Here is a 172,623-nt window from a genome sequence, read left to right on the forward strand (position 1 = left end):
TGGGGCCGAGGTCCTTCAGTGCGAACCGGTCCGCCGCGACCCCGGCGTCGGGGAACACGAACGACGTCGTCTGGTAGATCGGCAGCGCGCGGGCGCCGGTGGCGGGGTCCGGCTCCTGGCCGGCGTGGATCTGGCGGGTCTCGAACGACCACTGGGGCTGCGTCATGGCTCTCCTGCTTCCTGGCTGTGGTGGCGGTGCATCGGGCGGACTGCTTCTGGCTGGCGGGCAGAGACGTGCCGCGGCGTGCCCCCAGGGGGCCTGCGCATCAGGAGGTGGGTCCGCGGCGGGTTGGCGCGCACGCGGATGTCCGGCCGGACGGCCGAGGGCAGGCGAACGTGCGCTGGGTCAACAACACATTCGACGAGTCATGGGTGAGACCGTAGACGGCCGCGAGCGGGGCCGAAACCGGTGTCTTGTATTTTGAGATTCGAAAATGAGACGGTTGCCGGCTCGCGGGGTGCTGGCGCGCCCTTGGTGCACCGTTTGCCTTCCGGTAGCGCGAACCGGCGCCGTGGGTCACATTGGTCGATGACATCGGAGTGATTCACAGGATCTGCGCAAGGCGACACGCCGGGAGCGCGCCGATCGGAAGGGGGATCATGGGACAGGTTCGACACGGGAGCGGCCACGGCGCGGTGCTGGTGATCCGTGCGCTCGCGGCGGCGGTGCTCGCACTCGGGCTCGTGATCCCCTGGGGTCCTGTGGCCAAGGCCGATCCGCCCGCGGACCCGCCGTCGGCACCCTCCGAGCAGGAGGCGCAGGCCGCCCGTGACGCGGTCGCGGCCGGGACCCTCGACGTCCGGCAGGCCGAGGCGGCGCTCGTCGCGCTCCGCACCGAGCTCGAGGCGGCCCAGGTGCGGGTGCAGATGGCCGCGGCCGACTACGCCGAGGCGCAGCAGGCCGTCCAGGAGGCACAGCGGGAGGTGGCCGAGGCCCGCGCGGCGGCCGAGAAGGCGCACGCCGGCGAGGTGGCCGCCCGCGGGAGCCTGGCGGAGGTCTATCGCGCCTCTGCCCGCGACGACGGCCTGGGGTCGCTCGGTGTCGCCCTCGAGGCCGAGTCGGTGCCGGACATGGTGGGGCGCAGCGCCGCCGAGCGCGCGGTGCAGCGCAAGCTCGGGGGGTCGCTGGCCGAGTACCAGGAGGCGCGGGCGGCCTCGGAGTCCGCCGACGCGCGGTGGACGGCGGCCAAGGCCCACCGGGACGCCGCCGCGGCCCAGGCGGAGTCGGCGTTCGACGCGGCGCAGGCGGCCGCCGCCGACCTCGCCGCGCGGACGCAGGCCGCCGAGGTCCAGCGGCAGGCCCTCGTCGAGCGGCTCGCGCAGCTGCGGCGCACGAGCGTGGAGATCGAGCGGCAGCGGGAGGAGGCGCGGGCCGCGGCGGAGGCCGCCGCCCGGGAGGCCGCCGCGAAGGCGGAGCTCGAACGGCAGCAGGCGGCCAGGGAGGCCGCGGAGGCGGCGGAGGCGGCGGCTCAGGAAGAGGCTGCCGCATCGTCGGGGGACGAGACCTCCGGCGCGGAGGGCGCGGACGGCCCCGGGGCGGGTGACACGGCCTCCTCGGCGGAGGGCTCGTCGGGCGGCTCGGTCGCCCCGCCGGCGCCGCCGGTCGTCGTCGGCCCGCCCACGTCCGGGGTGTCCACCGGGTCCGCGGACCGCGGCTACGGTGCGGTGGCCTGGGCGCGGACCCGGATCGGGGCGCCCTACCTGCTCGGGGCGGCGGGGCCCACCGCCTACGACTGCTCGGGCCTGACCATGATGTCGTGGGCGAGCCAGGGCGTGGACATCACGCGGACGTCGCGGTCGCAGTACCTCGCGGTCGGCAAGGTCGGGTACGACGCCCTCCGGCCGGGTGACCTCATCTTCTACGGTTCGAACCCGGCAGACCCGTCGTCGATCTACCACGTCGCGATGTACTCGGGCGGCGGCATGATGATCGAGGCGACCCTGCCCGGCTACCCGCTCGCGGAGAACCCGCTGCGCCTGTCCGGTGCGATGCCCTACGCGGGCCGCCCGTAACCCGCCGACCCCGCCGAGACAGAGCTGGGGCGGAGCGACCGCGCTCGGTCGCTCCGCCCCGGTCCCGTCTCGCCCCAGCTCCGTCTCGGCGCGTCGGGCTCAGTGCTTGTCGTAGTAGCCCGTGTCCTTGGCGCGCTGGATCGAGCGCACGATCTCGGCCTCGGCGTCCGCGCGGCCCACCCAGTGGGCGCCCTCGACCGACTTGCCCGGCTCGAGGTCCTTGTAGACCTCGAAGAAGTGCTGGATCTCCAGACGGTGGAAGTCCGAGACGTCGTCGATGTCCTGTCGCCACGCGGCACGCTGGTCACCCGTCGGCACGCACAGCACCTTGTCGTCGCCGCCGGCCTCGTCCCGCATGCGGAACATGCCCAGCGCGCGGCACTTGATCAGGCAGCCGGGGAAGGTCGGCTCCTCCAGCAGGACCAGTGCGTCCAGCGGGTCGCCGTCCTCGCCGAGGGTGCCCTCGATGAAGCCGTAGTCGTCGGGGTAGCGCGTCGAGGTGAAGAGCATGCGGTCGAGGCGGATGCGTCCGGTCTCGTGATCCACCTCGTACTTGTTCCGCTGACCCTTGGGGATCTCGATCGTGACGTCGAACTCCACGCCGATGTGCTCCAGTTCTCGAAGATGGTCGCCGAAGTGACTTACCGCGGCGGCGGCCTTGCGCCCGTCCAGTGTGCCACGGGTCCTGTGTCCCGACCGTGACCTGTGGTCAGGACCACTCTCCGTGTTGGGCATAATTCGCAGCGTGCGCGTCGCGCGCGTGAGCCACGCGCGTGAGCGGGTGAAATTTCCCGCGGATCGACCTCGCCGTACCGGTCACCCGGTTTGCCGCGACTAGAGTTGCAGATGGCTCTTACGTGACGATCGAGAGGATGCCCATGGAGTGGGGGTTGCGCTCCGGCGCTGCCGTCGCCGCGGTCGTCGCGCTGTTCGGCGGGTACCTCGTCGCCGACGCCTACGACATGGTCCCCGGCATGCTCACCACGGCCGAGCCGTGGCCCGAGCCCAACCCCTTCCCGACGGCTCCCGGAGCGGTCGAGGGCCCCGCCCCGGCCGCGCTCCTGAGCGGCCTGCCCGACGACGCCCCCGTGCCCGACAGCGTGGAGATGCAGCGGCTGGTCTCGGGCCTGGCCAAGGACAAGCGGCTGGGTTCGCGCGTCGGCGTCGTGGTGGCCGACGGGGCGTCGGGCGAGGTGCTGGGCTCCTCCAGTCCCGACAAGCTGATGACCCCTGCCTCCACGCAGAAGCTGTTCACCGGCGTCGCCGCGCTGTCGGCGTTCCCCGCGGACTCCACGCTGGACACCAAGGCGGTGCTCGTCGGCGACAACACCGTCGTGCTCGTGGGTGCGGGGGACATGATGCTCGCGGCGGGCCACGGCGACCCGGACGCCGTCAACGGCCGCGCCGGGCTCGCCGACCTCGCCCAGCAGGTCGCCGCGCGGGTCAAGGTCACCGGCACCACCCAGGTGCGCGTCGCGCTGGACGACACGCTCTTCACCGGCGACGACATCGCGCCGACCGTGGCCAGCCCCGACATCGCGGCCGGGTACATCGCACCCGTCTCCTCCCTGGGCGTCAACGTGGGCCTGCTGTCCGACGGGTACAGCGACAACGGGCCCCGCGCGTCCGACCCCGGCAAGTACGCCGCCGAGGCCTTTGCCGCGGCGCTGGAGGACGAGGGCCTCACGACGGCGGGTGCCGTGGTCGACGAGACCGCGCCCGCCGACGCGCAGGTGCTCGGCCAGGTCAGCTCGGCGCCGCTGGGCGACGTCGTCGGCTTCGCCATGCAGTACTCGGACAACACGATCACCGAGGTGCTCGGGCGCCTCGTCGCCGTGGACGCCGGGCTGCCCGGCTCGAACGACGGCGCGACGCAGGCCGTGATCACCGCCGCGAAAGGGCTCGGCGTCGACATGACGGGCGCGCGGCTGCGCGACTGCTCGGGGCTCGGTGACGGCTCGTACCTGAGCTCCGAACAGCTCGTGGACCTGCTGGAGGTCATGGTCGACCCGGCCCACCCGACCCTGCGCAGCGAGGCGGTGGGCATGCCTGTCGCGGGCCTGTCGGGCACGCTCGACACCAGCCACGGCCGGTTCTCCGGCGACAACCCCGCCCGCGGCCTGGCCCGCGCCAAGACGGGGAGCCTGCCCAAGGTCCGGGCGCTCGCGGGCACGGTGGTCACTGCCGACGACCGGCTCCTGGTCTTCTCGATCCTGGCCGACGCCATCCCGGCCGACAAGACCGTGGGCGCCACCTGGATCTACGACGACTTCGTGGGTCAGCTCGCGAGCTACAGCGCGCTCCCGGCCCAGGGCGGCTGACGCGGCCCGGGCCGTGACCGTTACCGTGGTCCGGTGACCCAGGCCTCCACCGCCCCGCAGGTCGTCGACTGGACGGCGGCAGCACAGATCGCCGGGCGCCTCTCGCCGCCCGGTCCCCGGGCTCCCCGGGAGGAGCTCGCCGCCCTGGTGAGCGGGCTGCGCTCGGCAGCGGGGGACGCCGTCGGGCACGTGCTGGAGACCACGCGCATGCAACCGGCTGCGGGGGCGGGCGAGGCGCTGAGCCCGGTCGCCGTCGTGGACCGCGCCACGTGGGCACGCGCCAACACGCAGTCCATGGCCGTCATGACCGACGGGCTGGGCGCCGTCGTCGCGGAGATCTCGAAGGGCGCCACCTCCGCCGGGGCCCAGCTCGCCGGCGCCGCGGAGATCGGGGCGGTCCTCGCGCTGCTCAGTGGCCGTGTCCTGGGCCAGTTCGACCCGTACTCCGATCCGGGCCGGCTCCTGCTCGTCGCGCCCAACGTGCTCCAGGCCGAGCGCGCGCTGCACGTCCCCGTCCGGGACTTCCGGCTCTGGGTGTGCCTCCACGAGCAGACGCACGCCCTGCAGTTCGCCGCGGCGCCCTGGCTCGCCGAGCACCTCAGCGGCCGCACGCGGCACCTGGTGGCCGGGATGGCGCGCACGTCCGCGGAGCTGGCCAAGGCCCGGTTCGACAAGAAGGTCGTGGCGATCGGCCGGTCCGTCCTGGACGCCCTGCGAGGCGACGGCGGCACCCTCATGGACGGCATGCTCACCCACGACCAGAAGGCCGAGCTCGCCGACATCACCGCCGTCATGGCCCTCCTGGAGGGGCACGCCGACGTGATGATGGACGCCGTCGGGCCGCGCGTGGTGCCATCGGTGCGGCGCATCCGCGCACGGTTCGAGCGCCGGCGCGACGGCGAGGGGCGCAACACCTTCGACGTGGTGATCCAGAAGCTGCTCGGCATGGACGCCAAGCTCGCCCAGTACCGCGACGGGGCGGCGTTCGTGCGTTCCGTGGAACGGGCCGTGGGGCGCGACGGGCTGAACGCCGTGTGGGCCGCCCCGGAGAACCTGCCGAGCGCCCGCGAGATCGCCGACGCCCGGGCGTGGGTGCGGCGGGTGCACGGGTGACGAGGGAGCGCGAATGAGGGTTCGGGGCGCCCTGCCGGACCGCCGGGTGGCGGCGGCCGGCCGTGCGCCGGTCCGCCGGGTGGCGGCGGCAGGCCGAGCGCCGGTCCGCCGGGTCGTGCCCGACGGCGGGAGGTGCTGACGTGGCCCGCGTCGACCCGGCCGTCGCCGTGGCCCGGAACGCCGTCCGGGCGGTGCTGGCGGAGCTCGGCCCGGACGAGCTCGTGCTGGTCGCCTGCTCCGGCGGGGCCGACAGCCTGGCGCTCGCGGCGGTCACGGCGTACGAGGCCCGCCGGGTCGGCCGCTCCGTGCGCTCGCGGGGGTACGCCGTGCGGGCGGGCGCGGTGATCGTGGACCACGGGCTCCAGGCGGGCTCCGCGCAGGTCGCCGAGCGCGCGGCCGCGCAGTGCCGCGCCCTGGGCCTGTCCCCGGTGCTGATCCGCCCCGCGGCCTGGCGGCCCGGCCTGCCGCCGGCCGGGTCTGTCCCGACGGCCGCCGACCGGGTTGGTGTGGACGGGGTCGGTGTCGGCGGGGTCGGTGTCGGCGGGGTTGGTGTCGGCGGGGTTGGTGTGGACGGGGTTGGTGTGGACGGGGCGGGTGTCGAACGTAGGGAAGCTCGCTCCATGGCGCATGGGGCGACGGTGTCTACGTTCGGGTCGGACGGACCCGAGGGGGAGGCCCGGGAAGCTCGGTACGGCGCCATCGAGGGAGTCGCCGGGGAGGTGGGGGCGCGGATCGTGCTGCTCGGGCACACCCTCGACGACCAGGCGGAACAGGTGCTGCTGGGCCTCGCCCGGGGCGCCGGGGCCCGGTCGCTGGCCGGCATGCCCCGCGAGCGCGGCATCTTCCGCCGGCCGTTCCTCGGTCTGCGGCGGGTGCAGACCGAGGCGGTGTGCGCCGCGCAGGGGCTGGACTTCTGGACGGACCCGACGAACCTGCTGCCCCCTGCTGATCCCTGGTCGGGGGGCGGTGAGGCTGCTGGTTTTCCGCCGGGTGCCGGTGACGCTGCTGATCCCTCGCCGGGAGCCGGCGATGCTGCTGGTTTCCCGCTGGGAGCTGGTGACGCTGCTGATCCCTCGCCGGGAGCCGGCGATGGTGCTGGGTTTCCGCCGGGAGCCGGCGATGCTCCGATCCCTGATCGGTCCCTTGCTGATTCCCCACGGGCAGATCGGTCGGTTGCCTCGAGATCGGTCCATCGGGTGACCGATCTCGAGGCAAGGGACCGAAGCCGTACCCAGTTGCCAGCAAGGGACCGAAGCCGCACGCAGATGTCAGCAAGGGACCGAGCGGGCCGTGCGGACCAGGCGTTCGTGCCGCTGCGGTCGCAGGTGCGCGGGCGGGTGCTGCCCGTGCTGGAGGAGACCCTGGGGCCCGGTGTGGCAGAGGCGCTCGCGCGCACCGCGGACCAGCTCCGCGACGACGCCGACCTGCTGGACGAGCTGGCCGCCGACCTGCTGGACCGGGCGGGCGCCGACGTCCCGGAACGCGCCCACGCCACCCCGGACCTGACCCTCGACACCCCGGACCTGGCCCGCGCCGCCCCGGACCTGACCCGCGCCGCCCCGGACCTGACCCGCGCCACCCCGGACCTGACCCTCGACGCCGCCCTGCTCCACGACGCCCACCCCGCGCTGCGCCGTCGTGCGCTGCGGCTTGCCGCGCTCGCCGTCGGCTGCCCGCCGTCGGACACCTCCGCGCGGCACGTGGACGCCCTGGACGCGCTCGTCGTGGCGTGGGCCGGCCAGGGGCCGGTCCACCTGCCGGGTGGCGCACGGGCCCGTCGCGCGTGTGGCAGGCTTTTCCTGCGCGCCGCGCCGACCGACGTACCGGACGGCAGGACCGGCGTCCGGCCCCCCAGCACAACCCAGGAGTGACCCGTGGACCAGTCCGACGTCGGCACCGACCTCGCAGAGGTGCTGCTCACCGAGGAGCAGCTCACCAAGAAGCTGGACGAGATGGCAGCCCAGATCGACGCGGACTACGCGGGCAAGGACCTGCTCCTGGTCGGTGTCCTCAAGGGTGCGGTCATGGTCATGGCCGACCTGTCCCGGCGCCTGCACCACCCGGTCCAGATGGACTGGATGGCGGTGTCGTCGTACGGGTCGGGCACCAAGTCGTCGGGCGTGGTCCGCATCCTCAAGGACCTCGACGCCGACCTGACGGGCCGCAACGTGCTCATCGTCGAGGACATCATCGACTCGGGGCTCACCCTGTCCTGGCTCGTGTCGAACCTGCGCTCGCGCGGTCCGGAGTCGGTCGAGATCGCCTCGATGCTGCGCAAGCCCGACGCCGCGCAGGCCGACGTCGAGGTCAAGTACCTGGGGTACGACATCCCCAACGAGTTCGTCGTGGGGTACGGCCTCGACTACGCCGAGAACTATCGGAACCTGCCGTTCGTTGCCACCCTGGCACCGCACGTCTACGGGGGCTGAGATACCAGCACCTGACGACCCCGCGAGTGCCCGTCCCGGGCGGTTCGTCACGTCTGGGCGAGGTGTGGTCCAGGCATCACATGCTCTGGGCGAACACTCGGGGCTCCTCCCAGGGAGACCATGTAGTTTCGACGGAAACATACTGCGCGAGCGGAGGGAAACGGGGCCTGGTCCCCGTCGCCGATGAACATCAAGAAGCTTCTGAGTGGGCCGGTCATCTGGATCCTGGTCGCCCTGGTCGTGGTGACTCTGGCCATCTCGGCACTGAATCAGCCCAGCGTCTCCCGCATCGAGACGTCGCAGGGCATCGAGCTGCTCGAGGGCGGCACGGTCAAGCACGCGCTCATGGTCGACGGCGAGCAGCGGGTCGAGCTCGAGCTCACCAAGGCGTACAAGTCGACCGAGGGTGAGGGCGAGGACGCCGAGGAGGTCGACCACGGCAAGACGGTCGAGTTCTTCTACACGCAGCCCCAGGGCGACCGCCTCGAGGACGCGATCGTGAAGGCCGACCCGGCCGACGGGTTCAACTCGGAGGTGCCGCAGCCCAGCTTCTGGTCCTCCATGCTGTCGGTGCTGATCCCGTTCCTCCTGATCGGCGTCGTGTTCTGGTTCCTGCTCTCGCGGGCCCAGGGTGGCGGCAACCGGGTCATGGGCTTCGGCAAGTCCAAGGCCAAGCTCGCCAGCAAGGACACCCCGCAGGTGACGTTCGCCGACGTCGCCGGCGTGGACGAGGCCGTGGAGGAGCTGCAGGAGATCAAGGAGTTCCTGCAGGAGCCGGCGAAGTTCCAGGCCGTCGGCGCCAAGATCCCCAAGGGCGTGCTGCTGTACGGTCCGCCCGGTACCGGTAAGACGCTGATCGCGCGCGCCGTCGCGGGCGAGGCCGGCGTGCCGTTCTACTCGATCTCCGGCTCGGACTTCGTCGAGATGTTCGTCGGCGTGGGCGCCAGCCGTGTGCGTGACCTGTTCGAGCAGGCCAAGCAGAACTCCCCGGCGATCATCTTCGTGGACGAGATCGACGCCGTCGGCCGTCACCGCGGTGCCGGCATGGGCGGCGGGCACGACGAGCGCGAGCAGACCCTGAACCAGATGCTCGTCGAGATGGACGGCTTCGACGTCAAGACGAACGTCATCCTCATCGCCGCGACCAACCGCCCCGACATCCTCGACCCGGCGCTGCTGCGGCCTGGCCGCTTCGACCGCCAGGTCGCCGTGGAGGCCCCGGACCTCAAGGGCCGCGAGGCGATCCTCCACGTGCACGCGCAGGGTAAGCCGATGGTCCCGGAGGTGGACCTCGCGGCCGTCGCCCGGCGCACCCCGGGCTTCACGGGTGCCGACCTGGCGAACGTGCTCAACGAGGCCGCGCTGCTCACCGCCCGCAGCGGCGCGCAGCTCATCGACGACCGCGCGCTGGACGAGGCGATCGACCGCGTCGTGGCCGGGCCGCAGAAGCGCACCCGCGTCATGAACGTCAAGGAGCAGAAGATCACCGCGTACCACGAGGGCGGCCACGCCCTGGTGGCTGCCGCGATGCGCTACACGGACCCCGTGACCAAGGTGACGATCCTGCCGCGCGGCCGGGCCCTGGGCTACACCATGGTCATGCCGCTCGAGGACAAGTACTCGACCACGCGCAACGAGCTGCTCGACCAGCTCGCCTACGCGATGGGTGGCCGGGTCGCCGAGGAGATCGTGTTCCACGACCCCACCACGGGCGCGTCGAACGACATCGAGAAGGCCTCCGCCATCGCCCGCAAGATGGTCACCGAGTACGGCATGAGCGAGAAGATCGGCGCCATCAAGCTCGGCACGAGCGGCGGTGAGCCGTTCCTCGGCCGCGACTACGGCCACGAGCGGGACTACTCCGAGTCGGTGGCCGGCACCATCGACGAGGAGGTGCGCAAGTTCGTCGAGGCCGCGCACGACGAGGCGTGGGAGGTGCTGACCCAGCACCGCGACGTGCTCGACGACCTGGTGCTGCGGCTGCTCGACAAGGAGACGCTGAACCAGAAAGAGCTGGAGGAGGTCTTCCGGCCCGTCCAGAAGCGCCCCGCGCGCGACGTCTGGCTGTCCAGCGAGCAGCGCACCGTGCACACGCGCGGTCCGGTGCTGACGCCCAAGGAGCTGGCCGCCCAGAACGGCCACTCCGTGGTGCCGCAGGACGAGGCGGTGCTGGACGTGGCGCCCCCGACGGACGCGGCGCCCACGGACTCGCCGAACTGAGCACGAACGACGACCGGAGCAGCACCATGACCGACAGGTCAGTCACCCCCGTGACGGCGCCCGTGCGGCGTCCGGCGGACATCCCGCCGTACGACGCCGCACGGGCCGAGGCGGCCGTGCGGGAGTTCCTCCTCGCGGTCGGCGAGGACCCGGACCGCGAGGGCCTGCGCGAGACGCCGGCCCGCGTGGCCCGGGCGTACCAGGAGATCTTCGCCGGCCTGCGCCAGGAGGCCGGCGACGTGCTGACCACCACCTTCGACCTCGGGCACGAGGAGATGGTGCTGGTGAAGAACATCGAGGTGTACTCCACCTGCGAGCACCACCTGGTGCCGTTCCACGGCGTCGCGCACGTCGGCTACATCCCCAACGTCGACGGGCGCATCACGGGCCTGAGCAAGCTGGCCCGGCTCGTCGAGGTCTACGCGCGCCGCCCGCAGGTGCAGGAGCGCATGACCACCCAGATCGCGGACTCCCTCGTGGAGATCCTCGAACCGCGCGGCGTGCTCGTCGTGGTCGAGTGCGAGCACCTGTGCATGTCCATGCGGGGCGTGCGCAAGCCCGGCTCGCGGACCATCACGTCCGCGGTGCGCGGCGTCATGCGTGACGCCGCCACCCGCGCCGAGGCGATGAGCCTCATCGCGGGGAAGTGACGGTGCCCCCCACCGCCGGCCATCGGGCCCGGGTGCTCGGCCTGCCGGAGCTGTCCGGGGTGGGGCGCACGCTCGTGATGGGCGTGGTCAACGTGACCCCCGACTCGTTCTCGGACGGCGGGGAGTGGTTCGAGCCGTCGGCCGCCGTCGCGCACGGGCTGGAGCTGCTCGGCGAGGGTGCGGACGTGCTGGACGTGGGCGGGGAGTCCACGCGCCCGGGCTCCGCGCGCGTCCCGCAGGACCAGGAGCTGGCCCGGGTGCTGCCGGTGATCGAGCGGCTCGCGGCGCAGGGCGCGATCGTCAGCGTGGACACCACGCGTGCGGCCGTGGCCGAGCGGGCCGTGGCCGCGGGCGCGCGCATCGTGAACGACGTCTCGGGCGGCCTCGCGGACCCCGCGATGGGCCGGGCGGTCGCCGAGACCGGCGCGGCGTACGTGGCGATGCACTGGCGTGGGCACGCGGACGTCATGGACGACCACCAGGAGTACGACGACGTGGTGGCGGACGTCCGGGACGAGCTCGCGGCCCGGCTGGCCGCGCTGCACGACGACGGGGTGCACCCCGAGCAGGTGATCCTGGACCCGGGTCTCGGCTTCGCCAAGGCCGGGGCGCTGAACTGGCCCCTCCTGGCCCATCTCGACGCGCTGCACGAGCTCGGCCGGCCGGTGCTCGTGGGCGCGTCCCGCAAGAGGTTCCTGGGCCACCTGCTGGCGGACTCCGCGGGGCACCCCGCCCCGCCGCGCGCCCGGGACGACGCGACCGCCGCGATCTCGGCGCTGTCGGCCGCGGCGGGCGCCTGGTGCGTGCGCGTGCACTCCGTCCGGGCGAGCGCCGACGCCGTCCGGGTCGCCGCCGCGTGGACCGCCGCGGGGCAGGAGCCCCGGGTAGGGTCACCGGGTACTTCTCCCCGATCGGCACCGGAGGCATTGACTTCCACCGTGGCCTTGACCACAGAATCGTGGACGGCCGGGGAACAGGACATGCCGACCTGGCAGGATTCCGGTGCACGCAATGACGATGGAGGGGGACCACGGTGACCACAGCGTTCGGAACGGGCGTCACAGGCCCGGACGGCCGGTCGCTGGACCAGGTCCGGCTGACCGGCGTGAGCGCGCGGGGCTACCACGGTGTGCTGCCGTCGGAGCGCCAGACCGGCCAGGAGTTCCGGGCTGACGTCGTGCTGTACCTGGACACCCGCCAGGCCGCGGCCGGTGACGACCTCGCACGGACGGTGAGCTATGCCGACGTGGCGCGTGACGTCCACGACATCCTGACCGGAGAGCCCGCCGACCTCGTCGAGACGGTCGCCGAGCGCATCGCCGCCGCGGTGCTGACCCGCCCGCAGGTCGAGGCGGTGGACGTGTGCGTGCACAAGCCGCACGCGCCGATCCCGGTGCCGTTCGCCGACGTCGAGGTGGCCATCCGCCGGGACCGCGCGCAGGTGCGGCCCGTGGTCGCCGCTCCCGCGACGGCGGGCGCGGTGGAGCCCGTGGCGGGCGTGCAGGACTTCCAGCCGGAGCCGGCCGCCGAGCCGACGGCCTACGAGCCGTACGCGGCCGATCCCGAGCCGCAGGACTTCGAGCCCCTGGGTCAGGCGGCCGAGGAGCCGGAGCCGCTCCCGCAGGAGCCGGCGCGGACCGAGTCGTACCTTCCCGAGCCCACCGAGCCGGCGCATCGGGCCGAGGCGTTCGAGGCGGAGCCCCTGGTGGAGCGCGTCCCGGCCGCCGCACTGGCGCCCACGCAGCACGCGGAGGTGCCGGAGCCGTTGCCCGTGCCCGAGCTCATCGCGCCTGAGCCGCTCCAGGTGATCCCCGCCGGATGGGACCTGCAGGCCGAGCCCGCGCCGTCCGAGCAGCCCGCCAAGGAGCCCGTGTTCCAGCCGGAGGAGCAGCTCCGGTCCGAGTCCGTGTTCGAGCCGGTCCAGCAGTACGAGCCGCTCCAGGACCTGGACCAGCGGCAGGGGCTGGAGCAGCGGCCGAGCCTCGAGCGACGCCAGGGTCAGGACCGGCCTGGCGGGTTCGAGCAGCCGCCGTACGACCAGTTCGCCCAGCCGGACGCGCAGCGCGAGCAGCCGGTGCAGCCGACCCAGCCGTTCGAACCGTTCGACCAGCCGGCCCAGCAGTTCGAGCCGGCCCAGCAGTTCGACCAGGCGCAGCCCTTCGACCAGCAGAGCCAGTCCTTCGACCAGCAGGGCCAGCCGTTCGACCAGCAGCCCCAGCCCTTCGACCAGCAGGGCCAGCCCTTCGACCAGCAGCCCCAGCCCTTCGACCAGCAGGGCCAGCCCTTCGACCAGCAGCCCCAGCCGTTCGAGCAGGCGGGCTACGAGCCGCCGCAGCAGCAGCCCGACCCGCAGCAGAACCACTACGACCAGCTCTTCGACCAGCAGTACGACCAGGCCGACATGGAGCGGACCCGGGTGGCGGGGGCCGTGCCGGACGCCGCCGTCGGGCAGCCGGAGCAGCCGTACGGGCAGGAGCAGCAGTACTCCTCCGGGGAGTACCGGGCGGAGCAGTACCAGGCCGAGGAGTACCAGAACGAGCCGCGCGACCGGTTCGACGAGGTGCCGGCCGGGTACGTGGACGTCGTCATCGCCATCGGGGCCAACCTGGGCGACCCGCAGGCGACCATGCGGTCGGCGGTCGCGGAGCTGGACCGCATGCCGGGCCTGCAGATCACGGACGTGTCGCCGCTGGCCCGCACGGCCGCCGTCGGCGGTCCCGAGGACCAGCCCGACTACCTCAACGCGGTGCTGCTGGCCCGCACCACGCTCCCGGCCCGCGCGCTGCTGCACGCGTGCCTGGAGATCGAGAACCTGCACGGCCGCACCCGCGACGAGCGCTGGGGCGCGCGCACGCTCGACGTCGACCTGATCACCTACGGCACCCTGACCGACTCGGCCGACGACATCGAGGTGCCGCACCCCCGCGCCCACGAGCGCGCGTTCGTCCTGGAGCCGTGGTCGCAGATCGCGCCGGACGCCGTCCTGCCCGGCCTGGGCGGTGGCCCGGTGGCCCAGCTCGCGGCGACGGCGCCGGACCGCACCGGCATCCGCTGGCTCGCGCTGGACTGGCTGACCGACGCGGCTCCCGAGCAGGCCGGTGGTGCCGCGGGCACTCCTGACGACGGTGCCCAGCCGGGTCAGGACGCACCTGCCGCCGAGATGCCCCCGGCCCTGCCGCCGTCGCTCCCGCCGAGCGGCCGCCCGCAGGTCTCGCCGGGCGGTCCCGTGGTGGAGGTCCCGGGCGGCGGTGGGCACCCGCAGGCCTACCCGAGCGGCCCGACGCCGGGACCGGGCGGCTCCGTACCGATCCCGCCGCAGCAGGCGGCACCTGCCGCTCCGCGTGGTGCGGCACAGAACGGGATGCCGGGTTCCGCCGTCCCGCCGCCCGAGGAAGCACTCGTGCCGGCTCCGTCGCCCATCGCGCCCCGCGCGGTGCGGGACACCGCCCACGAACCCCCGGAGCACGAGCCGTTGCCCCAGCCGGCCGCGCCCGCCAAGCCGGTGTTCGCCCCGGTCAACCCGTCGCGCCAGTCGGGGAGCGTGTTCCCCCCGACGGGCGGCGCCGCCCCGCAGGAGCCGGCTGCCCCGGTGTTCGCCCCCGTCGGGACGCCGCCGAACGGGGTGTCGGGCACCGGCCAGGAGGGGCACGCGTCGAACGGCCACTCGAACGGTCACCCTGCCGCCTACGACAGCGACCACACGGTGATCCGCGTGCCGGGTTTCGTGGGCGAGCAGCGTTCGGCACCGGTGGACGGTCCGATCGACTCCGTGCCCTCGTGGGCGCCGGTCCGGGACGAGCGGGGGCGCGACGCCTGACATGCGCAGAACGCCGATCGGTTCCCTGGTCGCGGTTCTCGTGGCCGTGGCGGTCGTCGGCTGGCTCGTGCTGCGCTCCCTGGAGGGGCGCGGCGTGTACCTGCCGGTCGTGCCGTGGCTGGTCGACGTCGCGATCCTCGCGCTCGCCGGCGCGATCTTCTGGGCGGGCTGGGGCGTGCGGGCCTACCAGAAGGGCAAGCGGCCGACCCTCGACGGGATCCGCGCCGCCCGGACGCTCGTCCTGGCCAAGGCCGCCGCGCTGACCGGTGCGCTGCTGGGCGGGTGGTACCTGGCCCAGGTGCTCCTGGTGCTCGGCGACCTCGCGATCGAGCCGCGACGCGACCGTGCGGTGGCGGCGGGTGTCGCGGTGCTGTGCTCGGTGGCGCTCGCCGTCGTCGGCCTGGTCGTGGAGAAGTTCTGCGAGCTGCCGCCGTCGGACAAGGACCGCGCGAGCTCGGACGAGGGCGAGTCCCCGGCACCGGCCTGAGGCCGGTCGGCGGGTACGTGCCGCCCGCACTTGCGCACTGCGGAACAATGGCTTCATGACCAGCCCCTTCGAACCGCACGACGTGACCTGGAACCGCGTGTCCCCGCGCCTCGTGACGGCCATGCTGGTACCGGCCGCCTTCTGGCTCGGCATCCCGGCCGTCGTGGGTGTCGTGCTGTCCCTGACCGTCAGCCCCTGGTTCTGGTTCCTCGGCGGCATCCCGGCCGCCCTCCTCCTGTGGTCGGTCCTGCTGATCCCGCGCCAGGTGCGGGCGATCGGCTACGCCGAGCGCGACGACGACCTGCTGATCCGCAAGGGGGTCATGTTCCGGTCGCTGGTGGTGGTGCCCTACGGCCGCATGCAGTACGTGGACGTCGAGGCCGGGCCCCTGGACCGCCGGCTGGGCCTCGCGAAGGTGCAGCTCCACACGGCGTCCGTGGGCACGGACGCCCAGATCCCCGGCCTGCCCCCGGACGAGGCGGCGCGTCTGCGCGACCGCCTGGCGTCCCGTGGTGAGGCACGTCTGGCGGGCCTGTGAGCACCCCCGAGCCCGCGCAGCCGGGACCGGCCGGTCCGGAGCCCGTCGAGCCCGAGGCCGACGAGCTGCACTGGCGGCGCGTCCACCCGGTGACGCCGCTCGTGCGGGGCTGGGCCGTGGTCGGCGCCGCCATCGTCATCCTGGGCCAGCAGAGCCTGGAGGGCGGCCCGCGCGGCGGGCTCATCGCCCTGCTGTCCGGCGAGTACTGGTGGACGCTGCTCGCCGCGCTCGCCGCCGTCGCGCTCGTGGGCTGGGGCTACTCGGTGCTGGCGTGGCGCATGACGTCGTTCGCGATCGGCGAGGAGACGGTGCACCTGCGCCGCGGCATCCTGTTCCGCCAGCAGCGGCACGCGCGCCTCGACCGGCTGCAGTCGGTGGACATCCGGCAGCCGCTGGTGGCGCGCTTCTTCGGGCTGTGCGAGCTCACGCTGGAGACCGCCGGCGGCACCGACTCGGGTGTCGCCATCGGCTTCCTCAAGGGTTCGGACGCCGACGAGCTGCGTGCCGAGCTGCTCGCGCGTGCGGCGGGTCTCAAGGTGGCCAGGGCCGGCGGGGCGGTCCCGGCCCCGGCGCCGGACGGAACCGCCGCGCCGCAGGACGCCGTCCTGCCGGCCGCGCCGCGACCGGACGGGACGCACCCCGCCCTGGAGCCCGGCCCCGCCGCGGCGCCCGGCGCGCCCGTGACGCTCGAAGCGCCCCAGGTGCCCGTCCTCACCGTGCCGGTCGGGCGGCTGATCGCATCGGTGGTGCGCTCCGGCGCGATGATCACGCTGCTCGTCTGGGGCCTGGGTGTCCTGGTGGTCATGATCGCCACCGGCGAGTTCGCCGTCATCTCGGCCTCGCTGCCCGCCGTGCTCGGCGCCGGCGGCTACCTGTTCGGACGTGTCACGGGGGAGTTCGACTTCCGGGTGGCCATCTCGCCCGACGGCGTCCGCCTGCGGCACGGGATGCTGGAGACGCGCTCCCAGACCATCCCACCGGGCCGCGTGCAGGCGGTCCGCCTGGTGCAGAGCGTGCTGTGGCGCGGGCGCGACTGGTGGCGTGTCCAGGTGAACGTCGCCGGGTACGGCGGCGACAGCGAGGACAAGAACAGCGTGCTCCTGCCGGTCGGCACGCGGGACGAGGCGCTGACCGTGCTGTCCCTCGTCCTGCCCGACCTGGGCGTGGACGAGCCGCGCCGGGTCCTCGACGCCGGCCTCGACGGCGACTCCCGGACGCCCAGCGCGTACGTCACGGCGCCTCGGCGGACGCGCATACTGGATCCGGTGGCATGGCGTCGCAACGGGTTCACCGTCACCGGCCGCGCGCTGCTGCTGCGCCGGGGCCGGATGGTCAAGATCCTGGACGTGGTGCCGCACGAGCGGACGCAGTCGCTGGGCCTCAGCCAGGGCCCGTGGCAGCGCCGGCTGGGCGTCGCGTCGTTCCAGGTGCACTCGACCGAGGGACCGGTGCACCCCGAGGCGTCGCATCTCGACGCCGCCGACGCCGCCCGGCTCATGGCCGAGCAGGCGCGCCGCGCCCGCACCGCCCGCGCGGCGGCGGGCCCCGAACGCTGGATGGAACGACAGGGAGAGTGACCGGTGACTGAGCCCGACGAGGCAGGCCGCAGGCCCGGCCGGCTGGGTGTCGGAGTGGTCGGTGCGGGACGCGTGGGCGCGGTGCTGGGCAACGCCCTGCGCGCGGCGGGGCATGCCGTCGTCGGTGCGAGCGGCATCTCCGAGGACTCGCGGGAACGTATCGAGACGCTGCTGCCCGGCGTCCCCAACCTCGAGGTGCCCGACGTCGTCGAGCGCGCGGAGCTCGTGCTCCTGGCCGTGCCCGACGACGCCCTGGCCCCCCTGGTCTCCGGCCTCGCCGACACCGGCGCCTGGCAGCCGGGGCAGCTCGCGATCCACACGTCGGGCCGCTTCGGGACGGCCGTGCTGGAACCCGCCCGGCTGGGCGGCGCGATCCCGCTCGCGATCCACCCGGCGATGACGTTCTCCGGTACCTCCCTGGACCTGGCGCGCCTGGAGGGCTGCACGTTCGCGGTGACCGGGCCGGCGCCCGTGCTGCCGATCGGGCAGGCGCTGGTGGTCGAGATCGGCGGTGAGCCGGTGATCGTCGACGAGGAGGCCCGGGGGCTCTACCACGCGGCCCTCGCCCACGGGGCGAACCACCTCGTGGTGCTCGTGGCGCAGGCCGCGCAGGCGCTGGAGGCCGCCGGCATCGCCGCGCCCGGCCGGGTCCTGGCCCCGCTGCTCTCGGCGGCCCTGGAGTCGGCGACCCGGTCGGCGGACGTGCGCGACGGCGTCGGGCCCGGGGCGATCTCCGCGCTCACCGGACCGGTCTCGCGCGGCGACGTCGGAACCGTGCGCCGCCACCTGACCGACCTCAGCGCGCTGGCCGCCGCCAGCGGCGCCACGGACGTGCCCGACAGCTACACCGAGCTCGCCCGCGGGGCCACGCGCCGTGCGCTGGCGAGCCACCGCATCGACGACGCCGCGGCCCAGGCGCTCCTGGACGCCCTGGACAACGCGACCGGTTCGTCGCGCGCAGGAAGGAAGACCCCGTGACCACCACGCCCGCCGAGACCCCGTTCGCCCAGGACCCCTCCGCCGCACAGCCCGGGCAGCGCGCGCCGCTGGTCGTCCGCACCCGCCCCGAGCTGCGGGACGCGCAGATGCGCTGGGCCCTGGCGGGACCCCTGGACGCGGCCGACGACGGCCCGGGGCGCCGCGCCGTCGTCATGACCATGGGCGCGCTGCACGACGGCCACCTGGAGCTCGTGCGCCGGGCGCGTGCCGAGGCCGGGCCGAACGGCCAGGTCGTCGTGACCATCTTCGTGAACCCGCTCCAGTTCGGCGCGGGGGAGGACCTCGACACCTACCCGCGCGACCTGGACGGCGACGTCGCCAAGCTCGCGGGGGTCGGCGCCGACGTCGTCTTCGCCCCCACGCCCGACGTCGTCTACCCCGACGGCGACCCGGTGGTGCGCGTGTCCGCCGGCCGGATCGGCGAGGTGCTGGAGGGCGCGTCCCGTCCTGGGCACCTCGACGGCGTGCTCACCGTGGTGCTCAAGCTGATGCACCTGGTGCGGCCCGACGTCGCGCTGTTCGGCGAGAAGGACGCCCAGCAGCTCCTGGCCGTGCGCCGCATGGTGCGTGACCTGGAGGTCCCGGTCGACGTGGTGGGCGTGCCGACGGTGCGGGAGCCGGACGGCCTGGCCCGGTCGTCGCGCAACGCGTACCTGTCCGCCGACGAGCGGGAACGCGCCCTGGCGCTGTCGCGCGCGCTGCGCGCCGGCGCGGCGGCAGCCGGCCGCGGCGCGGCGGGTGTGATCAACGACGCGCGCGAAGTGCTGGACGGGGCCGACGGCGTCGTGGTCGACTACCTGGCGCTCGTCGATCCGGAGACCGCTGATGCGGTTCCCGACGACTTCTCCGGCCGCGCGCTGCTGCTCGTGGCCGCACGGGTGGGGACGACCCGCCTGATCGACAACCAGGCCGTCGAGGTCTCGCCCGAGGTCCAGAGGTAACGTCATGAGCACCACCCCGCACCGCCCGCCCGTCGGCCGCCCCGCATCGCTGCAGCGGCCCATGATGATCGCGAAGATCCACCGCGCCACGGTGACGCAGGCGGACCTGCACTACGTCGGCTCCATCACGGTGGACGCCGACCTGCTCGACGCCGCGGACCTGGTCCCCGGCCAGCAGGTCGACGTCGTGGACGTGACCAACGGTGCCCGCCTGACCACCTACGTGATCCCCGGCGAGCCCGGCTCCGGCCAGATCTGCATCAACGGCGCCGCCGCGCACCTGGTCAGCCCGGGCGACGTCGTCATCCTCATCGCCTACGGCATGCTGTCGGACCACGACGCGCGGACCTTCCTGCCGCACGTCGTGTTCGTGGACGAGGCGAACCGCATCGTCGAGATCAACGACGAGCCCGGGCACGTCCCGGACGGGTACGGCCTCGAGGAGAGCGGGCTCGCCATCGAGCCGTTCCAGCAGGCCGGGCTCGTGCGGACGGCGTCGGGCCGGGCGTGAGCGCCACCCCCGGACCCGGACCACGTCTCGCCCGCTCCCTCGCCGCCCCGGCACCCGGCTGGACCGCGCAGGCCGACGCCGTCGTGGTCGGCTCCGGGATCGCGGGCCTCACGGCGGCGCTGGAGCTGCGCACGCGCGTGCCGCGGGTGCTGCTCGTCACCAAGGGGCGGCTGTCGTCCGGGTCGACCGTGTGGGCGCAGGGCGGCATCGCCGCGGCGCTCGACCCGTCCGACTCGCCCGCGGCGCACCTCGCGGACACGCTCGCCGCGGGCGGCGGCCTCTCCGACCCGGCGGCCGTGCAGGTGCTGGTCACCGAGGGCCCGGAGCGCGTCCGTGAGCTCGTGGCCCGCGGCACCGTCTTCGACAAGGCCGCCGACGGCGACATCGCGCTCACCCGGGAGGGCGGCCACCACGCCGACCGGATCGCGCACGCGGGCGGGGACGCCACGGGCGCGGAGATCTCCCGGGCGCTGGTGGCGCAGATCGAGGCCGTGCGGCACGACCCCGGGATCGAGGTCGTGGAGAACGCGCTCGTGCTGGACGTGCTGACGACGGCGCCCGGCGGTTCCGCCGTCGGCGGCGCGGGCAGTCCTGGCGCCGCGGGCGGCCCCGGCTCCGCGGACGGCGGTCTCGCGGTGGCCGGACGCGGTGCGGGTGACGGGCGACGGGTCTGCGGGGTGACGCTGCACGTGCGCGGCACCGGGTCGCGCGACGGCGTCGGCGCGGTCCTCGCGCCCGTGGTGATCCTCGCGACCGGGGGGATCGGGCAGGTGTTCCGGTCCTCGACCAACCCCGCGGGGGCCACGGGCGACGGTATCGCCGCGGCCCTGCGGGCCGGTGCCGTGCTGGGCGACCTGGAGTTCGTGCAGTTCCACCCGACCGTCCTGTGGCTCGGCTCGGGTGCCAAGGGCCAGCTCCCGCTCATCTCGGAGGCCGTGCGAGGCGAGGGCGCGCTGCTGCTCGACGTGAACGGCCACCGCTTCATGCCCGGCGTGCACGAGATGGCCGAGCTGGCGCCGCGGGACGTCGTCGCGCACGCGATCGTGCGGCAGATGGCGGCCACCGGGGCCGACAACGTGCTGCTCGACACCCGGCACCTGGGCCGCGAGTTCCTGCGCACGCGGTTCCCGACCATCAACGCGCGGCTCCTGGAGGCCGGCATCGACTGGTCCGAGGAGCCGGTTCCCGTGGCGCCCGCCCAGCACTACCACTCGGGCGGCGTGGTGACCGACCTGGACGGACGGTCGTCGGTGGACGGGCTCTACGCCGTCGGCGAGGTCGCGTGCACGGGTGTGCACGGCGCCAACCGGCTCGCGTCCAACTCGCTGCTGGAGGGCATCGTGTTCGCCTCCCGGGCGGCCCGGGACGTGGCGGCGCGGTTCGACGCGGGCGAGCTGGAGCAGGGGGAGCCGGTCGCACGTCCGGGCGGGTCCGCGCTCGTCGCCGCGGCCGCCCGCTCCCGGATCCAGACGGTGACCTCGGGCGGGGCGGGCGTGATCCGCTCGGCGCGGTCGCTGGCCGAGGCGGACGAACGGCTGAACGCGGTGCGCGCCGACGCGCACCTGGCGGCCGAGGTCGTCGCGGAGCCGCAGGCCGCCGAGTGGGAGACCACCAACGTGCACATGGTCGCCCGCGCGCTGACCCGCGCCGCCTGGGTGCGCGAGGAGACCCGCGGTGGCCACTACCGCACCGACTTCCCCCGCCCCGACGACGCCTGGCGCCGCCGCGTCCGGATCTGGCTCGACGACGAGGGCGTCCTGACGACGGTTTGACGGCGGTTTGACGGCGTCCCGGCGACGTCCCGGCGGCGTCCTGACGGCGTCCTGACGGCGTCCCGGCGGCCCGACGGCGGGTGCCGTGCGCCGTCGCCCACGCGAAGTGCGCTTCTACCCAGTCATTGCGCCCGGATCCGGGGTGGGTTCTGGGCGCAATGACTGGGTAGAACACCCCCTAGGGCGTGAGACGGCCTAGCACGTCGCCCGCCGCGATCTGCGCGCCCTCCGCCGCGACGTGTTCCAGCACACCCGCCGACTCCGCGACGAGCTGCGACTCCATCTTCATCGCCTCGACGACGGCGACCGGCTGACCGTCGGCCACGGCTGCGCCGTCGTCCACGAGCCAGCGGACCAGGGTGCCCGGCATGGCCGCGAGCAGCGGGACGCGCCCGTCGTCCGCCGCGGAACCCGGGGACGACGCCGCTCCGCCCGCCGCCGGTGTCCCGCCGGACGGTACGGCACCGCCGCCGCCCGGCCCGCCGCCCGGCACGGCACCACCGCCGCTGCCCGGTACGGCACCACCGCCCGGAACGCCCGCGCCCCCCGGCGCGCCGACGCCGAACCCGAACCCGAACCCGACCGGTGTCCGCACCCGGCGCCGTCGTCCGTCGATCTCGATCCAGGTCTCGACGACCCCGGGCTCGGCCACGGGTGCGGCGAGCGACTGCGGGTCGACGGAGGCGAGCATCTCCGTCTCGATCCACTGGGTGTGGACGGCGAACCCGGGCTGCTCGTCCGCGCCCCCGCGGGGAGCCCCCGTGAACGCCGGGTCGGCCAGCACGGCGCGGTGGAACGGCAGCACCGTCGGCACGCCCTCCACCACGGTCTCGGCCGCGGCCCGCCGTGCCCGTGCGAGCGCCACCTCCCGCGTGGGACCCCACACGACGACCTTGGCGAACAGCGAGTCGAACTCGCCGGGCACCACCGAGCCGCTCTCGATCCCGGCGTCCACCCGGACCCCGGGGCCGCCGGGCGGCACGAACCGGTCGACCCGCCCGGGCCCGGGCAGGAACCCGCGGGCCGGGTCCTCGGCGTTGAGCCGCAGCTCGATCGCGTGCCCGCGCGGTGCGGGGTCCTGTGTCACCGACAGCGGCAGGCCGCTCGCGACGCGGAGCTGCTCGGCCACGAGGTCCAGCCCGGTGGTCTCCTCCGTGACGGGGTGCTCCACCTGGAGCCGGGTGTTCACCTCCAGGAAGGACAGCGTGCCGTCCGCACCGAGCAGGAACTCCACCGTCCCGGCGCCGCGGTACCCGGCGGCGGCACACAGGTCCCGGGCCGACTCGTGCACACGCGCCCGCACCGCGTCGTCCAGGAACGGAGCCGGGGCCTCCTCGACCAGCTTCTGGTTGCGGCGCTGCAGGGAGCAGTCGCGCGTGCCCGCCACGACGACGTTCCCGTGGCTGTCGGCCACCACCTGCGCCTCGACGTGCCGGGGCCGCTCCAGGAACCGTTCGACGAAGCACTCGCCCCGCCCGAACGCCGCCTCCGCCTCGCGCCGCGCCGCCTCGAACAGCTCGGGCACCTCCTCCAGGGTGCGTGCCACGCGCATGCCGCGACCGCCCCCGCCGTGCGCGGCCTTGATGGCCAGCGGCAGACCGTGCTCCTCGGCGAAGGCGAGCGCGGCGGCGGCGTCGGGCACCGGGCCGTCCGAGCCGGGCACCAGGGGGGCGCCTACCTTCCGGGCCAGGTCACGGGCCGCGATCTTGTCACCGAGCAGCTCGATCGTGTCCGCCGTGGGCCCCACCCAGACCAGCCCCGCAGCCGCGACGGCGCGGGCGGCGGCCGCCCGCTCGGACAGGAAGCCGTAGCCGGGATGGACGGCGTCCGCCCCGGACCGGCGTGCGACGTCCAGCAGCTTCTCCACCGAGAGGTACGTCTCGGCGGCGGTGCGTCCCTCCAGCGCCCAGGCCTCGTCGGCCAGGCGGACGTGGAGCGCGTCCGCGTCGCCGTCGGCGTACACGGCCACCGAGCGGATGCCCAGGTCGGCGCACGCGCGGACGACGCGCACCGCTATCTCGCCTCGGTTCGCGACGAGCACGGTGCGGATCATGGGGTGCCTCCTGCGGGGTTCGGGACGGTGTCGGCGGGACGGGCGGCCCGGACGACGAAACGGATGCGGGCCCCGGCGGGAAGCTGCCCCGCGAGTGCCACGTGGTCGCTGACGACGGCCCCGATCACGGGATAACCGCCGGTCAGGGGGTGATCGGCGAGGAAGAGCACGGGCAGCCCGTCGGGCGGCACCTGGATGGCGCCGGTCACGCACCCCTCGCTCGGCAGCTCGGTGCCCGCCAGGGCGGGGGAGCGGAGCACGGGCTCCCCGGAGAGCCGCAGGCCGACGCGGTTGGAGCGGGGCGTGACCAGCCAGTCCTGGCCGGTCAGCCGGTCGAGCGCCGCGGCGTCGAACCAGTCGTCCCGGGGCCCGAGCACGATCGGCAGCACGGTCGTCTCGCCGGGCGCGGGCAGCACGCCGGGCTCCACCGACCCGTCAGCCGCCCGCCCGTCAGCCGCCCGCCCGTCAGCCGCCGAGCCGGTGGCCGGAGACCCGGCAGCCGCCGACCCGGCAGCCGCCGACCCGGCAGCCGCCCGCCCGGCAGCCGCCGACCCGGTCGCCGGTAGCGCCGTCGCCGGCAGTCCCCGCTGCGGCGTCCCGACGGGCAGCACGTCGCCGGGCCGTACCGGGTCGGGTCCCAGGCCCGCGAGCACGTCGGTGGCGCGGCTGCCGAGCACGGGCGGCACGGCGATCCCTCCGCGCACGGCGACGTACGCCCGCACCCCGTGGGCCGGCGGCGCGAGCCGGAGCTCGTCGCCGTCGTCCAGCGCGAAGGGTTCCCCGGGCCGCGGCCGGCGCTCCGGCCGGTCGGCGGGTGCCCCGCCGGACCCGGCTCCCCCGGGACCGGGGCGCACCACGAGGTCACCGACGGCCCCCGTCACCGCGAGCACCTGCGCCCCCCGGGCGCGGAGTCGCAGCCCGCCCACCGACTCGACGACGGCGGCGTCCGGCGGGTTGCCGACCACGCGGTTGGCCGCGCGCAGGCTCGGCCGGTCCAGCGCCCCCGACGCCGACACCCCGGCCCCCTCGGACCCGGGCCGCCCGAGATCCTGCACGAGGGCCAGCACCCCGGCCCCGACGACCTCGACACCCGGCCGGGCGCCGCCCCCGAGGCCCGTCCCGCCCCCGAGGCCTGTCCCGGCCGCGGGACCCGTTCCGCCTGCGGGACCCGTTCCGGTGCCGGCCCCGGGGGCACCGTCCGGCGCGGCCCCGGAACGACCCGGCGTCGCGGGACCCTCCGCGGCCTCGGGACGACCCTGTGGCGCATCCGCGTGACCGCCGGCAGACCTCCCGCCCGCAGACCCCCCGCCCGCAGCGCCCGCGACCTGCTCCCGCACCGCGACGAACCGCACCCGGTCCCCGGGCAGCATCAGGGCGGGCCGCTCCCGCGTCACGTCCCACACCGGCGCGTCGGTGCGGCCCAGGAGCTGCCAGCCGCCCGGGCTCTCCCGGGGGTAGACCCCGCTGTACGGCCCGGCGAGCGCCACCGACCCGGCGGGCACGCGGACGCGGGAGGTCGGGCGCCTGGGTACCACGAGCTCGGCGTCGTCGCTGGTGAGGTAGGCGAACCCGGGCGCGAAGCCGACGAAGCCCACGGTCCACGCGGCGCCCGTGTGCCGATGCACCAGCGCCTCGGTGCTCCAGCCCAGCAGGCCGGCCACCTCGGTGAGGTCCTCGCCGTCGTACCGCACGGGGATCTCGACCGTGCGGGCGGTGGTGGCTGCCTGCCGCACCAGGGGGCGGCGGCGCAGCTCGGCGGCCAGGTCGTGGGCGGTGATCGCCGCGGGCCGGAACGGCACGAGCAGCGTCCGCGCACCCGGTACGGGTACGCCGACGCCGCGCACCGGCTCGGCCCGGAGGGACTCGTACAGCGCGACGGCCTGGTCCAGGTCGTCCAGCTCGATCAGGAGAGCGTCGTCGCGGGCGGTCAGTACCCGCATCACGCCGCGGCGCCGCCCGTCACCGGCGCGAACGACCGCAGGCGGATGCCCTCGGCGTCGAAGACCTCGCGGATCCGGCGGGCCATGGCCACGGCGCCGGGGGAGTCGCCGTGCACGCACACGGAGTCGGCGCGCACGGCGACGTCGGACCCGTCGATCGCCGTCACCACGCCCTCGGTCACGAGGCGGAGCATGCGGCGGGCGACGTCGTCGGCGTCGTGCAGCACGGCGCCCGGCTCGCGCCGCGAGACCAGGCGCCCCTCGGGCGTGTAGGCGCGGTCCGCGAACGCCTCGGTGGCGGTCGCCAGGCCTGCCGCCGAGGCCGCGGCCAGGGCCGTGCTGCCGGGCAGCCCCAGCAGCACGAGCCCTGGGTCGACGGCGGCGACGGCGCGGGCGACGGCGGCCGCCACGCGCTCGTCGACCGCCGCCGTGTTGTAGAGCGCGCCGTGCGGCTTGACGTAGGTGACCACGCCGCCCTCGGTGTCGGCGAGGCCGCGGAGCGCGCCGATCTGGTAGGCGACGTCGGCCTCCAGCTCCTCGTCCGGCACGTGCATCTCCCGCCGTCCGAACCCGGCCAGGTCCCGGTAGCCGACGTGCGCGCCGATCGTGACGCCCCGTTCGACGGCGGACCGCACGGTGCGGCGGATCGCGGCAGGGTCGCCGGCGTGGAACCCGCAGGCGATGTTGGCGCTGGAGACGATGCCGAGCATCTGCTCGTCGTCGCCGAGGCTCCAGCGGCCGAAGCCCTCGCCGAGGTCGCTGTTCAGGTCGACGGCGCTCATGGTGCAGTTTCTCCTTCGGTGTGGTGACCCGGGGGTCAGGCGGACAGCAGGTCGAAGATCGGGCCCACCGCGTTGACCGCCATGTACCAGGTGACCACGGCGGCCAGGGTGCCGACCACCAGGAGCCACCGCGGGTATCGCGCCGCCCCCAGCAGGGAGCCGCGGAACCAGCCGATGTACATGAACAGGGTCAGGCCGATGGGCAGGATGAGGCCGTTCACGCCGCCCACGAACACGAGGAGCGTCGCGGGTGCCGTGCCGATCACCAGGTACACCACCAGCGAGACCAGGATGAACCCGACCGTCCACAGGTCGGCGGCGCGGCCGGTGATGCGGGCCGAGAACACCGGCAGGAACGAGACCGACGTGTAGGCGGACCCGATGACGCTCGTGATCGCGGCGATCCAGAACACGGCGCCGAAGATGCGCAGGCCGACCTCGCCCGCCGCGGCGCCGAACGCGTCGGCGGCCGGGTTGCCGGCCACGTCCAGCACGACACCGGAGGCGACGACGCCGAGGACCGCCAGGAACAGCACGTACCGCATGATCCCGGTGACGATGATGCCGCTGACGGCGGCCCGGTTGACCTCGCGGACGTGCTCCGGCCCGGCGGTGCCCGAGTCGAGCAGCTTGTGCGCCCCGGCGTAGGTGATGTACCCGCCGACGGTGCCGCCCACGATCGTGGTGATGGTGGCGAAGTCGACCGTGTCGGGCAGCACGGTCTGCCGCAGCGCCTCGCCGACCGGCGGGCCGGACAGGACGGCGACGATCACGGTGAGCACGATCATCACCAGGCCGGCCACGATGACGACCCGGTCGACGACCGCCCCGGCCCGCTTGGCGAGGAAGATCGCGACGGCGATGACGGCGCTGATCGCGCCGCCCAGCCGGGGGTCCAGGCCGAACAGCGCGTTCAGGCCCAGGCCGGCGCCGGCCGTGTTGCCGATGTTGAAGATGAGCCCGCCGAACACGATGAGTACGGCGAGCACGTAACCGCTGCCCGGGAGGGCCTCGTTCGCGAGCACGCTCGCGCGCTTGCCGGTCAGCGTGATCATGCGCCACACGTTCATCTGGACGGCGAGGTCCAGGAGGATCGAGACGAGGATGCCGAACGCGAAGGCGGCCCCGAGCTGCTGCGTGAACGTGGCGGTCTGGGTGATGAAGCCGGGCCCGATGGCGGACGTCGCCATGAGGAAGAGGGCACCCAGCAGGGAGCGGCCGCGTGCGGAGACGTACCGCTTGAGGCCACCGGGCGGGCCGCCCGGTGCGGTGTCGGCCGGCGCCGTCGCAGGCTCGTGGCTCGTGTCGGACATCGTGTCCTCCTGGTCGTTGGGATGAGCCGGATTGTTCAACAGTCAGGATCGTCCCGCCCAGTTGTTACCGCCGCATTGCGGGACCTTGTCGATCATGACACGGCACCAGTGCTGGTGGATAGCCCGGGACACCAGATGTTTACGCCCCGAGCCCTGTCGGATTGTTCAACGAACCTCTACGGTCGGTGACGAACGCATCTCTGAGGGGAGAACCATGCCGACATCACGACCTCCGGCCAGGATGCGCGCGGGCGCCGTCGCCCTCGCGCTCTGTGCCACCACCGCGCTCGCGGTCCCCGCTGCCGCCGCGGACCCGGCGAGCGGTCCCGCCGCGGCCGGCACGCAGGCCGCCTGCCTCGACCCGGACATCCCGCTCTCGGCCGAGGAGAGCCGCCTGGCCGCCTACCTGCCCGATGCCACCGACCCCACCGTGCCCGCCGCGCGGACCTACGCCCGCACGGTGATCGAGGGCGGCGGGTTCGGCGGGTACACGGCGGCCTTCACGGCCGAGCTGTGCCGCACCCGCACCCTGAAGGACGCGACCGCGCTCGCCGAGCGCAAGGGCGAGGCCCTGTGGGACGCCGCCGTCCGCCGGGCGCAGTCCGACGACGACGCGGTGCGCGGCGACCTGCCGGCGAGCGACGACCGCCCGCTGTACTGGACCCGGGTCGAGACCATGGCCGTGCTGCGGCAGTGGGACCCCCGGGGCGGCCTGACCGACGCCGAGCGGGCCGGCCTGATCGAGCGGTTCGACAAGGCGTCCCGGGGCATGCTCGACATCGACCTGCCGCGCGGCCGCGACGTGCTGCGCGTGATCGTGAGCGGGTTCGACGTCTACACGCTCGACGGCGGCACCACCGGGTCCGCGCCGGGCACGGTGGGCAACAACATCCGGCACGGCAACCCGTCGGGTGCCACCGCGCTGTCGCTGGACGGTACCCGCTACCGCACCGACGACGGCCGGATCGCGTACGTGGAGGCCTACACCCTGCCCGTGAGCTACCGCGAGTTCGCCGAGGGCTACCTGGAGGACACGGTCGGCCCGTTCATGGAGCCCGGACCGCGCCAGGTCGACGCCTCGATCACGGTGAGCCAGGCCGGCGGGTCCCAGTTCAACCTGGAGCAGTGGAACGCGCGCTACCACGGCGTCTCCCTCGGCAACGACCGGCTCGCCCCGTGCCCGCGGGTCGGCGGCGTGCCGCAGCTCGCCCTCGACAACCCGGGCTGCAACTCCCAGGTGGTCGACCGCTGGGGCGGTGGTGACGGCCTCACCGACCCGCCCCAGTGGACCTCGGCCAGCCTGCCCGTCGCCGAGATGATCGCCGCCGACACCGGCGCCGACGTGCCCCGCCCGCCGGGCGACACCTGGCCCGACCCGTCCGTGGCCTTCGGGGTGGTCTGGAACACGAGCTACACGCAGTTCACCGACTGCACCTCGCCCGCGCTGACGACCTTCAACAGCCCGCCGTCCGTCACCTACCCGCCGGCCACGCCGCCGGTGCCGCCGGCCGAGGGCTCCTGCTCGTACAGCGGCGGCGGTGGCAACTACCTGTCGAACGAGAGCGCCTACCGCAACACGCTGCTGCGGGACCGCGCCGGGCTCGACATCCCGGCCGGGCACATCCACACCCCGGACATGCAGCACTTCGAGACGGACTTCGGCGTGAGCGACCCGACGTTCGACGCCTGGCGCACCTCGATCGCCGCCCAGACCCGCAACCTGGTCCACGCGGTCCTGGACACGGTCGACTGACCCGTCGAGTGCTGGATATTCGCCCTCCTTGCCCGCGGGAAGGGGCGAATATCCAGCACTCAGCGGTCCGTAGGATGGGGGAGTGACAGTCGATCGAGCGGAGCGGAGCGCCGACGCCATCCGCGAGCTCATCGTCAGCGGCCGGCTGGCCCCCGGGCAGCGGCTCTCCGAGCAGGCCGTGAGCGAGACCCTCGACGTCTCCCGCAACACCCTGCGCGAGGCCTTCCGGATCCTGGTGCACGAGGGCCTCCTGGTCCGCCGGCCCAACGCGGGCGTCGCGGTCGCGCGACCCACGTTCGCCGACGTCGTCGACATCTACCGCGTCCGCCGCCTCATCGAGGTGCCCGTCCTCGCCGCGGGCGACCCCGCGCACCCGGGCGCGCGCACCATGCGGGACGCCGTCGACGCCGCCCTCGCCGCCCGCCTCGGCGGCGACTGGCGCGACATCGCTGCCGCCAACATGCGCTTCCACGCGGGGATCGTGGCGCTGGCGGGCAGCCCGCGCCTCGACCGCGTGCACGCCAACCTCTCCGCCGAGCTGCGCCTGTCGTTCGGCCTGCTCGGCGACAACGGCGCGTTCTTCGACGGCTTCGTGGACCGCAACGCGGGCCTCCTGCGCCGCTTCCTCGCGGGTGACGCCGCCGGCGCCGCCGACGACCTGAACCGGTACCTCACCGACTCCGAGCGCATGCTCCAGGACATGGTGGACCGCGCCGGTGCGGCGGGTGCGCCGGATACGGTGAGCCCGTGAGCACCCTCCCCGTCTTCACCACCCCCACCGCGGTCAGCCCGGCCCTCGACCCGGCCTGGGTGGCCCGTACCGTCGAGGTGGCCCTCGACGAGGACCTGGGCCCCGCGCCCGGCCGGGACGTCACCTCGCAGGCCACCATCCCGCCGTCCGCGACCGGCGTGGCGGACCTGGTGGCGCGTGAGGACGGCGTCGTCGCGGGCCTCGTCGTGGTGCGCGAGGTCCTGGACCAGGTCGCGGCCCGCCTGGGCCTGCCCGCCCCGGCCGTGACCTTCCACGCGCAGGACGGCGACGCCGTGACCCGCGGCCAGGTGCTCGCCGCGCTGGAGGGCCGTACCCAGGTGCTGCTCGTGGCCGAGCGCACGCTGCTCAACCTCGCGAGCCGGGCCTCCGGCGTCGCCACCGCGACCCGCGCCTTCGCCCGCGAGCTGGCGGGCACGGGCGCGCAGGTGCTCGACACCCGCAAGACGACACCGGGCCTGCGCGCCCTGCAGAAGTACGCCGTGCGTGCCGGCGGCGGCACCAACAAGCGCATGGGCCTGTACGACGTCGCCATGGTCAAGGACAACCACGTGGTCGCCGCCGGGTCGGTCGCCGCGGCGGTCCGCGCCGTCCGCGAGCGGTTCCCGGACGTACCGGTCCAGGTCGAGGCCGACACCACGGACCAGGCGCTGGAGGCCCTGGCCGCGGGAGCGGACTTCCTGCTGCTCGACAACATGGAGACCGGCCTGCTGGCCGAGACGGTCGCCGCCGTCCGCGCGCGCGAGGGTCGCGACGGCGTACCCGCCCACGTCGAGCTGGAGGCCACGGGCAACCTCACGCTGCCGGTGGCGCGAGAGGTCGCCGCCACGGGTGTGGACTACCTCTCGGTGGGCGCCCTGACCCACAGCGCCCCCATCCTCGATCTGGCCCTGGACCTCCGCCCGGGGAAATGAGCCCGGGGATATCAGGTCGTGCGGCCCCGATAGAATCGCCCTCGTGACCGAGAACCCCGCAGCCGAGAATCCCGCTGCCCCGCCGACCGACGACCTGCCCGAGCAGCTGCGGGTCCGGCGCGAGAAGCGCGAGCGGCTGCTGGCCGCCGGGGTCGAGGCCTACCCGGTCACCGTGCCGGTCACCAGCACGATCGCGGAGGTCCGCGCGGCCTACGGGCACCTCGAGGCGGGCCAGGAGACGGACGACGTCGTCGGTGTCGCCGGGCGGGTCGTCTTCGTGCGCATCGGCGGCAAGCTGTGCTTCGTCACGCTGCAGGACGGCGAGGGCAACCGTCTCCAGGGCATGCTGAGCCTCGCCGAGGTCGGCGAGGAGGCGCTCGCGGCCTTCAAGACCGACGTGGACCTGGGCGACCACCTGTTCCTGCACGGCCGGGTGGGCTCCTCCCGCCGCGGCGAGCTGAGCGTGTTCGCCGACGGGTGGCAGATCGCGGCGAAGTCGCTGCGACCCCTGCCGGTGCTGCACAAGGACCTGTCCGAGGAGGCCCGCGTGCGCCAGCGCTACGTGGACCTCATCGCGCGTCCCGCGGCCCGGGACATGGTGCGCCTGCGCGCCGGCGTGGTGCGCTCGCTGCGCGAGAACTTCCACCGCCGCAGCTTTCTCGAGGTCGAGACGCCGATGCTGCAGACCATTGCGTCGGGTGCGGCGGCACGTCCTTTCTCGACGCACATGAATGCGTACGACCTGGAGCTGTTCCTGCGCATCGCGCCCGAGATCTTCCTCAAGAAGGCCGTCGTCGGCGGCGTCGAGAAGGTCTTCGAGATCAACCGGAACTTCCGGAACGAGGGTGCCGACTCGTCGCACTCCCCGGAGTTCGCGATGCTGGAGGCCTACGAGGCCTACGGGGATTACAACACCATCGGCGCACTCACCCAGGACCTGGTGCAGACCGCCGCGCAGGACGTTCTTGGTACCACGCTGGTTACTCTCGCGGACGGTTCCGAGTACGACCTGGGCGGGGAATGGACAAACCTGCGCATGTACGCCTCGCTCTCGGAAAGCCTGGGCGAGGAGATCACCGCGGGAACCTCGGTCGATGAGCTCGAGAAGATCGCGGCCCGGCTCGACGTCGAGGTCGGCAACAAGAAGATCCTCAACCATGGAAAGCTCGTCGAGACGCTCTGGGAGCACCGGGTGGGCGACCACCTGACGGCGCCGACGTTCGTGCGGGACTTTCCGGTGGAGACGTCACCGCTCACGCGTGACCACCGCACGGAAAAGGGACAGGTCGAGAAGTGGGACCTCTACGTCCGCGGGTTCGAGCTGGCCACGGGCTATTCCGAGCTGGTCGACCCGGTGATCCAGCGTGAGCGCTTCGCGGCGCAGGCCAGGATGGCCGCGGCGGGCGACGACGAGGCCATGCTGCTGGACGAGGACTTCCTGACGGCGATGGAATTCGCGATGCCGCCTTCGGGCGGAATGGGCATGGGCATCGACCGCCTGCTCATGGCGCTGACGGGTCAGGGCATCCGCGAGACCATCCTTTTCCCGCTGGTGAAGCCGCAGGCCTGAGGAAAATGAACCGCGTGGACGAGCTTGTGAGGATCTTGTGATGGATACGACGCTTGCGGTGCTTGCCGGGCTCACGCCCTCGGTGGGTGTCGGCCTGCTGTTCTGGTTTGCGATGCGCAAGATCCTTCGCGCGGACCGGCACGAACGTGAGGCGCTGGACCGAATGGACCGTGAGGCCGCCATCGCTGCGGCAGCGAAAAAGGCAGAGAATTCCCCTTCGCGCTGATCAGCGCCGCTGAGGTTATCCCCGCGGGTCCGGCAGATCAAATCCGCGTCTTCACCGCGCCGGGTGAAGTTTTGGTGATCGGGGTCACATGCCCATTATTGACATGTCAATATTGGGTGAGGCATGCTCACGAACTAACCCCGGAATTTGTGGCGCGGAAGGGAAGTACCCGTATGGTTCAGAAGGTTCAGCTCGTTCTCGAAGATGACATCGACGGCGGTGCCGCCAACGAGACCGTGAACTTCGGCCTCGACGGCGTCTCCTACGAGATCGACCTCAATGCCGAGCACGCGTCCCAGCTTCGGGACGCGCTCGCCTCGTGGGTCGGCCACGCGCGCAAGGTGAAGTCGCCTGTCGCCCGTGGTACCACGACCACCACGCGCCGTTCGCGGTCCGGCAACGACACCGCGGCGATCCGTGAATGGGCCAAGGCCAACGGCTACACCGTGAGCGACCGCGGTCGCATCTCGGCGGAGGTCCAGGACGCCTACGCGAAGGCCAACGGCTGACGCGAGCGCGGCACGAGGTATGTCGCGCCCCGGTTCCCCGTCCTGGGGAACCGGGGCGTCGCGCGTCCCGGGCCGGAACGCCCGCCCCGGCCGGAGCACGCGCCACGCGGAACTAGGCTGGCGGCATGAGCATCCCCACCGCCGCCCTGTGGATCGGCACCTATCCGACGACGGGCGCGGCCCCGGGCTCCGGTGAGGGAATCTGGCGCGCGGGCCTCGACCCGAGCGGGACGTTCACCGGCGCCGAGCTCGTGGCCCCGGTCGCGGCCCCCTCGTTCCTCGCGCTGGACCCGTCCGGCCGCACGCTCGTCGCGGTCACGGAGACCGAACCGGGCACCGTCACCACGTTCCACGTGTCCGACGCCGGCGCGCTGACCCGCGCGGCGAGCGGCCCCTCGGGCGGGGCGAGCCCGTGCCACGTGGTCGCGACCGGCGCCGCCGCCTGGGTGGCGAACTACGGCGACGGCGTGGCCGCACGCCTGTCGCTGGGCCCGGACGGCGAGCTCGGCGCGGCGCGCACCCACCCGCACGCCGGGTCGGGACCGGTGCCGGACCGGCAGGAGGGCGCGCACGCGCACTTCGTGCACCCGTGGGGCGACCGGGTGCTGGTCTGCGACCTCGGCACCGACGAGCTGCGCTCCTACCCGCTCGACGGCTCCGGCCCGGCGGAGGGCACCGTCGCCGCCGTGCTGCCGCCCGGGGCGGGCCCGCGCCATCTCGTCGAGCTCGCCGACGGCACGATCCTGGTCGCGGGGGAGCTGGACTGCCGGCTGCACGTGCTGGTCCCCGCCGGCCCCGGCCGCCTGGAGCACGCCGGCTCCGTGGCGATCACCACCCGCACGCTGCCCGACGGCGCCGCCGGGTACCCCTCGCACATCACCGTCGTCGGCGACCTGGTGCACGTGGGCGTGCGCGGGCCCGACGTCCTGTCCGTGCTCCGGGTACGCGCGGCGGGGGCGGCCGAGACGCCGTCCGCGCCCGGGTCCGGGCCCGCGCGGGGAGCGCAGGAGGCCGGGCACCTCACGATCGAGAACGTGGCCGACGTCGACCTGGGCGCGGGTGCCTGGCCGCGGCACCACGCGGTCCTGGCCGACGGCGAGGTGGTGGTCGTGGCCGCCCAGAACACGGACGAGCTGATCGCGGTGCGTCTCGACCGTGCGTCGGGCAAGGGGGAGATCACCGGCCGGCTGGAGCTGCCCGCGCCCGCGTGCGTCCTGGTGGCGTGATGCGCGACAGCCTGCCGCCCGACCTCGCGGACCCGGGTGAGACGCGCCCGCTGCGGATCGCGATGGTCTCCGTGCACACCTCTCCGCTGGAGCAGCCGGGCACGGGCGACGCGGGCGGCATGAACGTGTACGTCCTGGAGCTCTCCCGGGCGCTGGCCCGCCGCGGGGCGCAGGTCGAGATCTACACGCGGGCCACGTCGTCGGCCCAGCCGAAGGTGACGAACCCGGAGCCCGGGATCTGCGTGGTCCACGTGGCGGCCGGGCCGTACGAGGGCCTGGACAAGAACGACCTGCCCGGACAGCTCTGCGCGTTCGCGGCGGGCGTGCTGCGCGCCGAGGCGCACCGCCCGGAGGGCTGGTACGACGTGCTGCACACCCACTACTGGCTGTCGGGCCAGGTGGGCTGGCTGGCGGCCGAGCGCTGGGACGTGCCGCTGGTGCACACCATGCACACCATGGCGCGCGTCAAGAACGCGGCCCTCGCGCCGGGTGACTCGCCCGAGCCGCACGGTCGCGTGATCGGCGAGGAACAGGTGGTCGCCGAGGCGGACGCCCTGGTCGCCAACACGGACGAGGAGGCCGCCGACCTGGTGCGCGACTACCACGCCGACCCCGCCCGGGTGCACGTGGTGCAGCCGGGCGTGGACCTCGGGGTGTTCTCGCCGCTGCCCGGGGGCACGGAGGGCGACCCGGCCGGACGGGACCGTGCGCGCGACGAGCTGCGCGAGCGCCTCGCCCTGCCCACCGACCGCAGGATCGTGCTGTTCGCCGGCCGGGTGCAGCTGCTCAAGGGTCCCGACGTGCTGGTCCGCGCGCTCGGGGAGCGCGTGTGGGACGGCCGGCCGCCGCTGCTCGTGGTGCTGGGTGGTGCCTCCGGCCGCCCGACGGCGGTGCGCGAGCTGGAGGCACTCGCCTACCAGGAGGGAGTGGCCCGGCACGTGCGGGTCCGGCCGCCGGTGCCGCAGGGGATCCTCGCCGACTACTTCCGCGCCGTGGACCTGGTGGCGGTACCGTCCCACAACGAGTCGTTCGGCCTGGTCGCGGCGGAGGCCCAGGCGGCCGGGACGCCGGTGGTCGCGGCGGCGGTCGGTGGCCTGCGCACGGTGGTCCAGGACGGCGTCTCCGGCGTCCTGGTGCCCGACCACGAGCCCGGGAGCTGGGCCCTGGCCCTCAAGACCCTGCTCGACGACGACGCGGTGCGGGAGCGGCTGGCGGCCGGCGCCCGTGCGTCCGCCGCCCGCTTCGGGTGGGACCGCACCGCGGAGGAGACGCTGGACGTCTACGAGCGGGCGCGCAAGCGTCACGCCGCACGGTAGCGGCGTCGCCCGCACGCCGGACCGCCGTCGGCGCGCGGCGGAAACTGGGGCAGGATGGGGGGCATGACCTACACCCTCGTGCTGCTCCGCCACGGCGAGAGCGAGTGGAACGCGAAGAACCTGTTCACCGGCTGGGTGGACGTCGCCCTCTCCGAGAAGGGCGTCGAGGAGGCCAAGCGCGGTGGCGCCCTCCTCAAGGAGGCCGGGGTGAACCCGGACATCCTGCACACGTCGCTGCTGCGCCGCGCGATCATGACCGCGAACCTGGCGCTCGACGTGGCCGACCGGCACTGGATCCCGGTCAAGCGGAGCTGGCGCCTCAACGAGCGCCACTACGGCGCCCTGCAGGGCAAGGACAAGAAGCAGACGCTGGAGGAGTTCGGCGAGGAGCAGTTCATGCTCTGGCGCCGCTCGTACGACGTGCCGCCGCCCGAGATCGAGCTGGGCTCGGAGTTCAGCCAGGACGCCGACCCGCGCTACGCCGACGCCCCCGTCGTCCGCACGGAGGCCCTCAAGCTGGTGCTGGAGCGCGCGCTGCCGTACTGGGAGAGCGAGATCGTCCCCGACCTCAAGGCCGGCAGGACCGTGCTGGTCGCCGCGCACGGCAACTCGCTGCGCGCCCTGGTGAAGCACCTGGACGGCATCTCCGACGAGGCCATCGCCGGGCTGAACATCCCCACGGGCATCCCGCTGGTGTACGAGCTGGACGAGGAGACCCTCGCGCCGGTGAAGCCGGGCGGCACGTACCTGGACCCGGAGGCGGCGAAGGACGCGATCGCCGCGGTGGCGAACCAGGGCCGCTGAAACACGTGAGTGCTGGATGTTCGCCCTCTCCCGTGTGTCGGAAGGGCGAACGTCCAGCACTCAGCGACGGTCGCGGTCAGTCCTCCGGGAAGTCGCCCGTGACCAGGAACGTGACGCGGCGGGCCACCGAGACGCCGTGGTCGCCGAAGCGCTCGTAGTAGCGGCCCACGAGCGTCACGTCGACGGCCTCCTGGACCGTGCCCTGCCACTCGGGTGCCAGGAGCGTGTTGAAGGTCTGCTGGTGCAGCTCGTCGAGCAGGTCGTCGTCGCGCTCGATGGCCTCCGCCACCTCCAGGTCGCGCGACGCGAGCAGCCGGGTGGTGCGCTGGGCCACGCGGACGGCCGCGTCGTGCATCTGCGCGAACGTCCCCCGCGCCTCCGGCACGATCGCCTGCGCGGGGTAGCGGCCGCGCGCCACCTGCGCGATGTGCCGGGCGAGGTCGCCCATGCGCTCCAGGGAGGCGCTCATCCGCAGTGCGCTGACCACCACGCGCAGGTCGGTGGCGACCGGGGCCTGCTGCGCGAGCAGGTGCACGCACCGCTCGTCGAGCGAGTCCTCGATCGAGTCGATGGTCTTGTCGGAGGCGATCACCTCCTGTGCGAGCTGGAGGTCGGCCTCCAGCAGTGCCGTACCGGCTCGGGTGATGGCGGACTCCACGAGCCTGCTCATCTCGGTCAGGTCCTCGCCGACCTGCTGGAGCTCAGCTTCGAAGATCTGTCGCATCGGTTTCCTCTCGCACTCGGGGCGCACGGACGGCTTCGCGTCCGCTGTCGCGCCGCCGCGGGGGCGGGGCGGGCCGACGCACGGCCGGACCGGCCGTCCGGACACGTCCCGGAACGGCGCGCGGCACAGCTACCGCCCGCACCCGCCAAGGCTCGACGGCGCGGTGTACCGGGAGGTTAACGCTCTTCCTCCCCGACATGAACACTAGGCGACGCGATGGTCGGAGCGCCCACCGACGTCGATCAGCGGTTGAAACATCGACCTACCCTGGAGGCGTGGACGGAATCATCTCCGGGGTACCGGTGCTGGTCGCCGGAATCTTCGGCGTGATCGTCGGCGTGGTCGCCACCCTGGCGTTCCGCGTCTCCGAGCGGCAGCAGCACGCCCTTCCTCAGACCGAACCCGACGAGCTCGACGCGGGCCTCGTCCGTGTGCTCTCCGTGCTGCGCTCCGCCGCCGTCGTGCTGGACGGCGAGGACGAGGTGGTGCGGGCCTCGCCGCCCGCCTATGCCCTGGGCGTGGTGCGCAACGACGCGCTCGTGCACCCCGCGATCACGGACCTCGTGGCCCTCGTGCGGCGCGACGGGGTGATCCGCGAGCAGGAGCTGGAGCTGCCGCGCGGACCGGTGGGCCAGGGCACGGTGCTGCTGCAGGTGCGCGTGGCCCCGCTGGGCCTGGACCGGGTGCTGGTGCTCGCCGAGGACCGCACGGAGGCACGGCGCGTCGAGGCGATCCGCCGCGACTTCGTGGTCAACGTGTCGCACGAGCTGAAGACGCCGGTCGGCGCACTGGCCCTGCTGGCCGAGACCGTGGCCGACGCCGCGGACGACCCGGTCGCCGTCCGCCGGTTCACCGAACGCATGCAGCGCGAGGCCGTCCGGCTGTCCGCGTTGGTGCAGGAGATCATCGAGCTCTCGCGCCTGCAGGGCGCGGGCGCTGTGCCAAAGCTCACCCCCGTCCCGATCCGCGACGTCGTGGAGGAGGCGGTCGACCGGGCCCGCACCACGGCGCAGGCCAAGAACATCGCGATCACCATGGGCGGCGACCTCGACACCGAGGTCTACGGCGACCACAACCTCCTGGTCACCGCGGTCCGCAACCTGGTGGACAACGCCGTCGCGTACTCCGGGCCCGCCAGCCGCGTGGGCGTCGGGGTGAACGAGCGGGCCGGCCTCGTCGAGATCGCCGTCGTCGACCAGGGCGTGGGCATCGCGGAGGACGCGCAGGACCGCGTCTTCGAGCGGTTCTACCGGGTGGATCCGGCACGCTCGCGCGACACTGGGGGCACCGGGCTGGGCCTGAGCATCGTCAAGCACGTCGCCGCCGACCACGGGGGCGACGTCACGATGTGGTCCGAACCCGGGCGAGGCTCCACCTTCACCCTGCGCATCCCGTCCGCGGACCGGCCCGACGGCGCCGACCGCGCGGCCCGGGACGACGTCCCGGCCGCCGAGGCGGGGGAGCAGGACCAGCACACGGCCGCGCACGACGGGGCCACGAGGAACGAGGAGGTAGGTGCGTGACGCGCATCCTGGTGGTCGAGGACGAGGAGTCGTACCGGGACCCGCTGACGTACCAGCTCACCCGTGAGGGTTTCGAGGTGGTGGAGGCGGCCGACGGCAACTCGGCGCTCGCCGCGTACGACGCGGAGGGAGCCGACCTGGTGCTGCTCGACCTGATGCTGCCCGGGCTCTCGGGCACGGAGGTGTGCCGGGAGCTGCGGGCCCGCGGTGACGTGCCGGTCATCATGCTGACCGCCAAGGACTCCGAGATCGACAAGGTCGTGGGCCTGGAGCTCGGCGCCGACGACTACGTGACCAAGCCCTACTCCTACCGCGAGCTGCTCGCCCGCGTGCGGGCGGTGCTGCGCCGGCGCCAGCCCAGCGACCCGGCGGAGAGCGACGAGGACGGCGTCCTGGAGGTCGGCCCCGTCCGGATGGACGTGGAGCGGCACACCGTCGCGGTGTCGGGCCAGAACGTGGCCCTGCCGCTCAAGGAGTTCGACCTCCTGGAGCTGCTGATGCGCAACGCGGGGCGGGTGCTGACCCGCGGCCAGCTCATCGACCGGGTCTGGGGCGCCGACTACGTGGGTGACACCAAGACGCTCGACGTCCACGTCAAGCGCATCCGCTCGAAGATCGAGCCGGACCCGGGCACACCGAAGTACCTGCTCACGGTGCGTGGCCTGGGCTACAAGCTGGCCGACGACGAGGGCTGACCCGACTCCGGCGTGCCCGCCCCCGTGTCGCACGTCACGGGCGGGGCACGCGGGCGGTCACCTTCCGTTCACCTGGAGTTTGCTCGCGAGACGGCGCCCGTGAGTAGTTTCGCGACCCGTGAGCACCCACTACACCCGTCTCGTCGCTGCCGCCACCGCAGGCGCCCTCGTGCTGCCGCTCGCGGGCTGCGCGGCGGTGGACCTGCCGGGTCTCGGGGCGCAGGAACCTACGACCGAGGCGGAGCCCGTCGTCGTCGGTGAGTTCCGCGGGGTCGGTGCCTCGTCGCAGGAGACGGCGATGGAGGCCTGGATCGCCGGGTTCCGGGAGAGCAACCCCGACGCCGCGATCACCTACGACCCCGCCGGCTCGGGTGACGGCCGCGCGGCGTTCCTCGCGGGCACCTCGGCCTTCGGCGCCTCCGACGTGGCCCTGAGCGACGACGAGATGGCCGCCTCCGGCCCCGCCTGCGACGGTGGCAACGCGATCGACCTGCCGGTCTACATCAGCCCGATCACGGTGGCCTTCAACGTGCCCGGCGTCGAGCGGCTGAACATGTCCTCCGAGCTCGTCGCCAAGATCTTCACGGGCAACATCACGCGGTGGAACGACCCGGCGATCGTCGCGGCCAACCCGAAGGCGACGCTGCCGGACCTGGAGATCACGCCGGTGCACCGGTCGGACGACTCGGGCACCACCGAGAACTTCACCGACTACCTGCACGCGACCGCCCCGGGCGCCTGGCCCTCCGCACCGGACGGGCTGTGGCCGCTGCCGGGCGGCTTCGGCGCGGACGGCACGGGCGGCGTGACCAGGACGGTCCGGTCCACGCCGGGCGGCATCACCTACGCCGACGCGTCGGCCACCGGTGGCCTGGGGCACGTCGCGATCAAGGTGGGCGAGGAGTACGTGCCCTACAGCGCGGACGCCGCGGCCGCCGTCGTCGACGTCTCGCCCCGGATCGAGAACCGGTACGAGCACGACCTCGCGTTCGCGATCGACCGCACCATCGACAAGTCCTTCGCCTACCCCCTCGTGCTCGTGTCCTACCTCGTGGTCTGCTCGCGGTACGACGACCGGGCCAAGGGCACCTTCGTCAAGGAGTTCGTCTCCTACGTGGCCTCGGCCGAGGGGCAGCAGCGCGCCGCCGCGGCCGCGGGCAGCGCGGCGATCTCGCCCGACGTCCAGGCCTGGATCGCCGAGGCCGCGGACGCCATCTACCTGACCCAGGAACGGCCCGAGGAAGGGGCCTGACGGGTGAGCCGGGCGGCCTCGTGCCAGGGTGAGCGTGGCGGGGATCACCCCCTCCGTGATGGCTTGTTCACCTTCCGTTTACCTAGTCCTGGGGATGAGGTCATTCCCGCTCCCTAGCGTCCCGACTGACGCTGCGGCGCTCGCCGCGCGTACGACTTGAACAGGATGGAACGACACGTGAAGATCAGCCGATTCCCCCGCGTTGGCTCCGCTGTCATGGTGGGCGCGCTCGCGCTGAGCCTCGCAGCCTGCGGTCAGAACCCGGGCGAGGACGAGCCCACCGGTGCGGGCTCCGAGTCCGCCATGGACCTCTCGGGTGAGCTCAACGGCGGCGGTGCGTCGTCGCAGGAGTCCGCCATGGAGGCCTGGCGCGCCGGGTTCCAGAGCCAGTACCCCGACGTCACCGTCAACTACGACCCGACCGGTTCCGGTGGCGGCCGCGAGAACTTCATCTCCGGCGCCTTCGCGTTCGCCGGCTCGGACGCCGCCCTGGACGAGGACGAGATGGCCGACGCCGAGGCGCAGTGCGGTGAGGGCGGGGTCATCGAGTACCCGGCCTACATCTCCCCGGTGGCCGTCGCCTTCAACCTCGAGGGTGTCGACACCCTGAACATGTCCTCCGAGACGATCGCGAAGATCTTCAACGGCGACATCGAGAAGTGGAACGACGCGGCGATCGCCGACGACAACCCCGACGCCGAGCTGCCCGACACCGACATCACGGTCGTGCACCGCTCGGACGACTCGGGTACCACGGAGAACTTCCAGGAGTACCTGCACACCGTGGTCCCGGACGTGTGGACCTACGAGCCCGAGGGCATCTGGCCCGTGGACGGCCAGGAGTCCGCGCAGGGCACCTCCGGCGTGGTCAGCGCCGCGCAGGCCGGCGAGGGCACCATCACCTACGCCGACGCCTCGCAGATCGCTGACCTGGGCACGGTGGCCGTGGGCGTCGGCGACGAGTTCGTCGAGTACAGCCCCGAGGCCGCCGCGGCCGTGGTGGAGGGTTCGGACCGCATCGAGGGCACCGGCGACCACGTGTTCGCCTACGACCTCAAGCGCGACATCCCGGGCACCTACCCGATCGTGCTCGTCTCCTACCACCTGGCCTGCGCCACCTACGAGGACGCCGCCACCGCGGACCTGGTCAAGGGCTTCTACACCTACATCCTGAGCGAGGAGGGCCAGTCCGCAGCGGCCGACTCGGCCGGCTCCGCCCCGCTCCCGACCTCGCTGACCGAGCAGTTCCTGCCGTCGGTCGAGGCCATCACGGCCGGCTGACCCGGCCGGCACGCAGTACCGGCAGTACGACCACCCGGCCGGTGGCCGGGCCGCACGGGACCGCAAGGTCCCGTGGCCCGGTCACCGGCACGGCCGTGCCAGGCTTGAACTCACATCCGACGAGCACAGACACGACGAGCCGAGGACCTCTGTGACCACCACTGACAGCCCACCCGCTGCCCCGGCGCCCACGCGGCCCCGCCGGTCGAGCGGCGACACCGAGCGGGGCTTCAGCCGGATCTTCCGCTGGATCACCACCGGTGCCGGTGCGCTCATCCTCGCGACCCTGGCTGCGGTCGCGCTGTTCCTGATCGCGCGCGCGTGGCCGGCGGTGTCGGCCAGCTCCGCGGAGCTCGCGGACGCCGTGCCCCGCTACCCCGACGACACGTCCTTCATCGCGTACGTCGGGCCGCTCGTCTTCGGCACGCTGCTCGCCGCCGTGCTGGCCCTGCTGCTGGCCACGCCCGTGGCCATGGGCATCGCGCTGTTCATCTCGCACTACGCGCCGCGCCGGCTCGCCCAGCTCATGGGCTACCTCGTGGACCTGCTCGCCGCGATCCCGTCGGTGGTCTACGGCCTGTGGGGGTTCACGGTCCTGGCGCCCGCCGTCGGGCCGGTGTGGTCCTGGCTCAACCAGTACGTCGGGTGGTTCCCGCTGTTCGCCGGTGACGCGTCGCCGACGGCCCGCACCCTGGCGACCGTCGCGGTCGTGCTCGCCGTGATGATCCTGCCGATCATCACGGCCGTCTCCCGCGAGGTGTTCCTGCAGACGCCGCGCCTGCACGAGGAGGCCGCGCTCGCGCTGGGTGCCACGCGGTGGGAGATGATCCGCACCGCGGTGCTGCCGTTCGGGCAGTCCGGCGTCATCTCGGCCGCCATGCTGGGGCTGGGCCGCGCGCTCGGCGAGACCATGGCCGTGCTGATGATCCTCTCGCCCGGCTTCCTGTACTCGTTCAAGATCCTCCAGGCCGCCCAGCAGCAGACCATCGCGGCGTACATCGCCCTGGACTTCCCGGAGGCGAGCGGCCTGGCCGTGAACGCCCTGATCGCCACCGGTCTCGCGCTGTTCGTCATCACGCTGGCGGTGAACATGGCCGCCCGGGCCATCGTCGCCCGCCGCAAGGAATTCTCGGGGGCCAACTGATGAGCGTCGACACGTCGACCACGGACGCCACGGAGCGCACCCGCGTGCTCCTGACCACCGCCGAGCCGCGCCGCCGGCGCACCGACCGCATCATGACGGTGCTCATCTGGGGCGCCTTCGCGCTCGCGATGGTGCCGCTGGTCTCGCTGCTGTGGACCGTGCTGTTCAACGGTGCCGGCCGCGTCACCCTCGAGTTCCTCACCTACTCGATGCGCGGCATCTTCGGCGGCGACCCCAGCGGCGGCATCTACCACGCGATCATGGGCACGCTGATCATCACCGGCTGGGCGGCGCTCATCTCGGTGCCGGTCGGCCTGCTGGTCGCCATCTACCTGGTCGAGTACGGCCGCGGCGCGCTGGCCCGTGCGGTGACGTTCTTCGTGGACGTCATGACGGGTATCCCGTCGATCGTGGCCGGCCTCTTCGCGGTCTCGCTGTTCACGATCTTCTTCGGCCCGGGCGCGCGCTTCGGCTTCATGGGCGCCGTCGCGCTGTCGGTGCTCATGATCCCCGTGGTGGTGCGCTCCTGCGAGGAGATGCTCAAGCTCGTGCCGAACGAGCTGCGCGAGGCGTCGTACGCGCTCGGCGTGCCCAAGTGGCTCACCATCGTGCGGGTCGTGCTGCGCACCTCCGTGGCCGGCCTGACCACGGGCGTGCTGCTGGCGGTCGCCCGCGTGATCGGTGAGACCGCGCCGCTGCTCGTCGCGGTGGGCGTGACCGACTCCATCAACTTCGACGCGTTCGACGGGCGCATGATGACGCTGCCGGTCTTCATCTACCGTCAGTACAGCCAGGGTCTGGCCACCTGCCGCGAGGGCCAGGAGAACTGCGTGGCGGACATCGCCCTGCAGAACGCGTGGGGGGCAGCCCTTACGCTGATCGTGATCGTGATGCTCCTCAACATCATCGGCCGGCTCGTGAACCGCTGGTTCGCGCCGAAGCTCCGCTGACGCACCGCGCACGTCCGCCTCACCCGAAGCCACAGTCCGAAGGAACTCAACGATGGCTCAGCGAATCGACGTCAAGGACGTCAACATCTACTACGGCGACTTCCGTGCCGTCGAGGGCGTCTCCATGACGATCGACCCCAAGTCCGTGACGGCCTTCATCGGCCCGTCGGGCTGTGGCAAGTCGACGTTCCTGCGCACCCTCAACCGCATGCACGAGGTGATCCCCGGCGCCTACGTCGAGGGCAAGGTGGAGCTCGAGGGCGTCGACCTCTACGGCGACGACGTCGACCCCGTGGCCGTGCGCCGCACCGTGGGCATGGTGTTCCAGCGCCCCAACCCGTTCCCCACGATGTCCATCCGGGACAACGTGCTGGCGGGCGTGAAGCTGAACAACAAGCGCATCTCGAAGTCCGACGCCGACGACCTGGTCGAGTCGTCCCTGCGCGGCGCCAACCTCTGGAACGAGGTCAAGGACCGTCTGGAGAAGCCCGGTTCGGGCCTGTCGGGCGGTCAGCAGCAGCGCCTCTGCATCGCCCGCGCCATCGCGGTCAAGCCGCAGGTGGTGCTCATGGACGAGCCGTGCTCGGCCCTGGACCCGATCTCCACCCTGGCGATCGAGGACCTGATCCAGGAGCTGAAGAAGGACTACACGATCGTCATCGTCACGCACAACATGCAGCAGGCCGCGCGCGTGAGCGACAAGACCGCGTTCTTCAACATCGCGGGCACCGGCAAGCCCGGCCGCCTCATCGAGATGAACGACACCGCGACGATCTTCTCGTCGCCCAGCGAGAAGGCCACCGAGGACTACGTCTCGGGCCGCTTCGGGTGACGGCCGGCTGAGCCCGGTACGACAGAGGCCGGTGGCCCGGCGTGGTCTCCCACGCCGGGCCACCGGCCTCTGTCGTACCCGTGACGGGCGTCAGGTCACTCCGTGGCGGACGGCGACGGGGAGGCCGACGGCGACCCGGACGGCGCCGCGGCCGCCGGCAGGAGCTCCGCGTACTCCGGCAGCGTGCCGTCCAGGACCGGGAGCTGGAACTCCTTGCTGTCCGCGCCCACGGTGAGCACCGCGTCGAGGTACTCGCCCGGGGCCGCGCCGACCGTGTCGAGCGCCACGGTCTCGCCGGTCTCGGTGCCCAGGTAGACGGTGCCACCCGCCGGGACGTCCAGCGTCACGGGGGCCGCGCCGGGGGCCTCCAGCGTGAACGCGGCGTCCTCGGCGGTCTGGTTGGCCAGCGCGCCGAGCACGTTGCCGGCCTCGCCCTCGGCCGCCGAGACGACCATCAGGTTGATGCCGCGCAGGTCCCGGTTCTCCTCGCCGAGCACCGAGACGCCCACGCCGTCCGACGGGTCGTAGTTCAGCGTCGTGGTGGTCGGCGAGCAGGCCGCCAGGAGGAGAGCCCCCGTGGCGGAGACCGCTGCGAGGGCGATGGTGCGGGCGCCTCGGGCGGCGGTGGCGCGACGGGACACGGTGAACTCCCTGATCTTCGGCTGGTTCGTGCGGGGTCGGATCCCCGCCATATCCTAGTGGGCCACACGGTGTGCCCGCGCATCGCGAAGGCGGCGAAATGCCCGGTCACGGCGTGGTGCCGGTCACGGCTCCGGAACGATCCGATCGGGGTGCGCGGGCCGGTCACGGGCCTCCCTGAGCCCTCTGCGACACCTCTGACCTGCGAAAACGCAGCGGCAAATGATGCCTGGAGGTTGCCAAGGGCGCAAGTTCTGCAGATCACGCCGTGGTAACCTGGTGTCAGGGAAAGGGGACATCTGCAGATGACGTTCACAGTAGGCGAGACGGTTGTCTACCCGCACCACGGCGCGGCGCTGATCGAAGAGATCAAGACCCGCAAGATTCGCGGCGAAGAGAAGATGTACCTCAAGCTCAAGGTTGCCCAGGGCGACCTCACCATCGAGGTTCCGGCGGAGAACGTCGACCTCGTGGGAGTGCGCGACGTGGTCGGCCAGGAGGGCCTCGACCGCGTGTTCGAGGTGCTGCGCGCCCCGTACACGGAGGAGCCCACCAACTGGTCGCGCCGGTACAAGGCGAACCTCGAGAAGCTCGCGTCCGGCGACGTCATCAAGGTGGCCGAGGTAGTGCGTGACCTGTCCCGGCGGGACGCCGACCGCGGCCTGTCCGCAGGGGAGAAGCGCATGCTCGCCAAGGCCCGGCAGATCCTCGTCTCGGAGCTCGCGCTGGCCGAGCACACCGAGGAGGAGAAGGCGGAAGCGATCCTCGACGAGGTCCTCGCCTCCTGACCGACCCACAGGGTCCCCCGCACGTCTGACACACCTGTCAGGACCTCGCGCCCCACGGGATCCTTCGCTCAACCAAGATCCTGTGGGGACCTGCGACGAGATGACGACCCTTGCAATCCTGACGGCCGCCGGCTCGGGATCCCGTCTGGGGCGTGACCTGCCCAAAGCCCTCGTGGAGCTGGACGGCTTCCCGCTCGTGCTGCACGCCGCACGCCGCCTCGCGGCGTCGGGTGTGGTGGACTCGCTGGTCGTCACCGCACCCGACGGCCTGGTCGGCGTCATGGCCGACCTGCTGTCCGCCGACCCGCACGTGCTCGTGCCGGTCGAGGTGACCGACGGCGGCCCCACCCGCCAGGCCTCGGTCGCGGCCGGCCTCGCGCTGGCCCGGCCCGGCGACGACGTGGTGCTGGTGCACGACGCGGCGCGGCCCCTCGTGCCCGCGGACCTCGTCCGGCGGGTCGTGGACGCGGTGCGCAGCGGGCACGGCGCCGTCGTGCCCGGGCTGCCGGTCACGGACACGGTCAAGCAGGTCTGCCCCGACGGCGACGCCGAGCTGGTCACGGGCACGCCCGACCGGTCGATGCTGCGGGCCGTGCAGACCCCGCAGGGCTTCGCACGGGACCTCCTGGTGCGCGCACACCGTACGGGTGCGGCCCGGGCCCTCGCGGAGCACCTCGCGGCGACGGACGACGCGGGCCTCGTCGAGGCACTGGGCGAACCGGTCCACATGGTCGCCGGGGACGCGACCGCCTTCAAGATCACCACCGAACGCGACCTGTGGCTCGCGTCCCTCGTGCTGCAGGAGAGCAACGCATGACCGACTCGCCGAGCACGCCGGAACCCCCGCGCCCGGGCCCGGCGGGGTACCCCCTGCCGCGCACCGGCATCGGGGTCGACGTGCACGCCTACGCCCCGGAGGGTTCCGACCGCGAGCTGTGGCTCGGCGGCCTGCACTGGCCGGGGGAACGCGGCCTGGCAGGCCACTCCGACGCCGACGTGGCCGCGCACGCCGCGGCGGACGCACTGTTCTCCGCGTCGGGCCTGGGTGACCTCGGATCGCACTTCGGCACGGGCCGTCCGGAGTGGGCGGGGGCCTCGGGAACCACCCTGCTCGCCGAGGCCGCGAGGCGCGTCCGGGCTGCTGGGTACATGATCGGTAACGTGGCAGTCCAGGTGATCGGTAACCATCCGCGGGTCGGTACGCGGCGCGACGAGGCTCAGGCGGCGCTGTCCGCTGCTGCCGGCGCGCCCGTGTCCCTGACGGCGACCACGACCGACGCGCTCGGCCTCACCGGCCGCGGCGAGGGTATCGCGGCCATCGCGACGGCCCTCGTCGTGCCCGACGGCGAGCCGTCGTCCGGCGCGGTCGGCGGGGACGCGACATGAACAAGCGCAAGCCGCTCGACGAGCGTCGGGCCGAGATCGTCGAGGCCGGCCTGAGCGTGGCGCTGCGCGAGGGCGTCGAGTCGGTGACCGTGCGCCGCGTGGCGCAGGAGGCCGGGATCTCCCTCGGCACCGTGCACTACTGCTTCGACGACAAGGACGCGATGCTGCGGGCCATGGGCCGGTCCATCGCGATGCGGGCGTCGGAGCCGGTGCTGCGCGCGCTCGAGGCCGGCCCCGACCGCCGGGTGCTCGCGGAGGCCACGGTCGACGCGATGCTGCTGGGGCTCAAGGAGCACCAGCACATGCGGCTGCTCACGTTCGAGTTCGCCGTCTCCGGGGCGCGTACGCCGGTGCTGCGCGAGGTGGCGCAGGCGCACCTGCGGCAGAGCATCGCGATGACGCGGGAGTACCTGGTGCGGCTGGCGGAGGTCGTCGGCGTCACGTGGGCCACGGACATCGACGACCTCGCCCGGATGACGGCGCTGCGCATCGACGGCATCGAGCTCGCGTGGATGGTGGACCAGGACGACGCCGCCGCGCGCGAGGGGTTCGCCGTCCTCACCCGGGACGTGTTCGACGAGATGCGGCCGACGGAGCCCTAGCCGAAGACCCGCCGGGTGTACGGGTTGGTGAACACGCCGTCCGGGTCGGCGGCCGTCCGTGCCCGGCGGAAGTCCTCGAACCGGCTGTACTGGCCGGCGAGGTAGGCGGCGTCGCGCGTGTGCATCTTGCCCCAGTGCGGGCGTCCGCCGACGGCCGTGAAGATCTGCTCCGCGGCGTCGAAGTACCGGCCGTACGGCAGGCGCCAGTACTGCTGCACGGCCACGTAGGCGGTCTCGCGGCCGTACGCGGTGGAGAGCCAGGCGTCCTCGGCCGGGGCGAACCGGATCTCCAGCGGGAAGGGGACGTTCTCGCCGGTGCGGCGCAGCCAGCCGTCGATCTCCCGCAGGACGTCGACTACGACCGCACGCGGGACCGCGTACTCCGTCTCCCGGAACCGCACCCGCCGCCGGTTGCAGAGCACCTGGTACGACGGCGCCGTGTAGGTGCGGGGGCGCAGGGCCTGGGCCGCGAACGCGTTCAGGCGGGGCGTCACGGCCGGGAGAGCGGTGGCCGTGCGGTTCGCGAGCTCCAGGCCCGCGTTGGACAGCACCTCGTCGTCGACGAAGGCGCGGACGGCGGACGCGGCCCGGCGCACGCTGTGGCCCGCCCCGGCCGGCGTGTCGGCGTCCGCCCGGGCCGGGACCCGGGTGTTGGTCAGGGTCTGCACGTGGCGTGCGGTCGGGAACCAGAAGAACTCGAAATGGTCGGCACCGTCGACCAGGTGGTCCAGCTCGTCGAGCACCCGCTCCACCGGCTGGACGTCCTCCTGTGCGCACAGGTCGAAGGCCGGGACGGCCTCGACGGTGACCGTGCTCAGCACACCCGTCGTGCCCAGGCCGAGGCGGGACGCCTCGAACAGGTCGGGGTGCTCGGTGGGGCTGCAGCGGGTGACCTCGCCGTCGGCGCCCACCACGGTGAGGGCGCGCACCCGGCTCGCGAGGCTGCCGAACCGCGCGCCGGTGCCGTGCGTCCCCGTCGAGACGGCGCCCGCGATCGTCTGCCGGTCGATGTCGCCCAGGTTCTGCAGGGCGAGCCCACGCTCGGCGAGCACCCGGTTGAGCTGGTGCAGCCGGATGCCCGCACCCACGGTCACCAGGGCGTTCCCCGTGCCGGGGTCGCGCTCGACCCGGTGCAGGGCGTTCAGCCGGTCCAGGTCGACCTGTACGCCGTCCGTGGCGGCCGCCGCGGAGAACGAGTGCCCCGCGCCGACCGCCCGGACGGTGTGTCCCTCGCGCACGGCCCGGCGCACCGCGGCGGACAGGTCCTCCTCGGTGGCCGGGTGCACCTGTCGCGCGGGAGTCGCACTGGCCGTCCGCGCCCAGTTCGTCCAGATCATCGACGCACTATCCCATGGCTCGGTCCCCGGGGAGTAGCGTTCGGGCATGAGCTCCGTCGCCGGGACCGCCGCTCGCCTGACCGCCGCCACGTCGGGCCTGCCCGCGCCGCTCGCCGTCGTGGACCTGGACGTGTTCGACGCGAACGCGCTCGACCTGCTCAAGCGTGCCGACGGCGTCCCCGTCCGCGTCGCCTCCAAGTCCGTGCGGGTGCGCTCGCTCGTCGAGCGGGCGCTGGGGCACGGCTTCGCCGGCGTCATGGCCTACTCGTTGCGCGAGGCGTTGTGGCTGGTGAGCGAGGGCATGCGCGACGTGCTGGTGGGCTACCCGACGGTCGACGCGGAGGCCTTGGCGACGTTGGCCGCCGACTCGGTGGCACGCGCGGAGATCACGCTGATGGTCGACGACGCGGCCCACCTCGGCCTGATCGCCGCCGCGACCGAGCGGGTGCGCGGGGCGGACGGCACGACGGCCGCGGGACCGGTCCAGGTGTGCCTCGACGTCGACTGCTCGCTGCGCGTCGGCGCCGGGCGGCTCACCGCGCACCTCGGGGTGCGCCGTTCGCCGCTGCGCGACCCCGCCGACGTCGCGGCGCTCGCGACCGTGGCGCAGGCGCAGGGGCTGACCGTGCGCGGCCTCATGTTCTACGAGGCACAGGTGGCCGGGCTGCCCGACACGAGCCCCGCCGTCCGGCTGGTCAAGCGGCTCTCGATGCGGGAGGTCAACGCGCGCCGGGTGCGGATCCTCGCCGCGGTGCGTGACGCCGTCGGGCACGACGTGGAGCTCGTCAACGCGGGCGGGACCGGCTCGATCGAGGTGAGCGGCGCGGCGCCCGGCGTGACCGAGGTGACGTCGGGCTCCGGGCTCTACGCCCCCGGGCTGTTCGACGGCTACCGCTCGTTCGAGGCGCGGCCGGCCGCGTTCTTCGGGCTCGACGTGGTGCGTGAGCCCGCCCCGGGCTGGGTGACGGCGTTCTCCGGCGGGTACGCCGCCTCGGGCCAGGCGGGCGTCTCCCGGCTGCCCCGGCTGTTCACGCCGGGCTACGCGCTGACCGGCACGGAGGGTGCGGGCGAGGTCCAGACGCCGCTGCGCGCGACGCGTGGGTCGGGTCCCGACGGCCGGCTGCGCACCGGTGACCGCGTCTGGCTCCGCCACGCGAAGGCGGGGGAGATGATGGAGCGGTTCGACCGGGTGCACCTCGTGCGCGGGACCGAGGTGGTCGAGACCGTGCCGACCTACCGGGGCGAGGGCCGGAACTTCGGGTAGGCCGTCGCGCGCCGTTTCGGGTAGAACAAGGCCCATGTCCACCCTGCACCACCGCAACCGGCCCATGACCGGCCGCGACCCCCACGAGCCGGCGCGTACGGCCACCCCGCTGGAGCTGCTGTTCGACCTCGCCTTCGTGGTCGGGTTCGGCGTGGCGGGGGAGCAGGGCGCCCACCTGGTCGCCGAGGGCCACGTCGCCGCCGGCGTGATCGGGTTCGCGTTCTCGATGTTCGCGATCTGCTGGGCGTGGATCAACTTCACGTGGTTCGCCTCGGCGTTCGACACCGACGACTGGTTCTACCGCGTCACCACGATGGTGCAGATGGTCGGCGTCGTGGTGCTGGCGCTCGGCCTGCCGGACATGTTCGGGTCCCTGGTCGAGGGCGACCGGGTGCACAACGAGGTGATGGTCGCCGGCTACGTGATCATGCGCCTGGCCATGCTCGTGCAGTGGCTCCGCGCCGCGCGGCAGGCGCCCGAGTACCGCGCCACCTGCCTGGCCTACGCCCGCACTCTCGTGATCACCCAGATCGGCTGGCTGGTGCTCGCCGTCGCGCCCGTGAGCGTGTCCGTCTTCTTCGTGGGCGGCGTGCTGCTCGGCGCCGCCGAGATGGCCGGGCCCTGGCTCGCCGAGCGCCTGCGCACGGAGGGCCCCGGCCAGCGCAGCACACCCTGGCACGCCCACCACATGGCCGAGCGGTACGGGCTGCTCGCCATCATCACGCTCGGCGAGGGCGTCATCGGCACCGTCGCGTCGCTGTCCGCCGTCGTGCACGAGTCGGGCTGGACGCTGGACGCCGCGCTCGTGGCGCTCGCGGGCACCGGCCTCACGTTCGGTCTGTGGTGGACGTACTACCTCACGCCCGACGCCGAGATGCTGCACCGGCACCGCGAGCGGTCGTTCGTGTGGGGCTACGGGAACATCGCCGTCTTCGCGGCGCTGGCCGGCGTGGGCGCGGGACTGCACGTCGCGGCGTACTACCTGGAGGAGCACTCGCACGTCGGCGCCGTGGGGACCGTGCTCGCCGTCGCCGTGCCGGTGCTGGTGTTCCTCGTGGTCGACCACGTGCAGTTCGGTCTGCTGACCCGCTCGTTCCAGGCGCTGCACGTCGGTCTGGTGCTCGGCGCCGTGGCCGTGCTCGCGGCGGCCGTCGCCACCGCCGCGGCCGGGCTGCCCATGTCCTGGTCGCTGGTCCTGGTGATGCTCGCGCCGGTCGTGATCGTGGTCGGCTACGAGACGCGCGGCCACCAGCACGTGGCCCGGCTGCTCGGACAGGGCTCCGGGCAGGAAAAGGGTGCCTGAGCGCCGGTACCCTTGACAGGTGACTCTTCGCCTGTATGACACCGCCACGCGCGAGGTGCGCGACTTCACCCCCATCACCCCGGGCGAGGTCGGCATCTACCTGTGTGGTGCCACCGTGCAGGCACCACCCCACGTGGGCCACCTCCGGCCGGTCATCGCGTTCGACGTGCTGCGGCGCTGGCTCACCCGCCGGGGCCTGAAGGTCACGCTGATCCGCAACGTCACCGACATCGACGACAAGGTGCTGGCCAAGTCGGCCGCCGCCGGCCGGGAGTGGTGGGCGCACGCCGCGCTGTACGAGCGCGTGTTCACGCAGGCGTACGACGCCCTCGGCGTCATCCCGCCCACCTACGAGCCGCGCGCCACCGGCAGCGTGCCCGAGATGGTCGCGCTCATGGAGCGCCTGGTCGAGAAAGGCAACGCCTACACCACCGGCGCGGGCAACGTCTGGTTCGACGTGCGTTCCTGGCCGGCCTACGGCGAGCTCACCCGGCAGAAGATCGAGGACCTCAGCCCCGAGGAGGGCGCGGAGGTGTCGGGCGCGGCCGCGGACAAGAAGAACCCGCACGACTTCGCGCTCTGGAAGGCCCCCAAGCCCGGCGAGCCGGAGTCGGCGTCCTGGGACACCCCCTACGGGCGCGGGCGGCCCGGCTGGCACCTCGAGTGCTCCGCCATGGCCCGCCGCTACCTGGGTGAGACGTTCGACATCCACGGCGGCGGCCTCGACCTGCGGTTCCCGCACCACGAGAACGAGCAGGCCCAGTCTCGCGCCGCGGGCTACGGGTTCGCGCAGCGGTGGATGCACGTCGCGTGGGTCACGCAGGCCGGCGTCAAGATGTCCAAGTCGCTGGGCAACGGGCTCCTCGTGAGCGAGCTGCTGACCCAGGCCCCCGCACCGGTGGTGCGCTACGCCCTGGCCGCCGTCCAGTACCGGTCCATGCTGGAGTGGGCGCCGGACACCCTCCAGGAGGCCCGCACCACGTGGGAGCGCCTGTCGGGCTTCGTCACGCGCGCGTCCGAGCGGGTCGGCGACGTCCCGGCCGAGGAGGTGGCCAAGGCGGAGGTGCCCGAGGGGTTCGCGGCGGCCATGGACGACGACCTCAACGTGCCGCAGGCGCTCGCCGTCGTGCACGAGCACCTGCGGGCCGGGAACACGGCCCTCGCCGAGGGCTCCGACGCCGCGGTGCGTGCGGAGCTGGTGACGGTGCGTGCGATGCTGGACGTGCTGGGCCTGGACCCTGCCGACCCGCAGTGGGCCACCTCGACGGACGACCGGTACGCGACGGCGCTGGACGCGCTCGTCGCCGCGGAGCTCTCGGCGCGCGCGCAGGCCCGTGCCGCGAAGGACTGGGCCGCCTCCGACGCGATCCGGGACCGCCTGGCGGCGGCCGGTATCGAGGTCCAGGACTCCGCCGACGGCGCCCGCTGGGCGCTGTCCTGATCTGACACCCGGCTGAGAGACGAGAGACACGATGGCAGGCAACTCCAAGCGCGCCGGTGCGGTGCGCAAGGCCGGCTCCAAGAAGGGCGCCCAGGTGGGCACCGGCGGGCACAGCCGCAAGGCGCTGCGCGGCAAGGGCCCGACGCCCAAGGCGGAGGACCGCACCTACCACCCCGCGCACCAGCGCAAGATCGCGGCGGAGAAGCGGGCCGCGACCACCCAGCGCCGGCCCGGTACGCCGGGCGGGCGCGGCGCGGGCCGCAAGGGCGCCGGCGCCGCCGAGGTGGTCGCCGGCCGCAACTCCGTGCTGGAGGCCCTGCGCGCCGAGATGCCCGCCGAGGGCATCTACCTGGCCTCGCGCCTGGAGGCGGACGACCGGACGCAGGAGATCCTCGAGATCGCGCACGCGCGCAGCCTGCCCATGTTCGAGGCCTCGCGCCTCGACCTCGACCGGATCACCGACGGCGCCGTGCACCAGGGCGTCGCCATGAAGGTGCCGCCGTACGAGTACCGGGACGTCGAGGACCTGCTCGACGTCGCGGCCGAGGCCGGCGAGGCGCCGCTGATCGTGGCGCTCGACAACGTCACCGACCCGCGCAACCTCGGCGCGGTGCTGCGGTCGGGCGGGGCGTTCGGTGCGCACGGCGTGCTGGTGCCCGAGCGGCGCGCCGCGGGGGTCACGGCGTCGGCCTGGAAGGTGTCCGCGGGTGCCGCGGCGCGGGTGCCCGTGGCGCGGGCGACCAACCTGGCCCGCGAGCTCGCGGAGCTCAAGAAGGCCGGCTGCTTCGTGGTCGGCCTGGACGCCGGCGGCGACATGCCGGTGGGGGAGCTCGCCTACGCGACCGACCCGCTGGTGCTGGTGGTCGGCTCCGAGGGCAAGGGCCTGTCCCGCCTGGTCCGCGAGGCGTGCGACGCGGTGGTCTCCATCCCGATCGCGGCCACGACGGAGTCGCTGAACGCGGCGGTGGCCGCCGGCATCACCCTGTACGAGGTCGCGAAGCAGCGAGCAGCCGCACCCGGCGCGTGATCGGCAGAAGGTCAGGTGATCGGTACCCCGGGGTGCCGATCACCTGACCTTCTGCCGATCACTCGACGTAGTCGGCGGCGGTCGCGCCCGGGGGCAGGCCCAGGACCGCGTCCTCGTCCGGGCGGTGTCGGAGCACGTTCTCGACGTAGGACTCGGCGGCCTCCGGCATCGGGATGTCGCGCTGCGCCTGCTGGGAGATGAACCAGCGGTGGTCCAGGATCTCGTGGAACAGCTGCGCCGGCTCCAGCTTGCGGCGCAGCTCGCGCGGCACCGCGTCGATCGTCGGCCGGAAGACCTGACGGACCCAGGCGTGGGCCACGATCTGCTCCTGGTCGTTCTGCCGGTCCGTCGCGGCCCGGTAGCTGTCCAGGTCGTTGAGCATGCGGCGGGCCTGGTTCTCCTGGACGTCGAGCCCGGTGAGGCGCAGGAGCCGGCGGGAGTGGTGCCCGGCGTCGACCACCTTGGGCTGGATGCGCACCTTGGTGCCGTCGATGTCGGTGGTGATCTCCAGCTCGCCCACGTCGAAGCCGAGGTCGTTGAGCCGCTCGATGCGGGCGGCGACCCGCCACCGCTCGTTGGAGTCGAAGGCCTCGGAGCCCGTCAGGGCGGCCCACAGCTCGTTGTAGCGCTCCACGAGGGCGTCGCCGATGGCCACCTCGTCGACGTTCTCGTCCAGCAGCTCGCCCGCGGCCAGGTCCATCAGCTCGCCGATGATGTTGGTGCGCGCCAGGTCGACGTCGTAGTTGCGCTGGCCGTCCGTGAGCTGACGGTGCATGTCGCCGGTCTCGGCGTCGACCAGGTAGGCCGCGAACGTCTCGGCGTCGCGCCGGAACAGCGTGTTCGACAGCGACACGTCACCCCAGTAGAAGCCCACCAGGTGCAGGCGCACGAGGAGCACCGCGAGGGCGTCGATGAGGCGGGTCGCGGTGTCGGGGCGCAGGTCCTGGCTGAACAGGGCGCGGTAGGGCAGGGAGAAGGACAGGTGCTCGGTGACGAGCACCGCCTCCAGCCGCTCGCCGTCGGGCGCCCGGCGGCCGGTGATGACGCCCACGGGGACCACCGAGGGAACCTCGATGCGGTGGAGCTGCCGGAGCAGCTCGTACTCGCGGTAGGCGACGGTCTCGCCGATCTCCTTGATCGCGATGACGCGCCCGCCGTGGTTGACGAAGCGGACGACGTGCCGGGAGATGCCCTGCGGCAGCGCGGCCAGGACGTCCTCCGGCCAGTCGACCAGCGGCACGTCCCACGGGAGGTCCAGCAGCGCGGGGTCGGGTGCGACCGCGGTGATCTGGAGGTTCTGCTGGGGCATGGGCACCATTCTGAACGACGGGGCCGCCGGGGTGGGTCTCCGGCGTGGGACAGAACTGTGGCGAGACAGGACGTCGGCTCTGGCCGGCGTTCTGTCTCGCCACAGTTCTATGTCGCCATGGTTCTACCTCGGCGGCGGGTGGGGTCAGCCGAGGCGTTCGCCCGAGGTCGCGGAGAACACGTGGGAGTGGCCGGCCTGGATGGCCACGGAGATGACGTCGCCCTTGTCCGGCACGCCACGCGGGTCGATACGGACGATGACCTGGTTGGTGTCACCGGCGGACAGGTCCACGTCGGCGGCGTCGCCCTTGAGCGAGCCGTACACGAACGCGTCCGAGCCGAGCTCCTCGACGAGGTTGACCTCGACCTCGAACGACCCGGCGGTACCGGCCGGGACCACGTCCAGCGACTCGGGGCGGAAGCCCAGGGTCACCTTGCCGCCGTCGGAGTCCGGGATCGCGCTGGCGATGGACCGCTCCAGCGGGACGCTCGCGGAGCCGACCTTGACGCCGCCGTCCTTGACGTCGAACGTGCCGATGTTCATCGCCGGGGAGCCGATGAACCCGGCCACGAACACGTTGGCCGGGCGGTCGTACATCTCCCGCGGGGTGCCGACCTGCTGCAGGATGCCGCCGTTGAGGACCGCGATGCGGTCACCCATGGTGAGGGCCTCGGTCTGGTCGTGGGTCACGTAGACCGTGGTGACGCCCAGGCGGCGCTGCAGCGAGGCGATCTGGGTACGGGTCTGCACGCGCAGCTTGGCGTCCAGGTTGGACAGCGGCTCGTCCATGAGGAACACCTGCGGCTGACGCACGATCGCGCGGCCCATGGCCACACGCTGACGCTGACCACCGGAGAGGGCCTTGGGCTTGCGGTCCAGGTACTCGGTCAGGTCCAGGATCTTGGCGGCCTCCTCGACCCGCTGGCGGATCTCGGCCTTCGGGGTGCCGGCGATCTTCAGGGCGAAGCCCATGTTGTCCGCCACGGACATGTGGGGGTAGAGCGCGTAGTTCTGGAACACCATCGCGATGTCGCGGTCCTTGGGCTGCACGTCGGTGACGTCCCGGTCACCGATGAAGATGTGCCCGCCGTTGACGTCCTCCAGACCCGCCAGCATGCGCAGCGAGGTGGACTTGCCGCAGCCGGACGGGCCGACGAGGACGAGGAACTCGCCGTCCTCGATCTCCAGGTTCAGCTGGTCGACGGCCGGGCGCTCCGTGCCCGGGTAGACGCGCGTCGCGTGGTCGAAAGTGACCGTAGCCATGAGAAAACATCCCTCCACCGGCAGGTACGTGCCGGACGATCCGTTGTGGTCGGGTGCCGTTGCTTCCACTGACGTGTCGGCGGTGACACTGTTGCAGCGCGATCGTACCCCGGTTGGTCAAGGTCGCGGTACAGACCAGGTCACAGGCAGGTCACTCCTCGCCCAGCGTGCGGGCCAGGCCGGCCAGGACGGCGGCGAGCGCGTCGGGGTCGGGCACGCGGTGCGAGGCGAGGGTGTCGCCGGTGCCCACCTTGATCGACAGGTCGCCGGCCTCCAGGGCGGCGAACGCCGCCTCGTCGGTGGTGTCGTCGCCCGCGTACAGCACGCGCACCTTCTCGACGCCCAGCTCGGCCGCGACGGTGCCGCGCAGGCGGCGCAGGGCCTCGCCCTTGCTGGTGGGCACCACGGAGACCTCGACCACGTCCTTGCCGTGCATGGCCGGCAGGCCCTGGTTGGCGGCCACCTCGTCGGCGGCCACGGTGATGGCTGCGGCGTCGTCCACGCTCGCCAGGCGCGTGTGCACGACGGCGGCGGCGGGCTTGACCTGCACCCACGCCCCCTCCCGGCCCGACACGGCGGACTCGAAGCCGGCCACGAGCGCATCGAGCTGGGCGGACTGCGAGGTCGTGAGGTGGAACGGCACCTGCTCGACGCCGGAGCTGGTGGCCCGGCCGGCCTCCGCGCCGTGGCTGCCCACGAGGAACGTGCCCTCGGGGGCCACGGTGCGCTCGGCGAGGTCGGACAGGTCGCGCCCGGACACGAACGCGAGACGGACCGGCGCCTCGTGCGTGAGCGCGTGCAGCTGCTCGACGGCGGCGCGGGCCGCCTTGGTCATGGCCGACGCCTTGGGGTCGTCGACCAGGGGCGCGAGCGTGCCGTCGAAGTCGGACGCGAGCAGCCAGCCCGTGGTCGGCTTCTTGCGTCGCCCGTTGCCGTTGCTCATCCGGGCCAGACCCTTGGCAGGCACGCCCTCCGGGAGCGTGGTGAACGCGGTCAGGGCGTCCCGGAGGTTGTGGTGCCGGGGCTCCGCCGCGCGCGGGTCCACGGTGAGCGGCCGGGCCGGTACCGCGGTGAGCACGCCGAGGAACGTCTCGGACCACTTGGCGACGTCGTCGGCCAGGACCTTGCGGCGCAGGCGGCGCATGCGGCGGCGCTGCTCGCGGGGGTCCATGGTCGCGGCGGCCACGATGATGTCCTTCATGCCGTCGATGTCGTGCGGGTTGACCAGCAGGGGGCCGGGGGAGAGCTCGTCCGCGGCGCCGGTGAACTCGCTCAGCACCAGGGCGCCGCGCTCGTCGGAGCGGGCGGCGATGTACTCCTTGGCCACCAGGTTCATGCCGTCGCGCAGCGAGGTCACCAGCAGCACGTCCGCCGCGAGGTAGAGGGCTGCCATCTCCTCGGGCGGGTAGGAGTGGTGCAGGTAGTGGATCGCGGAGTGGCCCAGCTCGCCGTACTCGCCGTTGATGCGGCCCACGAGGATCTCGACGTGCTCCCGCAGTTCCTGGTAGGCGCCCACGTTCTCGCGGCTCGGGCTGGCCACCTGCACGAGCGTGTGGTGCTCGACGTCGAGCCGCCCGTCGTCGAGCAGCTCGCCGTACGCCTTGATGCGGTGCCGGATGCCCTTGGTGTAGTCGAGCCGGTCCACGCCGAGCATCAGGATGTCGGGGTTGCCGAGGTCGGCCTTGATCTCCTTGGCGCGCGCCTGGACCTCGGGCGTGCGGGCCAGGGTGTCGAACCGGCGGGAGTCGATGGAGATGGGGAACGACGACGCGCGCACGTGCCGGCCGGGGCGCCCGTCGGCGTCGGGGATCGTGATGACCGGGCCGCGCGTGGTGAACCCGGTGAGGCGGCGCGCGGAGCGCACGAAGTTCGCGGCGTCGCCGTTGCGCTGGAAGCCCACCAGGTCGGCGCCCAGCAGGCCGTCGATGATCTGCCGGCGCCACGGGAGCTGCGCGAACAGCTCGACCGGGGGGAACGGGATGTGGTCGAAGAACCCGATGCGCAGGTCCGGGCGCAGGTCGCGCAGCATGCGGGGCACGAGCTGGAGCTGGTAGTCGTGCACCCACACGACGCCGCCCTCGGCGGCCTGCTCGGCGGCGGCGTCGGCGAACCGCTGGTTGACGCGGCGGTAGGCGTCCCACCACTGGCGGTGGTAGTCGGGCGGTGCGATGACGTCGTGGTAGAGCGGCCAGAGCGTCGCGTTGGAGAAGCCCTCGTAGTAGCGCTCGATCTCGGTGGCGCTCAGGGTGACCGGCACCAGCAGCATGCCGTCGGCGGTGAACGGCTCGTGGGCCAGGTCGGGTGCGCCCGACCAGCCCACCCACGCGCCGTCGGCGTCCTGCATGACCGGTTCCAGTGCGGTGACCAGGCCGCCGGGCGACCTCTGCCAGGTGAGGTCGCCCTCGGGACCGACCGTGAAGTCGACCGGGAGCCGGTTCGCGACGACGACCAGATCGTACCCGTCTTTACCCGGCAATGTACTGCTCCTTGGATGTAGAAGAGTCACGCTGTCCAGCGTCAAGAGTACCGAGGTCTTGTACCTGCTCAGGGTAACGATGTCGGCGACTCACTCGCCGGGGCGCGCTCCCGGTGCTGGTCAGAGGGCCGGACTTGACGGGCATCGCCCGTGCGCGGCGGATAGCGTGTGCCCCATGGAGGAGGTGGACACCCCGGTCGCGCTGCCGGGTGCCGGACCCGTCGCGGGCACTCAGCTCGGCGGGTACACGGTCGTGCGCGAGATCGGGTCGGGCGCCATGGGCGCCGTCTACCGGGCGGTCGACGGCGGCGGGAACGCCGTCGCGCTCAAGATGCTGCACCGCCACCTCGACGACCCGGCCGCCCGCGAACGCCTGCGCCGCGAGGCCGCCGCGCTCCAGGGCCTGCGCCACCCCGCCGTCGCCCGCGTGCTGGACGCCGAGCTGGAGGGGCCCGAGGCCTTCATCGTCACCGAGCTCGTCGAGGGACCCACCCTCGAGGAGGAGATCGACGAGCGTGGGCCGCTCGACCCCCGGGACCTGTTCGAGCTCGCCGACCAGCTCGCCGACGCGCTCGAGGCCGTGCACGGCACCGGCGTCGTGCACCGGGACCTCACCCCGTCCAACGTGCTCATCGCGCGCACCGGGCCCGTCCTGATCGACTTCGGGCTCGCCCAGGGGCCGAACGACCCGCGCGCCACCCGCACCGGGTTCGTCATGGGCACCCCCGGCTACCTCGCCCCCGAGCTGCTCGACGGCGCCGAGCCCGGACCCGACACCGACTGGTGGTCATGGGCCGCGGTGCTCGCGTTCTCCGGTACCGGGCGCGCGCCGTTCGGCGTCCGCCCCACCGAGCTGGTGCTGCGCCGCTCCCGGCAGGGTGACGCCGACCTCGACGGGCTCCCGCCCCGTGCGGAGCGGGCGCTCGCGGCCGCGCTGCGCGCCGTGCCGGCCGAACGGTGGGGTCCCGACGAGGTGGCCCGGGCGCTCAAGGCCGAGTCCGAGGCGTTCGTCGCTCGCACGGAGGGGGAGGACGACGAACAGACCGCCGTGCTCGGGGCCGCGGCCACGACCGCCGAGACGGCGGCCGACGCCGGCTCGACGCGCGTGCTGCCCGACGGCGTGCCGGCGCGCCGTCGCCCGGTCTCCGCGGCAGCCGGTGGGACGGGGGTCGGCGCCGCTGCGGGTGCCGCCGCACGCCGCCGCAACGCTGCCGGTGGCGTGACCGACCTCGCGGCCGCACCCGTCAGCCAGGCCCGGGGGCGTTCCGTGACCGGGCGGGCCGTCGGCGCGCCGAGCCCGGCCCCGCCGTCGGTCGCGCCGGTCGTGGTCCCGGAGAACCCCGCACGTGTGCGGGGGTACCGGGGGATCTTCCTCACCGCGGGGCTGGCGCTCGTGGCGCTCGCGGCGACCATGCCCGGCATCGCCGCCGCCGTGCTCGTGGCCCTGCTGGTCCTGACCCGCCTCGCGGGCATCGCCGTCGAGGAGTTCCGCAGCCGGCGCGAGCGGCGCGGCCCGAGCCGGGCCGACGCCCTCGTCGCGACCCTCCTGTCGCCCTGGCACCTCGTGCGCGCCGTGTTCGGCGTGCTGCCCGCCGCGGCCGTCGGCATCTGCTGCGGCGTGATCGTGGTGCTGCTGGGCCTCCTGCTGTTCGCGCCCGGCAACCTGATCATCGTCCCGGATCCCAGCATCGAGGCACGGTCGGTGGGCGGCATGAACCAGCCGATCGTGGACAGTCTCGTGCTCGGCGTGGCGATGCTGGTCACGGTGGTCGTGGCCTGGTGGGGGCCCGCCTCGTACGGGACCCGGGTCGGTGCCGGCCCGCTGCTGCGCCGCATCGCGCCGTCGCGGCGGGCCAAGGTGGTGCTCGGGCTGGTGCTGCTGGCGCTCGCGGTGCTCGCCGCGGTCCCGCTGTTCGACGGCACCGTGGACGTGCTGTGGTGGCCGCTGAGCGGCCGGCCCGACGTGGCCTGGTAGACCGCACGGATCGTAACGAAACGTTCAGGGGTCTCCCAGCGAGCGCTAGTAGTCTTGGTCCAGGCGCGTGCCGCGCCTCGCCCCCATTGGCCCGCATCTCGAAGGACCCCGATGTCGACGAATCAGACCAAGGCGCAGCGCCGCGACGCGGCCCGCGCCGAGGCCCTCGCTCTCCAGAAGAAGCAGCAGGCTCGCGAGAAGCGGAACCGGGTGATCGTCCTGAGCGTCCTCGCGCTCGCGGTGGTCGGCCTGGGCGTCGCCATCTGGCTGATCCTCGCCGAGGGTCAGAAGACGCCCATGGAGAAGGTGGAGAACATCCCCGCCGGCGTGGTGGAGCAGACGGGCATCCCCGTGGGGGCCGACGGCGTCGCGGGGACCGAGAACGAGGGCGCGAAGACGCTCGACGTGTACGTGGACTACATGTGCCCCGTCTGCGGCCAGTTCGAGTCGCTGAACGGCGCCAGCATCACCGAGATGCGGGAGGCCGGGGACGTCACGCTGATCGTGCACCCGATCTCGATCCTGGACCGCACGTCGCAGGGCACCGAGTACTCGACGCGTGCGGCGGCCTCCGCGGCCTGGGTGGCCGACCGGGCCCCCGAGCAGTTCAACGCGTACCACGAGGCACTGTTCGCCAACCAGCCCGAGGAGCAGACGCCCGGCCTGACGGACGAGCAGCTCGCCCAGATCGCGCAGGACGCGGGCGTGCCCGCCGACGTCGCAGCGGGCATCTCCGACGGCGACGCCATGAACACCTACGGCGAGTGGGTCGAGGCGGCCACCGCCGTTGCCGGTGACGACCCCGACGTCGTGAACCCGGAGACCGGCGGCCTCGGCACGCCGAGTGTCCTCATCGACGGCGAGCGGTTCACCACCTGGCAGACCGTCGGCGCTCTCACCGAGGCGATCACGGGCGAGGCCGCGCCGTCCTCCTCGCCTTCCGCGGAGCCCTCCACCGAGCCGTCCGAGTGACGACGACGCGGTGACCGCGGAGCCCCGGACATCGCGTCCGGGGCTCCGCTCTTCCCTCTCGGGCCGGAACCGTTAGGCTGTTCCCCGCCCGCCGCCTTAGCTCAGCTGGTAGAGCTCCCGCCTTGTAAGCGGAAGGTCGTCGGTTCGAACCCGACAGGCGGCTCCACGTTCCTGCGAGGTCGGGGGGGGGGGGGGGGGGGGGGGGGGGGGGGGGGGGGGGCCCCCCCCCCCACCCCCCCCCCCCCCGCGGGGGGGGGGGGCCCCCCCCCCCCGGGGCCCCCCGGGGCCGGGGGGGGGGGCTTTTGGGGGGGGGGGGGGCCCCGGCCGGGCCCCCCCCCCCCCCAACCCCCCCCACCTCGCTCGGGCTACCGCACCTTGAAGCGCGTCAGTGGCCCGAGCCGTATGCCGACGACGCCGAACCTGGGCCGTAGCGCCGCAGCAGCACCGTGGTGACCAGGGCGCCCACGGCCAGTACCCCGGCGCACACCATCATCACGACGTCGTAGCTGTGGCCGAACGCCTCGAACGCCGCCGCGAGGACCTCCGGGCCGGTGCCCTCCGCGGTCAGGGCGTCGGTCAGCGACCGGGCGGCGTCCACCGGCGCGTCCTCGGGCAGGCGGACCGTCATCGTGTAGACCGTGGTCAGCAGCGAGCCGAGCAGCGCCACGGCTGCGAGGCTGCCGAACTCGTAGGAGACCTCCTCCACGGAGGACGCCATGCCTGCCCGCCGTGCGGGGGCGTTGCCGATGATCGCCGTCGAGGCCACCGACATGGCCGCGCCGAGCCCCAGACCGGTGATCAGCAGCCCGCCGAGCAGCCAGCCCAGCCCGTGGTCGACGCTCACCAGCGTCCAGGCGACGCCGACGGCGCCGAGGCCCAGCCCGCCGCCGATCAGGAACCGCAGGCCCACGACGTGCAGGAACATCCCGCCCAGGAGCGACGAGGGCAGCGACCCGGCGGCGATCGCGGCCACCAGCAGCCCCGACTCCAGGGGCGAGAAGCCGGTCACGAGCTGGAACCGCTGCGTGGTGGCGAGCTGCAGGCCGCCCATGGCGAACATGGCGACGGCCGCCGCCAGCACGCCGGACGCGAACGCGGCGTTGCGGAAGATCGACAGGTCCAGCAGGGGGAACGGCAGACGCCGCTGACGCCGCACGAACACCCACCACGCGACCACCGTGGTCAGCGCGGCGCCCAGGAGCAGTGTCCCGTCGCGCTCCACCTTCGCGACCTCCTTGATCAGCACGACCAGCCCCACCAGGGTGACCAGGGCCTGGACGGAGGAGACGAAGTCCCACCGGACGTCGGGGTGCGGGTCGTCCTGCGGTGCGACCGCCAGGCCGACCACGGCGGCCACGACCACCACGGGCACGTTGATCAGGAAGATCGAGCCCCAGGCGAAGTGCTCCAGCAGCGCACCGCCCACGATCGGGCCGAGCGCACCGCCCACCACGGACAGGCTGCCCCACACGCTGATGGCGATGTTGCGCTCGCGCTCGTCGGTGAACGACACACGGATCAGCGCCAGGGTGGCCGGCATCATCGCCGCCGCCCCCACGGCCAGCAGGCCGCGCGCCGCGATCAGTACCTCGGGCGTGGGCGCGGTGGCCGCCATGAACGAGGCCAGCCCGAAGACGATGAGCCCCGCCAGGAACATGCGCCGGTGGCCCAGCCGGTCGCCGAGCGTGCCCGCCCCGAGCAGCAGGCCCGTCATGACCAGGGGATAGGCGTTGATGATCCACAGGCTCTCGGACCAGCTCGCGTCGAGCTCCCGGGTCAGCGTGGGCAGCGCCGTGTAGAGGATCGAGTTGTCCAGGGTGATCAGCAGCAGGCCGGTGCCCACGGTCACCAGGAGCGTCCAGCGGCGTCCGAGGCCGAGGCCTGGCGTCTTCTCGGCGAGCGGGGTGCTCGTGGTCATGATCGTCTCTACCATCCAGGGATCCCGGGCGCGGCACGGCCGCCCGCCCGTACGACGACGGAGGCTCCCCGGCGCACCGGGAAGCCTCCGAGATTCACCCGCGAAAGTCTACGTTGACGTGGGACGTCATGCGCGCGGCCACGCCTGCGGCGTGGGCCATTTCGCGGAGCGGCCGTCACCGCTGGAGGTGCCCGTCAGACGGCGCTTCACCCAGGGGCCGACGTGCTGCCGCATCCAGGCGGCGTTGGCGCGTGCGGTCTCGCGGAACGCAGCCGGCGGGGCGGCGTCGAGCGGTGTGTCGTAGGCGTCGTCGTCCGGCTCCAGGCCGAGCGCGGCGAGCGCGGCGTTCGCGACCCGCTGGTGGCCCTCGGGGGTGAGATGGATGCGGTCGCTCGACCAGAGGCGCAGGTCGGCGAGCGACCGCATGCCCCACAGGTCCAGGACCCGGGCGCCGTGCCGCCGGGCGATGGTCCAGATGTTCGCGTTGAAGACGCCCACGCGGCCGTTGGTCCAGCTCAGCGTGCCGCCCGCCTTGAAACCGGTGCCCAGCAGCACGTCGGCGCCGGTCGCCCGGAGCGCGACGACGGCGTCCTCCAGGGCTGCCGAGATGGCGTCGACGTCGGCCGAGGGGCGCAGGATGTCGTTGCCGCCTGCGACCAGCGAGACGAGGTCGGGCCGGGCGCTCACGGCGACGTCGAGCTGCTCGGCGACGATCGGGCGCAGCTTGCGCCCGCGGATGGCGAGGTTCGCGTACTCCAGCGGTGCGTCACCGGCGGCGATGCGGCGCGCGGACAACGACGCGGCAAGGTTGTCGGCCCAGCCGCGCTGGACGTCGGGCGCATCGGGGTACGGGTCCCACAGGCCCTCCGTGAAGGAGTCGCCCATGGCGACGTACCGCGCCCAGCGGACGGGATCGGTGGCGGGGAGATCGGTGGCCGGGCCCTCCGGGTCCGGAGTCGTCGTGGCACTCACGGCGTTCATTGTCCCGCCAGGTACCTGATACCCGCCGGACGAAGAGTGTGACGGGCGGCACAGGCTGTCCGTGTCGGTGGCTCCCGGTAACCTCCTGCGCGTGGAGACCACCGTGAACCCGACACCCCCTGCCGACGCCGCCGCCGTGCCCGGCCCACCGCCGTTGTCGCAGGTCATCGCGCCGGACTGGGCAGAGGCGCTCGCCGATGTCGAGCCCCGCATCCATGCGATGGGCGACTTCCTGCGCGCCGAGGTCGCGGCCGGGCGCACGTACGTCCCGGCGGGGGAGAACGTGCTGGCCGCGTTCAAGCGACCGCTCGCGGACGTGCGGGTGCTCATCGTGGGGCAGGACCCGTACCCGACGCCGGGCCACGCCATGGGGCTGTCCTTCTCGGTCCAGCCGGACGTGCGGCCGGTGCCGCGCTCGCTGGGCAACATCTACAAGGAGCTCCAGGACGACCTGGGCCTGCCGCTGCCGTCGAACGGCGACCTGCGCCCCTGGGCGGACCAGGGCGTCATGCTGCTGAACAGGACGCTCACCTGCCGGCCCGGCTCGTCCGACTCCCACGCGGGCAAGGGGTGGGAGGCGGTCACGGAGGCGGCGATCCGGGCCCTGGTGGCGCGCGGTGGGCCGCTCGTGGCCGTCCTGTGGGGCGCCAAGGCACGCAACCTGAAGCCCTGGCTCGGCGACGTGCCGGTGGTCGAGAGCGCGCACCCGTCCCCGCTGTCCGCGCGCAGCGGCTTCTTCGGATCGCGTCCCTTCTCCCGGGTCAACGCGCTGCTCGAGCAGCAGGGTGCGCAGCCGATCGACTGGCGGCTCCCGTGAAGAAAGCCGTGCTGCACGTCGCCGACGTGCCGGTCGCCGAGCAGGCGCCGACCGGGTCCGTCGAGGCGCCTCGCACCGAGCTCTCCGACCGGGACCGCGAGATCCTGGCGTTCGAGCGCCGGTGGTGGAAGTACGCGGGCGCCAAGGAGGAGGCGGCCCGTGAGCTGTTCGACATGACGGCCACCCGGTATTACCAGGTGTTGAACGCGTTGATCGACTCGCCGGCGGCCCTCGAGCACGACCCGATGCTGGTCACACGCCTGCGCAGACTCCGGGCCACCCGGCAGCGGGGACGTTCCGGGCGTCGTTTGGCCGACGAGAACCACTGAGCGGGCACCGATCCGTCACAACGACCCGCTACTCTCTCTGCCGTGACGAAGAGTGGCTACCCCTACCCGCCCGACGAGTTCGACGTCGCTGTCCCCGGGGGCGCACCAGTGGGTGTGCACCGTGCGCCGCGCAGCGGATGGAGCTCGGCCTGGCCGTTCCTGCTGGTCGCCGTCGTGTGCGCCGCCGTGGCGTGGGGCGGCATCACGCTGCTGTCGGGGGGTGACGACCCGGCAGAGGCGTCGGGTGACCCGTCGTCCTCGGCGTCGGCCCCGGCGGCGTCGCCGAGTGCCTCCCCGAGCGCTTCACCCTCTGCCTCGCCGTCGGCCCCGGCCGCGCAGTACCCGGGTAACCCGGCCAACGCGAACAAGTCCGCCGAGACCATCATCGGTGTCTACAACGACGGCGCTGGCGACGGCATGGCCGCGGTCGCGCAGACCAATCTCCAGGCGGCGGGCTTCGAGGGAGAGATCCACCCCGTCACGGCCGGTGACGACCCCGCTGGTCCTCAGCCGGGTGCGGTCACGGCCAACACCGTGTTCTACGGCGGTGACCGGGCCGACACGGCTACGGCGGTGGCGCAGGCTCTCGGCATCGAGGCCGCCAACGTGAAGCCGTCCGACGATGTCGCGGCCCACCCGACCGAGGGCATCTGGGTCGTCCTCGTCGCCCCGCCGGCGGGGTGACGGTTCGCTCGTCGTCATCCCGAGGCAACGCCACGACAAGCGCCGACGCAGGGTGGTTGATCTCGCCAACCTGTACCACCATCTTGATATTCGCTGACAGGAGTCGTCACTCGGCCCCCTGACCTGCGCGTTCGCCAACCGCTTAATGCGTCATACCGGACATAGAGGGTTCCCTGGTGTGAGCCGGACCACTAGGCTCGAACCACCACGGGTCGACCGAGTGTCCCGTGCAGAGGTACAAGGAGAACTACGCATGGCCCAGGGCACCGTCAAGTGGTTCAACGCCGAGAAGGGGTACGGGTTCATCACCCCGGACGCCGGCGGCCAGGACCTTTTTGTTCACTACAGCGCGATCCAGACCGACGGTTACCGGTCCCTCGATGAGGGTCAGAACGTCGAGTACGAGGTGGGGCAGGGGCAGAAGGGTCCGCAGGCAGAGCAGGTCCGTCCACTCTGATATCGATGGGACGACGGGCGGGAAGGGCCCGCCCGTCGCCCGCCGCCCCCCAAGGACTCCGGGACCCAGACCCCGGCGTCCGAACCCCCCCAGCGGTCGACGACGACCGCCCTCGCACCTCGCCGGACGACGATGCCTGGCGCCACGAGCAGCCGCCCCGTACCGCGGCTGCTCGTTCCGTCCCGCTCGCGCCACGTGCCGGTGGCCGACGTTCCCACGCCCACGACCCCCGTCGCTCGTGGTTCGATGGAGCGGTGACCTTGCTCGACGCCGTCGTGGTGGGCTCCGGGCCGAACGGCCTGGCGGCCGCGGTGACGCTCGCCCGCGCGGGACTTGGTGTGCGGGTCCTCGAGGCGCAACCGACCGTCGGCGGCGGTGCGCGCACCCTCCCCGTCGCCGGGCTCGACGACGACCTGGTCTTCGACCTCTGCTCCGCCGTGCACCCCATGGCCTGGGCATCCCCGTTCCTGCGGGCCTTCGACCTCCCGGCGCGCGGCGTCGACCTCGTTGCCCCCGACATCGCCTACGCCCAGCCCCTCGACGGCGATCGCGCCGGCCTGGCCTACCGGGACCTGGACCGGACGGCCGAGCGCCTCGGGCCCGACGGCGACGCGTGGCGCGGCCTCCTGGGACCGCTCGCCGCGAGCTGGCGGCAGGTCACGGCCCTCGCCCTGGGAGACAAGCGGACCCCGCGCGGCATGCTGGAGGGGGTGCCCGGACGGGCGGCGCTCGCCACGATGCTCCGGCCCGGCCTGCGCTTCGGTACCGCCCTCCTGGAGCAGGGTGGCCCGCGCTGGGACCGGCGGTTCCTCACCGACGAGGCGAAAGCCCTGCTCACCGGGGTTGCCGCGCACAACATCACGCCGCTCCCGTCGCTCGCGGGCGCCGGCACAGCGCTGCTGCTCGCTGCCCTCGCGCACGCCGACGGCGGGTGGGCGATCCCCGTGGGTGGCTCACAGGCCATCACGGATGCCCTGGTGCACGACCTGGAGGCGCACGGCGGGTCCGTCGAGACCGGCCGCAGGGTCGAGGCGTGGTCGGACCTTCCGCCGGCCCGCGCCGTGCTGTTCGACACGACGCCCGCGACGGCGCTCGCCGTCGCGGGGGACCGGATCGGGCCGGCACGTCGCGCGGCCCTGCGGCGCTTCCGGTACGGGAACGCGGCGGCCAAGGTCGACTTCGCGCTCTCGGGGCCGGTGCCGTGGCGGGTGCCCGACGTCGGCCGCGCGTCGACCGTGCACGTGGGCGGTACCCGGGCCGAGATGGTGATCGCCGAGGACACCGTGGCGCACGGGCTGCACGCCGATCAGCCGGTCCTCCTGGTCAGCGACCCGAGCGTGGCCGACCCGGGCCGGCTGCGCGGCGGCCTGCGCCCGCTGTGGACCTACGCGCACGTCCCGGCGGGTTCGCCGCAGGACGTCACCGAGGAGGTCACCCGGCAGATCGAACGGTTCGCGCCGGGGTTCCGCGACGTCGTCGTCGCCTCGCGGTGCGTGCCCGCGGCCGAGATGGAGCAGCACAACCAGAACTACCCCGGCGGGGACATCTCGGCGGGGGCGGCCACCATGTGGCAGATGGTCGCGCGACCCACCGCCGCGCCCGACCCGTACCTGCTGGCCGAAGGGGTGTACCTGTGCTCGGCGTCGACCCCGCCCGGCCCGGGCGTGCACGGCATGGGCGGGTGGCATGCGGCCCGCCGCGCACTGCGCCGCGAGTTCGACGTGCGCTCCGAGCCGTCGTTGTGGCCGTGAGCGAACGGCCGGACCGCGCCTTGCACTCTCCTGGTCCGAGTGCCAATAATGTCTTAGCACTCTCCGTTGGAGAGTGACAAGCACGACCAGCGGGTCGAATGGTGAGGCCTCCTGCCGTGGCGAGACGTGATCGCCGGGGTGGGTTGCCGTCCGTCGCGGGCACCGGCCGGCCTGGACAAGCCACCAGCGGAGGATTCATCCCCATGGCCAAGATCATCGCTTTCGACGAGGAAGCTCGTCGGAGCATGGAGCGCGGGCTCAACCAGCTCGCCGACACCGTGAAGGTCACGCTCGGCCCCAAGGGCCGCAACGTCGTTCTGGACAAGAAGTGGGGCGCCCCCACGATCACCAACGACGGTGTCTCCATCGCCAAGGAGATCGAGCTCGACGACCCGTACGAGAAGATCGGTGCGGAGCTCGTCAAGGAGGTCGCCAAGAAGACGGACGACGTCGCGGGTGACGGCACCACCACCGCCACCGTGCTCGCCCAGGCGCTCGTGAAGGAGGGCCTGCGCGTCGTTGCCGCCGGTGCCAACCCGATCGCCGTCAAGCGCGGCATCGAGAAGGCCGTCGAGTCGGTCACCGAGCAGCTGCTGAACGCCGCCAAGGAGATCGAGACCAAGGAAGAGATCGCTGCCACGGCCGCCATCTCGGCCGGCGACCCGGCGATCGGCGAACTCATCGCCGAGGCCCTCGACAAGGTCGGCAAGGAAGGCGTCATCACCGTCGAGGAGTCGAACACCTTCGGCCTCGAGCTCGAGCTCACCGAGGGCATGCGCTTCGACAAGGGCTTCCTCGCCCGTTACTTCGAGACGGACCCCGAGCGCCAGGAGGCCGTGCTCGAGGACCCGTACGTCCTGATCGTCGAGTCGAAGATCTCGAACGTCAAGGACATGCTGCCGCTGCTCGACCAGGTCATGAAGTCGGGCAAGTCGCTCCTCATCATCGCCGAGGACGTCGAGGGCGAGGCCCTGGCGACCCTGGTGCTGAACAAGATCCGCGGCACCTTCAAGTCCGTCGCCGTCAAGGCCCCGGGCTTCGGCGACCGCCGCAAGGCCATGCTGCAGGACATCGCGATCCTCACCGGCGGCCAGGTCATCACCGAGACGGTGGGCCTCAAGCTGGAGAACGCGACGCTCGAGGAGCTCGGCCAGGCGCGCAAGGTCGTCGTCACCAAGGACGAGACCACGATCGTCGAGGGTGCCGGCGACGCCGACCTCATCGCCGGTCGCGTGAACCAGATCCGCAGCGAGATCGACAAGTCCGACTCGGACTACGACCGCGAGAAGCTGCAGGAGCGCCTCGCCAAGCTGGCCGGCGGCGTGGCCGTCATCAAGGCCGGTGCGGCCACCGAGGTGGAGCTCAAGGAGCGCAAGCACCGCATCGAGGACGCCGTGCGCAACGCGAAGGCTGCCGTCGAGGAGGGCATCGTCGCCGGTGGTGGCGTGGCCCTCATCCAGGCCGGTGCCGTCGCGTTCCCGAAGCTGGAGCTCGAGGGTGACGAGGCGATCGGTGCCTCGATCGTGCGTGCCGCGATCGACGCCCCGCTCAAGCAGATCGCCATCAACGCCGGCCTCGAGGGCGGCGTCGTGGCGGAGAAGGTGCGCAACCTTCCCTCGGGCCAGGGCCTGAACGCCGCGACCGGCGTGTACGAGGACCTGCTCGCCGCGGGCGTCAACGACCCGGTCAAGGTGACCCGCTCGGCGCTGCAGAACGCCGCGTCGATCGCCGCGCTGTTCCTCACCACCGAGGCTGTCGTCGCCGACAAGCCGGAGCCCGCCGCGGCCCCGGCCGGCGACCCGACCGGTGGCATGGGCGGCATGGACTTCTGATCCGTCAGGAGCACGCGTGAGGAGCCCCGTCGGCCAGCTCGGCCGGCGGGGCTCCTTGCTGGGCCCGACCGGTCGGGCCCCGGCCGCGTCAGGAGAACATGCGTGTCGCCGCGGCCTCCGCCTCCGCGTAGGTGCGGGCCGCTGCGGCGAGCGCGGTCTGGATCGCGTCCAGAGCCCCTTCCACCTGCGCCTGCGCACCGCGCCACTGCGTGACGGTGCCCCCGAACGCCGCAGCGGCCGGACCCTGCCACGTCGCCTGCAGGGCGTCGAGGTTGCGCACGAGCGCACCCACCTCCGTGCGTACCGCCGCCACCGAGCCCGCCACCGCGGCGCTCGCCTGCTCCACCTGGTCGCTGTCGACCTCGAACCGCATGTCCCCACCTCCCGCGCGCCGGCCCCTCCGGCGTCGTCCACCCGACCGTAGGCGCGGGCAGACGGCGGCGGGGCGTCCGCGGGCGGGGCCTGTGCACAGGTTGGGGAAAGCCGCCGCTGTGGTCGTGCTCGGACCGTGCGGGTGCCGTCCTGACGGGCCGGACCCGCTCCGCTCAGGCCGATTCGAGCTTGGCCTGCTCCTTGCGCAGCCGGTGCAGCTCCATGTCGAGGTTCTGCCGCGCGGGCTCCTCCCACGCGGTGCCCATCGGGCTCAGGAACAAGGACTTGCGGGCGAGCAGCCGCTCGATCACCCGGATCCGGGCCCGGAGGTAGTCCTCGGGCGGGATGTGCGCGTACTCGGCCCGCACCGCGGACTTGTACTCCTTGTAGCGCTGGGGCTCGGCGGCCAGCATCGCCAGGTCGGCGTCGTTCAGCACGGCGGCGTCGAAGTCCGACGGGTCCGGTGCGTGCCGCACGATGGCGTTGACGAGCTCGGCGACCCGGTCGGCCGCGCGGTCCGGCACGCCCAGGGCGGTCAGCTCGTCGTGGGCCAGCACCGCGGAGGCCGTGGACTGCTCACCCCCCTGCGAGACGTCGGCGAACTTGCGGTCGGCGCTGAACACCGCCCCGTGGTACCAGGCGGCGAGCCGCACCAGGTCGGGCTCGTGGGTCTCCTCGGCCAGCTCGTCCACCCGGTGCAGCACCGCGGCCAGGTGCCGCAGGTTGTGGAAGTGCCGGTGCTCGTCGGACCACCTGTCGAGAAGTGCCTGGCCGACCTCCTCGATCGACTCGGTGCCCGCCGTGGCTCCCGCGCCCGCCGCACTGCGGACGAAAGACCTGAGGAACCACTGCGGCGCGTCAGACGTCAGCACGCCCATGTGAATTCTGCCTAACGGTTGAGGTCGGTCACTCCTGTACCAGCCTATTACCCCTCCGGTCAGGCGCGGCTACCACCGTCTTGGATGGTGGTCAGCGGGGGAGCGTGACACGGACCGTCAGACCGCCGCCCGCGGTGTCGGACACCTCGACGTGACCGTCGTGCGTGCCCACGATCGCCGCGACGATCGCCATGCCGAGACCCGACCCGCCGGACTCCCGCGTGCGCGAGGAGTCCGCGCGGTAGAACCGCTCGAAGATCCTCCGGCCCTGCTCCTCGGTGAGGCCGGGGCCGTGGTCGCGCACCTCCAGCACGGCCACGCCGTCGTCCGCCGACGTGCCGAGCGCGATCTCGGCGGGCGTGCCGGCGGGCGTGTGCCGCGAGACGTTGCCGATCAGGTTGGTGACCACCTGCCGCAGCCGGTCGGGGTCGCCCTCCACGACGAGCTTCTCCGGGACCTCCCCCGCAGGGTCGAGCGGGACCACCGTCACCTCGCGCGTCGGGTCCAGGGCGTGCAGGTCCTGCGCGGAGTCGCGGGCGAGGGCGACCAGGTCGACGTCCTCCCGCGCGACGGGACGGCCCTCGTCGAGTCGCGCGAGCACCAGCAGGTCGTTGACGAGCGCGCCCATGCGGCGGGCGGCGTCCTCGATGCGCGACATGGTGTCGTCCACCTTGTCGGTGCTGTCCAGGGCGCCCATGCGGTACAGCTCCCCGTACCCGCGGATCGTCGCGACCGGCGTGCGCAGCTCGTGGGAGGCGTCCGAGACGAACTGCCGCATCCGTACCTCGGAGGCCTCCTGCGCGGCGAAGGCGCGCTCGATCTGCGTCAGCATCGCGTTGAGCGACGCCGCCAGCGAGCCCATCTCGGTCCCCGGGGGCGCCTCGGGGACGCGCAGCGTGAGGTCGCCCGCCGCGATCTGCGCGGCCGTGTGCTCCACGGACCGCAGCGACCGCAGGGTGCGCTCGACGAGCATCCAGGCCGTCAGCCCGCCGAGCAGCACGATGCCCAGGCCGGACATGATCAGGGTGCGGGTCAGGATCGAGACCGTGCTGTCCATGCCGACCAGGGGCAGGGCCACGTAGACCACCAGGCGTTCGCCGGTCTGGTACTGCGCGGCCACCGTGACCACCCGCCAGCTCTCGGTGCCGGCCCCGTTGCTCGCGCCGGAGGTGGTGAACGGCTTGCCCTTGCTCGCGACGGCCTCCTCGTACGTCACCTCCGGCAGCTCGGGCGTGCCGAACCGGACCATGGCCGAGTAGCCGAGGGCCTTGGGCTCGCTCTGCTCGCCGACGATCCGGACGTAGTAGTCGCTCGGCAGGCTCTGCTGGGAGCCCGGCTGGAGCGAGTCGAGGGTCGAGGGCAGGTTGTCGGCGGCGACCTCCAGCTCGTCGTCCACCTGGCCGACGAGGAAGTTCGACACCACGGTGGTCGTCGCGATCCCCGCGATGCCCAGCCCCGCCGCCAGCAGCAGCGAGATGATCGCCACCAGCCGGGCGCGCAGGGGTATTCCGGCGAGACGGTCCCTAAGCACGGGCGGGTTGCGGGGCGCGGAGCAGGTACCCCACGCCGCGCTTGGTGTGGATCAGGGGCGGCAGGGTCTCGCCGTCGACCTCGAGGGTGTCGATCTTGCGCCGCAGGTAGGAGATGTAGGACTCGACGATGTTGGCGTCGCCGCCCCAGTCGTACTGCCAGACGTGGTCCAGGATCTGCGCCTTGGACAGCACGCGGCCGGAGTTGAGCATGAGGTACCGCAGCAGCTTGAACTCGGTGGGCGAGAGGTCCACCTCGACGCCGGCACGCCGCACCTCGTGCGAGTCCTCGTCCATCTCCAGGTCGCCGACGTGCAGCACCGCCTCCTCCTCGGGCGTGGGCACGCCGGTGCGGCGCAGCACCGCGCGGATCCGGGCCACGACCTCCTCGAGGCTGAACGGCTTGGTCACGTAGTCGTCGCCGCCGACGGTCAGGCCCTGCACCTTGTCCTGGGTGTCGTCCTTGGCGGTGAGGAAGACGACGGGGGTGTGCCGCCCGGTGGCGCGCATGCGCCGGGTGACCGTGAAGCCGTCCATGTCCGGGAGCATGACGTCGAGCACCACGAGGTCCGGCTCGACGTCGCGGACGAGCTGGAGTGCGCCGTTGCCGTCCGCGGCCGCATGCACCTCGAAACCCGCGAACCGCAGGGAGGTGGACAGGAGCTCACGAATGTTCGGTTCGTCATCCACGACGACGAGACGCGCCTCTGGAGTAGCCATGTCTCCAGTGTGCGACCGGTTCCTGGACGATGCCTGAGTTTCGCCCGGGAAATCGCCCGGGGTGCCGTGGGGTGGTCCGTCCGGCCCGCGACCTGGTGCGGGGCTACGCTGTGTCGCATGTCAGCACCGTTCTCGCAGGACCCGGGGCCCGCGCCCCGACGCACATACCTCATCGTCGACGGCGAGAACATCGACGCCACGCTCGGCATGAACGTGCTGAACCGCCGCCCGGCGCCCGAGGAGAGGCCTCGCTGGGACCGGATCTCCGGGTTCGCGGCGAAGGTGTGGTCGCAGGACGTCGTGCCGCTGTTCTTCCTCAACGCCACGTCGGGCCAGATGCCCATGCCGTTCGTACAGGCGCTGCTCGCCATGGGCTACAAGCCCATCCCGCTGGCCGCCCAGGGTTCGGAGAAGGTGGTCGACGTCGGTATCCAGCGGACGCTCGACGCGCTCCTGGACCGACCGGGTGACGTGCTGCTCGCGAGCCACGACGGCGACTTCCTGCCGCAGATCGAGGCGCTGCTGGCCGACGACGGCCGGCGCGTGGGTCTGCTCGGGTTCCGGGAGTTCGTGAACGCACGGTTCACGGAGCTGGAGCAGCGCGGCCTGGTCATGTACGACCTGGAGGGTGACGCCGACGCCTTCACGACGATGCTGCCCCGCGTTCGCATCATCCCGATCGAGGAGTTCGACCCGCTGCGCTACCTGTAGCGGGACCCGCGCCGGCGGGTGGCCCGGCCGGCCCGCGCCGGCCGGGCCGGCCGTCAGTGCTCGACCACCCGGACCGTGCCCTCGTGCGCGACGCGGTCGCCCTGCGGCTGCACCGGGCGCGCGTTGTCCGCGTAGGCGGCCTCGAGCGCCTCGATCTGGTCGGCGGAGAGCTCGACCGGCGTGTGGTAGACCACCCACTCGACCCCCTCGGTGCAGGGCGGGGTCGTGAGGCTGCCGGCGTACTCCTCGAAGGTCGGGTCCTCGGGCAGCATCGCGGCGACGTCGATCGGCAGGTCCGTGGCACCCGGCGCGGCCGCGCCGTCGATGAAGGGCTGCCACGCCGCGTTCTCGTCGCCCTCCTCGGCGAGCACACCCAGGACCAGGGCCTGACCGTCCTGCGCGGTGTGGACGAAGTGGAACTCGGCGTCCGCCGGCTCGCCCTCGACGGTGTGCTCCGACGGCACGTGGAAGTGCACCTGGGCGAGATCGAACGTCTCGTCCTTCCACTCGACCCGCGACGCGTCGCCGTCGGGCACGAGCTGGACGGTGTGGCCGGTGTCGACGGACTCGCCCACCGTGGGCGACGACTCGATCCGCGGGTGCTGCGCCAGCTTCTGGCCGGCGTGCTCGGGCAGGTCGATGGGCGACTGCGCGTCGCCCTGCTCGCACTCGGCGAACTCGTCGGCGAGGTGCCCCCACTCGTCTGGCCCCTCGTCGCCCTCGTACGACCAGTGCACCTCGCCGGCCGCCGCGGGCGGCGGCGCCGTGGACGCGGCGTCGTCCGTGGTGGCGCCCGTCGTGCACGACGCGAGCAGCGGAGCGAGGAGCAGGGCGGCAGGGAGGGCGAGCTTCTTCATCTGCGGGCTACCTTCCGGACGGCGATCCGGTCCCTCGGGTCCGAGGGATCAGCGCCCACGAAGGTACGCCTGCGCCGCCCCGCCGTCCGGTATGTCCGCCGTGACCTACCTCACGTTGGCCGGCCACCAGGCGCGCACCGTGCCGAGCTTCCGCAGGGCCACGGGACGCCCGCCGCCGAACCCGCCGCCGCCGAACCCGCCGCCGATGTGCGCCGTGCTGGCGCGCCGGCGGGACCGGACGAGGTGCGGGTCGAGCAGGATCCCGCCGAGCATCATGCCGCCGGTGATCGGTCCGTTGGCGTCGGCGCTCTCGTCGGACTCCGCCGCGACCGCGGCGGCCACGACGGCGTCGGCGTCTGCGCGGGCGAGCCGTGCGGCCTCCAGCACGAGGAGGCTCGCCCGCTGGGCCTCGCCCAGGGCCGCCGTGGGGTCCGTGGGCTGGAGCGCGCGGGCGCCGTCCGCCAGGCGCACCGCCTCCGCGAGGCGCGTGCGGGCCGTCGCGCCGATGGCGCCGCGCCGGGTGGCCACGAAGACGGCCGTCTGCCGCAGCTGCTCGTCGACCCGGCCGAGGGTGTCGCGCAGCAGTGCGGACGCCCGGGCCTTCACCTCGGTGGTGTCGCGGGTGGGCGCCAGCGCGGCGTCGAGCGACGCCTCCGCCGCGGCGATGCGCTGCAGCCCGGCGAGCGGGTCGCCGCCGGCGCGCGTCACCGCCACGTGCTTGAGCGAGGCCTGGGCCGCGGTGCGCGCGAGGGTGACCCGGAAGTCGCCCTCGACCGACCGGGCCGAGGCCACGTCCTGGGTGAGGGACGCGACGGCCTTGTCCAGGCGGCTGGCGGCCTCCTCCAGGTGGGTGGCGGTGGCGTCCACGGCGTCGAGCAGCACGACCGCCTGGCCGAGCGCGTTCTGCGCGCCCCGGGCGTGCGAGACGGCCACGGCCTTCTGGCCGCCCTCCAGTGCCGAGCGCCCGGCCGCCACCGCCTCCTGGGCGTTGGTGAGCAGCAGCTCGGCCTGCTCCGGGTTGCCGGAGACGAGGGCCAGGGCCTCGGTCGGGTACGTCTCCGCGAGCTCGTCCAGCGTGGCACGCGCCCGCTCCACCCGGCCGGCGACCTCCGGCGCCCGGTCGACGACGTCGGCGAGCAGCTCGGGCGCCCGCTGCTGCAGCCGGCGCAGGTCGTCGAACGCACGGGTGCGCGCGTCGAGGGTGTCGGCCGCGCCCTCGCACAGCCCCAGGACGCGCACCAGGTGGGCGCGCCGCTCCGGGTCCTGTGCCGCGGTGTCCTGCTCGCCGGCGCCGTTCTCGGCGGCGGTGTCGAGCGCCTGCCGGATCGCGAACGCCTGCCGCACGTCGGCGGTGGCGCGGGCGAGGATCAGCTCGAAGTCGCGCGTGGCGTCCGCGCCGAGCTCCGCCCGCGCGAGGCCGAGCTCCTGCTCGCAGGTCTTCAGCGCGTCGTCGATACCGACCAGGGCGGCTGCCGCGCGATCGTCCAGCTCGGTGAGCGACAGGTGCGCGAGCTCGTCCGGCGTCGGCCCGGCGGCCGGCGGGGTGCGGCGGGCGAGCCCGGCCAGGCGCGGGCGGAGCCGGGGCACGACGAACCGCCAGGAGACGTACCCCAGCGCGGCGAGCACCAGCACGCCCGCCACGACGAGACCGGCGACCAGCAGCGGGCTGGTCGTCGTGGTGCCGGTCGCCCGGACCGCGTCGGCGGCGTCCGTCGCGGCGGCGGACCAGCGCTCGTCCTCGACCGCGGCACCCGCGGCGTCCTCGATGCGGCCGAGCTGCGCGTCCGTGAGGGCCACGTTGCTGTCCGCCGAGAGCCCGAACTGCCGGTCGGCGGTGGCCACGGCCAGCAGCAGGTCGTCGGTGCCGAACCCGGACTGGTTCGCGCTCGCGTTGGCCCAGTCCTCGGGCTGCGTGCCGTCGAAGCTCTCGATGTAGACGACGAACATGCGCAGGTCCGACTCGTCGGCGAGCCGGGCGAGCGCGGACCGGACCTCGTCGCGCTCGGCGTCGTCCAGCGCGCCCGCACCGTCCGTCACCGGGTCCGTGAGGGTGATCGGCGGCGAGGCCGGCAGCACGTCCGACATCATCTCCGCCTGCATGGCCGCCGTGAGGCTCGGCGAGACGGACGGGCGCGGCTCGGCCGGCTCCCTGACGGTCGCGCTCGCGGCCTGGGAGGTGGCCGTCAGCGCGAGGCCGGCCAGACCCGCGAACGCCACGAGAGCCCATCCCCGGGACACCCGGGGAGCGGCCTCGTGCGAAGGCTCGTGTCTTGCTGGGGACTCGATCACGTCCCTGATCGTCACCCCGGGTTCAAGACATCGCAATCGGAGGGCGCCGTGTTGCGCATATGCAATGAATCCCCAGGTAAACGCACTTGATGAAGGGGTTTTTCACGGCGTCGGAGCGGTCAGGTCCTCGGCGTCGACGATGCGGTACGCGTAGCCCTGCTCGGCCAGGAACCGCTGCCGGTGGGCGGCGAAGTCCTGGTCCACCGTGTCGCGTGCGACGACGGCGTAGAAGTGGGCGGTGCGCCCGTCCGCCTTGGGCCGCATGATGCGTCCGAGGCGCTGCGCCTCCTCCTGCCGCGACCCGAACGAACCCGACACCTGGATCGCCACGGAGGCCTCCGGCAGGTCCACCGAGTAGTTGGCGACCTTGCTCACCACGAGCCGCGAGATCTCGCCCTCGCGGAACGCGCCGAACAGGCGCTGCCGCTCCTTGGTGGTGGTCGCCCCGGTGATGATCGGCGCGCCGAGGTGCTCGGCCAGCTCCTCGAGCTGGTCGATGTACTGCCCGATGACGAGCACCTGGTCGTCCGGGTGCTGCGCGACGATCTGCTCCACGACCTTCTTCTTGCCCGACGCCGACGCCGCGAGCCGGTACTTGTCCTCCATCTCGGCCGTCGCGTACGTCATGCGCTCGGACTCCGGCAGCGTGAGGCGCACCTCGACGCAGTCGGCCGGCGCGATGTAGCCCTGCGCCTCGATGTCCTTCCACGGCGCGTCGAACCGCTTGGGGCCGATCAGGCTGAACACCTCGTCCTCGCGGCCGTCCTCGCGCACCAGCGTGGCGGTGAGGCCGAGCCGGCGGCGCGCCTGCAGGTCCGCCGTCATGCGGAAGACGGGCGCGGGCAGCAGGTGCACCTCGTCGTACAGGATGAGGCCCCAGTCGCGGGCGTCCAGCAGCTCGAGGTGCGTGTAGACGCCCTTCCGCTTGGTGGTCAGCACCTGGTAGGTCGCGATGGTGACCGGCTTGATCTCCTTCTTGGTGCCGGAGTACTCGCCGATCTCGTCCTCGGTCAGCGTGGTGCGCCGCACGAGCTCGTCGCGCCACTGGCGCGCGCTCACCGTGTTCGTCACCAGGATCAGCGTCGTCGTGCCCGACTTCGCCATGGCGCCCGCGCCCACGATCGTCTTGCCCGCGCCGCAGGGCAGCACCACGACGCCGGACCCGCCGTGCCAGAACCCGTCCACGGCCTGCGCCTGGTAGGGCCGCATCTCCCACGCGGCGGCCTGCTCGTGCGGGGTGCGCGGCTTGGTGACGGGGCTCAGGTCGATGGCGTGCTTCTCGCCGTCCACGTACCCCGCGAGGTCCTCGGCGGGCCAGCCGAGCTTGACCAGCACCTGCTTGAGGTGGCCGCGCTCGGACGGGTGCACCACGACCGTCGACTCGTCCAGACGCTCGCCCACGAGCCCCGCGGTGCGCTTCGACTTGAGCACCTCGGCGAGCACGGCCCGGTCGGTGGTGCGCAGCACCAGGCCGTGCGCCGGGTCCTGCACGAGCTGCAGCCGGCCGTACCGGGCCATCGTCTCGGCGACGTCGACCAGCAGCGCGTGCGGCACCGGGTAGCGGCTGTACTCGATGAGCGTGTTCACCACCTGCTCGGCGTCGTGCCCCGCCGCGCGCGCGTTCCACAGGCCCAGCGCCGTCAGGCGGTAGGTGTGCACGTGCTCGGGCGCGCGCTCCAGCTCGGCGAACGGCGCGATGGAGCGCCGCGCCTGCTCGGCGCTCGGGTGGTCGACCTCCAGCAGCAGGGTCTTGTCGCTCTGGACGATCAGCGGGCCGTCGGGCATGAAGCCTCCCTCGGTGGTGCAGCGGTCGTGCCGGGCTAGGGCGTGGATGACGTCGGCAGGACCGACGCGATGCGGTGGACGGCGATGGTGAGCTCGGCCTCCCGGTCGGGGTCGAGGGCTCGCAGCCGGCCGCCGTCGAGGTTCAGGGGTCGCAGCTCGCGGCGCTCCAGCCGGCCGGTGTGCCCGGCCATCTCGACGATCACCGTGGAGCCGTCGCGGAGCGCGTCGCGCAGGAGTGCCAACCCGTCGGCCGGGTGTTGTGTTCCCGGGTCGTCGTCCTCGGGACCGGCGGGCTGCCGTACGGCGCCGTTCCCCGGTGTCGGCGCCCCGTTCCGTGGTGCGCGTGCGCCGGGCGGGCCGGCTACCGCACCGCCGGACACGGGCGCGCCGGGACCGTGTTCGCCCGGGTGGGCGACGGCTCCGGTCACCGACCGGGCCACGGCCGCCGCCTCGGCGCGCGCCCGGGCACCCGACCGGGCGGCCTCCTCGACGGCGCGCAGCTCGGCGACGAGGGCCTCGGGGTCGGGAGCCCGCGTGGCGACGTCGGAGCCCGTGCCCATCCGGATGGCCGCCGCGGAGCGTGGCGCGGGCATCGCGCGGCCCGTCACGCCGCGGCGGGCCACGAGCACCCGGCCGTCCGGCCCCTCCAGGGCCGACACCAGGCCGCGCTCCCGCAGCGCCTCGTGCAGGGCGGCCGCGGGGACGGACGCCGCGAGCACCGTCGGTGCGAGCCGCACCAGGCCCAGGCCGGCCAGCGTCGGGTCGTGCTCCAGGCCGGCCAGCACCGTCGCGTCGGCCGCCCGCAGGTACGACGACGCCGAGCCCACGCGCACGGCGCCGTGCCGCCGGGCGGTGTCGCGCACCAGGTAGTCCAGCGGCTGCGGCACCGGCACGGGCGACCGGCGGGCCAGCTCGTCCAGCAGCTCGTCGGCCGTGCCGCCCTGGTCGAGCGCCCGGGTGACGGAGGCCGGGCTGAACCGGACGGTCGTCGCGGCACCCCGCGACTCGACGTCCGCCGCGCGCTCCAGGAGCCGGGCGAGCTGCCGGGACGGGCGGCCCGGGACGATGCCGGTCAGGTCACCCTGCAGCAGGATCTCGTCCACCTCGTGCGGCAGCACCGCCCGCAGCGCGTCCGCGGCGCGGTCCGTGACCGGCGCGCCGTCCGGGATCGGGCCGTCCGGGGGCGTGCCGGGCGAGGCCGGGCCGGGTGCGCCGCCGGTCCGTGCGTCCGGCGCGTGGGGGCGCAGGAGCGCGCGGCCCGGGGTGGACAGCGCGCCCGCACCCGTCACGCCCAGCCACTCCGCCTCCGCGAGCAGCCCCTCGACCGCGCTCGACGGCGGTACCGAGCGGGGCGTGTGCCAGGTCAGCACCTCGACGACCGCCTCAGGGGTGGGGGCGAGCACCGTGCCCTCCGCCGGGACCGGGGCCGCGAGGGCGTCCGGCCCGGCTGTGCCCGGCGTGGCGCCGTCCGGCCCGGCCAGCACGCCCAGCACGCCGTTGCGCAGGCGGGGCACCCACGGCCGCTGCAGGTCGGGCGACAGCGGCGCGCGCAGGGCGCCCTTGTCGTCGCGCGAGCCGACCAGCCACGGCGCGCGGCGCGAGGACAACCAGGCCTCGGCCAGCCGCGCCCAGCGACCGGCGTCGTCCAGGTCGTCCCAGTCCGCGACGGTCGGCACGTACGACGGCGGCGCCTCGCCGTCGTCCCGGACCAGGCCCGCCAGGGCCGCCACCTCGACCACGAACGCCGCGGCGCGCTCGTCCGACTCCAGCTCCGCGGCGACCCGGCGCAGGTCGCGCACGCCCAGGCCACCCGCACGGAGCACCGACGGCGGGTTCTCGTCCCAGGACCGGCGCAGCAGGCGCACCCGGCGGACGAGCTCCAGCGCGGCGCTCGCGGCCTCGGCGTCGGCCGTGGCGAGGGGTACCTCGCGCCCCGCGGGCGCAGGGGGCACGGCGCGGGGCGCGCGGTGGGTGCGTCCGTCCCGGAGGGCGAGCCCGACCAGGCGCGGCAGCACCACGTGGCGTGCGTCCGACCGGACCAGGAGGTGCTCCGTGACGAGCCAGTTCACCGCGTCGCGGGGTCGGGTTCCCGCCGCGGGCACGAGGCCGACGGGCGGGCCCCACGCGAGCGCGTCCAGGACCGTCCGGGTGCCCGGGGGCGCCGACGCGAGGAGGGCGTCGAGTGCCGCGCCGGGCGCCGCCGGCTGCGGGGTGGTGCCGAGGGCCCGGCCGACCGCCGTCGCCAGCCCGTCCGGGGCGGGGGAGAGGTGGGGGCCCAGTCCGGCCGGGTTGGGCCCGAGCAGCTCGTCGAGCCCGGGCACCGTACGCAGGTCGCGGGGCCCGGCCGGCCGGTCGTCGCCCGCGGTCGCCGCGGGCCCCGCGTCCCACAGGAGCGCCTGCTCGACCGCCCGCCGGACGGCGCGTTCCACGGCGGGCTCGTCCGCCGCCGACCCGCCCAGTGCCCGGGCGACCACGTCGGTGGTGAGCGGGCCGGGCAGCGGCGGGTCGGTGACGGGCGGGTCGTCCGGCGCGGGACGGTCCGTCGTGGCGCGGGGCTCGGACGCCCCGACGAGCGGTTCGAGGGCGAGCACCGCCTCCAGGACCTGCAACGTCAGGGCGTCCGTACGGGCGAGGGCACGTTCGAGCGACGTCCTGCTGGAGGCCCGGGCCGCGAGCGAGCGCAGGGTGGAGGGGGACGGTGTGGCGAGGTCGGGACGGGCGCGCAGGAGCGCGGCGAGCGCGGTGTCCGAGCGCTGCCGGAGGTCGTCGGCGAAGTGCCGTGTGGCCGCCGCCGGCGCTGCGGGGAGCGAGGAGGCCATCCTCACGATGCTACGCGGGTTTCCTGGGGCCCCGTCCGGTCGTACCACGTCCCGGCCGCCGTCAGACCTGCGCGGTGCGGCGGCAGACCTCCTCCCAGGGGGTCGGCGTGATGCCGAAGCGGGCGCGGGCCGCGGTGTCGTCCAGCACGTACGGCCGCTCCCACTGGTAGATGATCTCGCGCATCTCCCGCATGAAGGGCACGGCGAGCGCGGACGCGGCGAGCGCTGCGCCGCGCAGCGAGGAGATCCTGACCGGTGGCCGGCCGGCCGTGGCGAGCACGTCCGTCAAGGCCTGGGCCTGGGTCACGGGGGCGTTGCTCGGCACGTGCCAGACGCGTCCGTGGGCGCCCGGGTCCTCGGCGGCGGCGACCAGGGTGCGGGCGGCGTCCGCCACGTCGGTGAAGGTGTGGGGCAGGTCGGTGCGGCCCATCATCAGGACCCGGCGGCCCTGCAGCGCGGTGGGCACCAGGCGGGAGATGTGCCCGTTGCCGCCGACGCCGCGGCCCATGTAGTCGGAGCCGCGGATCTCCACGGCCCGGATGCGCCCGGCGTCGTGGGCTGCCTTGGCCTGCGCCCACATCCGGGCGCGGAGGCGGCCCTTGTGGTCCGTCGCGGCGTCGGGCAGGGCCTCGGAGATCGGGCCGTCGACGGGGCCGTAGGGGTAGAGCGTGCCCGTGATGGCGTAGACGGCGCCGGAGCGTTCCGCTGCCGACAGCAGGGACGCGGCCAGCGGGGGCCACACCCGCTCCCACTGGGTGTAGTCGGCCGGGTTGGCGCAGTTGTAGAGGTGGTCGGTGCCCTCGGCGGCGCGGGCCAGGGCGTCGGCGTCGGAGGCGTCGAGGGCGAGGTGCTCCACGCCGTCGATCCCGGTGCTGCGACCCGAGCGGCTCACGACGGTGACGTGCGAGCCGCGCTCCGCGAGCAGGGCTGCGACGTGGCGGCCGATGGGGCCGGCGCCCACGACGAGGTGACGGTCGGACATGATCAATGCTCCAATCCGAGAGCGGTGCTCTCTGTGTGCCGCCAGCGTGGCACGTCCCCCTGCCTCTTGGCAAGAGCGGTGCTCTCGGTTGTGTGCAGTGATCTGTCATGCGAGGCTGGGGCGCATGAGTCCCGCCCGTTCCGCCCGCGCCCTGGCCCGCGAGACCATCACCCGCGAGATCCTCGACGCCGCCCGGGCGCGGTTGTCCACGGACGGGGCTGCCGCCCTGTCGCTGCGCGCGGTGGCCCGGGACGTCGAGATGGTGTCCTCGGCCGTGTACCGCTACTTCCCCAGCCGGGACGCCCTGCTCACGGCGCTGCTCATCGAGGCCTACGGCGAGCTGGGCGCCGCCGCCGAGGCGGCCGACGCCGGAGTCGCGGACCGCACCGACACCCGCGCGCGCTGGCTGGCCACCTTCCGGGCCGTGCGTGCGTGGTGCGTGGCGCACCCGGGGGAGTTCGGGCTGCTCTACGGCACCCCGGTGCCGGGCTACGCCGCCCCGCGCGACACCGTGGACCCGGCCACGCGCGTGGTGCGAGTGCTCGTCCGGATCGTCGGGGACGCGTTCGCCGCGGGCGCACGTCCCCCGGTGGTGCCCGCGACGGCGCCGGACCCCGCGACGATGGCGCCCGCCCTGGCGTTCATCGCCGAGCACGGGCTGATGAGCAAGGCCGCCCTGGCGGACGACGTGCTGCCCGAGACCGTCCGCCGCGCCGTCCTGGCCTGGACCACGCTGTTCGGCATGATCTCGTTCGAGCTGTTCGGCCACCAGGTCGGCTCCGTCGCCGACTCGGCGGCCTGGCTCGACGAGGTGGCGCTCCGGCTCGCGGCGGACCTGGGGATCGAGGCCTGAGGCGGCGCGCCCCGGGGCCGTCCGGGGCCCTGTGCCGCGCTGTGCGGATGAGCCGTGCGGGTGAGTGGCGCCGAATGCATGCGACGCGGTACGCCCGCGCCCGGTAACCTTGTGCTTCGGCCAGAGGTGGCGCGCTCAGTCGCAGCAGCCCTGACCGCTGTCAGCGGATTCGCGGACAGCATCGACAAGCACAGAAGAAGGTCGCAGTGCCTACCGGCAAGGTCAAGTGGTTCGACACCGACAAAGGGTTCGGTTTCATCGCCAGCGAGGACGGGGGCGAGGTGTTCCTGCACGCCTCCGCCCTGCCCCAGGGCGTCGTGCCCAAGCCCGGCGCGCGCGTGGACTTCGGGGTGGCCGACGGCCGCCGGGGTCCGCAGGCGCTCGCCGTCAAGGTGCTCGACGCCGCGCCGTCGGTCGCGAAGGCCAAGCGGAAGGACGCCGAGGACATGGCAGTGATCGTCGGCGACCTCACGCAGATGCTGGACCGCGTGGCAAATGACCTGCGCAAGGGGCGTTATCCGAAGAACACGGAGACGCTTGCCAAGATGCTGCGCAAGGTCGCAGACGACTTCGACGCCTGAAACCCACGAGGTCCCGAGGAACATGGTCACCATCGCGCCCGCCGCACGCACGTCCACCCGGCGGGTCACCGCACGCTCCAGCCGCGACGCGGTGCTGAACGGCGCCGTCGAGATCGCGCGCGCCGCCGCCCAGGAGGTGGCCGAGCGACCGGACGACGTCGGGGAGCACCTCGGCACCGTCTTCGAGGACGAGCGGGTGGCGTCGCACCGCTTCGCCGCGACCATGCGGGGCTACCGCGGCTGGCACTGGACGGTCACGGTGACGCGCGTGCCGCGCGGCCGGACCGCCACGATCAGCGAGGTCGAGCTGCTGCCGGGCGACGAGGCGATCCTCGCCCCGGCCTGGCTGCCCTGGTCCGAGCGGCTCCGTCCGGGTGACGTGGGCCCGGGCGACGTGCTGCCCTTCAAGGCCGACGACCCGCGGCTCGAGCCCGGGTACACGCCCACGGGTGACCCCGAGGTGGACGAGGTGGCGATCGACGAGCTCGCGCTCGCCCGCGCCCGCGTGCTGTCCCCGCAGGGCCGGGCCGAGGCGGCCGAGCGCTGGTACCGCGGGTCGCGCGGCCCCACCACCGCGGGTGCCGTCGCCGCGGCCGCGGAGTGCATGACGTGTGCGTTCCTCATCCCGCTGTCCGGCTCGATGGGCCAGCTCTTCGGGGTCTGCGCCAACGAGTGGTCGCCCGACGACGGCAAGGTGGTCTCCCTCGACCACGGCTGCGGGGCGCACTCGGAGACCGACGTCGAGGAGCACCCGACCGACTGGCCGGCCCCGGCGCCGCTGATCGACGAGAACGAGGTGGAGCCGGTGGCCGTCGCGGACGCGGGTGGCACCGACGGCGGCGGCCCGGACGCCGACGGCGCTGCCGCCGGCCGCGAGGACGCACCGGGCGAGTGACCCACGACCCCTTCGGCACCGGCGCGCTGCGGCGCGCGGTGACCGAGGCGTGGCTCGCCTCCCCGACGCGGTTCCGCGAGGACGCGAACGCCGAGGAGGACCACGCGCGCGGGTACTACCGCGACCGGGTGGTGGTGGAGCTCGCGCAGAACGCGGCCGACGCGGCGGCGCGTGCGGGGGTCCCGGGGCGGCTGGTGCTGCGGCTGGAAGCCGTCGGGGCTGCTGGCGGGCCTGGTGACGGGGGTTCGGGTTCGGGCTTCGTCGCTGGTTCGGACGGCGACGGTACGGACGGCGGCGACCCGGGCGGCGGCGGCTCGGGCTGGCGGCTCGTCGCGGCGAACACCGGTGCACCGCTCGACGCCGCCGGGGTCGCGTCGCTGGTGTCCCTCCGGGCCTCCGCGAAGGTCCCGCTCGGCACGAGCCCGGGCGGCGCCGCGCAGGTCGGGGCCGGTACCGTCTGGAGCGGCCCGGCGCAGGGCCCGCCCGGCAGCGGCTCGGGCGACGCCGGGCGAGCGGCCGGCGGCGATGCCTGGCCGGACGGCGGCTCCGGGACCGGCGGGGCGATGCGCGCCGTCGGTCGGTTCGGAGTGGGGTTCGCGGCGGTCCGGTCGGTGTCGGACGAGGTGCTGGTCCGCTCGCGCGACGGCGGCGTGCGGTTCTCGCTCGCCGCGACCCGTGCGGAGCTGGCCCTGGACCCTGATGCCGGCGAGGATGACGCCGAGGTCGGTCCTTTGTCTCGAGATCGGTCCATCGATGGGCCGATCTCGAGACAAAGGGCCGACCTCGCGTCGGCGGCGGGGGAGCAGGAGAGCGCCCGGTTGCTGGGTGACGCGCGGGCGCGGGGGGACGCGCTGCCCGTGCTGCGGCTTCCGTTCCCTGCTCCCGGCACCACGGCCGGCGAACCGGACACCGTGGTCGAGCTCGTGCTGCGTGACGCCGCCGCCGTGGCCGCCGTCCGCGACCAGCTCGCCGCGCTCGACGATGCCCTCCTGCTCGCCCTCCCCGCGCTCGCCGAGGTGGTGATCGAGGACGACTTCGCAGGTCAGCCGGGTTCTGAACCGCACGTCGCCCCGCCGTCGGCGATTGCGCGCGTGCTGCGCGACGTCTCCTCGAGGTGGCGCGTGCACCGCACCTCGGGGGTGCTCGACCCGGACGGCACGCTGCCGACCGAGGAGCGCCGCGCGGACTGGTCGGTGCTCTGGGCGCTGCCGACCACGGCGGAGGGCGCGCGCGTGAGCACCTCCCTGCACGCCCCGACGCCCACCGACGTGCCGCTCACGTTCCCCGCCCTGCTCATCGCGTCGTTCCCGGTCGACCCGGGGCGCCGGGGAGTGCTGCCCGGGCCCACCACGGACCGGGTGGCCGCCGAGGCCGGCCGGGCGTACGCCGCGTTCCTGGGCGGGCTCGCGGCGGAGCGCGACGTCCTCGGCCTGGTGCCGACCGGTCTCCCGGCCGGCGAGGTCGACGCCGCGGTGCGCGCCGCGGCCGAGGCAGCCCTGCGGGCGACCCCGCTGCTGCGCCTGCCGGGGCCCGGCGACGCGCCGGGAGAGGATCCGTCCCGGTCCGGGCACGCCGCTCCGGAGGGCACCCTGGCGCATCCCCGTGTGCCGGACGAGGAGCACGTCCTGCGCGTGCCGCCGCAGGACGCCGCCCACCTCGCCGGCCCGCTCGGGGAGGACCCGGCGCTCGCCCGTGTGCTTTCCGGCGGCTCGCCGGCCGCCCTCGTCACCGTCCCGGTGCGGCACCAGGCACTGGCACGGTCGCTCGGCGCGCACCGTGCCGACCTCGCCGAGCTGGTCGAGGCGCTGCCGCCCGAGCCGGGGGTCGTCCGCGACGCCCTCGACGCCCTCGCGGCGCACACCGGCGACCCCGCGGTGCTCGAGGCCGTCGCAGGCCTCCCGGTGCCGCTCGCCGACGGGCGCACCAGCCGGGGCGCCCGGGGCACCGTGCTCCTCGACGCCCCGCACCTCGCTCAGGTCGCGCGTGACCTGGGCGTCCGGGTGGTGCACCCGGACGCCGCCCACCCGCTGCTGGAACGGGTCGGTGCCGCGCGCACCTCGGCGCGTGGTCTGCTGGCCGACGCCGCGGTCCGGTCCGCGGCCCTCGCCGCCGCCGAGGAGATCCTGGAGGACGGTGACGCCGACCAGGTCGGCCGCGTCCTGTCCGCGCCGTCCGCGGAGGATGCGGCGGCGTCGCCGTCCGGAGCCGCGCAGACGGTGCGGGCCGTGCTGGAGCTGGTCGCGCTCGCGGTCACCGAGGACGACGTGCCGGGCCCGGGCGGGCACGGCGGCGGCCGCCTCGGTGCGGGTTCGGTCCCGGAGCCGGACGGGCTGCCTTTCTGGCTGGGTGAGCTCCCGGTGGTGGCGGACGGCGACGTCGTGCCGCTGCGGGAGTCCGCGCTGCCGGGCACCTGGGCCGCCCGGAACCTGGACGTCGCCGTGGTGGACGAGCACGTCGTCGAGCGCTGGGGGCCTGGGCCGCTGGCCGCCGCGGGTGCCCGTGCCGGCCTGGCGCCGTACCGGGTCGCCGACGTGCTGACGACCGAGGACACCGCCGACCACGGCCCCGACGACCCGGCCGGCTGGCTCTCCGCGTGGGACGAGTACGTCGAGCATCTCGCGGACGAGCTCGGCCCCGGGGCCTGGGTGGGCGACATCGAGGCGGTCCCGGACCTGGACGTGCTGCGCGAGGCGCCCGAGGGCGACCGGGGCCGGACCGGGCCCGGCGACGAGACCGGCGTCGAGGATCCCCTCGCCGCGGCGCTCGGCCGCATCGCGGCGGACAGCGCGCTGCGCCGCGCGCTGCTGACGCCCGTGCGCTCGCCGGACGCCCCCGGGCGGGAGGCGGTGTCGTACACCGCGTGGTTCCTGCGCCGTGTGCTCGGCGCGCCGTTCGCGATCGGTGACACGCCCCTGCTGGCGCCCGCGCCGCCCGCGACCGCCGGGCTCGACGACGCCGTCCTGGTCGCGCTGGGTGGCCTGCACAACCTGGCTGACCTGCCCGGACGTGACTGGGCGACGGTCCTGGACCGGCTGCCGGAACCGGTGGGCGACGAGCGGGTGCCGGCCGCCGTCGCGCGTGCCGTGTGGGCCGGCCTGGCCGCGCTGGCCCGCACCGGCGACGCGGGCTCCGTGACCCCGGCGCGGCTCCCCGCGCTCGGGCCCGGCGGGGTCACCGTGGAGGCCACTGAGGACCTCGCCGTCGCCGCCTCGCCCCGGTGGGCCCAGCTCGGCCCGGTGGTCCCCGCGCCGGCCGACGTCGCCGAGGACCTCGCCGACCTGCTCGACCTGCCCTACGAGGACGACCCCGCCGTGGTGCCCGACGGCGCCGGGGAGCGCGTGGACCTGGACCCGCGTGTCCGCGCCCTGGTGCCGGGTGCCCCGGCCACCTGGCGTCGCCACGAGCCGCTCACCGTCGAGGGCACGCACGTCGCATGGTGGGTCTCCACGGCGGACGACGGCTCCGGCGTGCCGCACGCCGGTTCGGTCGAGGGCCTCGCGCGGGCACTGGCCGAGCTGACCGGGGCCGATGCGCTCCTCCTGGAGGCGGCGCTGCGCGACCCGGACCGGGCGGAGCTCCTGGACGCGGAGCGTGCCTGGCCCTGACCGGCCGTCCGGAGCGCGACCGGGTCAGCGGTGCCGGCGCGCCCAGAGGAGCCCGAGCCCGCCGAGCGCCATCCCGGTGCCGCAGATCGCGACGGCCTCCATGCTGCCCCGCCCGGTGAGAGCCAGGACGAGCATCACCACGAGCCCGATCGCGAACATGCCGATGCCCGCGCCGAGGACCCGGAAGAGATCGGCGCGCGGAGCCGGAGGGCTCGGCCGGCGCTGCTCCGGGTGAGCCAGCAGAGAGCGGATCGTTGGCACCTTGCCAGTGTACGGACAAGGACTCGTCAAGCCCGGCGACGACGGGGGTGTGCCAGGGGTGAAACCGGGGTGTGCCCGGTCACGCCCGCAACGCGGCCACCACGGACGTCAGGGCGTGGACGATCTGGTCGTAGCTGCGCCGGTACGTGGCGCCGGACCGTCGGTAGGGGTCCACGACGTCGTCGTCGTGGCGGCGGCCCGCGTGGCGGGGCCGCTCCTGGAGGGCGGCGGGCAGCAGGGCGGCGAGCCGGGCGGCGTCGTCCTCGCCGGTGACGGCACCCGGTGCCAGCGTGCTCGACAGGCGGCCCAGCTCGGTGACGGTGACCGTGCGGCGCACGGCGGACGGGACCGACTCGACCACCCGGGCACGGTGCGCGGTGGTCAGGGCGAGCACCAGGTCCGCCTGCTCGACGAGCGCGGGCACGAGCTGCCGGGCCGCGAACCCGGTGGGCGGGAGCCCGTCTGCCGTCAGCAGCTCGGCCATCGGTTCGGCGACCGGCTGGCCCACCAGCGCGCGGGTGCCCGCGCTGGCGACGGTGACCGACGGGTCGAGGGCGTGGCGCAGCAGCGTCTCCACCGCCGGGGACCGGCAGATGTTGCCCGTGCAGACCGCGAGCACGCTGAACGCCATCGCACATGCCTTTCTTCGGGACCGTGGTATGTCGCGGCTATTCTATCCGCGCATTGCATGACCTTGACCAGCATTTCTATGCGGCATCATGGAAATGCTCGCCGACAATCATCGGTCAATGCAAACTGGTGAATTCCGGCGCGCTCCTCCGGCGGGTCGCGGGTAACGTAACGCGCACTAAGCCGTCAGGAGGTCCGGTGACACATCCTGGATGGGGCGACAAGTGGGCGGACGTGCCGGTGTCCCCGCCCGCCGCGGCCCCCGCAGAGAACACGCGGAACCCGAGATCCAGGGAGGGTTCTGAAAGCAGCCGCCTCGGCGAGAAAAAGGGTGAGGGTGCAAAGGTGCTGCCGTTGCGCAGGCCCGGCCCGCCGCGGCCGCCACGGCCTGGCACCGGGCGGGCCGGCACCCTCGTGGCGGAGCGTCCGGCACCGCCCCGATGGGAGAAGCCGTCGTTGCCCCGGCGGGAGTTCTGGACCCGCCGCCGTCGCCGGAACCTGAGGGTCGTGCTGCTCTGCGTGGGCGGGTTGCTCGCGGTGCTCGCGCTGGTCCTCGCGTGGGTCGTCGTCGACGCCGTGCGCGCCCGCGCGGCGCTCGGTCAGGCGGCGCAGGGCGTCGCCACGTTGCAGGCCGACGCCGTCGCCGGGCGCATCGACCGGCTCGACGCCGGCGTCGCCGACCTGCAGCGGCACACCGCCGAGGCGCGGGACGCGACCGACGGCCCGCACTGGTCGCTGGTGAGCAGGCTCCCGGTCGCGGGGCCGACGGTGGAGGCCGTCGCGACGATGGCAGCGGTGGCCGACGGTCTCGCCCGTGGACCGCTGCCGCGGCTCGCCGACGTGGTCGAGCTGGCCGACCCCGCGACGTTCGCCCCGCACGACGGCCGGATCGACCTCGACCCCCTGGTGGCGGCCGCACCCGCGGTGGCCCAGGCGGACCAGGCCGTGGGCTACGCGCAGCAGCGCGTGGCGCGCATCGACCGGTCGCCGGTCCTGCCGCAGGTGTCCACCGCCGTCGCCGACCTGCACCGGCAGCTCGGCGACCTGCGGATGTCGACGGCGACGGCGGCGCGCGCCGCGCAGCTCATCCCGCCGATGCTGGGCGCCGACGGCCCGCGTGACTACCTCGTCCTCGTGCAGAACAGCGCCGAGCCCCGGGCGCTGGGTGGCATCGTCGGCACGGTGCTGGTCCTGCACGCCGACCAGGGCCGGATCGAGCTCACCCGGCAGATGCCCGCCGACGAGGTGGGCCCCTTCCCGACACCGGCGGCCGAGCTGACCGAGGACGAGCAGGCGGTGTTCGGCGACAAGGTCGGGCGCTGGATGCAGAACGTGACCGCCACCCCGGACTTTCCCCGCGCCGCCCAGATCGCGCGGGCCATGTGGGCCCGGGAGACCGGGCAGACGGTGGACGGTGTGCTCGCGACGGACCCCGCCGCGCTGGCCCGGCTGCTGGCGGCCGACGGCCCGCTGGAGGTGGGACCGGCGGGCGGGCTCCAGGGTGCTGACCTGGTGAGCTACCTGATCAACGGCGTCTACCTCACCGAGACGCCGCAGGGCGCGGACCAGATCTTCGCGGACGTCGCCCGGACCGCGTTCGGGTCGCTGTCGTCCGGCGCTGCCGGGTCGGCCGGCATGGTGGAGGCGCTGACGGTCGCCGCCCGCGAGGGGCGGCTGCTCGTGTGGTCGGCGGACCGGACCGAGGCCGACCTCCTGTCGGGCACCGTGCTCGACGGCGGACTGCGCGGCGTGAACGGCGCGCGCCCCGTGGTCGGGGTCTTCACGCACGGACTGCAGATGGCGAAGATCGGCTACTACCTCGACACCGCGGTGGACGTGGCCGAGCGGGAGACGCGGCCCGACGGCTCCCGCCGGCTGGACGTCACGGTGACGTACACCTCCCGGGTGAAGGCGGCCGACGCGGCGCGCCTGCCCGCGTACGTGGTGGGTGACGACGAGCGCGAACCGGGGCTGATCCGCCTGCGTTCCGTGGTCTACGCGCCTGCTGGAGGGACTGTCGTCGAGGCGTCCGAAAACTCCGAGAAAATCGGTCTTTCTCCGCAGAAGCACGATCAATTGTCCAGAGTATTCGATGACATAGAACTTCACCCTGGCGAGACAGCATCTGTCACCTATGCCATTATCTCTGGGAAGCGCCAGGACGGAGGCGTCATTCTTCGCACGACACCGGGCCCCAGGCCCGTCAAGGTGTCGTTCGAGAAATAGCCTTTCCTGGTTGATCCGCTCCTCATTCGGGGCAGGCGTGTGACCGCGCTGGATATGCCGGGCACGCAGACCGGTGCCGCGGCACCTATCACGTGCAGCAGTCAGTCACTATCCAGGGGACAGAGCAATGCTTCGACGCTTTATCAGCGCCATTGCGATCGCTACGGCGGCCGTGCTGGCACCCGCCGGGGCCGCCCATGCGGACCAGGCGGACACCGACTACAGCGAATTCCCGTGCGTCATCACGTTCGACAGCCAGACGGTCACGGTCGGGGATCCTTTCGGTTTCACGATCGACTGCGCCGACATGGCGTCCGCGACCGTCACCGTCCAGATCTCCTTCGCGGGCCAGGCTGCCGGGAACGGCACGGACGTCGACGTGGCCGGTGCCGACTCGGCCCAGTTCACCCTCGACGAGAACGGCACGGTCAGCGACTCGGCGACCGTCTCCGCACCGGGCGACTACACGGTGCAGGTGCTCGACGAGGACGGCGGGCCGCTGTCCGAGACCTACACGATCACCGCCGTCACGGCGGGCTCCGCGGCGGCGGGCGGGGGTGGTACCGACGAGGACGTGGTCCTGGCCTCGACCGGGGCCACCAGCCTGCCGTACCTCGCCATCGCCGGCGGCCTCCTGCTCGCGGGCGTGGCCGCGCTGGTCGTGTCCCGCGTGCGGGCCGCCCGGCAGCACTGATCCACGCCGGGCCGGCCGTGCGCCGCACCTCACCGTGGAGCTGAGGTGCGGCGCACGGCCGTCCGCAGCGCCCCGGCCTCGTCGCCCTTGTCCTGGAGCGTGCCGTGACCATCGGTAACCATCCGAACGCCGCCGACGTCGACCGCGAGGCGGCCGACCTCGCGACCGACCTCACGAGCGAGCTGGACCGTGCGGCCGCCCGGCACGTGGCCTCGATGACCGCACCGGCCCCGCGCCGTGGCCCGGCCGCCCCGTGGCAGGAGGTCCTCAACCGTCGGGCCCTCTTCGTCGACCTCGCTGCCGTGGTCGCCGCCGTCGCCCTCGGTTACGTGCTCCGCTTCGACCGCCAGGTGGAGGTCGACCTCTTCGAGCCCCGCGGCGGCCAGTACGTGCTCATCTCGGTCGCGCTGGCGGAGGCCTGGGTGATCGCGATCGGGCTCGCGGGAGCGCGCAGCCCACGCATCCTGGGCTCGGGCCGTGAGGAGTACGTGCGGCTCGCGCGCGGCACGCTCGCGCTCTTCGGCCTCGCCGCGATCGTCTGCTACCTCGTGAAGTTCGACCTCGCCCGCTCGTACGTCGCGGTGACGCTGCCGGTCGGCCTCCTGCTCCTCGCCGTGGGACGGCGCGTCCTGGCGGCGCGCCTGCACGCCGACCGGGCGCACGGCAGGTTCCAGCGCCGCACGCTCGTGGTCGGGGCGCGGGACGCCGTGCTCGACCTGTGCCGCCGCGTCGAGCGCGCGCACGAGGCGGGGTTCCAGGTCGTGGGCGTCTGCCTGCCGGGCGGGCCGAGCGTCCCGTCCCCGGTCGCCGGCGTCCCCGTGCTCGGCCGGGTGGAGGACGCCGCGGAGGCCGCGCGCGCGGCTGACGTCGACGTCGTCGCGGTGACGGCGTCCGACAGTGCCACGCCCATGACGCTCAAGCGGCTCGCCTGGGACCTGGAGGCCACGGGTGCCGAGCTCGTCGTGGTCCCTGCGCTCGCCGACGTGGCGAGCCCGCGGCTGCTCATCACGCCGGTCGACGGTGTACCGGTGGTCCAGGTGTCGCCGCCCGGGTACACGGGCCTCCAGCACGCGGTGAAGCGGGTCTTCGACATGGTCGTGGCCGCCCTGATCGGGCTCGTGGTGGCCGTCCCGATGCTGGTCCTCGCGCTCTGCGTGCGGCTGACCAGCCCCGGTCCCGCCCTGTTCCGGCAGCAGCGGATCGGCCTGAACGGCCGCCCGTTCACGCTCTACAAGCTGCGCTCCATGCGGCAGGACGCCGAGGCCGCGCTCGCCGAGGTGCTCGACGGCGACGTCGGCGTGTTCTACAAGCCGAAGGACGACCCGCGCGTGACGCCGCTCGGCCGTTTCCTGCGCAAGTACTCGCTCGACGAGTTCCCCCAGCTCCTCAACGTCCTCCGCGGCGACATGAGCCTCGTCGGGCCCCGCCCGCAGGTGGCCCTGGAGGTGGCGCAGTACGACGACGCGCTGCGCCGGCGCCTGTTCGTCAAGCCCGGGCTGACCGGCCTGTGGCAGGTGAGCGGTCGCAACGACCTGTCGATCGACCAGGGCGCGCGCCTCGACCTCTACTACGTGGAGAACTGGAGCCTGCTCGGCGACATCGGCATCATGCTGCGCACGGCCCGCGAGGTCTTCGCGCCGAGCGGGGCGTACTGATGGTCCAGATGCGGTTCTCCTCCCGTGCCGGGACCATGAGGCCTGTGAACAGGGGCAACGGTGCGGACCACGGAGCCGGCCCCATGCCGGACGCCGCCCCCGTCACCCGCGGGCTCGTGCGTGTGCTCCATGTGCTGCCCGCCCCGGACGGCAGCACGCAGTACGTGGACCACATGATCGGCGGTGCCCCGCCGGAGGTCCGGATCCTGACGTTCACCTGGCTCCGCGCGATCTTCGGCGCCTACGACGTGCTGCACGTGCACTGGCCGGAGTTCCTCGTGCGGCAGCGCACCGTACCCGGCCGGATCGTCAAGCTCGTGCTCGCCTGGACGCTCCTGCTGCGGCTGGAGCTGACGGAGACGCCGGTCGTGCGCACCGCCCACAACCTCGCCCCGCACGAGTCGGGCGACCGGCTGGAGCGGGCGTTCCTGGCCGCGCTCGACCGTCGCACGGAGCTGTGGATCCGCCTCAACCCGACCACGCCGCTGCCGCTCGGCGTGCGGACCGCGACCATCCCGCACGGGCACTACCGGTCGGTCTTCCCACCCGACCCCGCCACCGTGGCGGAGCCCGGGCGGCTCCTCCAGTTCGGCCTGGTCCGGCGGTACAAGGGCATCGAACGCCTGCTGGAGGTGTTCGGGTCGATCGACGACCCGGGCCTGCGGCTGACGGTCGCCGGGCGGCCGGAGGACGCCGGCCTCGCCGAGCACATCGCCGCGGTGGCCGCCGCGGACCCCCGGGTGGAGACCCGCCTGGAGTTCGTGCCCGACGACGTCCTCGCCCGCGAGGTACGGCGCGCCGAGCTCGTGGTGCTGCCCTACCTGCAGATGCACAACTCCGGCGCCGCGCTGCTGGCTCTCTCCCTGGACCGCCCCGTGCTGGTACCGCGCAGCGAGGCCACCGACGCCCTCGCGCGTGAGGTCGGTGAGGGCTGGGTGATCATGTTCGACGGCACCCTCCAGCGCGGCGACCTGCTCCGGGCGCTCGCGGCCGCGCGGCTCGTCCGGGAGCGCGGCACGCGCCCCCACCTCGCGGACCGCGACTGGGAGCTGGTCGGCATCCGGCACGCCGAGGCGTACCGCCGGATCGTGCGCGCCGTCGGACGGCGAGCGTGACCGGTACGTCCACGGCCCCCGACCGGACGCCGCTCGGCCGGCAGGCGGCCCGCGGGGGTGCCGTGACCCTGGGCGGGCAGCTCCTCAAGGTCGGGGTCCAGGCGGTGTCGATCGTCGTGCTCGCGCGCCTGCTGGCCCCGGAGGCGTTCGGCTACCTCGCGATGGTGCTCGCCCTGGTCGGTGTCGCGGAGACCGTGCGGGACTTCGGCCTGGCCAACGCCGCGATCCAGGCACGGACCCTGTCCGACGCCGAGCGGGACAACCTGTTCTGGCTCAACACCCTGATCGGCGCCGTCCTCACCGGTGCGGGCATCGCCTGCGCGCCGCTCGTCGCCGCCTTCTACGGGCAGCCCGAGCTCGCGGACGTCACGCGCTGGGTGTCCCTGAGCTTCCTGCTGAACAGCCTGGCCACCCAGCACCGCGCCGGCCTCGTGCGCGGGATGCGGCTGGGCGCCGCCGCCGTCGCCGACGTGGCCGGTCCGGTCGCGGGGCTCGCCGTCGCGATCGTCGTCGCCGTCGCGGGCGGTGACTACTGGGCACTGGTGGCCCAGCAGCTCGTGGCTGCGTTCGTGATGTCCGCCGGCGTGATCGTCGCCGGGCGCTGGCTGCCCCGGTGGCCGCGGCGGGACGTCTCCGTGCGCCCCTTCGTGCGGTACGGGTCCAACCTGCTCGGGGCGCAGCTCCTGGGCTACGCGACCCGCAACATCGACACCGCGATCCTCGGCGTCCGCTTCGGGGCGGGCGTCGCCGGCCTCTACAGCCGCGTGTACCAGCTCATGGCGCTGCCGATCCGGCAGGCCACCTGGCCCGCCAACCGCGTGGCGCTCCCCGTGCTCTCCCGCGTGCGCGACGACGCCGCGCGCTACCGCGAGTTCCTCCTGTTCGGCCAGACCGTCCTGCTGCACACGATCGTCCCGGCGCTGGCGCTCGCGGCGGCGCTGGCGGGACCCGTGGTCGACGTGGTGCTCGGCGAACGCTGGTCGCAGGCCGCGCCCGCCTTCGCGATCCTGGCGGTCGGCGGCGTGTTCGAGGCGGCCGGGTTCGCCCCCGGCTGGGTGTTCCAGTCGTCGGGCCGCACGGGTTCGCTGCTGCGGTTCACGCTGGTGACCCGGCCGGTGGTGCTGCTCGCGATCGGCGGCGGCAGCCTCCTCGGCATGACGGGGGCCGCGCTGGGCTACGCGGTGTCGACCGCCGTCGTCTGGCCGCTGGGGTTGTGGTGGGTCGGCCGGGTGACCGACGCGCCGGCGGGCGCCCTGTTCCGGAACGGGGTCCGGGCCTTCGCGGGGCACGGTCTGGCCGCGGCGGCGGCGGGACTCGTCGTGAGCCTGCTGCCCGGCCCGGGCCCGTGGCTCGCGATCGCCGTCGGCCTGCTGGTGTGGGCCGCTGCGCTCGCTGTGCAGGCGCTGCTCTGGCGCCGTCTGCGGGCCGACCTGGCCGTGCTGAGGCATGCCGCCCGTCTGCTGTCGCGGCGTGGTGGGAGTCCGTCCGTGGAGAAGGAGAGCGCGTGAACCCACGAACCAGGGTGACCCTCGTCTGGCTGGAGGGCGCCGCAGAGTCGGCTGCCGCGGGCGTGCACCTCGACGGCACGCTCCGCCGGCTCGCGGCGCTCGGGATCGAGGCCGACCGGGTCGTGGCCCGGCGGGACCGGTTCGGGGGGCGGGTCAGCCGTCTCGCCCGGCTGCTGCTGGACTCGGTACGTCAGCCGCGGCGCGGCGTCGTCGTGGTGCGGTGGCACCCGTTCGCGCTGCCCGCCCTGGTCGCCGCCAGGCTGCGCGGCGGTGCCTGCGTGGTCAGCGCCCAGGGGGTGCTGGCCGAGGTCGAGGCCGTGCACCCGTGGATCGGGCGCTCCCGGGTCGCCCGGTGGATCGCGCTGCGGCCGCTGGTCCTCGCGGACCGGGTCGTGGCGCCGTCGGCCGGCATCGCGCGCTGGGTGGTCGAGGTGACCGGCCGGCCCGCCCACGAGGTGACCGTCCTGGAGAACGGGGCCGACGTCGCGCTGTTCGCCGCCGGACGGCGAGCACCCGTGTGGCCGCCCTACGCCGTCTTCGTCGGCAACCTCGCGCCCTGGCAGGGCATCCGGGAGCTCGTCGACGCCGTGCGCCGGCCGGACTGGCCGAGCGGGCTGCGGCTGGTCGTGGTCGGCGACGGAGCCGAACGGGACGCCGTGCTGGCGGCCCGGGACGACGGCGTCGAGTGGCGGGGCGTGCTCGACCGCGCCGCCGTCGCGCGCGTGCTGGGCGGTGCCACGCTCGCCTTCGCGACCCGGGGCGCCGTCGCGGCGAGCGCCCGGGGCACCTCGCCGTTCAAGGTGGTCGAGGCCGCGGCCGCGGGCCTGCCCGTGGTGGCGACGGACGTGCCGGGACAGGCCGAGGTGGTCCACGACCTGGGCAACGGCCTGGTCGTTCCGCCGGGCGACGCCGCCGCGCTCGCCGGCGCGGCGGCCCGGCTCATGGCGGACGAGGACCTGCGGGACCGGCTGCGCGCCCGCGCCGTGGAGCGCGTGGCCGCCTACGACTGGACGGCGGGCAGCGAGCGGCTCGGCGCGGCGATCGACGCGGCGGCGCGCGCTGCCGGCCGGGCGCGCTGGAGCCTGCGCGCACCGGTGATCCCGGCAGGGGATCGGCTGGTGGTGCGGCGATGACCAACGACACGGCCCGGGAGACGGCCGCAGGTGCGGGCGCTGGCGCAGGAGCTGGCGCTGGTGCTGGCGCAAGGAGCAGAGCCGGCGCGACGGCGCCTCTGGGCCTGTTCGCCGACCTTGCGGCGAACCGCACCAGCGACGACCCGCGTCGCCCGGGTACCGCCGGCGTGCTGCCCACGCTGCTCACCCTGCGGTTCGCCGCAGCCTTCCTGTACCGGGCGTCGGCGCGCGCGGGGCACGTGGTGCCCGTGCTGGGTTCGGTGCTCAAGCAGCTCAACCACCTCGTCACCGGGGCGGACATCGCCTGGTCGGCGCGGATCGGTCCCGGCCTCGTCCTGTGGCACCCCACGGGCGTGGTGATCGGTTCCGGCGTGGTGATCGGCCGTGACGCCCGCGTGCAGCAGGGCATCACGCTCGGCGCGGCACGTTCCCGCTCCGGGGAGGACGGCGACCCGGTGCTGGGCGACGACGTCTACGTCGGCGCCGGAGCCCGCGTGCTCGGCCCGGTCCGGGTCGGGGACAGGGCACGGATCGGGGCCAACGCCGTGGTGCTCGCGGACGTCCCGGACGACGCGTCCGCGGTCGGTGTCCCGGCCCGGATCATTCCGTGACACCGGTGCTCTGGTGCCTCCCGGGCGCCGGCGTGACGCATGGCCGGTGCTGAGGACCGGGCGCCAGGGTTCGGGGCGCGCGCCTCAGCCGCGGAGCGTTCCGGGCGGCGTGCTCGTGGCGCTGACGGGCGTCCGCCGCGCACCCGCGAGGCGGCGCCAGCCCTTCTCCACCCTGCCCTGGTCGGCACCGCCGGCCGGGGCGTCGTCCTCGTGCGGGCGGTAGTCGTAGTAGCCGGCCCCGTAGGCGTCGGCCTCCCGGCCCGCCTTGTTCAGGACGATCCCGAGCACGCGCGCGCTGACGGCGGACAGGTTCGCGAGCGACTGCCGGAGCTGCTCGCGGCGCACCTGGCCCGCACCCGCCACCATCAGCACGCCGCTGGTCATCTTGGCGATGAGCGCGGCGTCGGTCACGGGCAGCAGCGGCGGGGTGTCGATGATGACGTAGTCGAACTTCTGGCTCGTCTCCTCGATCAGCCGGGCCATGCTGCGGGAGCCGACGAGCTCGGCGGGGTTCGGCGGCACGGCCCCCGACGGGATGACGTACAGGCCGGCCGAGCCCCAGGGCTGCACCACGTCGTCGATCGTCGCCCGCTGGATGAGGAGCGTCGTGAGGCCCACCGACCCCTCCAGGCCGAGGTACCCGGCGACGGAGGGCCGGCGCAGGTCCGCGTCGATCAGCAGGACCTTCGCGTCGGCGTCGGCCAGCGTGATGGCCAGGTTGATCGCCGAGGTGGTCTTGCCCTCGTCCGGCACGGAGGAGGTGACCACCAGGGCCTGCGGGCCGCCGTCCAGGTCCAGGAACTGCAGGTTGGTGCGCAGCCGCCGGAACGCCTCCGAGCGCGTGTGGTACGGGCTGGTCTGCACGACGAGCGGGTTGCTCTTCGCCTCGTCGTCGAGGGTGATGGTGCCGATGACCGCGGAGTCGGTGACGGTCCGCAGGTCCTGCTCCGAGCGCACGCGGGTGTCGACGATCTCGCGCAGCACGGCGAGCGCGACCCCGAGGGCGGAGCCGAGGAGCAGGCCGACGAGGATCATGACGGGGATGTTCGGGTAGCTCGCCGAGGCCGGCGGCACGGCTTCGCGGACGAGCTGGAGCTGCACGGGGGAGTCGCCGGCGCCCTGCGGCGTCTCCAGCGCGTCGACCCGCACGGCGAGGCTCTCGGCGACGGTGTTCGCGATGCGCGCGGCCAGCGTCGGGTCGGCGTCCGTCGTGGTGATGTCGATGAGCACGGTGTCGGTGACGGGGGCGGCCTGGACCCGGGTGGCCAGCTCGCCCGGGGTCGTGTCGAGGCCGAGCTCCTCGACGACCGGTTCGAGCACCTGCGGGCTGCGCACCAGGTTCGAGTACGACACGACGCGGCGCTGCACATAGGTGGTGCCGGTGGCGAGCTCGGACGTGGACTCGGCGCCGTGGAACGACACGAATACCTGCGCGGAGGTCGTATAGGTGGGCGTCCTGGTGAATGCGAACAACCCGGCGAGCACAATTCCGGCAAGTGCCAGAGCGGTCACGGGAACCCAGTGCTTACGGATGATCCTGAGATATTCGGTCACGTTCAACGTGTTCCCCTGACGGGCCTGCCTGCGCTTCCGTTGGTAATCTAACCGACGTTCCGGAGAAGCGCGCCCGCTGGGATATCCCGGTTTATTGCCGCAAATTCCGGACGTAAAGGGCGCTCGACAGGGAGATCTGCAGGTGCGAATTCTGCACGTCACGGACCGCTATTCCGGGGGCGTCGGCCGAGCGATCGACCGCATCACCGAGCTGGTTCCGGAGGCCGAGCACCACCTGCTCTCCACGGGCATCGAGAGCACGCACGGCCGCGGCGCCTACCGGGGCACGGCGGACCTCCCGGACGGGCACGTGGCCCGGGTCCGCGCGGTGCGGGACGTCGTCGACGAGGTGGCGCCCGACGTCGTGCACGCGCACTCGAGCTGGGCCGGTCTGTACACGCGGGTGCGGCGGCTGCCCGTGCCCGTCGTGTACCAGCCGCACTGCTACTACTTCGAGCGGCCCGACCTGCCCGGCCCCGTGCGCCGCGCCGTCCGCTCCGCCGAGCGGTTCCTCGCGGCGAACGGCTCGGTCGTCGCGGCGGTGAGCCCGCGCGAGGAGCGGCTCGCCCGGTCGATGGGCGCGCACCACGTGGTGCGCATCCCCAACGCGCCGTCGTCCGCGGCCGTCCGTGAGGCCGGGGCGCGCTCCGGTGCGGCGGCAGGGTCCCGACGCACCGTCACGATGGTCGGCCGCGTGGTGGCACAGAAGGACCCGCGGTTCTACGCGGCGACGGCGCGGGCCGCGCACGCGTCCGGCCTGGGGCTCACCTTCCGCTGGCTGGGCGACGGCGACCCGGACCTCGTCCGGGAGCTGGCCGGCGCCGGGGTCGAGGTCACGGGGTGGCTCACCGCGGACGACGTCATGCGGCAGATGGCGGCCTCCGACGTCTACCTGCACAGCGCCGCCTACGAGGGATTCCCGATCAGCGTGCTCGACGCCGCCCGGGTCGGTCTGCCGGCGGTGGTCCGCGACATCCCGGCGTTCGAGGGGGCGCGGCTGACCGCCGTCGGCACGCCGGACGAGGCCGCGGCCGCCGTCCACGCCGCCGTCGAGGACCCCCGGCAGCGGCTGCGCATGATCGCGTCGGGGGACCGTCTCGTGGGTGAGATGGATGAGACGGCCCTGCACGACGGCGTCGTGCGGGCCTACGCGACCGCCGCCGGAGGGGCGCTGGTGGCGTGACGCAGAGCCCGCACCCCGAACGCCGTGCGATCGACGGCGACCGCACGGTGAAGCAGCTCCTCGTCGGGCTGCTCCTGGTCGGGAGCGCGTGCTTCGTGCTGCTGGGCAGCCCGGCGGTGCCGCAGCGGTTCCTGTACGACAGCCGGAAGATCGCCACGATCGCGGGCGGCTACCAGGGCTACGACTCGGACAAGTCGTTCAGCACGGTGGGCGCGATCTACCGCGACCTCGGCCTGGCCGAGCAGCCGGTCTGGGCGGGGCTGCTGGGGTACCTCCTGTTCGCCACCGTGCTGCTGGTGGCGCTGCGGGGACGGATCGGGAACGCGGGGCTCCTGGGGCTCGCCCTCGTCGTGGGCTCGGTGGTGCTGGCCGTGGTGTACGTCGGCACGTACTCCAAGGACGTGTTCGTGCTGCCGATCGCGCTCGTCGCGCTGTGGCGCCGGCGCGGGTGGTGGCCCGAGATCGCGCTGGTGGCGGCCATGGCCGTCTACGCCCACGAGTTCCGGGACTACTGGTACCTCGTCATCGGCGGCTACGTCGGGTTCCGGGTGGTCATGGCGCGGGGGTTCTCCGTGGGCCGGATGATCGCCGCGGCGGTGGCAGCCCTCGTCGTGCTGGCCGTCGTCTTCCAGAACTACCTCGGGGTCGAGCTGGACTTCTACCGCACCAAGGTCAACGAGGTACGCATCGGCGACGTGGACACGCGCACGCTGATCGAGCCGTTCGTCGACGTGGCGGGACCGGTGGGCAGCTTCCTGAACTCGGTGATCGTGCTGGTGACGTTCGCCGTGCCCCTGCCGCTGATCCTCAAGCTCTCGCCGTACTACCTGATGGTCGCGGCGTTCCTGGCCGTGCTCTGGTTCCAGTTCGGACGGGCGGTCCGGCTGTGGGGTGCGCGGGCGCGGAGCGACCCGCAGTGGGCGCGCCTGGTCGCGCTCGTCCTGGGCCTGACCGTCGTGCAGAGCGTGTTCGAGCCCGACTACGGCTCGTACGTGCGGCACCTCACGCCGCTGCTGCCGGTGATGCTCGCGGTCATCCTGTGGCGCCCGCGTCCGCGTCCCTCGGACGGGTCGGACCCGCAGGATGCCCGGGTGGCGCAGGAGGCCGACACGGCGGCGGGCGCGCCCGGTGACGCCGTGGCGGGTGGGCCCGGTGGCGCCGTGGCGGGGCGGTGAGCGCGGTGTACTCCGTGGTGATCCCCTGCCGGGACGGGGCGGCGACGCTCGGCCGGCAGCTCCGGGCCCTCGCGGCGCAGGACTTCACCGGCGACTTCGAGGTGGTCGTCGCCGACAACGGCTCGAGGGACGAGAGCCGCGCCGTCGTCGCCGCGGCCGCCCGGACGGACCCGCGCGTCCGGGGTGTCGACGCGAGCGGCCGGCCCGGCATCAACCACGCCCGCAACGTGGGCGTGGCGCACGCCCGGGGCGAGTTCGTCCTGCTCTGCGACGCCGACGACGCCGTCACGCCGGGCTGGATCTCCGCGATGGACCGGGCCCGCCGCGCGGGGGCGGACTGCGTGGGCGGAGCCGTCGAGCGGCGGCTGCCCGACGAGACGGTCGTCGGCACCGACCCCGCCACCTCCACCCACCTGTGGCACGTGCCGCGCCCCATCGGCGCCAACTGCGGCTTCGCCCGGGAGGTGCACGACGCCGTCGGCGGGTTCGACGAGTCGCTGCTCGGCGGCGGCGACGAGTCCGACTTCTTCTACCGGGCGCACCTCGCCGGGTACCGCACGCGCGCGGTGCCGGACGCCGTCGTCGTGTACTACGAGCGGGAGCGGCTGCGCGACCTGGCGCGTCAGCAGTTCCGGTACGGGCGCCAGTCGGTGCGGATCTACCTGCGGTTCCGGGACGCGGGCCTGCCGCGCCGGCCGCTGTGGCGCGTGCCGGTCACGGTCGCGGGCGGCCTGGTCCGGGCGCTGTCGCCCGACCGGCTGGTGCGCCGTCGCGGGGTCAAGCGGCTCGCGCTGACGGCGGGGCGCGTGGCGGGGAGCGTGCGGGACCGGACGCTGTTCGTCTGACGCGGCAGATGCTGCAAGCGGGCTGCATGTTTCGTGCAAGGCCGCCTTCCTACGGTGGGTCGCGGCGCCGATGGTGCCGCGTCCGCCCCTCGACCCCCCGAGGGGCGGACGGACCAACGGTCCGTCGAGGAGGGCACCGGCATGAGGCGCGCGTACTTCATCACCTGCGTGACGGCGGTCGCCGTCCTGACCCTGGCCGGATGCACCGCGGCGGCGGGCCTGGAACCCGGCCCGGCGCGCTCCGGCGACGTCCCGGCCCGTGAGCTGACCGACGCCGAGCAGGTCCGGGTGGACGAGGCGGTCGAGCTCCTGGTCCGGGACTGCATGAAGGCCGAGGGTTTCCGGTACGTGCCGGCGTGGGTGGCGAGCGTCGAGGAGCGGCAGGGTTCGGGCTACGTGCTCGACGACGTCGCCTGGGCGCGGGAGCACGGCTACGGGCTGGAGCTGGAGGACCGGGTCGCCGAGATCCAGCGCAGCGACCCGAACCACGCCTACGCCAACGCCCTGCCGGAGGCAGAACGGGTGCGCTGGTCCGTGGCCCTGGACGGTGACCCGGCCGGCGGCATGCTGACGGCCGAGCTGCCCGCGGGCGGTGTGGTCCAGACCCCGCGTGAGAGCTGCTTCGCGCAGGCGAAGGACAAGCTCTACGGCGACTTCGCGGCGTGGTTCCGGACCGAGAAGGTGGCCACCAACCTCGTGGGCCTGTACGCGCAGGACATCGTCGCCGACGAGCGCTTCGTGACACAGCTCGGCGCCTGGTCGGAGTGCATGGGCCGGCGCGGCTACGACTACCCGGACCCGCCCGCGGTCCGCGATGACCTGCACCACGTTCTTGCCGGACTGAGCGGGGAGCGGGCGCGCACCGCCGAGCGCGACCTCGCGGTGGCCGAGGCGACCTGCGCCGTCCGCGAGACGGCGCTGGTGAGCACGGCGCACGACCTGGAAGACGAGTACCGCGCGCGGCTGGACCAGTACGACGACGAGGTCGCCGGGTACCGGCGGATGCAGGTCGTGGCGCTGGAGAACGCCGAACGGGTGCTGGCGTACTGAACCGGAACCAACCAACCAAAGGAGTACACATCATGCGCAAGATCTTCGTCCTGCTCGCGTCGCTCGGTCTGGTGATCACAGGGGCGCTGTTCCCTGTGAGCGCGCAGGCCTCGACGGCCTGCGACAACGCGTGGCACAACGCGACGTCGGGCTACTTCTACGCCTACGACTACATCAACTGCAGCGGCTACCTGGGCAAGTCGAACGGGAACGACGCCAACTGGGGCAACTCGTCGGGTGGCTTCCAGGGCACGGACAACAACAAGGCGCACTCGCTGCTGCACAAGGGCACGTCGGGCATGGCGGTCATGGTGTTCAACGGCTTCAACCACAGCGGCAACTGGTCGTGCGTCAAGAAGTCCGAGTACTACGTGAGCAACCTGAACGACGACTCCCTGGCGGGTGGCGCCGGCTCGTCCGGTGCGTCGAACACGATCAGCTCGCACAAGTGGGTGTCCACCTCGTCGTGCGGTACGTCGTTCCTGCACTGAGGCTCATCCAGCGACTCCGGCGCGGCCGGCGGTGTCCCCGCCGGCCGTGCCGGAGCCGTTCAGCGTGCCGCCTCGGTCAGGAGCACCCCCAGCCGGTTCAACGCTCCCGGCACCACCGAGTAGTACGCCCACTTGCCCCGCTGCTCGCGGGTGAGCAGGCCGGCGTCGACCAGCAGCTTGAGGTGGTGGCTCACCGTGGGCTGGGACAGCCCGACCGGTTCGGTGAGGTCGCAGACGCACGCCTCGCCGCCGTCGTGCGCGGCGATGACCGACAGCAGGCGCACGCGCGTCGGGTCGCCGAGCGCCTTGAACACGTGCGCGAGCTCGGCGGCCGTCTCCGGGTCGGCGGCCTCGCGCACCAGGGGCGCGCAGCAGGCGCCGGACGCCGGCTCCGTGGCCGTCCGTGACCCGTCCGTCAGGGGGAGCGTGGTGGTCATGCCCACCATCTTGCCACGCATCGAAGTCTGTGGATACGTTGTACTCGTTCACGCATTGATAGGTATCGATCTGAGGAGTGGATCATGTCCGGATCCCGCGAGAGCCTGCCCGTCGTGGTCGTCGGGGCGGGGCCGGTCGGCCTCGCCGCGGCGGCTCACCTGGTGGAGCGCGGCCTCGAACCGCTCGTGCTGGAGGCGGGCTCCGGCCCGGCCGCGGCCGTCGCCTCTTGGGGGCACGTGCGCCTCTTCTCGCCCTGGCGGTACGACGTCGACGCCGCCGCCCGCCGCCTGCTCGCCGGTGCGGGCTGGACCGAACCGGCCCCGGACGCCCTGCCCACCGGCGCCGACCTGGTCGAGCGGTACCTGGCGCCGCTGGCCGCCGCACTCGGCGAGCGGGTCCGCTACGGCGCACGTGTCGTCGCCGTCGCCCGTGACGGCGCGGACCGGTCCCGTTCGCTCGGGCGCGAGCGGCGCCCCTACCTGGTGCGCTGGACGACGAGCGAAGGGGTGCACGAGATCCTGGCACGCGCCGTGATCGACGCCTCGGGAACCTACGGCACGCCGAACCCGCTCGGCCTGTCGGGCCTGCCGGCGATCGGCGAGGAGCGCGCCGCCGACCACCTGACCGGTGCCCTGCCCGACGTGCTGGGGGCGGACCGGGAGCGGTTCGCGGGTCGCACCACCCTGGTGGTGGGCATGGGTCACTCCGCAGCGAACACCCTGCTCAGCCTGGTCGAGCTGGCTCAGGACGAGCCGACCACCCGCATCCTCTGGGCGATCCGCGGCGGTTCGGCGCGGCGCCTCTACGGCGGCGGAGCCGACGACGAGCTGCCCGCCCGCGGACTGCTCGGCACGCGCCTGCGCGACGCCGTGGAGTCGGGGCGCGTCGAGCTGCTCACCCGGGTCGCCGTCGAGCGCCTGGAGCCTGAGCCCTCGGGCGCCGTGCGGGTGCTGGGTACAGGGCGCAAGGACGGCACCGACGGCGCGCTCGACCTGACCGTCGACACGATCGTCACCGCGACCGGCTTCCGCCCCGACCTGGACATGCTGCGCGAGGTCCGCCTCGACCTCGACCCGGTGGTCGAGGCTCCGCGCGCCATCGCGCCGCTCATCGACCCGAACCACCACTCCTGTGGCACGGTGCCCGCGCACGGCGAGGCGGAGCTCGCGCACCCGGACGACGGCTTCTACCTGGTCGGCATGAAGTCGTACGGGCGAGCGCCCACCTTTCTGCTGGCCACCGGTTACGAGCAGGTGCGGTCCGTGGTCGCGGCGCTGGCCGGGGACCGGGCGGCCGCCGACGCCGTCGAGCTGGACCTGCCGCAGACCGGTGTCTGCTCCTCCGACCTCGCGCTGGCCGCCGATGTGGACGGTGTGGTCTCGTCCGAGGCGCTGGCGGGCACGTCCGGCGGCGGGTGCTGTGCGGTCCCGGCGGTCCCCCAGGCCGTGACGATCGGTCTGGGCGTACCCGCCGAGACGGCGTCCGGGTGCGGTGGGGCGGCGAACCCGGCGCCTGGACGGGCCGCGGGTGCTGAGCCTGTCACGGCCGGATTCGCGACCGGTGTCCGGCACGGGCGGTCCGGAGACGAGTGACGTGCGGTGACCGGAGGGCGGGTGCGTGCACCTGCCCTCCGGTGGCAGGTCTCGGGGTGCTCACGCAGTCTCGGGAAGCGCCTTCGGCCCGGGCCGGGCCTCGGCCTCGGGGAGCAGCACGGTGGCGACCAGCAGCCCCAGTGCGCCGCCCACCGCTTGCGCGGTGACGAAGGGCAGCACTGAACCGGGTGCGATACCGGCGAACGTGTCGGTGGCGACACGGCCGACGGTCACGGCCGGGTTGGCGAACGAGGTCGAGGAGGTGAACCAGTAGGCGGCGCCGATGTACGCACCCACGGACGCCGGGATCCACGCGGCCCGACCGGACCGGGTCAGGGCCAGGACCACCACGACCAGTCCGGCGGTCGCGACGACCTCGGCCAGCAGGTGCGGTCCGGTCGCGCGCTCGGTGGCGGACAGGCCCGCCGGGATGCCGAACATGGCGTTGGCCAGCAGTGCGCCGCCGATCGCGCCGGCGATCTGCACGGCGATGTAGGCGCCGCCCTCGGCGATGCGCACACCGGAGCCGTCCCGCCGGCCGGTGAACCAGTCGACGACCGTCACCACCGGGTTGAGGTGGGCGCCGCTGACCGGACCCAGGACGGCGATCAGTACGGCCAGTCCGAGCGTCGTGGCGAGGCTGTTCTCCAGGAGCTGCAGCCCGACGTCGTCCGGCGACAGGTTCTGTGCCGTGATGCCGGATCCGACCACTGTCGTGACCAGCAGGCACGTGCCCAGCGCCTCGGCGACCGCGCGCCGCCACAACGCCGGCCGAGTCGCCGCGAGGTCCCCCGGTGTGATCGGGGTCGGCGGGCTGCCGAGCGCCGGCGCCTCGAGGGCGGTCACGCGACGGGTTCCACGCCGAGCTCGGCCAGCAGCCGTCGCACGCGCCGCTCGATCTCGTCGCGGATGGGGCGCACCGCCTCGAGGCCCTGGCCGGCGGGGTCGTCCAGCTCCCAGTCCTGGTAGTTCTTGCCGGGGTAGTACGGGCAGGCGTCGCCGCACCCCATGGTGATGACGGCGTCCGACGCCTCGACCGCCTCGGTGGTGAGCACCTTGGGCTGCTCGCCGCGGATGTCGACCCCCTTCTCCAGCATCGCCTCCACGGCGACGGGGTTGATCATCTCGGCGGGCATGGAGCCGGCCGAGCGCACCTCGACGGCGCCGCCCGACAGCGCGCGCAGGAACCCTGCGGCCATCTGGGAGCGGCCCGCGTTGTGCACGCAGACGAACAGGGCGGACGGCTTGGTCTCGGTGGTCGGTTCGGTGAGGCTCATCAAGGGGCTCCGGTGGGTGCGGGGTGGTGGGGTACGGGTCAGGTCGTCCGTAGGATCAGGCGGCTTCCGGCACGAGATCGGCGAGCAGGGCGCGCACGCGCTGGTCCAGGTCGTCGCGGATGGCCGCCACGCCGGCGGGGGAGGCGAGGGCCGGGTCGCCCACCGCCCAGTCCTCGTACCGCGTGCCGGGCAGCACCGGGCAGACGTCGCCGCAGCCCATGGTGATCACCACGTCCGCGGCACGGACCGCGTCGTCGGTCAGCGGCTTCGGGTAGAAACGGGTCACGTCGTCGACCTGGTCGGCCGAGGTGCCGTCGCCCAGCTCCTCCAGGAGCGCGCGGACGCCCGCGTGCACCTCCGCCGCGGGCGCGGACCCCGCCGAGCGGACCACCACGCGGTCGCCCGCATGGTGCCGCATCAGGGCGGCGGCGAGCTGGGACCGGCCCGCGTTGGCCACGCAGACGAACAGCACCTGCGGCAGGTGCTCACCCGCCGCGCCCAGCTCCAGGGCGCGGGCCTTCTCGGCGTCGACGATCCGCTGCCGCGCGAAGTGCTCGGTCAGCGGCACGAGGTAGGTGGCCTCGCCACCCCGGCGCACGAGGGCGGCGTACGACTCGCGGACCACCCGGGCACACTCGCCGGGCGGTGTGCCGGGGAAGCGCTCGGCCAGCGACGCCGCCAGGCGGTCGAGAGCGGGCTCCACGTTCGTCAGCCCGGCCAGCTGCCGGGTCCGGCCGACGTCGACCGCGGCCGGGGCGAACCGGTCCAGCAGCGTGCTCACCGCCCCGCGGTACGCCGGCTCGACGCGGTACCAGACCGAGGTGCCGCGCCGGTCGGCCGTGAGCAGGCCGACGTCGCGCAGCACCTTGAGGTGGTGGGACACGGTGGGCTGGGACACGTCGGTGAGGGTGGCGAGCTCGCCCACGGTGACCTCGCCGGACACGCTGGTCGCGACGGCGGACAGCATGCGCAGCCGGAGCGGGTCGGCCATCGCCTTCAGCGTCGCCGCCAGGGCGGTCGCCGCGTCGAGGCCGATCGCGTGGGACTCGGCGGCGCCGTGCGGGGAGAGAGCGGTCATCGTCGGCACCTCGCTTGCATTGATGTACTTCTATGTTGACATCTTTCGATACAGCCCCGCAAGCACCAAGCCGTCTACCGTCGAGCGCATGATGCTGCTGAGGTCGGTCGTCCTGTTCCTGGGCGCGGCGCTGTTCGAGATCGGCGGGGCGTGGCTCGTCTGGCAGGGCGTGCGCGAGCACCGGGGCTGGATCTGGATCGGCGCCGGCGTCGTCGCGCTCGGGATCTACGGGTTCTTCGCCAGCCTGCAGCCCGACGCGAGCTTCGGGCGCATCCTCGCCGCGTACGGCGGCGTGTTCGTCGCCGGCTCGCTGGCGTGGGGGATGGTCGTGGACGGCTTCCGTCCGGACCGCTGGGACGTCACCGGCGCACTCATCTGCCTGGTCGGCGTGGCCGTCATCATGTACGCGCCCCGCTCCGCATGAATCCGGCGTGACCCCGGCGGCATATGTACTACCTTGCCGCTCTTCGCCTCCTCTATCCTGAGTTTTCTGTCTGGGGGTGGACGGCGTGATCCGGTTTCAGCTGCTCGGCGGCGTGGCCGCGCACGACGAACGGGGCGCGGTCCCGCTGGGTTCGGCCCGGCAGCGGGCCGTGCTGGCGGCGCTCCTGGTGGAGCCGGGGGCCGTCGTCCCGCTGGACCTGCTGGTCGATCGGGTCTGGGGCCGGTCGGCGCCCCGCAGCGCGCGGCAGACCCTGCACGCCTACGTCTCACGGCTGCGTTCCGTGCTCGACGGCGCGGGCGGACCGGTGCCCGTGCACGGGCCGGGCGGTTACGTGCTGGCGGCGGACGGCTCCCAGGTGGACCTGCACCGGTTCCGTGCCCTGGTGGCCCGGGCTCGCCGCCGGGGCGCCGACGGGGGCACCGCCGGAAGTGCTGCGGGCGCCGTCGGTAGCGCCGTCGACGGCGGTGACGACGCGGACGCCGGCGCGCTGTGGCGGGAGGCGCTCGCGCTGTGGCAGGGCGAGCCGTTCGCCGGCCTGGACAGCGACTGGCTCCGGTCGGTCGCCGTCACCCTCGACGCCGAGCGGCACGCGGCCGTGCTGGACCACCACGACCTGCTGCTGCGCCGTGGCGAGCACGGCCGCCTGCTGCCCGAGGTAGCCGCGGCCGCCCACCGGGCCCCGCTGGACGAGCGGCTGGCCGCCCAGCTCGTGCTCGCCCTGTACCGGTGCGGCCGGCAGGCCGACGCACTGGAGCACTACCGCCTCGTCGCCGAACGGCTGGCCGACGAGCTGGGCAGCGACCCCGGCCCTGATCTCCAGGAGCTGTACCAGCGCATCCTGCGGCACGACCCGGGCCTGGCCGTTGCGGATCCCGCGGCCGCGTCGGCTCCTGCCGGTCCCGGGGACCTGACGGCGACCGGTCCGGTCCCGGGTGAGCCAGCCGACCGGCCGCGTCCCGCCCAGCTACCGCTGGACGTCGCCGCGTTCACGGGACGGGCGGGCGACCTGCGCCGCCTGGACGACCTGCTGACCGGGCTCACCGCGGCCGGCGTCGCCGTCATCAGCGGGACCGCGGGCGTCGGCAAGACGGCGCTCGCGGTGCACTGGGCCCACCGGGTCGCGGACCGGTTCCCGGACGGGCAGCTCTACGTGAACCTGCGCGGCTACGACCCCGACCAGCCCGTACGCCCCGCCGACGCCCTGGCGCGGTTCCTGACCGCCCTGGGCATCGCCGAGCGGGACGTCCCCCTGGACGACGAGTCGCGTGCCGACCGGTACCGCAGCGAGCTGGCCGGGCGTCGCATGCTGATCGTGCTCGACAACGCGGGCAGCGTGGCCCAGGTGCGCCCCCTGCTGCCGGGCGGAGGGTCGTCCCTGGTCCTGGTCACCAGCCGGGACAGCCTCGCCGGCCTGGTCGTCCTGCACGGCGCCCACCAGGTGGGCCTCGACCTGCTGCCCGCCGCGGAGGCGAACCGCCTGCTGCACCGCCTGATCGGTGACCGTGTCACCACCGAGCCCGACGCGGCGGCGACCCTCGCCGAGCAGTGCGCCCGACTGCCCCTGGCGCTGCGCGTCGCGGCCGTGCTGGCCACCTCCCAGCCCGACCGTTCCCTGACCGAGATCACCGCGGAGCTCGCCGACCGGCAGGAGCGGCTGGAGCTGCTCGACCCGGGCGGCGACCCCTACGCGGCCGTGCACGCCGTGTTCTCCTGGTCCGTGCAGCACCTCCCCGACCAGGCGGCCCGCACGTTCCGGCGGCTGGGGCTGCACCCTGGTCCCGACCTCGACCCCTACGCCGCGGCTGCCCTGACCGGCCTGGAACCCCACCGCGCCCGCCGGGTCCTGGACACCCTCGTGGCCGCCCACCTGCTGCACCGCACCACACCCGGCCGCTACGGCATGCACGACCTCCTGCGTGCCTACGCGGCCCACCTGGCCCGCACCCACGACACCGGGCAGGACCGTGCCGCGGCCGAGGAGCGGCTCCTCGACTACTACCGTGCCGCGGCCCACGCCGCCGTCAGCACCCTGTACCCCGCCGAGGTGCAGTACGAGCTCGACCGGGTTCCGGACGTCCCCCTGCCCGACGTGTCGGAGCCGCGCAGTGCCACGGCCTGGCTCCAGGCCGAGCAGCTCTGCCTGGCGGCCGTCGCCGAGCACGCCGCCGACCGGCAGGACGCCGCGTACGCCGTCGCCATCGCCCTGATCCTGCACCGGTACGTGAACAGCGCTCATCCGGTGGGCCAGTTCGTCGTCAACGCGCACGCGCTGCGGGCCGCCGAGGCGGTGGGCGACCGGTCCGGTCAGGCCCACGCCTTGCGCCAGCTCGGGGTGGGACACTCGCAGGCGTGCCGGTACGAGACGGCGCTGGAGCACCTGCACCGGGCGCTCGCGCTGTTCCGCGAGGTCGGCAACCTCGCCGGGGAGGCACACACGCTCACCAACCTGGCGACGGTCGCCCACCGGCGGGGCGACCACCGGGGCGCCCGGGACCGGCACCGGCACGCGCTCGAGGTGGCGCAGCGGTCGGGTGACCGGTTCGTCGAGGCCTCGGTGCTCAACGGCATGGTCGGGGTCGAGGCCAGGCTGGGGGACCACGACGCCGCCTACGAGCGCTGCCGGCAGGCGCTGACGATCTTCCAGGAGATCGGGGCGCGCTACTGCGAGTCCATCGCGCTCAACAACCTGGCGAACAACGACATGGAGCGCGGGGACTACTCGACCGCCGGCGAGCGTCTGCGCCGCTCCCTGGCCACGGCCGACGAGCTGGGCATCGTGACCTCACGGGGGTACATCCTGGACTCGCTCGGCATGCTGCACCTGCGCCTGGCGGAACCGGACGAGGCCGCGGCGTACTTCGGGCGGGCGCTGACCGCGTGCCAGGAGACCGGTGACGTCACCGGGCAGGCGTGGTCGTACAACGGCCTGGGCGAGGCGGCGCGGCTCGCGGGGACCCCCGCCGAGGCCCTGCAGGCGCACACCGAGGCGCTCGGCATCGCCGTCCAGGTGGGTTCGCGCGACCAGCAGGCCCGGGCGTACGCGGGGATCGGCCACGCGCACCGCGGCCTGGGGGACCCGGGCGAGGCCCGGGCCGGCTTCCGGCAGGCCCACGCGATCTACGTGGATCTCGGCGTCCCCGAGGCCGAGGAGCTGGATGCTCTGCTCAACGAGGCGCCTGTCGCGTGAGACCGCGAGGGCCGGACCTCAGCCCGCCGTGCCGGACGAGCGCCAGAGCATGCTCGCGACGCTCCGTCGCACGGTGGGTGGCACCACCTCGGGCGGCACCATGCGGGCGATCCGCCGGGCCGGCGACGCCGCGACCCTGCGGTGCACGTAGGGGTAGAGCGCGCGGAGCCGGTCGAACTCCGCCCGGGTCCCGGGGTCGTCGTGCTCGGGGAGCGCGTCGAGCGCGGCCCACGTGTCGTCGGCGAGGCTCCGCAGCGGCGCCGGGACGGGCACGTCGTCCCACGTGGCACCGACGCGGTGCAGCGACGGGTCGATGAACGCGTCGACCCGGTGCACGGCGGCCCTGTCGTCCGGGTCGACCATCGGCAGGTCGAGCGCGGCGGCGGCGTTGAAGACGGGCTCGTCCCAGTCGTGGATCAGGTCGGCGTAGCGGACGAACGCCCGCGGCGTCGACCGGGTCGCCAGCTCCGTGCCGAGCATCAGGTTGATCCAGCCCGCCACCCGGTCGACCATGCCCCGGCCCTTGTAGTTGGCCGCCTTGCTGCCCACCACCTCGGCGGGCGGGCGCAGCATCGTCAGGCACGACGCGCGGGCGCCCGTGCCGGCCGCGGCCTCCAGCCAGAGCTCCAGGAACCAGAGCAGGCGCGGGTCCTTGATGACCAGGTCGCCGTGCTCCGCGACCTGCGCGTCGAGCCATACCCGGATCTGGCCGAGCGCGTTCGCCTCGACCCCGGCCCGGTCCACGAGGTGCCAGGCCAGCGGCCGCGGGTCCGACGTCTGCACGTCGGCGGCCCGCAGCAGCGAGTCGTGGAAGTCCACCACCCACCGTGGCTCCGAGAAGCCCCGCGGGTTGGACGGGTCGGCCTCGACCTCGGGTGCCGGGACCCGCAGGCCGAACTCGCGCAGGACGCCCGCGAGCGTGCTCGTGCCGCTGCGGCCCGAGCCGGTCACGTAGACGACGCGGTGCGGTGCGCTCATCGGGTCTCGGCCGCCATCGTCGGGACGCGGACCACCGGGGCCCACGGCGCGGCCTCGTCGAGCGAGTCCAGGTCGTAGCCGTGGGCGCGGATACGGTCGCCGAGGTGCTCGCCCACCACGTTGCGGTAGCGGGGCAGCAGGGCGGCGTCGGTGACGTCGCGGAGCAGGTCCGCCCGGGGCGTGCCGTGCCGCGACCCGAGGCGTGACACGTGGTGCCGCACGCGCCCGGCCAGCTCGGCCCGGCCGCCGGAGCGCCACAGCTCCGCGTAGCGGTTGCTGCGGCCGGCGTCCACGGCGTCCACCGCGTCGTCGTCGAGCTCCACGCCCAGAAAGCGGGCGACCCGGCCCAGCTCGCCGGCCGGGTCGCGCATCAGGTGCTCGTACCGCAGCACCAGCAGGTTCTCGATGTGCAGGGCGTCCTCCGCGAACACGTCGTGCGCGTGCACCCAGTGCTCCACGAGCCGGGGGAACCCGAAGGTGAACCGTCCCCGGCTGCGGGTGGCCCACTTGCGCACGGCCAGGGCCTGGACCACGGGGTGCCGGGTGACGACCACGAACCGCGACCCGGGGAAGATCTCCTGGAAGTAGCGCATCTTCGTCAGGTTGGGCGGGGACTTCTCGACGAGCACCGTGCGGTCGAGGTCCCAGTACGGGGACCAGCTCTGCCAGAGCCGTGCGCCGGCGTCGGGCGTGCGCTGCGCGTCCTCCTCGGTGAGGTGCGCCCGCGGGTGGAAAGACCATTCGGACGTATTGCCCAGACCGCCGAGATACGTGTCCTGAATATGTTGCCCCTCGTCCATCACGGCGCCCGTTCCGGTCAGCCCGGAAGCATTCGGACTAGAACTAATAATTCGGGCGAGAAGCGTGGTGCCGCTGCGGTGCAGGCCGCCGACGAAGGCGATGCGATGGTTGTTCCAGGGTGTGGTGCTGGTGCTCGTTCCGGACATCGGGAAACCTAGCTGGTCGGCTGGAAAGGTGATCGCTGGTGCCCCGCAAAAATATGCGATGAATGTTCCGCGTGCGACCCGAATCGTCCCCGTCCCGCGTGGTCGATAATTCCGACCTGCGTCATCGGATAACAGCATCCATGATGGTCCCGACCGCGAACCAGACCGACAGGGGCACAGACATGATGCGTCCGGACGACCACGCCCATCTCGCGGGGCTGCGGGACGCGACCGCGTCGACCCTCGCCGCCGTGATCCGTCCCGGCCCTGTCGCCCTCCTCGACGTGCCCAACCAGCGCAACGTCGGTGACTCGCTCATCTGGGCCGGCACGGCCGCCTACCTGCGGCGCCTCGGGCGCGACGTCCGCTACGCGGCCGACCTGCGCGGCTACGTGCCGGCGGACCTGCGGGCGGCGATGCCGTCCGGGACCGTCCTCGTCCGCGGCGGGGGCGACTTCGGCGACCTCTGGCCGGGCCACCAGGAGCACCGGGAGCGCATCGTCCAGGACCTGCCCGACTACCCGGTGGTCCAGCTCCCGCAGTCCGTCTGGTTCGGGTCGGCGGACCGCGCCGCGCAGGCAGACCGGATCCTGGGCGCGCACCCCGACTTCACGCTCCTGCTGCGGGACACCCCGTCGCTCGCCCGGGCCGCCGAACAGCTCCCCTCCCTGGCCGCGCGGTTCTGCCCCGACCTGGCTCTCGGCTGGGAACCGCCGCGCCGCGAGCGGTCCGTCGACGACACCCGGCGGCTGCTCGTGCTCGCCCGCGCGGACAAGGAGACCGCCTCGGGCCTGCACGACGTCGGGCCGGCCTGGGTCCCCGGGCTGGACGCCGACCGTACCGACTGGCACGCCGGCGGCAGCGAGGCCTGGCGCCGGCGGGCCGCCCGAACCGTCACGACGCTCGGTCACCAGCGTGCCCGCGTCGCCCGCCGGGTGCCGCTGCCGGCGTCGGGCCTTGCGAACCGGCCCGTGGCGGCGGCCCTCGCGACGATCAACCGGGCCGGCATCGACGCCGGGGTGCGGCTGTTCGCGCCCGCGCGGGGCGCCGTCGTCGACCGCCTCCACGCGCACGTGATGGCGGCGCTGCTGGGCGTGGAGCACGTGGTGCTGGACAACAGCTACGGCAAGGTCCGCGCCGTCTACGACGACTACACCGGCACGTTCAGCACCGCCCATCACGCGTCCGGCCTCGACGAGGCGCGCGAGCTGGCCGCCCGGCTCTGGGCCGCCTGATGCTCGCGTTCGTGACCTCGCTGCGCCATCCGCGCAACGCCGCCGACTACGGCCGGGTCGAGGAGCTGCTGCGCCTCACCCTCGCGTCGCTGACCGCGCAGACCAGCGGGGAGTACGTGGTGCTGGTGGTGGGCAACCGCGCCCCGGGGTTCGACCTGGGGGAGCGGGTGCGGTTCGTCCCCGTCGGCTTCGCGCCGCCCGAGGCCGCCCACGGCCCGCACGCCGACCGGGACCGGTTCGTCCGGGACAAGGGCAGCAAGATCGGCGTCGGGCTGCTCGCGGCCCGCCCCTACGCGCCGGACCACGTGATGATCGTGGACGCCGACGACTTCGTGCACCGCGACCTCGCCGCGTTCACCGCGCGGCACCCGGGGCACCCCGGGTGGGTGGTCGACCAGGGCTGGGTGTACTCCCGCGCCCGCGGTGTCTACCGGCGTCAGCCCGCCTTCCACCGGACCTGCGGCACGAGCCTCGTGGTCCCGTTCGACGCCTACGGCGTACCCGCGCACCTCGACGAGACCGCCACGCAGGAGGAGGTCCTGGCCGGGTACGGCGAGCGGGTCGACCACGTGCTCGGCGCCCACCGGCACGCGGTCGAGTGGTTCGCGCGGCACCAGGGCAGGGTGCTCGAACCCCTGCCGTTCCGTGGCGCCGTCTACCACGTGGACACGGGGGAGAACCACTCCGGCAAGCGCCTGCGCGGGCTCGCCCGCCCGCTCGACCCTGACTTCGCCGCGTGCTACGGCCTGCCCCCGGTGCGGCGGACGACGGCGACGCTGTGGTCCGCCGTCGGACCCCGTGCGGTCGCCGAGACCGCGCTCGTGCTCGGCCGCCGGGCGTTGCGGCCCGTCCGGCGGGCGCTCGCCGCGGGGGCCCGGTCATGACCGTCGAGGTGGTGCACTGGAACCCCCGGCGGCCGGTGGTACCTGGGCCGTTCGGGCGGCTGGTGCCGGTGCGGCGCCGGGTCAACAACTTCGGCGACCTCGTCGGCCCGGCGCTCGTCGCGCGGATCCTGGCCGCGCGCGGCGTCGACCCCGCCCTGGGCGCCGGGCGCAGGCTCCTCACGGTGGGCTCCATCCTGCACCTGGCGAGCCCGGGCGACGTCGTCTGGGGCACCGGCATCAACGGCAAGCAGGCGCACCTGCCCCGCGGTCTGCGGCTGGACGTGCGGGCCGTGCGCGGGCCGATCACCCACCGGGTGCTGCGCGAGGCGGGCATCACCGCGCCGCGCGTGTTCGGCGACCCGGCGCTGCTCTGGAGCCGCTTCTGGCCCCGGGAGACGTACGCCGACGGCGCACGGCGCGCGGTCGGCTTCGTACCCAACCTGCACGACTGGGTCCGGTACCGCGACGACCCGCGGACGATCGCGCCGCAGGGCGACCTGCACGCGATCGCCGGGCAGATCGCGCGCTGCGACCTCGTCGTGGCGACCTCCCTGCACGGCATCGTGCTCGCCGAGTCGTTCGGCATCCCGGCGCGGCTCGTCCCGCCGTCGGCCGAGCCGATGCACAAGTACCACGACTACTACGCCGGCACCGGGCGCGAGGCGTTCCGCGTGGCGGCGTCGGTGGACGAGGCCGTGGAGATGGGCGGCGCCCGCCCGCCGGTGTGGGACGCCGACGCCCTGCTGGCCGCGTTCCCCCTCGACCTGTGGGCGTGATCGCGGGCCGGGTCAGAGCTCGAACGTCGCGGTGACCGTGGCGCCGTGCGCACCGGCCAGGTCCACGGCGAGCGCGATGCCGGGCTCCAGGCGTTCGACGGTGACCCGCTCGTCCGCGCCGGTCAGCCGGGCCGCCGTGCGGGCCAGCATGATCCGCAACGGCCGCTCCAGCCGCTGCGTGGGGTCGGCGACCGCCACGGTCAGCCGCGTCCCCTCCTGCACCACGAGCACCGCGGCCGGCCGGTCGCACCGCACGCCGCCCGTCCCCGGCGCTCCCGCCTGCCAGACGTTCAGCGCCACCGTGTCGTCCCGGCGCACCGCCTGCACGGCCCGCGAGTTCGCCAGGACCTCCGTCCGCGGGGCCGCGGCGTAGGACGCCACCTCCTGCGGCGTCGCGCCCGGCAGGATCGTGTACCCGTAGCGGCCGTCCGCGGGGTCGGTGCCGTGCTCCAGCCAGAGCGTCGCGAAGCTGTTGGCCCGCACCGCCGGATCGCGGTGCGGCGCACTGCGGTTGATGTCGGCCCACCGGCCCGTGCGCCGCTCGCGGAGCAGCCGCAGGTGCTGCCCGTCGCGGAACACGTAGCCGATGCCGGTGCCCGGGGTCGCGCCCGACAGATGGGCCCACCGGGCGCTGTCGGCCACGGTGGGGGCGGGCGTGCCCGGTCCCGCCGCGTGCGGCACGGTGCGGCCGTCGACGACGAGCCGCTGGGCTGCCGGGTCCACGAGCCGGCGGTTGTCCACCACGGTCTCCACCGGGCGTCCGGACGCCGAGGCGATGCCCGTGCCGAGCGCCACGATCTCGTCGTCCAGCAGGAACCACGACTTGAAGCCCGACACCCCGGCCATGCCCGGGGCCGCCGGGTGCCGGAACGCCATGCCGACCGCCGCCCGGGAGCCCAGGGCGGCGCCGCCCGCCCAGTGCGACGTGCCGCGGAAGCCTGCGCCGGCGGAGTCGCCGGGCGTTCCCGTCGCCGTCGTCGTCCCGGGGATGCGACGGGCGTCGACAGTGGGCCAGTAGTCGTCGTCGTAGGGGGTGCCGGCCGCGTCGTACAGGTAGTACGCGCCGCTGCCCGTGTACCAGCCGTGCAGGTTCTCCGCGCCGATCGACTCGTACGTGGCGATCCGCGCCGACGACATCGCCAGCGCGACCGTGAACGCGGGCCGCCGGTGCACCACGCGGTCCATCGCGGGGAAGACCCGGGTGCCCTGCGGGGGAGCCAGCGGCGTGACGCCGTCGGCCGGGTCCGGTGACGCGTAGGCGGCCAGGCGCGTCCAGCGTGCGGCCCGCTCGCCGTCCGCCGCCGAGGCCAGGAGGCGCAGGGCGGACGCCGCAGCCCGCCCGGCGTCCCGGTCACCGACCGAGCGGCGAGCGATGTTGCGCCCGCGCACCGGGGCCAGGACCGCACCGGCGTGCAGCCACGGCACGAGCCCGTCGTCCACCCAGCGCAGCAGGTCGTCGAGGGCCGGACCCGGGAGGTGCCACGGCGTGTCGTGCAGCAGGGCCAGCACGGAGGCGGCCGAGGTGAGCAGGGACAGCCCGTACCCGCCCGAGTAGGGGTGCACGTCGTGCTGCAGGAACGACCCGTCGGCGTGGATCCCGTCGCCGGACGCCGTGGGCCGGAACGCGGGCGCCATGCCCCGCAGGCCGGCGGTGAGGGCGTCCTCGTCGTCGAGCAGCAGCGCGCGCTCCACCACGACACGTCCCGTCCAGGCGCGGTTGGCCGCCGTGTACGCCGGGGCGGGGGTCTGCTCGTGCACCGTGGCCATCCAGCGTCGCAGCCGGTCCTCGCCGAGGTCGTCGTACAGGAGCATCGACGTCGCCGTGAGCTGGAGCGGGATGCCGACCTGCCGGTCCCACCAGTTCCCCGACCGGCCCGTGCGCGCGGCGTAGTCCTCGTGGAGCCGGTCGAGGCCGGCCAGCAGGACGTCCCGCACCTCGGGGTCCTGCGCGTAGCGGGAGCCCGGCGTGGCGTAGGCGCGGGCGAGCTCCCGGAGCCGCTCGTAGCGGATCCGCAGGCCGACGGTCCGTTCGCGGGAGGTCAGCGACAGGTCCGGCCACCGGCCGTCCGGGCCGAGCTGGTCCAGCAGGCGGCCGGCGGAGGCGTCGTCGGCGGCCGCGCCGGTGAGCTGGGCGAGCCACCGTGTGCGGACCGCGGCGAACGGGTGCGTCGTGTCCTGGAACGCGTCCCACGCCACCAGCCCGCCGGCCACGAGGGCGGACGCGCCGAGCGCGAGGGTGCCGATCCGCAGGGCCTGGCGGCGCGTGATGTGCGGGGGTGCGGACGGGGGGTCCGCGGGCTGGGGCGGGGGCTCGGACGGGGGGTGCTCGCGCTCGGACGGGGGGCACGGGGTCGTCGCGTCGTGCCGGGTGCGCGCGCTGTGCGGAGGCGGCGGGGCGTGTTCGGGGGACGCGTCGTGCTCGGTGGGCAGGTCGGCCTCCTCCTGGTCGCGGGTCACGGACCATGGTGTCCGGGCCGCGGTTCCCGCGCGCGCCGGGGCATTCCACATCGTCGCGATCGTCTGTATTGTCCGCACTTGTGTCCCCAGCACGCCGCACGACGTCGTCCGCGACCCGACCGGGTCGCGTGGTCGGTGCAGGGCGTGTGGTCGGTGCGGTGCGTGTGATCGGTGTGGCTGACCGAACTGTCGTTCATCGGCGCGGACGGGGAGGCGCGGGCCGTGTGGTCCGCGCAGGTCGTGCGGTCGCCCGCGTGACGCTGGTGGTCATGACCGGGGCAGGGCTCACGGCGTGCGCCGGTCTGCTCGCGCCGGGAGCCGAGCCGATGCCTGCGCCGGGAATCGCCCCTGGCGTCGTCGGGGTGGCCGCGCCTGTCGAGCACGCGCCCGGCCCGCAGCCCACGTCGGTGGGCGCGATCACGGGCGAGCACACCCAGGAGTCCGCGGCGGTGGACGTGCAGCCGGCGCCCAGCGGCTCGGCGTCGCGCGGTGCGGACCGGGGGCCTGTGGGTGGTGACGGGTCGGACGGCGGCTCGGGCGGGGCCGGTTCGGGCGGTGGGTCCGGGGACGGCGCGGGTGGTGCCGAGGGTGGCTCCGGGGGCGGTGGTTCCGGGGGCGGTTCGGGCGACGGCGCGGGTGGCGGTCCCGGCGGCGGGGGCGCGGACGACGCACCCGACCTGACCGACCCCGTCCAGTACGCGGCGGCCCTGGAAGAAGCGGTCAACGGTCACCGCACCGCGAACGCGCTGCCCGCCCTGATGCACGACACCTGCGCGTACGACGTGGCACTGGAGCGCGCCCAGGCGCTCGTCGGGCAGGAGCTGGCGCACGCACCGCTCGACCCGATCTTCGAGAGGTGTCCCACGACGGCCGTCGCGGAGAACCTGGCCAAGGGCGGCTGGACGCCCGTCGAGGCCGCGCAGGGCTGGATGGACTCCGACGGGCACCGCGCCAACATCCTGAACGGTGACCTGACCCGCGGCGCGGTCGCGTGCGTCCCCGACGGCGGCGACCCGGCCGCGCCGACCATGATCTGCGCCCACGTCTTCCTCGCCTGATCTTCTCGCCGCTCCTTGCCGGCGCTCGCTGGCACTCGCTGGCGCTCGCCGGCCCGAGCCGGTACTCGCTGGCCCGTGTCGGCCCGAGCTGGCCCGTGTCCGCCCATGGTGCGCTTCTACCCAGTCATTACGCCCAGAATTGGCGGTGGTGCTGGGCGCAATGACTGGGTAGAAGCGCACCATCGCGAGGCGGCGGGGGTTCCGGTTGTGGGCGGTGGGTGGCGGGTGTCGAATCGACGTCGTGCACCGCGACCCAGCCCGCCCCGTGCGGCTGATCATGACGGCCTGGGCCTGGCTGGCGGCTCCGGTCCGTGCGACGGTCGCCGTCCGTGCGACGGTCGCCGTCCGTTCGGCGGTTGCGGTCCGCGCGGCGGTCGCCGTCCGCCCGGCGGCTCCGGTCCGCCCGACGGTCGCCGTCCGTTCGGCGCTCGCCGTCCGCCCGGCGGCTCCGCCTCGCTCGGCGCTCGTAGCCCGCTCGACAGTTCCGATCCTCCTCGGTCTGGCCCTGATCGGCGCCCTGCTCGCCGGCTGCTCCGGACCCGGCCGCGACACCCGCCCGAGCGACACCGCGGCGAGTCCCGGCCCGACGGCCGATGCACGGGAGGCGCCGTCGGCCCTCCGCCCCACCTGGACGCCGCCCGCCGGTACCGACCTCGCCGACCGCACCCGGTACGCGGCCGCGCTGGAGGACGGCGTGAACGCTGCCCGCGTGCAGCTCGGCGCACCGCCGCTGGAGCACGACGACTGCCTCGCCGCCGTCGCCGAGGAACGAGCGGCCGCGCTGATCGGTTCGCCCGAGCTGACGCATGCACCCCTGCCGCCCGTGCAGCGGAGCTGCCCCGGCGGCACGATCGCCGCGGAGAACCTCAGCCGCACCGACCGCCCGCCGCAGGACGTGGTGCAGGCCTGGCTGGACTCGCCGACGCACCGGGACAACCTCGTCAGCACCGACCTGCTGCGCGGTGCGATCGGCTGCGTGCGCGACGGCGGGACGGCCGGTCTGCCGGTGCTGGTCTGCTCCCACGTGTTCCTCGGCTGAGCACTTGTCCACAGGCTGTCCGGACGGACCGCGCGCGCCCGTTATCGTGTGAGCCGCGCACCCGTCCGGACCGACCGCAGGAGACACATTGGCGCAGGCGACGACCACCGCCGTCGACCGACCCACCGGACCGGACCCGGAGCACCGCGGCTCCGGCACGGCGGCGGACCCCGCGTCAGGGGGCCACACCTTCCGGACCGACATCAACGGGCTGCGGGCGGTCGCCGTGCTCGCCGTCGTCGTCTACCACGCGGGCATCGCGGTGCCCGGCGGGTTCACCGGCGTCGACGTCTTCTACGTCATCTCCGGCTATCTCATCAGCTCGCTGCTGCTGCGCGAGGTGGGGCGCAGCGGGACCGTCGACCTGGTCGCGTTCTGGACGCGGCGCATGCGGCGTCTCGTCCCGGCGCTCGCGCTGGTCGTCACCGTCACGCTCGTCGCCTGCCTGGTGCTGCTGTCGCCGCTCGCCTGGCAGAAGATCGCGACCCACGGCGCGGCGGCCATGCTGTTCGTCTCCAACCTGCTGTTCCCCTACCAGGGGCAGGACTACTTCTCCGAGTCCGCCGTCCCCAGCCCCTACCTGCACACCTGGTCACTGGGTATCGAGGAGCAGTTCTACCTGTTCTGGCCGCTGCTCGTGCTCCTGGCCGTCGCCGTGGCCCGGCGAACCCGCGTCCCGGCCCGGCGCACGCTGCAGATCCTGTTCGCGGGGACGTTCGTCGTCTCTCTGGCCACCTCGGTCTGGCTGACGGCGGTCGCGCCGGACTGGGCGTTCTACATCCTGCCGACCCGGGCGTGGGAGTTCGCGGGCGCGGCCCTCGTCGCCACCCTGCCCTGGGCGCGGCTCGCCGACGTCGTGCACCTGCGGCCGTGGCTGCTGCGAACCCTGCTCGGCACCGCCGGGTTCGTGCTGCTGGCCCTCTCCTTCGCGTTCGTGCACGAGACCGACCCGTTCCCCGGCACCGTGGCCCTGCTGCCCGTGGGCGGTGCGCTGCTGGTGCTGGCCGCGGGCAGCGTCCCGGCGTCGGCCACCTGGGTGGACCGGGTGCTCGACCTGCCGCTGCTGCAGCGGTTCGGCGACGTCTCCTACTCCTGGTACCTGTGGCACTGGCCGTTCGTGGTGCTCACCACGGCCGCCGTGCAGGACGACGCGGTCTGGATCAAGGTGCTCGCCTCGCTCGCCGCCCTCGGCGCCGCCGTCGCGACCTACCGCTGGGTGGAGAACCCGGTCCGGTTCAGCCCGGCGCTGCGGTCCTGGCGGCGCACCGCCGCCGTCGCGCTCGTCATCGGGGTCGCCGTGGGCGGCCTCACCCTCGGCACCCGCGTGGCGACCGCGTCGGTGCTGCAGCGCGAGCCGTACGCCACCGCTGTCGCGGAGCGTGCCGAGCCGGAGCCGTACCCCTGCACGGAGGAGACCACGACGGCGTCGGGCGACGTCGTGTGCCTGCTCGGGGACGTCGACTCCGCGACCACCGTGCTCCTGCTCGGCGACTCCCACACCATGCACTGGATCCCCGCGTTCGACGTCGCGGCGCGCGACGCCGGCCTGCGCCTCGCCGTCCGCTGGCGGCACGGGTGCCCGGCCGCCGAGGTGGCCGTGGAGCAGCCCACCGAGCGGGGCTCGTGCCTGCCCTTCCAGGCCGGCACCCTGCGCATCGTCGACGATCTGCGGCCCGACGCCGTCGTCGTGAGCCAGGCCCAGATCTACGCCGACCGCATGCAGCACGCCGACGGGACGCGCATGGACGACGCCGAGGTGCGCGCCGCCTGGCGCTCCGCCAACGACGCCCTGTTCGCGCACCTCACCGCCGTCACGCCCCATGTGGTCGCCGTGGTGGACAACCCGCGGCTCGACGTCGACCCGCTCGAATGCCTCACCCGGCCGTGGCCCGGCCTCGGGGACTGCAGCATGACGCGCACCGAGGCGGAGGAGTCCAACGGGGACCTCCCGCGTATCAGCGCCGAAATATGGGCCCAGTACGGTGTCACCACCTGGGACGGGGTCTGGTCCGAGACGTGCGACGACACCACGTGCCGCGTCGGAGACACCAGCCACCCCGTCTACCGGGACTTTCACCATCTCAGCGTCGACTACGTGCTGACCCGGACGGACGCCGTGGAGCGGATGCTCACCGGTGCCGTGCGCGGCACGTCGTCGGGCGACAACGGGTAACGAAGGAGAACATCGGAGCATGGCTCACGACCAGGCCCAGGCGCGGGGCGCCATCGACCGGTTCTTCAAGATCAGCGAACGCGGGTCCACGGTGTGGACGGAGGTGCGCGGCGGTCTGGTCACCTTCTTCACGATGAGCTACATCGTCGTGCTGAACCCGCTCATCCTCGGCAGCGTGCCCGACGGGACGGGCCAGTACCTCGGCGGCGGCGAGACGATGGGCGACGTCACGGCCATCGCAGCGGCCACTGCCCTGGTGGCCGGCGTCATGTCGATCCTCATGGGCGTGGTCGCCAACTTCCCGCTGGCGCTCGCGGCGGGGCTCGGCCTGAACGCCGTCGTCGCCTTCTCCGTTGCGGCCCTGCCGGGCATGACCTGGGCGGATGCCATGGGCATCGTGGTGATGGAAGGCCTGGTCATCCTGATCCTGGTGGTCACGGGCTTCCGGGAGGCGGTGTTCCGGGCGGTGCCGCGCGAGCTCAAGATCGCGATCAGCGTGGGCATCGGCCTGTTCATCACGTTCATCGGCGTGTACGACGCCGGCTTCGTGCGCATCCCCGCCTCCCTGGCGACGCCCACCGAGCTCGGCATGGGCGGTTCGCTCGGCGCCTGGCCGCTGTTCGTGTTCGCGTTCGGGGTGCTGCTGGCCGCCGTCCTCGTGGTGCGCAAGGTGCGGGGCGGCATCCTCATCGCGATCGTCGCCTCGACGGTGCTCGCCGTCGTGGTCGAGGCCGTCGGCGGTATCGGCGGGCGCACCGAGGACAACCCGGGCGGCTGGGCGCTGAACGTGCCCGCCCTGCCGGACTCCGTGGTGAAGCTGCCCGACTTCTCGCTGATCGGCCAGTTCTCGCTGCTCGGGTCGTTCGAGGCGATCGGTCCCATCGCGGTGATCCTGCTGGTGTTCACGCTCCTCATCGCGGACTTCTTCGACACGATGGGCACGATGGTCGCCATCGGCGGCGAGGCCAAGCTGCTCGACGCCAAGGGCAACCCGCCCCGCACCACGCAGATCCTGGTGGTCGACTCGCTGGCCGCCGTGGCCGGTGGCGCGGGCTCGGTGTCGTCCAACACGGCCTACGTCGAGTCGGCGTCCGGCGTGGGCGACGGCGCCCGCACGGGCCTGGCCGCCGTGACCACCGGTGTGGCCTTCCTGCTCACCACGTTCCTGTCGCCGCTCGTCGAGGTGGTGCCGCACGAGGCCGCGACGCCCGCGCTGGTGATCGTCGGCTTCCTCATGGTCGTGCAGGTCACGGGCATCGACTGGACGGACCTCGAGGTCGCCATCCCGGCGTTCCTCACGATGGTGCTCATGCCGTTCGCGTACTCGATCACGGTGGGCATCGGGGCGGGCGTGATCTCGTTCGTGCTGATCAAGATCACCGTCGGCAAGGCGCGCAAGGTGCACCCCCTGCTGTGGATCGCGGCGCTGCTGTTCGTCGTCTACTTCCTGATGGGCCCGATCCGCGCTGCGGTAGGCATCTGACGCCGCCCGCCCAAAGGTCCGCCGCGAGCAGGCGATCCGGCATGGTTTTCACGGGGAATCCATGCCGGATCGCCTGCTCGCGGACCTTTGGGCGGCGGGTGGGGTCAGGTCGATCGGGGTGGTTGGGGCGGGGTAGGCGGCCGGGTGCCAGTCGTGGCGGCGGAGGACGGCGGCGACCTGCCGGCCGATCCCACCCGGCCGGGCGTTGTCGGCGGGCTTGAACCGGAGCACGATCACCCGTCCGGACGCCAGCAGCCGGTTCTGCCGCGGGGCGTCGCGGACCAACGCCCGGGCGGTGCTGTGCGGCCCGACTCCGTCGACCTCGACCACCAGCCAACGGCCGTCGGGCAGCCGCCAGACGAAGTCGACACGCGCCACGACGGTGCCGTCGATCACGAACCGGGCCTGCAGGTCGTCGGGCGGCACCCCGTTGTCGTGACACGAGAGCCGTGCGGCGGACTCGGCGGGGGACTCGGACCGCGCGTCGACGAGCGGGAACAGCGCATGCACCCGCTTCGCGCCGGGTCGTCCCCGAAGCAGGTCGTGAACGGTGGCGAGCCGGTCCGGGGTCATGCCCAGGCGCCGGGCGACGTCGTCGAGCACCGCCAGCGCGCTCTCCCGCGGCAGGACGGGCAGCGCCTGGGCGAGTGCGTGGTCGAGCCGCGCCACCTCGCGGTCGCCCACCCGGAGGGTGGGGAAGGGGCGGTACTGCCGCAGGGTCCCGAAGCGGCTCACCCGGCGTGACCCGTCGGGCATCGCGACCTCCGGCTCGAAGTCGGCCGGCAGTCCCTGCACGTCGTGCAGCACGAGCGCCGCGGCGCCCACCGCGACGGCGTCGGGGCCGTGGGACAGCAGGGCGAGCCACGTCCGCCAGCGCGCGGCATGGGTGAACCAGTCGTCCCGGACGCGTGAGCCGAGCGGCACCGGGTCCGTGTCGTAGACACCGCGCACCGGACGGCGCCAGCGGCCCTGCTGCACGAGCCGGCAGCGGGTCTGGCGCGTGACGCCGAACTCCTCGCACTGGCGGGTGGAGAGGAGCCCCTGCTGCCGGCTCAGGATGCGTTCGGCGTCGGGCAGGAAGGTGACGGGCTGGGGCATGCTCCGATCGCACCAGACCAGGACCCCCACTGCTCCGCGCCGCCCCCGCCCCTGTGGACAACGGGCCGTGACGACCCCCTGTGGTCCCCGTCGCGCGAACACAAAGGTCCGCCGCGGGCAGGCGATCCGGCATGGTTTTCACGGGGAATCCATGCCCGATCGCCTGCTCGCGGCGGACCTTTGGTAAGAGGCGGGTCAGGCTGCCAGGACCTGCCGCTCCGGCTCCGGCGTCGCTTCCGGGTAGGTCACCTGGAGGTACGGCCGCGGGATGCGGTGCGAGCGGGAGAGGCGGGCGCGGACGCGCACGTGCCACGTCCGGTAGGCCCAGATCGTCGCGACGGCGGTGACCAGCAGCGTCGCGACGGCGCCGATCAGGACCGCGTACCGGGGGCCGAACGTCTCGCCGATCCAGCCCACCACCGGGGAGCCCAGCGGCGTGGTGCCGAGCAGCACCATCATGTAGATCGACATGACACGGCCGCGCACCTCGGGCGCCACGGAGAGCTGGATCGCGGCGTTGGCCGAGGTCAGCATGGTTAGCGACGCGAAGCCCACGGGGATGCACATCAGCAGGTAGCCGAGGTACGTCGGCATGACGGCCTGGATGCCCATCGCGATCGCGAAGGCGAACGCCGCACCGAGCACGAGCCGTACGCGCGGACGCTCCCGGCGGGCCGCGAGCAGGGCGCCCGCGAGGGAGCCGATCGCCAGGACGGACCCGAGGATGCCGTACTCGCCGGCACCCCGGCCGAACTCGACCCGCGCCATCATGGCCGACGTGAGCTGGAAGTTCAGTCCCAGCATCGACACGACGCCCATGACGACCATGATCACCACGATGTCGCTGCGCCCCCGGATGTAGGCCAGTCCCTCGCGGATCTGGCCCTTGGCACGCGGGGCTGTCGGCAGCACGTGCAGGTCGCGCATGCGGGTGAGCGAGATGATCACGGCGCCGAACGCGATGCCGTTGATGACGAACACCCAGCCGGAGCCGACGGCGGCGATGAGCAGGCCCGCCACGCCGGGACCGATGAGCCGCGCGGCATTGAAGTTGGTCGAGTTGAGCCCGACGGCGTTCGCCAGTCGCTTGGCGGGGACGAGCTGGGCCACGAAGGTCTGGCGCACGGGGCCGTCGATGGCGCTGACCACGCCCAGCAGGGTGGCGAACACGTACACGTGCCACAGCTCGGCCACACCGGACAGCACCAGCGCACCGAGCCCGAGGCCCAGTACGCCCATGCCGCCCTGCGTCATCATCAGGAGCTTGCGGCGGTCGACGCGGTCGGCGAGCAGCCCCGCCCACGCGGACAGGAAGATGTGGGGGATGAACTGCAGTGCGGTGACGATGCCGACGGCGGCACCGGAGTTGTCGGTCAGGAGGGTCAGGACGACCCAGTCCTGCGCCACGCGCTGCATCCAGGTGCCGATGTTGGCGACGAGAGCGCTGGCGAACCAGAGACGATAGTTACGGTATTTCAGGCTGGCGAAGGTTGCGCTCATCGAGCGGCGATCCGGATCAGGAGCTCGCTGGCTCCCGCAAGGATCTCTCTCTCCTCTACGGTCAGGGTGGACAGTTGTTTCGTGAGCCAGGCGTCACGTCGACGCCGGGTCTCGGCGACCTCTCGGGCTCCGGCGGGGGTGAGGCGGACGACCACCTGCCGACGGTCCGTCGCGTGCTCCACCTTCTCGACGAGGCCGAGCTCGGCCAGGGTGTTCACCGCCCGGGTCATCGACGGCGGCCGGACCCGTTCGTGCTCGGCGAGCGAACCAGGGGACATCTCGCCGTGCTTGTGCAGCACCGTCAGGATCCCGAACTGGCCCTCGGGCAGGTCGGCCTCGCCTCGTTCGGCGCGCAGGCGGCGGGAGATCCGGGTGAGGGCGACGCGCAGGTCGCCCCCGACGGTGGCCGGGTTCCGGCCGGGCTTGCGGGAGCTCGACGACATCTACAGCAGTCTAGATCATTAGCGTGGCTAACGGTACGTGGGTGCAGTCACACACGACGAGGCGCCCGCCCCCACGAAGGGGACGGGCGCCTCGTCGTCAGAACGCCGGCGGGTCAGACCGTGCGGTGCGTCTGCGCGAACTGCGCCGCGCTCGGCTGCAGCTCCTGCTGCACGTTCTCGTACCGCTGCCCCTGCTCGGTGTGCGCCTTGAGCCGGTTCTCGAACTCGGCCTGCGTGCGCAGCTCCTCCTCGGTGGGCCAGAGGCCGATCCCGAGGATGAGCAGGAACGTCACGACGCTGACGGCCATCACGAGCGGCACGAGCAGCTGCATCGTGGAGGCGCCGGCGGGGACGCTGTCCACGGGGTTGACCACGGACACGCCCGCCATGCCGGTGTAGTGCATACCGGTCACCGCCACGCCCATCACCAGGGTGGCGATGATCGTGGCGAGCGTGCCGCGGATGTGGACGGTGCACCAGAGCGCCGCGGTGGCCGCGACGACGGCGATGATCACCGACGCGATGACGTACACGGGGTTGTAGACGACCTCCGCCGACATCTGCATCGCCTCCATGCCCATGTAGTGCATGGCCGCGACGCCGGCGCCCGCGAGGGCGCCGCCGACGAGCATCGCCGGGAGCCGGCGCTTGCCCAGCTCCGTGATGAAGAGGCCCGCACCGACCACGACGATGGCGATCGCCGCGCTCAGCAGGGTCTGGGGAACGTCGTACCTGATGGTCACACCGGAGGCGGAGAAACCCAGCATGGCGACGAAGTGCATCACCCAGATGCCGGTACCGCCGATGGCGATGGCGCCGAACACGAGCCATGCCGCGCGTGCACCGCCTGAAGCCCCTCGGGCGCGGGACGTGCACGCGAGGCCCGTCGCTGCGCCGGTGCACGAGATCGCGTACGCCAGCAACGGCGTGACGATCCCGAATGTGAAGTGGTCGATCACTGGCATGGTGTTGAACAGCCCCTCGAATGGTTCCCTCTGTTGCGGAAACGTTACAGAGTTCCGTTGCCCCGGACAATACGGGGAACCCGCCGTCGAAGGGATATTGCGGACGTGATCGCCCTGGTCAGAGGGTTTCGACGACGTAGTCGACGCACGCCGTGAGGGCGGCGACGTCGGCGGGGTCGACCGCGGGGTACATCCCGACGCGGAGCTGGTTGCGCCCGAGCTTCCGGTACGCGAACACGTCCTGGACTCCGTTGGCGCTCAGCTCCGCGATGACCCGGTCCGCGTCGATCTCGTCGGCCAGGTCGACGGTGCCGACCACCGTGGACCGCTCCTCGGGGCGCGTGACGAACGGCGTGGCCCACTCGCGCGCCTCGGCCCAGGAGTAGAGGGTCTCGGCCGACGTCGCGCTGCGTTCCGCCGCCCACTTCAGCCCGCCCTGGTCGAGCAGCCACTCCACCTGGTCGGCCAGGAGCAGCAGCGTCGCGACCGCGGGGGTGTTGAGGGTCTGGTCCAGCCGCGAGTTCTCGACCGCCGTCGTGAGGGACAGGAACTCCGGCACCCAGCGTCCGGACGCCTCGACGCGGGCGGCGCGCTCCACGGCCGCGGGGGACAGGACGGCGAGCCACAGGCCGCCGTCGGCCGCGAAGACCTTCTGCGGGGCGAAGTAATAGGCATCGGTCTGGCTCAGGTCCACGGGCAGCGCGCCCGCACCGGACGTCGCGTCGGTGAGCACGAGGGCGCCGTCCGGCCCGGCCGGGCGCACCACCGGGGCCATCGCGCCGGTCGAGGTCTCGTTGTGCGGCGTCGCGTAGGTGTCGACGTCGTCCGCCGGGGCGAGGTAGGCCACTGCACCGGGCTCGGCGGAGATGACCTGGGACGGCTCCAGGAAGGGCGCGCGCGACGTGGCCCTGGCGAACTTGCCGCCGAACTCGCCGAACTCGGCGTGCTGCGCCTTGCGCTCGACGAGGCACAGCGTGGCGATGTCCCAGAAGGCGGTGGCGCCGCCGTTGCCGAGCGCGACCTCGTACCCGTCGGGCGCGCCGAGCAGCTCCGTGACACCCTCACGGATACGGCGCACCAGGTCCTTCACGGGCGGACGCCGGTGTGAGGTACCGAGCACGTGCGCGTTCGCCACGAGATGATCGACCTGGCCGGGACGTACCTTGGACGGGCCGGAGCCGAATCGGCCGTCGGCGGGCAGCAGCTGTGTCGGGATTGTCAGTGGCACAGAACTAGACTAGAACCTGGGCCGACGCCCGGGCCGTACGTGTCCAGGGCGACTGGGCGGCTGGGCGCACGACGGGAGCAGACGTGACGGATCTGATCGACACCACCGAGATGTATCTCAAGACCATCTACGAGCTCGACGAGGAAGGCATCACGCCTCTGCGCGCGCGCATCGCGGAGCGTCTGGGGCACTCCGGGCCCACGGTGTCGCAGACGGTCGCGCGCATGGAGCGTGACGGCCTCGTGATCGTGACCGGCGACCGGCACCTCGAGCTGACCGAGCTGGGCCACGACAAGGCGATGCGCGTGATGCGCAAGCACCGCCTCGCGGAGCGCCTGCTGACCGACGTCATCAAGCTCGACTGGGAGCACGTGCACGTCGAGGCCTGCCGCTGGGAGCACGTCATGAGCGACCTCGTCGAGAAGCGCCTGGTGGGCCTGCTCGACCACCCGCACCACGACCCGTACGGCAACCCGATCCCGGGGCTGTCCGAGCTGGGCGAGGCCTACACCGACGTCCCGTTCCTGAGCGGTGTGATCTCGCTGCCGTCGGCGTTCGAGGCGGCGGCGAAGAAGGGCGTCAAGGGCGAGCCGCTCGCGGCGTCGCTCACCCGGATCGCCGAGCCGCTGCAGACCGACGTCGACCTGCTCGCACGCCTGGCGGACGCCGGCCTGGTCCCCGGGTCACGCATCACGGCCGAGCACAGCGACGGCACCTACACCGTGACCGTCGACGGCGCCGACACCGCGCTCGAGCTCGGCGAGGACCTGGCGCGCCACCTCTTCGTGGCCACTGCCTGACGACCGGCGGACGGCCGGTCCGAACCGTCCACTTTGTCGGAAAGGTGCCACCGCAGATCCGACACGTCATGGCATTCGTTGCCGGAACGTGACATCAGGTGTGAGGTCCGGTACGTTCGGAACGCTCACACGGAGCTTCATCCGCGAGAGTCCTCGGACGGACGCCGAACTCTGTCACCGGCCGGGGCCCCAAGACGACCGCATGACAGAGGCGGGGGACCCACCATCGGGCGCCAGGGTGCGTCCTCGGGGTGAAGCCGGGCAGTCCGCAGGGAGTGCACGGCCGGGTGATTTCTCCCACCCGAACCCGACAGCTGACCTCGAAGGCGTACAAGGAGAGGTACTACGTGACTGCACGTACGACCCGCGCACGCCATCGGGCTGCGCGACGCCCCGTGACTCCGCTCACCGAGCTCGCCCAGAACGCCGCCGTCGGTCGCCGTACCGCGGTCGCCGCCGCCGGTGGCGCACTCCTCGTCTCGACCTTCGGTGGCGCGATGGCCGCCCAGGCCGCTCCGATGGAGACCGGCCACGCGAAGATGAACTCGGTCGACCTGAACGCGCTGACGACGCAGGCCCGGGAGGCGCTGTCCAACGCCCCCGTGGTGACCGTCGCGCCGGACGCCGAGCTGACCGTCGAGAAGTCCGCGGTCTCCGTGATCTCGGCGGCCGACAACGAGGAGTACCAGGCGGAGCTCGCCGAGCAGGAGGCGGCCGAGGCCGCCGAGGCAGCCGCCGCCGAGGCCGCGGAGGCAGCAGCAGAGGCGGCGGAGACCGCCACCGCGTCGGTCGACGTCCCGGCGTCGGCCATCGGCAACTCCGTGATCTCCATCGCCAGCCGCTACATCGGCGTCCCGTACGTCTCCGGTGGCGCCAGCCCGAGCGGCTTCGACTGCTCCGGCTTCACCCAGTACGTCTACGGCCAGCTCGGCATCTCGCTGCCGCACTCGTCGTCCTCGCAGCCGGGCTACGGCACCATCGTGCCGGCCTCCGAGGCGCAGCCGGGCGACCTGATGTGGACCCCGGGCCACGTCTCCATCTACGCCGGCGGCAACACCATGATCGACGCCTCCAAGCCGGGCACCGTGGTCGACTTCCGCCCGATCTGGCAGTCGAACCCGACGTTCGTCCGCATGGGCTGACCCCCGCGGGTCGTACAGAGCGCCCGTCCGCCGCCCCGTGCCGGGGTGTGCGGGCGGGCGCTCTGGTATGAGGTTCCTGGTACCGCGTCCCATGAGGGCGTCGCCGCCGGTAGCGTTGGGAGTGCAAGGGTGCACTGCCGAGGAAAGGGCTGGGCGATGACACGATCCGAGGTCGTACTGGTCGGGGTGGACGGATCGGCCGCGAGCCTGCACGCGTTGGACTGGGCCACCGCTTACGCGCACCGCGTGGGCTGGTCGCTGCACATCGTGTGCAGCTACTCGCTGCCGTCGTTCACGGCGGCGTCGCTCGACGGGGGCTACGCGGCCCTCGACGACACCACCATCCAGGAGGGCGCGAAGTCCGTCCTTGCCGAGGCGGAGGCCCGCGTCGCCGACGCCGGGGTCCGCGCCACCACGGAGGTGGCCACGGGCGACGCGGCCGGCGTGCTCGTCGAGCTGTCGGCGGACTACGGCCTCGCCGTCGTCGGCACCCGCGGCCGGGGCGGTTTCACGGAGCGGCTGCTGGGTACGGTGTCGTCGGCCCTGCCGGCCCACGCGCAGTGTCCTGTCGTCGTGGTCCCGCTGCGAGCCGAGGCGAACCGGGGTGTCCCCTGGAACACGGCCGACGCCGGAACGCCGGCGTCGGGCACGGAGCCGACGGGCGTCGCACCCGGGGCGGCCGAGATCCGGGAGGTGCGCCGCATCGTCGTCGGCGTCGACGGGTCGCCGCAGGCCGAGCGGGCGCTGCAGCACGCGATCGTGCAGGCCAACGCGTGGGGCGCCGAGCTGACCGCCGTGACCGGGGTGCCCGTCGGCAACACCGGGTTCCTGGCGTGGCTGCCCTCGTCCATCGACCGCGAGCAGGTGCTGGCGGACGTCGGCGCCGGGATGGACGTGCTGGTCGACCGGTACGAGGCGGAGAACCCTGGGCTGCGGATCCGGCGGATCGTGCTCGACGGCACGGGGGCCGAGCTGCTCACGGAGTTCTCGACGGCGTCGGACCTCGTGGTGGTGGGTTCACGCGGGCGCGGTGGGTTCCGCGGGCTGCTGCTGGGCTCGACCAGCCAGGCCGTGCTGCACCACTCGGCGTGCCCGGTCCTGGTGATCAACAAGCACTGCCAGGACTGACCTCTCCGACGCCCTGCACAGGTCAGGCGCCCAGGTCGCTCCGGTGACCTGGGCGCCTGACGCGTGGGCGGGTCAGGGCCGGGCAGCCTCCGCGGCGGCCAGGAGGACGCACGTCGCCACGCCGTCCATCGCCGCGCGGACCTCGTCCAGCGGCGGCATCGAGGGCGCGAGGCGCACGTTCTTGTTCTCCGGGTCCTTCCCGTACGGGTGCGTGGCGCCGGCCGGCGTGAGCGCGATGCCCGCCTCCTTGGCGAGCTGCACCACGCGCGACGCCGTGCCCGGCGCGACGTCGAGCGACACGAAGTAGCCACCCTTCGGCTCCGTCCACGACGCGATGCCGTACCCGCCCAGGCGCTCGGCGAGGATCTGCACCACCGCCTCGAACTTGGGCGCCAGGATCTCGCGGTGCTTGCGCATGTGCGCGCGGACGCCGTCGGCCGAGCCGAAGAACATGGCGTGCCGCAGGTGGTTGACCTTGTCCGGGCCGATCGACGCGACCGACAGGTGCTTCTTGTACCAGGCGATGTTGGCCGGCGAGCTGCCGAGGAACGCGACGCCCGAACCCGCGAACGTGATCTTGGACGTGGACGCGAACAGGAGCACGCGGTCCGGGTGGCCGGCCTCCGCGGCCAGCGCGAGGGCGTTCGGACTGGTCACCTCGTCGTCGGTCAGGTGGTGGACGGCGTAGGCGTTGTCCCACATGATCCGGAAGTCCGGTGCGGCGGCCGGCATCGAGACGAGCGCGCGGGCGACGTCCTCGGTGATGACGGCGCCGTCCGGGTTGGAGTACGTGGGGACCACCCACATGCCCTTGATCGTCGGGTCGTCCGCGACGAGTGCCGCCACGGCCTGGGCGTCGGGCCCGTCCGCCGTCATCGGCACCGGGATCATCTCGATGCCGAGCGACTCGCAGATCGAGAAGTGCCGGTCGTAGCCCGGCACGGGGCAGATCCAGCGCACCTTCTCCTCGCGGGCCCACGGCTTCGGGGACTCGGGGAAGCCGAACAGCTCGGCGAACGCGACGACGTCGTGCATCGAGGTCAGCGACGCGTTGCCGCCCGCGAGGAGCTGCTCCACCGGCACGTCGAGCAGCTCGGCGAAGATGCGGCGGATCGCGAGGCCGCCGTCGAGGCCACCGTAGTTGCGCGTGTCCGTGCCCGTGTCGTCGGTGTGGGTGCCGACGCCCGGCAGGGCCAGCATCGCCTCGGCGAGGTCGAGCTGCTCCGCCGACGGCTTGCCGCGCGTGAGATCCAGCTTCAGGCCCTTGGCCTGAAGATCGGCGTAGGCCTGCTGGAGCTCGGCCAGGGCCGGAAGTGTTGCTGTCGGAGACGACGTCGTAGTGGTCACCTCCCGGAGCCTACGCTCAGCCGGCGGTCGGTGACAGTTCGGAGCGTCCACCCGTGCCGCCGGCCGGAGCACTGCCCTCGGCGGTCCCGGTGGCGTCGCCGGCTGCCGGGTCCTTGCCGTCCTCGGCCGGGGCCGGTGCGGCCTTGCGCCGGGAGGGGCGGGGCCGCCGGGGGAGCCGCTTCGCGAGCGGGGTCTTGGCCGACGGCGCGCTCGCCGCGGAGGGCGTCGCGGTGTCGTCGGCCGGGGCAGGACCGGGCTCGGGAGTGGGCCCAGAACTGGGCTCCGTGGTGGGCTCGGTGGCGGACGGCGCGTCGGCGGGGGCCTCCTGGGCCGAGCCGTCGGGTGCGCCTGCGGTGGCCTCGTTCGAGGAGGCCGTGTCCGACGGCGACGCGTCGGCGGGCATCCCGGGCGTGCCTGCCTCGCCAGCGGTTGCCTCGTCTGTGGTTGCTTCGTCTGTGGTTGCCTCGCCGGTGGTTGCCTCGTCCGTGGTCGCTTCGTCGGCGGATGCGCCTGTCGCGGGGACCTCGCCCGCGGTCGCCTCATCGGCGGCTTCGTCGGCGGGCGTCTCCGTTGCGGAGACCTCGTCTGCTGCCGGCAGCTCCGCAGACGCCTCTTCCGTCGGTACCTCTTCCACCGATGCGCCGTCCGCGGGTGTGTCCTGCGGCTGCGCGTCATCCAGGGAAGCGGCCACCACGCCGGGCGCCGCCGCCCCGCCCTGCTGCTCCTCGCGGAGCGCGAGCAGTGACTCCTCCAGGATGTCGAGCGCCATCTCCAGCTCGGGCTGCACGATCGACAGCGGTGGCGACAGACGGATCGTCGTGCCGTGCGTGTCCTTCGCGAGCACGCCGCGCTCCAGCAGCGCCTCGCACAGCTCGCGTCCGGTGCCGAGGGCCGGGTCCAGGTCGATGCCCGCCCACAGTCCCACCGTGCGGGCCTCGGTGAGGAGACCACGCTCCACCAGCGCGTCGAGCCTCGCCCTGAGCACCCTGCCCGACGCCGCGGCCCGCGCCTGGTACTGCCCGGTCGAGAGCAGGTCGAGCGCGGCGATGCCCACCGCGCAGGCCAGCGGGTTGCCGCCGAACGTCGAGCCGTGGGTGCCCGGGGTCAGGACGCCGAGGATCTCCGGCCTGCCGACCACCGCCGAGACCGGCACGATGCCGCCCCCGAGCGCCTTGCCGAGACAGACCAGGTCCGGCCGCACGTCCCAGAGCTCGCACGCGAGCGTGGTTCCGGTGCGGCCCAGGCCCGACTGGACCTCGTCGGCGACCAGGGCGATGTCCCGCCGCGCGGTGAGCTCGCGCACGCCGGGCCAGTAGTCGTCGGGCGGCACCACGACGCCGGCCTCGCCCTGCACCGGCTCCAGCAGCACGGCCACCGTGGTGTCGTCCACGGCGTCGGCCAGCGCGGCGAGGTCGCCGAACGGGACCCGGCGGAACCCGGGCGCGAAGGGGCCGAAGCCGTCGCGGGACGCCGGGTCGTCCGACAGGCCGACCAGCGTGGTGGTGCGGCCGTGGAAGTTGCCGTCGGCGACCACGATCGTCGCCTGGTCCTCCGGCACGCCGCGCACGTCGTAGCCCCACTTGCGGACCGCCTTGATCGCGGTCTCCACGGCCTCGGCGCCGGTGTTCATCGGCACCACGAGGCTGTCCTCGCCGCCGGTCGTCAGCGGTCCGACGACCTCGACGAGCCGCTGCGCGAACTCCTCGAGCCGGTCGTGGTCGAACGCGCGCGACGTGAGCGTCACCTGGCGCAGCTGCGACATCGCGGCGGCGATCAGCCCCTGGTGCAGGTGCCCGAAGTTCAGGGCGGAGTACCCCGACAGGAAGTCGAGGAACTCGTTGCCGTCCGTGTCCCACACGTGGGTGCCATGGGCCCGCGCGATGGTGATGGGCAGGGGGTGGTACGTCGGAGCGAGTGCGCCGTGCGTCGTGTCCGCCATGCACCGCAGCCTAGAGCGGGTCCTGCGATCGCGCCGGTCAACGGCATATACCGGGCCGCCCGACGCCGGGGCCGGGCTACTTCTGCTCGATGACCCGGGGGAAGCGCTCCGGCGGGGCGCCGAACGCGACCCGGGACTGCGCGATCACGGTGTGGCCGAGGGCACGCGCCCCGAACACGCCCACGACCGCCCCGATGCCGAACGGCAGGATGCGGCCCAGCATGAGGCTGCCCTGCTTGGCGACCTGCCGCTGGACGAACCGGTGCGTCAGCGCCTTGTTCACGCGGTGCAGGGTGGTGCGCGGCATGCTCGTGAGCAGCACCTTGCCCCAGGCGACGCCCGATCCGCCGATGGCATCCTCCACGTCCTGTGCGCCCTTGTCGCCGAGCACCGTGGCCAGGAGCAGCGCCCGACGGCGCGGGACGTCCTGGACGTCGATGCCGTGCACGTCCGCCACCGCGAGCGAGAAGGCCGCGGACGAGGCGAAGAACGTCGCGATGTCGCTCGTGGACAGGGCGATGCCCGCTGCGGTGCCGACCGCGGGGATGGCCGCGGCCGCGCCGACGGCACCGCCCGTGGTCTGGATGACGCGCAGGTACTCCTTCTCCAGGAGCTTGACGATCTGGGCCGGGGTGGCGTCGGGGTTCCTGGCCCGCACCTTGTCCACATGCTTGTGGATGGTCGCCGACGGGATCGTGACCGCCCGGTCGACCAGGTAGTCGAGCGGGCTGTCCGGCTTGTACCTGACCCAGTCCGCCGGGGTCACCTCGACCGAATCGTCCGGCTTGACGATCGCGTCACCCGGTACGGCCTGACCGTTCGGTCCTGAGGCGGTCACTTTCTCGTCGGCCATGTCAGCCCTCCGTCGGCTGCTCGAAGATCGCGTCCGGGATCTGGGCGCCGGCCTTGAGCGTACGGCCGACGGTGCATGCCTTGTCGATCGACCGCTGGGCGATCGTCAGAAGCTTCGCACGGTCCTCCTCGTCGAGCATGGAGAGGTCGATCTCGAACCTCTCCGTGAGCACCGGGTACCGGTCCTCCGACACGAGCTTCGGGTCCTCGACGCGGATCGTGGTCCGGTAGTCGTCACCGAGCCGCCGCGCGAACGCCTTGTCGCTGCTCATGCCGGCGCACGCGGCGAGCGCGATCTTCAGCAGCTCGCCCGGCGTGAACACGGCTCCCGCCTCGGCCGGGCCGATGTCGACGCGCGCGCCCCGGGCCGAGAAGCCCGTGTAGGTGCGGGTGCCGTTGCGCTCCACCCACAGCGGGTCCGTGGGCGAAGGCGTCGCGGCATCGGCTGCGCGCGTGGCGTCCGAGGTGGTGGTCTGCTCCGTCATGAGGGTCATCCTTCCACTGGTCACCGACACGGTCACGGAGCCGGGTCGTACGGCCCGGTCGGTCGGCCCGGTGTTCAACGCGGACGAGGTCCGCAACGTTCCCGCGGGCGGACGCGTTCGGCGGGCGGAGCAGGTCGGCCGCTGCGACGATCGTCTCCATGACGGAGAAGGCGAGCGACGGGCCCCGGGCGACCGGCGCGGCAGCGGGCGGTCCCGGCGGCACCGGCGGTCCCAGCGGCACCGGCGCGCCCGGCGGGACGGGCGCGCCCGGCAAAGGCGCCGGTGCGCGATGGCGACCGGACTGGCGCGACGTCGTCAAGCGGCTGCTCGGCGTCGTGGCCGTGATCGTGGCCGTGTGGCTGGTCTACCTGTTCCTGTCGGCGTTCCTGCCGCGCTGGTGGGCCCAGGTGATCGGCAACGCGGTGGACGGCTCCTTCGCCGCGGGGGCCTGGTGGGGCCTGGTCGTCGGAGCGGTGTTCACGATCGTGCCGCTGCTCCTGGTCACGCAGGCGGCCCTGCCGAACCGGTCCTGGCCGGTGCGGGGCGGGTTCGTGGTGGCAGCCGCGCTCTTCGCGGTGCCCAACCTGCTGACGCTGGGCATCGTACTGGGCACGTCGTCCGCGGCACACGCCGGTGAGCGGATCCTCGACGTCGACGGCCCCGCCTTCCGGGGCGGCAGCGCGTGGGGCGCGGTGCTGGGTGCCCTGGTGGCGATCGTCGTCGTCACGATGAGCGCGCTGTACCGCCGTCGTGGCCGGCACCTGCGCGAGCTGCGGGCGCAGCAGGAGGGCCGGCAGCAGCGCTGACCCCGCGACGGTCAGGTCGCGGTCAGGACAGGACCTGCGCCGGGTCGTGCCCGAGGTCACGGACCAGCCCTTCCATGGCCGCCTGCCGGTGCCTGCGGCTCAGGTCCCGCCAGACCGGCACGGGGACGGGCCGCACCACGACGGCGTTCGGGTCGCCGTCCGCCCCGATGTGCAGGGCGTCCATCGAGCTGAGCCCGATCCGGGCGAGCACCACCCGGACCTCGCCGGCGCCCGGCCGCGGCACCGACCACAGAGGTTCCTGCCCGTCCCGTCCCCAGAGCTCGACCCGGTCGGGGAGCAGCACCAGCACGGTGTGCCTCGACCCGTCGGGCCGGATGGCCCGCTGGTCCACGCCGAGCCGGGCCGCGGTCTCGACCATCGACGTGGCGGGCACGGTGAGCACCACCGTCGCGCCGGGTCGCCGGCCGGCCACCTGCCGGAGCGCGGCGCGGGTGCGCGAGTCGAGGATCGCGTAGACCACCGCCACGATCACCACGACGGCGACCAGCCCGACCGCGACCGGCCACAACGCCGACGTCCCCGCGATCCCGCCGGCGAGGCGGATCACCGCGGCGAGCCCCACCGCGACCACCGCCACCCACAGCACCGGCGAACGCTTGACCCGTGAACCCACCTGCTCAGGCATGCAGCCCCTCCTCGTCGGTGCCGCCGAGTATGGCAGGTGCGGGACGTCTCGCTCCACGACCGGGGCGTACCGGTCCGCGAGCCGGGAGGGCACCCTGGCCCGGCTGCGGCATAGGCTGGCCGCATGACCGTGATCGAGACCCCGTACGAGGACCTGCTCCGCGACGTGCTGGCCACCGGCACCCGCAAGGGCGACCGGACCGGTACGGGTACGCGCAGCGTCTTCGGCCGGCAGATCCGGTACGACCTCGCGCAGGGCTTCCCCCTGATCACCACCAAGCGCGTGCACCTCAAGTCGGTGGTCTACGAGCTGCTGTGGTTCCTGCGTGGCGACTCCAACGTCCGCTGGCTGCAGGAGCGCGGCGTCAAGATCTGGGACGACTGGGCCGACGAGTCGGGCGAGCTGGGCCCGGTCTACGGCGTCCAGTGGCGCTCCTGGCCCACGCCCGACGGCGGCCACGTGGACCAGATCGCGAAGGTCGTGGAGCAGATCCGCACCAACCCGGACTCGCGGCGGCACGTCGTCACGGCGTGGAACCCGGCCGAGGTGGACGACATGGCTCTCCCGCCGTGCCACGCCCTGTTCCAGTTCTACGTGGCGGACGGCAGGCTGAGCTGCCAGCTCTACCAGCGCTCCGCCGACCTGTTCCTGGGCGTCCCGTTCAACATCGCCTCGTACGCGCTGCTCACGCACATGGTCGCGGCGCAGACCGGGCTCGAGGTCGGCGAGTTCGTCTGGACGGGCGGTGACGTGCACATCTACGACAACCACGTGGAGCAGGTCGAGACGCAGCTCGCCCGCGACCCCTACCCGTACCCGTCGCTCCGCCTCGCCCCGCGCGACTCGATCTTCGACTACGAGTACGAGGACGTCGAGGTGCTGGGCTACGTCTCGCACCCCACCATCAAGGCACCGATCGCGGTCTGATGATCGGGCTCATCTGGGGACAGGCGCGCGACGCCGCCGGCCGGCCGGTCATCGGCGCCGGTGGTGACATCCCGTGGCGCGTTCCCGAGGACTTCGCGCACTTCAAGCAGACCACCGCGGGCCACCCCGTCGTCATGGGCCGGCTCACGTGGGAGTCGCTGCCGAAGCGCCCGCTGCCCGGGCGCACCAACATCGTGGTCTCCTCGCACGGCCCGCACGGGGTGCCGGACGCCGGGGGCGACGTCGTCGCGGCCGGCACGCTCGGCGAGGCGCTCGCGGTCGCCGCGGACGCGCCCGGCGGCGACGAGACCTGGGTGATCGGCGGTTCCCAGATCTACAGCGAGGCGCTCCCGGTGGCCGACCTGCTGGACGTCTGCGAGATCAACACCGAGGTCGAGGGCGACGCCTTCGCCCCCGAGATCGGGCCGGAGTGGGCGGTCGCCTCGGCGACGGAGTGGACGACGTCGTCCTCCGGGCTCCGGTTCCGGCACCTGCGCTACACGCGCGCGGAGTGACGCTGCCGCCCCGGTGACCACCGGCGAGGCGCCCGCGCCCGCCCTGCGTCAGCGGGCCTGACGAGGCGCGGGCGCCGGCGTCGCGGATCAGACCAGGTCGCGGACCGCTGCGTACTGCTCGCGGACGACCGGCTTCGGGTCGGCCTCCAGCGTGGTCGCGATCGTCGTCGACCAGGCGGGCGCGGCGACGTCGTCGGTCCCGCCCGCCGCCGCGAGCGTCCACGCGGCCTGGCGCGCGGCGCCGTCGGCCACGTACTCGCCGGGCTCCGGGATGCTGATCGGCAGGCCGAAGACCTGGGGGGCGATCTGCTGCACGGCCGGCGACTGCGCCGCGCCGCCGATCAGCATCACGCGCTCGACGGAGACGCCCTGCGCCCGCAGGGCGTCCAGGCCGTCCGCGAGGCCGGAGAGCATGCCCTCGATGTAGGCGCGGGCCAGGTGCGGACGCGTCGACGTGGCGAGGCGGATGCCGTGCAGCGTGCCGGTGGCGTCGGGCCGGTTGGGCGTGCGCTCGCCCTCCAGGTACGGGACCAGGACGAGGCCGTCGGACCCGGGCGGGGCCTGGAGGGCCAGCTCGGCCAGCTCGTCGAAGTTCACGTCGAGCACGGCGCGGGCCGCGTCCAGCACGCGCGCCGCGTTGAGCGTGACGGCGAGCATGAGCGCGTTGCCGGTCGCGTCGGCGAAGCCGTTGATCGCGCCGGACCCGTCGGCGGTGCGCTGCGGCGCGACGGCGGAGACCACGCCCGAGGTGCCGATCGAGATGGCGATGTCGCCCGGCGTCATGCCGAGCCCGAGGGACGCCCCGGCGTTGTCGCCCGCGCCGGGCCCGATCAGGGCGCCGCCCTCGACCTCGGAACCGGCGACGCTCGGGTGCGCCACGGCACCTGCCTCGGTCACGCCGACCACACGCGGCAGCACGACGTCGGTCCGCCCCAGGGCGCGTTCGAGCAGGTCAGGTCGGTATTGACCGGTCGAGGCGTCGTAGTAGCCGGTGCCCGACGCGTCCGACCGGTCGGTGAAGAGCTTGTCGAGCTGCGGTCCGAGCGGAGCGGTCGGGTCGTCCGCCGGGCCGTAGCCCGCGATGCGCCAGGACAGCCAGTCGTGGGGGAGCGCCACGGCGGCGACGCGTGCCGCGTTCTCGGGCTCGTTGTCGCGCAGCCAGCGGAGCTTGGTGATCGTCAGGGAGGCCACGAGCACGGAGCCGACGGCGTCGGCCCAGGCCTGGGCGCCCGCCTCGCGGTCACCGTCGCCCAGCTCGCTGATCAGGGTCTCGGCCGACGGCGCGGAGCGGGTGTCGTTCCACAGGAGGGCGTCGCGGACCACTCGTCCCTCGGCGTCGAGGGCGACCATGCCGTGCTGCTGGCCGCCCACGGCGAGGGCCGCGACGTCGGACAGGCCGCCGGCAGCGGCTGCCGCCTCGCCGAAGGCGTCCCACCAGTGCTGCGGGTCCACCTCCGTGCCGTCCGGGTGCTTGGCGGAACCGGTGCGGACCAGCGCGCCGGTCTCGGCGTCGCGCACGACGATCTTGCAGGACTGCGTGGACGTGTCCACGCCGGCGACGAGGGGCATCGATGCTCCAGGAAGTTCAGGGGAAGGGATTGGCCACGCTACCGCGCGCCCCATCCGTTGAGTGCTGGATATTCGCCCTGTTGTACGGGCGAATATCCAGCACTCGACGGACCAGAGGGTCAGCCGATCAGGTGCTTCAGGGCCAGCTGGTGGAGGCGGACCAGGCCGTAGTCCTTCTCCGCCAGGGCGTCCACGTCCGGGTCCGCCTCGGCCAGGAAGGAGTCGAACGTCTCGCCCTCCGCCAGGGTCGACTGGCCGAGCTCGAAGAGGCCCGCGTGCTCGAAGGCCGCCTGGACCTCGGCGTCGGCCCGGTACTGCGCGGCCTTGGCGGCGAGCATGTCGTAGGTCTCCATGTTGGCCTTGGCCGACTCCCACACGCCGTCGAGGTACTCGGTGCGCGAGGGCTTGTAGTCGAAGTGGCGGTAGCCCTCGAAACGCGGCCCGCCGTTCGGGAAGCCGTTCTCCAGCAGGTCGACCGTGAAGAACGCGGACAGCAGGTCGCCGTGACCGAACACGAGGTCCTGGTCGTACCGCGGGCCGTGCTGGCCGTTCAGGTCGATGTGGAAGAGCTTGCCGAGGTACAGCGCCAGCGCGATGCCGTGCGTGTAGTTGAGGCCGGCCATCTGCTCGTGGCCCGTCTCCGGGTTGATGCCCACGATGTCGCCGTTGTCGAGCGAGTTGATCAGCGCGATGGCGTGGCCGATGGTCGGCAGGAAGATGTCGCCGCGCGGCTCGTTGGGCTTGGGCTCCAGGGCGATCTTCAGCCCGTAGCCCTTCTCCTTGATGTACGAGGCGACGGTGTCGATGCCCTCGGCGTAGCGCGCGTGCGCGGCGTGCAGGTCCTTCGAGTTGTCGTACTCCGTGCCCTCGCGGCCACCCCACATGACGAACGTGGAGGCGCCCATGTCGGCGGCCAGGTCCACGTTGCGCAGCACCTTGCGCAGGCCGAAGCGGCGCACCTCACGGTTGTTGGAGGTGAACGCGCCGTCCTTGAAGACGGGGTGCGTGAAGGTGTTGGTCGTCACCGTGGTGCAGACCAGGCCGGTCTCGGCGGCGGCCTTCTTGACGGAGTCGATGTGCTTCTGGCGCGCGGCGTCGTCCGACCCGAACGGGAAGACGTCGTTGTCGTGGAACGTGAAGCCGGCGGCGCCGAGGTCCGCGAGCTTGCGGATGGACTCGGCCGGGTCCAGGTCGGGGCGGGTCGCCGTGCCGAACGGGTCGTTGCCGGGCCAGCCGACGGTCCACAGGCCGAACGAGTACTTGATGTCGCTCACGGGGGTCTCCTCATCGAGGGCGGCCCCGCGATGCGGCGCCGCATTTGTTGTACGGATGAACTATTACGCGACGTTCGGCTACAGTCAAGGCGTGACCAACGCCGGGACCGCACGCGAGACCTCCACGCGGACGGGCCCCGCCGCGGCCCGTCAGCACAGCCTGCGCGAGCACAACCTGGAGCTCGTCGCCCGCGCGGTGTTCGAGGTCCCGGAACCACTGTCGCGCGCGGGCGTGGCCGCCGCGACCGGCCTGGCCCGCGCCACGGTGTCGACGCTGGTGGACCAGCTCGTCGCCGCCGGGCTCGTGCGCGAGCTGCCCGCCGTGACCGGGGGCCGCGCCGGCCGGCCCGCCGTCCCGCTGATCCCCGCGCCGCGGACCGTCGTCGGCCTCGGGCTCGAGGTCAACGTGGACTACCTCGGCGTGCGTGTGGTCGATCTCACGGGCGACGTGGTCGCCGAGCGGGTGGTCCCCGGCTCGTTCCACGACAGCGACCCGACGGCGGTGCTCGCCCGGCTCGGCGAGCTCGCCCGCGAGGTGTCGCGCGAGGTCACCGCCGCGGACATGACCGTCGCCGGCGGCCGGCTGGCCCTGCCCGGGCTCGTCGACCCGCGTACCGGGCTGCTCCAGGTGGCGCCCAACCTCGGCTGGTCGTCCCTCGAACCGGTCCCGCTGCTGGGGCTCGGTGAGCTCGACGTGCGTGTCGCCAACGAGGCCAAGCTCGCGGCGCTCGCCGAGCTGGCCGGCGGGTCCGACGTCGCGGCGCCCGACTCGTTCGTCTTCGTGTCCGGCGACGTCGGCATCGGTGCGGCGATCGTCGTCGACCGCGCGCTCTTCCTGGGGGAGCGTGGCTGGAACGGTGAGATCGGCCACGTCGTCGTCGACCCGGCCGGGCCGCGCTGCTCGTGCGGCGCGTTCGGCTGCCTGGAGCAGTACGCGGGCAAGGAGGCGATGATGCGGGCCGCCGGCCTGCCGCCGGACGCCCCGCTCGACGCGTTGGTCAGCCTCCTGGCCGACGCCGGCAGCCGCGCCGTCCTGCCGGCCGGGCGGGCGCTCGGTTCCGCGCTCGCCGACTTCGTGAACCTGCTCGACGTCGGCACGATCGTCCTGGGCGGCGCGTACGCCGAGCTGATGCCCTGGCTCCGCGCCGACGTCGAGGCGGTGCTCGACGACCGCGTGCTCGCCGCGCCGTTCGTCGACCTGGAGGTGCGGGCCGCGCAGGCCGGGCCGCACGCGGCGCTCACCGGCGGGGCGCGCGAGGTGCTGCGAGCGGTGCTGGCGGACCCGGCGGCCTGGGTCTGAGCCTGCGGACCGGACCGCCTAGGGCTCGTCCGGCGTGTCGATCGGGCCGAGCGTGATCTCGGGGGCGTCGGCCGGTTCCTCCAGCGTCTCCACGGGCTCGTCGTCCCGGCCGAGCAGGCGCGCGACGGCGCCGTCCAGCATCTCGGTCAGGCAGGTGACGAGGCCGGTCTCGTCGCGCGCCTCCAGGCGCTCGACGATCACCGCGTGCGCGTCGGCGGTGTCCTTGCGCACCACGTACTCGTCGCTCACGGTGAACGTGGCCATCCGCACCTCGACGATGAGCGTGGTCATCCAGCGGGTCAGCCAGGGGTTGCCCGCCGCGGCGACGAGCGCCCAGTGCAGGTTCAGGTCGGCGCCGCCCACCCGGCGCGCGTCCTTGGTCCGGTTCGCGGCGACCAGCTCGTCGTGCGCCTGGCGGACGCCGGCGACGGCCGCGTCGTCCCCCGACCGCACCAGCAGCCGCGCCGCGGTGGTCTCGACCGACTTGCGGGCCTCGTAGAGCGCGGGCAGCCGGTCCGGTCCGATGGTCGCCACGCGCATGCCGCGCCCCGGCGTCGCCACCAGCAGGCCCTCCTGGACCAGGCGCTGGGCCGCCTCGCGCAGCGGGCCACGGCTCACGCCGAGCTGGGCCGCGACCTCGACCTCGCGGATCGGCGAGCCGACGGCGAGCGCACCCGCGTACACGGCGTTCCGCAGCTCCGTCTGGATCAGGTCGACGGTCGAGGGACGCGTCACACGTGAGAAGGACGGTGCGGTCGCCAGGGTGGCCCGCGGCGGGTGGGACATCGGTGCTCCTTCCATGAGCGCACGTCGATGACGACATCATCCCCGGTGCGCGGGCTGCTGTGCGGCAACGGCAGGGGGTCGGGGCGGTGCCGGCCGGGTGAACTTGTGGATTGTAGACAATCCTAATGTCGAACGCTAGATTGTCGGATCGTCCGATGTCGCGCTACGGTGCCACTCGTCCGTGAACTCCAGCCCACCCAGGCTTTGCCCTAGGCGCCGGGTGGCGTGAAGGGAATCATGTCTAGATCAAGCGTCCGCCCGCTCCGCCGAGCCATGCTCGCGGCAGGTTCAGCACTCGCCCTCGTCGCGTTGGCTGCCTGCTCGTCCACGGCTCCGGACGCGACCGGCGGAAACGACGCCGACGCGCTCCAGCAGCTCCAGGACGACGGCTCCGTCACCGTCGCGTTCAACGGCGAGGAGCCCTACAGCTTCGAGGACGCCGGTGACCTCACCGGCGCCACGATCGCGCTGGACCAGGAGATCTTCGGCGAGCTCGGCGTCGACGACGTCGAGGGCGTCCAGACCGAGTGGAACTCGCTCATCCCGGGCCTGACCGCGGGCCGTTACGACACGGTCAGCGCCGGCATGTCGATCCTTCCCGAGCGGTGCGAGCAGGCCCTGTTCTCCGAGCCGCAGATCATGTACACCACGGCCTTCCTGGTGCCGGAGGGCAACCCGGACAACCTGACGGACATGCAGTCCGCCCAGGACGCCGGGGTCAAGCTCGCCGTGCTCAGCGGCGCGATCGAGGCCGGCTACGCCAACGAGCTGGGCATCGACAAGATCGAGGTCGGTGCGGCTCAGGACGGCCTGGACGCCGTCACGAGCGGTCGTGCCGACGCGTTCGCCCTGACCGCGATCTCGCTGAAGACCCTCGAGCAGAAGACCGACGCCCCGATCGAGGTCACCGACTCGTTCGTGGCCGAGCTCGACGGCGTGCCGCAGATCGGCGCGGGTGCCGAGGTCTTCCCGAAGGGCCAGGAGGCGCTGCGCGACGCGTACAACGAGAAGCTCGCGGAGATCGTCGCGGACGAGGAGCGCTGGCTGGAGATCGTGGGCCCGTTCGGGTTCACGGCTGCCGAGCGCCCCGTGGAGGGCCTGACCACCGAGAAGCTCTGCGAGGGTGACCTCGAGTCGCTGGCCGAGGAGCTGGCTCCGGAGCTCGGCCTGGACGGCTGACCGACCACGTGTCCGACAACCTCCAGATCCTCGCCGGGCTGCTCCCGCAGCTCGGCGAGGGCATTCTCGTCACGCTCGAGCTCACGCTCGGCGGTGCGGTGCTCGCGCTGTTCATCGCGTTCACGCTGGGTCTCGCCTCGCGTGCCCGGACGCGCTGGGCGCGGATCCCGTCCCGTGTGGTCGTCGAGTTCTTCCGCGGCACGTCCCTCGTGGTCCAGATCTTCTGGATGTACTACGTGCTGCCGCTACCGCCCTTCTACGTCGAGCTCGACCCGCTCGCCTGCGGCATCGTCGCGCTCGGTCTCAACTACGGGGCGTACGCCTCCGAGGTGGTGCGCGGATCGATCAACTCGGTGCCCCGCGGGCAGTGGGAGGCGGCCACGGCCCTCGACCTCGGCCCCGTGCACCGGCTGCGCCGCGTGATCATGCCCCAGGCGTGGCCGCTGATGATCCCGATGTTCACCAACCTGCTGATCCAGCTCGTCAAGGGTTCGGCGCTCGCGGCGTACATCACGCTGCACGACCTCAACTTCTTCGCCGGCGAGCTGCGCCAGCGCACGTCCGACACGGTGTTCTCCTACACGGTGGGCCTCCTGCTCTACTTCGCGTTCGCCTACCTGCTCACGCTGGTCATGAACGCGATCGAGGTGCGGGCGAAGCACCGGGTCGGTGTGGGTCCGTCGCTGCGCGAGGTGCTGCGGCTGACGCCGTCGGCCTCCGTGGCCTCGGGTGCCGCCGCGCCGGCCCCGGCGTCGCCGTCCGTCACTGCCGCGAAGGGAGGTGCCGACCATGACTGAGACCGAGGCATGGAGCTGGGAGCACGCCGCCGCGGTGCTCCCCGCGCTCCTCGAAGGGTTGCAGATCACGGTCCTGGCGACCGTGGTCGGCATGGTCATCGCGGCGATCCTGGGCCTGGTCGTCGCCGTGGTGCGGCGGTCGAGCCTGCGGGTCGTCACCGTCCCGGTGGCCGTGGTGGTGGAGTTCATCCGGTCCACGCCGCTGCTGGTGCAGCTCGTCTTCGCCAACCTGATCTTCACCCAGTTCCCGTCGCTCGCGATCGGGTGCGTGGTGCTCGGCGTCCACTACGCGACGTACATGTCCGAGGTGTACCGCGCGGGGATCGACGCCGTGCCGAAGGGCCAGTGGGAGGCGGCGATCGCGCTCGACCTGCCGAGGCGCCGCACCTGGACCGCCGTCGTGCTGCCGCAGGCCGTCCGCAACACGCTGCCCGGGCTGGGCAACTACGCCATCTCCATGTTCAAGGAGACGCCGTTCCTGTTCGCGATCGGGGTGGTCGAGATGTACACCGCGGCCCAGCAGTACGGCGGGAACAACTTCCGCTACATCGAGGCGATCACCATGGTCGGCCTGCTCTTCCTCCTGGTGAGCTACCCGACCTCGCTGCTCGTCCGCCGATTGGAGAACCGCCTTGCTTGACACCGACATCAGACCCGCCATCCAGTTCCAGGGGGTGGGCAAGCGCTTCGGCGACAACGTCGTGCTCGACGGGCTGGACTTCTCGGTCGCCGCGGGCGACCGGGTGACCCTGATCGGCCCGTCCGGCTCCGGCAAGACGACCATCCTGCGCCTGCTCATGACGCTGGAGGAGGCGAACGACGGCCTCATCCTCGTCGACGGCGATCCCTACACGCACGAGATCCGCGGCGGCAAGCGGGTCGCCATCCCCGAGAAGCGGCGCAGCCTCGTGCGGCGCCGGGTCGGGATGGTGTTCCAGCAGTTCAACCTGTTCCCCAACATGTCCGTGCTGGAGAACATCATCGAGGCGCCGGTGCACGTGCTCGGCGTGCCGAAGGCCGAGGCGATCGCCAAGGCCGAGGACCTGCTGGAGCGCGTGGGCCTGGCCGACAAGCGCGACGCCCGGTGCACGCAGCTCTCGGGCGGGCAGCAGCAGCGCGTCGCCATCGCACGGGCCCTGGCCATGGAGCCGGAGATCCTGCTGCTGGACGAGGTGACCTCCGCGCTGGACCCGGAGCTCGTGGCCGACGTGCTCGGGGTGCTCCGCACCATCGCCGAGACCACGGACATCACCATGCTGATCGTGACGCACGAGATGCAGTTCGCCCGGGAGGTCTCCAACCGGGTGCTGATGTTCGACGGCGGCAAGATCATCGAGGAGGCAGACCCGGAGACGATCTTCACGTCCCCGCAGAACGAGCGGACCCAGGAGTTCCTCCGCGCGATCCTCTGACACCGACGACGCGAGGGGCCGGATCCGACGGATCCGGCCCCTCGCGTCGTCCTCGGGGTGCGTCAGACCGCCGCGCCCACGCCCCCCAGCGTGCCCACGAGCCCGGCGAGCTCCGGCACCTGTTCCGCCTCCTGCAGCGCCTCGTGCAGCGCGCGGTCGTGCGTCGGCCGCGCCGCCAGCAGCAGCTTCTCGCCCGACGGCGTGAGCTCGGTGTAGATGCCGCGCCGGTCGTCCTGGCAGAGCACGCGGGTGAGCAGTGCGCGGTCCTCCAGGCGGTTGACCAGCCGCGTCGTCGCGCTCGGGGAGAGCGCGGCGGCGCGGCCGAGCTGCTGCATGCGCATGTGCCAGCCGTCCTGGCGGGACAGCGCGTCCAGCACCGTGTACTCCACGACGGACAGGCCGTGCTCGGCCTGCAGTGCGCGCTCCAGCGCGGTGTCGATCATGCCGTGCAGCGCGGCGAGCGTGCGCCAGCCCTGGGCACGGATCTCGACGGCGTCGTCGGCGATTCCCATGAGCCCTCCTCTGCGCCCGTCCGGCGGGCGTGATGTCTGTCTCCAACTATAGCGCTTGTGCAACTAGTGCGCGCATGCAAATATCTAGAAGGCGCGTGCAACTAACCGCGTGCGCCAGGTGTCCGCGTACGCACAGCAGGCACCGTCCGGAGAACAGCAAGGAGTCGTCATGTCATCCCCCGCCGAGATCCCCGCCGTCGTCCTCCCCAACGCCGTCCGTCCGGGAGCGACCATGCCCCAGGTCGGGTTCGGCGTCTTCCAGGTGCCCGACGCCGAGACCACCCGCGCCGTCGGCCACGCGCTGGAGGCCGGCTACCGGAGCATCGACACGGCAGCGGCCTACGGCAACGAGGCGGGTGTGGGCCGCGCTCTGGCAGCCTCCGGCCTCGCCCGTGACGACGTGTTCGTCACCAGCAAGCTGTGGACCGACTCCATGGCGCGCGACGCCGTGCGTCCGGCCCTGGAGCGCAGCCTGGAGCTGCTCGGTCTCGACGTCCTCGACCTGTACCTGATCCACTGGCCCGCGCCGGGCCGCGGGCAGGCCGTCGCCGCCTGGGAGGGGCTCGTCGAGGCCCGCGAGGCGGGCCTGGTCCGGGAGATCGGCGTCTCCAACTTCGAGCCCGCGCACCTCGACGCGATCGTCGCGGCGACCGGCGTGCGGCCCGTCGTCAACCAGGTCGAGCTGCACCCGGCCCTCCAGCAGCGCGAGCTGCGGGCGCACCACGCGGACCTCGGCGTCGTCACCGAGGCGTGGAGCCCGCTCGCGCAGGGCGCGGTCCTCGACGAGCCGGCCGTGACCGATGCCGCCCGCGCGCACGGCGCGTCCGCCGCGCAGGTGGTGCTGCGCTGGCACCTGCAGCACGGGAACGTCGTGATCCCCAAGTCGGTCACGCCCGCGCGCATCGCCTCGAACCTCGACGTGCTCGGGTTCGAGCTCACCGCACAGGAGGTCGCCGCGATCGACGCCCTCGACCGGGACGGCCGCACCGGCCCGCACCCCGACCGCTTCGACGGCTGACGGCCCCCGGCCCCCGCCTTGCCCCGGCCCCGCCGGGAGAACCCAGCACCTCCACCAGTACCTCAAGGAGCATTGTCATGCCTGTCGCCCTGTGGGCCCTCGCCATCGGGGGCTTCGGGATCGGCCTCACCGAGTTCGTCATCATGGGCCTGCTGCCCGAGGTGGCCACGGACTTCGGCGTCACCGAGACCGTCGCCGGATATCTCATCTCCGGCTACGCCCTGTCCGTCGCGGTCGGCGCGATCGGTCTCACCGCCGCCCTGACCCGGGTGGACCGCAAGAAGGCCCTGCTGGGCCTGATGATCCTGTTCATCGCGGGCAACCTGCTGTCCGCCCTCGCGCCCACCTATGAGCTGATGATGCTCGGCCGGGTCGTCGCGGCGCTGTGCCACGGCGCGTTCTTCGGCATCGGCGCGGTCGTCGCGGCCGACCTGGTCGCACGCGACCGGCGCGCCGCCGCCATCTCGATCATGTTCGCCGGCCTGACCGTCGCCAACGTGCTGGGCGTGCCGTTCGGCACCCTGCTCGGCCAGGCGGCCGGCTGGCGCTCCACCTTCTGGGCCATCACGGGCATCGGCGTGCTCGCCTTCGTCGGCATCGCGCTGCTGGTCCCGGCCCGGGTAGGCGTGCCCGACGACGTCGCGGGGCCGAGCGGGCAGGCCGGTCCCGGCCTGCGCGGCGAGCTCGCGGCGTTCCGCGCACCGCAGGTCTGGCTGTCCATCGCCGTGACCGTGCTCGGCTACGGCGGCATGTTCGGGGCCTTCACCTACATCGCGTTCACGCTCACCGAGGTCAGCGGGTTCGCGACCTCGACCGTGCCGTGGCTGCTCATCCTGTTCGGCGCGGGCCTGTTCGTGGGCAACCTGGCCGGCGGCAAGGCAGCGGACAAGAACCTCGGGGCCACCCTGCTCACCCTGCTGGTGCTGCTCACCGTGGTCCTGGCGGTGTTCGCGCTGACCGCCACGAGCCAGGTCGCGACGATGATCAGCCTGGTGCTCATGGGCGCCGTCGGGTTCGCGACCGTGCCGGGCCTGCAGATGCGGGTCATGCGCCACGCGTCGGCCGCGCCGACTCTTGCCTCCGGCGCGAACATCGCGGCGTTCAACGTGGGCAACGCGTTCGGCGCCTGGGTGGGCGGGCTGACGCTCGCCGCGGGGCTCGGGTACACGTCGCCGCTGTGGGCAGGCGCGGCGGTGACCCTGGTCGGGCTGGTCGTGATGGTGGTCGCCACGCTGGTGCGGGGCGGCGAGCGTGTCGTGGCCCGCACCGGGGCGGCGGCCGGGGAGCGACCGGCGGTGCCCGCCGGGACGTTCACCGAGTAGGTGCGCCTGGGCAGACTCGAACTGCCGACACCCGCTTTAGGAGAGCGGTGCTCTATCCACTGAGCTACAGGCGCTCGCTCCTCCCGGGGGAGGAGCACGTCCGGGCGCTGCCCGGACCAGCGCACACAGCCTAACGGCAGCCCGGCCCGGCGCGCTAAGCGCCGGGTCGGGCGAAGGTGTCGATTGCGCAACATAGGTGACAAACCTTGACCAACCTGTCCCGGGGCTAGAACGATGCTCACCAACCTGGCGCGACGATGCGCCCGGTCCGCACGACGGCCGTGCGGGGGTGGACGAGAGGATCGACGATGCTCCTTCGACAGACCAGGTCCCGGGGCGCGGCGGCCCTGGCGGCGGCCACGGCGGCGGGCCTGCTGCTCGCCGGCTGCACCTCCGGCGGTGGTGGGAACGCACCCACGTCCAACCCCTACGCGTCCGCCGAGGGCATGGACGCGGCGAACGAGCTGGTGGGGGAGTACCCCCGCGAGGAGACCGTGTTCACGAGCGGCACCCAGTGGGGCCCGCCGTCGTCCTGGAACCCGATCCCCAGCTCCGGCGAGGCCACCGGCACGCGCGGCCTGGTCTACGAGCCGCTGTTCCAGTTCGACCCGATCACGCTCGAGCTCACGCCCTGGCTCGCCGAGGGCGGCGAGTGGACCGACGACGACACCTACGAGCTGACCCTCCGCGACGGCCTCACCTGGCAGGACGGTGAGACGCTCGACGCCGACGACGTGGTCTTCACCACCGAGCTGGGCAAGGTCGACGCCGTGCCGTACTCGAACCTGTGGACCTGGCTCGACACGGTCGAGGCCACGGACGACACCACCGTCGAGTTCACCTTCTCCGACCCGCGCTACCAGGAGTGGGACAACTGGCTCTACACCACGATGATCGTGCCCGAGCACATCATGGGTGACTGGTCGGACGAGGAGCTGCTGTCCAACCCGAACGAGGACCCGGTCGGCTCGGGCGCGTTCATGTTCAACGCCGTCGGGCAGGACCGGATGGTCTGGGAGCGCAACGACGACTGGTGGGCCAAGAGCGAGCTCGGCCACGAGATGCCGATGAAGTACATCGTGGACGTCGTGAACACCTCCAACGAGGTGGCGCTCGGCCTGATGCTGTCCGGCGGCCTGGACCTGTCCAACAACTTCCTGCCCGGGGTGAACCAGCTCGCCGACTCCGGCCAGGTGAGCACCTACTACGAGGGCGAGCCGTACATGCTGGCGGCGGCGTCGGCCAACCTCATCCCGAACCAGACGCGTCCGCCGATGGACGACGTCGACTTCCGGCAGGCGCTCGCGCGGTCGATCGACGTCGACAAGATCGTGGCGAACGCGTACGGCGGCCTGGTCGCCAAGGCGCACCCGTCCGGCCTGGTCCCGGCGTTCGAGGCGTACTACGACGAGGACGTCGTGGCCGAGCACGGGTTCACCTTCGACGCCGAGGAGGCCAAGTCGATCCTGGCCGACGCCGGCTACCAGGACACCGACGGCGACGGGTTCGTCGAGACGCCCGACGGCGAGCCGATCGACCTCAAGCTGATCGTCCCCGCCGGCTGGACGGACTGGATGGAGGCCGCGCGCGTCATCGCGGAGGACGCCTCCGCCGCCGGCATCAAGGTCACGGCCGACTTCCCCGACGCGGGCGCCGTCGACGACGCACGCGCCACGGGTGACTTCGACCTGGTGATCAACGGCAACGCGGGTGTGAGCAACACGCCGTGGACCTACTACAACTACGCGTTCTACCAGCCGATCCAGGAGCAGATGCTGGTCGGCAACTTCGGCCGGGCCGAGGACGCGGAGTCGTGGGAGCTGGTGCAGAAGCTGTCGCGCACCGAGACCGGCACGCCGGAGTTCGAGAGCACCCTGTCGCAGGTGCAGGAGCGGTTCATGACGCAGATGCCGGCCATCCCGCTCTGGTACAACGGCGCCTGGGCCCAGTACAACGAGTCGCAGTGGACCAACTGGCCCACGGAAGGTCGCGAGGACGCGTACTTCCCGGTCCTGTGGAACGGGTACACGCAGATGGGCGGCATCAACACGCTGCTCGCCCTCGAGCCCGCCTCCTGACGCATGCGTGGCTACCTCGCCCGCAAGACGCTGGTCTACGGGCTGACGTTCGTCGTCGCGGTCACGCTGAACTGGCTGATCCCCCGGCTCATGCCGGGGGACCCGGTCCAGCGGATGGTGGCGCGCACCGCCGTGCAGCACCCCGAGACGGTTGCCGCCATGACCGCGTACTACGAGCGCACGTTCGGCCTGGACCTGCCGGTCTGGCAGCAGTACCTGAACTACTGGGCGGCGCTGCTCCGGGGTGACCTGGGTACGAGCGTGTGGTTGTTCCCCGCGCCCGTGAGCCAGGTGGTGCTCGACGCCGTGCCGTACACCCTGGGCATCATGATCCCCGCGATCGTGCTGAGCTTCGTGGTCGGCAACAGCGTGGGGGCGATGGCGGCGCGCAGCCGGTGGCTCGACAACGTGGCGCTGCCCGTCGGCTACCTCGTCACGGCCATGCCGTACATGTGGCTCGCGATCCTGCTGGCGTGGGGGCTCGGCGTGGCGCTCGGCTGGTTCCCCGTGGCGGGCGGGTACGACTTCGGGCTGGTGCCGCAGTGGTCGTGGTCGTTCGCGGGCGACCTGCTGCACCACTGGGTGCTGCCGTTCCTGTCGCTGTTCCTGGTCTCGCTGGGCGGCTGGGCGATCGGCATGCGCAACCTGATCATCTACGAGCTCGAGTCGGACTACGCGAACTACCTGTCCGCGCTCGGCGCACCCCGGCGGCTCGTGCGGAGGTACGCCTACCGCAACGCGATGCTGCCGCAGATCACCGGCCTGGCGCTGCAGCTCGGCACGGTGCTGGGCGGCGCCCTGGTCACCGAGATCGTGTTCGCGTACCCCGGCCTGGGCAAGCTCGTGCTCTCCGCTATCCAGAACCAGGACTTCTTCCTGCTGCAGGGCACCCTGCTGTTCGTGGTGATCGGCGTGCTCGTGGCCAACTTCGTGATCGACATCGTCTACGTGCTGGTCGATCCCCGCACGCGGACCGGACTGACGGGGGCTACCGCATGAGCCGGAGCGGAGCCGCAGGCTCGTGCGGAAGGAGAACGGCATGACGGCGACACGACCGACCACGGGGCCCGGGACCGAGGCGGGCGACCAGCCCGGTGTGGCCGGGGCGCCGTCGGGCCTGCGAAAGCCCGGGGGCGACGTGCGCGAGACCCTGTACTTCGCCCTGCGGAACCCGAAGGTGCTGGTGGGCGGGGCTGTGGTGCTCGTGTTCCTGCTGCTGGGACTGATCGGGCCCGCGTTCCTGCGGTACGCCCCGATGGACTACGCGGGCCCGCCCATGGCGCCGCCCGGCGGCGACTTCCCGTTCGGCACCACGACGTTCGGGCAGGACGTGTTCGCGCAGTTCGTCGCGGGGCTGCGGTCCACGTTCCTCGTGGGCGTGCTGGGCAGCGCCGTCTCTGCCGTGATCGGCATGACCATCGGGTTCGTCGCGGGCTACCGCGGCGGCCTGATCGACGAGCTGCTCAACATGCTCACCAACGTGGTGCTGGTCATCCCGGGCTTCGTGGTGCTCATCATCATCAACGCCTACCTGGGCGTGCGCAGCGTGCCCATGCAGGCGCTGTACATCGGCGTCTTCTCCTGGCCCTGGGTCGCGCGCGCGGTGCGGGCGCAGACCCTGTCGCTGCGCTCGCGGGACTTCATCGACCTGGCGCGGCTGTCCGGGGTGGGGGTGGGCACGATCCTGCGGCGCGAGGTGGCGCCCAACATGTACTCCTACCTGTTCATGACGTTCGTGCTGCTGTTCGGCGGGTCCATCCTCACGGCGGCGTCGCTGGACTTCATCGGGCTCGGCCCCACCAACGCGATGTCGCTCGGCCTGATGATGAACCAGGCCGTGCAGTGGAGCGCGCTCCACCTGGGGCTGTGGTGGTGGTTCGTGCCACCCGGGCTCGGGATCACACTCATCGTGGGCTCGCTCTACGTCATGAACGTGGGCCTGGACGAGGTCTTCAACCCCAAGCTGCGGGAGACGTGATGGCACTGTCCGTGACCGACCTCCGGGTCTACTACCGCACGCTCAAGGGCGACGTGAAGGCGCTCGACGGCGTCACCTTCGACGTGGCCGACGGCGAGATCATGGGCATCGCCGGCGAGTCCGGCTGCGGCAAGACCACGCTCGGCAAGGCCCTCATCCGTCTCGACACACGCATGCGGCACGAAGGCGGCACGGTCGCCCTCGACGGCGAGAAGCTCCCCATCGCCGACGACGCCGCCATGCGCCGCCACCGCTACCGCGAGGTGTCCCTCATCCCGCAGTACGCGATGTCGGCGATGAACCCGACCCGCAAGATCGGCCGGATGATCCGCGACCTGCTCGCCGCCCACGGGGTGCGGTACGCCGAGGTGCTGCCCGAGCTCGAGCGGCGCCTCGGCCTAGTAGGGCTCGACGCCGAGGTGCTGAAGCGCTACCCGATCGAGCTGTCCGGGGGCATGAAGCAGCGCGTGGTGCTCGTGCTGTCCACGCTGCTCAACCCGTCCCTGCTCATCGGCGACGAGGTGACCTCCGCGCTCGACGTGTCCTCCCAGAAGGCCGTCGCCCGCGCGCTCGTCGAGTTCCGCGACCACGGGTTCGTGACGTCGATGATCGTCATCACCCACGACATCTCCGTGCTGTTCCAGGTCGCCGACACCATCCTGGTCATGTATGCCGGGCACCTCGCCGAGAAGGCCCCCGCCCGGACCATCATCGACGAGCCCCTGCACCCCTACACCAAGATGCTCATCGGGGCGCTGCCCCAGGTGGGCGACCGGTACGAGGAGCAGCGGCTCACCGGGATCGAGGGGCGGCCGCCGTCGCTGCTGAACCCGCCCACCGGGTGCCGGTTCCGCGACCGCTGCCCCCTGGCGCACGACAGGTGCGCCGAGGCCCCGCCCTTCCGCGAGGTCGCCGAGGGCCACCAGGTCGCGTGCTGGGCGGTGAGCTGATGCTGACCCTCGACCGGCTCGACAAGGTCTACAGAACCGGCACCTTCGGCAGCTCCGACCTGCACGCCGTGCGGCAGGTCAGCCTCGACGTGCAGCGCGGCGAGGTCGTCTCGCTCATCGGGGAGTCTGGCAGCGGCAAGTCGACCATCGGCAAGATGGTGCTCCACCTGCTCGACTCCTCGGGCGGCAGCATCACCTTCGACGGGCGCGACGTGACCCGCCTCGGGTTCCGGGAACGCCGCGAGTACTACCGCAGGGTCCAGGGCGTGTTCCAGGACCCGTTCAGCTCCTTCAACCCCATCTTCAAGGTGGACCGGGCCTTCGAGACCCTGCGTCGCTCCTACTTCCCCCGGGTCTCCTCCGCGGACTGGCGCGGCCGCCTGGAGGAGGCGCTGGGCGCCGTCACCCTCGAACCCGGCGACATCCTCGGCAAGTTCCCCCACCAGCTCTCCGGCGGCCAGCTCCAGCGACTGCTCATCGCGCGCGCCCTGCTGCTCGACATCGAGCTGCTGGTCGCCGACGAGATCATCTCCATGCTCGACGCCTCCACCCGCATCGACGTGCTCAACCTGCTCGGCGACCTCAAGGCGCGCGGCCTGGGCATCCTCTTCGTCACCCACGACCTCTCGCTCGGCAACTACGTCTCCGACCGGGTGGTCATCCTCTACCAGGGTCGCGTGGTCGAGCGGGGCGTCACCAGCGCCGTCTTCGACGACCCGCTGCACCCCTACACCCGGGACCTGCTCGCCTCGGTGCCGCACCTCGACCGCACGTGGGAGGACGTCGAGGCGGAGGAGGCCGAGCGCACCGCGCGCCTGGCAGGGCGGTGCCTCTACCACGAGGCGCTCGCGGCGCAGGGGCGGTCCCTGGGCGAGGAGGCGGCGTCGGCGGACGGGGTGCCGGACGGCGTGGGCCTGGTGGAGCACTCGCCCGGCCACTTCGTGGGGTGCTTCCGCCGGGCGGCGGACGACGCCTGCCCGGCGGGGGCGTGACGCGAGTCCGATCTCGCGCGGCGCAGCGGGGCGAGATCGTGCGGGGGAGAAGGTGCCCCGCGGAGGTGGGTTGCTGTGCGTCGACAATGTCTACGCACAGCAACCCACCCTCGTGGGACAACGTTCCTCCGGCTCGAGGCGGGTCCGGGGACGCTAGGCCGTCACGAGCACCGGTACGCCAGGGTCCAGGCCGGCGAACCGCTCGAAGTCACCGGGTGCGAGGCGCACGCAGCCGTTGCTGACCGCCTGCCCCTGGCCGACGCCGACGTGGATGGCGGTCGCGGCGTACTCGGTGCCGTAGAACCCGTCGAGGGACTCGCTCTGCATCGACAGGAAGACCGACAGGCCCGTGTTCACGGCCTCCGTGACCGTGAACACCTGGGTGAGCCCGAGCGGCGTCGGCGTCTCGGGGGCGCCGACGGCGGCGGGGAACGTCTCCCGGGTGCCGTCGGCCTTGCGCAGGGTGATCGTGCGGTCCGACAGGTCGACCAGGACCGCCCGCTTCTCCGCGCGCAGTACGACGTCGTCCTCGCGCAGCCAGCCCGCGGTGCCGTTCACGCGCTCGGGGTCCTGTGACGGCAGCGCGCCGCGACCGTAGGGGACGAGCACCTTGACCCAGCCGGGCCGGCGCTCCAGCACCAGCCAGCGGGCGGCGGCGTCGTAGTAGGCGGACTCCAGCGCGAGCACCGGCTTCTTCGTCGCGTCCGGCTGGGCCCAGACCGGGGTGCGGTCGGCCTTGGGCCGCGCGACCGAACCCGGCAGCGCGCGGAGCCGGTCGACGTCGGACTGCGGCAGCTCGTGCGGCAGCAGCCGGTCGATGCGGGGTTCGGGCAGGCCGGCGAGCGCGAAGGCGGCCGGCGTCGGCTCGGGGGCGGACGGGGTGGGGGAGGGCGTGGGACCGGGCGCGCTCGTCACCGTCGCCGGGGCGGACGCGACGCCCTCGGTGTCGGGCTGCAGCACCAGCCAGGTCATGGAGGCGAGCACCGCGAGGAGCACCACCGCCGCCACCCACGTCCACACCCGGGACGCGCGCGGCCGGGACGACTCCGGGGTCTGGTGCCCGCCGAGCGTGTCAGCCATCCCCAGAACGATACCGGGCTGACACATGTGTCCGATATCTTCATCTCCGTCCGACTTGCACCACTGCCGCAACCCACCGAGGAGAGATCGCCGTGGCCACCGCCGACCGGACGTTCCCGACCACGAGCGTCCCGACGCGCCGTTCCCGCAACCTCGTGCTCACCGGTGCCATCTCCGTCGCCCTGATCTCGACCGGGTCCGCCTACCTGGCCATGGTCCAGTTCGGCGTGGACGTGCTCGCCATGAACCAGGGCACCGCCTACGCGACGGCCGGCGTCTTCGAGCTGTCGCTCGTCACCGTCGCGCTGCTGGCCCGCGAGGCCGCGCGCGACAACCGGCCCGGCGGCACGCTGCTCGCGCTGACCTGGGCGCTGTCGTCGGCGTCGGGCATCTTCGCGGCGTGGCACGAGGCGTACATCGGCCATCCCGCCGGCGCCGTGCTGTTCCGGTTCGTCGTGCCGCTGCTGGCCGCGCTCATGTGGCACCTGGCGCTGATCGGCGACCGGCACCTGGCCACCGGCACGTCCTGGTCGGCGCTGCGGCAGTCGGCGCGGATGCACGCGCTGTTCCTCACGACGGAGGACCTGTTCCGGGCGCAGAGCCTCAACGACGGCTCGCGTGCCGCGCGGCGCCGGCTCGCCAAGGCCGAGGCCGGACGCCGCCGGGCACGCTCCGTCGCGCTGCGCACCGTACCGCCCACCGAGATGCGCGCGCAGGTCGCGGCCTGGTGCGAGGCGCTGGCGGCCGTCGGCGACGGCACGGCCGACGTGGCACGCCTGCACCTGGCCGACCGGGCGCGGCTGACCGGGATCCTGACGGGCGAGCGGCTGGAGCCGGGGGAGCTGGGCGTGTCGGGGGTGCTGGGCGCGTCGAGGACGGACGTCGGGACCGGCGTCGGCGTACCTGACTACGAGTGGCGTGCCGCCGAGGCCGTCGCGGGAGAGGTCGGTGTACCGGTCGGGGGCGTGGACGGCAGCGGGGTGTTCGGCGGGCAGGCGTTCGGGGACGCGCCGGGCCAGGGCGCGCCGCGTCCCGCGGGGCGGCGCAGCGCGGCCCTCGACGAGCGTCGAGACCGGGTGACGGAGCGCGCGCCCGCTGAGCCGGGACCGTCCGGAGAGGGGTGGGGCGCCGGAACGGAGCCGAGACCGTTCGGAGAGGGGCGGGGCGCTGGAAGGGAGCCGGGACCGCCCGGAGAGGGGCGGGGTGCCGGAACGGAGCCGGGCGGGCCGGCCGTCGCGGCGGGCGGCGGCTGGCAGCGCGTCCAGGCCGAGGCCGTCGATCCTGTCGAGGCGGCGGACCGCGCCACGGCGAACGTGCGGGAGGCGATCCCCCCGCGGCGCGCTCCCCGCCGGGACACGCAGCTCGGTACCCGGGCCGCCGAGCGCATGATCGACCTGCGCGCCAAGGGGCGCACGTACCGCGAGATCGCGGAGGAGGTCGGCGTCAGCGAGACGACGGTGCGCAAGCGGATGCGCGAGTTCACCGAGACCGGCTCGATCCCGATGGTCACGGTCCGCTGACGCCGCGGGGCTGCTGGTCCGTCAGCGGCTCCGTGGGGTGTTCGGTCTTCTGCTTGCTCTGCCGGTGGGTGTTTGGTTCGTTGTCGGTCCTGCGTGCTGGGGTGTTCGGTCTTCTGCTTGCTCTGCCGGTGGGTGTTTGGTTCGTTGTCGGTCCTGCGTGCTGGGGTCTTCGGTCCTCTGCCAGCTCTGCCCGCGGGTGTTCGGTCCATTGCCAGCCCTGCCTGCAGGTGTTCGGTCCGTTGCCTTGAGATCGGTCTATCGACGGACCGATCTCGAGGCAACGGACCGAACACTCGTTGCGGAGCCCGGCATTGGACCGAACACTGTCGCGGAACCGGTCGATGGAACCGACTACCGGTTGCGGAACCCGGGCAACGGACCGACCACCGTCGCGGAACCGGTCGATGGAACTGACCACCCGCCATGGAACCCAGGCAACGGACCGACCACAGCGAGCGGCGCCAGGCAACAGCCAGGCGCCGGACCGAACTCGCGAACGAATGGGACAGGCGTCAGGAAGCAGCCGGCCCGTCGGGGGCACCCGCGTGGGCGATGTTGCCGAGGGACCGCCAGACCAGCACCAGGGTGAGGCCCGCGCCGGCGCAGGCGAACCACCACGGCGCGACGAGCCCCCAGTGCTCGGCGATGATGCCGCCGAGCAGCTGCCCGAGCGCGACGCCGCCGAACACGCAGATCATGTACAGAGAGCCCACCCGGCCCTGGAACTCGCGCGGTACCGCCCGCTGCCGGACGGTGGTGGAGAGCGTGCCCCAGACGAAGGCGTAGACCCCGAAGACACCCATGATCAGGATCGCCACCCAGCTCGTCGTCGTCAGGGCGAAGGCCGCGTGGTAGAGCACCTCCAGGGTGAGGCACACGCGCATGAGGGTGGCCAGGGCCACGTGCCGCTCCAGCCAGCCGTAGGCCAGCGTGCCCACGATGCCGCCCACCGCCGCCGACGTGGTGAGCAGGCCGTACTCCACCTCGCTCATGTGCAGGTGGTCGAGCGCGTACTTGACCAGCACCGCACCCGGCGCCGCCCACGTGATGTTGAAGGTGAGGATGACGATCGCCAGAGTGCGCACGGGGGCGTGGTGCCAGATCCAGCGCAGCCCCTCGGCGATGTCCTGGCGCACGTGCGACCTGGCGCCGGGGCGGGGTTCGGCGTCGGGCAGGCGTACCCGGGAGACCAGGACCACCGCGAGGGCCACGCAGACCACCTGTACCACGAACGGCCAGACCATCCCCGCCGCGAACAGGAACGCGCCCAGCGGAGGGCCGGCGAACTGGTTCGCCGTGAGGAAGCCGGCCTGGAGGCGCTGGTTGCCGGTGCCGAGGTCGCGGGGCTCCACGAGCATGGGCAGCAGGGTCTGCTGGGTGGTGTCGGCGAAGACCTCGGCCGTGCCCCAGAGGAACATCGCGGCCAGGACCAGCCAGATGGACACCGTCCCGGTGGCGACGAACACGCACAGCACCGCGATGACGAGGGCACGGACGGCGTTCGCGACGATGACGACGGCGCGGCGGTCGAGCCGGTCGGCGAGCACACCCGCCCACAGACCGAACACGAGCCACGGCAGGCGTTCGAGCATGGCGGCGAGCGCGACGAGGAAGGCGCTGTCGGTCTGCGACGCGACGAGCAAGGGTCCGGCGGCCAGTGCGATGCCGTCGCCGATGTTGCTGGTCCAGGACGCCGAGACGAGCCAGCGGAACGGCCGTCCCAGCCGGCGGGGGAAGACGACCTCGACGAGTGCGCTCACAAGCGTTCGATCCTAGGAGGCGGTGTCCACGCTTTTTCCCGACGGCGGACCGGCGTCCGGATCGTGCCCGCACCGGCACGGCCAGGGGGTGATATCCCGGGTCCCCGGAGGCGTCTCGCGGGCCGTCTCCGGACTGCCCGAGCGGGTCCGGTGACGGGGGCCGGGCACGGGCCGGGAACCGTGCAACGACGCGGCAGAACGTCCTGTGGACGCCGCTCGGGTCGAAATTCGAAAACGTTTGCCGGCCGGAGGAAAAGCAAGTTGGACAATCGTCCGAGTCGGTGTTGACGTCCGCCTGGAACAGGTGCAGACTCTCACAAGACGGTGCGCATCGCCCGCCCCCTGCGCGGTGCGCATCGTCATACCCCGTCGGGCTCCGGCCCGTCTGCGAAGCCCCTTCGGACCCCCTGCCGGAGGGGCTCCTGCATTCCCGGGAACATCGCCGGTCTCCGAGGGTCCTGCCGGCGCGCACGGTCGCCTGCCGGGCCCGTGCGCCCGCACGGCACGCCACGCCGGGGGTTCGGGTGGTCCGGCGTGTCGCGCGGCGTGGCGTCCGGAGCTTGCGTGCGCCGCACGGTTAGCGTGCTGGTGTGAACGCTGCACGCCGCCAGACCGCAGCCGCCCCCGAGAGCTCGGCCGACCTGACCGAGGAGCTCTCGGCCGCGCTGCAGGACGAGAACGTGGACCCGGCCACCGAGCTGGCCGCGTCGGAGGCCTCGGGGTCCACACCGCGAGCATCCCGCGACCCCATGGCCGAGTCGGTCGCGCGCTGGCGGGCCGGGCTCGTCCGCCTCGCCGGGGGATCGTCCCTGGCCGACGTCGGGCTGCTCGGCGAGGCCGTCATCGACCTGTCGTCGGCGCACCCGTCGGGCGTCGCCCAGCTCTTCGCAGGCCGGCCGACCCGCCTGTCCAACCTGGTCCGCGAGGCCGGTGCCCTGCCCACGGCCCGGCGTCGCGCCCGAGCGGTCGCGGCCCGCTCCGCGGAGCACGCGCAGCGCTACGGGCTCTCGCCGACCTACCTCGCGATCGGCGTCGCCACGTGGACGGAGTACCCGGTCTCCGGCGGGCCGGACGCCGGACGCCGGGACGACATGGAGGCGATCACCCGGGTGCTCGGGCCGGCGAGCGCGCCCCAGCCGCCGGAGCAGGAGTCCGCGGACAGCCCCGACGACGCACCGGCTCTCACCGGCTCCGTCCCGGTCGTCACGCTGGCGATGCCGTCGGGGCGTCCGGCGTCGTCCGCGGACGAGGAGGCCGAGGGGCCGCGCGTGGTGCGCGCACCCGTCATCCTGCGTCCCGTCACGCTGACGCCGCGCACCGACGGCGAGGGCGACTACGACATCACGCTCGACACCGCCGCCGAGATCAACCCCGTGGTGGCGCGCACGCTGCGGGCCCACGGCGCCCTGCTCGACCCTGCCGCGCTGGCCAAGGCGACCTTCACGCTCGCCGGGTTCAACCCCACCGACGTGCTGGACCGGGTGGCGAGCCTCGGCTCGGCGGTGCTGGGCGACTTCCAGCTCGACCGGCGGGTGCTGGTGGGCACGTTCGTGCACCCCGGCCAGGCACTGGTCGACGACCTCGACGAGCTCGCCCCGACGCTGGGGAGCCATGAGGTGGTCTCCGCGCTCGGCGGCGTGGACGACTCGGTGCGCACGCTCGGGCGGACGGAGCTGCCCCCGGCACGGGTGGGCGACGCCGACCCGGCGCACGAGCGCGGCGTCGGCGACCTCGACCCGCACCAGCGGCACGTCGTGGACGCGCTGACGACCGGCAGCCACCTGTTCGTGGACGCCCCGGTCGGGTCCGACGCCGCCGGCACGCTGGCCGCCGTCGTCGCCGAGGCGAACGCGAGCGGCCGCTCCGTGCTGTACGTGCCGGGGCACCGCCGCGCCGCCGACGCCCTGGCCGCGCGGCTGGACTCGCTGGGTCTGGCGGGCCTGCTGCTCGACATCGCGCCCGTGCCGACGTGGCGCACCTCGACCTCGCGGCGCCTCCTGGAGGCGATGGCGCCCGCGCAGGAACGGATCGACGTCGACGAGGTGGCCCGGGTCAGGGACGCCCTGATCGGGTCGCGGGCGCAGCTCGCCGGCTACATCGGGGCGCTGCACCGCGTGCGGGACCCGTGGCGGGTCTCCGCGTACGACGCCCTGCAGGCGCTCGCCCGGCTCACCTCGGAGCGGCCGGCGCCGGCCACCCGGGTGCGGCTCGGTTCCGAGGAGGTGCTCGCGCTGGGCGCCGAGCGCCGCGCGGAGCTCGCGGCCGACCTGGAGCGGGCGGCCGAGCTGGGGGCGTTCACGCTCAGGTCGGCGTCCAGCCCGTGGTTCGGCGCGCACATCCTCACCGACGACGACGCCCGCTCGACGCTCGCCCGCGTGACCCGGCTCGCCGAGCACACGCTGCCGGAGCTGCGGGAGCAGATCGAGTACGTGGCGCGGGTGACCGGCCTGGTCAAGGCGACGACGGCTCGCCAGTGGGGCGAGCAGCTCGCCATGCTCGGGGGGATGCGCGGCACGCTCGACGTGTTCCAGCCCATGGTGTTCGAGCGCACGGCCGCCGACATGGTGCAGGCCACGGCGTCGCGACGGAAGCGCGCGGAGCAGGGCGTGGAGATGGGCTGGCTGGCGCGGCGCCGGCTGAAGCGACGGGCCCGCGAGATGGTGCGCCCGGGCGTCCGGGTGCCGGACATGCACGCGGCCCTCGTCGAGGTGCAGCGCCAGCGCGAGGTCTGGCAGGAGCAGTGCCCGCGTGGCGGCTGGCCGACCCTGCCCGAGGGCCTGGCGGCCGTCGAGGAGACCTACGAGGCGGTGCGGATCGACCTGGAGGCCCTCGAACCCGTGCTGCGCTCCTCGCACGCGGGTGGCGGCCTGCTCGACCTGGACCTGTTCGCGATGGTCCAGCGGCTCGCCTCCCTCTCGGAGACGCGGGAGGCGCTGACCCCGCTGCCGGAGCGGACCGCGGTGCTGCGCCGGCTGCGGGCGGCCGGTCTCGGCGACCTCGTCGACGACCTCACCGAGCGCCGCGTCGAGGCCGACCTCGTGGGCCCGGAGCTGGAGCTGTCGTGGTGGTCCTCGGTGTTCGAGCAGATCCTTGCCACCGAGCCCGACCTCGCCGGTCAGGACGGTGCAGGCCTCGACGCCCTCGCCGGACGGTTCCGCGAGCTGGACCGCCGGCACGTCGGCTCCCTGTCCGCGCCCGTGCGGGCCGCGGTGCGCGCGCACCTGGGCGCCGCCATGCGCGAGGAACGGGACGACGCCGAGGCGCTCTACGCCCAGCTGGTCGACGGCGGCCTCACCTCGATGCGCGACCTGGTGTCCGCGCACGGCTCGACCGTGCGGCGCCTGCGTCCCACCTGGGTCTCGACGCCGACGATGGTGCCGCACCTGCTGCCCGCGGAGCGAAGCGCCGACCTGGTGATCCTGGACGCCGTGCAGCACGTGCCGGTCGAGGTGGTCGTGCCCGCGCTGGCCCGGGGCCGGCAGATCGTGGTGGTGGGTGACCCGCGGTCGGCGTCGGGCACCGCCGTGCGGGACCTGGCCCGGCTGCTGCCGCGCGTCACGCTCCAGCCCGAGCCCGCGCGCCGTGACCCGCGCCTCACGGCGCTGCTGGCCGAGCACGGCTACGAGGGCATCCTGCGGCCCGCGCCCCTGCCGCGCACCGAGGCCCTGGTGCACTTCTCGCTCGTGGACGGGACCGGTATGCCGGACCCGGTCTCGGGCACCGTCGAGTCGACGACGGCGGAGGTCGAGCGCGTGGTCGACCTCGCCATCGAGCACGCGATGACCCGGCCGGAGGAGACCTTCGGCATCGTGACCGTCACCGCGGCGCACGCCGACCGGATCCGGGAGCGGCTGCTCGCAGAGGTGCGGAACAACCCGGCCCTGGCCCCGTTCTTCGCGGGCTCACGGCCCGAGCCGGTGGTGGTGGCCGACGTGACGGGTGTGGCCGGGCTGGCCCGCGACACCATCGTGCTCACCCTCGGATTCGGGCGGACGCCGCACGGTCGCGTGCTGCACCGGTTCGGCGTGCTCGGCGACGCCGGCGGCGACGCGATGCTGCTCGGCTCGCTGGGCGCGGCACGCAAGCGGCTGCACGTGGTGTCGTGCTTCCCGGCCGGCGACCTCGACCCGGAGCGACTCCGCGGCCCGGGGCCGCAGCTGCTGGCGCGGGTGCTGTCCTTCGCCGAGGAGCGCTCCGGGCTCGCGGACCAGGTGGAGATCGGCAACGGCGTGGACGTGGCACGGTCACTGGACCGGCTCGTGGTGGACCTCGGGGAGCGGCTGTGGCGCTCCGGCCTCGTGGTCGAGACGGACTACGGCCTGCCCGGCGGCGACCGGATCCCCCTCGCCGTGGGCCACCCCGACCTGCCGGGTGAGCTGCTGGTGGCCGTGCTGACCGACGACGCCGCGTACGTGGCCGAACCGTCGATCCGCGTGCGCGACCGTCAGCTCGCCGAACGGCTGGAACGGCTCGGCTGGGTCGTGGCTCAGGTGTGGTCGGCCGCCGCGTTCCTGGACCCGGACGCCGAGGCGGAGCGGGTGCGGAGCGTGGTGCTGTCGGTGCGGGACGCACGGGTCGGGCTGTCCGGAGGTGTGGCCCCGGCGGCGGAGCTGGTGGTGCCGCAGGTGCTGGACGACTGAGGCGTGGGGTGGCCCCTGTCGGTGTGGGGCGGACTTGTCGGCTTCGGGGGCTGGTCACGGGCTGGCTGGTCACGGGCTGGCCGGAGGGGCCGGGCGGGTTGGAGGCCTGGCTGGGCTGGATGTGCCTGGGTGGGCTGATGTGCCTGGGGGGCTGGATGTGCCTGGATGGGCTGATGTGCCTGGGGGACTGGGGTGCCTGGGGGACTGGGGTGTCTGGTTGAGTTGCTGGGCGCCTGGATCAGCTGGGGCGCCTGGCTGAGTTGGTGGGCGCCCGGCTTGGCTGGGGGCGCCCGGCTTGGCTAGGGGCGCCTGGCTGGGTTGGGGGCTCCCGGCCGGATGCCCTGTTGGTGGCTTGCGGCCGGCAGTTGTGAAGCTGGTGGCTTGAAGTCGGCAGGTTCCTCCCGCGAGGTCGGCAGTTTGCCTCGTCGGGACTCAGGTGGTCGGCAGTTTGCTTCGAGATCGGCACAGGCCTGTGCCGATCTCGAAGCAAGATCTCGAAGCAAACTGCCGACCTCGCCCGCGGGCGTCGGCATTATTGCAGGATCGGATCCGACTGCGCCGGAGGGTGCTGAGCTTCCTGGCGGGTGCCCCGGGCGGTGCCGACGTTGCTGGACAGTCCCGACCTTGCCGGTGGGCGCCCGGAAAGCGCCGATGTCGCTGGACCGTGCCGATCTTGCTGGACGGTGCCGGCTGTGCAGACGCCTGGAGCGCGGAGCCAGGTCGGCTCGTGCGTACTCTCGGCGGGCGGCCGAGAGACAATGGACACGTGAACGAGTCCGAGGAGCAGGGCGCCGAGGCGGTGCCGAGCGGCGGCACGCCCCGGCGTCGGGGGCCCCGGCGAGCCGTGCGGCGGGGGACCGAACGTGAGGCGGTGCTGGGTGTGAGCGCTGACGAACGCCCGGCCGGCTGGGGGGAGGACACTGAGGACCAGGCTGCTGCCGGTCACGGGTTCAACGACGAACAGCTCCGCCGGGACGTGCCCCCGCACTGGGGTTGAGCACGCGGGTCAGGCGCGAGGCACGCCGATGTGTCAGGCGCTCGGTCAGTCGCACGCTCGGCCCATCGCACGCGCGGTGCCGGACCCGCGATGGTCGGTGGGACGCCAAGGTGACGTTCCACCGACCACGGCGGGGCTGGCCGTTGACGACCGCTGCGGGAGCTGAGTCGCCGTCGGCGATCCGGTGGGTCAGCGGTTCTGCGAGGCGGCGCCCGTCTGGGTGCGGAGCAGGTCGCGGATCTCGGTGAGCAGCACGACCTCCTCGGCCAGCGCCTCCTCGACGACGTCCTCTTCGGCCTGCTTGCGCAGCGACTGCAGCTTCTTGATCGGGAGGATCACGAAGAAGTAGATCGCTGCCGAGATCAGCAGGAACATGATCACGCCCTGGATGAAGAGGCCGATCTGGAACTTCGTGGTCTCGCCCTGCCAGTTCGGGAGATAGAAGGCGATCTCGGTGAAGTCCGGCGCACCGATGAGCCACCCGATGAGCGGCATGATGAAGCCGTCCACGAGGCCGCTGATGACCCCGGAGAAGGCGGCGCCGATGACGACGGCGACCGCGAGGTCGAGCACGTTGCCGCGCGTGATGAATTCCTTGAAACCCTGAAGCATCCTGATTCCCCTGCTGTTGTTCACGAATGTTCTCGGGCCGCCGGGACCGGCCCGGTCATGGATTCTCCGGTTTGTTCCGAGAATCCGCACCTCGAACGGGACATTCCGCAGAATGCGGTCGTTGTTTGCCCCACTATGCCGGATCCGCTGGGGGTGCGGCTACGGCACCAGAACAGCCGTCACGGAACCCCAGCCCGAGACCGCCGACAGCTCGGGGGCCTCCTGCGGGCTCACCGCGACGAGCGTGACCGGCCGGTCCGCCTCTGACGCCGGTCCGAGCAGTCCGCCTGCCGCCTCCGGCGCGCGTCCGGGCGGGACGGGGAGCACCAGCGCGTCGCGAGCGAGGTATCGGGGCTCGGTCGCCGGCTCGATGCCCGACGTCGTCCCGGCCAGCAGGTCCACGCGGTCGCCGGGGCGCAGGAGGGCGGCGACCGCGTCGTCGGACAGGCGGACCGGGACCACCGCCGAGCCGCGTGGTGCGGCGGCGGAGACACCGTCGTCGGAGACAAGGGTGGCGTGCAGGGGCGCGCCGGCTGGCAGACCGACGACCGCCACCCGCCCCAGGAGGTCGTGCACGGCGTGGGCCACGCCGGGTGGGGCGGCGTCGGCGGCGATGGGGCGTAGAACGACGTCTTCGCTGGTCAGCTGGGTTCCGACCGCGATCGGCCGGGCAGTGATCGCGATGTCCACCGTCGGAGGCGGGGGCGGGCGCAGCACGTGCAGGGCAAGGGTTGCCGCCAGGCCGAACAGCGCGGCGGCGAGGGCGAAGCGCCAGCGCCACAGGATGCGCCGTGCCCGGCGGAGCCCTGGTGACGCGGGTCGCGACAGCCACCCGCCAAGACCACGACGCTGCTGTCGGCGGGGGCCCGGTGACCGGTCCGGTGCGGCGCCCCATGGTGCGGAGAGCAGGGGGCTGGGTGCGGTGGTGGCGTCGAGGGTGGGCGCGGCCAGGGCGTCCACGCTCCACGGGCTGCTCGCGGCACGGTCGGGTTGCCGTGGCGCCTCCCACGGCTTCGGACGGCGGGGCTCGTCGCGCATCGTCGACCGGTGTGGTTCGTCCTGCGCGGACGGCCGGAGCGGGGCCGTCGGCGCGCCCGGATCGCGCGGTGCATCATCGCGCGGTGCATCGTGGTGGACGGCTGTGTCGGTGAGCGTGTCGAGGAGTCCCATGCCGACGACGCTAGGTGGCCGGTCCGACCAGCGGGCTGGTTGCGGGTGCATCTGTGCACAGGGGCCCGAGGAGAGTGCCTGTGGTCACTCTCGCGGGCCTGGGCGCGCTACGGGCGGGTCGCTGAGGCCCGACGCGAGATGCTGACTTCGGCCCCTTGCTCGACGCAGCCACGAGCGTTGGGGGGGGGGGGGGGGGGGGGGCCCGGCGCGCGGGGGGGCGCCCCCCCCCCCCCCCCGGCCCGGGGGCCCCCCCCCGCGGGGCCGCGCCGGGGGCGCGGCCGGGCGCG

At 73.5% G+C, this 172,623-nt stretch carries 147 protein-coding genes, 2 tRNA genes, 1 pseudogene and 1 riboswitch (1 of these 151 cut by a window edge); of the genes and pseudogenes, 98 read left to right on the forward strand and 52 right to left on the reverse strand.

The window, feature by feature from the left end:
• Positions 1-166, reverse strand: the 5' end (the start) of a protein-coding gene (locus ACIBBF_RS11525; protein ID WP_397413316.1) for a bifunctional o-acetylhomoserine/o-acetylserine sulfhydrylase. 1,169 nt of this gene lie to the left of the window's left edge; only the first 166 of its 1,335 coding nucleotides appear in the window; its start codon is at positions 164-166; the stop codon falls past the left edge of the window.
• Positions 167-600: 434 nt separating this feature from the next.
• Here ACIBBF_RS11525 and ACIBBF_RS11530 point away from each other — a divergent pair, with 434 nt between their 5' ends.
• Entirely contained in the window at positions 601-2,013 is a 1,413-nt protein-coding gene (locus ACIBBF_RS11530; RefSeq protein ID WP_397413318.1) for a C40 family peptidase, read from the forward strand.
• Positions 2,014-2,112: 99 nt separating this feature from the next.
• On the opposite strand, the gene ACIBBF_RS11535 is transcribed toward ACIBBF_RS11530, so the two are convergent.
• The gene (locus ACIBBF_RS11535; protein WP_119141774.1) at positions 2,113-2,613 is read right to left on the reverse strand and encodes an inorganic diphosphatase; all 501 of its coding nucleotides are present in this window, start codon (positions 2,611-2,613) and stop codon (positions 2,113-2,115) included.
• Between the two features lie 257 nt (positions 2,614-2,870).
• Here ACIBBF_RS11535 and dacB point away from each other — a divergent pair, with 257 nt between their 5' ends.
• The 16 genes and pseudogenes from dacB (at position 2,871) to ACIBBF_RS11615 (ending at position 21,388) form a co-directional block, all read left to right on the forward strand.
• On the forward strand, positions 2,871-4,334 hold the full coding sequence (dacB, locus tag ACIBBF_RS11540; protein ID WP_397413320.1) for a D-alanyl-D-alanine carboxypeptidase/D-alanyl-D-alanine-endopeptidase: 1,464 nt from the start codon (positions 2,871-2,873) through the stop codon (positions 4,332-4,334).
• Positions 4,335-4,367: 33 nt separating this feature from the next.
• Complete coding sequence (locus tag ACIBBF_RS11545) at positions 4,368-5,447, forward strand: zinc-dependent metalloprotease (RefSeq protein WP_397413322.1); 1,080 nt, start codon at positions 4,368-4,370, stop codon at positions 5,445-5,447.
• 140 nt (positions 5,448-5,587) lie between these two features.
• Positions 5,588-6,397: pseudogene (locus ACIBBF_RS11550) on the forward strand (ATP-binding protein); the annotation flags it as partial.
• Positions 6,398-6,712: 315 nt separating this feature from the next.
• Positions 6,713-7,318 (forward strand): TilS substrate-binding domain-containing protein, encoded by a 606-nt coding sequence (locus ACIBBF_RS11555; RefSeq protein WP_397413482.1) that lies wholly within the window; start codon positions 6,713-6,715, stop codon positions 7,316-7,318.
• Between the two features lie 3 nt (positions 7,319-7,321).
• Positions 7,322-7,876 carry a hypoxanthine phosphoribosyltransferase gene (gene hpt / locus ACIBBF_RS11560; RefSeq protein WP_397413324.1) on the forward strand — a complete coding sequence of 185 codons (555 nt, stop codon included), beginning with the start codon at positions 7,322-7,324 and terminating at the stop codon, positions 7,874-7,876.
• A 183-nt stretch (positions 7,877-8,059) separates the two neighbouring features.
• Positions 8,060-10,096, forward strand: a complete 2,037-nt coding sequence (gene ftsH, locus ACIBBF_RS11565) for an ATP-dependent zinc metalloprotease FtsH (protein WP_397413325.1) — start codon at positions 8,060-8,062, stop codon at positions 10,094-10,096.
• Positions 10,097-10,122: 26 nt separating this feature from the next.
• A complete protein-coding gene (gene folE, locus ACIBBF_RS11570) occupies positions 10,123-10,746 on the forward strand; it encodes a GTP cyclohydrolase I FolE (protein ID WP_397413326.1) in 624 nt (207 codons plus the stop codon).
• A gap of 77 nt (positions 10,747-10,823) precedes the next feature.
• On the forward strand, positions 10,824-11,783 hold the full coding sequence (gene folP, locus ACIBBF_RS11575) for a dihydropteroate synthase (protein WP_397413483.1): 960 nt from the start codon (positions 10,824-10,826) through the stop codon (positions 11,781-11,783).
• Entirely contained in the window at positions 11,780-14,563 is a 2,784-nt protein-coding gene (folK, locus tag ACIBBF_RS11580; RefSeq protein WP_397413327.1) for a 2-amino-4-hydroxy-6-hydroxymethyldihydropteridine diphosphokinase, read from the forward strand. Before folP ends, folK begins: the two co-directional genes overlap by 4 nt.
• A gap of 1 nt (position 14,564) precedes the next feature.
• Entirely contained in the window at positions 14,565-15,050 is a 486-nt protein-coding gene (locus tag ACIBBF_RS11585) for a DUF3180 domain-containing protein (protein WP_397413328.1), read from the forward strand.
• Between the two features lie 55 nt (positions 15,051-15,105).
• Positions 15,106-15,588 carry a PH domain-containing protein gene (locus ACIBBF_RS11590; protein WP_397413329.1) on the forward strand — a complete coding sequence of 161 codons (483 nt, stop codon included), beginning with the start codon at positions 15,106-15,108 and terminating at the stop codon, positions 15,586-15,588.
• Entirely contained in the window at positions 15,585-17,165 is a 1,581-nt protein-coding gene (locus tag ACIBBF_RS11595) for a PH domain-containing protein (protein ID WP_397413330.1), read from the forward strand. The genes ACIBBF_RS11590 and ACIBBF_RS11595 overlap by 4 nt, the downstream gene beginning before the upstream one ends.
• Positions 17,166-17,168: 3 nt before the next feature.
• The gene (locus tag ACIBBF_RS11600) at positions 17,169-18,143 is read left to right on the forward strand and encodes a Rossmann-like and DUF2520 domain-containing protein (RefSeq protein ID WP_397413331.1); all 975 of its coding nucleotides are present in this window, start codon (positions 17,169-17,171) and stop codon (positions 18,141-18,143) included.
• Positions 18,144-18,250: 107 nt separating this feature from the next.
• Positions 18,251-19,105, forward strand: coding sequence for a pantoate--beta-alanine ligase (gene panC, locus ACIBBF_RS11605; protein ID WP_397413484.1), 855 nt, complete (start codon positions 18,251-18,253; stop codon positions 19,103-19,105).
• A gap of 4 nt (positions 19,106-19,109) precedes the next feature.
• A complete protein-coding gene (gene panD / locus ACIBBF_RS11610; protein ID WP_397413332.1) occupies positions 19,110-19,616 on the forward strand; it encodes an aspartate 1-decarboxylase in 507 nt (168 codons plus the stop codon).
• On the forward strand, positions 19,613-21,388 hold the full coding sequence (locus tag ACIBBF_RS11615; protein ID WP_397413334.1) for an L-aspartate oxidase: 1,776 nt from the start codon (positions 19,613-19,615) through the stop codon (positions 21,386-21,388). Before panD ends, ACIBBF_RS11615 begins: the two co-directional genes overlap by 4 nt.
• Before the next feature lie 178 nt (positions 21,389-21,566).
• Here ACIBBF_RS11615 and ACIBBF_RS11620 read toward each other — a convergent pair whose 3' ends face one another.
• The 4 genes from ACIBBF_RS11620 to ACIBBF_RS11635 are packed head-to-tail and all read right to left on the reverse strand — an operon-like array spanning position 21,567 to position 27,476.
• Complete coding sequence (locus tag ACIBBF_RS11620; protein ID WP_397413335.1) at positions 21,567-23,441, reverse strand: acetyl/propionyl/methylcrotonyl-CoA carboxylase subunit alpha; 1,875 nt, start codon at positions 23,439-23,441, stop codon at positions 21,567-21,569.
• On the reverse strand, positions 23,438-25,381 hold the full coding sequence (locus tag ACIBBF_RS11625; RefSeq protein ID WP_397413336.1) for a carboxyltransferase domain-containing protein: 1,944 nt from the start codon (positions 25,379-25,381) through the stop codon (positions 23,438-23,440). Before ACIBBF_RS11625 ends, ACIBBF_RS11620 begins: the two co-directional genes overlap by 4 nt.
• Entirely contained in the window at positions 25,381-26,163 is a 783-nt protein-coding gene (locus tag ACIBBF_RS11630) for a LamB/YcsF family protein (RefSeq protein ID WP_397413337.1), read from the reverse strand. The genes ACIBBF_RS11625 and ACIBBF_RS11630 overlap by 1 nt, the downstream gene beginning before the upstream one ends.
• Before the next feature lie 35 nt (positions 26,164-26,198).
• Positions 26,199-27,476 carry an NRAMP family divalent metal transporter gene (locus tag ACIBBF_RS11635; RefSeq protein ID WP_397413338.1) on the reverse strand — a complete coding sequence of 426 codons (1,278 nt, stop codon included), beginning with the start codon at positions 27,474-27,476 and terminating at the stop codon, positions 26,199-26,201.
• A gap of 214 nt (positions 27,477-27,690) precedes the next feature.
• Here ACIBBF_RS11635 and ACIBBF_RS11640 point away from each other — a divergent pair, with 214 nt between their 5' ends.
• The 9 genes from ACIBBF_RS11640 (at position 27,691) to ACIBBF_RS11680 (ending at position 36,563) form a co-directional block, all read left to right on the forward strand.
• A complete protein-coding gene (locus ACIBBF_RS11640) occupies positions 27,691-29,229 on the forward strand; it encodes a hypothetical protein (RefSeq protein ID WP_397413339.1) in 1,539 nt (512 codons plus the stop codon).
• An 82-nt stretch (positions 29,230-29,311) separates the two neighbouring features.
• The gene (locus ACIBBF_RS11645; protein WP_397413340.1) at positions 29,312-29,980 is read left to right on the forward strand and encodes a GntR family transcriptional regulator; all 669 of its coding nucleotides are present in this window, start codon (positions 29,312-29,314) and stop codon (positions 29,978-29,980) included.
• Positions 29,977-30,912 (forward strand): carboxylating nicotinate-nucleotide diphosphorylase, encoded by a 936-nt coding sequence (nadC, locus tag ACIBBF_RS11650; RefSeq protein ID WP_397413341.1) that lies wholly within the window; start codon positions 29,977-29,979, stop codon positions 30,910-30,912. Before ACIBBF_RS11645 ends, nadC begins: the two co-directional genes overlap by 4 nt.
• Before the next feature lie 43 nt (positions 30,913-30,955).
• The gene (gene lysS, locus ACIBBF_RS11655) at positions 30,956-32,482 is read left to right on the forward strand and encodes a lysine--tRNA ligase (protein ID WP_397413342.1); all 1,527 of its coding nucleotides are present in this window, start codon (positions 30,956-30,958) and stop codon (positions 32,480-32,482) included.
• A gap of 40 nt (positions 32,483-32,522) precedes the next feature.
• Complete coding sequence (locus ACIBBF_RS11660; RefSeq protein ID WP_397413343.1) at positions 32,523-32,708, forward strand: hypothetical protein; 186 nt, start codon at positions 32,523-32,525, stop codon at positions 32,706-32,708.
• A gap of 173 nt (positions 32,709-32,881) precedes the next feature.
• Positions 32,882-33,217, forward strand: a complete 336-nt coding sequence (locus ACIBBF_RS11665) for an Lsr2 family protein (RefSeq protein ID WP_397413344.1) — start codon at positions 32,882-32,884, stop codon at positions 33,215-33,217.
• Between the two features lie 125 nt (positions 33,218-33,342).
• Positions 33,343-34,443, forward strand: coding sequence for a lactonase family protein (locus tag ACIBBF_RS11670; RefSeq protein ID WP_397413345.1), 1,101 nt, complete (start codon positions 33,343-33,345; stop codon positions 34,441-34,443).
• Positions 34,443-35,759: a D-inositol-3-phosphate glycosyltransferase gene (mshA, locus tag ACIBBF_RS11675; protein ID WP_397413346.1), complete on the forward strand. Its 1,317-nt coding sequence runs from the start codon at positions 34,443-34,445 to the stop codon at positions 35,757-35,759. Before ACIBBF_RS11670 ends, mshA begins: the two co-directional genes overlap by 1 nt.
• 63 nt (positions 35,760-35,822) lie before the next feature.
• Positions 35,823-36,563, forward strand: a complete 741-nt coding sequence (locus ACIBBF_RS11680; RefSeq protein WP_397413347.1) for a phosphoglyceromutase — start codon at positions 35,823-35,825, stop codon at positions 36,561-36,563.
• A gap of 76 nt (positions 36,564-36,639) precedes the next feature.
• On the opposite strand, the gene phoU is transcribed toward ACIBBF_RS11680, so the two are convergent.
• The gene (gene phoU, locus ACIBBF_RS11685; RefSeq protein ID WP_397413348.1) at positions 36,640-37,287 is read right to left on the reverse strand and encodes a phosphate signaling complex protein PhoU; all 648 of its coding nucleotides are present in this window, start codon (positions 37,285-37,287) and stop codon (positions 36,640-36,642) included.
• Between the two features lie 275 nt (positions 37,288-37,562).
• Between phoU and ACIBBF_RS11690 the strand changes: the two genes are divergently transcribed.
• From ACIBBF_RS11690 to pstB, 7 genes are all read left to right on the forward strand, one after another.
• Positions 37,563-38,810, forward strand: coding sequence for a sensor histidine kinase (locus tag ACIBBF_RS11690; RefSeq protein ID WP_397413349.1), 1,248 nt, complete (start codon positions 37,563-37,565; stop codon positions 38,808-38,810).
• The gene (locus ACIBBF_RS11695; RefSeq protein WP_397413350.1) at positions 38,807-39,505 is read left to right on the forward strand and encodes a response regulator; all 699 of its coding nucleotides are present in this window, start codon (positions 38,807-38,809) and stop codon (positions 39,503-39,505) included. Before ACIBBF_RS11690 ends, ACIBBF_RS11695 begins: the two co-directional genes overlap by 4 nt.
• Positions 39,506-39,623: 118 nt before the next feature.
• A complete protein-coding gene (gene pstS / locus ACIBBF_RS11700; RefSeq protein ID WP_397413351.1) occupies positions 39,624-40,757 on the forward strand; it encodes a phosphate ABC transporter substrate-binding protein PstS in 1,134 nt (377 codons plus the stop codon).
• 177 nt (positions 40,758-40,934) lie between these two features.
• A complete protein-coding gene (pstS, locus tag ACIBBF_RS11705; protein WP_397413353.1) occupies positions 40,935-42,038 on the forward strand; it encodes a phosphate ABC transporter substrate-binding protein PstS in 1,104 nt (367 codons plus the stop codon).
• A gap of 151 nt (positions 42,039-42,189) precedes the next feature.
• A complete protein-coding gene (gene pstC / locus ACIBBF_RS11710) occupies positions 42,190-43,182 on the forward strand; it encodes a phosphate ABC transporter permease subunit PstC (RefSeq protein WP_397413354.1) in 993 nt (330 codons plus the stop codon).
• Complete coding sequence (gene pstA / locus ACIBBF_RS11715; protein ID WP_397413355.1) at positions 43,182-44,132, forward strand: phosphate ABC transporter permease PstA; 951 nt, start codon at positions 43,182-43,184, stop codon at positions 44,130-44,132. Before pstC ends, pstA begins: the two co-directional genes overlap by 1 nt.
• A gap of 52 nt (positions 44,133-44,184) precedes the next feature.
• Entirely contained in the window at positions 44,185-44,964 is a 780-nt protein-coding gene (pstB, locus tag ACIBBF_RS11720) for a phosphate ABC transporter ATP-binding protein PstB (RefSeq protein WP_397413357.1), read from the forward strand.
• A gap of 95 nt (positions 44,965-45,059) precedes the next feature.
• On the opposite strand, the gene ACIBBF_RS11725 is transcribed toward pstB, so the two are convergent.
• Complete coding sequence (locus ACIBBF_RS11725) at positions 45,060-45,605, reverse strand: hypothetical protein (RefSeq protein ID WP_397413358.1); 546 nt, start codon at positions 45,603-45,605, stop codon at positions 45,060-45,062.
• A gap of 303 nt (positions 45,606-45,908) precedes the next feature.
• On the opposite strand from ACIBBF_RS11725, the gene ACIBBF_RS11730 reads away from it, so the two are divergent.
• The 4 genes from ACIBBF_RS11730 to ACIBBF_RS11745 all read left to right on the forward strand — a co-directional run bounded on the left by ACIBBF_RS11730 (position 45,909) and on the right by ACIBBF_RS11745 (position 48,379).
• Positions 45,909-46,391 (forward strand): CarD family transcriptional regulator, encoded by a 483-nt coding sequence (locus ACIBBF_RS11730; RefSeq protein WP_020017968.1) that lies wholly within the window; start codon positions 45,909-45,911, stop codon positions 46,389-46,391.
• A gap of 100 nt (positions 46,392-46,491) precedes the next feature.
• A complete protein-coding gene (gene ispD, locus ACIBBF_RS11735; protein WP_397413359.1) occupies positions 46,492-47,208 on the forward strand; it encodes a 2-C-methyl-D-erythritol 4-phosphate cytidylyltransferase in 717 nt (238 codons plus the stop codon).
• On the forward strand, positions 47,205-47,777 hold the full coding sequence (ispF, locus tag ACIBBF_RS11740; RefSeq protein WP_397413360.1) for a 2-C-methyl-D-erythritol 2,4-cyclodiphosphate synthase: 573 nt from the start codon (positions 47,205-47,207) through the stop codon (positions 47,775-47,777). The genes ispD and ispF overlap by 4 nt, the downstream gene beginning before the upstream one ends.
• Positions 47,774-48,379, forward strand: coding sequence for a TetR/AcrR family transcriptional regulator (locus ACIBBF_RS11745; RefSeq protein WP_397413361.1), 606 nt, complete (start codon positions 47,774-47,776; stop codon positions 48,377-48,379). The genes ispF and ACIBBF_RS11745 overlap by 4 nt, the downstream gene beginning before the upstream one ends.
• On the opposite strand, the gene ACIBBF_RS11750 is transcribed toward ACIBBF_RS11745, so the two are convergent.
• The gene (locus ACIBBF_RS11750) at positions 48,376-49,716 is read right to left on the reverse strand and encodes a D-arabinono-1,4-lactone oxidase (protein WP_397413362.1); all 1,341 of its coding nucleotides are present in this window, start codon (positions 49,714-49,716) and stop codon (positions 48,376-48,378) included. The two genes, ACIBBF_RS11745 and ACIBBF_RS11750, sit on opposite strands and share 4 nt — an antisense overlap.
• A 46-nt stretch (positions 49,717-49,762) precedes the next feature.
• Between ACIBBF_RS11750 and ACIBBF_RS11755 the strand changes: the two genes are divergently transcribed.
• From ACIBBF_RS11755 to rlmB, 4 genes are read left to right on the forward strand one after another with little or no spacing between them, the layout of a single operon-like run.
• On the forward strand, positions 49,763-50,980 hold the full coding sequence (locus ACIBBF_RS11755) for an amino acid deaminase/aldolase (protein ID WP_397413363.1): 1,218 nt from the start codon (positions 49,763-49,765) through the stop codon (positions 50,978-50,980).
• Positions 50,981-51,014: 34 nt separating this feature from the next.
• Entirely contained in the window at positions 51,015-52,283 is a 1,269-nt protein-coding gene (locus ACIBBF_RS11760) for a low temperature requirement protein A (RefSeq protein WP_397413364.1), read from the forward strand.
• Positions 52,284-52,302: 19 nt separating this feature from the next.
• Positions 52,303-53,724, forward strand: coding sequence for a cysteine--tRNA ligase (gene cysS / locus ACIBBF_RS11765; protein ID WP_397413366.1), 1,422 nt, complete (start codon positions 52,303-52,305; stop codon positions 53,722-53,724).
• A 31-nt stretch (positions 53,725-53,755) separates the two neighbouring features.
• On the forward strand, positions 53,756-54,751 hold the full coding sequence (rlmB, locus tag ACIBBF_RS11770; protein WP_397413367.1) for a 23S rRNA (guanosine(2251)-2'-O)-methyltransferase RlmB: 996 nt from the start codon (positions 53,756-53,758) through the stop codon (positions 54,749-54,751).
• A 58-nt stretch (positions 54,752-54,809) separates the two neighbouring features.
• Here rlmB and ACIBBF_RS11775 read toward each other — a convergent pair whose 3' ends face one another.
• The 3 genes from ACIBBF_RS11775 to otsB form a co-directional block, all read right to left on the reverse strand.
• Positions 54,810-56,069 (reverse strand): DUF4032 domain-containing protein, encoded by a 1,260-nt coding sequence (locus ACIBBF_RS11775; protein ID WP_397413368.1) that lies wholly within the window; start codon positions 56,067-56,069, stop codon positions 54,810-54,812.
• A gap of 135 nt (positions 56,070-56,204) precedes the next feature.
• Complete coding sequence (locus tag ACIBBF_RS11780) at positions 56,205-57,323, reverse strand: ABC transporter ATP-binding protein (RefSeq protein WP_397413369.1); 1,119 nt, start codon at positions 57,321-57,323, stop codon at positions 56,205-56,207.
• Between the two features lie 151 nt (positions 57,324-57,474).
• Positions 57,475-59,799: a trehalose-phosphatase gene (gene otsB, locus ACIBBF_RS11785; protein ID WP_397413370.1), complete on the reverse strand. Its 2,325-nt coding sequence runs from the start codon at positions 59,797-59,799 to the stop codon at positions 57,475-57,477.
• Between the two features lie 175 nt (positions 59,800-59,974).
• Here otsB and ACIBBF_RS11790 point away from each other — a divergent pair, with 175 nt between their 5' ends.
• From ACIBBF_RS11790 to ACIBBF_RS11800, 3 genes are all read left to right on the forward strand, one after another.
• Positions 59,975-61,774, forward strand: coding sequence for a protein kinase (locus ACIBBF_RS11790; protein WP_397413372.1), 1,800 nt, complete (start codon positions 59,975-59,977; stop codon positions 61,772-61,774).
• Positions 61,775-61,885: 111 nt separating this feature from the next.
• Entirely contained in the window at positions 61,886-62,746 is an 861-nt protein-coding gene (locus tag ACIBBF_RS11795) for a DsbA family protein (protein ID WP_397413373.1), read from the forward strand.
• 90 nt (positions 62,747-62,836) lie between these two features.
• Positions 62,837-62,912, forward strand: a tRNA-Thr gene (locus ACIBBF_RS11800).
• 219 nt (positions 62,913-63,131) lie between these two features.
• Here the strand turns inward: ACIBBF_RS11800 and ACIBBF_RS11805 are convergent.
• A complete protein-coding gene (locus tag ACIBBF_RS11805) occupies positions 63,132-64,664 on the reverse strand; it encodes an MFS transporter (protein WP_397413486.1) in 1,533 nt (510 codons plus the stop codon).
• Between the two features lie 126 nt (positions 64,665-64,790).
• Complete coding sequence (locus ACIBBF_RS11810) at positions 64,791-65,549, reverse strand: SGNH/GDSL hydrolase family protein (protein WP_397413487.1); 759 nt, start codon at positions 65,547-65,549, stop codon at positions 64,791-64,793.
• Between the two features lie 232 nt (positions 65,550-65,781).
• Between ACIBBF_RS11810 and ACIBBF_RS11815 the strand changes: the two genes are divergently transcribed.
• The 6 genes from ACIBBF_RS11815 to groL all read left to right on the forward strand — a co-directional run bounded on the left by ACIBBF_RS11815 (position 65,782) and on the right by groL (position 71,515).
• Positions 65,782-66,462 (forward strand): uracil-DNA glycosylase, encoded by a 681-nt coding sequence (locus tag ACIBBF_RS11815; protein WP_397413488.1) that lies wholly within the window; start codon positions 65,782-65,784, stop codon positions 66,460-66,462.
• 26 nt (positions 66,463-66,488) lie between these two features.
• Positions 66,489-66,791: a DUF3263 domain-containing protein gene (locus ACIBBF_RS11820; RefSeq protein WP_397413490.1), complete on the forward strand. Its 303-nt coding sequence runs from the start codon at positions 66,489-66,491 to the stop codon at positions 66,789-66,791.
• Positions 66,792-66,833: 42 nt separating this feature from the next.
• On the forward strand, positions 66,834-67,475 hold the full coding sequence (locus tag ACIBBF_RS11825; protein ID WP_397413374.1) for a LytR C-terminal domain-containing protein: 642 nt from the start codon (positions 66,834-66,836) through the stop codon (positions 67,473-67,475).
• Positions 67,476-67,728: 253 nt separating this feature from the next.
• Positions 67,729-67,932, forward strand: coding sequence for a cold-shock protein (locus tag ACIBBF_RS11830; RefSeq protein WP_119141903.1), 204 nt, complete (start codon positions 67,729-67,731; stop codon positions 67,930-67,932).
• A 254-nt stretch (positions 67,933-68,186) separates the two neighbouring features.
• Complete coding sequence (locus ACIBBF_RS11835; protein WP_397413375.1) at positions 68,187-69,683, forward strand: phytoene desaturase family protein; 1,497 nt, start codon at positions 68,187-68,189, stop codon at positions 69,681-69,683.
• 203 nt (positions 69,684-69,886) lie between these two features.
• Positions 69,887-71,515 (forward strand): chaperonin GroEL, encoded by a 1,629-nt coding sequence (gene groL, locus ACIBBF_RS11840; RefSeq protein ID WP_397413376.1) that lies wholly within the window; start codon positions 69,887-69,889, stop codon positions 71,513-71,515.
• Between the two features lie 88 nt (positions 71,516-71,603).
• Here the strand turns inward: groL and ACIBBF_RS11845 are convergent, their stop codons facing one another.
• From ACIBBF_RS11845 to ACIBBF_RS11860, 4 genes are all read right to left on the reverse strand, one after another.
• Entirely contained in the window at positions 71,604-71,888 is a 285-nt protein-coding gene (locus ACIBBF_RS11845) for a WXG100 family type VII secretion target (RefSeq protein ID WP_397413377.1), read from the reverse strand.
• Between the two features lie 172 nt (positions 71,889-72,060).
• Positions 72,061-72,765: a hypothetical protein gene (locus ACIBBF_RS11850; RefSeq protein ID WP_397413378.1), complete on the reverse strand. Its 705-nt coding sequence runs from the start codon at positions 72,763-72,765 to the stop codon at positions 72,061-72,063.
• 91 nt (positions 72,766-72,856) lie between these two features.
• Positions 72,857-74,296, reverse strand: coding sequence for a sensor histidine kinase (locus ACIBBF_RS11855; protein ID WP_397413380.1), 1,440 nt, complete (start codon positions 74,294-74,296; stop codon positions 72,857-72,859).
• Positions 74,289-75,014: a response regulator transcription factor gene (locus tag ACIBBF_RS11860; RefSeq protein ID WP_119141913.1), complete on the reverse strand. Its 726-nt coding sequence runs from the start codon at positions 75,012-75,014 to the stop codon at positions 74,289-74,291. The genes ACIBBF_RS11855 and ACIBBF_RS11860 overlap by 8 nt, the downstream gene beginning before the upstream one ends.
• A gap of 117 nt (positions 75,015-75,131) precedes the next feature.
• On the opposite strand from ACIBBF_RS11860, the gene ACIBBF_RS11865 reads away from it, so the two are divergent.
• Positions 75,132-75,725, forward strand: coding sequence for an NYN domain-containing protein (locus ACIBBF_RS11865; protein WP_397413381.1), 594 nt, complete (start codon positions 75,132-75,134; stop codon positions 75,723-75,725).
• Positions 75,726-75,778: 53 nt separating this feature from the next.
• Here ACIBBF_RS11865 and ACIBBF_RS11870 read toward each other — a convergent pair whose 3' ends face one another.
• The 5 genes from ACIBBF_RS11870 to ACIBBF_RS11890 form a co-directional block, all read right to left on the reverse strand.
• Positions 75,779-76,582 (reverse strand): carbonic anhydrase, encoded by an 804-nt coding sequence (locus tag ACIBBF_RS11870; RefSeq protein ID WP_397413383.1) that lies wholly within the window; start codon positions 76,580-76,582, stop codon positions 75,779-75,781.
• A 105-nt stretch (positions 76,583-76,687) separates the two neighbouring features.
• Complete coding sequence (locus tag ACIBBF_RS11875) at positions 76,688-78,799, reverse strand: TPM domain-containing protein (RefSeq protein ID WP_397413385.1); 2,112 nt, start codon at positions 78,797-78,799, stop codon at positions 76,688-76,690.
• Positions 78,800-78,973: 174 nt separating this feature from the next.
• On the reverse strand, positions 78,974-80,656 hold the full coding sequence (locus ACIBBF_RS11880) for a DNA repair helicase XPB (protein WP_397413386.1): 1,683 nt from the start codon (positions 80,654-80,656) through the stop codon (positions 78,974-78,976).
• Between the two features lie 35 nt (positions 80,657-80,691).
• A complete protein-coding gene (locus tag ACIBBF_RS11885) occupies positions 80,692-83,475 on the reverse strand; it encodes a helicase-associated domain-containing protein (protein ID WP_397413387.1) in 2,784 nt (927 codons plus the stop codon).
• A 61-nt stretch (positions 83,476-83,536) separates the two neighbouring features.
• Positions 83,537-84,457 carry an NAD-dependent epimerase/dehydratase family protein gene (locus ACIBBF_RS11890; protein ID WP_397413388.1) on the reverse strand — a complete coding sequence of 307 codons (921 nt, stop codon included), beginning with the start codon at positions 84,455-84,457 and terminating at the stop codon, positions 83,537-83,539.
• 124 nt (positions 84,458-84,581) lie between these two features.
• On the opposite strand from ACIBBF_RS11890, the gene ACIBBF_RS11895 reads away from it, so the two are divergent.
• The 4 genes from ACIBBF_RS11895 (at position 84,582) to ACIBBF_RS11910 (ending at position 90,391) form a co-directional block, all read left to right on the forward strand.
• Entirely contained in the window at positions 84,582-85,310 is a 729-nt protein-coding gene (locus ACIBBF_RS11895) for a TetR/AcrR family transcriptional regulator (protein WP_397413389.1), read from the forward strand.
• Positions 85,311-85,516: 206 nt separating this feature from the next.
• Positions 85,517-85,891 carry a cold-shock protein gene (locus tag ACIBBF_RS11900; RefSeq protein WP_397413390.1) on the forward strand — a complete coding sequence of 125 codons (375 nt, stop codon included), beginning with the start codon at positions 85,517-85,519 and terminating at the stop codon, positions 85,889-85,891.
• Between the two features lie 22 nt (positions 85,892-85,913).
• Positions 85,914-86,786, forward strand: a complete 873-nt coding sequence (locus ACIBBF_RS11905) for a DUF3027 domain-containing protein (protein WP_397413392.1) — start codon at positions 85,914-85,916, stop codon at positions 86,784-86,786.
• On the forward strand, positions 86,783-90,391 hold the full coding sequence (locus ACIBBF_RS11910; RefSeq protein ID WP_397413393.1) for an ATP-binding protein: 3,609 nt from the start codon (positions 86,783-86,785) through the stop codon (positions 90,389-90,391). Before ACIBBF_RS11905 ends, ACIBBF_RS11910 begins: the two co-directional genes overlap by 4 nt.
• A gap of 24 nt (positions 90,392-90,415) precedes the next feature.
• On the opposite strand, the gene ACIBBF_RS11915 is transcribed toward ACIBBF_RS11910, so the two are convergent.
• Together ACIBBF_RS11915 and ACIBBF_RS11920 are read right to left on the reverse strand one after the other, a co-directional pair.
• Positions 90,416-90,652, reverse strand: a complete 237-nt coding sequence (locus ACIBBF_RS11915) for a DUF2530 domain-containing protein (protein ID WP_397413395.1) — start codon at positions 90,650-90,652, stop codon at positions 90,416-90,418.
• A gap of 79 nt (positions 90,653-90,731) precedes the next feature.
• Entirely contained in the window at positions 90,732-91,283 is a 552-nt protein-coding gene (locus ACIBBF_RS11920) for a low molecular weight phosphatase family protein (protein ID WP_397413396.1), read from the reverse strand.
• 455 nt (positions 91,284-91,738) lie between these two features.
• On the opposite strand from ACIBBF_RS11920, the gene ACIBBF_RS11925 reads away from it, so the two are divergent.
• The 7 genes from ACIBBF_RS11925 to ACIBBF_RS11955 all read left to right on the forward strand — a co-directional run bounded on the left by ACIBBF_RS11925 (position 91,739) and on the right by ACIBBF_RS11955 (position 100,224).
• Positions 91,739-93,508: a DUF4012 domain-containing protein gene (locus ACIBBF_RS11925; RefSeq protein ID WP_397413397.1), complete on the forward strand. Its 1,770-nt coding sequence runs from the start codon at positions 91,739-91,741 to the stop codon at positions 93,506-93,508.
• Positions 93,509-93,635: 127 nt separating this feature from the next.
• Positions 93,636-94,202, forward strand: coding sequence for an LPXTG cell wall anchor domain-containing protein (locus ACIBBF_RS11930; RefSeq protein WP_397413399.1), 567 nt, complete (start codon positions 93,636-93,638; stop codon positions 94,200-94,202).
• A 104-nt stretch (positions 94,203-94,306) separates the two neighbouring features.
• Positions 94,307-95,857 carry a sugar transferase gene (locus tag ACIBBF_RS11935; RefSeq protein ID WP_397413400.1) on the forward strand — a complete coding sequence of 517 codons (1,551 nt, stop codon included), beginning with the start codon at positions 94,307-94,309 and terminating at the stop codon, positions 95,855-95,857.
• 44 nt (positions 95,858-95,901) lie between these two features.
• Entirely contained in the window at positions 95,902-96,972 is a 1,071-nt protein-coding gene (locus tag ACIBBF_RS11940; protein ID WP_397413401.1) for a glycosyltransferase, read from the forward strand.
• Positions 96,969-98,480 carry a lipopolysaccharide biosynthesis protein gene (locus ACIBBF_RS11945; RefSeq protein WP_397413403.1) on the forward strand — a complete coding sequence of 504 codons (1,512 nt, stop codon included), beginning with the start codon at positions 96,969-96,971 and terminating at the stop codon, positions 98,478-98,480. The genes ACIBBF_RS11940 and ACIBBF_RS11945 overlap by 4 nt, the downstream gene beginning before the upstream one ends.
• Positions 98,477-99,613: a glycosyltransferase family 4 protein gene (locus ACIBBF_RS11950; RefSeq protein WP_397413405.1), complete on the forward strand. Its 1,137-nt coding sequence runs from the start codon at positions 98,477-98,479 to the stop codon at positions 99,611-99,613. Before ACIBBF_RS11945 ends, ACIBBF_RS11950 begins: the two co-directional genes overlap by 4 nt.
• Positions 99,610-100,224 (forward strand): serine O-acetyltransferase, encoded by a 615-nt coding sequence (locus tag ACIBBF_RS11955; RefSeq protein ID WP_397413406.1) that lies wholly within the window; start codon positions 99,610-99,612, stop codon positions 100,222-100,224. The genes ACIBBF_RS11950 and ACIBBF_RS11955 overlap by 4 nt, the downstream gene beginning before the upstream one ends.
• An 84-nt stretch (positions 100,225-100,308) precedes the next feature.
• Here ACIBBF_RS11955 and ACIBBF_RS11960 read toward each other — a convergent pair whose 3' ends face one another.
• Entirely contained in the window at positions 100,309-101,778 is a 1,470-nt protein-coding gene (locus tag ACIBBF_RS11960; RefSeq protein ID WP_397413407.1) for a polysaccharide biosynthesis tyrosine autokinase, read from the reverse strand.
• A 142-nt stretch (positions 101,779-101,920) separates the two neighbouring features.
• Between ACIBBF_RS11960 and ACIBBF_RS11965 the strand changes: the two genes are divergently transcribed.
• From ACIBBF_RS11965 to ACIBBF_RS11985, 5 genes are all read left to right on the forward strand, one after another.
• Complete coding sequence (locus ACIBBF_RS11965) at positions 101,921-102,961, forward strand: glycosyltransferase (RefSeq protein ID WP_397413408.1); 1,041 nt, start codon at positions 101,921-101,923, stop codon at positions 102,959-102,961.
• Complete coding sequence (locus tag ACIBBF_RS11970) at positions 102,958-104,136, forward strand: hypothetical protein (RefSeq protein ID WP_397413409.1); 1,179 nt, start codon at positions 102,958-102,960, stop codon at positions 104,134-104,136. The genes ACIBBF_RS11965 and ACIBBF_RS11970 overlap by 4 nt, the downstream gene beginning before the upstream one ends.
• Complete coding sequence (locus tag ACIBBF_RS11975) at positions 104,133-104,981, forward strand: glycosyltransferase (RefSeq protein WP_397413410.1); 849 nt, start codon at positions 104,133-104,135, stop codon at positions 104,979-104,981. The genes ACIBBF_RS11970 and ACIBBF_RS11975 overlap by 4 nt, the downstream gene beginning before the upstream one ends.
• A 141-nt stretch (positions 104,982-105,122) precedes the next feature.
• Positions 105,123-106,031, forward strand: a complete 909-nt coding sequence (locus tag ACIBBF_RS11980; protein WP_397413411.1) for a hypothetical protein — start codon at positions 105,123-105,125, stop codon at positions 106,029-106,031.
• A gap of 32 nt (positions 106,032-106,063) precedes the next feature.
• Complete coding sequence (locus ACIBBF_RS11985) at positions 106,064-106,522, forward strand: hypothetical protein (RefSeq protein WP_397413412.1); 459 nt, start codon at positions 106,064-106,066, stop codon at positions 106,520-106,522.
• Between the two features lie 59 nt (positions 106,523-106,581).
• Here the strand turns inward: ACIBBF_RS11985 and ACIBBF_RS11990 are convergent, their stop codons facing one another.
• Complete coding sequence (locus tag ACIBBF_RS11990) at positions 106,582-106,959, reverse strand: ArsR/SmtB family transcription factor (RefSeq protein WP_397413413.1); 378 nt, start codon at positions 106,957-106,959, stop codon at positions 106,582-106,584.
• Between the two features lie 84 nt (positions 106,960-107,043).
• Here ACIBBF_RS11990 and ACIBBF_RS11995 point away from each other — a divergent pair, with 84 nt between their 5' ends.
• Positions 107,044-108,552: an FAD-dependent oxidoreductase gene (locus ACIBBF_RS11995; protein ID WP_397413414.1), complete on the forward strand. Its 1,509-nt coding sequence runs from the start codon at positions 107,044-107,046 to the stop codon at positions 108,550-108,552.
• A gap of 60 nt (positions 108,553-108,612) precedes the next feature.
• Here the strand turns inward: ACIBBF_RS11995 and ACIBBF_RS12000 are convergent, their stop codons facing one another.
• The 3 genes from ACIBBF_RS12000 to ACIBBF_RS12010 all read right to left on the reverse strand — a co-directional run bounded on the left by ACIBBF_RS12000 (position 108,613) and on the right by ACIBBF_RS12010 (position 110,907).
• The gene (locus ACIBBF_RS12000) at positions 108,613-109,317 is read right to left on the reverse strand and encodes an aquaporin (RefSeq protein WP_397413491.1); all 705 of its coding nucleotides are present in this window, start codon (positions 109,315-109,317) and stop codon (positions 108,613-108,615) included.
• A 77-nt stretch (positions 109,318-109,394) separates the two neighbouring features.
• On the reverse strand, positions 109,395-109,829 hold the full coding sequence (locus ACIBBF_RS12005) for an arsenate reductase ArsC (protein ID WP_397413415.1): 435 nt from the start codon (positions 109,827-109,829) through the stop codon (positions 109,395-109,397).
• Between the two features lie 55 nt (positions 109,830-109,884).
• Positions 109,885-110,907, reverse strand: a complete 1,023-nt coding sequence (locus ACIBBF_RS12010) for a metalloregulator ArsR/SmtB family transcription factor (RefSeq protein WP_397413416.1) — start codon at positions 110,905-110,907, stop codon at positions 109,885-109,887.
• An 88-nt stretch (positions 110,908-110,995) separates the two neighbouring features.
• On the opposite strand from ACIBBF_RS12010, the gene ACIBBF_RS12015 reads away from it, so the two are divergent.
• Positions 110,996-111,331, forward strand: coding sequence for a YnfA family protein (locus ACIBBF_RS12015; protein WP_119141971.1), 336 nt, complete (start codon positions 110,996-110,998; stop codon positions 111,329-111,331).
• Positions 111,332-111,416: 85 nt separating this feature from the next.
• Positions 111,417-114,539, forward strand: coding sequence for an AfsR/SARP family transcriptional regulator (locus ACIBBF_RS12020; RefSeq protein WP_397413417.1), 3,123 nt, complete (start codon positions 111,417-111,419; stop codon positions 114,537-114,539).
• Between the two features lie 18 nt (positions 114,540-114,557).
• On the opposite strand, the gene ACIBBF_RS12025 is transcribed toward ACIBBF_RS12020, so the two are convergent.
• Both ACIBBF_RS12025 and ACIBBF_RS12030 read right to left on the reverse strand, forming a co-directional pair.
• On the reverse strand, positions 114,558-115,517 hold the full coding sequence (locus ACIBBF_RS12025) for a sulfotransferase family protein (RefSeq protein ID WP_397413418.1): 960 nt from the start codon (positions 115,515-115,517) through the stop codon (positions 114,558-114,560).
• On the reverse strand, positions 115,514-116,464 hold the full coding sequence (locus ACIBBF_RS12030) for a sulfotransferase family protein (protein WP_397413419.1): 951 nt from the start codon (positions 116,462-116,464) through the stop codon (positions 115,514-115,516). The genes ACIBBF_RS12025 and ACIBBF_RS12030 overlap by 4 nt, the downstream gene beginning before the upstream one ends.
• Before the next feature lie 182 nt (positions 116,465-116,646).
• Between ACIBBF_RS12030 and ACIBBF_RS12035 the strand changes: the two genes are divergently transcribed.
• The 3 genes from ACIBBF_RS12035 to ACIBBF_RS12045 are packed head-to-tail and all read left to right on the forward strand — an operon-like array spanning position 116,647 to position 119,359.
• Positions 116,647-117,699 (forward strand): polysaccharide pyruvyl transferase family protein, encoded by a 1,053-nt coding sequence (locus tag ACIBBF_RS12035; protein ID WP_397413420.1) that lies wholly within the window; start codon positions 116,647-116,649, stop codon positions 117,697-117,699.
• Positions 117,700-117,710: 11 nt separating this feature from the next.
• Positions 117,711-118,583 carry a glycosyltransferase family A protein gene (locus tag ACIBBF_RS12040; RefSeq protein ID WP_397413421.1) on the forward strand — a complete coding sequence of 291 codons (873 nt, stop codon included), beginning with the start codon at positions 117,711-117,713 and terminating at the stop codon, positions 118,581-118,583.
• Complete coding sequence (locus ACIBBF_RS12045) at positions 118,580-119,359, forward strand: polysaccharide pyruvyl transferase family protein (protein ID WP_397413422.1); 780 nt, start codon at positions 118,580-118,582, stop codon at positions 119,357-119,359. Before ACIBBF_RS12040 ends, ACIBBF_RS12045 begins: the two co-directional genes overlap by 4 nt.
• A gap of 12 nt (positions 119,360-119,371) precedes the next feature.
• On the opposite strand, the gene ACIBBF_RS12050 is transcribed toward ACIBBF_RS12045, so the two are convergent.
• Positions 119,372-121,816: a polysaccharide lyase 8 family protein gene (locus ACIBBF_RS12050; RefSeq protein ID WP_397413423.1), complete on the reverse strand. Its 2,445-nt coding sequence runs from the start codon at positions 121,814-121,816 to the stop codon at positions 119,372-119,374.
• Positions 121,817-122,085: 269 nt separating this feature from the next.
• Between ACIBBF_RS12050 and ACIBBF_RS12055 the strand changes: the two genes are divergently transcribed.
• The 4 genes from ACIBBF_RS12055 to ACIBBF_RS12070 all read left to right on the forward strand — a co-directional run bounded on the left by ACIBBF_RS12055 (position 122,086) and on the right by ACIBBF_RS12070 (position 127,569).
• A complete protein-coding gene (locus tag ACIBBF_RS12055) occupies positions 122,086-122,874 on the forward strand; it encodes a CAP domain-containing protein (RefSeq protein WP_397413424.1) in 789 nt (262 codons plus the stop codon).
• Positions 122,875-123,115: 241 nt separating this feature from the next.
• Complete coding sequence (locus tag ACIBBF_RS12060) at positions 123,116-123,913, forward strand: CAP domain-containing protein (protein ID WP_397413426.1); 798 nt, start codon at positions 123,116-123,118, stop codon at positions 123,911-123,913.
• A gap of 88 nt (positions 123,914-124,001) precedes the next feature.
• A complete protein-coding gene (locus ACIBBF_RS12065; protein WP_397413427.1) occupies positions 124,002-126,086 on the forward strand; it encodes an acyltransferase family protein in 2,085 nt (694 codons plus the stop codon).
• A 19-nt stretch (positions 126,087-126,105) separates the two neighbouring features.
• Positions 126,106-127,569 carry an NCS2 family permease gene (locus ACIBBF_RS12070; RefSeq protein ID WP_397413428.1) on the forward strand — a complete coding sequence of 488 codons (1,464 nt, stop codon included), beginning with the start codon at positions 126,106-126,108 and terminating at the stop codon, positions 127,567-127,569.
• Between the two features lie 48 nt (positions 127,570-127,617).
• On the opposite strand, the gene ACIBBF_RS12075 is transcribed toward ACIBBF_RS12070, so the two are convergent.
• The 5 genes from ACIBBF_RS12075 to serC form a co-directional block, all read right to left on the reverse strand.
• Positions 127,618-128,667 (reverse strand): type IV toxin-antitoxin system AbiEi family antitoxin domain-containing protein, encoded by a 1,050-nt coding sequence (locus tag ACIBBF_RS12075; RefSeq protein WP_397413429.1) that lies wholly within the window; start codon positions 128,665-128,667, stop codon positions 127,618-127,620.
• Positions 128,668-128,862: 195 nt separating this feature from the next.
• Positions 128,863-130,167, reverse strand: coding sequence for an MFS transporter (locus ACIBBF_RS12080; protein WP_397413431.1), 1,305 nt, complete (start codon positions 130,165-130,167; stop codon positions 128,863-128,865).
• The gene (locus tag ACIBBF_RS12085; protein ID WP_397413432.1) at positions 130,164-130,610 is read right to left on the reverse strand and encodes a MarR family winged helix-turn-helix transcriptional regulator; all 447 of its coding nucleotides are present in this window, start codon (positions 130,608-130,610) and stop codon (positions 130,164-130,166) included. The genes ACIBBF_RS12080 and ACIBBF_RS12085 overlap by 4 nt, the downstream gene beginning before the upstream one ends.
• Before the next feature lie 113 nt (positions 130,611-130,723).
• Positions 130,724-131,575: an MHYT domain-containing protein gene (locus ACIBBF_RS12090; RefSeq protein WP_397413433.1), complete on the reverse strand. Its 852-nt coding sequence runs from the start codon at positions 131,573-131,575 to the stop codon at positions 130,724-130,726.
• A 118-nt stretch (positions 131,576-131,693) separates the two neighbouring features.
• A complete protein-coding gene (gene serC / locus ACIBBF_RS12095) occupies positions 131,694-132,797 on the reverse strand; it encodes a phosphoserine transaminase (protein WP_397413492.1) in 1,104 nt (367 codons plus the stop codon).
• Between the two features lie 89 nt (positions 132,798-132,886).
• Here serC and ACIBBF_RS12100 point away from each other — a divergent pair, with 89 nt between their 5' ends.
• The 3 genes from ACIBBF_RS12100 (at position 132,887) to ACIBBF_RS12110 (ending at position 135,873) form a co-directional block, all read left to right on the forward strand.
• The gene (locus ACIBBF_RS12100; protein ID WP_397413434.1) at positions 132,887-133,603 is read left to right on the forward strand and encodes an iron dependent repressor, metal binding and dimerization domain protein; all 717 of its coding nucleotides are present in this window, start codon (positions 132,887-132,889) and stop codon (positions 133,601-133,603) included.
• A 152-nt stretch (positions 133,604-133,755) separates the two neighbouring features.
• Positions 133,756-133,948, forward strand: a riboswitch (cyclic di-AMP (ydaO/yuaA leader).
• 50 nt (positions 133,949-133,998) lie between these two features.
• Entirely contained in the window at positions 133,999-134,745 is a 747-nt protein-coding gene (locus ACIBBF_RS12105) for a C40 family peptidase (RefSeq protein ID WP_397413435.1), read from the forward strand.
• Positions 134,746-134,901: 156 nt separating this feature from the next.
• Positions 134,902-135,873: a universal stress protein gene (locus ACIBBF_RS12110; protein ID WP_397413436.1), complete on the forward strand. Its 972-nt coding sequence runs from the start codon at positions 134,902-134,904 to the stop codon at positions 135,871-135,873.
• 72 nt (positions 135,874-135,945) lie between these two features.
• On the opposite strand, the gene ACIBBF_RS12115 is transcribed toward ACIBBF_RS12110, so the two are convergent.
• The 4 genes from ACIBBF_RS12115 to ACIBBF_RS12130 form a co-directional block, all read right to left on the reverse strand.
• Positions 135,946-137,220: an aminotransferase class I/II-fold pyridoxal phosphate-dependent enzyme gene (locus ACIBBF_RS12115; protein ID WP_397413437.1), complete on the reverse strand. Its 1,275-nt coding sequence runs from the start codon at positions 137,218-137,220 to the stop codon at positions 135,946-135,948.
• 16 nt (positions 137,221-137,236) lie between these two features.
• A complete protein-coding gene (gene rocD / locus ACIBBF_RS12120; RefSeq protein ID WP_397413438.1) occupies positions 137,237-139,159 on the reverse strand; it encodes an ornithine--oxo-acid transaminase in 1,923 nt (640 codons plus the stop codon).
• Positions 139,160-139,235: 76 nt separating this feature from the next.
• The gene (locus tag ACIBBF_RS12125; protein ID WP_397413439.1) at positions 139,236-140,012 is read right to left on the reverse strand and encodes a hypothetical protein; all 777 of its coding nucleotides are present in this window, start codon (positions 140,010-140,012) and stop codon (positions 139,236-139,238) included.
• Position 140,013: 1 nt separating this feature from the next.
• The gene (locus ACIBBF_RS12130) at positions 140,014-140,496 is read right to left on the reverse strand and encodes an OsmC family protein (RefSeq protein WP_397413441.1); all 483 of its coding nucleotides are present in this window, start codon (positions 140,494-140,496) and stop codon (positions 140,014-140,016) included.
• Between the two features lie 158 nt (positions 140,497-140,654).
• Between ACIBBF_RS12130 and ACIBBF_RS12135 the strand changes: the two genes are divergently transcribed.
• Positions 140,655-141,302, forward strand: coding sequence for a hypothetical protein (locus ACIBBF_RS12135; RefSeq protein ID WP_397413442.1), 648 nt, complete (start codon positions 140,655-140,657; stop codon positions 141,300-141,302).
• Positions 141,303-141,324: 22 nt separating this feature from the next.
• Here ACIBBF_RS12135 and ACIBBF_RS12140 read toward each other — a convergent pair whose 3' ends face one another.
• A complete protein-coding gene (locus ACIBBF_RS12140) occupies positions 141,325-141,948 on the reverse strand; it encodes a hypothetical protein (RefSeq protein WP_397413444.1) in 624 nt (207 codons plus the stop codon).
• Between the two features lie 123 nt (positions 141,949-142,071).
• Here ACIBBF_RS12140 and ACIBBF_RS12145 point away from each other — a divergent pair, with 123 nt between their 5' ends.
• Complete coding sequence (locus tag ACIBBF_RS12145; protein ID WP_397413446.1) at positions 142,072-142,875, forward strand: thymidylate synthase; 804 nt, start codon at positions 142,072-142,074, stop codon at positions 142,873-142,875.
• Positions 142,875-143,390 carry a dihydrofolate reductase gene (locus ACIBBF_RS12150; protein WP_397413448.1) on the forward strand — a complete coding sequence of 172 codons (516 nt, stop codon included), beginning with the start codon at positions 142,875-142,877 and terminating at the stop codon, positions 143,388-143,390. The genes ACIBBF_RS12145 and ACIBBF_RS12150 overlap by 1 nt, the downstream gene beginning before the upstream one ends.
• Before the next feature lie 87 nt (positions 143,391-143,477).
• On the opposite strand, the gene xylB is transcribed toward ACIBBF_RS12150, so the two are convergent.
• On the reverse strand, positions 143,478-144,959 hold the full coding sequence (gene xylB / locus ACIBBF_RS12155; RefSeq protein WP_397413449.1) for a xylulokinase: 1,482 nt from the start codon (positions 144,957-144,959) through the stop codon (positions 143,478-143,480).
• A gap of 119 nt (positions 144,960-145,078) precedes the next feature.
• Positions 145,079-146,233 (reverse strand): xylose isomerase, encoded by a 1,155-nt coding sequence (gene xylA, locus ACIBBF_RS12160; protein ID WP_397413450.1) that lies wholly within the window; start codon positions 146,231-146,233, stop codon positions 145,079-145,081.
• A 91-nt stretch (positions 146,234-146,324) separates the two neighbouring features.
• Here xylA and ACIBBF_RS12165 point away from each other — a divergent pair, with 91 nt between their 5' ends.
• Positions 146,325-147,533, forward strand: a complete 1,209-nt coding sequence (locus ACIBBF_RS12165) for an ROK family protein (protein ID WP_397413451.1) — start codon at positions 146,325-146,327, stop codon at positions 147,531-147,533.
• Between the two features lie 18 nt (positions 147,534-147,551).
• Here ACIBBF_RS12165 and ACIBBF_RS12170 read toward each other — a convergent pair whose 3' ends face one another.
• Positions 147,552-148,319 (reverse strand): GntR family transcriptional regulator, encoded by a 768-nt coding sequence (locus ACIBBF_RS12170; RefSeq protein WP_397413452.1) that lies wholly within the window; start codon positions 148,317-148,319, stop codon positions 147,552-147,554.
• Positions 148,320-148,556: 237 nt separating this feature from the next.
• Here ACIBBF_RS12170 and ehuB point away from each other — a divergent pair, with 237 nt between their 5' ends.
• Genes ehuB through ehuA form a run of 4 tightly spaced genes read left to right on the forward strand, consistent with a single transcriptional unit; the run spans position 148,557 to position 151,707 of the window.
• On the forward strand, positions 148,557-149,498 hold the full coding sequence (gene ehuB / locus ACIBBF_RS12175) for an ectoine/hydroxyectoine ABC transporter substrate-binding protein EhuB (protein ID WP_397413453.1): 942 nt from the start codon (positions 148,557-148,559) through the stop codon (positions 149,496-149,498).
• Between the two features lie 8 nt (positions 149,499-149,506).
• Entirely contained in the window at positions 149,507-150,295 is a 789-nt protein-coding gene (ehuC, locus tag ACIBBF_RS12180; protein WP_397413454.1) for an ectoine/hydroxyectoine ABC transporter permease subunit EhuC, read from the forward strand.
• Positions 150,288-150,935 carry an ectoine/hydroxyectoine ABC transporter permease subunit EhuD gene (gene ehuD / locus ACIBBF_RS12185; protein WP_397413455.1) on the forward strand — a complete coding sequence of 216 codons (648 nt, stop codon included), beginning with the start codon at positions 150,288-150,290 and terminating at the stop codon, positions 150,933-150,935. Before ehuC ends, ehuD begins: the two co-directional genes overlap by 8 nt.
• Positions 150,928-151,707, forward strand: coding sequence for an ectoine/hydroxyectoine ABC transporter ATP-binding protein EhuA (gene ehuA, locus ACIBBF_RS12190; protein ID WP_397413457.1), 780 nt, complete (start codon positions 150,928-150,930; stop codon positions 151,705-151,707). The genes ehuD and ehuA overlap by 8 nt, the downstream gene beginning before the upstream one ends.
• A 62-nt stretch (positions 151,708-151,769) precedes the next feature.
• On the opposite strand, the gene ACIBBF_RS12195 is transcribed toward ehuA, so the two are convergent.
• Positions 151,770-152,219, reverse strand: coding sequence for a MarR family transcriptional regulator (locus ACIBBF_RS12195; protein WP_119142044.1), 450 nt, complete (start codon positions 152,217-152,219; stop codon positions 151,770-151,772).
• Positions 152,220-152,388: 169 nt separating this feature from the next.
• Between ACIBBF_RS12195 and ACIBBF_RS12200 the strand changes: the two genes are divergently transcribed.
• Together ACIBBF_RS12200 and ACIBBF_RS12205 are read left to right on the forward strand one after the other, a co-directional pair.
• A complete protein-coding gene (locus ACIBBF_RS12200; RefSeq protein ID WP_397413458.1) occupies positions 152,389-153,237 on the forward strand; it encodes an aldo/keto reductase in 849 nt (282 codons plus the stop codon).
• 77 nt (positions 153,238-153,314) lie between these two features.
• Complete coding sequence (locus ACIBBF_RS12205; protein ID WP_397413460.1) at positions 153,315-154,559, forward strand: MFS transporter; 1,245 nt, start codon at positions 153,315-153,317, stop codon at positions 154,557-154,559.
• A gap of 1 nt (position 154,560) precedes the next feature.
• Here ACIBBF_RS12205 and ACIBBF_RS12210 read toward each other — a convergent pair.
• A tRNA-Arg gene (locus ACIBBF_RS12210) sits at positions 154,561-154,633 on the reverse strand.
• A gap of 234 nt (positions 154,634-154,867) precedes the next feature.
• Between ACIBBF_RS12210 and ACIBBF_RS12215 the strand changes: the two genes are divergently transcribed.
• The 5 genes from ACIBBF_RS12215 to ACIBBF_RS12235 are packed head-to-tail and all read left to right on the forward strand — an operon-like array spanning position 154,868 to position 160,557.
• The gene (locus ACIBBF_RS12215) at positions 154,868-156,637 is read left to right on the forward strand and encodes an ABC transporter substrate-binding protein (protein ID WP_397413461.1); all 1,770 of its coding nucleotides are present in this window, start codon (positions 154,868-154,870) and stop codon (positions 156,635-156,637) included.
• Positions 156,638-156,640: 3 nt separating this feature from the next.
• The gene (locus ACIBBF_RS12220; RefSeq protein WP_397413462.1) at positions 156,641-157,636 is read left to right on the forward strand and encodes an ABC transporter permease; all 996 of its coding nucleotides are present in this window, start codon (positions 156,641-156,643) and stop codon (positions 157,634-157,636) included.
• A 40-nt stretch (positions 157,637-157,676) separates the two neighbouring features.
• Positions 157,677-158,615 (forward strand): ABC transporter permease, encoded by a 939-nt coding sequence (locus tag ACIBBF_RS12225; RefSeq protein ID WP_397413463.1) that lies wholly within the window; start codon positions 157,677-157,679, stop codon positions 158,613-158,615.
• Positions 158,615-159,565 (forward strand): ABC transporter ATP-binding protein, encoded by a 951-nt coding sequence (locus tag ACIBBF_RS12230; RefSeq protein ID WP_397413464.1) that lies wholly within the window; start codon positions 158,615-158,617, stop codon positions 159,563-159,565. The genes ACIBBF_RS12225 and ACIBBF_RS12230 overlap by 1 nt, the downstream gene beginning before the upstream one ends.
• Positions 159,565-160,557: an ATP-binding cassette domain-containing protein gene (locus ACIBBF_RS12235; RefSeq protein ID WP_397413465.1), complete on the forward strand. Its 993-nt coding sequence runs from the start codon at positions 159,565-159,567 to the stop codon at positions 160,555-160,557. The genes ACIBBF_RS12230 and ACIBBF_RS12235 overlap by 1 nt, the downstream gene beginning before the upstream one ends.
• Positions 160,558-160,710: 153 nt before the next feature.
• On the opposite strand, the gene ACIBBF_RS12240 is transcribed toward ACIBBF_RS12235, so the two are convergent.
• A complete protein-coding gene (locus ACIBBF_RS12240; RefSeq protein ID WP_397413466.1) occupies positions 160,711-161,637 on the reverse strand; it encodes a L,D-transpeptidase in 927 nt (308 codons plus the stop codon).
• A gap of 92 nt (positions 161,638-161,729) precedes the next feature.
• Between ACIBBF_RS12240 and ACIBBF_RS12245 the strand changes: the two genes are divergently transcribed.
• The gene (locus ACIBBF_RS12245; RefSeq protein ID WP_397413467.1) at positions 161,730-163,157 is read left to right on the forward strand and encodes a helix-turn-helix domain-containing protein; all 1,428 of its coding nucleotides are present in this window, start codon (positions 161,730-161,732) and stop codon (positions 163,155-163,157) included.
• A gap of 512 nt (positions 163,158-163,669) precedes the next feature.
• On the opposite strand, the gene ACIBBF_RS12250 is transcribed toward ACIBBF_RS12245, so the two are convergent.
• Positions 163,670-164,917, reverse strand: coding sequence for an MFS transporter (locus ACIBBF_RS12250; protein WP_397413468.1), 1,248 nt, complete (start codon positions 164,915-164,917; stop codon positions 163,670-163,672).
• Between the two features lie 590 nt (positions 164,918-165,507).
• Between ACIBBF_RS12250 and ACIBBF_RS12255 the strand changes: the two genes are divergently transcribed.
• Together ACIBBF_RS12255 and ACIBBF_RS12260 are read left to right on the forward strand one after the other, a co-directional pair.
• On the forward strand, positions 165,508-169,557 hold the full coding sequence (locus ACIBBF_RS12255; RefSeq protein ID WP_397413469.1) for a hypothetical protein: 4,050 nt from the start codon (positions 165,508-165,510) through the stop codon (positions 169,555-169,557).
• Between the two features lie 766 nt (positions 169,558-170,323).
• Positions 170,324-170,554 (forward strand): hypothetical protein, encoded by a 231-nt coding sequence (locus tag ACIBBF_RS12260; protein ID WP_397413470.1) that lies wholly within the window; start codon positions 170,324-170,326, stop codon positions 170,552-170,554.
• A gap of 189 nt (positions 170,555-170,743) precedes the next feature.
• Here ACIBBF_RS12260 and mscL read toward each other — a convergent pair whose 3' ends face one another.
• Complete coding sequence (mscL, locus tag ACIBBF_RS12265) at positions 170,744-171,166, reverse strand: large conductance mechanosensitive channel protein MscL (RefSeq protein ID WP_397413471.1); 423 nt, start codon at positions 171,164-171,166, stop codon at positions 170,744-170,746.
• Positions 171,167-171,325: 159 nt separating this feature from the next.
• Positions 171,326-172,336, reverse strand: a complete 1,011-nt coding sequence (locus tag ACIBBF_RS12270) for an RcpC/CpaB family pilus assembly protein (protein ID WP_397413473.1) — start codon at positions 172,334-172,336, stop codon at positions 171,326-171,328.
• Positions 172,337-172,623 lie beyond the last annotated feature (287 nt).

Origin of the sequence: Promicromonospora sp. NPDC050880, assembly GCF_044456525.1 — a bacterium.
Taxonomy (GTDB): Bacteria; Actinomycetota; Actinomycetes; order Actinomycetales; family Cellulomonadaceae; genus Promicromonospora.

Bases quoted from the DNA above. Each gene is read 5' to 3' on its own strand.
- ACIBBF_RS11530 (WP_397413318.1), top strand. From the start codon at position 601: ATGGGACAGGTTCGACACGGGAGCGGCCACGGCGCGGTGCTGGTGATC.
- ACIBBF_RS11555 (WP_397413482.1), top strand. From the start codon at position 6,713: ATGTCAGCAAGGGACCGAGCGGGCCGTGCGGACCAGGCGTTCGTGCCG.
- ftsH (WP_397413325.1), top strand. From the start codon at position 8,060: ATGAACATCAAGAAGCTTCTGAGTGGGCCGGTCATCTGGATCCTGGTC.
- folE (WP_397413326.1), top strand. From the start codon at position 10,123: ATGACCGACAGGTCAGTCACCCCCGTGACGGCGCCCGTGCGGCGTCCG.
- folP (WP_397413483.1), top strand. From the start codon at position 10,824: ATGGGCGTGGTCAACGTGACCCCCGACTCGTTCTCGGACGGCGGGGAG.
- ACIBBF_RS11585 (WP_397413328.1), top strand. From the start codon at position 14,565: ATGCGCAGAACGCCGATCGGTTCCCTGGTCGCGGTTCTCGTGGCCGTG.
- ACIBBF_RS11590 (WP_397413329.1), top strand. From the start codon at position 15,106: ATGACCAGCCCCTTCGAACCGCACGACGTGACCTGGAACCGCGTGTCC.
- panC (WP_397413484.1), top strand. From the start codon at position 18,251: ATGCGCTGGGCCCTGGCGGGACCCCTGGACGCGGCCGACGACGGCCCG.
- panD (WP_397413332.1), top strand. From the start codon at position 19,110: ATGAGCACCACCCCGCACCGCCCGCCCGTCGGCCGCCCCGCATCGCTG.
- ACIBBF_RS11620 (WP_397413335.1), bottom strand. From the start codon at position 23,441: ATGATCCGCACCGTGCTCGTCGCGAACCGAGGCGAGATAGCGGTGCGC.
- ACIBBF_RS11625 (WP_397413336.1), bottom strand. From the start codon at position 25,381: ATGCGGGTACTGACCGCCCGCGACGACGCTCTCCTGATCGAGCTGGAC.
- ACIBBF_RS11630 (WP_397413337.1), bottom strand. From the start codon at position 26,163: ATGAGCGCCGTCGACCTGAACAGCGACCTCGGCGAGGGCTTCGGCCGC.
- ACIBBF_RS11635 (WP_397413338.1), bottom strand. From the start codon at position 27,476: ATGTCCGACACGAGCCACGAGCCTGCGACGGCGCCGGCCGACACCGCA.
- ACIBBF_RS11640 (WP_397413339.1), top strand. From the start codon at position 27,691: ATGCCGACATCACGACCTCCGGCCAGGATGCGCGCGGGCGCCGTCGCC.
- ACIBBF_RS11660 (WP_397413343.1), top strand. From the start codon at position 32,523: ATGGATACGACGCTTGCGGTGCTTGCCGGGCTCACGCCCTCGGTGGGT.
- ACIBBF_RS11665 (WP_397413344.1), top strand. From the start codon at position 32,882: ATGGTTCAGAAGGTTCAGCTCGTTCTCGAAGATGACATCGACGGCGGT.
- ACIBBF_RS11670 (WP_397413345.1), top strand. From the start codon at position 33,343: ATGAGCATCCCCACCGCCGCCCTGTGGATCGGCACCTATCCGACGACG.
- mshA (WP_397413346.1), top strand. From the start codon at position 34,443: ATGCGCGACAGCCTGCCGCCCGACCTCGCGGACCCGGGTGAGACGCGC.
- ACIBBF_RS11680 (WP_397413347.1), top strand. From the start codon at position 35,823: ATGACCTACACCCTCGTGCTGCTCCGCCACGGCGAGAGCGAGTGGAAC.
- phoU (WP_397413348.1), bottom strand. From the start codon at position 37,287: ATGCGACAGATCTTCGAAGCTGAGCTCCAGCAGGTCGGCGAGGACCTG.
- pstA (WP_397413355.1), top strand. From the start codon at position 43,182: ATGAGCGTCGACACGTCGACCACGGACGCCACGGAGCGCACCCGCGTG.
- pstB (WP_397413357.1), top strand. From the start codon at position 44,185: ATGGCTCAGCGAATCGACGTCAAGGACGTCAACATCTACTACGGCGAC.
- ACIBBF_RS11730 (WP_020017968.1), top strand. From the start codon at position 45,909: ATGACGTTCACAGTAGGCGAGACGGTTGTCTACCCGCACCACGGCGCG.
- ispD (WP_397413359.1), top strand. From the start codon at position 46,492: ATGACGACCCTTGCAATCCTGACGGCCGCCGGCTCGGGATCCCGTCTG.
- ispF (WP_397413360.1), top strand. From the start codon at position 47,205: ATGACCGACTCGCCGAGCACGCCGGAACCCCCGCGCCCGGGCCCGGCG.
- ACIBBF_RS11745 (WP_397413361.1), top strand. From the start codon at position 47,774: ATGAACAAGCGCAAGCCGCTCGACGAGCGTCGGGCCGAGATCGTCGAG.
- ACIBBF_RS11750 (WP_397413362.1), bottom strand. From the start codon at position 49,716: ATGATCTGGACGAACTGGGCGCGGACGGCCAGTGCGACTCCCGCGCGA.
- ACIBBF_RS11755 (WP_397413363.1), top strand. From the start codon at position 49,763: ATGAGCTCCGTCGCCGGGACCGCCGCTCGCCTGACCGCCGCCACGTCG.
- ACIBBF_RS11760 (WP_397413364.1), top strand. From the start codon at position 51,015: ATGTCCACCCTGCACCACCGCAACCGGCCCATGACCGGCCGCGACCCC.
- rlmB (WP_397413367.1), top strand. From the start codon at position 53,756: ATGGCAGGCAACTCCAAGCGCGCCGGTGCGGTGCGCAAGGCCGGCTCC.
- ACIBBF_RS11775 (WP_397413368.1), bottom strand. From the start codon at position 56,069: ATGGTGCCCATGCCCCAGCAGAACCTCCAGATCACCGCGGTCGCACCC.
- ACIBBF_RS11780 (WP_397413369.1), bottom strand. From the start codon at position 57,323: ATGGCTACGGTCACTTTCGACCACGCGACGCGCGTCTACCCGGGCACG.
- ACIBBF_RS11790 (WP_397413372.1), top strand. From the start codon at position 59,975: ATGGAGGAGGTGGACACCCCGGTCGCGCTGCCGGGTGCCGGACCCGTC.
- ACIBBF_RS11795 (WP_397413373.1), top strand. From the start codon at position 61,886: ATGTCGACGAATCAGACCAAGGCGCAGCGCCGCGACGCGGCCCGCGCC.
- ACIBBF_RS11805 (WP_397413486.1), bottom strand. From the start codon at position 64,664: ATGACCACGAGCACCCCGCTCGCCGAGAAGACGCCAGGCCTCGGCCTC.
- ACIBBF_RS11810 (WP_397413487.1), bottom strand. From the start codon at position 65,549: ATGGGCGACTCCTTCACGGAGGGCCTGTGGGACCCGTACCCCGATGCG.
- ACIBBF_RS11830 (WP_119141903.1), top strand. From the start codon at position 67,729: ATGGCCCAGGGCACCGTCAAGTGGTTCAACGCCGAGAAGGGGTACGGG.
- groL (WP_397413376.1), top strand. From the start codon at position 69,887: ATGGCCAAGATCATCGCTTTCGACGAGGAAGCTCGTCGGAGCATGGAG.
- ACIBBF_RS11845 (WP_397413377.1), bottom strand. From the start codon at position 71,888: ATGCGGTTCGAGGTCGACAGCGACCAGGTGGAGCAGGCGAGCGCCGCG.
- ACIBBF_RS11850 (WP_397413378.1), bottom strand. From the start codon at position 72,765: ATGGGCGTGCTGACGTCTGACGCGCCGCAGTGGTTCCTCAGGTCTTTC.
- ACIBBF_RS11860 (WP_119141913.1), bottom strand. From the start codon at position 75,014: ATGGCTACTCCAGAGGCGCGTCTCGTCGTCGTGGATGACGAACCGAAC.
- ACIBBF_RS11865 (WP_397413381.1), top strand. From the start codon at position 75,132: ATGTCAGCACCGTTCTCGCAGGACCCGGGGCCCGCGCCCCGACGCACA.
- ACIBBF_RS11870 (WP_397413383.1), bottom strand. From the start codon at position 76,582: ATGAAGAAGCTCGCCCTCCCTGCCGCCCTGCTCCTCGCTCCGCTGCTC.
- ACIBBF_RS11880 (WP_397413386.1), bottom strand. From the start codon at position 80,656: ATGCCCGACGGCCCGCTGATCGTCCAGAGCGACAAGACCCTGCTGCTG.
- ACIBBF_RS11885 (WP_397413387.1), bottom strand. From the start codon at position 83,475: ATGGCCTCCTCGCTCCCCGCAGCGCCGGCGGCGGCCACACGGCACTTC.
- ACIBBF_RS11890 (WP_397413388.1), bottom strand. From the start codon at position 84,457: ATGTCCGACCGTCACCTCGTCGTGGGCGCCGGCCCCATCGGCCGCCAC.
- ACIBBF_RS11895 (WP_397413389.1), top strand. From the start codon at position 84,582: ATGAGTCCCGCCCGTTCCGCCCGCGCCCTGGCCCGCGAGACCATCACC.
- ACIBBF_RS11905 (WP_397413392.1), top strand. From the start codon at position 85,914: ATGGTCACCATCGCGCCCGCCGCACGCACGTCCACCCGGCGGGTCACC.
- ACIBBF_RS11920 (WP_397413396.1), bottom strand. From the start codon at position 91,283: ATGGCGTTCAGCGTGCTCGCGGTCTGCACGGGCAACATCTGCCGGTCC.
- ACIBBF_RS11930 (WP_397413399.1), top strand. From the start codon at position 93,636: ATGCTTCGACGCTTTATCAGCGCCATTGCGATCGCTACGGCGGCCGTG.
- ACIBBF_RS11955 (WP_397413406.1), top strand. From the start codon at position 99,610: ATGACCAACGACACGGCCCGGGAGACGGCCGCAGGTGCGGGCGCTGGC.
- ACIBBF_RS11980 (WP_397413411.1), top strand. From the start codon at position 105,123: ATGAGGCGCGCGTACTTCATCACCTGCGTGACGGCGGTCGCCGTCCTG.
- ACIBBF_RS11985 (WP_397413412.1), top strand. From the start codon at position 106,064: ATGCGCAAGATCTTCGTCCTGCTCGCGTCGCTCGGTCTGGTGATCACA.
- ACIBBF_RS11990 (WP_397413413.1), bottom strand. From the start codon at position 106,959: ATGACCACCACGCTCCCCCTGACGGACGGGTCACGGACGGCCACGGAG.
- ACIBBF_RS11995 (WP_397413414.1), top strand. From the start codon at position 107,044: ATGTCCGGATCCCGCGAGAGCCTGCCCGTCGTGGTCGTCGGGGCGGGG.
- ACIBBF_RS12005 (WP_397413415.1), bottom strand. From the start codon at position 109,829: ATGAGCCTCACCGAACCGACCACCGAGACCAAGCCGTCCGCCCTGTTC.
- ACIBBF_RS12010 (WP_397413416.1), bottom strand. From the start codon at position 110,907: ATGACCGCTCTCTCCCCGCACGGCGCCGCCGAGTCCCACGCGATCGGC.
- ACIBBF_RS12015 (WP_119141971.1), top strand. From the start codon at position 110,996: ATGATGCTGCTGAGGTCGGTCGTCCTGTTCCTGGGCGCGGCGCTGTTC.
- ACIBBF_RS12025 (WP_397413418.1), bottom strand. From the start codon at position 115,517: ATGAGCGCACCGCACCGCGTCGTCTACGTGACCGGCTCGGGCCGCAGC.
- ACIBBF_RS12030 (WP_397413419.1), bottom strand. From the start codon at position 116,464: ATGTCCGGAACGAGCACCAGCACCACACCCTGGAACAACCATCGCATC.
- ACIBBF_RS12035 (WP_397413420.1), top strand. From the start codon at position 116,647: ATGATGCGTCCGGACGACCACGCCCATCTCGCGGGGCTGCGGGACGCG.
- ACIBBF_RS12045 (WP_397413422.1), top strand. From the start codon at position 118,580: ATGACCGTCGAGGTGGTGCACTGGAACCCCCGGCGGCCGGTGGTACCT.
- ACIBBF_RS12055 (WP_397413424.1), top strand. From the start codon at position 122,086: ATGACCGGGGCAGGGCTCACGGCGTGCGCCGGTCTGCTCGCGCCGGGA.
- ACIBBF_RS12070 (WP_397413428.1), top strand. From the start codon at position 126,106: ATGGCTCACGACCAGGCCCAGGCGCGGGGCGCCATCGACCGGTTCTTC.
- ACIBBF_RS12075 (WP_397413429.1), bottom strand. From the start codon at position 128,667: ATGCCCCAGCCCGTCACCTTCCTGCCCGACGCCGAACGCATCCTGAGC.
- ACIBBF_RS12080 (WP_397413431.1), bottom strand. From the start codon at position 130,167: ATGAGCGCAACCTTCGCCAGCCTGAAATACCGTAACTATCGTCTCTGG.
- ACIBBF_RS12085 (WP_397413432.1), bottom strand. From the start codon at position 130,610: ATGTCGTCGAGCTCCCGCAAGCCCGGCCGGAACCCGGCCACCGTCGGG.
- ACIBBF_RS12090 (WP_397413433.1), bottom strand. From the start codon at position 131,575: ATGCCAGTGATCGACCACTTCACATTCGGGATCGTCACGCCGTTGCTG.
- ACIBBF_RS12110 (WP_397413436.1), top strand. From the start codon at position 134,902: ATGACACGATCCGAGGTCGTACTGGTCGGGGTGGACGGATCGGCCGCG.
- rocD (WP_397413438.1), bottom strand. From the start codon at position 139,159: ATGGCGGACACGACGCACGGCGCACTCGCTCCGACGTACCACCCCCTG.
- ACIBBF_RS12125 (WP_397413439.1), bottom strand. From the start codon at position 140,012: ATGGCCGACGAGAAAGTGACCGCCTCAGGACCGAACGGTCAGGCCGTA.
- ACIBBF_RS12130 (WP_397413441.1), bottom strand. From the start codon at position 140,496: ATGACGGAGCAGACCACCACCTCGGACGCCACGCGCGCAGCCGATGCC.
- ACIBBF_RS12135 (WP_397413442.1), top strand. From the start codon at position 140,655: ATGACGGAGAAGGCGAGCGACGGGCCCCGGGCGACCGGCGCGGCAGCG.
- ACIBBF_RS12140 (WP_397413444.1), bottom strand. From the start codon at position 141,948: ATGCCTGAGCAGGTGGGTTCACGGGTCAAGCGTTCGCCGGTGCTGTGG.
- ACIBBF_RS12145 (WP_397413446.1), top strand. From the start codon at position 142,072: ATGACCGTGATCGAGACCCCGTACGAGGACCTGCTCCGCGACGTGCTG.
- ACIBBF_RS12150 (WP_397413448.1), top strand. From the start codon at position 142,875: ATGATCGGGCTCATCTGGGGACAGGCGCGCGACGCCGCCGGCCGGCCG.
- xylB (WP_397413449.1), bottom strand. From the start codon at position 144,959: ATGCCCCTCGTCGCCGGCGTGGACACGTCCACGCAGTCCTGCAAGATC.
- ACIBBF_RS12170 (WP_397413452.1), bottom strand. From the start codon at position 148,319: ATGTCCCACCCGCCGCGGGCCACCCTGGCGACCGCACCGTCCTTCTCA.
- ehuB (WP_397413453.1), top strand. From the start codon at position 148,557: ATGTCTAGATCAAGCGTCCGCCCGCTCCGCCGAGCCATGCTCGCGGCA.
- ehuD (WP_397413455.1), top strand. From the start codon at position 150,288: ATGACTGAGACCGAGGCATGGAGCTGGGAGCACGCCGCCGCGGTGCTC.
- ACIBBF_RS12195 (WP_119142044.1), bottom strand. From the start codon at position 152,219: ATGGGAATCGCCGACGACGCCGTCGAGATCCGTGCCCAGGGCTGGCGC.
- ACIBBF_RS12200 (WP_397413458.1), top strand. From the start codon at position 152,389: ATGTCATCCCCCGCCGAGATCCCCGCCGTCGTCCTCCCCAACGCCGTC.
- ACIBBF_RS12205 (WP_397413460.1), top strand. From the start codon at position 153,315: ATGCCTGTCGCCCTGTGGGCCCTCGCCATCGGGGGCTTCGGGATCGGC.
- ACIBBF_RS12215 (WP_397413461.1), top strand. From the start codon at position 154,868: ATGCTCCTTCGACAGACCAGGTCCCGGGGCGCGGCGGCCCTGGCGGCG.
- ACIBBF_RS12220 (WP_397413462.1), top strand. From the start codon at position 156,641: ATGCGTGGCTACCTCGCCCGCAAGACGCTGGTCTACGGGCTGACGTTC.
- ACIBBF_RS12225 (WP_397413463.1), top strand. From the start codon at position 157,677: ATGACGGCGACACGACCGACCACGGGGCCCGGGACCGAGGCGGGCGAC.
- ACIBBF_RS12230 (WP_397413464.1), top strand. From the start codon at position 158,615: ATGGCACTGTCCGTGACCGACCTCCGGGTCTACTACCGCACGCTCAAG.
- ACIBBF_RS12235 (WP_397413465.1), top strand. From the start codon at position 159,565: ATGCTGACCCTCGACCGGCTCGACAAGGTCTACAGAACCGGCACCTTC.
- ACIBBF_RS12240 (WP_397413466.1), bottom strand. From the start codon at position 161,637: ATGGCTGACACGCTCGGCGGGCACCAGACCCCGGAGTCGTCCCGGCCG.
- mscL (WP_397413471.1), bottom strand. From the start codon at position 171,166: ATGCTTCAGGGTTTCAAGGAATTCATCACGCGCGGCAACGTGCTCGAC.
- ACIBBF_RS12270 (WP_397413473.1), bottom strand. From the start codon at position 172,336: ATGGGACTCCTCGACACGCTCACCGACACAGCCGTCCACCACGATGCA.